The organism is Nonomuraea sp. NPDC054003 (assembly GCF_055585125.1).
This window is the reverse complement of sequence record NZ_JBVJKR010000004.1, coordinates 358,646-583,794: the sequence shown is the minus strand read 5'-3', so window position 1 is coordinate 583,794 and position 225,149 is coordinate 358,646. Positions and strand designations below refer to the sequence as shown.

The window sequence follows — 225,149 nt, the reverse complement described above, 5'->3', positions numbered from 1 at the left end:
GTGGACGAGTCGGGGCCGGCCGCGCTCACGCTCGCCGCGGTCGCCGCCCGCGCCGGGGTGGCGCCGCCGTCGCTCTACAAGCACGTGCGCAACCTCGCCGAGCTGCGGGTGCTGGTGTCCGGCCAGGTCATGGAGGAGTTCGCCGAGCACGGGAACGCGGCCGTGCTCGGCCGCTCGGGCGACGACGCGCTGCGGGCGCTCATGCGGGCCTGGCGCGCGTACGTGGTCCGCAACCCGCACCGCTACGCCGCCATCCTCCAGTCCCCGGAGCCCGCCACCGCCGCGATCGCCGAGCGGCTGGTGGACATCCTGCTGGCCGCGCTGCGCGCGTACGACCTGGAAGGGTCGCAGGCGATCCACGCCGCGCGCTGCCTGCGCGCCGCCGCCCACGGGTTCGCGGTGCTGGAGACCGGCGGCGCCTTCCAGCTGCCGGAGGACCTGGACGAAAGCTACGAGCTGCTCATCGACATGGTCATCGCGGGCCTCCGGCGAGAGCCGCCCCGCTCCTAGTGAGCCGCCGGAAGCAGGGACACCAGGCCCGCCAGGCCCTCGTCGCCGTGCCCCTGGGCCACCCGATGGCGCATCAGCTCCATGTACGGGACGAGCAGCCGGGAATCCACGCCCTGATCCCGCGCCGTGGCCAGGAGCGCGTCGTTGCCCGCCGTCATCATGGCGAGGTTGGAGGTGACGCCCTCGGTGTAGTCGCCGCTCACCAGCTGCGCGGCCATCTCCTGGCTGCTGCCCGCCATCGCGCCGAGCCACTCCGCGAGCAGCCCGGCGAACCTGGCCAGGTCGAGGTCCTTCTCCCGGCTCACCAGGGCGAAGGCGTGGGTGATGCCCGCGAGCATGCCGGTCATCGCGCTGAGCAGGGCGATGTCGTGCAGCGCCGCGTGGCCGGGGTCCTCGCCGACGAACTCCGCCCCGGCCGGGACCTCCAGCGCCTCGCGGTGGCGGTCGAACAGCTCCCGGTCGCCGCTGTAGAACACGTAGCCGCCGGTCTCCGGACGGCCGATCATCGGGGGGACGGCCATGATCCCGCCGTCCAGGAAACGGGCCCCGCGCTCGCTCACCCAGTGGGCACGCCGCCCGGCCTGGGCGGGGGTGCCGGTGGTCAGGTTGACGATGTCCTTGCCGTTCAGGTCGGCGCCGTCCAGGGTCTCGCCCACGGAGTCGTCGTCCAGCAGGCAGAGGACGACGGGACCGGCGGCCGACGCGATCGCCTCCGCCGCCGTGTCCGCCGCCCGCGCGCCGTCCCGTACGAGCGGTTCGGCCTTCTCCCGGGTACGGTTCCACACGATCAGCGGATGCCCCGCGGCGAGCCAGGAGTGGGCGAGCGCGGTCCCCATGTCGCCGAGGCCCAGGAGGGTGATGGGAGTCTTCGAGGTGATGCCGGTATCCATGTCCACCAGGTTCGGGCACGCCCTGGACCATGATCAAGTACGCACTCTTTTGTGGGTGGTTACCTTAAGGTAAGTGCATGACCAGGCGAGACACGTACGTGTGCGGCATCGACGCGGCCATCGACGTGGTCGGCGGCAAGTGGAAGGTGCTCATCCTCTGGGCCCTGGACGAAGGCCCGCTCCGGTTCGGCGAGCTGCGCCGCGGCATCCCCGGCGTCACCGAGAAAGTCCTCACCACCCATCTGCGCGAGCTGGAGAACGACGGCATCGTCTCCCGCGACGAGGCCTTCGAAGGAGCGGTGCGCCGGGTCGCCTACACCCTCACCCCGCTCGGCGTCTCCCTCAACGAAGCGCTGGCACCGCTCGGCGACTGGGGCCGGAAGCACCTCCTCAGCGAGCATCACGAACCCGGCGAAGTGTCCCCGCGCTGAACTCCTCCCGCTTCACAGTCGGGCCACCCGCGAGCGGAACCGACACCTCGTCCCACCGCATCGCCAGACCACTGGCCTGACAGCGGTACGGCGCCCGCACCGGACATCCCGTCCCATGCAGGACCAGACCACCGACCCACCAGCAGCACAACGCCCGCACCCGACATCCCGTCCCCATGCAGGACCAGAGCACCGCCCTACCAGCGGTACGGCGCTCGCTGACGTCCCGCCCTCATGGCAGGACCAGACCATCGACCCACCAGCAGTACGACGCCCGCACCTGATGTCCCGTCCCCATAGCGGGATCAAGCACTGACCTACCAGCGGTATTGAACTCCGGTCCTCATGGCGGGGCCAGACCTTGACGGAAGGCGTAGGTGACGGCTTGGGCGCGGTCGCGGACCCGGGTTTTGGCGAACAGGTTGTTGATGTGGGTCTTCACGGTGGCTTCGGAGATGTGGAGTTGCCCAGCGATCTCCGCATTGGACCGGCCCTGGGCGATCAGCCCGAGCACCTCCACCTCCCGCTGTGTCAGCCCGTCAGGCCGCCTCGGCTGAACATTCCCCGGCCCGGCCTGGTCACCCCGCCCCGCTGCACCCCTCCGCCGCCCGTTGATGTCCCGGCCCCTGCTGAAGCCCTGTCCGACATCAGCGCCCCCGCCTTTGTCGAAACCTCGTCCGACATCAGCGCCCCGGCCAGTGCCGAACCCCCGTCCAACATCAGTGTCCCCGCCCGCGCCGAAACCCCGCCCCACGCCAGTACCGAACCCCCGTCCAATATCAACACCCCCACCCGCGCCGAATCCCCGCCCATCCCCACCCGCGTGGACGTTCCCAGGCCCCGCGTACCCCCACCGCTCCTCGATACCTGGTCCCGCTCCAGAGCTCAGGACCTCGCCATCCCCGGGGCCGCCCGCGACAGTTTCCGCCAGGCGGCGTTGCACTGGGGGCGCGAAGTGTGCTTCGCCGTCAGCCACCACCGAGATGGCCCTGGCCAGGGATTCGGCGTCGGTGTCCTTCGTCAGGTAACCCCGAGCCCCGGCCCTCAAGGCCGCGAACACAGACTCGTCGTCGGAGTACGTCGACAGCACCACGACCTCCGTACAGGGGTGCTCCCGTCGGATGATCCGCGTCGCCGCGACCCCGTCCATGCGAGGCATGCGCAGGTCCATCAGCACGACGTCCGGGGCCAGTTGGGCCACCAGCCTGACCGCCTCCTCGCCGTCACCGGCGGCGCCCACCACCTCGGTGTCCGGGAGCAACCCCAGGAGCAGCACCAATCCTTCGCGCACGACGGTCTGATCGTCGGCCACGAGCACGCGCACCGTCATGCCGGCACCCGCAGCACCACCGCGAACCCTCCGTCGTCGGCCCCCGCCGTCAGCGACCCCCCGATCAGCTCTGCCCGCTCACGCATGCCGATCAGCCCGTAACCCGCACCGCTTCTCGCGGCCATCTGCCCGCCCGGCTCCGCGGCTCCCTCACCAACCCCATCCCTGACACCCCCGATGTCGGCGTCGCCTGACGAACATGTGTCATCACTGCCTGACGGGTGGAGCCAGTCAGCCGTGTGCCCGATGCCGTTCCCCTGCTGAGCGCTGTCGTTGCTCAGGGCAGGACCGTTGCCCGGAGGGCTTCCCGTATCAGAGAGGCCGGGACCGGGCGGGCGGACCGCAGGGGCGCCGCCGTCGCGGATCTCCAGCTCGCACCAGCGGCCGAGCAGGCGCAGCGACACCTCGGCCGGCGCGCCGGGAGCGTGCTTACGGACGTTGGTGAGCGCCTCCTGGGCGGTGCGGGCGACGGCGAGCTTGGCCTCCGCCGACAGCTCGGCCACCCCGGCGTCGACCGTGAGCACGCACGACGCCCCGGTGGTCGCGCGGAACTCGGCGGCGAGCCGTTCGAGGCGCTCCGGCAGCGGCAGGTCCCTGCCGCGCAGCGTGTCGAGGGCGCGACGGGTCTCCTCCAGGCCGACCCTGGCGAGGTGGACGGCCCGCTCCACCCGGTCGAGCGCAAGCGCCGGGTCGGCGCCCGTCCTGAGCAGGACACGGGCACCTTCCAGGTGGACGATCTGCGCGGACTGCGCGTGGGCCAGGATGTCGTGGACCTCGCGGGCCAGGCGGGCGCGCTCCTGCAGCACCGCCTCGCCCGCGCGGGCCTCGGCCACCTCGACCGCCTGCCGCTTGGTCGTGGACACGTGCCAGATCAGGAACGAGAACACCACCGTGTAGGCCATCCCTGCCGTCATCCCCCACGCCGCCGCCATGTCGAACCCGGTCAGGTAGGACACCAGCGGCAGGGCGGCCAGCAGGAGCGCGGTCAGCGGGACGGCGGCGCGCAGCCGTACCCTGTGCGGCGCGGCGATGGCGGCGAAGAAGGCGAAGCCCAGACCGGTGTAGGGCTCGATCGCCTGCATCGCCGCCGCCCCCACGACGGTGACCAGGAGCGGTGGCACGTTGTGGCCGGAGACGGCGCGGGAGTGGAGCAGCCAGATCGCGCAGCCCCAAGTGGTGACGCCGACGAGCAGCGCGAGCAGCGTCTCCTGAGCCGTCGCCCTGGAGTGCGCGATCGCGAAGGGCCCCCAGAGCAGGTAGAGGGCCACGAGGGCGAACCCCGTGACGCGGGCCGCCCGGCTGCGGAGAAATGCCACGTCCCCCAAGGTAATCGCGGGCCGCGCACCGCACATCAACCCGTGGTTGGAGAACGGAAATCAACCCCTGCTCCCATGCGCGACGACCCCGCGATCACCGATCGTAGGCGCATGACCTCGATCCGCGTCCATCGTCTGCGCAAGTCGTTCGGCAAGGTCCTGGCCGTCGACGACCTGTCCTTCACCGTGCCCGAGGGCACGATCACCGCCTTCCTAGGCCCCAACGGCGCCGGCAAGACCACCACCCTGCGCATGCTCCTCGGGCTGGTCAGGCCGACGTCCGGCGAGGCCGTCCTCGGCGGCGTGCCCTACCACGAGCTCGCCCGCCCGCTGGAGCGGGTGGGCGCGGTCCTGGAGGCCACGTCCTTCCATCCCGGCCTCACCGCCGCCACCCACCTGGAGGCCGTACGGATCGCGGCCGCCCTTCCTGCGGGCCGGGTCGCCCGGGTGCTGGAGCAGGTCGGCCTCGAAGCGGCCGCTCACCGGAGGGTCGGCGGCTTCTCCCTGGGCATGCGCCAGCGGCTCGCCCTGGCCACGGCCCTGCTCGGCGAGCCTGACACGCTCATCCTGGACGAGCCGGCCAACGGGCTCGACCCGGCCGGCATGCGCTGGCTGCGCGGCTTCCTGCGGGCGTACGCCCACGAGGGCCACACGGTGCTGATCTCCACCCACGTGCTGGCCGAGGTCGAGCAGATCGCCGACCACGTCGTCATCATCGCCGCCGGGCGGTTGCGCTGGAGCGGCCCCCTGGCCGGCGCCGGTCTGGAAGATCTCTACCTGGAGGTGGCGGGATGATCCCCCTCATCAAGGCCGAGCTGCTCAAGGCCCGCGCGAGCCGCACGACCAGGGTGCTGGTGGCGGTCACCCCGTTGTTCTGCGCGCTGTGGGCCTGCCTGCCCGCGCTGATGCCGGCCGCGTCCGACGCCGTCCGGATGGCCAACGTCTACAACATGGCGCAGCAGGCGTACGTGTTCACGATGATCATCGGCATCCTGGGGATGTGCGGCGAGTTCCGTCACGGGACGATCACCTGGAGCTTCCTCGCCAGCCCCCGCCGGGGCCGGGTGGTGCTGGCCAAGCTGGCCGTCTACGGGCTGGTGGGGCTGGTCGTCTCGGCGCTGTCGGCGCTCGCGACGCTGGTGGCGGGTGCGGCGCTCCTGTCGTCGCAGGGGCATCCCGCGCTGAGCGTCGACGTGCCGTGGGTGCTGACCGGCGCGGTGCTGGGCAGCACCCTGTACGCGCTGCTCGGGGTCGGGCTCGGCGCGCTGATCCGCCACCAGGTGGGCGCGATCGCCCTGGCCTGCCTGCTGTTCATGTACGGTGACGCGTTCCTGGCCTGGCTGGTGCCCGACGTGTTCCGGTGGCTGCCGACCGGGGCGGCCAGGGCGCTCGGCGGCATGCGACTCGACTCGGGCGGCGAGCTGTTGCCGGCCTGGGGAGGCGGCCTGCTGTTCGCCGGTTACATCGCCGCCGCGGTGCTCGCCGCCCGGTTCATCACTCTGCGGCGTGACATCACTTGACCACTTTTCTCAGATGGTCTTCATGTTCCACAGAGGTCGTCTTCAGGCGGCCCGGCGAACATGGGTTGCGCAGGCCTCTGACGTGGAAAGACGGTTTCACGATGAAAACGGTGAGAATGAACGCGCCTCTCATGGCTCACACGGCCGGTGCGAGCCTCGTCGCGGCGTCGGCGGGTGCGCGGTGAACCCGACGCTCGTGCGGCGCGCCCTGGCCGCGCTGACCGTCATCGCCATCTTCGGCGCCGGCTTCGAGCTCGCCGTGGAGCGCCACTGGCGCAGCGTCCAGCAGCTCGTGCCGTGGGCGGCGCTGACGCTGCTCGCCGTCGGCGTTCTCCTGCTGCTGGCCACCCGGCTCTCCGGCACGGTGCGGGTGATCGCCGCCGTGGTGCTGCTCGCCTCGGCCTTCGGCGTGTTCGCGCACGTGTCGGCCAACATGACGGTGGGGTCCTTCTCGGGCGCGCTCGACGGAGTGTCGATGATCGGGCAATGGTGGCACGCGTTCACCAAGTCGGTCGGCGACGCCCCGCCGCTGGCCCCCGGCATGCTCGCCCAGGCGGCCCTCCTGCTCCTGCTGGCCACCTACGTCACCGGCCGCCCCTCGGCGGGCAGGCACGCCGAGGCTCCGGTGGCGGTCAAGGAGCCGGCCGAGCGATGACGGGGCTGACCAGCTTCGGACGAGGGTGAAGCCGGTCGGCGAGTCACCGGAGGTGTCCGGCGATCAACCTCGGCGAGGGTCGGTGAATCTGAGTCTTCCCACCTCCATCAGGCTCGACCGCTGAGGAGCTCACTGATCTCGGACCGGCAGCCCTCAGGTGGGACACAGGGAAGCACTGCGGCGCGCCTGCCCCGACTCCCGGGCGGGCCGCCGGCGTTTCTGCTTGATCCACGAATCGTCACTAAAATCTGACATGATCCTGGAGAATCCCGGCGTGCCGGTGGCAGCTCGCCCAACGTGCGTGGAGGAGATCATGTCCGCTGGCCCGTTGGAGCCGGGAGACCCACGTGTGCTCGGGGCGTTCCAGGTGGTCGCACGCTTGGGCGAGGGCGGACAGGGGGTCGTCTACGAGGGGCGGAGCGCGTCCGGCGGCCGCGTTGCGATCAAGGTTCTCAGGGGTGGGAACGATCCCGACACCCGCCGCCGGCTGGCCAGGGAGCTGGAGTCGGCCCGCCGGGTGGCCCCCTTCTGCACGGCCCGCGTGCTGGAGGCCGAGCCTGACGGGCCGGTGCCGTACGTGGTGAGCGAATTCGTCGCGGGCCCGTCATTGCAGGAGCGGGTACGCGCGGGCGGTCCCCTGCGGGACGGCGACCTGGAGCGGCTGGCGGTCGGCACGGCCAGCGCCCTCGCGGCCATCCACGGTGCCGGGGTCGTCCATCGGGACTTCAAACCCGCCAACGTGCTGCTCGGTCCCGACGGGCCACGCGTGGTCGACTTCGGCATCGCCCGGCCGCTCGGCGACGGCACGGCGACCTCGACGATGTCGGGGACGCCACCGTACATGGCGCCTGAGCAGCTCAAGGGAGAGTACGGGTCTTCAGCGGCCGATGTCTTCGCCTGGGCCGCGACCATGGTCTATGCGGCGACCGGGCGGGCGCCGTTCGGCAGCGACACCGTTGCCGCCGTCTTCCACCGCATTCTCACCCTGGAGCCCGACCTTTCCGGCATTCCGCAGAGCCTGCGCGAAACCCTGGCCGCTTGCCTGTCGAAGGATCCCCGGGCCCGTCCCTCTGCCCGGTCGCTGCTGATCCGCCTGGTCGACCCCGGAGCCTCCACCGTCACGGTTCCCGACGTCGGCCCGGTTCCCAGCGCGTACGTCCCCCCGGACTGGCCGGCCCCGAGCCCGACCAAGGTGCTGCCGGCCGAGCCCGGATCCGGCCCGGCCCTGCCGCCCCTCGATGGATCGACGGTGCGGGGGCAGGGCGACTTCTCGTACGGCGAGACGGTCACCCGGCGGAGGATGCGGCCGGCCCTGCCGTTGATCGCCATCACCCTGGCGGTTCTGGCGACGGCCGGTGTGCTGTACGCGACGGGGACGATCGGCGTCCCGGCCGAGGGCGGCGAGGCGACGACGCAGACGGCGTCCGATCCGCCCGCTGACCGGGAATCGGCCTCCGGGCGGACTTCGACGTCATCTCCGGCATCGTCGTCCAGATCGGCTACGGCCGGGACGGGCGGGATCCCCGAAGCCTTCGCGGGGACTTGGACGGGACAGGTCATCTCGCAGGACAACCGTAAGAAGAGCGTCGAGGTCACGGTCACCCTGCCGGGCGGGCAGAGCGCCGGGACGTGGGCCGACGGCGACTGTGACCAGCAGGCCACGCTGACTCGCGTCAGGAGCGACACCGTGCTCGACATGGCCGTGGCGCAGCGGGATCGGTGCGCGGGCGGAGACATGACGCTCACGCTGAACGCCGCCGGGACACTGGACCTCGTACGACAGGAGGGCGCGGGCTCGCTGGAGTACCGCGGGAGCCTGCGCCGTTCCTGACCGTTCAGCCGGCGCGCGCGATCTGGAAGGAGTACGCCCCGGTCTTGGCCTCGCCCGACCTGACGACCAGCGCATAGCGCCCGTCCCCGCCCGACAGTGGGATGTCGAACTCGTAGCCGCACAGCGGGATAGGCTGCCGGGCGTCGGCGACGCTCTTCTCGGCGGCGTCGTACAGTTCCAGCTGGATGGCCGTGCACGCCCCCGCGCCGCCGAGGACCTTGACGGCCGTCGCGCCGTCGGAGTCGAACTCGAAGCGGTCGATCCGTCCGGGGACGTCCAGCCGCCCGGCCCCGTCGGGGCTGCCCTCGCCGATCTGCAGGCCGACCGCCACGGGGAAGGTGCGGACCTTGACGGTCGCGATCCGGAAGCTGTACGCGCCTATGACGTTCGTGTTCCCCCAGACCTCCAGCCGGTGCCCGCCCACCTTGGTCAGTTTGAAGAGCGAGGTGCCGAAGCTCATCGCGACGCTGGACGGGCCCAGCGGTTCGCCGTCGACTTCGGAGAACACCTGTAACTGGATGTCGTCCCCCTGCATGTCGGCGACGTAGAACTCCTTGGCGTCGCCCAGGTCCAGGGTGAACTTGTCCTTCTGCCCCGCCCGGGTCAGTTCGGCCGACACCGTGCTGCCGTCGGTCAGGGTGCCGCCCGGCTCGACCGCCGTCGAAGGCTCGTCATTCGCTTCCTGGGCCGGCGCGCTCTCCGCCTGAGCGGGTGCACTTTCGCTGGTCGTATGGCTGGTCACGGGTGCTGGAGCGGTCTCAGCGCCCCCGGTCTCGCCACCGGCGAAGCCGCATCCCGAGAGCACAAGCAGGATGAGTACGAGGACGGCACTGGTGCGGCCGGGGGCGACTCTGCGCACCACAGAGAAATCTGTCATGTCACCCATTCTTCGGAGCCCGCTTACAAGCCGATTGCCCGCAACTATCCTCGCGCCGGAAGGCCGTGGGAAAGGCCGTTTCCCGTCACCTCTCGGCGTCCTGGACCCCGGCCTCTACCGAGACCCGGAGATCCCCAACAACACGCTTGTGCATCCGTACTTCACCTTGCACACCGACCACGGCGTACCGTCCGAGGCCGACCTCCTCGTGCGGGCCTACGCGGCGGCGCCCGAGGAGCGCGGCGCGGCGGTGGTGGCGGCGCTTATGGGTTTGTGCGGCGACCCAGGACTGCGCGAGCGGTCCGCGACCGGGACGAGCTGCTCTTCCAGCTCAGTGCGGCAGAGCCGGCTGACCTTCGCGAGTCAGTCGCCCGCGTCCTCGCAGCGAGCGGCCGGTCGGCGTGCGGTAGCGGTGGTGGCGGAGCGGCACGGGCAGACTCAGAGAGTTGAGTCTGCCTCGTCTTCCAGGGAGTCGACGCTACCGAGACCGGCGCAGCCGCCCGACGATCTCGGCGGCGATCTGCCGGCTCAGCCCGTCGTCCGCAGAGTCCTGAGCACCGGTCGGATAACGCAGCTCGGCCAACAGGACGGCGACCCGGCTCTGCGCTTCAGCGACACTGTCGGCAGCCGTCAGCTCTGCATAGGCCCGCAAGTTTCTCGGCGTCAGTCCGGACGGGTCGAGGTCCGGCAGGAAGTAGGCGACGAAATCCGGTCCGGCGGTCGGGAAACTGTGGGCCGGAGCGAGTGGCAGCATGGCGTCATAGACCTCCTGAAGGTCCACCAGATCGCGCCGGACGGCTTCCTGGAGCGCGCGCCCGAAGTCGTCGTGGTCGGTGAAGCCCCGCATCAGATCCAGGATCGTCCGGAACGGCGTGGTCACCGGAATGCCCTCGACAATGGTGACGTCTGCCGCCGCCAGCCGTTCGACATGGATGATCGTGGCCCGTGGCGCGGGCAGCTCGGCCGGCGCGGTGAAGATCGTCCGCGGCACGGCGAGCGCCCCGAGGCCGAGCAGCCGGGCCGCCGACTCGTGCGACAGCACGGCGTCGTCGGTCGCGGTCTGCGGCCGCTCCCAGCGGAACCGGTCGGGAGCCAGCGCCAGCCACACGGCGTAGGAATAGCCGTATTTGAGTGCCACCGAGCTGGCGGCGTGCTGGTAGACGCCGTGGTCGAGCTCGGTCAGCAGCCCGGCCTCCCGGAGACGGTCCAGCTCACCGTCGTCGACCCCGAGCCGGGCCAGTTGGGCACGGGTCAGGAAACCCTGCTGCCGCGCCGCCGCGATCGACAGCTCGTAGCACCGCTCGTGCGACATGCGCCCTCCCGTGGCGTCCGTTGCCGCCACGGGACTCAAGGCGTAGTCGACGGGCACACCAGCCTCCGGCTCGAAGTCGAAGTCGATGATGTCCTCGGGAACCGCGAACGGCTGCCGGTCGCCGAACAATCGCCGACGACGCTCCGCCTCCTGGCGGCGAATCTCCTCGTGGGCTCGCTCGACCACCTCGGGGCTGAAGGTCCGCTGCCCCCAGCGCTGCCCGTCGGTGTCGTCTGCGCCGGGGTCCGCCTGGTCGCTCTTGTCGATCATGCCGTCCTCCTTCCCCAGAGTAGACCCGAACGTCGACCCTCGGGCCTGACACAGACTGCGGTCGGCGTGATGCGCCAGATGGCGGAGTTGGCAGAACGCGGCGTGGTGCGGCTCCTCAGGGGTTCGTCGGGAGGTCGGGGAAAACGGACCGGGAGCATGGCGAACGCGGCACCTGGCCCCATCTCCCCTCTAGCTCGTCCCCGGCGAGCAATCGTCATGTCGCCCGGTCGGGGCTAATGGCACGCTCATGGCACGGATGACACGTTCTCATTGACCTGTCACCGCGACCGACTGTAGGGGCGTTGGATCCGGTCATCAGTCACGGATCGCGGCACCGAGAAATGGTGTGCTGAGCATGTCCTCCGAGAAAGAAAGGCCGGTGATCTTCTTCGCCAGGGCGAAAGACCGGGGGAAGGGGGCGTCGATGCCGGGCCCCTCCCAGGACAGGCCGACTTCGCACATCTCGCTGACCAGGCGGTCGGGATCACTGCCCCAGCGTGTATCAGGAACCAATTGATCGAAGCTTGTGACCTCTTCACTGTCGACCGCGTAGACGAAATAGTCCGTGGCATGGAGGTTGCGATAAATCGACACCACCTCAGTCGCCTGAGAGAGGCTGCGGAGTAGGCGCCTGTTGAGGCCGATCGATCCAGTCCAGAGCTGGATCAGAACGGTCCAGCCGTTCATCTCTAGCGCGCCCACATAGCTGGTGCGCATGTTGTCCGAGTCGATGTACCTCATCGTTCGTTCTTGGTGCTCTTCGAAGGTCACCTCTCCGATCCCGTTGCGGTCTGCACCTAGACGCGTCAACGCCTCACGAGGGCTGAGGGATCGGGCGAAGGTGACACAGGAGACGTCATAGAACGGGCCATGCTTTGCGAGCCAGCAAAATTCTTCGTGTACGTCCATCACCGTAACTCCCGTGATCAGTCACATGCATGATGGCAGCCGTCACCGACAGGGGCAGCACCTCGACGACATGCGCCTGAGCGACAATAGGCACGGACGGAGTTGGAGCCACGTTCTCCGGTGAGCCAGGGTGAGAAAACGAACCCTGGATCGTCGACCGCCCCCAAGCACGTACGGGGTTCAGCCATGCAGTGGCGATCGTAGGGCTGCATCTGTGCGGCGGCGCGGCAACCCCGGTCCGAGCGTTCGACTGGTACGGCGGGGCAGGCGTGCGGTGCCCGGCCCGGTGTCCCGCCGCGATCCGGAGGGCGCGGCGAACGTGCTGGCAGAGTACGTCGCCCGGTGAAGGCGGGCACGGCTATCAAGTTCAGCCGCCCGGCGTCAGCGGCACGACGTCGGATGACGCACCCGTCATCGCGCCGAGTCAAGGAATTCGAGCCATCCGTCCCGGCTGGGCGAAGCCCGGCACCAAAGAACGCCCGAGCGCAGCGGGGCCCTTCGTGGACGGACGGGCCTGCGGGGTCAAGGGAAGCCCGGGGCAACGGGTGGGTGCGGAGGATATCCAGGGTGTACAGCACCGGGTTCGAACCAGTGAGGCGAGGGGTCACCGGATCCGGCGGACGGATGGGGCCGTCGTGGCGGTGATGGCCAGGAGGAGGAGCCAGGCCGCCAGGGTCAGGGTGGCGGGCTTGGGTCCCCAGGCGGCGATCATGGCGCCGCCCGCCATCGTGCCCGCCGACAGGGCGCCCATGGTGAGCGTCTCCAGGGCGGCCGAGGTGCGGCCGCGCAGGTGGTCGGGGGTGATGGCGAGGCGGTGGCTGGTCATGGCCACCGAGTAGACGGGCGGCAGCACCGATTCCGCGAAGGCGACGAGGCCGAGGAGCAGGGCGTCGGGCGCGGCCGCGTACAGGGGGAAGACGAGGGCCTCCACCCACAGCATGGCCGCGGCGAGGCGGCCGATCGGGAAGCGGGCGGCGAGCCGGGCCGCCAGCAGTGAGCCGAGCAGCGACCCGGCGGCGGCCGCGCTGAAGATCAGCCCGATCTGCTGGGGTGAGGCGCCCACGCCCTGTGCCAAGGTGATGATGACCAGGTAGCCGGCCCCGTACCTGAGCATGTCGCCGGTCTGGAGCAGGCCGAACAGGCGGATCACCGGCTGCCGCCACAGCCAGGTCAGCCCTTCGCGGATCTCCGCGACGAGGCTGCCGGGCCCCGGCGGGCGGGTCTCCTCCTGGAAGGACGCCCGCATGAGCCGCAGGCTGGCGGCCGAGGCGACGAACGAGACGGCGTTCACGGCGAACGGCACGGTCCGGCCCAGCCCGTGGACGGCCGCGGCGAGGGTGGCGCCGCTGACCCGCAGCGTGTTGAGCGTCCCCTGGGTGACGGCGAGGGCGCGGGCGAGCTGGGCGGGGCCGACGATGGTGGGCAGCGCGGCCGTGCTCGCCGACTGGAAGAGCGCGTGCAGCACGCCTCCGAGCGCCGCGACCGCGTACAGGTGGGGCAGGGTGAGCCGGTCCAGCCAGAGCGCGGCGGCGACGCCGGCGGCGAGGGCGGCGCGGCCGAGCTCGCACCAGATCATGGTGCGCCGGCGGTCCCACCGGTCCACGAGCGCGCCGGCGGCCAGCCCGACGAGCAGGTAGGCGGCGGTGTTGACGCCGAGGACGAGCCCGCTCTGCGCGGCCGACCCGGTCATGGCCAGCACGAGGAGGAGGAAGGCGAAGCCCTGGATGTGGTCGCCGGCGTTGGAGACGATCTGGCCGGACAGGAGCAGGGCGAAGTTCTTGTTCCGCCTGAGGGCGGTGTTCATGTGGTGACACTCCGTTAGCGCGTACGGACACAAGGCGGCTGGAACCTCGTGCCGGGCGCTATTCGATCGGAGCGGTACGCATGCCGCGGAGGCTAGCAATGACCCGTGGCGGGCCGCACCGGGTTTTCCGGCCGAAGAAGGGACGGAAGGCCCTGCAGCTCGGCCTCCCGCGCCTGATGGAATGGAGGCATGAGGACGAATGCCATGAGGTGGACGGTTCTGACGCTCGCCGGGCTGGCGGCCTTCCGGCTGCTGGTCCGTCCGCGGCTGCTGCGCTGGGGGGCCACCGCCGGAGAGGCGCGCGCCCCGATGCCGGGCGACGCCGTCATCCCGCGCCCGCACGTCATCGCCACCCGGGCCGTCACCATCGCCGCCGCGCCCGAGGACGTCTGGCCCCTGCTGCCGGAGCTGGCCGGGCGGGGCGCCGAGGTCGTGGAGGAGGAGCCCGGCCGGACTCTGGTGATGGCCGTGCACGCCTTCCACGTCACCGTGACCTGGGCCGTGGAGCTGCGGGAGCAGGACGGCCACACGCGGCTGGTCCTGCGGCAGCGGATCCTGTGCCGTCCGGGGGTGCTCGGGCTGATCTACCTGCTGCTGTCCGATACATCGGACTTCTTGGCCGTCCGAGGACAGCTCGCCACGGTCAAGGCTCTCGCCGAGGGGAAGCCTCACCGTGCGGCGATCGCCGTACCGTGAGTGGGAGGAGCCACGGCGCATGAGCGTCACCGAGGAGAAGCCGGAGCTGACCGACCGGATCAAGAACGTGATCCACGAGGGCAACACCCGCATGATCATCGTCAGGGACACGCGCGGTCACACCGTCATGCAGGTGCCGGTGACGGTCGGCGTGGGGGCGCTGGTCCTCGCTCCCGTCGTGACCGCGCTGAGCGCGATGGGCGCGCTCGCCGCCCAGTGGACCATCAAGATCGAACGATCTGACGAGGACGACTGAGCCGGCCCTTCCTCAGCGCGTCCAGCGGTGCCGCATGGAGCGGCGCAGCCTGGTGAGCGACTCCTTCTCCAGCCGGCGTACCCAGTGAGAGGTGAGCCCCATCCGCGCGGCGATCTGCCGGGTGGTGTGCTCCTCGTACCCGTCGAGCCCGTACCGGAGCCTGAGGATCAGCTGCTGGCGGGGCGCGAGCCCGCCGAGGGCGGCGGCGAGCACCCGCTTGAGCTCCGCGCGCTCGACCGCCTGCTCGGCCCGCTCGCCGTCGGGGTCCTCGATCATGTCGCCGAGGGTCATCGCGTGCTGGCCGTCCTGGACGACCAGGTCGAGGCTGACGCAGTCCTGCGGGGTGCGCCGCAGCGCCGCCAGCCTGGCGGTCTCCTCGCCGGCCCTGGCGGCCACCTCGGCCTCGGTGGGCAGGCGGCCCAGCTGGTGGGTGGCCTCGATCTCGGCCCGGGTGACGGCGATCAGGCGGTCCTGCAGGCCGATGGGCAGCCGCACCGTGTGGGCGTGCTCGATGCCCTGCTGGATGGCCTTGCGGATCCACCAGGCGGCGATGGTGGAGAACCGGTAGCCCTTGGTGTGGTCGTACCGTTCGACGGCGCGGATCAGGCCCAGGTTGCCGTCCTGGATGACGTCGGCGAACGACAACCCGCGGTGGGCGTACCGTTTGGCGATGGCGACGACCAGCCGCAGGTTGGCGCGGATCATGTGGTCGCGGGCGGCCCAGCCGTCGGCGGCCACGGCCGCGAGCTCGGGGTCGGGGCCGCGCTCGGCGACCAGGTGGGCGGCGTAGGCGCCCGCCTCCATCCGTCTGGCCAGCTCGACCTCCTCCGAGGCGGTCAGCAGCGGGGTGCCGCCGATCCCGGCCAGGTAGCCGCTGAGCTGGTCGTGATGGTCCGGCCCGGCCTTCGCCTGCGCTGACACCGCCGCTCCCCCGTCCTCGGAGTCCTGAGATCACCTCCACCTTGACGGGCGGCGGCCTCCGGCGGTGGTGGCCAAGGTCCTCAGGGGCGGGGACCTTGGGCCTCGGTGCGGCACCGGACCACGGCCAGCGGGGCCGGGGAGTGCTGGAGCATCGCCTGGCTGACCGAGCCGAGCACCATGCCGGCGAACGTGCCGTAGCCGTGGGTGCCGACGACGAGCAGGCCCGCGCCGGTCGCGGCCTCCCTGAGCACCTCGACGGGGTGTCCCTGGACGATCTCCTCGATGACGTGCACGCCGGGGTGGTTCTCGCGGTGGCCGGCGAGCGCGTCGCGCAGCACGGCCCGTTCGGGTCCCTCGCCGTCGGACGGCTCGAGGCCGGTCCAGGACCAGGCGTGCACGACGCGCAGGGCGTGGCCGCGCAGCTCCGCCTCGGCGAAGGCGAAAGCGAGAACGCGGCTGGAGGCGGGCGAGCCGTCGACGCCGGCCACGACCTCGTCGCGCGGCTGCGCGGGCAGCTCGCGGACGACGACGACGTCGCAGGTGGCCTGGCCGGCCACGCCGTGCGCGACCGAGCCGACCAGCAGGCCGCGCACGGCGCCGAGCCCGTGACTGCCGACGACGAGCAGCTGGGCCTCGCGCGCGGCGTCGATGAGGGCGCCGCGCGGGTCGCCGGGCAGCAGGACGGTCTTCACGGAGATGCCCGGCCGTTCGCGCCGGGCCCGCTCGGCGGCCGTGGCCAGCACGGACTCGCCGCCCTGCCGCATCCACGCCGCGACCTCGGCGTAGCGGCCGCCGGCGCCGGTCTCGACCGCCCAGCCGGCGATGGCGTGCCCGATCGTCAGCGGCACCTCGCGCAGCGCCGCCTCCCTGGCGGCCCACGCCGTGGCTTCCAGCCCGGCCCTCGACCCGTCGACCCCCACGATGATCATGTACGTGTCCTTCCTCTCCCCTGGTCCCGACCTTATCCCCGGCAAGATCCTCAGCCGGGACGCGGGTCCTTGCTTTCATGATCCGACGAGGTCCGGAGCGATGGACAGGGCCGTACTGCCTGGGTCGAAGGGGACCTAAGCCTCTTTCGGTCCAGGGTGAGGGTGCTAACGTCGGAGTCATGATTCGCGTGTTCCTCGTCGACGATCACGAGGTGGTCCGGCGCGGTGTCGCCGCCCTGCTCGATTCGGAGGACGACATCGAGGTCATCGGCGAGGCGGGCACCGCCGAGTCGGCGGTGGCCAGGATCCCGGCGCTCCGGCCGGACGTGGCCGTGCTCGACGTGCGCCTGCCCGACGGCAACGGCGTCGACGTGTGCCGTGAGGTCCGCTCCAAGGTGCCGGGCCTGGCGTGCCTGATGCTGACGTCGTACGCCGACGACGAGGCGCTGTTCAACGCGGTCATGGCGGGAGCCGCCGGTTACGTGCTCAAGCAGATCCACGGCTCCGACCTGGTGGGCGCGGTGCGCACGGTGGCCTCCGGCCAGTCGCTGCTGGACCCGCAGACCACCGCGGCGATGCTGCAGCGGCTGCGCGACCAGGCCGCCAAGCAGGACCCGCTGGCCGCCCTGTCGGAGCAGGAACGCCACATCCTCGACCTGATCGGCGAGGGGATGACCAACCGGCAGATCGGCGAGCGGCTGTTCCTGGCCGAGAAGACGGTCAAGAACTACGTGTCCAATCTGCTGTCCAAGCTCAACATGCAGCGGCGCACCCAAGCCGCGGCGCTGGCGGCACGCCTTCGTGCCGGTCGGGGCGAATGAAGGGACCTTCGCCCCTAATGACGTGCGTTCCCTATGGGGAATGCTGGGTCCCATGCAACTCGATTCGTCCGGCCTGCAGGTGCTCTCCAGGGAGGAGTGCCTGCGTTTGATGTCGTCGACGCCCATCGGGCGGATCGTCTTCACCGATCGCGCCCTTCCCGCGGTGCAGCCCGTGGCGTTCCTGCTGGACGGCGAGCGGATCGTCATCCGTACCGGCATCGGCTCCAAGCTGGCCGCCGCCACCCGGCAGGCCGTCGTGGCCTTCGAGGTCGACGAGTTCGACCCGGAGCTGCGCACCGGCTGGTCCGTGACCGCCGTCGGGCACGCGCGCGCCGTGACCGACCCCGGCGAGATGTCGCGCCTGGCCTCGCTGCCGCTGACCCCGTGGGCGCCCGGCAGCAAGGACCACTACATCGTGGTCGAGGCCGAGCGGATCAGCGGCCGGCGCATCATAGGGGGACACGCCAGCGCAGCGACGACCCTCCCTCGTCCGGAGAGCTGATCTCGAACGTGCCGCCCAGCCGGGTGGCGCGCTCTTCCAGGTTGCGCAGGCCGCTGCGGCGGCCCTCGGCGGGGATGCCGACCCCGTTGTCGTGCACGGTCAGCGTCAGCCCGTCGCCCGTGACCTCCACCGCCACGCCTGCCCTGCTGGCCTTGGCGTGCCTGACGATGTTGGAGAGCATCTCGCGCAGCACGGCGAGCACCTGCTCGGCGACCTCCTCCGGCACCTGGTTGTCGATCTGGCCCTCCATCCGCAGGCCGGGCATGAAGCCGAGGTGGCCGCGGGCCGACTCGACCAGGTCGACGATCCGGCCGCGCAGGGTGGGCCCGGTGGTCTCGGGGGTGGCCTGGAGGGCGAAGATGGTGGAGCGGATCTGGCGGATGGTCTCGTCCAGCTCGTTGACGGCCTGCTGGAGCCGGTTGGACGCCTCGGGCCGGTCGACCAGGCGGACGGTGCTCATGAGCGTCATCGCGATCGCGAACAGCCGCTGGATGACGACGTCGTGCAGGTCCTTGGCGATGCGGTCGCGGTCTTCGAGCAGGCCGAGCCGCTCGGCGTGGCGGCGTGTCTCGGCCAGCTCCAGCGCGATGGCGGCCTGGCCGGCGAACGCCTCCAGCATGCGCAGGTCGGCGGCGCTGAAGGGCAGCCGCCCGCTCCACTTGGCCAGGGCCAGCACGCCGCGCACCGTCTGGCCGGAGCCGAGCGGGATCAGCAGCTCGGGGCCGTAGCCCAGCTCGCGCAGCTCGGAGTCGCGGTCGTGCAGGTCGTCGGCGGTGGCGGCGTGGCCGGTGCGGAACACCTGGCCGGCCGGGCTGTCGTCGAGGCCGAAGGTGATGCCGGTGGTCTCCTGGCCGCCGTCGCCCTCGGCGTACTCGACGTGCAGCCGTTTCCCGTCGGGACCCGGCAGCAGGACCTGGACGAGGTCGGCGCCGGTCATCTGGTGGGCGCGGGTCGCCATCATGCTGAGCACCTCGTGCGGGGCGGCGCCGGACAGCAGGCGGGTGGTGATCTCGGAGGAGGCCTGCAGCCAGGTCTCGCGCCGGCGCGTCTCCTCGTACAGGCGGGCGTTCTCGACGGCGACGCCGGCCGCGGTGGCCAGCGCGATGACGATGGCCTCGTCCTCCTCGTCGAACTCGCCGCCGCCGCGCTTCTCCGTCAGGTAGAGGTTGCCGAACACCTCGTCGCGCACCCGTACGGGCACGCCCAGGAAGGTGCCCATGGGCGGGTGGCCGGGCGGGAAGCCGTAGGACTCGGGATGGTCGGAGATGCGGCCCAGCCGCAGTGGCCTGGCGTCCTTGATGAGCAGGCCGAGCAGGCCGAGCCCGTGGGGCCAGTGCTCGATCTTGGCGATCTCCTCCTCGCTCAGCCCGACCGGGATGAACTGGATGAGGGTGCTCTCCTGGCCGACCACGCCCAGCGCCCCGTAGGTGGCGTCGACGAGCCTGGTGGCGGTCTCCACGATGCGCCGCAGCACGGTCTCCAGGTCGAGGTCGCTGCCCACCGAGACGACAGCTTCCATCAGGGCGTGCACCCGGTCGCGGGTGGCCAGCACCGCCTGCAGGCGCACCTGCAGCTCCGCCAGGAGGTCGTCGAGACGCATGCTGGGCAGCAACGGGCTCTGCTCACTCTCCCTCATAAGGGTCAGTCTCGCACCCGCACACGACGGGCGCCCACCCCCGGTGGGGGCGGGCGCGGCGGTGCTGATGAGGCGGGAGGTCAGCGCAGGTACGGGTTCCGCTGGATGATCGGCAGGTTGCCCAGGCCGAGGGTGGTGCCGGCGTTGGCCAGGGCCAGACCGGCGAGGACGATCGTGTAGATGATGTGGTCGTCCATGAACGGGTTGGTGGTCAGGGGCAGCGCGGCCGCCCACATGAGCATCAGCATCAGGCCGCCGGCGACGGCGGCCACTCGCAGGCCCACGCCCAGCATGAGCGCGGCGCCGACGCCGAGCAGTCCGGCCATGAACAGCCAGTCGACCCAGGGCTGACCGGCGAGTGCGGTGAAGAAGCCGCCGAGCGCGTTCTCCTCGGTGCCCTTCAGGAAGCCGGTGGTGGGGCTGCCGCCCGCCAGCCACGCCTTCTCGGCGGTGGTGGCGAAGCCGAGGCCGAAGGTCTTGTCGAGGAACGCCCACAGGAAGGTCCAGCCCAGCGCGATCCTGGCGATGGCCCAGACGTAGTCGACGGGGCGTCTGCCGTCGGCGGTCAGGGTCGTGTGGACGGGCTTGACGGGGGTGGTGGTGGCCATAACGAGCCCCTTTCAGGTCGGGCTGGGTCTTTCCCTCACATCCCCATCACACCGTTTCGAACCCTTTCCCAGGCAGTGCCGGACGGCCTCCCGCGTGGTGACCTTGGTCCCCCGCCCGGCGGGCACTTCAGCCCAGCAGGTCCTCGACCGGGCGCCGTACGGCGTCCTTGTCGTCGAAGGTGATGCCCAGCCGCATGATCATCTGCGGGTACTCGCCGGAGCACAGCTCCTCGCGCAGGAACTCGCGCAGATGGCGCATCTCCAGCACCTGCGTGTGGAAGGCGGCGCTGACCCCGTACGCGGAGGCGTGCAGGAGGACGCGCTGCAGCGACTGGCCCGCGGCCAACCAGTCCTCGCGGGTGTCGCCCGGCGTGGTCAGCAGGGCCACGACGCCGGTGCCGGTGGCGCCGGGGTCGCCGGTCTCGCTGCCCCACTGGTGGCGCCAGGAGTAGTCGCGCTGGGCGAAGTGCGGCTGCGTGCGGACCGGATCGCGGGGGTAGGCGCCCGCGGGCACGCCGTCCGTGCGGGTGCTGCCCGGCGGGCGGGCCCAGCGGATCAGCTCCAGGGTGAAGCGCCGGTCCTGCGCCTGCACGCCCTGCGCGGCCTGGGTGAGCGCGGCGACCACGGTGACCGCGTCGGGCGCGACGACGGGGGTGAGCCGGGCGCCCTCCGCGGCGGCGCTCTTGACCAGCGCCTCGACCAGCCGTTCGGGCACCGGCAGGCCGGTGAACCCGGCCCGGTGGGTGCGCCGCCGCTCGATCTCGGCGGCGAGGACCGAGGTGCGCTCGTCGGGGTCGGACTCGGCGCCGACCCGGACCACGGCCAGCAGCGCGGGCCGGTCGGGGTCGGGCATGACCCGCACGTCCGGCTCGTACCCGGCCCGGCGCATCGCGGTCCGCATGGTGAACAGGGCCGCGCCGCAGCTGACGATCATCTCGCGGCCCTCGGCGTCGCCGAAGCGCAGCCGGCGCTCGGCGTCGGCGCGCAGGCTGATCTCCTCACCGGTGACGGCGAAGGTCCACGGCTGGGTGTTGTGCACCGACGGCGCCCAGCGGGCGGCCTCGACCGCGGCTTCCACGGCCGCCTTGGGCGAGCGGCTGGCCGGACGGTTCATGACTCCACCTCCAACTGACGATAACCCAGCGCATCACACCGGGAGGCGGCCGGGCAGGGCCTGAGGTCCCGCCGTTGCGCACCGTCTCACGCCCCGGTCAGCCTGCGGCGGAAGACCCAGTACGTCCAGCCCTGGTAGACGAGCACCACCGGGGTGAAGATGACCGCCACCCAGGTCATCACGGTGAGGGTGTAGGGGCTGGAGGCGGCGTTGGTGATGGTGAGGCTGTTGGCCGGGTCGAGCGCGGGCATCACGTTCGGGAACAGCGCGGTGAACAGGGCCGCCACCAGGGCGGCGATGGCCAGCGCGCTGCCGGTGAACGCCCAGCCGTCCCGGCCGCGCACGGTGGCCAGGAGCGACGCCACGAGCGCGGCGGCGGCCACGCCGGTGATCACCCAGTAGGCCGGCTTGTCGCTGCCGAGCAGCACCAGGAACGCGGCCGCGGCCACGACGGTGAGCGGGCCGAGCACACGGGCGATCCTCCTGGCCCGCTCGCGCAGCTCGCCCGTGGTGCGCAGGGCCAGGAACACGGCGCCGTGCTGGGCGAACAGCAGCAGCGTGGCCAGCCCGCCGAGCAGCGCGAACGGGTTCAGCAGGGTGAACAGGGTGCCGGTGTACTCGTGGTCGGCGTCCAGCGGCACCCCGGCGGCGATGTTGGCGAACGCCACGCCCCACAGCACGGCCGGGCCGAGCGAGCCCCAGAAGAAGGCCCGGTCCCACCCTTTCTGGCTGTCGCTCTTGTTCCGGTACTCCAGCGCCACACCGCGCAGGATCAGCGCCAGCAGGATGAGGAACAGCGGCAGGTAGAAACCGGAGAACAGGGTGGCGTACCACTCCGGGAAGGCGGCGAAGGTGGCGCCGCCGGCCACGAGCAGCCACACCTCGTTGCCGTCCCAGACGGGCCCGATGGTCCGCACGACGGTGCGCCGCTGAGCCTCGCCGCGGGCCACGAACGGCATCAGGATGCCGACCCCGAAGTCGAAGCCCTCCAGGACGAAGTAGCCCGTCCACAGAACGGCGATGAGCAGGAACCAGAACGTTTCCATGGGGTGATCCTCAGTAGCTCAGGGCGGGGGCCGCGGGCTCGGCTTCCGGCTGTTCCTCGGCGCCGAGCTTGATGTACTTGACCAGCAGCCGGACCTCGATGACGGCGAGGACCGCGTACACCAGGGTGAAGCCGACCAGCGTGATGGCGACGGAGGTGACGTCGACGCCGGGCGAGACGGCGGCGGCGGTGCGCATGAGGCCGAACACCGTCCACGGCTGGCGGCCCATCTCGGTGAAGATCCAGCCCATGGTGTTGGCCAGGAACGGCAGCCCGATGCCGAGGACGGCCAGCCGGTACAACCACGGCCGTTCGGGCAGCCGTCCCTTCCTGGTCAGCCAGAGCCCGAGCAGGGCGAGCCCGGCGGCCAGCATGCCGAACCCGATCATGAGCCTGAAGGACCAGTACGCGATCCCGACCGCGGGCACGTAGTCGCCGGGCCCGTACATGGCCTCGTAGCGCTTCTGGATGTCGTTGATGCCCTCGACCTCGCCGTCGGGGGTGTTGGTGGCCAGGATGCTCAGCCCGTACGGGATCTGCAGGTTGACGTGGTTGCGGCCGTTCTCCACGTCGCCGACGGCGAACAGGGAGAAGCCGGCTGCCTTCTCGTCCTCCCACAGCGCCTCGGCGGCGGCCATCTTCATCGGCTGCTGCTCGGTCATCAGCTGGGCCTGCCAGTGTCCGGTGAAGGACACGCCGGCGGCCGAGACCAGGGCGACGGCCATCCCCAGGCGCATGGCCGGACGGAACAGGGAGGTCTCCCTCTTGCGCAGCAGGAACCAGGCGCTGACGCCGAGCACGAACGCGGCGGCGGTGAGGAACGCGCCGAAGATCACGTGCGGGAACGTCACCAGCGTGGTCGGGTTGGTGAGCACAGCCCAGATGTCGGTGAGCTCGGCGCGGCCGTTGTTGATCGTGTAGCCGACCGGGTGCTGCATCCAGGAGTTGGCCGCCAGGATGAAGTAGGCGGAGATGTTGGTGCCGATGGCGGCCGTCCAGATCGTGGCCAGGTGGACCTTCGGCGGCAGTTTGTCCCAGCCGAAGATCCACAGCCCGAGGAAGGTCGACTCCAGGAAGAACGCCATGAGCCCTTCCATCGCCAGCGGCGCCCCGAAGACGTCCCCGACAAACCTGGAGTAGTCACTCCAGTTCATGCCGAACTGGAACTCCTGCACGATGCCGGTGACCACGCCCATGGCGAAGTTGATCAGAAAGAGGCGCCCGAAGAACTTGGTGAGGCGCAGGTACTCCGGCTTCTTCGTGCGGTACCACGCGGTCTGCCATCCCGCCACGAGGATCGACAGACCGATGGTGAGCGGCACGAACAGGAAGTGGTAGACGGTCGTGATGCCGAACTGCCACCGGGAGAGATCGAGCACATCCATGCGGGCCAGCATCGCGGCAGGTCAGAGGCGCTGTGTAGGGTCCGCCGGCCTCGCCCGCGAGGACCTTCGGCCAGGCCGAACGGCCCTCGCCCGGGGCAGGGACTTTGGACACCCGCGCGAAGGTCCTCCGGCTCTGCCTGACGGCACGGGGGCTCCGCCAGATTCGGAGGCAGGAGGTGCGTCATGTCCCCTACCCTCGTCAGCGCCGACCTCGGCGTCCGGCGGCTGCTCTTCGCGGCCGGTCAGGCGCCTTCGGTCTACAACACCCAGCCGTGGCGCTTCCACGTCGTGCCCGGCCGGCGCATCGAGCTGCTGGCCGACCCCGACCGCAGGCTGCGGGTCGCCGACCCGCGCGGCCGTTCCATGATGGTGAGCTGCGGGGCCGCGCTGTTCAACCTGCGGCTGGCGGTGCGTTACGTGGGCCGCCGTCCCATCGTGTGGCTGCTGCCGGATCCGGAGGAGCACCCGCTGCTCATGGCCGCCGTGCGCACCGCCGACGGCCGCCCGGTCCGGGGCGAGAACCGCGAGCTGTACGAGCTGATCCCGGTGCGCCGCACCAGCCGTGAGCCGTTCTCGGACCGGCCGGTGCCGCCGTCGGTGCTCGGCGACCTGCGCATCGCCGCCTCACGCGAGGGCGCGAGCCTGGTGCCGCTGGACGCCGAGGGCGTGGCCGAGATGCTGGACCACGTGGCGCTGGCCGAGGACGAGCTGTCCCGCGACCACGACTATCAGGCGGAGCTGGCGGCGTGGACCATGCCGGGTGCCCGCTTCGACGGGGTGCCCGCCTATGCGCACGGCCCGCGCCCGGCCAGGGACCCGGCGCCGGTGCGCGACTTCGGCCGGCACGAGCGGGACGCGCGGTTCGAGGAGCACCCGCAGCTGGTGGTGCTGACCACGCAGGGCGACCGGCCGATCGACTGGCTGCGCGCCGGGCAGGCACTGCAGCGGGTGCTGCTGACCGCGACCAGGCACGGGCTGTCCGCCTCGTTCCTGAACCAGCCGCTCGACCTGCGCGACATGCGCCGGCGCAGGGACCCGCACCACCGTCGGGGCCACGCCCAGATGATCATTAGGCTGGGTTACGGACCTCAGGTGCCGGGTAGCCCGCGCCGCCCAGCAAGCGAACTGGAGAGGCAAGATGCTTGACGGATACGACGTCCTGCTCCGCGACGGCGGCATCGCCCACCTGCGCCGGCTGCGCCCCGGCGACCGGGAGGCGCTGCACGAGCTGGTGGACCGCTCGTCCGAGCGCTCGGCGTACCTGCGTTTCTTCACCGGGGGCCGGGCCACCGCGCACGCCTACATGGACCGCGTCACCGGCCCGGAATGGGCCGGGCACGCGCTGGTGGCGACCGTCCGGGATCGGCTGGTCGCGGTCGCCGAGTACATCCCGGCCGGTGACGGCAGCGCCGACCTGGCGATCCTGCTGGACGACGCGGTGCACGGCAACGGCCTCGGCACGCTCATGCTGGAGCACCTGGCGGTCAACGCCGCCGCCAACGGGGTGCGCACGCTCGTCGCCGACGTGCTGGCCGAGAACCGCCCGATGATCAACGTGCTGCGCGACCTGGGGCTCGACACCACCCACGAGTTCGCCGGCGGCAGCCTGCACATGGTGGTCGACGCGCGCGTCACGCCGCGGCTGCGGGCCGAGATCGAGGCCCGCGACCACGCGGCGGAGCGCGCCTCGCTGGACCGGGTGCTGCGGCCGCGCTCCGTCGCGGTGATCGGCGCCTCCCGCGACCCGTCGTCCGTCGGGCACACGGCGCTGCGCAACCTCGTCGACGGCGGCTTCGCCGGCCCCGTCTACCCGGTCAACCCGAGCGCCGGCGAGATCGCCGGCCTGACCGCCTACCCGAGCGTGCTGGACGCGCCGGGCCCCGTCGACCTGGCCATCGTGGCGGTGCCCGCCCAGCACGTGCTGCGCGTGACCCGCGACTGCGCCGAGGCGGGGGTGGCCGGGCTCATCGTGCTGACCTCCGGGTTCGCCGAGGCGGGTCGGCCGGGCGCCGAGGTGGAGATCCTGCGCGTGTGCCGGGGCGCCGGCATCCGGCTGATCGGCCCGAACTGCCTGGGCGTGGTCAACAGCCACGCCCGGCTCAACGCCAGCTTCCTGCCCGTCACCCCGACCGAGGGCCGGGTCGGGCTGGTGTCGCAGTCGGGCGCGGTGGCGGCCGCGCTGCTGGAGCGGCTGGACGTGTCCATGTTCGTGTCCGTCGGCAACAAGGCCGACGTGAGCGGCAACGACCTGCTGGAGTACTGGGAGGACGACCCGGACACCGACGTCGTCGCGCTGTACCTGGAGTCGTTCGGCAACCCGCGCAAGTTCGCCCGCATCGCCGGGCGGGTCGGCCGCAAGAAGCCGATCCTGCTGGTCAAGAGCGGCCGCACGGGCGCCGGCGACCGGGCGGTCCGCTCCCACACGGCGGCCGCCGCCACCCCGGACGTGGCCGTGGACGCGCTGGTGCGCGCCTCCGGCGTGATCCGGCTCGACAGCGTGCACGAGCTGATCGACACCGCCCGGCTGCTGTCCACGCAGCCGCTGCCCGCCGGGCGGCGGGTGGCCATCGTCGGCAACTCCGGCGGGCCGGAGGCGATGGCCGCCGACGCGTGCGAGGCGGCCGGGCTGTCGGTGCCGGAGCTGCCGGCCGGGCTGATCGAGGCGCGTGGCAACGCCGCCGTCGGCAACCCCGTCGACCTCACCGCCGACGCGAGCGCGGCGGAGCTCGGCGCGGCCATCGAGGCGGCCGCGGGCTCGGACGCGGTGGACGCGGTCCTCGTGGTCTACACGCCGCCGTTCGGCTCCGGGCTGGAGAAGACGCGCGAGGCCATCGCGGCCGCCGCGGCCGGCTCCGCCAAGCCCGTGCTGGCCTGCGTGGTCGGTCACGACGGCGTCATCGACGGCAGGGTGCCCAGCTACGCCTTCCCCGAGCAGGCCATCAAGGCGCTGACCCAGGCCGCGCGGTACGCCGAGTGGCGCGAGCGCCCCCTGCCCGAGCACGAGGAGCCGCCCGCCGCCGACGTGGAGTCCGCCGAGGAGATCGTACGGGCGCATCTGCACGAGAACCCCGACGGCGGGTGGCTCTCCCCCGCCGCGGCCAACCGGCTGCTCGCCTGCTACGGCGTCGACGTGGCCGAGGCGGTGCCGGTGCACGACGCCGACGCCGCGGCCGAGGCCGCCGGCCGCGTCGGGCTGCCCGCGGTGCTCAAGGTGACGGGGCCGGTGCACAAGAGCGACGTCGGCGGCGTCCGGCTGGGCCTGAAGACGGCCGCGGACGTACGCGACGCCTACCAGGACATGTCCGCCCGGATCGGGGCGGAGATGACCGGCGCGATCGTGCAGCGGATGCTCCCCGCCGGGGTGGAGATCATCGTCGGCGGGGTCAACTATCCGACGTTCGGGCCGCTGGTCATGGTCGGGATGGGCGGCGTGACGGCCGACCTGCTGGCCGACCGCGCGTTCCGGGTGCCGCCGGTGGGCGCGGCCGCGGCCAGGGAGCTGATCGGGGAGCTGCGGTGCGCGCCGCTGCTGTACGGCTACCGCGGCTCCCCGCCGGCCGACGTGGAGGCGCTGTCGGGGCAGATCGCCCGGATCAGCCGCCTGCTGGAGGACCTGCCCCAGGTCGCCGAGCTGGACCTGAACCCGGTCATCGTGACGCCGGACGACGCGGCGGCGGTGGACGTCCGGATCCGGGTCGCTCCGGCCCAGGCGCCGCCGTCGCCACTGCTGCGCCGCATGCGCTGACACCCAAGAAGGGGGGCCGCCCGGCCGGGCGGCCCCCCTTCCGCGTTCTCTCTCACATCAGCGGCGGGACGGCCATCAGGTCTCCCTTGTCGTGTTCGAGCTCGGAGACGACGTCCACGACGCCCTCCACGGCCCGGACGGCCGCCACGAGCGCGACGGCCTCGGAGGTCCACCGCACCCGGCCGCCGAGGGTGACGACGCCCTGCTCGACGCGGACGGTGAAGTCGCCCTCCGGCAGCCGGGCGCGTACGTCGGCCTCGACGTCGGCGGCCGGGCGGGTGAAGACCCGCAGCACGTCGCGCTGGTGCAGGGTGCCGGCGATGCGGCCGGTGACCGGGTCGATCACCGGCACCTGCTTGATGCGCCGGTCGTGCATGACCCGGGCGGCGTCCCTGACGGTCATGCCGGGGGTGACGGTGATGGCCGGGGAGGTCATCAGCTGGCGGGCCCTGACCCCGGCGGCCTTCTGGTGCTCCAGCCGCTGCCGCGGGCCCTCGAAGATGGACACGCTGTGCCGTACCGGGTCGATCTCCTTGAGCAGCAGGTCATCCTCCGACACCACGCCGACGGGGCGGCGGTCGGCGTCGATGACGGTGACGGCGCCCACGGCGTAGCGTTTCATGGCGCCGATGATGTCGCTGAAGGACGCGTCCTCGAGCACCGCGATGGCGACCCGCCCCATGACGTCCCTGACGTGAATGGTCATGATGCCTCTCCTTCCCCTTCCACGATCGGCCATGGGGCCGGCCACCGGCAGCGGCGAAGGTCCCATCCCGCCGGGACCTAGGACCGGACCACCGCGACGGGGCAGCGGGCCTGGTGCAGCACGCCCCGGCTGACGGAGCCGAGCAGCGCCGAGGCCACCGCGCCGCGGCCGTGCGAGCCGACGACGACCAGGTCCGCACCGGCGGAGGCGTCGGCGAGCTCCTCGACCGGCCGCCCCGACCGCACGTCCTCGACGACGTCCACCTGCGGGTACTTCTCCCTGAACGCCGCCAGCCGGTCGCTGACGGCCTGCCGCCTGGCCTCGCCGATCTCGTCCAGGTCGTACGAGACCTCGGGCGCGAAGGCGTGCACCGGGAGCTGCCAGGCGTGCAAAGCGCGCAGCCGGGCGCCCCGGAGCCTGGCCTGCTCGAAGGCGTAGCCGAGCGCCGCTTCGCACTCGTGCGAGTCGTCCACCCCGACCACGACCTCCCCGCGCGGCGCGAACCGCTCGCCGCGCACGACCACCACGGGCCGGTGCGCGTGCCCGGCGACGTGCGTGCTGACGGAGCCGAGCAGCGCGCCGGACAGGCCGCCCAGCCCGCGGCTGCCGACGACGATCTCGACCGCCGACCCGTCAAGTTCGCGCAGCACCCCGGCGGGCGACCCCTCGACGGTCTCGGCGGTCACCTCGACGGTCGGCTGGCGCTCGTGCACCAGCGCCACCGCCTCGGCCAGCGCCTTCTGCCCGGCCTTCTGCAGCGTGTCGGGCGCGACGCCGGCGGGGAACCTGGTGATCTGGTACGGGGCGCGGTCGACGGCGTACACGACCCGGAGCGGCTCGCGCATCCGGAACGCGTCGCCGGCCGCCCACTCCACAGCGGCCCGCGAGGTCACGGAGCCGTCGACACCTACAACGATCATGATGTGCCTCCTCGTGTCTCTTTCATGACACCGCGTGCCGGGCCTCCCCGGCAGGGCCGGAGGTCACATCAGGGCGAGGCGAACGGCCATGGATGTCCTGCCTGCTCGGGGGTAGCGTCTTGCCATGGCCGCGATCGATCTCAACACGCTGCGCGCCGTGGTCTTCGACACCGACGGCGTGGTCACCGACACCGCGAGAGTGCACGCCGCCGCGTGGAAGCACGTCTTCGACCGCTTCCTCCGCGGCCGTTCCGCGCCGTTCGACATCCGCGACGACTATCTGCGCTACGTCGACGGGCGACCACGCCTGGACGGCGTGCGCACCTTCCTGGCCTCGCGCGGCATCACGCTTCCGGAGGGCGGCCCTGAGGACGAGCCGGGCGCCCCGACCGTGCACGGGCTGGGCATGGCCAAGGACGAGCTGTTCGTACGGCAGATCGCCGAGCACGGCGTGGCCGCCTTCCCGTCCACCGTGGCGCTGCTGCACGAGCTGCGCAACCGGGGCTGCCGCACGGCGGTGGTCTCGGCGAGCCGGCACTGCCGGGCGGTCATCTCGTCCTCGGGCCTGCTCCACCTGTTCGACGTGCTGGTCGACGGCAACGACGCGGCCCGGCTGGGCTTTCCCGGCAAGCCGGACCCGGCGCTGTTCCGGGAGGCCGCGCACCGGCTCGGGCTGCCCGCCGCCGAGGTGGCGATCGTGGAGGACGCGCTGCCGGGCGTGGAGGCCGGCCGCAGGGGCGGCTTCGAGCTGGTGGTGGCCGTCGACCGGGCCAAGGCGCAGGCGGAGGCGATGATCCGGGCGGGCGCGGACGTCGTCGTGCACGACCTGGCCGAGGTGACCGTGGCCGGGCGCGTGCCGGTGGGCCGCCGATGACGCCGTGGATCCTGGCCTACGAGGGCTTCGACCCGGACGGTGAAAGACTGCGCGAGGCGCTGTGCACGCTCGGCAACGGGCGGTTCGCCACCCGCGGCGCCACCCCCGACGGCCTGCGCCGCACGCCCGGCACGTACGCGGCCGGCGTCTACAACCGGCTCACCTCCCCCGTCGCCGGGAAGACCGTGACCAACGAGGACCTGGTCAACCTGCCCGACTGGCTGCCGCTGACGTTCGCCACCCCGGGCTGCGACTACTTCCACCCGGAGGACTCCGACCTGCTGGAGTACCACCACGCGCTCGACATGCACGCCGGTGTCCTGACGCGCGACCTGCGCTGGCGCGACCCGCAGGGCCGGATCACCCGGGTGCGGCAGCGGCGCGTCGTGTCGATGGCCGACAGCGCGCTCGCGGCGCTGGAGACCACGTTCACGGCGGAGAACTGGTCGGGCCCGCTGCGGGTCCTGTCCGCCGTCGACGGCGACGTCCGCAACGACGGCGTGGCCCGCTATCGCGACCTGCGCGGCGACCACCTGACCGGGCACGCGACCGGCGTCGAGGACGACCTGGGCTGGCTGACCGTCACCACCCGCGGTTCGGGCGTCACGGTCGCGCTGGCCGCCCGGGTGGACGCGCCCGCGAGGCAGGAGCTCACCGCGGAGCCGGCCCGGGTGACCTCCTGCCACGTGCTCGACCTGGTCGAGGGCGAGACGGCCGCCGTGACGAAGGTGGTGGCGCTGCTGACCTCGCGCGACCCCGCCATCCACGACCCCCGCTCGGCCGCGGTCCGGCGGGCCCGGCTGGCGCCCCGCTTCGACGAGCTGCTGGCCCGCCACACCACCGCCTGGGACCGCCTGTGGGACCGCGCCCGCATGGACGTCACCGAGCCGGAGATCGCCCAGGCCATCCACCTGCACGTGTTCCACGTGCTGCAGACGATGTCGCCGCACACCGCCGACCTCGACGCCGGGGTGCCCGCGCGCGGCCTGCACGGCGAGGCGTACCGGGGGCACGTCTTCTGGGACGAGCTGTTCGTCCTGCCGTGGCTCAACCTGCGCTTCCCCGACGTCTCCCGCGGCGCGCTGCGCTACCGGTGGCGGCGGCTGGACGAGGCGCGCGCGGCCGCCCGCGCCGAGGGGTACGACGGCGCCATGTTCCCCTGGCAGAGCGGCAGCGACGGGCGCGAGGAGACCCAGACGCTGCACCTCAACCCCGAGTCGGGCCGCTGGCTGCCCGACGCCTCCCATCTGCAGCGGCACGTCGGCCTGGCCATCGCCTACAACGTGTGGCAGTACCACCTGGTCACCGGCTCGATGCCGGACTGGTGCGCCGAGCTGTTCATCGAGATCGCCCGGTTCTTCGCCTCGCTCGCCGTGCTCGACCCCGCCTCCGGCCGGTACGAGATCCGCGGCGTGATGGGCCCCGACGAGTACCAGACGGGCTATCCGGACGCCGGCTCCCCCGGGCTGGACAACAACGCCTACACCAACGTCATGACGGTGTGGCTGCTCCTGCGGGCGCTGGAGATCGCCCCCTCGGTGCCGGCCGTGGGCTCCCGGGAGCCGGCCCGCTGGGCCGACATCACCCGCCGCATGCGGGTCGACTTCCACGACGGGGTGATCAGCCAGTTCACCGGCTACGCCGACCTGCCCGAGCTCGACTGGGAACGCCACCGCGGGGTGCGCCGCCTGGACCGGGCGCTGGAGGCCGAGGGCGACGACGTCAACCGCTACAAGGCGGCCAAGCAGGCCGACACGCTGATGCTGTTCTACCTGCTGAGCGGTGACGAGCTGCTCGGCATCCTGGACCGGCTCGGCTATCCGGCCGATCCCGGCCTGATCCGGCGCACGGTCGCCTACTACCTGGAGCGGACCAGCCACGGCTCCACGCTCAGCGCGCTGGTGCACGCGTGGGTGCTGGCCTCGACCGACCGGGCCACGTCGTGGAACCTGCTCGTCGAGGCGCTGATGAGCGACATCAAGGACGTGCAGGGCGGCACGACCGAGGAGGGCATCCACCTCGGCGCGATGGCCGGTACGCTCGATCTGTTGCAGCGGTGCTATCTGGGGCTGGAGGTGCGTGACGACGGGCTGCGTCTCGACCCGCTCCTGCCCGACCGGCTCGGCACGTTGTCCCTGCCCATCCTGGTGCGCGGCACACGGTTCGAGATCGAGGCCCGCGACGGCATGGTGCGGGTCAACGGCGAGACGGCCGGCCGCGGCACCGGCCGCACCTTCACCTTCGACCAAGGGGGAACGATCATGGCAGGCACCGGCGACCTCGGACGCCGCATCGCGCATCACCGCGAGCGCCTCGGGCTGACTCGCGAACAGATCGCCGAGCGGGCGAAGGTGTCCGCCGGCTACCTGGAGTATCTGGAGGAGACCCCGGCAAGCCCGACGTCCGAGACCATCCACCGGCTGGCTGAGGCCCTCGGCACCACGGCCGACGACCTGCTGGGCGGCGGCCGTGAACGGCCTCCCGGCCGTGGCCCGGCGGCGGCGTCCCCCTCGCTGGAGAAGCTGGACCGCGAGGAGTGCCTGCGGCTGATCGCGCCGGGCGGCATCGGCCGGGTGGCGTTCAACGGCTCCCACGGCCCGACGGTCCTGCCCGTCAACTACAAGCTCCACCAGGGCGCGATCATCTTCCGCACCTCCTACGGCGGGGCGATGGACCGCGACCTGCGCACCGGCATGGAAGGCGTGGAGATCGTCGTCGGCTTCGAGATCGACCAGATCGACGAGGCGCAGCGCGAGGGCTGGAGCGTGCTGGTCCAGGGGCCGTTCCACCATGTCCCCGAGGAGGAGGTGGCCGAGGTGATCGGCGCGGACGTGACCCCGTGGGCGGGCGGCGAGCGCCTGCTCTACATCCGCATCATCCCGCAGCAGATCACCGGCCGCCGGATCCACGGCCTGTGAACGACAAGGACGTCCTGCGCCGCTACCTGCGGGAGACGCGCGAGGCTGCCCGAGCCGCCGGCCGGGCGGCCGGGGGCGGCTAACGGTAGACGGCGTCCTCGACGGTGAAGCGGATGAACTCGCCTTCGGCCCGCCGCTCGGTGCCCGGCCACCAGCCGCCGCGCAGCCACACCGGGATGGTGAACCCGTCGAAGGTGGCCTCCCGCCCGCATTCCACCCCGAACGGGTGCCGGCGGTAGCCGCCGCCGTCCGGGTCGCCCCAGCGCGAGACGGTGACGCCGGCCAACCGGCCGTCGTCGTCCACGGCCAGCCTGACGTCGAAGTCCTCGTCGCCGACCGGCATGCTCGCGACGGCCTCGTACCTGTCGACGTGCTTCCAGCGGACGCGCGGGTCCAGCGCGGCGGCGGGGACCAGCACGAACTCGCTCGCCAGCCGCCCCGCGGCGCTGCGGCTGATGTCGTGGTCGGAGCCGGACATCACGGGCAGCGCGTCCAGCATCCGCCAGCGCATCTCCCCCACGCCGCCGTGGTAGCGGTCGAAGCCGTGCACCGGTAGCAGCCCCACCCACGCGGTGGCAGCCCAGACGAAGCCCTCCATCGGCTCCAGCGCCTGGGTGGCGTGGAAGCGCCGCCAGGTGCCGAGCTTGATCTCGCCGCGCGAGCGCAGCACGACCGAGCGCAGCAGCGGGGTGCCCGGGGCGATGGCGTGCAGCACCCAGCGCCGCGCCGCGTCGGGCAGCGGGTCCGCCTGTTCCGGGTCGAACCGCGGCGCCCCGACGGTCACGGCCTGCAGGGTGTCCCAGTCTCGCCTGGCCTGGGCGCTCAGGTGCGGCGGCGAGACGATGACGGTCATGAGCGGGCTTCGCGGGGACGTACCACCGCGACGGGGCAGTGGGCGTGGTGCAGCACCCCGTGGCTGACGGAGCCGAGCATCGTGGAGGTGAACCCGCTCATCCCGCGCGTGCCCACCACGACCAGGTCGGCCGTACGGGACGCGGCGGCCAGCGCGGGCACCGGGTGTTTGGAGACCACGGTCTGCACGGACCGCACCCTCGGGTACTTGTCCAGCCAGGGCCGCAGCCGCTGCGGGATCTCGTCCTCGATGCCGGGCGGCGGCACCGGCCCGAACCCGGCCGGGTGCGGGTAGGAGACCGGCTGGTGCTTGGCGTGGAGGACGCGCAGCCTCGCCCCGCGTGCCTGGGCCTGTTCCATCGCGTACTCGACGGCGCACTCGGCGTCCACGGAGCCGTCGTAGCCGACCACCACCTCGTCATGGGAGACGCGGTAGTGACCTCTGACGACGACGACGGGACCGTGCGCCTGGTTGGCCAGGCCGAGCCCCGTCGAGCCGAGCACCAGCCCGGCGAACCCGCCGAGTCCGCGGCTGCCGATGACCACGGTGTCGGCGGTCTCGGTCTCGGTCCGCAGCCGCTCCACGACCGCGCCGGTCACCATCGCGGTGCTCACCTCCAGGTCGCGCGCCCGCTCGCGGGCGCGCGCCGCCGAGCGTTCCAGCAGCCGCTCGACCTGCACGGTCAGCGAATCGTACCCCTCGGACGTCACCCACTCGCCGGCCCACGGCTCGCGCACGTACACCACGCGCAGCGCCAGCCCGCGCCGCCCGGCGTCCGCCGCCGCCCAGTCCAGCGCCAGGGCAGCGCTGTCGGATCCGTCCACGCCCGCGACGACGTGTCTGCCCATGTCCAGCCTCCTCGAGTACGGGAGCGCGGGTGAGCACCCGTGCCTCCTCCCGCCCGCTTCCCGCCGGGGTGTCCGCTTCCATGCTCACCCGACGGCAGCTACCCGGGCAGGGCCGCACGTCACCCCGCCGCCAGGACCTTCGACCTTCAACCGGGCAAACGTTTCACCCAGGGCAGGGAACGTACGAGGCCGACGACGAACAGCCTGAGCGGCACGCGACCGCTGGAGGTTGACCGGTTCGTCCTGCGCGTACGCCTGTGCGAGCGGCGCTGTCGTGCCGGGTTCAGCAGGGGGCCGCCGCGCCCGCCGCCACCGGCTGACGCGCGGTGGGCTGTGGGGTCGTCGGTTGCGGGGTGCCGATGACGGCCACGGGGCAGGGCGGCCAGCGTAGGCAGGAGAGCAGTACCGCGCCCAGCCGGCCGTCGCCCGCGTGGTGCGCGGCCGAGCCGAGCACCAGGAGGGCCGCCGCCCGGGCCTCGTGGCGCAGGACCACCTCCGGGCGGCCCCTGATGGTCCGCCCGGTCACGGCCACGTCCGGATAGGCGGCACGCGCCCGCAGGACGGCCCGCTCCAGGACCGCTTCCGCGTGTTCGCCGGTGCCGTGCCCGCCCGTGGGGCGCGCGTAGGGGGCGAACGCGCGGGCTCGTGGTTCCCAGGCGTGCACGACGACCAGCCGCGCCCCCGCTCGCCGGGCCTCGCCCGCGGCCCACATCAGGGCCGCGTCGCCGCCGCCCCTGCCGTCAACGCCCACCACGATCTGTTCCATGCCTCCATGGTCGGCGACCCCGCGGTGGTGCCGGCAGGGCCGTTCCTCCCGACTTCATGGGTCTTTGGTCAGCGGGTGAGCGAAGTCGGTGTTGTCGATCACGACGTCGGCGCGGGCGATCGGGTCCGCCTCGCGCTGGTAGACGCGCTGGGCGACCAGGTAACGGTCACGGTGGATCGCCTCGGCGCCGGAGCCTGCCCAGTCCTGGTCGCGGGCGGCGCCGCGGGCGACCGACAGCTCCTCATCGATGTGCATCCAGACGCGGTAGTCCCAGTACGCGTCGATCTCCGGGCGGAAGGCGAACACGCCGTCCACGATGAGCACGCTGTCCGGGGAGAGCGGCGTGACGACCGCCGAGTGGTCCACCTGGGTGAGGGGGTCGATCGAGCACAGGGCGCAGGCTTCGGCCCGCGGGGAGCGGCACGGGTCCAGCAGCAGGCGTCTGGCGGACTCGTAGTCGTAGGCGTTGCGGTAGTAGCCCTCGCCGGACTCCCTGTCGTAGAGGTGGCGGTCCTTCCACGGCTGCTTGAAGTCGTCCAGCGTGGCGCGCAGCGCCGGGCGTCCGGCGGCGGCGACGGAGGCGGCCAGCTCGTGGCCGAAACTGGTCTTGCCCGAGGCGGTCAGGCCGTCGATCCCCACCAGCAGACGGCCGTCGCCCAGGGCCAGCACCCGCCGGGCGATCTCGCCGACCAGGGCGGCCCGTTCGGGGGACGCCGGGCCGGGGCAGGGCTGCTGCCACGTGGAGACGGAGTGATCGATCTGCGACACGGCCCCAACCTATCCAACCGCCTGTCGCGTACACGGGCAGGATGCCCCCGGGACCTCAGGAGGCCGGGACGGGGAAGGAGGCCGCGAGGGTTTCGCCCCACTCGCGGGCCCGGTCCAGCTCGCCGTCCACGAGAGGCCCCTTCGTCCCGATGACGTAGAAGCTGTGGGCGGGCGCGGCGCTCCTGACGCCGAGGCGGCGCAGCCGTCTGGCGGCGCCGCGGGCGGCCGACCCCGGCAGGCGGGGCTTGGCGACGCGGGTGTCGAAGGCGGCCGCGGCCAGCCGGGCGGAGCCGGTACGCAGGCCGGACAGCCATTCGCGGATGCCGTCGCCCCGGGACACCAGCCCGTCCGGGGCGTCCTGGGCGGCGGACTGGCGGGTGGTGGCGCGGCTCATGGCGAAGGCGTGTGTGGGCCCGCCGACCACGAGGAGAGTCACGTCCTCGCCGACGGCGGCGGGCGCGGAGCCGACCTCGACCACGTCGGCCCGCATCCGCCCGGCCAGTCCTTCCGCGACGGCCTCGGCGATCCGCCGGGTGTTTCCGTACATCGACTCGTAGACGACGAGCGCGCGCATGCCGCGCCTCCTGATCAGGGAAGGATGGGTTCGAGGTGGAACATGCCGGTGACGAGCTCGCCCGGCTCGCCGGACGGCTTGACGCGCCCGGCGACGGCGGCGAGCACGTCACCGGCGGTGATCAGCCCGACGATCCCGCCGGCGTGGACCACGGGCACCGCGTCGCACCCGGCGTCCAGCATGACGGCGGCGACCCGGTGCAGCGGGTCCCCGGGTTCGACCCGCGGCCGGCGGCGGCCGGTCAGCAGCGAGCCGACCTGGCGGCCGGACTGCTCCTGAGGCCCGCAGGACCAGGTCGCCGCGAGTTCCTCGCGGGTCAGGACGCCGAGCACGTGCCGCCCCTCGACGACCGGCAGGTGGCGGACGCCGGCGCGGCGCATCAGCTCCCACGCCATGAGAGGCGACTCCCCCGGCTCGACGGCGACCAGCACGCGGCTCATCACCTGTTCGGCGGTCAGCTCCGCGACCGGCCTCGCCTGCGCGGCAGGCTCGCCGGCGGGACGCGCGCCTTCCTTCGGCACGGCACGCTGGGCGGTAGTGGTGGCACGGATGGCGGTCGGAGCGGTCATGATGTCTCCTCCGTTCGGGGACGGACGACGGCGACGGGGCAGATGACGTGGTGCAGCACGCCGTGGCTGACGGAGCCGAGGACGGCCGCGGCCAGCCCGCCGCGCCCGCGCGAGCCGACGACGACCAGGTCCGCCTGCTTGGAGGCCTCGATCAGCAGCGAGACGGGGTGCTCGCAGGCGTGCCCGTCGGTGATCCGCACGTCGAGGTTCTTCTCCCGCCACGGAACGACGCGCTCGCGCGCCGCGCGGGCCTCCTCCTGCATGACGTCCTCGATGAGCGAGTTGTAGGCGACCGCGTACGGGGAGTACGCCGGCATGGTCCAGCCGTAGGCGACGTACAGTTCGGCGTCGCGGCGGCGGGCCTGCTCGATGGCGTACTCCATGGCGGCCTCCGCGTGCTCGGAGCCGTCGTAGCCGACGACGATCCGCCCGTGCGTGATCGGGGAGGTGCCGCGGACGACGACCACGGGCCCGGCGGCGTGACCGGCGACGGCGATGCTGACCGAGCCCATGACCAGGCCCTGGAACCCGCCGAGCCCCCGGCTGCCGATGACGACGCTGTCGGCGGAGGCCGACTCGGCGATGAGCGCCGGGGCGACCTCCCCGGTGAGCAGCTCGGTCGTCACCTCGACGCCGCCCGCGAGGGCGCGGGCCCGGTCCGCGGCGGCCTCCAGGGTGCCCGCGCAGTATTCGGACTCGCCATGGCCGTGCCGCCACTGCTCGCAGATGTGGACGATGCGCAGGTTCACCCCTCTGCGCCGGGCGTCGGCGGCGGCCCATTCCACCGCCGCGGTCGCCGGTGCCGATCCGTCGATGCCCACCACGATCTGCCGAGCCATCACGACGCCTCCTTCACCCGTTCTGCCGTTCTCACCTCCAGTTTTTCCGATCGGGGGCGGCGGTGCCCGGGGAGGAGGACCCCGATCGGATGGCCTTTAGTCCCGAATTTGTGCTGCGTTCACCTTCTGGTGGTGGGCGTCCAGCCGGGGGTGCGGGTGACCGGTTCGCGGCTGCGGTAGACGATGTACGGGCGGGTCAGGTAGCCGATGGGCGCGGTGAGCATGTGCACCAGCCGGGTGAACGGCCAGATGGCGAAGAGCACCAGCGCGCTGAAGGCGTGCAGCTGGAACAGCGGCGGCGCCCCGGCCATCAGCTCCGCCCGCGGCTGGAGGGCGAAGACCGAGCGGAACCACGGCGAGACCGTGACCCGGTAGTCGTAGCCGCCGCCCAGCACGTTCGCGGCCACGGTGGCGGCCAGCCCGAGCACGATCACCAGGGCCAGGACGGCGTACATGAGCTTGTCGTTGCGGGTCGTCGCGGTGAACACGGGCCCGACGGTGCGCCGCCGGTAGATGAGGATGGCCAGGCCGGCGAGCGTGCACACGCCCGCGATGGTGCCGAGCACGACCGCGACCACGTGGTACATGCTCTCGGTGACGCCCACCGCCTCGGTCCACGACTTGGGGATCACCAGCCCGCCCACGTGCCCGAGGATGACGACCAGGATGCCGAAGTGGAACATCGGGCTGCCGATGCGCAGCAGCCGCGACTCGTACAGCTGTGAGGAGCGCGTGGTCCAGCCGAACTTGTCGTAGCGGTAGCGCCAGACGTGGCCGAGCACGAAGACGGTCAGCGCCACGTACGGGGCCACGACCCACAGCAGCAGGTCGAGCGCGTTCATCGGGATCCTCCATCGGTCGGGAACGACGGTGTCGGCCCCGCCTCGGGACCGGACCCGTTCACCGGGTAGGGCGGCAGGCCGACCTCCTCGGCCGGCGGCCCCTCGGCGGCCAGCTTGGCGGCGGCGGCGCGCTCGCGGGCGGTGGCGGGCGGCAGCGTGGCCAGCACCGCGGCGACCACGTGCGCGTACGGGGAACGCTCCGACTCCAGCGCCCGCAACAGCAGGTCCAGGCCCGGCCGGTGCTCGCGCAGCAGCCGGGAGGCCTGGGCGGTGCCGCCGCGCGCGGACAGCTCGCACACCACCGCCAGATGGTCGGGCAGCTCCCCCTCGGCGGGCTCGAACCCGGCCTCGCGGAAGGCGTGCTTGAACCGCAGCAGCGCCATCCCGCGCTTCCTGGTGTCGCCGTAGGTGTAGTAGGTCAGATAAGGGCAGCAGCGGCGCTTCAGGTCGAAGGTGGCCACGTAGTGCTCGGCCAGGTCCTGCTGCGGTGTGGCGGCGGCGTGGTCGAGGAAGGCGCGCAGCCGCCGCGCCGGCTCGCCCGCGGGCAGCGTCCCGACCGTTTCCGTCAGCAGCGGCAGCGCCTCGGCCAGCCGCTCGTCGGGGTAGCTGAGCAGCACCGACGCGGTGAGGTGGACGGCGCGGTCCATCACTGGCCCTCCTTGTCGCGCCGGGGGAACAGGCCCTCGGGGGTGCCCTTGCCGTCCCAGTTCAAGAGGTTGACCCGGCCGCGCAGGTCCTCGCTCCGCTCCAGCTCGTCCCCGCTCTGCCGCTCGCGCAGCGCGTGGAAGTTCTCGACCGCGATCGGCGCGGGCATGCCGGACGCCTCGCCGAACGGCCCGCCCATGCCGGGGCCGCCCTCGTAGTCGAGGCTGCACCCGGTGGCGAGCTCCTCCAGGTCGGCGGCCTGCTCGGCGTGCGCCTTGGGGATGACGTACCGCTCGCCGTAGGGGGCCAGGGCCAGCAGCCGGTGCATGGACTCGATCTGGGCGCCGGTCATGCCGACCGCCTCGGCGATGCTCTCGTCGGGCTCCTGGCCGAGGTTGAGCCGGCGCATGTACGAGCGCATCGCCGCCAGGCGGCGCAGCACCAGCCTGACCGGCGCGGGATCGCCCGCGGTGAACAGCTCGGCCAGGTAGCCGATGGGGATGCGCAGCGACTCGATCGCGCCGAACAGGTTGCCGGCCTCCTCGCCGTCGTGCCCCGTCTCGGACAGCACGTCGACGACCGGCGACAGCGGCGGGATGTACCAGACCATCGGCATCGTGCGGTACTCGGGATGCAGCGGCAGCGCGACCCCGTACTCGAAGATGAGCTGGTGGATGGGCGAGCGCCGGGCCGCCTCCAGCCAGTCCTCCGGGATGCCCGAGGCGCGGGCGCCGGCGATCACCTCCGGGTCGTTCGGGTCGAGCAGCACGCTCTTCTGCGCCTCGTACAGGTCCTTCTCGTCCGGCGTCCGAGCCGCCTCGGCGACCCGGTCGGCGTCGTACAGGATGAGCCCGATGTAACGCAGCCGCCCCACGCACGTCTCGGAGCAGACGGTCGGGATGCCGACCTCGACCCGGGGGAAGCAGAACGTGCACTTCTCCGCCTTGCCGGTGCGGTGGTTGAAGTACACCTTCTTGTACGGGCAGCCGGTCACGCACATCCGCCAGCCGCGGCAGCGGTCCTGGTCGACCAGGACGATCCCGTCCTCGGAGCGCTTGTACATCGCGCCCGACGGGCACGAGGCCACGCAGGAGGGGTTCAGGCAGTGCTCGCAGATGCGCGGCAGGTAGAACATGAACGCCCGCTCGAACTCCAGCTTGACCTGGTCCGACACCTTGCGCAGCACCGGGTCGGCCTTGGTCAGCTCGGGGCCGCCGCCCAGGTCGTCGTCCCAGTTCGCGGACCACGTGATCTTGGTGGGCTCGCCGGAGATGAGCGACTTGGGGCGGGCGACCGGGGTGTCCTCCGTCGCGGGGGCGGAGAACAGCCGGTCGTAGTCGTACGTCCAGGGCTCGTAGTAGTCCTGGATGGACGGCATCAGCGGGTTCGCGAAGATCGTCAGCAGCTTGCGCAGCCGCCCGCCGGCCTTCAGCTTGAGCCGGCCGCGCGAGTTCAGCTCCCACCCGCCCTGCCACTTCTTCTGGTCCTGGTAGGTGCGCGGGTAGCCCTGTCCCGGCCGGGTCTCGACGTTGTTGAACCAGACGTACTCGGTGCCGGCCCGGTTCGTCCACGCCTGCTTGCACGTGACCGAACAGGTATGGCAGCCGATGCACTTGTCCAGGTTCATCACCATGGCCAGCTGGCCCATGACCTTCATCAGTAGTCCACCTCCTGGGAGCGCCGCCGGATCACGGTCACCTCGTCGCGCTGGTTGCCGGTGGGGCCGAGGTAGTTGAACGCGAACGACAGCTGGGCGTAGCCGCCGATGAGGTGGGTGGGTTTGACCAGCAGCCGGGTGAGCGAGTTGTGGATGCCGCCGCGCCGGCCGGACGTCTCGCTCTTGGGCACGTCCACCACCCGCTCCTGCGCGTGGTACATGTACACGGTCCCCTCGGGCATCCGGTGGGAGACGACGGCGCGCGCCACGACCACGCCGTTGCGGTTGACCGCCTCGATCCAGTCGTTGTCCGCGATGCCGGCCTTGGCCGCGTCGGCGGGGCTCATCCAGATGTTCGGCCCGCCGCGCGACAGCGTCAGCATGAGCAGGTTGTCCTGATACTCGGAGTGGATGGACCACTTGGAGTGCGGCGTCAGATACCGCACCGTGATCCCCTCCGCCGTCGAGTCGCCGATCCCGGGCTCGCCGAACATGGCCGTCATGTTCAGCGGCGGCCGGTAGACCGGCAGCGCCTCACCCGCCTCCTGCATCCAGTCGTGGTCCAGGTAGAAGTGCTGCCGCCCGGTGAGGGTGTGCCAGGGCTTGCGATGCTCGACGTTGATCGTGAACGCCGAGTAGCGGCGGCCGCCGCTCTCACTGCCCGACCACTCCGGCGAGGTGATCACCGGGACGGGGCGCGCCTGCGTGTCGGCGAACGTGATGTGCCGGTGCTCCTCGGCCAGCCCGTCGAAGGAGGTGCCGGTGCGCCGCGACAGCGTGGCGAACCCCTGCGCGGCCAGCCGCCCGTTGGTGGTGCCCGACAAGGCCAGGATGGCCTCGCACAGGTCCACGTCCCGCGCCAGCGACGGCCGGCCGTCCGCGGTGGACCCGTTGATCCGCCGCAGCCGGTCGATCTCGCCGCTCAGGTCGTAGGTGATGCCCTTGGTGGTGGCGCCCAGCCGCTCGGCGAGCGGGCCGAGGGAGGCCATCTTCGCGGCGATGGCCGCGTAGTCCCGCTCCACTTCGACGATCTTCGGGAAGTCCAGGCCCGGCGTCGGCGTCTCGCCGGTCCGCCGCCAGTCGCGCACCCGCCCGTGCGGGGTGGCCAGCTCGTCGGGGGTGTCGTGGATCAGCGGCATCGCCACCAGGTCGGTCCGCGTGCCCAGGTGCTCGGCGGCCAGCGTGCTGAAGGCGCGGGCGATCGTGTGGAAGGCGGTGAAGTCGCTGCGGGTCTGCCACGGCGGGTCGATCGCCGGGTTGAACGAGTGCACGAACGGATGCATGTCCGTCGAGGACAGGTCGTGCTTCTCGTACCAGGTCGCGGCCGGCAGCACGATGTCGGAGAACAGCGTGGTGGAGGTCATCCGGAAGTCGAGCGACAGCAGCAGGTCGAGCTTGCCCCGCGGCGCCTCCTCCCGCCAGGCGACGCCCTCGGGCCGCTGGCCGGGCCCCGCCTCCCGCGCGCGCAGCGAGGCGTCGGTGCCGAGCAGGTGGCGCAGGAAGTACTCGTCGCCCTTCGCCGAGGAGCCCAGCAGGTTGGCCCGCCACACGGTCAGCACCCGCGGCCAGTTCTCCGGCGCGTCCGGATCCTCGCAGGCGAACCCCAGCTCACCGGAGGCCACCTTCTCCGCGATGTACGGGCCCGGCTCCTGCCCGGCGGCCCGCGCCTCGTCCGCCAGGTCGAGCGGGTTGCGGCCGAACGTCGGGTACGACGGCATCCAGCCCAGCCGCGCCGACTGCGACAGCAGGTCCGCCGTGGTCTTGCCGGCGAACACGCCGTCGCCCAGCGGCGAGGACACCACGTCCGCCTTGTAGGTGTCGTAACGCCACTGGTCGGTGTGCAGATACCAGTACGCGGTGCCGATCATCTGGCGCGGCGGCCTCGACCAGTCGCCGCCCGAGGCCAGATGCGCCCACCCGGTGACCGGCCGGCACTTCTCCTGGCCGACGTAGTGGGCCCAGCCGCCGCCGTTGACGCCCTGGCAGCCGGTGAGCGTCACCAGCGCCAGGAACGCCCGGTAGATCGTGTCGGAATGGAACCAGTGGTTCGCCCCGGCCCCCATGATGATCATCGACCGGCCGCCGGACTCGTCGGCGTTGCGGGCGAACTCGCGGGCGATCCGCGTCGCCTTCGCCGCCGGCACCGACGTGATCGCCTCCTGCCAGGCCGGCGTGTACGGCTCGCCCGCGTCGTCGTACCCCTGCGGCCAGCGGCCCGGCAGCCCGCCGCGGCGCACCCCGTACTGGGCCAGCAGCAGGTCGAACACCGTCGTCACCAGGTGGTCGCCGACGCGCCGCACCGGCACGCCGCGCTCCAGCACGCCGCTCTCGGCCCCGTCGAAACGGGGCAGGCCCACCGGGACCGACTCGCCCGTGTCGAGCATGGTCAGCGCCGGCGACACCTCGCCCAGGTCCAGGTTCCACCGGCCCTGGCCCTGCTCGGAGAAGCGGAACCCGAGGGAGCCGTTCGGGACGGCGACCTCACCCGCGTCCGCGTCCCACACCGCCGTGCTGAACGCTGCCTCCTTACCTTCCTGCCCGAGATCGGCGGCCGTGAGGAACTTGTCCGGCACGTACTGGCCGGGCTCGCGCTCGCGCAGCCGCACCAGGAACGGCAGATCCGTGTAGCGGCGCACGTAGTCGGCGAAGTACGGGGTGGCGGAGTCGACGAAGAACTCCTTGAGGATCACGTGCCCCATCGCCATCGCCAGCGCCCCGTCGGTGCCCGGATGCGGGGCCAGCCACTCGTCGGCGAACTTCGCGGCGTCGCTGAAGTCCGGCGACATCACCACGACCTTCTGCCCGCGGTAGCGCGCCTCGGTCATGTAGTGCGCGTCCGGGGTGCGGGTGACGGGCACGTTCGAGCCCCACAGCATCAGGTACGACGCGTCCCACCAGTCGGCCGACTCCGGCACGTCCGTCTGGTCGCCGAACACCTGCGGCGAGGCCACCGGCAGGTCGGCGTACCAGTCGTAGAACGACAGCATCGCCCCGCCGATCAGCGAGACGAACCGGGAACCGACCGCGTGCGAGGCCATCGACATGGCCGGGATCGGGGAGAACCCCGCCACCCGGTCCGGCCCGTACGTTTTGATCGTGTGCACGTGCGCGGCCGCGATCATCTCGGTCGCCTCGTCCCAGGAGACCCGCACCAGCCCGCCCTTGCCGCGCGCCGCCTGGTAGCGGTGGCGCTTGCCCGGATCGGTGGTGATCTCCGCCCAGGCCGCGACCGGGTCGCCCAGCCGCGCCTTCGCCTCCCGGTACATCGACACCAGCACGCCGCGCGCGTACGGGAAACGCACCCGGGTCGGCGAGTAGGTGTACCAGGAGAAGGCGGCCCCGCGCGGGCAGCCGCGCGGCTCGTACTCCGGCCGGTCCCCGCCCACGCTCGGGTAGTCCGTCTGCTGCGCCTCCCAGGTGATCACGCCCTCCTTGACGTACACCTTCCACGAGCAGGAACCGGTGCAGTTCACGCCGTGCGTCGACCGCACGACCTTGTCGTGACTCCACCGGTCACGGTAGAACGCGTCGGCCTGACGGCCGCCGATCTGGTGCAGTGTTCGCAGGTCAGGGGACATCGTGCCGGGGTGCAGATAACGTCCCAGCCGGAGCAGGGCATCGGTGAGAGGCCCGTCCATGCCCGACATGTGGCTCTCTTTCTGTTAGGGGTGCGCGCGGGGGCGCAGGATGAACCAGCAGTAGACGAAGGCGCCGAAAGCCATGGCGGCCAGCAGCATCAACCCGATCGAGTACGAGCCCGTCGCCTGAAAGATCAGCCCCATCACGATCGGCGGCAGGAACCCGCCGAGGCCGCCGGCCGCGCCCACCACACCGGTGGCGCTGCCGACCATCGCGACCGGGACGGACCGGCCCAGGATGGCGAACACCGCGCCGTTGCCCAGCCCGAGCGCCGCCGCCATCGCCAGGAAGCCGACCGTGGCGACCGGCATCCCGGGCGCGAACGAGACCACGATCGCGCACGCGAACACCACCGCCAGCACGTACGCCAGCACGGACTCGCCGCCGACCCGGTCCGACAGCCAGCCGCCCACCGGGCGGGCGAGCGTGGCCAGCACCACGAACCCCGCCGCGCGGGCCGCCGCGTCCGCCACCGTCAGCCCGTACACGCTCTGCAGATACAGCGGCAGGTAGACGCCGAACGCGACGAAACCACCGAAGGTGAGCGCGTACATCCCCGCCAGCTCCACCGTGACCCGCATCCGGGCGGCGGCGGTGAACCTCTTGAGGAACGGCTCCGCGGCCGGCTTCACGCCGGGGGCGTCCCGCCCCACCAGCAGGAAGACCACGCCCGTCACCGCGAGCGCCGCCGCGACCACGTAGAAGGGGGCGCGCCGGCCGAACTCGTCGGCCAGCCACGGGGTGGCGAACCCGGAGATGGCGGTGCCGATGTTGCCCATGCCGAAGACGCCCAGCGCCAGGCCACGCCGCTCCGGCGGGAACCAGGCGTTGACGAACGGGACGCCGATCGCGAACGTCGCACCGGTCAGGCCCAGCAGCAACCCGCCCACCAGCAGCAGCGAGTACGTCTCCACGAAGGCGAGGAAGACGACGGGGATCACGCCGATCAGCGTCGTCACGCCGAACACCAGCCGGCCGCCGTAACGGTCGGTCAGCGCGCCGAGCACGATGCGGCCCAGCGACCCGACGATCACCGGCACGGCCACCAGCACCGACACCGCGGTGGCGCTCAGCCCCAGGGACCGCTGGTAGACGGGGCCGAGCGGGCTCAGCAGCGCCCAGGCCCAGAAGTTCACCGCGAACGCGATCGTGGCCAGGATCAGCGCGGTCACACGGCTCGCCGTGGACGTGACCGCGGCGGGGGACGGTGCGGCAGGCATGGCGGGGACCACCTCCGGTCGGACGCTAGGGCCACCCCAGTCTTCTGGACTGCACCATGCCCACTTAAGGGTCTTTAGTCCCATCAATAAGGATCAAACAACGATCATCTTCGTGGCCCGCCCCCGGCGCATGCGGGATCCGCGGGGCGGGGGGCGGGGGGCCGCACGCGGGGCGCCGACCGACAGCGGACGTCCCGATTTTTCCTGACATAGTTGAAAACTGTGCTTTTCACAGTCTGTCAGGACAAATTCCGCACCCACCCCAAGAAACGGCGGACCAGAATCACCAGATAAAGCACCCAACCCGCAGCGATCACCACGAGCGCGGCCACCGGTTCCCACAATGCCCCCGAAGCCAACTCCCCCATCGCCCGGCGAACCACCGCCACCGTGATCGGCACCGTATAAAGGGCGAAAAACGCCAACCCCAGCACCCGCCCCACAACCACGAACCACGCGTACACCCGCACACTCCGCCGGGCCCCACCACCCCGCCCACGCAGATACGCCTGCGCGTCCGCCATCAAATTCTTGTTCCCCGTCGCGTTCGCGAAGACGTAGTACACATCCGTACGCATGAAGAACAGGAACTGCCAGACCACCTGCGCCAGACAGATCACCATCACCAGCCGCGCCGGCGCCGACTCGGTCACGTACAGCACGCACGCCGACCCGCAGATCAGCACCCAGTCCACCCGCATCCCCGCCAGATGAGCGCGATAGCGCGCCCGCCGCGGCACCCCCCACACCCCGGTGATCCGCGTCTGCACCACCAGGAACTGCAACCGCGTACCCAGCGACAACTCCGCCCGCACGCCCAGCGACCGCGCGGCGGCCACATGCCCCAGCTCGTGCAGCAGCACCAGCGCCCACGACCCCGCCGCGAACGCCAGCGTGAACGACAGACTGCCCGGCCATACCAGCGACGACACCCCGGGCCGCGCCCTCGGCTCGGCCACCGCGGCGGCCACCGCACACCCCGTGAGCAGCACCAGCACGACGTCGGCCGGACGGGAGAAGAACCAGGCCACCTGCCGCGGCCGGATCCGGTCCCACACGTTCGGCCGCCGCTCCGGCCGCGTCGTCAACCCCGCGTCCGCCAAGCCGCCGACGAAGGCGGCCACGTCCACGTCCACCCCCCGCTCGGCCCGCACCCGCTCACGCGCCTGCGCCACCGTCCGCGTGCCGTCGAGCGCCGACACCACCGCCGCCGCCACCGCCGGCACGTGCACGAACGTCTCCCCGTTGCCGATCACGTAGTCGTCCGGCCCGTCAGCCACCACCGTCAGGAACGACAGATCGGTGTTCACCCGCAGACCCCGCACCGGTCATACCGGTGGAACTCCCTCGTCGTGGTCGTCAACGTCAGCAGATCGAGCCACACGCTCCGGCCCTCCACCGCCGGCGTGCCCGCACCCGTCAGATAGCGGAGCACCTCCGAGGCCAGCATCCCGGCCACGATCTGGCACAACGGCCCGAACGACGGGATCACCCGCCCCGGGTTGTCCCCGGTGGGCAACTCCGTCCGGCCGTAACGGGCGGCCAGCGAACGCTCCTGACACGACAGGCAACCCGTCTTGCCGGGCACGACGAGCGGCCCCACCAGCCCCACGTGCTGGTTGAACCCGCCCGTCACGAACGGCACCCCCGCCTCCACACACGCCCGGTTCACCCAGCGCGCGATGTGCGGCTGCGGCGTGTCCACCGTGCTGACCACCAGATCGGCGGCCACCACCACGTCCCGCGGCCCGCCGATGCGCCGCTCGACCGTGTCCACCCGCACACCGGGACGGTGCGCCCGCAACCGCCGCGCCGCCGCCACCGTCTTGAGCTCACCCACGTCCCCGGCCGTGTACAGGTACTGGCGATGCAGGTTGCTCGCCTCCACCCGGTCGTCGTCGACCAGCGTCAACCGCCCCACCCCGCTGGTCGCCAGTTGCAGCGCGACGGCGCCCCCGATCGCCCCCGCGCCGAGCACCGCCACATGCGTACGCCGCAGCTCGCCGAGCACGGCCGTCACCTCGGCGGCCGGCCGGAACATCGACAGGAACAGCGCGAACCGGGAGAGCCCCGCGTCGGCCGCCAGCGCGTCGAGATCGTCGGCGGTGACCAGGATGCGCGCCTCCAGCAGCCGCGCCACGGCCGCGTCGATCTCGGCCGGAGGCACCTCGCCGAGCAGCGCGTACAGATCGGCCCGCTCCACCGGCTCACGGGCGCACAGCCGGATCAGCCGGCGCAACGGCGCCGCCGCCGGGTCGAGGACCAGGCCCGTCGGCGGGAAATCCCCCAGCCGCACCCGCTCACGCAAATCATCAATGAAAAGGGGAAAAGCCGGATTCACCTGAATCCTGGGCATGAAGAAGACTCCCGTAAGCACGAAGGCGGGGCCCTCGCAAAGAGGGCCCCGCGACAGTTCAGCAGCTGTTGCTGTTACCTGTGGTCTCGACTTCTTCGACCTTCCTGATCTCGATCGTCATGCGCGATCCCTTCATAGATCGTGTTGGCCGATGTGATCGTAAGAAGAATCATCGGCACCAGGGAGGCCCAATGACGTTCTGTGCGGCAATTGATGCCCTAAGTCGCGGAAACCTAGAATTCTCAATAACTTCGCGCACTGGTCGCGGATGGTGTTGTTCTGATGTTTGTGATATCGGGGTTGCTTCCGGCCCAGCGCCTTTACAAAGTAGATCACGACAAGGTCGCCATCCCGGAGCGCGACATGTCGCCACTGTTTGGTGTATCAATGTAATGATTGACCAGAACGCCAAGCTCCCCACCAGGAGCCCGTAGGAGCCCCCGTGAAGTTCACCGTCGAGTACCCGATCAGCGCGCCCGGCTACGACCCCGCCCTCGTCCGCCCCGGCGGGATGCGCCGCGTCGTGCGGGCGGCGGAGGAGGCGGGATTCGCCGCCGTCGGGTTCACCGAGCACCCGGCGCCGTCGAAGAAGTGGCTGGACTCCGGCGGGCACGAGGCCCTCGACCCGATCGCCGCGCTGAGCTACTGCGCCGCCGTGTCGGAGCGGATCCGGCTGATGACCCATCTGCTCGTGCTCCCGTACCACAACCCGTTCCTGCTGGCCAAGAGCCTGACCACGGTCGACCTGCTGTCCGAGGGGCGGCTGACCGTGGTCGCCGGGGCCGGTTACCTGCGCTCGGAGTTCCTGGCGATGGGCGTGGACATGGCCGGGCGCAACGCCCGCTTCGACGAGTCGATCGAGGTGCTGCGGGGCGTGTGGGGGAAGGTGCCGTTCGACCACAGGGGGCCGCTGTTCGAAGGCCGTGACGTGGCCGCCCTGCCGGCTCCGCTCACGCCGGGCGGGCCGCCCATCTGGATCGGCGGCAACAGCGCGCTGGCCCGCCGCCGGGCCGCTCGCAACCAGGGCTGGAGCCCGTTCATGACGGACGGGGAGCTCGCCCGTACCGCCCGCACCGCGGCGATCACCACGGTGGAGCAGCTCGCCCGGCACGTCGAGGAGGTGTGTGAGCTGGCCGGCAGGGCCGTCGAGGTGCAGGTGCGCACGCAGGCGCACCGCTACATGATCGACGGCGGTTCCGCCGAGGAGCACCGCGACCACCTGGGCCGCCTGGCGGAGGCGGGCGTCACCTCGTTCGTGGTGCGGCCGCCGGGCGCGAGCGTGGCGGCCGCGGTCGAGGCGCTGCACGGCTACGCCGAGACGTTCCGGCGGGGCTAGGGTCCGTCAGGCATGTCCGATGATCACCGAGGGTGCCCGGACGGACACGTACGACCACTGCCCGTGAGGACGGTCCAGCCGTGCGCGGGCACGAGAAGGGGATCGGCGCCGTCGGGGTGCGAGCTCTCGGCGACCGCGAGGCCCGAGGTGTCCAGGGGGAACCGGTACGGCTCCGGGCCGGTGTTCAGCAGGGTGAGCAGCCTGCCTGCACCCGTGCTCTCCAGGGCCACGGCCGTGTTGGTCAGATGGGGCACGGCCGTGCGGGCCCGGGCCAGCCACGGGTGGCGGCGTCGCAGCCCGATGAGCCGCTGGTGCAGCCGGTAGACCGGCCACCCCGCCGGATCGAGCTCCGCGGGACCGGCGGGGAAGGCGGGCCTGACGGCGTCGTCGCCGCCCGGCCGGTCCTCCTTCAGCCCGCGGAAGCCCTGCTCGTCGCCGTAGTAGACGCTCGGGACCCCGCCCACGGTGAAGAGCACGGCGAGCGCGTGGCCCAGGTGGCGCTCGTCGGCCAGGCGGGTGGCCAGCCTGGTCACGTCGTGGTTGCCGACGAACGTGAGCGGCTCGAACGACTCCAGCAGGGCGTCGTGCCGGTCCACCGCCCAGGCCAGCTCGTAGAAGTTGCCGTCGTTCAGCGAGCTCCAGATCGCCTTCCACAGCTCGTACTGGGTGACCGAGTCCAGCCCGCTCTCCGCCACGTAGCCCGCGTAGTCGCCGTGGATCACCTCGCCGACGAACCAGGCGCCGGGGTGGCGCGGGCGCACCCGGGCGAGCGCCTCGCGCCAGAACGCGGCGGGCATCGCGTACGCGGCGTCCAGCCGCCATCCGGACGCGCCGCGGCTCAGCCAGTGGTCCATGACGCGGACCACGTGGTCGAGGACCTCGGGGTGGTCGTGGTTGAGGGTGACGAGCCCGGAGTGGCCCTCGAACGTGGCGTGACCGCCGCCTTCGGGCACGAACCAGTGCGCGAAGCGCGGGTCGCCGAACTTCGGATGGCCCCGGCCCACATGGTTGAACACCCCGTCCAGGACGATCAGCAGGCCGCGCTCGCGGGCCGCGCGCACCAGCCGGTCGAAGTCCGCCTCGTCGCCGAGTCTCGGGTCCACGCGGAAATGGTCCAGCGTGTCGTACCCGTGCGTCTCGGACGCGAAGATCGGCCCGAGCTGCAGGACCGAGCAGCCCAGCTCGGCGGCGTAGTCGAGCCACCCCTCCAGCCGCCGCAGGCGATGGCGCACCGGCGTGCCGGGCGGCGGAGCCGCGGGCTCCGCGCCGGTGAATCCGAGCGGGTACACGTGCCACCAGACACCGTCTCTCACCATGACGGAACGGTCCTTCCCGCGTCGCCGCCCGCTACTCAGCCGTCGAGCAGCCGCCACGCGGTGAGGGCGAGCCTGGCCCGGGTCAGCCCGGCGGGGTCGCCGAGCTCGATGCCCAGAGTCCTGCCGAGCGCTTCGAGGCGGCGCGCGACGCTGCTGTGGTGCAGGTGGAGAAGGTCGGCGGCCTGGCGCAGGGAGCCGGTGGCGCAGTAGGCGTCGAGCGTCTCCAGGTCCTCGGGACTGCCGGCCAGGAGGGTGATCGCGGCCACGTCGGGGTTGCCGCGCAGGGAGTCCGCGGGGATCTCGGCCAGGAGCGCCAGCGCGCCCAGGTCGTCGTGGTGGACGACCGGCCGGCGCGGCGTGGCGAAGCGCAGGGCGGTGCGGGCCCGCGCCCAGGACCGGTCGGGGCTTTCGGCCGTGCCGACGCCCGCCCGCACGCCCGCCGGGAAGCGAGCCAGGTCGACGGTGGTGGCCAGGATGACGCCCACGTCGGCGAGGGGCGCGGCCTTCACCGGGCGGGCCGGGCAGATCAGGCCGCCGACACGGTCGAGCGGGAGCCGCGACCGCACGGCGACGGCGCGGACGGGCAGGTCGGCGGCGAAGCCCAGCAGGCGCAGCGCCCGCGCCCTGGCCGCCTCGTCGCTGTCGGAGCTGATCACCAGCTCGACGAGCGCGGGATCGGCCATCGTGGTGCGGGCCGGGCCGTACTTCTCGACGACCGTCGCGGCGGCGATGGCCAGCCGGTCCAGCACCACCTCGTCCAGGGACTTCGGCGGGCCGGGGCGCTCCAGCCAGACCGTGCCGATCTCCTCGTCGTCGAGGGTGATCGGCGCCGAGCTGGACGCCGGGGCGACCGGGCCGCGCGCCGGCATGCCGTCGTCCGCGACGCGGATGACCCGTCCCGTGCCGTGGAGCCGGATGCCCGCCACGCACCCGGCCAGGCCGGCCGAGGCCCGGGCCAGCGCGGGCAGGTCCACCCGGCGGCGCATCAGCGTGTCGTAGAACATGACGACCCGGAGCGCGCCTTCGACCTGCGTGTCCAGCTGCGACAGCCGTTCGGCCAGTGCCTCCATGATTCCCAGGGTATGCGCCGATCGGCGCGCGGGCGGGCGTCGTGCCCGACATCTGGCGGCTTCGCCCGCTGACCGGCGACGATCCGGCGGACAGTACGATCAGCTAGTGACCGAGATAACCGAGACCTCGCCCGGCTGGCTCGCTCCCGAGGAGCTCGAGTCGATGCGCGGCCGCATGCCGATCCTGTACGTCGACGCGGTGCCGGTGCGGGTGGACGACACGGGCGCCGTGACCCGCGTCGGGCTGCTGCTCCGCATCGCCGCGGACGGGACCGTCAGCAGGGCCCTGGTCTCCGGGCGGGTGCTCTACCACGAGCGCGTCCGCGACGCCCTCCTGCGTCACCTGGAGAAGGACCTCGGCCCGGTCGCGCTGCCCAGCCTGCCCGTGTCGCCGGTGCCGTTCACGGTCGCCGAATACTTCCCGACGCCCGGCGTGACGCCCTACCACGACCCGCGCCAGCACGCCGTCTCGCTGGCCTACATCGTGCCGGTCCGCGGCGACTGCCGCCCCCGGCAGGACGCGCTCGACCTCGTGTGGTTCACGCCGGAGGAGGCGGCCTCGCCGATGGTGCAGCAGGAGATGACGGGCGGCCAGGGCGTGCTGCTCAAGCAGGCGCTCGCGCACGTGGGCCGGCTGACCTGAGTCAGTGGTGCCCAGAACGGCCTGACTTCCGCGGCCGGTTGCGCTCGCGAACCAGTGATGTGCGCGCCTCCCCCGCCACGTAGGCGACACCCGTGTCGCCGGGCAGCACCGGTGACGCCGCCGCGGCGCACCCGCCCCAGGTCGTGCGGGCTCGTCGCTTCCTAGCACCTCCCGTACACCCACTCCCCTCCCCCAGCGCGCGGCTTCGGACGGCTCGGCCGTACGAGCCCCCGACTTGACCTGGAGTGCGCTCCATTCCGTAACGTCGCGGACATGACCACAGCGCAACAGAGCATCGGATCCGGCTTCGGCGCCCGCAGCACCGCGCGCGAGGTGCTGCGCGGCATCGACCTGACCGGGAAGCTGGCGATCGTCACGGGCGGCTACTCGGGGCTCGGCCTGGAGACCACGCGGGCGCTCGCGGAGGCGGGCGCCCGGGTCGTGGTGCCCGCCAGGCGGCCCGAGCACGCCGCGGAGGCGGTCGCCGGGGTCGCCGGGGTCGAGGTGGACGCGCTCGACCTGGCCGACCTCGGCAGCGTACGCGACTTCGCCGAGCGCTTCCTCGGCTCCGGCCGGGACGTGCACATCATGATCAACAGCGCGGCGGTGATGGCCGCCCCCGAGACGCGGGTCGGGCCCGGCTGGGAGCTGCAGTTCGCCACCAACCACCTGGGCCACTACGCGCTGGTCAACCGGCTCTGGCCGGCGATCCGGCGCGGCGGCGGACGGGTGGTGTCGGTGTCGTCGAACGCCCACCGCATGACCGGCATCCGCTGGGACGACGTGCATCTCACCACCGGGTATGAGAAGTGGCTGGCGTACGGGCAGGCCAAGACCGCCAACGTGCTGTTCGCCGTCCACCTGGACAGGCTCGCGGCTCCGTACGGGGTGCGCGCCTTCGCCCTGCACCCGGGCGGCATCCTCACCCCGCTCCAGCGGCACCTGCCCAAGGCGGAGATGGTGGCGGCCGGCTGGATCGACGAGGACGGCAACCAGGTCGCCGACAGCTTCAAGACGCCGGAGCAGGGGGCGTCCACCCAGGTGTGGGCGGCGACCTCGCCTCGGCTCGACGGCCTGGGCGGCCTCTACCTGGAGGACTGCGACGTCGCCCCCCAGGCGGACGGGACCGCCCCGGGCCCGGGCGTCCGCCCCCACGCGACGGACCCCGACGAGGCCGCCCGCCTGTGGCACCTCTCAGCGGAACTCACCGGCGTGAACGCCTTCTCTCAGAGATAGACGATCGCGAACGAGTGACCGGCCACTCCCGTCCGGACACTCACCCGCGCCCGCCCTCAGACTTCCGTACCGGACCCCCGCAAGATCTGGCCAGCCCGCCCTTGGCACCCGCCGCAGGCTATGACCGGCCAGATCCCGGTCGGCACTCGCCGCACGCCCCTCCTATTGCTCTGACCAGCCAATTCCGTCCCGGAAAGTTCGTACTGGGTTATGTGAGGGGGTGGTGCGGCGGTAGGCGCCCGGGGCGAGACCGTACTCGCGCTTGAACGCGTGCGCGAGGGCGTGCTCGGAGCCGTAGCCGACCTGGGCGGCGATGGCCGTGAGCGGCTCGTCGGTGTCGCGGAGCAGGCGGGCCGCGCTGGTGAGGCGCCACCAGGTGAGATAGGCCAGCGGCGGCCGCCCCACCAGCGCGGCGAACCTCCTGGCGAACGCCGCCCTGGACAGCCCGCCCTGCCTGCCCAGCGCCTCGACGGTCCACGGCCTGGCCGGTTCGGCGTGGACGGCGCGCAGGGCCGCGTCCACGGCGGGATCACGCAGGGCCGCCGCCCACCCGCCGGACTGCTCGGCCAGCCAGGCCCGCAGGATGTAGAGCAGCAACAGATCGAGCAGCGCAGGCAGAGCGGCATCACCACCGGGCGCGCCACCCCCGAGGGCAGGCACCCGGCCATCCTCCTGGCCGGACAGCACCGGCAGGCCGTCACCGTCGACGCCCCGCGCCTGGCTGGACAGCAGAGGCAGGGCGTCGCCCTCGGTGGTCGGCGCTCGGTCGAGTTCCTGGGCGAGCAGTTCGACGACCGCTTGCAGCGACGGATCGCGGCCCACCTTCGCGGGCAGGTGGACGATCTCGGGCAGTTCGGTGAGCAGCGGGTGCACCCGGTCCTGGTCCATCGGGTAGCCGCCGCACAGCAGGGCGACGGTCCCGCCGGGCGGCGTGGCGGGAGCGGAGGCCAGCCCGTGCGCGGCGGCCGTGGGCAGGAACACCACGTCGCCCACCCCGAGCGGCACCGGCTCCGCCTCGCGGGGCAGCAGCAGGCACGAGCCCTGCAGCACGACGTGGAACCCGGCGCAGCCCTCCCCTGCTGGGAAGTCCTCGGCGAAGGGCGCCTTCCCAACGAGGCGGCTGGAGTGCGGGCGGCCCACCCGCGCGGCCGTGACCGCGTCCGACAGCACATCCATGCCGGGAGCATAACGGGAGACTCTCCCGCAAAAGCGGAGCATCCTGGAGCATCAGCCGTCTTCCGGCGAATCCCACAGGTTCCAGCGAGCGACCGCCCACGACGTAGACATGAACAGCTCCATGCGGCCGGCGACGCAGGCGCCCGCCCCCGAGCAAGTCCCGAACACACTCGTCCTAACCTGGAGAACGCGGGAGCCGTCAGGGAAGGAACTCGCCTGATACACGTACTTTTCCCTGTTTTCCCAGATCAGAGGGACCGATCCTGATCTCGCGATCGTTCACTGGAGAAAGCGAGACCTGCGATGACCACCGACCTGAGCCTGGACACCGACCGCACCGACCGGCTGGTGGACCGGTTGTTCGAGGGCACCGTCGGCGCCCTGGAGCTCTATTCGGTCTATCTGGGCACCGAACTGGGCCTGTACCGGGTGCTGCACGAGCAGGGCCCGCTCACGCCGGTCGAGCTCGCCCACGGCGCCGGCATCACGCCCAGGTACGCCCGCGAGTGGCTGGAGCAGCAGGCCGTGGCCGGGCTGCTGGACGTGGAGGAGCCGCCCGGCGGCGAGCGCCGTTTCGCCCTGCCGCCCGAGCACGCCCGCGTGCTGGTGCACGCCGACGACCCGGCCTACGTTGCCCCGTTCGGGCATCTGCTGGCCGGCATCGGCGGCGTGCTGGACCTGGTCGCGCACGCGTACCGCACCGGCACGGGCGTTCCCTACTCCTCGTACGGGCGCGCGTTCCGGCACGGGCAGGGCCACATCAACCGGCCCGCGTTCACCCACGACCTGACCGGCGAGTGGCTTCAGGCCATGCCCGACGTGGTCGAGCGGCTGCACGCGGCGCCCCGCCCGCGCATCGCCGACGTCGGCTGCGGCCAGGGCTGGTCCACGCTCGCGCTGGCCCGCGCGTTCCCGAACGCCCGGGTGGACGGCGTGGACCTGGACGACGCCTCCGTCGCCGACGCGCGGGCCAACGCCGCGGAGGCCGGGCTCGACGGCCGGATCAGGGTGCTGCATGCCGACGTGGCCCGGCTGCCCGAGACCGGTCCGTACGACCTGGTCGTCATCCTGGAGGCGCTGCACGACATGGCGCAGCCGGTGGAGGCGCTGCGCGCGATGCGCGACGCCCTCGCCCGCGGCGGCGCGGTCCTGGTCGGCGACGAGCGGGTGGCGGACACGTTCACCGCGCCGGGCGACCAGGTGGAGCGCCTGATGTACGGGTGGAGCGTCACGCACTGCCTGCCCACCCAGCTCGTGGACCGGCCGACGGCCGCGACCGGCACGGTGATCCGCGCGGGCGCGGTGCGGGAGCACGCGGCCGCCGCCGGCTTCGGCCGCTGCACCGTGCTGCCGGTGGAGCACGACTTCTTCCGCTTCTACCGGCTGGACGCCTGATCGTCGCGCCAGGAACTCGGCCTCCACCTCGTCCGCCCGCGCCCGGGCGAACAGGGTGCCGGAACCCGGTGGGTCAACCGGTTATCGACCGCTCCAGTGGGCGGGACGGTCGAGGGCGGGCGGCAGCCTGGTGGCGGTGTCGCCCTGGGCGGAGCCGATCTGGGACCGGGTGAGGAAGAGGCTGCCGGTGAGGTCGGCGCCGCTGAGGTCGGCGGCGCGCAGGTCGGCCCCGATCAGGTCGGCCTGCCGCAGGTCGGCGCCCTTGAGCTGGGCGCCGATGAGGTAGGCGCCGCGCAGGTCGGCGCCACGCAGGTCGGCGCCCTTGAGGTTGGCGCCCATGAGGTCGGCGCCCCTGCGCTTCTTGCCGCGCAGCCCGGCCCGGGCCAGCTCGCTGGCGCGCAGCAGCAGCGGGTTGACCCGCTCGCGGCAGGCGGCCACGTCGGCGGCGAGGATCTCCTGCGGGGTGGCGCGGGTGAGCCGCCCGGTCTCGTCCAGGAGCGCGCGCAGGTCGGCGTGGAGGGAGCGGGCGGCGGGGAGCGCGAGCGCCTCGGTGAGGTACCACAGCAGCTCGTGGAGCTGCCGCACCACGGGGAAGACGGCGAACATCTCGCGGGCGGACCCGGGCCGCCGCCGCCAGTCGCGACCCGCGTACACGACCTGGGTGACCTTCTGGCCGGCGCCGAAGCAGTCGTAGGCCACGCAGCCGGGGAAGCCTTCGCGGCGCAGGTCGCGGTGGATGCCGCAGCGGAAGTCGTCGCGGAGGTTGCGGCACGGCTCGCCGGCCGCCTTGTCGACGGCGAAGTCGGCGGAGCGGGAGAAGGGCAGCGCCACGCAGCACAGCCCGGAGCAGCTCGCGCAGTCGGCTTTCAGATCGTGCACGCGCGTCGTCGCCCCCGGGTCAGTCGTCCAGATAGCGCAGGATGGCCAGCACCCTCCGGCTGTAGGCGGGGGTGGCCGGCAGCTCCAGCTTGTCGAAGATGGCTTGGATGTGTTTCTCGACCGTGCTCAATGATACGTGCAGGCCTTCGGCGATCGCCCCGTTGGCGTAACCCTGCGCCAGGCGGTGCAGGACCTCGCGCTCGCGGCCGGTGAGCCAGCGCAGCGGGTCGGCGCGGCTGGTGCGGGCCAGGAGCTGGCGGACCACCTCGGGGTCGATGACGGTGCCGCCGGCGTGCACCCGTTCCAGCGAGCCGAGGAACTCGGCCACCTCCGACACCCGGTCCTTGAGCAGGTAGCCCAGCCGGTCGCCGGACCCGGCGAGCAGCTGGGCGGCGTAGGTCTTGTCGACGTACTGCGACAGCACCAGCACGCCCACCTCGGGCCAGCTCTCGCGGATGCGCAGCGCGGCGCGCAGGCCGTCGTCGGTGTGGGTCGGCGGCATGCGCACGTCGACCACGGCCACGTCGGGCCGGTCGGCGGCGACGGCGTCGACCAGGGCGGGCGCGTCGCCGACCGCGGCCACGACCTCGTGGCCGGCGTCCTGGAGCAGGCGGGCCAGCCCTTCGCGCAGCAGCACGGCGTCGTCAGCCAGGATCAGCCGCACGCCCCCTCCTTGGGCAGAACCGCGGTCACCCGGGTGCCGCCGCCCGCGGGGCTCGCCACCTCGAACGCGCCGTCGAGGGCGAGCACCCGGCGGGCCAGCCCGGACAGGCCGCCGCCGGAGGGGTCGGCCCCGCCCTGGCCGTCGTCGGAGATGTCCACGCGCACCGCCTTCCCGTCCTCGCCGAGCACGACCAGGATGTCACGGGCGCGGGCGTGCTTGACCGCGTTGGTGATCGCCTCCCGGGCGACGAAGTAGAGCGCGGTCTCCACCTGCGGCGCCGGCCGGTCGCCGAGCCCGTAGTGCACGGTCACGGGTACGGGCGAGCGCTCGGCCACGCCGGCCAGCGCGGCGCGCAGCCCCAGCTCGTCGAGCGCGGTCGGGTAGACGCGCCAGGCGACGCTGCGCAGCTCGTCGAGCAGCCGGCGGGACTCGGCGTAGGCCTGGTCGACCAGGGCCGGGGCGTCGGCGGGGCTGTGACGGGCGCGGCCGAGCAGCATGGCCAGGGCGACGCCGCGCTGCTGCACGCCGTCGTGCAGGTCGCGCTCGATGCGGCGCCGCTCGTCGTCGACGGCGCGGACGATGCCGGACCGGGTCGTGGTCAGCTCGGCGATGCGCCGCCTCATCTGTTCCTGGACCCCGGGGCCGAGGAAGCGGGCGGCCAGGCGGCGCTCGGCGGCCACCGTCGCCCAGCAGCAGAGCGCGGTCAGGGCCAGCAGGACGGCGGCGCAGGCCAGGCCGATGATCAGGCTGTCGGTGGTGAGGTTGATGCCGGGGAAGCGCAGCACCACCGGGGTGGCCGACCCGGTCACCACGGCCCATCCGGCGCCGGCCAGGAACAGCGCGCCGACGAAGCCGAGCGCCAGTGTCAGGTAGCCGCCGGCCAGGCCGGTGACCGCGCGGGCCGCGAGGTAGCCGGTGCCCGCCGTGCCGGCCTCGGCGTCGTACCCGAGCAGGGCCCGCAGCCGGGCGCGTTCCAGCGCCACCAGCCGCGGCGCCCAGCGGGCGCGGGCGGGCCAGGCCAGCGCGAGGAGCAGCAGCTCGGCTCCCCCGGTGACCGCCCCGGCCAGCACCCCGGCGAGCCTGCGCAGCATGACGTCCACGGCTGCGCAGTCTAGGCGTCGCGCCGGCGCAGCACCGCGTAGCCCGCGGCCACGGCCAGCGCGGTCCAGGCGGCGAGCCAGGCCAGGCCCTCGCCCGGCGGGTAAGGGAGCGGCCCGCCGGTGAGGTTGTCGGTGCTTCCCAGGAACGCCATCCCGGCGAACGTCGGCAGCCGCAGCGACACCTCCACCGCGGCGGGGACGCCCGTCATCACCAGCAGCAGCGGCAGCCCGAGCGTCGCCATGAACAGCGCCGCGAGCGACCCCGCCGAGCCGCGCAGCGCCGCGCTCACCCCCACCGCCAGCACCCCGACCAGCGCGTGGAAGACGCCGAGCCGCAGCAGGTCGGCCGCGGTCTCGGCGGGCGCGAGCGCGGGCGCCGAGCGGAACACCGGCGCGAGCAGCACCAGGTAGGTGGCCAGCGCGGCGGCCGCCCCGGTCAGCACTCCGGCGGCGAACAGCACGGGAGCCACCACGAGCGACTTGGCCGCGAGCATCCGCCCGCGCACCGGCACGGCCTGCAGGGTGGGCCTGATGGTGCCGGAGGCGTACTCGGTGGTGACGGCCAGCACGGCCAGCGCGATGGCCGCGTACTGGGAGAACAGGATCACCGACACGACGGGCTCGGTCGCCTGGACGTGCTCGCTCTCCATCGCCGCCGCGCCGCCCAGCGTGATCGCGCCGAGCACGCTGACCACGACGCCCGCGGCCAGGCAGAGCCAGGTGGAGCGGATCGACCGGAGTTTGACCCATTCGGCCGCCATCGCGTCCCTCATCGGGTCACCCCGTACTCAACGCTGCCGGCCGTGAGCTCCTGGAAGGCCTGTTCCAGCGAGGGTTCGCGAGGGCTCAGCCCGTGCAACCGCACGCCCGCCTCGTGGGCGAGGTCACCGACCCGTTCCACGGTCGCGCCGGTCACGACCAGCTCGTTCTCGCCGCGCCGGACGGCCGTCAGGCCGGCGGCGGTCAGGCGGTCGGCCAGGTCGCCCGCGTGCGGGCTGCGGACCAGCACCTCGGTGGCCGCCAGGAGCCGCGACAGCGGCGCGTCCGCGAGCAGTCGTCCCTTGCCGATCACCACGAGGTGGTCGGCGGTGAGCTGCATCTCGCTCATCAGGTGGCTGGAGACGAACACGGTGCGGCCCTCGGCGGCGAGCGACCGCATCAGCTCGCGTACCCAGCGCACCCCGTCCGGGTCCAGCCCGTTGACGGGCTCGTCGAACATCAGCACCTCGGGGTCGCCGAGCAGCGCCGCCGCTATCCCCAGGCGCTGGCTCATGCCCAGCGAGTACGTGCCGGCCCGCTTGCCGGCCACCGTGGCCAGCCCGACCCGTTCGAGCACCCGCGTGACGCGCGCGGCGGGGATGCCGTTGGCGCGGGCGAGGGCCAGCAGGTGGGCCCTGCCGCTGCGTCCGGGGTGCGCGGCGCGGGCGTCGAGCAGCGCGCCGACCGTGCGCAGCGGCCTGTCCAGCCGGTGGTACGGGGTGCCGCCGACGAGCGCGGTGCCGGAGGTGGGCCGGTCGAGTCCGAGGATCATGCGCATCGTGGTGGACTTGCCCGCGCCGTTCGGGCCGAGGAAGCCGGTGACGGCGCCGGGCTTCACCTGGAGGGTGAGGCCGTCGACGGCGGTGCGCTCGCCGTACCGCTTGGTGAGCCGGTCAAGGGTGATCATGTGTTCTCACGCTAGGCGGGCGCGGGTGCCGCGACCATGGGGCCGCCCGCCGACTCGTATGGCGGATTCCCGTATTGCACAGATCAGTCCAAAACGCTACCGTACGGAACATGGCACGACCGAGGACGTTCGAGGAGGAGCAGGCCGTCGAGGCGGCCATGCGGGCGTTCTGGGAGTCCGGCTACGAGGCGACCTCGACGCAGGACCTGTGCGCGGCCACCGGGCTGGGCCGCAGCAGCGTCTACAACGCCTTCGAGAGCAAGCGCGAGCTTTTCCTGAAGGCGCTGCGGCGCTACATGGAGCGCAAGGACGCCGAGCTGGCGGAGCTGCTGGACAGCGAGCTGCCGATCAGGGAGAAGGTGCGCACCCTGCTGTGGTACGCGGTCGACAGCCCCGAGGGCGAGCCGCCGGGCTGCATGGTGGTCAACACCCTGGTGGAGCTGGGGCCGCGCGACCCCGAGCTGGCCGAGCCGGCCAGGCGCCACCAGGAGGAGCGGGTGGCCAGGCTGCGTGACGCGTTCGCGGCGGCGCGCGCCGAGGGCGAGCTGGGCCCCGACCGGGATCCCTGCGCGCTCGCGCACTTCCTCATGGCCACGGTCGGCGGCATGCGGGTGGCCGCTCGCGGCGGCGGCGACCGGGCGGCGCTGGAGGCGATCGCCACGACCGCGCTGCGGGCCTTCTGAGCTTTTCCCGCCCTTGTTTTGTACTGATCTATCTAAAATTGGAGTGATCATTGTGCCGCTGGCCGTCTACGTCCTGGGCGTGGCCATCTTCGCCCAGGGGACGTCGGAGCTGATGCTCGCAGGGTTGCTGCCGGAGATGGCCGCCGACCTGGGCGTGTCCGTGCCGGAGGCGGGCCTGCTGATCTCCGGGTTCGCGCTGGGGATGCTGGTGGGCGCCCCGGTGCTGGCCGTGCTGACCCTGCGCTGGCCGCGCCGCGACGCGCTGCTGGCGTTCATGGCGGTGTTCGCCGTCACCCACGTGGTGGGGGCGCTGACCTCCTCCTATGGGGTGCTGCTCGCGACCCGCGTGGCGGGGGCCTTCGTGTACGCCGGATTCTGGGCGGTGGCGGCCGTGACGGCGATCGGCCTGGTGCCGGTCAGCGCCCGGGGGCGGGCGATGAGCGTGGTGGCGGGCGGGCTCACCGTGGCGACCCTGGTCGGCCTGCCGGCGGGCACCCTCGTGGGGCAGAGCCTGGGCTGGCGTGCCGTCTTCTGGGCCGTGGCCGCGCTGTCGGCGCTCGCCGCGGCCGGCGTGCTCGCCACCGTCCCGGCCGCCCGCCCGGAGCCGCCGGCGGGCGGGGAACTGCCGCTGCGCGCCCAGGTGCGCGCGCTCGCCCGGCCGCAGGTGTGGCTCGCCTGCGCCACCACCGCCGTCTCCACCGCCGCCCTGCTGGTCGTCTTCGCCTACCTCGCCGCGCTGCTCGTCGACACCACGGGCCTGGCGCCGGCCTGGGTCGCGGGCGTCCTCGCCCTGTACGGGCTGGGCTCGCTGATCGGGATCACGCTCGGCGGCCGGGTGGCCGACTCCCGGCCGTTCGCCCTGCTGTTCACCGGACTGTCCGGAGTGACACTGGTGTCGGCCGGGATCGCGCTGGGCGCGGAGGTGGCGTGGGCGGTGGTGCCGCTGGCGTTCCTGCTGGGCGGGTTCGGCTTCGCCGTCAACCCGGCGCTCAACACCCGCGTGTTCGCGCTGGCCGCGGGCGCGCCGGCGCTGGCGGCGGCGGTGAACGTGGCGGCCTTCAACACCGGCATCACCGTGGGCCCCTGGCTGGGCGGGCTGGCGCTGGCGGCGGGGTTCGGGTACGGGTCGATCGGCTGGATCGGCGCGGCCCTCGGCCTCGCGGCGCTGGGCACGGTGGCGCTGGCGCGGGTGACGCGGGCGCCGGAGGTTCAGGCGGCGCCGGTCGAGCCGGTCGGCCGCGCCTGATAGACGCACACCGAGAACGGCCGGTGCGCCGTGGTCTCCACCCGCTCGCTCACCTGGGACAGCGGGCTCGCGTGCACGAACCGGTGCAGCCGCCTCGCCTCCGGCCACGGATGCACCAGCACCAGCACGCCGCCGGGACCGAGCAGCCCGGCCAGCTGCTCGCTGGCCCGCCTCAGCCGGTCGCGGCGGCCCAGGTAGTAGAGCGTCTCCGCGCAGAACACCAGGTCGTAGCGGTGTTCAGAGGTGAAGGTGAGGATGTCGGCGGCCAGCAGCCTGGTGCGGCCGGACGCCTTCTCCACCCGCTCGGCCGCCCTGGACAGCGCCCGCTCCGAGATGTCGAGCCCGGTGATGTCGGCGTCGGGGTAGGCCTCGGTCAGCAGTTTCGTGAAGACGCCCTCGCTGCACCCGACCTCCAGGATCCGCCCGTAGGGGCGGTCGGGGATCTGCGCGAGGGTGGCCGCGTACTTGGCCTGCTCGTACGCGTCCGTGCCCATGTGCCAGGGGTCGGGGTTGCGGTGCCACCAGTCGAAGTAGCGGCGCAGGAGGGCTCCCTGACCGCGGGAGCCCAGCAGGGACAGCGTCCGGAAGAAGGTCCGGTGCATGAGATCCCCGACGTCCTTGACACCCGCCATGCGGCCCCCTTCGGGTCGGAACTCCGGCCGTTTCATCCTGCATGATGAGATCGCCGCGCGAGCGGCGGCGACGCGGCCCCTCTCGCCGGCTCCGGCGGGAGGGGCCGCCGCGTCCGCTGAGCCGCTGGTCGGAGACACGAAAATGTCAGTGCCGGTTGAGAGGATGAAGCTCATGACCGACACCGCGCCCCACACCGTCCTGGCCGACCGGGCCGCCTACGCCGAGGCCGTGCGGCGGGCTCTCGACGCCAACGCCGCTTATTACGGCACCGGCGAGTCGGAGCTCGACGACGACGACTACGACCGGTTGTTCCGCGGCATCCAGGCCTACGAGGCCGCCCACCCCGGCGAGGTGCTCCCCCACTCCCCCACCGGCAAGGTGGCCGGCGGCGCGGTGACCGGCGACGTGCCCCACACGGTGCCGATGCTCAGCCTCGACAACGTGTTCTCCGCCGAGCAGCTCGCCAAGTGGGTGGCCGGGCTGGAGCGGCGGCTGGGCCGCCCGGTGGCGGCCTTCAGCGTGGAGCCCAAGCTCGACGGCCTGGCCGTGTCGGCGCGCTACCACCGGGGCGGGCTCGTGCAGCTCGTCACCCGCGGCGACGGCGCGGCCGGTGAGGACGTCTCCCACAACATCGGCGCCGTCACCGGGCTGCCGCGGCGGCTGTCGAGGCCGGTCACCGTGGAGATCCGCGGCGAGGTGCTGATGACGGCCGAGCAGTTCGATGCCGCGTGCGCCAAGCGGCAGGCGCACGACGGCACGACCTTCGCCAACCCGCGCAGCGCCGCCGCCGGCACGCTGCGCGCCAAGGACCGGCCCTATGTGTGCGAGCTGACGTTCTTCGGCTACAGCGCGCTGCCGCTGCCGCCCGATGACGACTCCGAGCTGGCGGCGAGCCTGCGCGAGCTGCCGCACAGCGAGATCATGGAGCTGGTGGCCGAGCTGGGCGTGGCCACGACGGCGGCGACCCCGGTGGCAGGCATCGTGGCGACGACGGTGGAGCGCATCCAGGAGCGCATCGGCGAGGTGGCGGCGGCGCGGGCGACGCTGCCGTTCGGCATCGACGGCATCGTGATCAAGGCCGACAGCGCCGCCGACCAGGCGGCGGCGGGTTTCGGTACGCGTGCGCCGCGCTGGGCGACCGCCTACAAGCTGCCCGCCACCGAGAAGATCACCAAGCTGGTCGGGGTCGAGTGGGGCGTCGGCCGCACCGGCGTCATCGCGCCCCGGGGCGTGCTGGAGCCGGTCGAGCTCGACGGCAGCACCGTCACCTACGCCACCCTCCACAACCCCGCCGACATCGCCCGCCGCGGCCTCAGGCTGGGCGACCACGTCATGGTCCACAAGGCGGGCGACGTCATCCCCCGGATCGAGGCGCCGGTGGTCCACCTGCGCACGGGAGAGGAGACGGAGATCGTCTTCCCCGAGTCGTGCCCCAACTGCGCGGGCGAGATCGACCGGTCGCAGGAGCGCTGGCGCTGCGTGCGGGGCCGCGCCTGCCGCGCACTGGCGTCCATCCTCTACGCGGCGGGGCGCGACCAGCTCGACATCGAGACGCTCGCGGAGAACCGCATCGTCCAGCTGCTCGACGCGGGCCTGATCATCGACTTCGCCGACCTGTTCACGCTGACCCGCGACCAGATACTCGGGCTCGACCGGATGGGCGAGACCAGCGCCGACAAGCTGCTGGCCGCCCTCGACCAGGCCCGTGCCAGGCCGCTGAGCAGGGTGTTCTGCGCGCTGGGCGTGCGCGGCACGGGCCGGTCGATGTCACGCCGCATCGCCCGCCACTTCCGCACGATGGACGCGATCCTGGCCGCCGACGCCGAGGCCGTGCAGCAGGTGGAGGGCATGGGGCCGGAGAAGGCCACGCTCCTGGTCGCCGAGCTGGCCGAGCTGCGCCCGCTGATCGCCAAGCTGGCCGCCGCGGGGGTCAACATGACCGAGCCGGGCCAGGCTCCGGACCCCGCCGGGCCGGCCCCGGCCGGCGAGACTGCCGAGCTTCCCCTCACGGGCAAGACCGTGGTGGTCACGGGCGCCATGACGGGCGAGCTGGCAGCCCTGACGCGCAACCAGATGAACGAGCTGATCGAACGGGCGGGCGGCAAGTCGTCGTCGAGCGTCTCGGCCAGGACCAGCCTGCTGGTGGCGGGCGAGAAGGCGGGCTCCAAGCGGGCCAAGGCGGAGTCCCTCGGCATCACCGTCATCACCCCCGACGACTTCGTCACGCTGGTCGCCGGCCACCTGACTCCGGCGACCTGAACGGATCCCGAAGACGACGTCCTGGGGTCCGGTGCCGTCACTCGCCGTGAATCGGCGGCGTGGCGTGCTTCAGGGCGCCGAGCGGGGATCTGCCCGGCCTGTAATGAGTTCTCATGTCTGGCGTGGCGTTTCCTCCGAAGCCAACTTGGCTACGTATAGTGACGGATCGATACCACTTCGTGATCAAGGGGAGATCATGAAAACTTCGCTCATCGCCGCGGGTGGCCTGCTGTTCGCTTCGGCCGCCTTCGCTACCGCCATGGCCGTTCCGGCCGCTGCCACCGTCTCGTACCCGCCGTGCACGTTCGACGCGGAGTACGACGGCGCCTGGATCAAGACGCACGGCGACGACGTCGCGCTCGGCACGCGTGACGTCGAGGTGTGCAAGCGGTTCTGGGGCTTCCACCACGACCACGGCTTCGAGCCATTCGGCGAGGACTGATACGGGCTCCTGATAATGACGACCGGCGCCGGCACGGATCTTCCGTGCCGGCGCCGGCGCTTGTCGCGGATATCCTCGACGCGTAGAGAGATCCCCGAGGAGCCGCACGTTGGTCGTCTACGCCGGGCAAGGTGATCCACGCCGGTCGATGGCGCTGCTGTGGCGGGCCGGGCCCGCCCAGGAGGCCCGTCCCGGCCCCAAGCCCGGCCTGAGCGTCGACGAGATCGTCGACGCCGCCATCGCCATCGCCGACGCCGAGGGCATGGCCGCGGTGTCCATGCGGCGGGTCGGCGAGCGGCTGGGCCGCAGCGGCATGGCGCTCTACACGTACGTACCGGGCAAGGGCGAACTCGTCGACCTCATGTACGACCGGGCGCTGGCCGCGTTGCCCGCGGCCTACGACCTGTCGGACGGCTGGCGGGCGGCGGTGTCGGCGTGGGCCCGCGAGGTGCGTGCCTTCTACCTGCGCCACCCGTGGGCGTTGCGGCTCTCGCAGGCCCGGCCGGTGCTCGGGCCGAACGAGTTCACGCTGCTGGAGTCGCTGGCGGGGATCCTGCACGAGACGGGCCTGCCGCCGGAGGTGCTGCGCGGCGCCGTGTCGCTGCTCACCGACTTCGTCCGCGGGTCGGCCGCCACCGTGGCCGAGACCCGGCGGGCCGGGGCCGAGACGGGCGTGTCCGACGAGGAGTGGTGGCGGGCCAGGGGCGCGATCCTGGCGGAGGTCGCACCCGGCTTCGCCGGCCGCTATCCGGTGCTGTCGCGGGTCGAGGCCGGGCCGCCGCGGCCGGGCGAGGAGCCCGTCGCCTATCTGGAGCGCAAGTCGAGCCAGGCGTTCGAGACGGGGCTCGCGCTGGTCCTCGACGGCCTGGAGACCGCCAGGTCACGCCGCCCATAGCTCACCGCTTCCCGGCCGGCACCGGCACGGGCCGCGACGCCGCCGCCGGCCGCAACGCGCCGGCCAGCAGGCCCATCACGGCGGTGAGCGCGGCGAACACCCAGAACACGGCGGGGAAGGACGCGGCGCCCGCCAGCCAGCCGGTCGCCCCCGGCGCGGCCAGCCCGGCCAGGTACGTCATCGTGGCGGCCCCGGCCACGCCGGTGGCCGTGTCCTTGCCCGCGTTGCCCGCGGCGGCGAACACGAGCGGGATGACGACCGCCATGCCCACCCCGAACAGCGCGAACCCCGTGACGGTGACGGCCGGGACGCGTCCGGCCGCGATCACCACTGTGCCGAGTGTGGCCAGCACGGCGGCCCACCGCACGGTACGGACCGGGCCGAACCTGCCGATGACCGCGTCCGCGCGGAACCGGGCGAGCACCATGAAACCGGCGAAGACCGCGTACGCGACGGCGCCCACGGCCTCGCTCGAACCGGTGACCGCGATGGTGTAGACGGCGGCCCACTGCATGCTGGACAGCTCGACCACCGCGGCGCACACCCCGACCAGGCCGATGACGAACACGGCCTTCGACGGGAGGGCGAAGTGCGGCGGCGTGTGCCCGCCCGAGGCGGGCCGCCCGCCGGGAACCCCCCGGAGCGCCGGTACGGTGGCGGCCATCAGCAGTGCGGCCACCATGACGTGGTGGGCGCGGGCGTCGAGCCCGGCGTGCGCGGCCGCCACGCCGACGCCGGCCCCGGCGAAGTTGCCGACGCTCCACATGCCGTGCAGGCCCGCCATCACCGAACGGCCGACCCGCCGCTCCACCTCGACGCCCTGCGCGTTCATGACCACGTCGACGGCGCCGGCGGTGGCGCCGAGCAGGAACATCACCAGGCACAGCCAGCCGAACCCGGGCGCGAAAGCGGGCAGCACCAGCGCCGCGCAGTTGAGCGGGAGCAACACCCGCAACACGGTCCGCGCGCCGAAGTGGTGGGCTAACCGGCCGGTCGTGGGCATCGTCAGGAACGCCCCGACCGGCGGGCAGAGCAGGGCCAGCCCGAGCATGGCGGGCTCCAGGCCGAGGTTGTCCTGGATCCACGGCGTGCGGGTGACCAGGCTGCCCGTGACCGCTCCGTGCAAGGCGAAGGCCGCGGCGATGGCGCGATGATGGGGATGTCTCATGGGTAGTAAATTATCAGGCAGGGTTCCTGATGAAAAGAGGAAAGATGCGTACGGCGACCCCGAGCACCGCTCGCGCGATCAACGACCGGCTGGCCCTGGACCTCCTGCTGGAGCAGGGCCCGCTGACGGCGCCGCAGCTCAAGACGCTGACCGGGCTGTCGCGGCCCACCGTGTCGGACCTCATCGAGCGGCTCCAGGCCGACGGGCTGGTCGAGGCGCACGGCATGACCGGCGGCGACCGGCGCGGCCCGAACGCCAAGCTCTACCGGATCGTCGCCGGACGCGCGCACGTGGCGGGCGTCGGCGTGCGCCGCGACGCCATCCACGCGGTCGTCACCGACCTGGCGGGCACGACCGTCGGCACCCGCACCCGCGAGGCGGGCGGCGACCTGGCCGAGCAGGTCGCCGCGGCGGTCACCGAGGCGGCGGCCGGCCGGGCCGTCGACGCGGTGGCCGTCGGCGTGCCCGGCGTGGTGGACCCGCGGACCGGCGACATGCTGGAGGCGAGCATGCTCCCCGGCTGGCGGCCCGGCCTGCTGGGCGACCTGCGCGCACGGCTGGCCGCGCCGGTCGTGCTGGAGAACGAGGTCAACCTGGCCGCGCTGGCCGAGCACCGCGAGGGGGCGGCGGCCGGGCGGGACGACTTCGTCATGCTCTGGCTCGACGAGGGGATCGGCGCGGCCGTCGTGCTCGGCGGCAGGCCGCGGCAGGGGGCGTCGGGCGGCGCGGGCGAGATCGGCTTCCTCGACTCCTCGGCCGGGTCGATCTGCGATCTGCTCACCAGGCAGGAGGTCTCCCGGCTGGACCTCGGCGAGCTGGCCCGCCGGGTGGTGCTGGCGGCGTTCCCCGGGGTCGCGGTGCTGGACCCCGGCCTGGTCGTGCTGGCCGGCGACACCGGGCGCGAGGGCGGCGCGGAGCTGGCCTCCCGGGTCGCGGACGGGCTCGCGGCGGTGGCGCCCGTGCCGACCGAGGTTCGGGTGACGGAGGTCGAGGGCGACCCGGTGGTCAAGGGGGCGGTGGTGACGGCCCTGACGACGGCCCGCGACGCGATCTTCGGCGCGCCGTGAGTCCTGAGCCGTCGGCGGAAAGCCTGGCCGGGTAGCGGGCGGCGTGATCCGCTGAGGTGATGAAGGCCGCTTACGACGAGATCGCCGACTGGTACGCAGAGGAGTTCCTCGGCGCCGGTGACCCGCTGGGCATCGAGGGGGTGCTGCGCGGGCTGCTGGGCGAGGGCGCGGGCCCGTGCCTGGAGATCGGGTGCGGCACCGGCGTGCACGCCCGGGTGGTGCGCGAACTGGGGTGGGCGCCGTTCGGGGTGGACCTGTCGGAGCGGATGCTCCGCCACGCCCGGGGCCGCCTGCCGACGCTGCGGGCGGACGCCGCGCGGCTGCCGTTCGCGGACGGCCGCCTGCCCGCCGTGATCGCGGTGATGGTGCACACCGACATGCCCCGCTACCCCCAGGTGCTGCGCGAGGCGGCCAGGGTGCTGCGTCCCGGCGGGCTGTTCGTGCACGTGGGGGTGCATCCGTGCTTCTGCGGCGGGTTCGCCGACCGCAGCGACCCGGGAGCGCTGGTGATCCGGCCCGGATACCGCGACAGCCACTGGACCAAGGAGTCGTGGACCGACAAGGGCGTGCGCGCCAAGGTGGGCGCCAGCCACTGGCCGCTGTCCGGCCTGCTCAACGACTCCCTGGCGGCGGGGCTGACGCCGGAGCGGTTCGAGGAGAGCGGCGGGCCCGTCCCGCTGGTGCTGGCGGTACGGGCCCGCAAGGCTCAGCCGTAGAGCCGTTCCAGCCAGGCCCGCCAGGCCGGGCCCTGGCCCGAGGCGTCGCCGAACACGTGGTGGGAGGCGATCATCGGGCCGTGGAAGCCCTGCATGAACCGGTAGAGCGCGTCGGGTGCGCGGATGCCCAGCGTCTGGTCGCCGCGGTGGTAGACGACGCCCTCCACCCCGGCCGCGTCCAGTCTGACCTTGTCGCCCGGCGTGGCGTGCCCGAGTTCCGCGTACAGGATCTCCCAGGCGCGCGGCCAGTCGGTCACCGGCGGGCCGAACTCCACGACCGGGGTCGCGTGGCGGCCGGGGAAGTGCGTCAGATACTCGACGAGCGTGGCGAAGAACAGGGACAGGCCACCGGACATGGCCTCGAACTCGTCGGCCCAGTCGTCGCCGGGCAGGAAGCCGCTGGTGACCATGCGCACCATGGTGCTGCCCTGGCCGCGGCCCTCGACGAGGAACTCGTAGGCGACGAAGCGCCCGTCCGCGGCGATGTCGCTGGTGTGGGCGAAGTGGCGCGGCTCCTCCGCCGCGGTCACCCTGGACGGCTCCATCTCGCCGCCGCCGAAGGCGGTGCGCACCACCCCGCCGGCCACCTGGCTGCGGCCCAGGTACCACGAGTCGATGCCGGGCCCGGTCGAGATGGCCGCCCACACCTCCTCCGGGGTCGCCTCGACGACGGCCTCCTGGGGCAGCTCGAACTCGCGTCCCACCTCAGCGCTCCTCCTTCACCGCGGGGTGCACGGCGACGACGAGCCGGTGCTCGCGACCGCCCGCGGCCTGCTCGTCGTGATACTTGCTCACCAGATGGGTGACGGCGTCGGCCAGCTCCTCGGCGAACGCCGCCCGGTCGGCGGCCGAGGCGAAGCGGACCTCTCCGTCGATGGCGAACGTGGCCACCCGCTTGCCCGCCGTGGCGGCGCCGGTGATCAGCGTGCCCACGTCGCGCACCAGCTTGGCGGCCACGGCCAGCAGCCAGCGGGCCGACAGCCGGTCGGGGGCGCGCTCGGGGTCGGGCTGCACGGCGGCCAGCGCCACCGGGGAGATCACGAAGGACGCGGCCTTGGCCTGCATCACCCGCTCGGTCACGTTGCCCTTCTTGCGTTCCTCGACCAGCTCGACCAGGCCGTGCTTCTCCAGCGTGCGCAGATGGTAGTTGACCTTCTGCCTGGCCAGGCCGACCTTGGCGGCGAGCGAGGTCGCCGAGCCCGGCTCGACCAGCTCGGCCAGCAGCCTGGAGCGCATGGGATCGAGCGACGCCTCGGCCGCCGCGGGATCCTCGATCACCGTCACTTCGTACATGGGCCCAACATCGCACCGAAAAAAATAATTGTCAACTACTGGGTCAGCACACCGCGGCCGCCCTGTCCTCCAGATAGCGGCGCTCGGGCAGGCTGGTGGTGCGGCGGGCGGCCTCACGGTAGGCGTCCGCGGCCGCCTCCGGCTCACCCGCGCGTTCGAGCAGGTGGGCGCGGACGGAGTGGAGCCGGTGATGGCCCGCCAGCCGCCCGTCACGGGCCAGCTCGTCGAGCCGCGCCAGCCCGGTCCGCGGGCCGTGCACCATCGCCGCGGCGACCGCCTGGTTGAGCGCGACGACGGGATTGTCGTCCAGCTCCGCGAGCACCCCGTACAGAGCCAGGATCTGCCGCCAGTCGGTGTCGGCCGCAGCGGGCGCCTCGTCGTGCACGGCCGCGATCGCGGCCTGCACCTGGTAGGGGCCGAGGGGCGCGCCGGCCAGCGCGCCGGTGACGAGCGCGACGCCCTCGGCGACGAGCCGGCGGTCCCACAGGGCGCGGTCCTGCTCGTCGAGGGGGACGAGCCGGCCCGCCTCGTCGGTGCGGGCCGGGCGGCGCGCCTCGGTCAGCAGCATGAGCGCCAGCAGGCCCGTGACCTCGCCGTCGCCGGGCAGCAGCCGGTGCAGCTCCCTGGCCAGCCGGATCGCCTCGGCGGTCAGCTCGGGCCGGTGCAGGTCGGGGCCCGAGGTGGCGGCGTAGCCCTCGTTGAAGATCAGGTAGAGCACGTGCAGGACCACGCGCAGCCGCCCCGCGCGCTCCGGTTCGGGCGGCGGCGCGAACGGCACGCCGGCGGCCCGGATGCGCTGTTTGGCCCGGCTGATGCGCTGCGCCATGGTCGCCTCGGGCACCAGGAAGGCGGCGGCGATCTCGGCGGTGGTCAGGCCGCCGACGGCGCGCAGGGTGAGCGCGAGCTGGGAGGGCTGTGACAGCGCCGGGTGGCAGCACAGGAAGAGCAGGGTGAGCGTGTCGTCGCCGCCGGGCGCCCGCTCCTCGCCGGGAGCCGGGGCGACCAGTTCGTCGGCGGGCGTGCGGGCGGCGGCGTTCTCCTCCCTGCGGCGGCGGGCGGACTCGCTGCGCACCTGGTCGGTCAGCCGGCGGGTGGCCACGGTGAGCAGCCAGGCGCGCGGGTTGTCCGGCAGGCCCTGCGCCGGCCACTGCACGGCCGCGTCGATCAGCGCCTCCTGGACGGCGTCCTCGCAGGCGTCGAACTGCCCGTGGCGGCGCACGAGCACGCCGAGAACCTGGGGGACGAGCTCGCGCAGCAGGTCGTCGGCCACAGCCGTGCTCACGCGGTGACCTCGTTGATGATCGGCCGCACCTCCATCGCGCACAGGCGGGCGTCCGGCCAGCGGGCGGCGATGTCGGTGGCCCGCTCGACGCTGTCGCACTCGACGATGAGGTAGCCGGCCAGGAACTCCTTGCTCTCCAGGAACGGCCCGTCGGTGACCGCGGGCACGCCGTCGCGCACCACGACCGTCTTCGACTCGGCGGGCCCGGCCAGGGCCTGGCCGCCGACCAGCTCACCGGTCGCGGCCAGCTCCTTCATCAGCGTGTCGACCTCGGCCATGACCTGGTTCCGCGCGCGGGCGATCGCCTCCTGGGACGCGGGGTTGCCGTAGATCAGCAGTAGGTACTTCATCGGCGTTCCTCATGCACGCTGACACCCTAACGCGGCGCCCTACTCCAAGGACTTGAGCTCTTCCAGGTACTCGGCGAGCGGCTGCAGCCCGGCCTCGGCGCGGCGCTCCTCCACCCCGGCCTCGTCCTCGATGGGGGTGCGCGGCCGCCACTGGCCGTCCTGGGTCGGCTCCCACTGGGTGCCGTAGCGCTGCGGCTTGCCCTCGGCGACGCGCACCCGGTCCTCCAGGTAGGCGAGGTTGCCCGGGGAGGCGTCGCCCTTCGCGACCGCCTCGTGCAGCAGGGCCAGAGCCCGGCGCTGCAGGTCGAGGGCGCGGTCGGCGTGCTGGACGAGCGCCCAGGCGGCGTCCTCGCCGTCCTCGCCCACCAGCTCGTAGCCGGGCCAGCCGTGTTCGTCCAGGATCTGGCGCATGCGCTCGGTGTTGGCGCGTTCGATCCGGTCCCAGTCGGCCTGATCGGCGTCGGGGGTCCTGACCTCCTGGTCCAGCCGCAGCATCTCCAGCAGCTCCGCGCGCAGCCGCGGGTCGGCGGGGGCGGCGTCTCCGCAGGCCGTGGTCAGCAGCAGGGCGGTGATGAGGCACGTCAGTAACGTCCGCATGCCCGACCGTACCGCGCGGCTGATCGCCGACCAACGCGGAACGGAGCTTTCCGCGTCGTCTCGTACGGTGAAGGCGTGATCGAGATGACGTGGAGTCAGGTGAGCGCGCGGCGGCTGGCCCGGGCGGGGCTGGACGGAACGGCGGCGGGCGGCGGCCGGCCGGCCGGGGTGGTGGCGGCGATGTGCGGGGCGCACGCCCAGGTGATGTCGGCGGCCGAGGTGTCGGTGGCGCTGCGCATGGATGACGCCACGCGGGCCGACGTGCGCGAGGCGCTGTGGGGCGCGCGCAGCCTGGTCAAGACGCACGGGCCGCGCGGCACCGTTCACTTGCTGCCCACGCGGGACCTGCCCCTGTGGGTGGGGGCGATGTCCTCCATCCCGGCCGGGACGAACGCGTTCTCCGAAGGGGTGCGGATGACGGCGGAGCAGACCGAGCGGGTGGTGGCCGCCATCCGGGAGGTGGTGGCGGGGCGGACGCTGACGATCGACGAGCTGAGCGAGGCGGTGATCGAGGTGGCCGGGCCGTGGGCGGGCGACCTGGTGATGCCGGCGTTCCAGACCATGTGGCCGCGCTGGCGGCAGGCGATGGCGCTGGCGGCCCACCGCGGCGCGTTCGTGTTCGGGCCGGTCAGGGGCCGGAAGGTGACCTACACCGCGCCGCCGGGCGAGCTCCGGCCGGTGGACGGGCGGGCCGAGCTGGTCAGGGCCTACCTGACCGCGTACGGGCCGGCCACGCCCGAGCACTTCGCCCAGTGGGCGGGCGGGCCGAAGCGGTGGGCCGTGGCGGCGTTCGAGCTGGTCGAGCTGGAGGAAGTGCGGCTGGACGGCCGGCCGGCGTGGGTGCTCGCGGGCGACACCGGGGTGCCGGACGAGCCGCCGCGCGGGGTCCGGCTGCTGCCGTACTTCGACGCGTACGTGGTCGCGGGCCGGCCGCGCGAGCTGCTGTACGAGGGCGCCGCCGCGCGGCGGGCGCTGGCGGGCGGGCAGGCGGGCAACTATCCGGTGCTGCTCGTGGACGGGCAGGTCGCCGGGGTGTGGCACCAGCGGCGCTCGGGCAAGCGGATCGACGTCACCGTGGAACCGCTGGCCGAGCTGTCCGCCGCCGCGCTGCGTGAGCTGGACGAGCAGGTGGCGCGGATCGGCGGCATCCTGGAGGGGACGCCGCGGCTGACGGTGGGCCCCGTCGGCGTGGGAGCTCACGCCTAGGCCGAGACTTGGTGAGAATTTGGGCTTGCGCCCACTGGCCAGGCGGTAGGTCTGAGGAGAAGACTCGTGCGAGGAGTTGCACCATGTATGGCGAGTCGCCGTCTCAGACCCGTCCCGCCGCGCGGCGATGCGCGCGCCGGTCGGTTCCTGTCGTCCCCGGACGCCGGCCGGTCCCGGCCGTTGCCGGGCGGCGGTCAGGCACGGCCGCGCCCGGATGCCGCCGGCCCCACCGCACCTTAACCCGCCTGCCCGGATTCCGGCCGGCCGTCCGCCCGCCCGGTTTCCGCCCCGCGATTCACCTGACCGCACGCGGATCGCCGAACCGCCTGTCCGAATGCGGGTTCCCGATCCAACCGGCCGAATGCGGACCACCGATCTGTCTGGTCGGATCCGGCTTGCCGGCCCGCCTATCCGGTTGCCGGTCGACGATCCACCTGCGTGGATGCCGATCCACCGCGGAACTGCAGCGTCACGGGTCGCACTCGTTCGAACCGGACCCAAACCGCGCGCCCATCTCACACAAGTGGGGGGCGACGTCGCGGAGGGCATGGGGAGCCGTCTTCCGGCCTCCGGCCCTTTGGGAGGCCGTCCACCAGCCCGGTGATGATCAGGGGGAAGGACCGGTGCAGCCCGCCGGCCACGAGAGCCTGCGGCAGGGATGGCAGCACCTCGGCGGAGTCCGCCGCCCGCGCGACCGCTTACAAGCCGGTCCCCCGCAGATCCCCCCGCATCCCCCACCGATCAGGCACCACCGCCCAGCCACGCGTCGATGCCCTCCAGCATCTCCGCCTTCAGCTCCGGCCCGGCGAACGACGCCACGACACCCGCCCTGGCCAGCGCCGCCAGCTCGGCGTCCGGCCACCGGAACGTGTCGCGCACGCGGGCGTACTCGTCCGCCAGTGACGTCTCCCCGTCGGTGTTGAGCGTCACCACCAGCCCCGCCTCGCGCAGCAGCGGCAGCGGATGCGCCGCCAGCGACGGCACCAGCCCGAGCAGCACGTTCGACGTCGGGCACACCTCCAGCGCGATCCCCCGCCCGCGCACCTCCCGCACCAGCTCCGGATCCTCCAGCACGCGGATGCCGTGCCCGATCCGCCCGGCGTGGCCGAGGGTGAGCGCCTCCCGGATGCTGCCGGGCCCGCCGAACTCGCCCGCGTGGTGCACCAGGCGCAGCCCCGCGTCCCTGGCCGCGTCGCACACCCCGGCGAACGGGGCCAGCGGGTAGCTCTCGTCGCCGGCCAGCCCGATGCCCACCACATCCTCGTACCGCTGCGCGAGCTTCAACGTCCGCCACATGCGCTCGACCGGGCGGCGGCGGGAGTGGTCGAGGAGCAGGCGGCACTCGATCCCGTACCGCCGCCCCTCGGCCAGCCCGTCGAGCACCGCCTCCAGCGGCATCTCCGGCGCGCCCACCCGCTCGCCGTGGGAGGCCGCGGTGAAGGTCACCTCGGCGTAGCGCACACCCTGGGCGGCCTCGTCGGCGCAGAACTCCACCGCGATCCGCCGGAAGTCGCCGGGGGTGCGCAGCAGCTCGCGCACCCGCGCCCGCCGGTCGGCGAACTCGCGGAAGCTCCGGAACGGCGTGTCTCCGGGGGGCGTACCGCCCAGCTCTCGGATGGTCTCGGGCCGTACGGTGCTTTCGAGGTGGACGTGCAGATGGGCCTTGGGCAGCGCCCGGATGTCTCTCACCCGGGCACTCTAGGGACCCGCCGGTCCCCGACGCATTCCGATATTTCAGGACCGCCGGGTGACGCGGATCTTCGACTGCTTGTGCGGGAGCTGCTCCCAGTCCTCCATGAAGACGGCGTCGAGCCCGTGGCGGGCGGCCAGCGCGACGAGCGTCTCGGTGCGGTAGTAGAAGTCCTCCCGCAGCACGTGGTGCTCCTTGCCCTCGGTGCGGTCGAAGGTGAAGTCGAACCAGGCGTGCGGCTTCATGACCCGCCCGACGTGCGCGAAGCACTCGTCGATCACCTCGATCGGCGAGTGGGAGAAGACGCTGTGGGCGTGCACGACGTCGAAGTGCTCGTCGGGCAGGAAGGCGAAGCGCAGGTTGCGGACCGGGGTGAGGTGGGGCAGCTTGTCGCGCAGCCCGTGCGCGACCAGGGTGTCCTGGGCGGCCATGAGGATGTCGGGCGAGATGTCGAGGCCGTAGTAGTTGCCGGTGTCCAGGTAGTCGACGAACAACCTGCCGGCGCGCAGGTTGCCGCAGCCGATCTCCAGCATCCGGCACTCCGGTTTGAGCCCGTGCTCGACCAGGTAGTCGAACTGCATCTGGCCCATCGCCAGCCAGCGCCGGTGGGAGTGGGACCCGACGGCGCCCTCGGGGCTGCGCGCGGCGTCGTCCTTCATGACGGCGCGGTAGTAGGAGACGTGGTCGCGGGTGCGCAGCCGCAGCCAGGTGTCACGGCTCAGTCTCCGCAGGTGCGGCATGATCTTCCGCGGATTCTTGAGCGCGTAACCTGCCTGGTGGACGAGGCTCGAACGGGTGCGTGTCACAAGGGTCACCACCGAACGGGTGTGTGGACGTGGGCCTGGTGCTGGGAATGTAAAACAGCGTCGGGAGTTTGTGATCCGGCGACACGGAAATCTTGATCTCCGCATGGCTTTTCCTGGCCGGTACCCGCCGATCTGATGGTCATCCATGAGGAGTTCGATGCTGCGCGTCAGTTACGCGAGCGCCGCCGCCCCTGGCCGGGCGAACGAGGACTACGTGCTGGCAGGCCCGTCGTGGGTGGTGGTGCTCGACGGCGCGACGCCGGCGCCGGGGGTGGAGCCCGGGTGCCGCCACGGGGTGCCGTGGCTGGTGCGCACCCTCGCCGGCGCGCTCGCGGCGGGCATCGAGGACGGCGGACCGCTGCCGGAGGTGCTGGCGGCGGCGATCACCGCCACCATGGAGGCCCACGGCGGCTCCTGCGACCTGGGCAACCCCCATTCGCCGTCGGCCACGGCGGCGCTCGCCCGGCGTCGCGGCGACCGGCTGGAGTACCTCGTGCTGTGCGACTCGGCGGTGGCGCTGTGGCGGCTCGACGGCTCGGTGACGGTCGTCCGCGACGACCGGCTCGACCACCTGCCGGGCGGGCGCCCGTACTCGCTGGAGCTGGTGACCTCGCTGCGCAACCGCCCGGGCGGCTTCTGGGTGGCGGGCGCCTGCCCGGAGGCCGCCGGGCAGGCGCTGGCGGGCGCGGTGCCGGTGACCGAGCTGCGCGGGGCGGCGCTGTTCACCGACGGCGCGACGAGACTGGCCGACTGGTACGGGCGAGCCTGGGAGAGCCTGGTGGCCGGCGCCGCCGAGCCGGAGAAGCTGCTGGCCGAGACTCGCGAGCAGGAGCGGGCCAGAGGCGTGCCGCACGGCAAGCTCCACGACGACGCGACCGCCGCCTGGGTGTCCTTTCCGCCCGGGTGATGGCAGTCACAACCATTCCAGGGCGTTGGGTAGCTTGGAGTGGAGATTTCCGTCTTCATCAGCCAGGGAGCCGATGCCCGCACCCCGCGACCGCCGCCCAACCGTCCACCGCCGAGCGAGGAGAGTGTCGTGACCCAGACCGCAGAGGTTATCGAACTGGACGACAGCGCAGCCGATGCTGTCGCGACCGTGGGCGCCGACTCCGTCAAGACGTATCTGAAGGAGATCGGGCGGGTGCCCCTGCTCAACGCCGAGCAGGAGATCGAGCTGGCCAAGCGGATCGAGGCCGGCCTGTTCGCCAGGGAGCGGCTCGACACCGAGCCCGACCTCGACGACGAGCTCCGCGCCGACCTGACGTGGATCGCCGACGACGGCGAGCTCGCCAAGCGGCGCATGCTGGAGGCCAACCTGAGGCTCGTGGTGTCGATCGCCAAGCGCTACACGGGCCGCGGCATGCTCTTCCTCGACCTCATCCAGGAGGGCAACCTCGGTCTGATCCGGACGATCGAGAAGTTCGACTACCGGCTCGGCTACAAGTTCTCCACCTACGCCACCTGGTGGATCAAGCAGGCGATCACCCGCGCCATGGCCGACCAGGCGCGCACGATCCGCATCCCGGTCCACATGGTGGAGCTGATCAACAAGGTGGCGCGGGCGCAGCGCCGGCTGCAGAGCGAACTCGGCCGTGAGCCCACCCCCGAGGAGATCGCCGAGGAGACGGAGCTGACCCCGGGCCGGGTGGTCGAGGTGCAGAGCTACGGCCGCGAGCCGATCTCCCTCGACACGCCGCTGGGCGACGACGGCGACAGCCAGTTCGGCGACCTGATCGAGGACACCGAGGCGGTCTCCCCCGCCGACGCGGTCTCCTTCACGCTGCTGCAACACCAGCTGCGCGCGCTGCTGGACGAGCTGTCGGAGCGCGAGGCGGGCGTGATCTCGATGCGGTACGGGCTGGTCAACGGCAGCCCGATGACGCTCGACGAGATCGGCCGCGTCTACGGGGTGACGCGCGAGCGCATCCGCCAGATCGAGGCCAAGACCATGTCCAAGCTGCGTCACCCGTCGCGGGCCATGGCCCTGCGCGACTACCTGGGCTGACCCGCCCGGCGGCCCTGACCGGGCCGCCGGGTGCGCCTCATCGCTTGAAGGACGCCTCCGCGTCGAGCAGCTCGTCGAGGGAGTCGCGCAGGTAACCGGTGAGCTCCCACGCGTCCGGCACCATCACCCGGTCGGTGACCACGCCGAAGTCGACCGACCCGTCGTAGGAGAAGGCGGTGATGTTGACCCCGCCGCTCATGTCGGTGATCACCGAGACCGGGTAGAAGGAGAGCAGCCGCGCGCCGCTCACGTACAGCGGGAACTGCGGGCCCGGCACGTTCGAGACCATCACGTTGATCGGCGGCGCCGTCTGGCCGAGCAGCCCGAACGCCGACCGGGAGGCCAGCCCCATGAGGGCGGCCGGCATCGACTCGCTGAACTCGCGCAGCCACCGCGCGGGCGCCAGCCCGAACCGGTCCTTGATCCGGCACATCACGTCGCGCACGTCACGCAGCCGCTCCACCGGGTCGTCCACGTGCGCGGCCAGCGGGGCGGGCACGAGCGTGACCTGGTTGCCCGCCTGCTCGTCGCCGAGCTCGCGGAGCGAGAACGGCACCCCGGCCACCAGCGGCCGGTCGGGCGCCCCGCCGTGCGCGGCCATCCAGCGGCGCAGCGCGCCCGCGCACACGGCCATGACCACGTCGTTGACCGTCACCTCGAACCGCTTGCGCACCGCCTTGATCTCGGCCAGCGGCAGCGACACGAACGCGAAGCGCCGATGCTGGGAGACGGGACCGCTGAACGGCGTCCAGGGCGCCGGCGCCGCCGGCAGGTCGGGCACCTGTCCCACCCCGGCGGCCTTGCGGGCCAGCCCGGACAGCGTGTGGCTGCCGGGGAGGGAGGACAGGACCGGGATCTCGTCCATGTGCGGCACCGCCTGCGCGATGAACCGCACCGCGTGCGCCGGGTTCAGCGCCATCCTGGCCAGGCCGCGCAGCAGCATCTCGGCGGCCCCGGGCGGCGGCTCGTCCCGCTCGGGCGCGTGCGGGGGCGGCGGCGCGGGTGTGGGCGCCAGGTCGAGCAGCGCGGCCAGCACGTCCGCGCCGCCGACGCCGTCGACGGCCGCGTGGTGGATCTTCGTGTAGAGGCTGGTGCGGCCGCCGGCCAGCCCGTGGATCAGGTAGATCTCCCACAACGGCCGCGACCGGTCCAGAGCGCGCGCGTGCAGCCTCGACACCTGCTCGGCGAGCTGCCGGTCGTCGCCGCCCGGCGGCAGGCCGATCTCGCGTACGTGGTAGTCGAGGTCGAGATCGTCCTCCTGCTCCCAGTACGGGTGGTCCAGGCCGAGCGGCACCGGGGCCAGCTTGCGGCGCAGCGCGGGCACGTACGGGAGCCGCGCCTGCAGCAGGTCCTGCAGGTCGGCACGGTTGAGCTCGCCGTCCAGGATGGCCAGTCCGGCGATGTTGGCCACGTTGGTCGCGGTCTCGAAGTGGAGAAACTGCGCGTCCAGGGCGGAAAGCTGTGGCATGGGTTCACCTCTGCCCTGACCCAACCATCTATGTCCCGCCGCGGGCAAGCCGGGATCCCGTGGGTGGCTCGGTTGACGGCTTCGCGCGAGAGCATGATGGCATCATGACTTTTCCTCTCGCATCAGTGCGCGCGGCCTATCCGGCGCTGGCCGACGGGTACGCCTACCTCGACGGCGCGGCGGGCACGCAGGTGCCGCAGCCGGTCATCGACGCCATCGCCGGCGCCTACCGTCAGGGCATCGGCAACGTGGGCGGCGCGTTCCCGGCAAGCCACCGGTCGGACGCGATCGTGGCGGGCTGCCGGGCGGCGGTGGCCGACCTGGTGGGCGGCCACCCTGACGGGGTCGTCCTGGGGCCGAACATGACGACGCTCACGTACCGGCTGGCCGGAGCGCTGGCCAAGGAGTGGGGGCCGGGCGACGAGGTGGTGCTGTCGCGGCTCGACCACGACGCCAACGTGCGGCCGTGGGTGCACACCGGGGCGACGGTGCGGTGGGCGGAGGTGGACCCGGTCACCGGGGAGCTGCCGGTGGAGCAGTACGCGGACCTGATCGGGCCGCGCACCCGGCTGGTGGCGGTGACGGCGGCGAGCAACGTGCTCGGCACCCGCCCCGACGTGGCCGCGATCTGCGCGCTGGCGCACGAGGCGGGCGCGCTCACGTACGTGGACGGGGTGCACGCGACCGCGCACGGGCCGGTGGACATGAAGGCGCTGGGCGCCGACTTCTACGCCACGAGCGCCTACAAGTGGTCGGGGCCGCACATCGGCGCGGTGATCGCCGACCCGGCGCTGCTGGAGACGGTCCGGCCGGACAAGCTGGCGTCCTCGTCCGACGAGGTGCCCGAACGGTTCGAGTGGGGCACGGCCGCCTTCGCCGACCTGGCCGGGGTGACCGCGGCCGTGGACCACCTGGCGGCGATGGTGCCGGGCACGGGGACGCGGCGCGAGCGGCTGCTGGCCTCGATGGCCGCGGCGGAGGAGCACGAGCTGGAGCTGTTCGGTCACCTGCTGGCGGGCCTGGAGTCGATGCCGCACGTCACGGTGTACGGCAAGCCGGCCCGGCGCACCGCCACCGCCTACTTCACGGTCGCGGGCAAGACGCCGCGCGAGGTGGCCGAGCACCTGGCGGCGCGCCGGGTGAACGTGTGGAACGGCCACAACTACGCCTGGGAGCTGACGGCCGTCCTGGGCATCCGCGACGCGGGCAGCGCGGTGCGGGCGGGCCTGGTGCACTACAACGACCGGTCGGACGTGGACCGCCTGCTCGACGCGCTCCTGTGAACGGACGGCGCCGCCACTAAGATCGGGCGGGTGAGCCTGCCCGCCGTGCCCGAGGTGGCGGCGCCGAACGTCGAGCCCGCCCGCGACCCGTACCACGTCTATCTCGACTCGCTGACCAGCTCCGAGTCGCGCCGGACGATGCGCGGCTGCCTCGACCGGCTGGCCCGGCTGCTCACCGGCGACGAGAACGCGACCGGGGCGGGCCAGCCGTGGCACCTGCTGCGCTACGAGCACACGGTGCGCATCCGCACGATGCTGGTCGAGCGGGGCTGGTCGGCCGCGTACGTCAACAAGCACCTGGTCGCGCTGCGGCGGGTGCTGAAGGAGGCGTGGCGGCTCGGGCAGACCGGCGCGGAGGACTACGCGCGGGCCGCCGACCTGGCGCCGGTGCGGCAGACCCGGCTGCCGGTGGGGCAGCACGTGCCGCCGGAGGTGGTGGGCGCGGCGCTGTCGGCCTGCGACGACTCGGCGGCTGGGAAGCGCGACGCGGCGCTGATCGCGGTGCTCTACTCGACGGGCTGCCGCCGGGCCGAGGTCTGCGGGCTGGCGCTCGCCGACTACGACCCGGGCGCGCGGTCGCTGCGGGTGCGCGGCAAGCGCGACAAGGAGCGCCTCGTCTACCTCACGCCGGACGCGCTCGGGCTGGTGGAGCGCTGGCTGGCGGTACGGGGACGCGTGGCGGGCGCGCTGTTCAGCCCGATCAGCAAGGCGGGCCGGCTGCGGTGCCGCGACGGCCGCCCGGTGCCGCTGACCGGCCAGGGCGTCGCCGACATCCTGGCCCGGCGGCTCGCCTCGGCGGGCGCCTCCCCCCGGACCGCGCACGACTTCCGGCGCACGTTCATCGGCGAGCTCCTGGACGCGGGCGTGGACCTGGCCACGGCGCAGGCGCTCGTGGGCCACTCGTCGCCGGCGACCACGGCCCGTTACGACCGCCGTCCCGAGAAGACCCGCCGCGACGCGGTCGACCGCCTCCGCCTGCCGCCCCCGCGCCCGCTGGCCTGACGGCCGGACCGGGCGCGGACCCTCCCGGCCTGCGGGGATCCGGCTCGTCCGGGGCCCGCGGGTATAGCGTGAACGGCATGATCACGCTTGACCTCACCGGCAGGACCGCGCTCGTGACCGGCTCCACGCAGGGCATCGGGGCGGCGATCGCGCGCCGGCTCGCCGATGCCGGAGCCCGCGTCGGGATCAACGGCCGCCGTGCCGAGGCCGTCGGCGACGCCGTGGCGGCCCTGGCCGCGGACGCGGGCGCCGGCCGGTTCTTCGCCGCGCCGGGCGACCTGGCGACCGAGGACGGCGCGGCGGCGGTCACCGGGGTCGTGCCCTCGGTCGACATCCTGGTCAACAACCTCGGTGTCTTCGGCGCCACGCCGGCCCTGGAGATCACCGACGCCGAGTGGCGGCGCTACTGGGAGGTCAACGTCCTGGCCGGCGTGCGGCTCATCCGCCATTACCTGCCGGGGATGGCCGAGCGCGGCTGGGGCCGGGTGCTCAACATCGCCAGCGACTCGGCGATCGTGATCCCCGAGGAGATGATCCACTACGGCGCGAGCAAGACCGCGCTGCTCGCGGTCTCCCGCGGCTTCGCCAAGCACGCCGCGGGCAGCGGCGTCACCGTGAACGCGGTCATCGCCGGCCCGACCCGCACCGGTGGCGTCGAGGAGTTCGTCTACCAGCTCGTGGACCGGTCGTTGCCCTGGGAGGAGGCGCAGCGCGCGTTCATGCGCGAGCACCGGCCGCTGTCGCTGCTCCAGAGGCTGATCGAGCCCGAGGAGATCGCCAACCTGGTGGCCTATCTGGCCTCTCCCCTGGCCTCGGCCACCACGGGGGCGGCGGTCCGGGTGGACGGCGGCTACGTCGACTCCATCATTCCCTGACTCCCTCTGCGAATCGTCGATATCGATAAATTGTTAGCACTGTTCCGTATCGGCGGAAACTGTGCGATGCTATCGCTGATATCAACGCCGCGGAGGAGTCATGGACGCGAAACTGAAGATCCCGGCCCTCATGGCGGCCGTCGCGACCGTGATCGGGCTGACCGGGTGCGCCCCGGCCCCGGCGCGGTCGGAGCCGGCGGTCGCGCGGCCGGGCGAGCGGACCGAGCTCGTCACCGGCCTGAGCGCTCCCTGGGGCCTGGCCTTCCTCCCTGACGCATCCGCCCTGGTCTCCGAACGGCTGACGGGACGGATCCTGCGCGTCCCCGCCGCAGGCGGCTCCGCCGCCGTGGTAGGTGTGGTGCCCGACGTGGCGGCCAGTGCCGAGGGCGGCCTGCTCGGCCTGGCGGTGTCACCCGGTTTCGCGCACGACCGGACGATCTTCGTGTACGTCTCCGGGGTCCGGGCCAACCGCGTCGTCGCGCTGGAGGTCGGCGAGGACTTCCGATCGCTGCGGCGGGACCGCGTCGTCCTCGACGGCATCGGCACCGCGGACCGCCACCACGGCGGCCGGCTGAGGATCGGCCCGGACGGCCACCTGTGGATCGGCACCGGTGACGCGTTCGACCCGGAGAAGGCCGCCGACGACGCGTCGCTGAACGGCAAGATCCTCCGCGTCGGGCTCGACGGTTCGATCCCCGGCGACAACCCGTCCGGGACCGCGATCTACTCCTCGGGGCACCGCAACGTCCAGGGCATCGCCTTCGGCCCCGGCGGGACGGCCTACGCCTCCGAGCTCGGCCACCGCACCTGGGACGAGGTCAACGTGCTGCGGCCGGGGCTGGACTACGGGTGGCCCGAGACCGAGGGCGTCGAGGGCGACACCGGCGAGCCGCCGATCTTCACGCTCCACCCCGACGAGGCGTCGCCGTCGGGCGTCGCCTATGCGCACGGCTCCCTCTGGATGGGGGCGCTGGGCGGGCAGCGGCTGTGGCAGCTGCCCGTCGACGGGGGCAAGGCCGCCGGCGAACCGATCGGGCACTACGCGGGCGAGTACGGCCGCATCCGCACGGTCGAGGTCGCCCCCGACGGGGCGCTGTGGATCGTGACCTCCAACACCGACCGGGCGACCTGGGGCGGGACGGATCCGCGCCCGGGAGACGATCGGATCATCCGGGTCGAGCTCATCCCCGCCGGCTGACGCCGCGCTCCCGCCTGAACGCGCCGGGGGTGCTCGCGTACCACTGCTTGAAGGCCAGGTGGAAGCCGACCGCGGACCCGTAACCCACGCGCCGGGCGATGGTCTCGTGGGAAAGGGACGTGGTGGCGAGGAGGCGCGCGGCCTCCTGCATGCGGCGGGCCGTCAGGTGCCGCATCGGCGGCTCCCCCATCAGCTCGCGGAACGTGGCCGCGAACGCCGATCTGGACAGCCCCGCCTCCGCCGCCAGCCCGGCGAGCGTCCACGGCTCGGCGAACCGGGTGTGCACGGCCAGCAGGGCGGGCGCGATCGCCGGGTGGCGCAGGGCCGGCAGCACCGGTACGTCGCCGAGCGAGGTCAGGGCGGCGCGCAGCGCCAGCACGTACGCCAGCTCGAAGCCGCGCAGCGCCACCAGCGCGAGTCCCGGCTCCGCCTGGTCGCACTCCCCTGCCAGGTGCGTGAGCGTGTCGCCGAGCAGGGGCTGGCCGGCCACCGCGGCCGACGGCAGGACGAGCACCGGCGGCAGCGACCGGTACAGCGGGGCGGCGGCGGAGGCGTCGTAGTGCAGGCCGCCGCAGAGCAGGGTGGTGGCCGGCCCCGGCCCGTCGATGCGGACGGTGCCGATGGCGCCGGGTTCCCGCGCGGGGAGCAGCCGGGCCAGGGGGATCGTCGCGCGGCCCGGGGCGTCGGCGAGCGTGTGGGCGGTGCCGTGCGGGAACACGGCCAGGTCGCCCGCTTCGAGGCGCACCGTCCGCTCCGGCAGTTCGACCAGGCAGGCGCCTTCCTGGACGTAGTGCAGCAGCGCGCAGTCCTCCCGCTCGCCCGCCACGCCCCACGGGGCGCGGGCGGTCCAGCGGCTGTGGAAGACGCCGCGCAGGCGCAGCGGGGCGAGCAGCTCGCTCAGCAGGTCGTCTTCCACGGACGTTCCTTAAATATCGGGAGATGATGCTTTATGGAGCGTATCTCAGCGTCTGCCGTTGACTTGCGTGCATGAGATTCCTGGTGTTCGGCGCCGCGGGCGCCCAAGGCGGCGCGGTCGCGCGCAGGCTGGCGGAGAGCGGGTACGAGGTGCGCGGGTTCACGCGTACGGGGAAGGTCCCGGAGGGGGTGACGCCGTTCCGCGGCGACCTGGGCGACGCCGGGCGGGTGAAGGCGGCGTTCACCGGCGTGACGCACGCGTCGGTGGTGCTGCCGTTGGTGTTCGAGGCGGAGACGGTCGCGGCGTTCACGCGCAACGTGATCGAGGGGGCGCGGGCGGCCGGGGTGCGGCGGCTGGTGTTCAACACCGGCAACCGGCTGCCGGACGGCGAGACCGGGGTGGCGGCGTTCGACACGCGGCGGGCGGCGGTGCGGGCGCTGCGGGAGTCCGGGCTGCCGGTCGTGGTGCTCCGCCCGGCGCTTTACCTGGAGAACCTGCTGGCGCCCGGAGTGCTGGGTTCTCGGCTGCCGGGGAACCACCCTGGGGACGGGGTGCTGGGTTCTCCGCTGCCGGAGAACCACCCGGGGGACGGGGTGCTGCGTTACCCGCTGCCCGCTGATCTGCCCGTCGCCTGGCTGGGGCATGCCGGCCTGGGCGCGCTCACGGTCGCGGCGCTCGCCGGGGACGGGCTCGCGGGGAGCGTGGTGGACGCGGGCGGCCCCGCCGCGGTGACCGGGCCGGAGCTGGCGGCGGCGTTCGGGCTCCGGTACGAGGAGCAGGACGTGGCCGTGTTCGAGGCGGGCCTGGCGCGGGCGGTCGGCGCGGCGACGGCGGCGGAGGTGGCCGCGACCTACCGGTGGATCGCCTCCGCGGCCCCGGCGGATCTGTTCGGGCCGGGGCCGTCGCTCGGCGTCACGCTCATGACCCCGGCGGCGTGGGCGGCGGCCCTGTGATCGCGGCCGAGATCGTCCGCCATCACCAGGTCATCGAGCGGTGGCTGGCGGGGACGGCGGCGCGGGACGAGTTCGCCCGGTTCGCCGGCGCGCACGGACCCGGCTTCACGATGGTGACGCCGGACGGCCGGGCGCTGGCGCGCGATCGAGTGCTGGCCGAGGTCGAGGCCGCGTACGGGACCGTACCGGGGCTGGTCATCGAGATCCGCGACATCCGTGTGGTGGCCGGTGAAGGATCATTGGTCGTGGCCTCGTACGAGGAATGGCAGGGCGGGCGGGGCCGGCGGTCGTCCGCCGTGCTCCGGGCGGACGGCGGCGCGCCCGTGTGGCTGCGTCTGCACGAGACGTGGATCGGCTGACCGGCGCCCGGGTCACAGGCGCAGCAGGGTGTAGGCGTGCCGTGCGGCGCGGACGGCCTCCGGCTCCTGCTCGGCGAGGGGGACGCCGAGAGACAGGGCCTGCCAGTTGCGGCGGGCGAGGATGCGGTGGACGGTCAGGACCTGGCCGGCCACCAGCGACGCGGTCAGCTCGTCGACGGTCTCCGCGAGCGCCTCGGCGAGCGCCGCCTCGTCCTGGGCCGTGTGGTGGGACAGGCGGGCGGCCAGGCCGGGCGTGGTGAACACCATCCGGTGGAACCCCATGACCTCCGGGTCGTCGTTGAGCCCGGTGACCGGGTCGCGGCGGGCGAGGCCGTCGAGGAAGTGGCGGCGCAGCGCCTCCAGCGGCCCCTCACCGGGCACCCGGCCGCGCACCACGCGGGCGCCCTCGCCCTGGTGGTCGGCGATCCGGTGCAGGACCAGGTCCTCCTTCGTCGGGAAGTACTTGAACAGCGTCGGCTTGGACACCTGGGCGGCGGCGGCAATCTCGGTGACCGGCACCTCGTCGAAGCCGCGCTCCAGGAAGAGCCGGATGGCCGCGGCGGAGATCGTCTCCCGCACCCGCCGCCGCTGGAGCTCGCGCAGTCCCGTCATGAGCACACCCTAGCAAAGCGTTAACCTGGTCAATATCTTAACCGAGTTAACGCTTAGGAGGTGCGATGACGGCGCTCGACGAGGAGAGACGCCACGCCGAGCGGTGCCGGGCGGGGCTGCGCGGGATGCTGGACGCCGCCAGGGAGAACGTGATCGTCGGCGAGACCGTGGCCGGCGACCGCTACAGCGCCGAACGGCTGGGCCGCCACCTCAAGAGCCTGGCCGAGGAGCTCGGCGAGGAGCCGGACGGGCCGCCGTTCTTCGGCAGGCTCGACTTCGGCGCGGGCTCGGAGGACCACGCGGGCCGCACGTACCACATCGGCCGGCGGCACGTCGGCGGCGAGCGCGGCGGCCCCCCGCTGGTGATCGACTGGCGCGCGCCGGTGTCGCGGGCGTTCTACCGGGCGGGCGCCCGGGACCCGCTGGGGGTGGCGGTGCGCCGCCGGTTCGGCTGGGCCGGGACCGTCCTGACCGGGTACGAGGACGAACGGCTCGGCCAGGGCGAGGAGGAGCGGGCCGGGCGCATCCTGGCCGCCGAGATCGAGCGCCCGCGGGTCGGCCCGATGCGCGACATCGTCGCCACCATCCAGCCCGAGCAGGACGACCTCGTACGGGCAGGCCTGGAGGAGTCGATCTGCGTGCAGGGCGCGCCCGGCACCGGCAAGACCGCGGTCGGCCTGCACCGGGCGGCCTACCTGCTGTACGCGCACCGGCAGCGGCTGCGCCGCGGCGGCGTGCTGGTGCTGGGGCCGAACCGGGCGTTCCTCGGCTACGTCTCGGCCGTGCTGCCCGCGCTGGGCGAGGTGGACGTCGAGCAGACGACCCTGGACGAGCTGCTCGCCACCGTGCCCGTGCGCGCCGAGGACACCCCGGACGCGGCCGCGGTCAAGCACGACGCGCGGATGGCGCGGGTGCTGCGCGAGGCGCTGTACGGGCGGATCCGCAAGCCGGTCGAGCCGCTGGCGGTGCCCGACGGCTCGGCCCGGTGGCGGGTGGGCGAGGACGAGCTGCGCCGCGTGGTCGACGGCACCCGCCGTGACGGGCTCCCGTACGCGACGGCGCGCGAGCGGGTGCGCGCCCGGGTCGTCGAGCTCGTGCGGAGGCAGGCCGAGGCGCGCGGGCGGTCCGCGACGGCGGCGTGGCTGCGCGGTGTCGGCCGGGCGGTCACGCCGTTCCTGGACGCGGTGTGGCCGGCCGTCCGGCCGGAGGAGGTGCTGTACGAGGTCCTGTCCGGCCGGGCCCCCGCCCCGTCGCTCACCGGCGCCGAGCGCGAGGCGATCGTGTGGGCCCGGCCGCCGCGCGGGTTCAGGGGCGCCCGATGGTCCGCGGCCGACCTGGTGCTGCTGGACGAGCTCGCGGGGCTGATCGAGCGGCCGCGCGGCTACGGGCACGTGATCGTGGACGAGGCGCAGGACCTGTCCCCGATGCAGTGCCGGGCGGTGGCGCGGCGTAGCGAGCACGGTTCGCTGACGGTCCTGGGCGACCTGGCGCAGGGCACCACGCCGTGGGCGGCGGCCTCCTGGCCGGAGCGCATGGCCCTGCTGGGCAAGCCGGAGGCGCGGGTGGTCGCGCTGACGGCGGGTTTCCGGGTGCCCGCGGAGGTGGTCGAGGTGGCCAACCGGCTGCTGGGGACGCTCAAGGCGGACGTGCCCGTCACCCGCGCGCACCGCGCCGGCGGCAGACTGCGCGTGCGCGCCGCCGGCGACCTGGCCGCCGGCCTGGTGGCGGCGGTGCGGGAGGCGCTGGGGTTCGAGGGGTCGGTGGGGGTGATCGCCGCCGATCCGGCCGCCGGGGCGCTGGAGGAGGCGCTGCGGGCGGCCGGGCTGGAGCCGGACGAGCGGCTCGCCGTCCTGCCCGCCTCGCTGGCGAAGGGGCTGGAGTTCGACCACGCGGTGGTGTGCGAGCCCGGTGACATCGCCCGCTCGGGCGAGCGCGGCCCGAACCTCCTGTACGTGGCGCTGACCAGGGCGGTGTCCCGGCTGGACATCGTGCACGCGGGGCCGTTGCCGGTGGAGCTGGACCTCGGAGGCGGCGCGGGTATGTGATGGGCTGACCTCCCCCTCCAAGAGAGGCCGCGATGACCTCGCCAGACCCGCACCCCGACGAGCCGCGCCCGGGTGAGCTGCGCGGTCCCGCGGCCGAGGTGCTGTCGGCCGCCGGGTTCGCCTGTGCCGCCGTCGCCCTGCTCTACCTGCCGATCGCGTTCGGCCTGGCGGGGATCCTGCTGGGCATCGCCGGTCACGCCCGCGGCGAGGCGCTCGGCAGGTGGGCGGCGGTCGGCGCGGCCGCCGCCATGGCCGCGGGGACCGCGCTGGGCGCCCTGCTGGCGGCGTGAGATCCTGAGCGGATGCTGCCGCCCATCGACGAGCTCCGGGACCTGGTCACCGCCCGGCTGCGGGCCTTCGACCGGCGGGAGGTGCCGCCCGCCGACGGGATCCGCCGGGCAGCCGTGACCGTGTGCGTGCTGGAGGACGAGCGGCGCGACCCGTACACGATCGTGATCAGGCGGGCGCCGCACGGCCGGAACCCCGGGCAGTGGGCGCTGCCCGGCGGGCGGCTGGACGACGGCGAGACGCCCGTCGAGGCGGCGCTGCGGGAGCTGGAGGAGGAGACCTCGGTCGGCGGCGTGACCGTGGCGGGGCTGCTCGACGACTTCGTGACCGACTCCGGGTTCGTCATCACGCCGGTGGTGGCCTTCGGCGGCTCGCAGCGGCCGGTCGCCGATCCGCGCGAGGTGGCGTCGGTGCACGACGTGCCGCTGGAGTGGCTGCTGGCGCCCGGGGTGCCGCGCTGGCGGGGCGAGCTGCTGCAGCTGCCGCTGGGGCCGTCGATCGTGATCCACGCGCCGACGGGGGCGATTTTGTGGCAGTTCGCGGAGGTCGCGCTCCGTGGCCGTGAGCAGCGGGTGTTCGACGTGGCGCAACCGCACTGGACCAGAACGTGACCGAATCTTGGGCCCGGATGGAATACCTCCAGCCGGATGTCCGTTAGCATCGAATGGCCGATGTGGTCTGTGTCCCCCGGGCCGCAAATTACCGCCTTCACGGAATACCGTTCGGCTGGAGCCGTGTTGTGCATCTCGCCGAGGAGGCGACCGCCACATCGGCCTTAACGCGTCCTCGTGCCCCGTCCCCGGACGGGGCACGACGCGTTTAGGGTGAGTGGCCGGACCGACACGATCGCCTCCTGGAGCGCCAAGTTGCTTTATCACGTGGTCAAGTTCGCCGCGGTGCCGCTCACCCACGCCATGTGCAGGCCGCGCCTGTCGGGCGCGGCGCACGTGCCGCGGACCGGCCCGGCCATCCTGGCGGCCAACCATCTGTCGGTGATCGACTCGTTCCTGCTGCCCGCGCTGCTCCCCCGGCACGTCACGTTCGCCGCGAAGAACGAGTACTTCTCCGGCAACCCCGTCTCCAGCTGGTTCATGCGGCTGGGTGGCAGCCTGCCGACCGACCGTGAGAGCGCCAGGGCCGCGCAGGAGATGCTCGACGCCGCCGCCGGGCTGCTGGAGCGCGGCGAGCTGTTCGGCATCCACCCGGAGGGCACCCGCTCCCCCGACGGCCGCCTCTACCGCGGCAAGGTCGGCGTCGCCTGGCTGGCGCTCAAGACCGGCGCCCCCGTGCTTCCCGTGGCGCTCAGCGGCACCGACAAGGTGATGCCGTTCGGCGCCAGGGTGCCCCGCCCGGCCACCGTCGGCATCCGGATCGGCGAGCCGCTGCGGTTCGACGGCGACCATCGCGACGCCCGGGAGCGGCGCCGCGTGACCGACGAGGTCATGGCCGCCATCCAGCGGCTTTCCGGGCAGGAGTACGTCCCGGAGTACGCGTCCGGTCACAAGCCGTCCCATGGCACGTCGTGATGCCGCCCCGCTAAGCTCGGTCCCCTGTCGACGGTCAGGGGGCTGACAGTGGCGCGTACGCGCACCATCGTGATCGTGTCCGTCGCCACCGTGGTGGCGGTGGGGGCCGCCGCCGGTGGCGCCTACTACGTGCTGCACACCCGCGGCACACCCGCCGAGACGGCGCAGCGCTTCGCCGCCGCGTGGCAGTCCGGCGACCAGGCGCGGATGAGCGCCGAGCTGGCCGTGCCGCGCGAGCTCGGCCTCTACGGCCGGCTCCGCGAGGGCCTCGGCGTCGAGTCCACCAAGGTGACGCTGGGGCAGCCGCGCGAGAGCGACAACCGCGCCACCGTCCCCTACACCGCCACCCACCGGCTGAAGAACCTCGGCGACTGGACGTACGAGGGAGAGCTCGCGCTCAAGGTGGCCGACCGCCACTGGAAGGTCGACTGGGCCCCCGCCACGGTGCATCCGAAGCTGACCTCGGAGGCGGAGTTCACGCTCAAGGCGAAGTGGCCCGAGCGGGCCAAGATCGTCGACGCTGACGGCAACCGCATCGACACCGGCGAGGTCGGCGGCTCGGTCCAGCAGCTCGTCGGCTTCCTCGACAAGGCCACGAAGGACGACGTGCGGCGGCTCGGCTCCGCCTACAAGACCGGGCAGGCGGTCGGGCGGGGCGGGCTGCAGCAGACGTTCGAGAAGCGGCTCGCCGGCACGCCGACGACCGAGATCAGGGCGGGCGAGACCACCCTGGAGACGATCGAGGGCGAGGACGGCGAGTCCCTGACCACCTCGCTCGACCCCCAGGTGCAGGACGCCGCCGTCACCGCGGTCAAGGACCTCGACAAGCCCGCCTCGCTGGTGGCGATCAGGCCCGGCACGGGAGAGATCCTGGGCGTGGTCAACAACCGGGGCGGGTTCAACCGGGCTGTCGACGGCCGCTACCCGCCGGGCTCGACGTTCAAGGCGGTCACCGCGGCCGGGCTGCTGGCCGCGGGGCTGAAGCCGGGCGACACCGTGACCTGCCCGAAGTACGTGACCGTGGGCGGGCTGCGCATCCGCAACTCCGAGGAGGCCGCGTACGGCAAGGTGTCGTTCTCCGACTCGTTCGCCTACTCGTGCAACACCTCGTTCGCGCCGCTGGCCAAGCAGCGGCTCGGCGCCGACCAGCTGCTGAAGACCGCCGAGCTGGTCGGCTTCAACACAGCGCCGGCCATCGGCCTGCCCGCCACCGAGCCCAGCTTCCCCAGGGCAGAGTCCGACGCCGAGCTGGCGGCCGAGTCCTTCGGCCAGGGCCGCATCACCGCCAGCCCGCTGTCGATGGCGTCCGTGGCCGCGGCTCTCGCCGACGGCACCTGGCGGCCGCCCACGCTGGTGCCGGAGGCGGAGCAGAAGGTCAAGCCCCGCCCGCTGCCCGACGGGGTGACGGATGACCTGCACGCGATGATGGCGGCCGTCGTCACCAAGGGCACCGCCAAGGCCGCCGGCCTGCCCGCCGGCACCCACGGCAAGACGGGGACCGCCGAGTACGGCACGGGGCCCGAGCTCGACTCCCACGCGTGGTTCATCGGGTTCAGGGACGACGTGGCGTTCGCGGTGGTGGTCGAGGGCGGTGGCGGCGGCGGCAAGGTCGCCGCGCCGGTGGCCGCCGACTTCCTGCGCGCCCTGCCGTCCTCCCGCTGACCCCGGCCCATTCGGGCGAGGCCCGCGGGGCGGATGGGGTCAGGCGGTGGTCAGGGCGAGGGCGGCCGAGGCCCCCTCGCGCAGGACGAGGATCAGGAGCGTGGCGACGAGCGTGGCGATCAGGAACCAGCTGATCACGATGATGACGGTCGAGCGGCTGGGCGCGTGCCCGCCCGCCGACCTCTCCTCACTGCGGCGCGCGCGCTCGTTGAACGACTCCAGCCGTGCGACGAGTCGCGGATCGTCGTCGACGAGGTGCTGCTCGATCTGGGCCAGCATCCGCTCTTCGTCCTGCGACCAGGCCATGGGTGCACCTCCGGAACGCAAGCTCTGTGCCGCGTTCCTGCCCAACTATGAAGATCATTAGCCGTGGGCCGACCTGCCAATTGCGATCTCTTTTGGTTTGCGATCACTGTCGAACCTCTGTTCTAATCATGGCATGCGCTGGGACAACCTGCGTCTGACCGACGCCGGGCCGGACGATCCGGCCGCGCCGCTGTTCGCCCGCGGCGCGGTGGCCCGCACCTTCGACACCCCCGGCTTCCGGGGCATGACCTTCTACGAGATCCAGGCGCGTTCGATCATCAACCGGGTGCCGGCGGCCAGCCGGGTGCCGTTCGACTACACGATCAACCCTTACCGCGGTTGCGGCCACCGGTGCGTCTACTGTTTCGCGCGCAAGACCCACGAGTATCTCGACCTCGACGCGGGGGCCGACTTCGACTCGAAGATCGTGGTGAAGGTCAACGCCGCCGAGCTGGTCCGCAAGGAGCTCGCCGCGCCGCGCTGGCGCGGGCAGCACATCGCGATGGGCACCAACGTCGACTGCTACCAGCGCGCCGAGGGCCGCTACGAGCTGATGCGCGGCATCCTGGCGGCGCTGCGCGACGCGGCCAACCCATTCTCGGTCCTCACCAAGGGCACGCTGATCCTGCGCGACCTCGACCTGCTCACCGAGGCGGCCGACCGCGCCGACGTGGGCGCGAGCTTCTCGGTCGGCTTCCTCGACCCCGACGTGTGGCGCTCGGTCGAGCCGGGCACCCCCGACCCGCGCCGCCGCCTGGAGGCGTGCGCGACGCTCAACGCCCACGGCATCGGCTGCGGTGTCCTGATGGCCCCGGTGCTGCCCTACCTCACCGACTCCCCCGCCCAGCTGGAGCGGACGGTCAGGGAGATCGCCGCCGCCGGCGCCACCCATCTCACCCCCATCGTGCTGCACCTGCGCCCCGGCGCCCGGCAGTGGTGGCTGGCCTGGCTCTCCCGCGAGCACCCGCGCCTCGTGCCGCGCTATCTGGAGCTGTACGGTCGCGGCGCCTACGCGCCCAAGGCCTACCAGGAACGCGTCACGACCCAGATCAGGGAGCTCGCCACCCGCTTCGGCATCGGCCGCGCCACTCCGGCCAGGGCCCGCCGCCTCCCGCCGCCGCCACCGCCTTCTCCCCAGCAGCTCACCCTGCTGTGACCCCTGGGCAGCGGGATGGGTGGGGCCTGAGCTTTTCGCGTTCTGGACTCGTACCAAATTGATGGTATGTCGCGTTTTGGTGGAGTAGGGGTATTACGGGGTTAGTGCGTTATATGAGGCGCACTGTCCGTACAGGGGGGACACCATGTCTGACATGAAGAAGAAACCCAGCGCGAAGTCCGGCAAGGCGAAGAAGCAGGCCCTCAAGGCGAACCGGCAGGACAAGGAGATGAAGAAGGAGGCCGCGAAGCCTGAAGAGGCGTAACGACTGGGCACTGGCGAGGCAGCCGGGCCGTCCACATCCCGGCTGCCCTGTCAGATTCGTCTGAAAAGTGTTGACTTCGCAAGCAACGTTATCCCGCCATATGGCGTCTAAAGATCATAGAAGTGGATAGCGCCACGGGGATGAACGGCGCAAACCACTCGAACTCGGTAAGGGCCGACGGGGGGCGACTCCTACCGCCGGCCTCGCCGATCCATCACGTTGTCAACCGGCGGGGGGACGTTCCAGGTGCGGACATGGGCGCGTAAGGGCAAGTCAGCGGCGGCCCGGGTGTACAGGGGTTACAACCGGCGCAGGGCGCGCAAGGCGCCCCCACCGTCGACGCGGGAGATCAAGATCCTCCTGCTCCACGCCAACGGCATGGGCGGCACCATCAGGACCGTCTTCAACCTCGCCGGCCAGCTGGCCGAACGGCACGACGTGGAGATCGTGTCGATCCTGCGGGAGGACGAGGAGCCGTTCTTCCCGCTGGACCCGCGGGTGCGGGTGCGCTATCTGGACGACCGGCTGACGCCCGGCTCCGACCCGGTGCGGGCCATGCTGTCGAAGCTGCCGAGCAGGCTGATCCCGCAGGACGAGACCGCCTACCACCGGTTCACCCTGTGGACGGACCTGAAGCTGGCCCGGTTCATCCGCTCGGTCGGCACGGGCGTGCTCATGGCGACCAGGCCGGGGCTCAACCTGGCGGTGGCCCAGTTAGCTCAGCCCAGCGTGATCACGATCGGGCAGGAGCACGTGGCGCTCAAGGTCAAGGACCAAGGGCTGCAGGAGCTGATCAAGTGGCGCTACCGCCGCCTGGACGCGCTCGTCACGCTCACCAAGGCCGATCTGAGCGACTACCGGGCCGCGCTGCCCAAGCCGCCGAAGAAGCTGGTGCGCATCCCGAACGCGGTCCCGCCGATGAACGGCGACCTCGCCAAGGGCGACGCCAAGGTGGCGGTCGCGATGGGCAGGATGACCAAGCTGAAGGGGTTCCACCGGCTGATCAAGGCCTGGGAACAGGTGGCGGCCGCGCACCCCGACTGGACGCTGCGCATCTTCGGCGCCGGCCCGCAGGAGGACAACCTGCGCGAGCAGATCGCCGAGGCCGGCCTGGAGGGCAAGGTGGAGCTGCCCGGCAAGACCGCCGACATCGGCGCCGAGCTGGAGAAGGCGTCCATCCACGTGATGAGCTCCCGCCACGAGGGCTTCTCGCTGACGATCCTGGAGGCGATGGCCAAGGGGGTCGCGATCGTCTCGTTCAACAGCCCGCACGGCCCCAAGGAGATGATCACCGACGGGGTCGACGGACTGCTGGTCAAGCCTCGCACCGAAGACAACCTGGCGGCCGCCATCATGCGGGTGATCGAGGACGAGCCGCTCCGCCGCCACCTGGCCGCCGGCGGCCTGGAGACCGCCAAGCGCTACGACATCGCCGCCATCGGCGCCCAGTGGGAGGAGCTGATGGACGACCTGCTGGCCCGGCGCACCCGCGTCAGGCTTCCGGCCCCGACAGCTCCACCGGTTCGGCGATGACGTCGACCAGCGCGCCGTTGCGGTAGACGGTGATCGGCAGCGGCCGCCCGATCGCGTCGGCGAACATCAGCCGCTGCAGGCTCTGCGCGTCGCCCACCGGGTTGCGGCCCGCGCTGAGCACCAGATCGCCGGCGCGCAGCCCGGCCCGGCCGGCGGGCGAGCCGGCGATCACCTCCACCACGCGCAGCGCGCCGTCCTGGCCGGTGCGCCGCCGCAGCGCCTCGGGCAGCGGCGCCGGCGAGGTGACCAGCCCCAGGAACGCCCGCCGCACCCGCCCGTCGCGGATGAGCGCGGCGACGATGGCCCGCGTGGTGGCGTTGACCGGCACGGCCAGCCCCACGCCCACGCCGGCCACGGCGGTGTTCACGCCGACCACCCGCGCCCGGGAGTCGGCCAGCGCGCCGCCGGAGTTGCCGGGGTTGAGCGCCGCGTCGGTCTGGATCACGTCCTCGATGAGCCGTACGGCCGAGCCGCTGCGGGCGGGCAGCGACCGGCCCAGCCCCGACACCACGCCCGCCGTCACCGATCCGGTGAGCCCGAGCGGGTTGCCGACGGCGACCACGAGCTGGCCGACGACGAGCTCGTCGGCCTGACCGAGCTCGGCGGGCTCGGGAGCGGGCACCCCGGAGCGGATCACGGCCAGGTCGGACAGCGGGTCGCGGCCGATCACGGTGAACGGGCCGGAACTGCCGTCGGCGTAGGCCACGGTGCCGGACCGGGCGGAGCCGACCACGTGCGCGTTCGTCAGCAGGAACCCGTCGCGGGTGAACACCACGGCGGAGCCGCTCCCCCGCCCGGCGCGGACACTGGCGACCTTGGGCAGCAGCTCGGCCGCCACGGAGGAGACGATCTGCGAGTAGGAGTCCACGGGGAGCCTCCCGACATGACGGCCGGCGATGTGATTACATCATTACCCATCACGTCAAGCTACGCTCAAAGGGCGATCCAGTCGGTCACCACGTTGGTGCCGCTGCTGGGGCTGCACTGCAGCCGGAACGCCTGCGACGGCGCGGGCCTGAACACGAAGCAGCCCGACTCGTCGATCGCCGACTCCACCACCGCGCCGGTGACCAGGTGCGTGTAGGCGGTGCCCGGCCGGGCCGGGACCACCTGCCCCATCAGCGCCTCCCTGCCGACCTCCAGCTCGATCGTGACCTCGCCGGTGGCGAAGATGAGCGCCCGCAGCGGCACGTGCTCCGCGCCCCGCGTCGGCGACAGCTCCTCCCGCTCCGCCGCCGAGTCGTAGGTCAGCGACGCCAGTTCGGCGTCGACGTCGTGCCAGGTGAAGATCGCCTTTCCGGCCGCCACGAACTCGGGCGGCACCTCCCGGGCCGCCTCATCGGCCCGTCTGAGCGCGGCGAGCAACCTGTCTTCGTCCTTCCACCACGGCGTGGCCATGCCTCTCGCCCTCTTCCTGCGTCTCACGTTCGGACCTGATCAGGGCGGCCACCGCCGGAGAGCGGCGCAGCTTGGCCAGGCACCGCGCCCGCGTCGGCCCGATCGCGCCGACGGGCATCGACAGCTTGTCGCTGATCTCCGCGTACGAGGCGGGCGGCACCCGCATCAGCATGGCCAGCAGCTCCCTGCAGCGCGCTTCGAGCTGCCGGAAACCGGCCATGAGCGCCGCGTTCCGCTCCGCGTCGAGCAGATCCTGATCCAGCGCCGCCGCCCGCTCGTCCACCAGCGCCTCCTGGTCGACCTGCTGGCTGAGCCGCTGCTGCCGTTCGGCGCCGTGAGCGAGCCTGAGGCACTCGCGCCGGGTGGCGGTGGCCAGCCAGCCGGGCAGCGCCGCGGGCTCACGCAGCCTCGGCAGCTGTTCGACCAGTGACAGCCACACCGTCTGGCCCACGTCGTCGGCGTCGGCCCGGCTCAGCCGGAAAGCCTTGCAGATCGACCAGACCAGGGGCGCGTAACGTTCGACGATCTCGTCCCACGCGTCCTTCTCACCGGCCCTCGCCCTCATCACCAGGGCGACGACCGATGGATCGTCTCGCATGTCCGTGTGCTCCTTTCCGGGCCCGGCCCACCCCGTCAGGGTGAACGCGAATGCGCGGTGCGTCCAGGCGTGACGCTGCAACGGACGATGCGAGCAGTAAAGGGGCATGACGTCTCTTCGCTACTCGGTGACGGCGGTCACCCTGACGGAGCGGCCGGACCGCGCTCTGATACACCGGCCGCTCCTGGAGAAAAATCACCCGTATCAAATCGGGACCACCGGACTCCTACAGGCGTAAGCACCCGCCCGCCAGGCGAGGGGCGGACACCGGGAGCACCGGCGCGGGCACAGGGGCCCCGCGACCGGTGATCCGCGGGCCGGAGCGCGCCATCAGGCCTGCCCGCACGGGAACAACGCCCTGCCCACTCCCTGCAGATCCTGCGCCGAGGCGAGCACGGCCGCCCTGGCGTCCTGCGCCGACTCCCCCGTACGCGCCATCCGGTCCGCGATCAGCCCCGCGACCAGCGGCGCCGCGAACGAGGTGCCGTCCCAGCGGGCCATGCCGGCGAAGTTCTGCACGGCCGGCCGCTTCGGCGGCTCCTGGTAGGTGTACTCCCCGGTGGCGTAGGCGTTGACGTGACCCTCGCCGAGCGCGTACACGTCCACCCACGGACCGTAGTTGCTGAACCAGGCGCGGTGCGTCTGGTCGGGTCCGAGCGCGCCGACCGACACGGCCCAGTCGTAGGCGGCCGGGTAGAACGGCCGGTCGGTTGCGTCGTTGCCGGCCGCGGCGACCAGCACGACGTCCGGATGGTCCTGCTGGAACAGCTCGAACCCGATCGACGACCAGTTGTCGCGGGTGTACGTGCCGGCCGAGAGGTTGATCACGTCGGGCACCGGCGACTGGGCCACCAGGTCCTCCAGCTTGCCGACCATCACGTCCTCCAGCTCGGCGCCGGAGGTGGAGAAGTGGTCGGCGACGGACACGCGCGCCGTGGGCGCCTGGCACTTGGCCACCCCGGCCACGAACGTGCCGTGCCCGCGGAAGGCGGGGATGATCGGCAGCCCGCTGATCGGCGAGGGCGGGCCCAGCGGCTCGGGGTCGCCGCTGACGCCGCCCAGCCAGGGGTACACGGCCGGGTCGAGCTGCAGCCAGCCGGTGTCGCACACGCCGATGGTCACCTCCCGCACCTCCTCGCCGGCCTCGCACGGCGGCGGCCACGGCACCCCCGGATCACCCGGCGGCACCTCGGGCTCGGTGCCGGGACACAGCCGGGAGATGTGCATGACGTGCACCGGCGAGGCGATGGGCGCGCGCTCCCGCGTGGCCTCGCTCGCGTGGCCGGGCCGCCGGTCGAGCGGGCGCGCGCCGGTGCCGAGCCGCTGCTCGATGCGGGCCAGCGCCTCGGGTACGGTCATCGTGCCGCCCTCGATCCCCTCCAGCGACAGCACCGACAGCTCGCCCCGGCCGCGCCGGTCGAGCTGCCTCAGCCCGGGCGGCAGCGCCTCGGCGATCCGCCCGACGTCCCCGCGTCGTGCCAGCAGACGGCCCGCCTCATAGAGGTAGTCGACCTCCCCGGCCGGCGTGTAGGCCACCGTCACCTCGATCCCCCGTGAGGCGAAGGCGTCCTTGATGATCCGGAACTGAGCGTCGAACACCGCGTCCATGTATGGCCTCTCCCCAGGCGTCGCATAGGTGGCTCTGGCGGTCGGTTTCCCCCTCCTATATCGGCGCGGGCTTGCGGGTGATACACGTGATCCTCCAGAGTCGAAGAATGCCGGCGGATTCCGAACTCCCCCGAACGGACGCGGCCGGTCTGCCGCCGCTGGCCCTGTCGCGCCCGCACGAGGCTCTCGGCAAGGCCCGTGACCTGCTCGCCACCGGGCCGCCGCCGCTGGAGGCGTCCTTCGCCCGCCAGGCCGTCGGGATCGTGCTGCGCGAGTTCGGCGACATCGAGGCGGCGGTGCGGGAGCTGGAGACGGCCCGCCGGTTGGCCCGCCGGTCCGGGTCGGCCGAGCGGGAGGCCGACGTGCGGGCGACGCTGGGCGTCGCGCTCGCCTTCGCGGGCCGTACGACCGCCGCGCGCAACACCCTCAACGCGGCCGTCCGCCAGTCCACCGGCCATCTGCGCGGGCGCATCCTGCTGCGCCGGGGCGGCGTGCTGGCCACCCTGGGCCACCACCGCGACGCCCTGGCCGACCTGAACAGCGCCGTCACCGCGCTGCGGGCGGCCGGCGACCCGATCTGGGAGGCGCGGGCCCGCACCGAGCGCGCCACCTGCGACCTCGCGCTCGGCGGCCTGAGCAGGGCCGCTACCGACCTGAGCAGGGCGGAGGAGCTGTTCAACGCGAACGGCCAGGAGCTGGAGTCGGCCGACGCGATCGTGCACCGCGGCGTGCTCGCGCTGCGCATCGGCGACCTGCCCGCCGCGCTCCACTGCTTCGACCAGGCCGCCGAACGGTTCGGCAAGCTCGGGCTCCCTGACCCCACGCTGTCCGTCCAGCGCTGCGCGGCCCTGCTCGCCGCCGGCCTGCCCCGGGACGCGCTGGACGAGGCGCACACCGCGCTGGACCAGCTCGAACGCAGCCACGGCCAGGCCACCAAGAAGGCCGAACTGGAGCTGGCCGCCGCGGGCTGCGCCCTGGCCGCCGGACAGAGCGACGCCGCGCTGCGCCACGCCACCCGCGCCGCGGACCTCTTCGACCACCAGCGCCGCCGCTGGTGGCGCGCACACGCCCGCCTGGTCAAACTACGCGCCCAGGTAGCCGCGACACCCCCCACCGCCGACCCCCGACGGTCAGCCGCCAGTACGGAGCGGCACCACGCGGCCGACGCGGAGCCGCGACGCGGAGCCCGCACGAACCCGCAACGCGTAGCTGGCACAGAGCTGCAACGCGCGGCCGGCGCGGACCCGCACCGCACGGCAGATCACCGGCCAGCGGGCGCGGACACGCACCGCGCGACCGATCACCACCCAGCCGTCACAGACCCGCGACGCGGAGGCGAGGGGGACGGGGTGGAGTTGTTGCGGGAGGCCGCGCGGTGCGCTCGTGAGCTGGCCGCGTTGTCCTCGCCCGATGTGCCGCTGGCTCATCTGATCGCCGGGCGGCTGGCGCTCGCGTTAGGGCGCACCGCCGTGGCGCGCACGCATCTGGCCGCCGCCGCGCGCGGGCGCCGCCACGGCCCGGCGCTGTCGCGGGCCGTCGCCTGGCTGGCCGAGGCGCTGCGCGCCGAGGCCGAGCACGACCCGGCCCGGCTGATGCGGGCCTGCAGACGCGGCCTGGACGTGCTCGACCAGCACCGGGCCACACTCGGCTCCAGCGAGCTGCGCGCCCAAGCCAGCGCCCACGGCGCCGAGCTGGCCGCGCTCGGCCAGCGCCACGCCCTGCGGCTGGACCGTCCCCGCCTACTGCTGGCCTGGAGCGAACGCTGGCGGGCCACCGCGCTCGCCGTCCCCTCCGTACGACCGCCCGACGACGAGCGTCTGCAGGCCGACCTGGCCGCGATCCGCGCCGTCACCGACCGGCTGGCGCAGGCCCGCGCCCAAGGGCTGCCCACCGCGCACCTCGCGGCCGAGCAGCTGCGGCTGGAGCGCGCCGCGCGCTCCCGCGCCCTGCACGCCCCCGGCCAGGACGCGGACGCCACGACCGGCTGCGACGTGCCGGCGTTGCTCGCCGAGCTGGGCGCGGACCGTCTGCTGGAGCTGGTCGACGTGGACGGCCGGCTGCACGTGCTGGTCTGCGGCTCCGGCACGGTGCGCCGCTTCCCCGCGGGGGACACCGAGGAGGCCGCGCGCCACATCGACCTCGCCCGCTTCGGCCTGTCCAGGCTGGCGCACGGCCGATCCACCCTCAGCCCGGCCGCCCTGCTCGCCCAGGTGGAGAAGAGCGGCCGCGCGCTGCAGGAGGCGCTGCTCGGCGCCGCCGCGCACCACCTCGGCGACGGCGAGGTGGTGATCGTCCCGCCGGGCCGGCTGCACGCGGTGCCCTGGGCCCTGCTGCCGGCCCTGCGCGAGCGCACGGTGAGCGTCGCCCCCTCGGCGGGCACCTGGCTGCGCGCCCGCCGCGCCGGCTCGCCCTCCACCGGCCGGGTGGTGCTGGTACGCGGTCCCGGCCTGCGCTCAGACGGCGCCGAGATACGCCACATCGCCCCCGAGTACCCCGGCCGGGTCGTGCTCGGCGACGGAACGGCCACCGTGGCCGGGATCCTGCGCGCGATGGACGGCGCCCGGCTGGCCCACGTGGCCGCGCACGGCACCTTCCGCGCCGACAGCCCGCTCTTCTCCGCCCTGAGGGTGGACGACGGGCCGCTGACCGTCTACGACCTGGAGCGGCTGCGGCGCGCGCCCCGCCAGGTGGTGCTGTCGAGCTGCGACTCCGGGCTGACCGCGCCCACCGGCGCCGACGAGCTGCTCGGCCTGGCCAGCTCCCTCATCCAGCTCGGCACGACCGGCATCGTCGCCAGCGTGGTCCTGGTCAACGACAACGCCGCGGTGCCGCTCATGGTGGAGCTGCACCGCCGGCTCTCGCGGGGCGCCTGCCTGCCGGCCGCGCTGTGCGAGGCCCGCCGCGCGGCGGCCACCGACCCGGTCGCCACCGCCACCGGCTGGTCCTTCGTCGCCCTCGGCGCCTGCTGACCCGCCCGGCGCGCCGCTCAGCCCAGGGTGCGGGCGAGCAGCACGCCGCCCGCCGCCGCCGCCAGCCCCAGGGCCACGCTCGCCACCGCGTTGGCCACCGCGTGCCGCCCCGCACCCCGCTCGGCCAGCCGCACGGTCTCGTAGCCCAGCGTCGAGTACGTGGTCAGCGCCCCGCAGAACCCGGTGCCCAGCAGCGCCGTCCAGCCGGGACCCACCGGCAGCGCCGCCAGGAACCCCAGCAGCGCCGACCCGGCCACGTTGACCAGCAAGGTCCCCCAGGGGAACATCGAGCCCTGCCTCGCCCGTACCGCCTGATCGACCGCGTAGCGCAGCGGCGCGCCCACGGCGGCGCCGAGCACCACCAGCAGAGCCGTCATCGCCGCACCAGCGCCCGCGTGATCCTCATGCCCGCCCAGGTCGCCGCCACGGCGGCCACCATCGTCCCCGCCAGATAGGCCGCCGCCACCGCCGTCGTCCCGGCCGCCAGCAGGCCGTGCGCCTGCACCGCGTACGTGGAGAACGTGGTGAACCCGCCCAGCACCCCGGTCCCCAGGAACGGCCGCGCCAGCCGATGCGCGACCCGCCCTTCCGAAACCACCACCATGAGCACCCCGATCAGCGCGCACCCGGCCGCGTTCACCCCGAACGTCGCCCACGGGAACCCGCCCGGCGCCGCGGGCAGCAGCTCTTCGACGGCGAGGCGCGCCAGCGCCCCGGTCGCGCCGCCCGCCGCGATCGCAGCGACATACTCCTTGCCCAACAGCCTCACACTCCTCACCGTGTCGGAACGCGCCGGCGTGGGAACCTCTCCAGAGAAGTCCGACGCAGCACCACGGAGCCCTGTTTGAGTGTCAAGGACGCCGTCGCCATCTTCGCCGGAGCGGTCATCGTCGTCGCCCTCGCCAACGGCACGGACACCACGGCCCCCGCCACCGCGGCCAGCCCGCTCGGCAACACCAGCGGAACTCTACCCGGCCTCGCGCCCATCACCTCCCACCAGGACAAGGACCGCGCCCGCGCCATCATCGCCAGGCTGAAGGTCAAGGGCCGCGGCCCCAGCACCGGCTATCACCGCGGACGCTACGGCGAGAACTGGGCCGACACCGCCACCGGCGTGCCCTACGCGCGCAACGGCTGCCGCACCCGCGACGACCTGCTGGCCCGCGACGGCCGCAACGTCCGCTACCGCGAGGGGTCCACCTGCGAGGTGATCGCCATGGACCTGGACGACCCGTACACCGGCCAGCGTATCGGCTGGTCCAAGAGGGACGCGGGCGCGGTCCAGGTCGACCACGTGGTGCCGCTCGCCTACGCCTGGCGGATGGGCGCCTCACGGTGGGGCGGAGGCAAGCGCGTCGACTTCGCCAACGACCCGCTCAACCTGCTGCCGGTCAAGGGCGCCGCCAACGAGCAGAAGGACGCCTCAGGACCGGCGAGCTGGCTGCCGCCGCAGCGCCGCGTGCGCTGCGCGTACGTGACGCGCTTCGCCCAGGTGGCCGTCAAGTACGCCGTGCCCGTCACCCGCGCCGACAAGAAGGCGATGCTCGCCCAGTGTCGCTGAGGGGGCCGTTATCGGGGGTCGGCCCAGGTGAAGCCGTTGCCGAAGGTGAGCTCGGCCAGCACCTTCTGACCGGCCACGTTGGGGTGGAAGTAGTCCCACCGGCTCACCTGCTTGAGCGTGAACGGGTAGGAGAACACCGCGCCCCGGTCGGTGCGGCACCACAGGCGCGCGGCGCACACCTCGGCGGCCTCCCGGTTGTAGTCGATGACCCGTTCGCGCACGTGGGTCCGCCGCAGCACGTCGGCCTTCGCGGTGGAGGTGGGCCTGGCCAGCATCGACGGGCAGATCCGCCCGACCCGCCACACCCCGCGCGCCACGGCCTGGTCCTTGGCCACCCGCCACAGCCGGTGCACGTCGGGGATGCTCGCGACCAGCACCCGCACCCCCGGCACGCCCGCCCGCAGCTCGTTGAGCGCCTGCTCCAGCCGCTGACGGTAGACCGACACCGGCGTCATCTGCCGCTCCGAGGCGGTGCACGCGTCCTGCGCCCCGATCAGCACGGTCACGTAGTCGGCCCGCGCCGCCACCGCCTTGCGCACCTGCCCGAGCAGGTCGGCGCTGGTGGAGCCGGGCACCGCGTAGTTCTTCGGCGCGAGACCCGGGCCGAGCGCCGCCAGCCGCCCGTAGTGGCTGTCCACGGCGGCGTTCCGGCCGGACGACCAGGACCGGGACCGGCATGAGATGAAGAACCCGCAACTGTTGTAACCGGACGAGATCGAGTCGCCGAGCGCCGCCATCACCCGCGGCACGGGCTCCCCGGGCGTCGTCGCACGAGCCACACCCGACGCCGCCAGCACCCCCGCCACCGCCAGCACCGGCACCACCTTGATGATCATGCACTCACGGTAGGCAGATGATCACCACGCGTCCATCACCTGGGGGTCACGCCTGCCATGTCAGGACCAACTCGCTATCGGCGCTTGACGAAGGGACCGTAACCGGCCGTTCACGGGGGTCCAAGTCGAACACGTTCAGTTCCCGCATAGAGTGTCTCAAGTGAGTGTCGCGCTCGGAACAACCCGCCCGCTACCGGTTCGCACGACCCCTGTACGCGACCCCGGTAACCTGATCGTCAGCCTGCCCATGACGGCGCCCTACGCGTGGATCAGGCACGGCGAAGGGCTCGTCGGCTGGGGTGAGGCGGCGCGCGCCGACGTCCCGCCGGGTCCCGGCCGGTTCGCCTGGGCGCGCGAGTGGCTGGCGACCGTCTTCGACGGCGCGCTCGTCGACGACTCGGTGCGCTCCCCCGGCAGCGGCCCGGTCGCCTTCGGCACCTTCACCTTCGACGAGAACTCTCCCGGCTCCACCCTGGTCGTCCCCCAGGCGGTGCTGGCCCGCAAGGACGGGCGGGCCTGGCTGACCACGATCGGCGACCAGCACCTGGAGACGTTCACCCCGCTCGCCGACCCGGGCCGGATCAGCTACGGCGACGGCAGCCTCACCGCCCCCGAGTGGGAGCACGTGGTGGCCCGCGCCGCCCGCCGCATCCGCCAGGGCGAGCTGGAGAAGGTCGTGCTCGCCCGCGACCTGCTGGCCACCGCCGAGCAGCCGATCGACATCCGGCTCCTGCTGCTGCGCCTGGCCCGCCGCTACCCCGAGTGCTACGCGTTCTCGGTGGCCGGGCTGGTCGGCGCCACCCCCGAGCTGCTGATCCGGCGCACCGGCCAGGAGATCGAGTCCCTGGTGCTGGCCGGCACCACGCCGCGCGGCACCGGCCCGGCCGACGACCTGGCCCGCGGCGAGGCGCTGCTCGCCTCCACCAAGGACCGCCACGAGCACGAATGCGCGATCTCCTCGGTCCGCCAGGCGCTCGCTCCGCTCTGCTCCTCGCTGCGCACGCCCGACGAGCCGGAGCTGCTCGTGCTGCCCAACGTGCAACACCTGGCCAGCCACGTGACGGGCCGGCTGGCCGACGGCGCCTCCGTGCTGGACGTGGTGGCCGCCATGCACCCGACGGCGGCCGTCGGCGGCACCCCGACCGCCACGGCCATCGAGGTCATCCGCGAGCTGGAGGGCATGGACCGGGCCGGTTACGCGGGCCCTGTCGGCTGGATCGACGCCCACGGCGACGGTGAGTGGGGCATCGCGCTGCGCTCCGGCATCGTCGAGGGCCGCCGCGCCCGCCTGTTCGCCGGCGGCGGCATCATGGGCGACTCCGACCCGGCGGCCGAGCTGGCCGAGGCCCAGGCCAAGTTCCGCGTCATGCAGTACGCCCTCGAAGGCTGACCTCGCCGCTCAGCCCGGCAGGTGCACCGGCTCGCCGGGCGTCACGCGCGCCCGCCCCGCCGTCAGCGTCGCCAGCCAGTCGGTGAACCCCGCCACCTCGTCCTCACCTATGGCCACCGCGAACTCCACCGCCTGCCCGTAGGTCACCTCGCGCACCGGATGACGTGAGGCCCGCAGGTCGTTCTCCACCCGGCCCGCCTGGTCGTGCGCCACCGACACCAGCATCAGCCTGGCCGGCACCATCCGCACCGACTCGGCCCGGTCGAGCGTCTCGGTCACCGCCGACCCGTACGCGCGGACCAGCCCGCCCGCGCCGAGCAGCGTGCCGCCGAAATAGCGCGTGACCACCGCGACCACGCGGTCGAACCCGCGTCCCACCAGCGCCTGCACCATCGGTGTGCCGGCCGTGCCGCCGGGCTCGCCGTCGTCGTCTCCCTTGCGCTCCTGCCCGACCACGTACGCCGTGCAGTTGTGGGTGGCCGACGGATGCAGCCGCCGCCGCTCGGCGATGAACTCCGCCGCCCGCGCCGTCGTCCCGGCCGGGGCGATCGCGCAGATGAAGCGCGAGCGCCTGGCCTCGGTCTCGTGCTCGATGGGGCTTTTCAGGGTGAGGTACGAGGACACGCCTCCCAGGCTAGGGCCCGCAGTTGCCATCCTTGAACCGTATGGTGTACGGTACAGCGTACTGAAGTTGACTGGAGGCTCACGCTTGACCGACATCCGCCCGTACCGTCTGGAAACCCCGCAGGCCGACCTCGACGACCTGCACGCCCGCCTCGACCGGGTGCGCTGGCCCGACGAGGTGCCCGGGCAGGGCTGGCGCCTCGGCGTCCCGCTCTCCCATCTGAAGGACCTCGTCACCCGCTGGCGCCACCACGACTGGGCGGCCGCCTGCGCGGAGCTCAACCGCCACGACCAGTTCGTCACCGAGATCGACGGCCAGCGGATCCACTTCCTCCACGTGCGAAGCGCCGACCCCGACGCGCTCCCGCTGCTCGTCACCCACGGCTGGCCCAGCTCACCGTTCGAGTACCTCGACGTCATCGAGCCGCTCAGCCGCGACTTCCACCTCGTCATCCCGTCCCTGCCCGGCTACGGCCTGTCCGGGCCCACCACCGAGCTGGGCTGGGGCTCCACCCGCGTCGCCCGCGCCTGGCTGGAGCTCATGACCCGCCTCGGCTACGAGCGCTTCGGCGTCCAGGGCGGCGACTGGGGCACCTGGATCTCCCGCGAGACCGGCGTCCTGGCCCCAGAACGGGTCGTCGGCATGCACGGCAACGGCATCATCTGCTTCCCGATCGGCGCCCCCGGCGAGCTGGACGACCTCACCGCCGCCGAGCGGGAGCGGCTCGCCTTCCGCGAGCGCTACATGAGCGAGCAGTACGGTTACAAGCTCATCCAGTCGGCCAGGCCGCAGACCTTCGCCTACGGCATGGCCGACTCCCCCGTCGCCCTGCTCTCCTGGTTCGCCGGCGTCTACCACGAGTGGAGCGACGGCGGGATCGACCCCGGCCACCTGCTCACCACCACCACGCTCTACTGGCTGACCAACACCGCCGGCTCGGCCGCCCGCTCGTTCGTCGAGACGCCCGACACCGACCAGGACACCTCCGTGGAGTGGGAGCTCAAGCCCGCCACCGTGCCGACCTCCGTCTCCGTCTTCCCGAAGGACATCCTGCGGCCGATCCGCCGCTTCGCCGAGCGCGACAACGCCATCGTCGGCTGGGTCGAGCACGACCGCGGCGGCACCTTCGCCGCCCTGGAGCGGCCGGACGCGTTCGTGGCCGACGTGCGGGAGTTCTTCGCCACGTTGCGCCGGCCGGGCGCCTTTACGATGTAGATTTCACTCGCGTTCGAGTTCGTGGGCCAGTTCCTTCAGCTCCGCCTCCCCGGCCATCAGCGAGGTCAGCTTCTCCCTGGTGATGTCCGCCTTGGCGAACTCCCCCAGGCTCGTCCCCCGGTTGAGCAGGAGGAACCGGTCCCCCACGGGGTAGGCGTGGTGCGGGTTGTGGGTGATGAACACCACCCCCAGCCCGCGGTCACGGGCCCTGGCGATGTAGCGCAGCACCACCCCCGCCTGCTTCACGCCGAGGGCGGAGGTCGGCTCGTCGAGGATGAGCACGCGCGCGCCGAAGTACACCGCGCGCGCGATCGCCACCGACTGCCGCTCGCCGCCGGACAGGGTGCCGACCGGCTGGTCCACGTCCCGGACGTCGATCCCCATCGCCCGCAGCTCGTCCCGCGCCACCCGCCTGGCCTTGGCCACGTCGAAGCCCAGGCCCTTGCGGGGCTCGGAGCCGAGGAAGAAGTTCCGCCACACCGACATCAGCGGGATCATCGCCAGGTCCTGGTAGACGGTGGCGATGCCGCGGTCGAGCGCGTCGCGGGGGCTGCCGAACCGGGTCTCGGCGCCGTCCACCAGCAGCGACCCGGCGTCGTGCTGGTGGACCCCGGCGAGGATCTTGATGAGCGTGGACTTGCCGGCGCCGTTGTCGCCGAGCACGCAGGTGACGTGGCCGGCCTCCACCGACATCGACACCTCGCGCAGCGCCAGCACCGAGCCGAACGACTTGCCGATGCCCTTCGTCTGGAGGATCAATGCTTCACCTCCTCGGCGTAGCGGCGGACCAGGCGGTTGGCGAGCGTGGCGAGCAGCAGCATCGCGCCCAGGAAGAACATGAACCAGTCGGCGTCCCAGCCCAGGAAGACGATGCCCTTGTCCGCCATGCCGAAGATCACGGCTCCTATCGCCGCCCCGATCGCGGACCCGTACCCGCCCGTGAGCAGGCAGCCGCCGATCACCGCCGCGATGATGTAGATGAACTCCTGCCCGATGCCGACGTTGGCCTGCACGGACGTGTAGCGCAGCGCCAGGATCGAGCCGACCAGCCAGGCCGCGAACGCCGTCGTCATGAACAGCGCGATCTTCGTACGGGCGGCCGGCACCCCGACCGCGCGGGCGGCCTGCTCGCCACCGCCCACCGCGAAGATCCAGTTGCCCTGCCGGGAGCGCATGAGCACCCAGGTGGCGACCGCGGTGACCAGCAGCCACCACAGGATCGCCACCCGGAACGAGGCGCCGCCGATCTGGATCGTGCCCGCGAAGACCATGTGCGCGCTGTCGAACCCCCAGGCCGTGCGCAGGCCGCTGACCTGCACGGTGCCGGTGAGCGCCTTGGTGACGCCCAGGTTCACGCCCTGCAGCATGAGGAACGTGCCGAGCGTCACGATGAAGCTCGGCAGCCTGGTCCTGGTCACGATCAGCCCGTTGAACAGGCCGACGGCCAGCGCCACCACCAGGCCGACGAGCATGGCCGCCCAGACGTTCATGCCGTAGCGCGTGGCGAGCGTGACCAGGATGAGCCCGGTCGTGCCGGTCATCACGCCCGCCGACAGGTCGAACTCGCCGCCGATCATCAGCAGCGCGATCGCCACCGCCATGATGCCGAGCGTGGCCGCCGGGTCGAGCCAGTTGGCGATGCCGGGCAGGGACCGGAACACCGCCGACTGGCTCGCGAAGAACGCGAACACCACGACCGCCCCGACGACCGCGCCCAGCTCGGGCCGGATCAGCAGGCGGCGCAGCGGCCCGACCTCGGCGACGCGCTCGTCCGCGCGGCCCGCGGTGGCCGTCATCGCGTGCCCGCCTCCGCGAGCTTGGCCACCTGCTCGGCGTTCTCCTTGGTGACGAACCCGGGCCCGGTGTTCACCGGCAGGCCGCCTCCGACGGTGTTCAGGTTGTTCTTGTACAGGTGGAGGAAGGTGATCGGGAGGTAGCCCTGCAGGTACTGCTGCTGGTCCACGGCGAACATGATCTCGTCGGCCTGGATGGCGGCGACCACGTCGGCCGACAGGTCGAAGGTGGCGAGCTTGGCCTGCGAGCCCGAGTCCTTGATCGCGTCCCTGGCGGCCACCGCGACGGCCGGGTTGAGCGCGAGCACGCCGTTGACCGCCTGGTCCGACTGGAGCTTGGCGGTGACCTTCGAGGTGACGTCGGCCAGGTTGCTCACGTCCACCTGGAGCCGCTCGACCGTGCCGCCGAGCGTCTCCTCGGCGCCCTTGCAGCGCTGGTCGAGCCCGATGTTGCCGGCCTCGTGGATCACGCACAGCAGCTTGGTCACCCCGGCGCCCTTGAGCTGCTCGCCCGCGCCTCGCCCGGCCACGTCCTCCGACTGGCCGACGTGCGTGACCGCGCCGAACTCCTTGGACGAGTCCGCCCCCGAGTTGATCGTCACCACCGGGATCTTCGCGGCCACCGCCTTGCCCACGGCCTCGCGCAGCGCGTCGGGGTTGGCCATGGACACCACGATGCCGTCCGCCTTGCCGGACACCGCCTGGTCGATGAGCTGCGACTGCTTGGCGGGGTCGCCGTCGCCCTGGTACGTGACGGTCACGCCGTACTCCTGCCCGGCGGCCTCGGCTCCGTTCTTGACCACGTCCCAGAAGGAGTCTCCGGGGGCGCCATGGGTGATCACCGCGTAGGTGCCGCCACCGCCGGCGGGGGGCGCCGAGCCGGGTTCGTTCTGCGTATTCTGCTCGGCCGGCGCGGAGCAGGCGGTCAGCGCCAGAGCGCTCACCAGGGCCAGCACGACAGGGGTTCGTCTCATGGAACACCTCCAGAGCGTTGGGCTCGCCCCCGGTTCTACCCCAATATCAACTCTATGTATAGACATGCGGACTAACTGAGCTAGAACGGAATTTTACGTTCCGATAAACTCGGAGGCATGACCACCGCACCCATGAGCGGCCGCAAGGCCCAGGCCGCGAGGAACGACGAGCTGATCCTCGCGGCCGCCCGCGCCGTCTTCACCGCCGACCCCAACGCCCCCATCGCCGCCGTGGCCGAGCGCGCCGGCGTCGGCATCAGCGCTCTCTACCGGCGTTACCCCAGCAAGGAGGCGCTGCTGCAGAAGCTCTGCGGCGACGGGCTCAAGCGGTACATCGAGGTGGCGCAGCGGGCGGTGGACGACGACGAGGGCGACCCGTGGGAGGTGTTCGCGGCGTACCTGCGCGGCATCGTGGACGCCGACAGCAGCTCGCTGACGATCAGGCTCGCGGGGACGTTCCAGCCGACGGAGGAGCTCTTCGCCGACTCGGCGCGGGCCTCCCGGCTGGCGGTGGAGGCGCACCGGCGGGCCGTCGAGGCCGGGGTGCTCCGGCCCGACGTGACGCCCGCCGACATCGCGCTCCTGTTCGAGCAGCTCGCCTCGGTCAAGCTCGGCGACGAGCGGCGCACCGCCGAGCTCCGCCACCGCTACCTGGCGCTCGTCATCGACTCGCTCCGTCTCCCCCCGGCCCGCCGCGCGCTCCCCGGCCCCGCCCCCGACGACGAGGAGCTCGGACGACGCTGGATCCCCGACTCCTGACGTCCCGGGCCGTCAGGAGTCGGCGAGCTGGGTGGAGAGGATTAGGGTCCGGCGGGCGCGGGCCACGATCGGCGCGTCGACGAAGCGGCCGTCCGGCAGGGCGAAAGCGCCCGCGCCCGCGGCGTCGGCCGCCTGCACGATCTCGGCGGCCCGCGCCGTCTCCTCCGGCGTCGGCCGGAAGGCGGCCCTGATCACCGGGATCTGCCGCGGGTGGATGGCCGTACGCCCGAACATGCCGAGCGCCCGCCCCTCCGCGCACGACGCGGCCAGCCCGGCCTCGTCCCGTACGTCCGGATAGACCGCCATGGGCACCGGCGGCAACCCCGCCGCGGCGGCGGCCAGCACCGCCCGCAGCCGGAGGTGGTCCAGCGCCGGCCCGCCCGTGATGGCCAGCTCGGCCGCCAGGTCCTGCTCGCCGAGCGCGATGCCGTCGACGCACGGGTGGGCGGCGACGGCCCGCGCCTCCAGGATCCCGGCCGCCGACTCCAGCAGCGCGTACGCCCGCACGCCCAGCCGCTCCACCAGGTCGAGCGCGGTCGCCGACTCCACCTTGGGCAGCCGCACGGCGTCGGCCGACCGGCCCAGCTCGTCCAGGTCGTCCAGCCCGCGCTGGGTGGTCAGGTCGTTGACCCGCACGTGCACCGGCGGCCCTCCAGGAGGGCGGGAGCGCAGGTAGCCGGCCGCGTTCGCGCGGGCCTCGTCCTTGCGGGCGGGCGCGACCGCGTCCTCCAGGTCGATGATGACCACGTCGGCGCCGGAGTCGGCCGCCTTGGCGAACCGCTCGGGCCGGTCGCCCGGCACGTACAGCCAGGTGACGGGGATCCTCACGCGATCACCCCGGCCTCGCGCAGCCGGGCGATCTCCCCGGCCGGGTACGCGAGCTCGCCGAGCACGGCGTCGGTGTCGCGCCCGAGACCGCGGCCCGGCCAGCGCACCTCGCCCGGCGTGGCGGACAGCCGGAACAGCACGTTCTGCACGGTGACCGCGCCCAGCTCCTCGTCGGGCACCTCGACGAACGTGTCCAGGGCCGCGTACTGCGGGTCCTCGGCGATGTCGGCGACGTCGTAGACGGGCGCGACCGCGGCCTGCGCCTCCTCGAAGCGGGCGACGACCTCGGCGGCGTCGCGGGCGGCGATCCAGGAGGCGACGGCCTCGTCCAGCTCCTCGACGTGCGCGACGCGCCCGGCGCCGCTGGCGAACCAGGGCTGCTCGACCAGGTCAGGCCGCCCGACCAGGGTCATCACCCGCTCGGCGATCGGCTGGGCGCTGGTGGAGATGGCCAGCCAGCGTCCGTCGCGGGTGCGGTAGGTGTTGCGCGGCGCGTTGCTGGAGGACCGGTTGCCTGTGCGCCGCGGCACCACGCCGAGCGCCTTGTAGGCGGTCATCTGCGGGCCGAGCAGGGCGAGGATGGGCTCGATGATGGCCAGGTCGACGACCTGGCCGCGCCCGGTGTGCTCACGGGCACGCAACGCCACCATGATCGCGTACGCCATGGCGAGGCCCGCGATGCCGTCGGCGAGCGCGAGCGGCGGCAGCGTCGGCGGCCCGTCGGGCTCCCCGGTCATCGCCGCGAACCCGCTCATGGCCTCGGCCAGGGTGCCGAACCCGGGCCGCGCGGCCATCGGCCCGAACTGCCCGAACCCGGTCATCCGCGCCACGATCAGCCGGGGGTTGCGCTCCAGCAGCACCTCGGGCCCGAGCCCCCACCGCTCCAGCGTGCCGGGCCTGAAGTTCTCCACGAGCACGTCGCAGCCGTCGGCGAGGCGGCGCAGGATCTCCTGCCCCTCGGCCCGCGACAGGTCGACGGCGGCGGCGCGCTTGTTGCGCGAGAGCGTCTTCCACCACAGCCCCACCCCGTCGGCCGCGGCCCCGTGACCGCGCGCCGGGTCGCCGCGCCTCGGATGCTCGATCTTGATCACGTCGGCGCCGAAGTCGCCCAGCATCATCGCGGCGGTGGGCCCGGCGAACAGCGTGGCGGCGTCGATGACCCGCAGTCCCGCGAGGCTTGTCATGGTTATGTAACTTATAAGAAATATGTCATAGGTCAACCGGGATTCAAGAGACACTTGACCCATGACCGCCGACCATCGGCCGCCGATGAGCAAGGCCGACTACGTCTACAGCGTGCTGCTGGAGGAGATCCGCACCGCCCGCATCCCCGGCGGCACCGCGCTGCGCGCCGGCGCGGTCGCCCGCCGGCTCGGCGTCTCCGTCACTCCGGTACGGGAGGCGCTGCGCAGGCTGGAGAAGGACCGCCTGATCAGCTACGAGGCGCACCACGGCGCGACGGTGGTCGAGCTGGGCGACGACGCTCTGGAGGAGTTCTACGGGCTGCGCGCGGTGGTCGAGGGCCTGGGCGCGCGGCTGGCGGCGGCCCGGATCACCGCGGGCGAGCTGGCCTCGCTGCGTGATCTGCACGCGTCGATGGCCCGTGACGCGGAGGCGGGCCGCCACGACCGGCTGGGCGAGCGGAGCAGGGACTTCCACCTGCGCATCACCGACATCGGCGGCCCGGCGTTCCTCGGCCAGCAGGCCAGGGCGGTGCGCAACAGCTTCCCCGTCCCGGCCGCCGCCTCCCAGTGGCTCGACCCCGGACAGGCGCGGCGGCACCTCGACGCGCACGCCGGCGTGCTGGCGGCGCTGGAGCGGGGCGACGGCGAGGCGGCCGAGCGCGTCATGGCCGGCCATGTCCGCGAGGCCGGCGAGTACCGCAGGAACGCCTGACAGGATGGAAACGTGATCAACGGCATTCTGTTCGACCTGGACGGCACCCTCCTCGACCACCGCGCCGCGGCCGACACGGCGATCGGCGCCTGGGTGGCGGAGCGGGCTCCCGGCCACCCCAGGCTCGGCGACGCGCCCGCGCTCTGGGCGGCGCTGGAGGAGCCCCACCTGGCGGCCTGGCACGCGGGTGAGTGCTCCTGGCAGGAGCAGCGGCGGCGCCGCGTCCGCGCGCTCTGCGCCGAGCTCGCCATCGAGGTGCCCGCCGACCTCGACGCGGCCTTCGCCGGGTTCGCCGAGCACTACCGGCGCGGCTGGGTGGCCTTCCCCGACGCGGCGCGGGCGCTGGCTGCGCTCGGCGGGTTCCGGCTCGGGGTGCTGACCAACGGCGCCCAGGAGATCCAGGAGGAGAAGGTGCGCGCGATCGGCCTGGACGGGCTGGCCGGCCCGGTGCTGACAGGCGAGGTGCTGGGCGGCTGCTACAAGCCGGCGGCGGCCTGCTACACGGCGGCCGCCGCCGCGCTCGGGCTGCCGCCCGAGGAGGTCCTGCTGGTCGGCGACGACATCGCCAAGGACGTGACGGGGCCGGCGGTGACGGGCATGCGCTCGGTCTGGCTCGACCGTCTCGGCGTCTGCCCGCCCCCGGACGGCTTCCCCCGCATCACGACCCTGGCCGACCTGCCGCCCCTGGTGAACGCCCCCTGACGCCGGGCACGATGCGGCTACCGCTTCTCCACGGCCACCTCCGCGAGGGCGGACGAGGCGAGGTCGAAACCGCCCACGTGCGCGAGGTAGTCGCCGGGCGCCAGGGGGTCGCCCAAGTAGACGCCGCCTGCCCGGTGGACCAGGAGGGCGCCCGCCGCCACGTCCCACGGCTGGGCGCGGGTGCCGTAGACCGCGTCCGCCCAGCCGGCCGCGACGTGGGCCAGGTTGAGCGCGGCGCTGCCGGGCCTGCGCACGGCCGCGAAGGCGTCCACCAGCCGCCCGTAGCGGCGCAGCCCCTCCTCGCCGTCGACCTCCAGGTCCAGCGGCGACGGGTAGCTGCACAGCAGCATCGCCTCGCGGTCACGCGCCGCGCCCGCGCTGCGGATCGGCGCCCCGTTGCACCAGGCGCCGTCGGTCGTGGCGGTGAACTCGTCCTCGCGTACGGGGTCGTACACCACTCCTGCCACCAGCTCGCCCCCGACGGCGGCGGCGATCGACACGCAGAAGAACGGCAGGCCGGCCGCGAAGTTGGCGGTGCCGTCGATGGGGTCGACATACCAGACCAGCTCGCCGGAGCCGGTCGTGCCGCCCTCCTCCCCCACGATCGCGCTGCCGGGGAAACGGCCCTCGATCACGCCCCGGATGGTCTCCTCGGCCGCCTTGTCGTGCTCGGTCACCGGGTCGTGGAAGTCGCGCTTCACGGCCACCTCGGGCCTCGAACGGAACGCCTCGCGCAGCCGCGGCCCCACGGCCCTGGCGGCCTCGGCGGCGGTCTCCAGCAGTGTGGTCGTGTCCATGATCCCCCCAAGAGAAACAGTCATCACCGACAACCATGGCAGGTCGGGGTCACCCGGCCCGAACCGCCCTCGCACTCAGGGGAAGAGATATTTGTCAGGACATTCTTACCTCGGATAACCTGATCAGCATGACCGCGAACCTGGCGATCGACCTGGATCGATCCAGCCCCGTGCCGCTCTACTTCCAGGTGGCCGAGCAGATCGCCGAGGCCATCCGGCGGGGTGACCTGGCCCCCGGCTCCCGGCTGGACAACGAGATCCTGCTGGCCGACAAGCTCGGCCTGTCGCGGCCCACGATCCGCCAGGCGATCCAGTATCTCGTGGACAAAGGGCTGCTCGTCCGCAAGCGCGGCGTCGGCACCCAGGTGGTCCACGGCCAGGTCAAGCGGTCGGTGGAGCTGACCAGCCTCTACGACGACCTGCGCCGCTCCGGGCAGGAGCCGGCCACCCAGGTGCTGCGGCTGGAGCCCCGCGTGGTCGAGGAGGAGGTCGCCGGCATCCTCGGCGTCGAGCCGGCCACCGAGGTGCTCTACCTGGAGCGGCTGCGGTTCGCCGCCGGTGAGCCGCTGGCGCTGCTGCACAACTGGCTCCCGATCGGGCTCGCCCCGCTGACCCCCGAAGGCCTGCAGAGCCGGGGCCTGTACGAGCTACTGCGCGGGGCGGGCGTGCGGATGCGGGTGGCCAACCAGCGCATCGGCGCGCGGGCCGCCAGCCAGGCCGAGGCGCGGCTGCTCGCGGAGCGGCGCGGCGCCCCGCTGCTGACCATGGTCCGCACCACCTACGACGACCAGGGCCGCGCCGTCGAGCACGGCTCCCACGTCTACCGCGCCTCCCACTATTCGCTGGAGGTCACGCTCATAGAGCGCTGACCTCGTACGGTTTCGGGATCTATGCCGATTACCCGCAGGGAATCGGGTTCTTCCGGCGAAACACGCCGACCCCCCGCTAGCATCCAGCGTGACAGCGTACGGCGACGCACATGCGCCGTCCGGCCCGCAGCCCGCCGGCCCCTCACACCGGCGAGTCCCCCGGGACGGCGGCGGGACCCCCCCTGGCGTCGCGCGACGACGTTCACCGCGAGGGGTCCCATGCACGCATTCCACCTGACGACGAGCGTGCGCGACGACGTCGTGACCGTATCGGTCGGCGGGGAGCTGGACATCGCCTCCAGGGAGCTGCTCCGCGCCCACGTGCTGGAGCTGCTGGACACGATCGCGCGCCCCGCGGAGATCGTCCTGGACCTGGGCGGGCTGGCCTTCATCGACGCGGCGGGCCTGGGCGTGCTCGTCGCCGTCCAGCGGCGCGCACGCCAGTGCGAGGCCGGGCTCACGCTGACGGGCGTGTCGCCCAGGACGTCCGGGCTCATGCGCGTCACCGGTCTGGACGAGCTCTTCGGCACCGCCGGCGCGGAGCGGAACTGACGGCGCGCGCTCAGGCGAGCGCGGCGCGCACCGCCTCCTGCGCGGCGTCCTTCAGCCGCGCGTGGACGAGCGCGTTCGACTCGCGGTCCGTGCGCACCTCCACCACCCGCGGCCCCTCCCCCCGCAGCGCCTTCGGCAGCTCGGAGACGTCCTCCACGAGGGTGTGAGGGGTGCGGGTCGCGGCCGTGACGTAGCCGAGGTCCACCCCGTGCGGGGTGCCGAAGACGCGCTCGAACGGGTCGCGCACGGCCGCCTGCGGCAGCATCGAGAAGATGCCGCCCCCGTCGTTGTTGACCACCACCAGGCACAGGTCCGGGCGCGGCTCGCGGGGGCCGAGCACCAGGCCGTTCTGGTCGTGCAGGAACGACAGGTCGCCGATGAGGCCGTAGGAGGGCCCGTTGTGGCCGAGCGCCGCCCCCATCGCCGTCGACACCAGCCCGTCGATGCCGGACGCGCCCCGGCTGGCCATCACCCTGATGCCGCGCCGCGGCCGCATCGCCTGGTCCAGGTCGCGGATCGGCATCGACGACCCGCAGAACAGCAGCGCCCCGTTCGGCAGCGCGTCGACCAGGTCGCGGGCCAGCCTTGGCTCGCTCAGCCCGGAGGAGTCGAGCACCTCGTCCATCGCCGCCCTGGCCGCCTGGTCGGCCCGCCGCCAGGCGTGCAGCCAGGCGTCGTCGCCGGAGGCCACCGGGATCTCCACCGCCTGGGCCACCTGGGTGGCCGAGCGGGTCGGGTCGGGCCAGCGGTCGAGGTCGGGGGCGACCACGATGTGCTCCGGGGCGCGGCTCAGCCACGACAGCAGCGGGCGCGACAGGCCCGGCCTGCCCAGCGTGACCACCACGTCCGGCGGGTGGGCGTCGGCGAACTCCGGCATGCCGAGCAGGAAGTGGTAGGTGGACACGGCGTGGTCGCCGTAGCGGCCGCCGCCCTGCGGCTCCGACAGCACCGGCCAGCCGGCCATCCCCGCCGCGGCGACGTACCGGCGCACGTTGGGCGCGCCGTCGCCGACCACCAGGACCCCGCGCCTGGTCGGGGGGAGGTGCAGGGCGACCGGCGGCGGCGCGACGCGGACCCGCACCCATGGGCCGTTCGCGTCGCCGCCGAGCGGCTCGCACCAGGAGGTGTCGCCGTCGGGCAGCAGCGGCTCCCTGAACGGCAGGTTGAGGTGGACCGGGCCGGGGTCGCCGGGGCCGAGCGCGCGCTGGTAGGCGCGGCAGGCCAGCGACCGCCAGTAGGCCACCTGGCCGGGCCGGTCCTCGGGCACGCCCAGCTCGGCGAACCAGCGCGTGGCGGTGCCGTACAGCTTGAGCTGGTCGATCGTCTGGTTGGCGCCGGTGCCGCGCAGCTCCGGCGGCCGGTCGGCGGTCAGCACGAGCAGCGGCACGCCGGACTCGGCGGCCTCGATCACCGCCGGGTGGAAGTTGGCCGCGGCCGTGCCCGACGAGCAGATCACCGCCACCGGCCGGTCGGTCCGCTTGGCCAGGCCGAGCGCCAGGAAGGACGCCGACCGCTCGTCGACGCGGACGTGCAGGCGCAGCCTCGACTCGGCGTGCGCGGCCAGCGCCAGCGGCGCCGACCGGGAGCCCGGCGCGATCACGACGTCGGTGAGGCCGCAGCGCACCAGCTCGTCGACCAGGACCGTGGCCAGCGCGGTGGCGGGGTTCACAGTGACGCCTCCTGCATCCGCCGCAGCCACGGCGGAGAATCGATCTCGAATGCCGACAGCCGCCCGGGGTCCACGTCCGGACGGCGCACGGTGAGCACGCCGCCCTCCGGGACCAGCGAATCGGCCACCACGTCGCCCTCCAGCAGGGACATCGTGCCGAGCCCGCACGCGTACGGCAGCTCGGGCAGCGCGGCGGCCAGCGCCAGGCCGGCGGCCAGCCCCACGGACGTCTCCACGGCGCTCGACACGACGGCGGGCAGCCCGCACGCCTCCACCACGCGCAGCGCCGCACGCACCCCGCCCAGCGGCTGGACCTTCACCACCGCGATGTCGGCCGCCCCCGCCGCCCTGACCCGGAGCGGGTCCTCGGCGCGGCGGATGGACTCGTCGGCCGCGATCGGCACGTCGCAGGCCCGCCGCACGGCGGCGAGCTCGTCCAGGGTGGCGCAGGGCTGCTCGGCGTACTCCAGGTCGAACCGGTTCAGCTCCTTGAGCCGGCGCACCGCCTGGGACACGTCCCAGGCGGCGTTGACGTCCACGCGGAGCCTGCCGGACGGGCCGAGCGCGTCGCGCACCGCCTCCACCCTGGCCAGGTCGTCGGCGAAGCGCTGGCCCGGCTCGGCCACCTTGACCTTGGCCGTGCCGCATCCGGAGCGCCGCACCATCGCGTGCGCCTGCTCGGGGCCGACGGCGGGCACGGTGGTGTTGACCGGGACCGTGTCGCGCACCGGCTCGGGCCAGCCCTCGAACGCGGCCTCGCGCGCGCAGGCCAGCCAGCGGGCGCACTCGCGCGGCCCGTACTCGGGGAACGGCGAGAACTCGCCCCATCCGGCGGGCCCTCGCAACAGGACCCCTTCCCTGACGGTCTGACCACGGAACCTGGTGCGCATCGGAATCCGGAACACCACGGGGGAACGCGTCACGACCCTCCCTGCCGCCTTGCCCGTTCTGACGTCACTAACCTTACGAGCATGTGGAGAAACCCGTCGCATCCGGACCGTCCGCTGAACGCGGTCGTGCGGCCCGCAGGCCCCGAGCTGTACGCGGCGGTCCGCGACGCGCTGTCAGGCGAGGGCCCCGCGGTGCTGCCGCTCACACCCGGGCAGGCCGGCGCCGCCATCGCCGCGCTGCGGCCCACGCACGTCGACGGCGAGCCGCGCGACGGCGGGCACGGGGTGCCGCCTGACGTGGCGGTGGTCATCGCGACCAGCGGCAGCACGGGCACGCCCAAGGGCGTCATGCTGTCGGCGACGGCGCTGCGCGCCTCGGCGGCGTCCTCCCTGCGGCGGCTGGGGGCGGCCAAGGGCGAGCGGTGGCTGTGCTGCCTGCCCGCTTCGCACGTGTCGGGGCTGCAGGTGCTGGTGCGTTCGCTGCTCGCCGGGAGCGAGCCGATCATGCACGAGCGCTTCGACCCGGGGGCCGTGCTCGGCGCGGGCGCCGATCACGTGTCGCTGGTGCCCACCCAGCTGCACAGGCTGGTCGAGCTGGGAGCCGACCTGTCCGGGTTCCGCACCATCCTGCTGGGGGGCGCGGCGCCGCGTCCCGGCCTGCTCGACGAGGCCCGCGACCTCGGCGCCTCGATCGTGACCACGTACGGGATGAGCGAGACGAGCGGCGGGTGCGTGTACGACGGCCGCCCCCTTTACAATGTAGATCTGAAGATCGGCGAGGACGGGCGCATCCTGGTGTCGGGGCCCGTGCTGTTCTCCGGCTACCGCTCCGGCGAGCCCGGCCCGTTCGACGGCGGCTGGTTCGTCACCTCCGACCTGGGCGAGCTGTCCGGCGGCCGGCTGCGGGTGCTGGGCCGGGCCGACGACGTCATCAACACCGGCGGCGAGAAGGTGGTGGCGGGCGCCGTGGCCACCGTGCTGGGCGGCCATCCCGCGATCGCGGACGTGGCGGTGGTCGGCAGGCCGGATCCCGAGTGGGGCGAGGTGGTCGTGGCCGCCGTGGTGCCCGCCGACCCTGTGAATCCGCCCACACTCGAGCAGTTGCGCGCCTATTGCGACGACCGGCTGCCGCCGTACGCCGCGCCGCGCGACCTGCGCGTGTTGCCCCGGCTTCCGCTGCTGCCCAACGGCAAACCTGATCTGTTGCGGCTGAAGTCCGGAACCTGATGAAGTGCGGATGCGTCATAGTGGGGAGAAGGAGGGAGCCTTGATGAACCAGTCCCGCAAGACGTGGGCGTCCGCGGCAGTGGTGGGCGTCGTCGTCGCCGGCGGCGTCTGGGTCGCGGCGGCCGCCTCGGCGGGCAGGCTCGACCAGGTCAGGCAGTCGACCAGGGTCGTCGTCGAGCAGGTCAGCCCGCCCCCTTCCGAGCCGACCGACATCGTGGTGTCCACCGGGGTCAACCCCGACCCGGAGGACGTCCTCCAATACTGGACCGACGAGCGCCTGGAAGACGCCCAGCCGATGCCCATGCCGGAGGTCGGGGAGTTCGAGATCGGCGAATAGCGCGATCAGGACCCGCGAGGGCGCGCCGCCGGCCGGGCGGCCCGCCCTTTTTCGCGTCACGGGAACAAATCGCGCCGCATGGCGTTATTGATACTGGTGAGTAGAGCGGCCGGAGCCGGGGCCGCGCCACCACACCCGCCTACATTTCGCTTCCACTCCGTTATGGAGGAGGTGTCCTCATGCCCCGAACCGCTGTGGCCCCAGCCGCCACCCTCGAGCAACTGATTGACCGAGGGCGAGCCCAGGGCCGCCTCTCTCTCGCGGAGCTGCGCGACGCTTTCGCCCAGGCCGGCATCACCCCGGCCGAGGGCCGCTCGATCTTGCGCGAGCTCACCGAGTCAGGGGTGAACCTGGCCGCCGAGAACGAGCCGGCCACCCCGAAGAAGGCCGCAGGACGGCCTGCGAACAAGCCTGAGGCCAAGCGCTCCACCAGGAAGGCTTCGCGCTCAAAGACTACCGACTCCAAGGCCCCGGAGGCAAAGGCCGCCGAGGTGAAGACGGAGATCGACGCGGAGGGTCCCGACGACGCCGCGCTGGAGCCGGAGGAGGCCGAGCTGGAGACCGAGGCGCTCGACCTCGACGACCACCAGTCCGCCATGGGCGACTCGGTGCACACCTACCTGAAGTCCATCGGCCGCCGCACCCTGCTCACCGCCGCCGAGGAGGTCGACCTGGCCCGCCGGATCGAGGCCGGCCTGTACGCGGAGCACAAGCTGGAGAGCGAGCCGGACCTGTCCCCCGAGGACCGCGAGGAGCTGCTCCTCGTGGCGGAGGACGGCAAGGCGGCCAAGGACCACATGCTGGAGGCCAACCTCCGGCTGGTGGTCTCGGTGGCCAAGAAGTACACCGACCGCGGCATGTCGCTGCTGGACGTCGTCCAGGAGGGCAACCTCGGCCTGATCAGGGCCGTGGAGAAGTTCGACTACACCAAGGGCTTCAAGTTCTCCACCTACGCCATGTGGTGGATCCGCCAGGCGATCCAGCGCGGCTTCGCCGACTCGGCCCGCACCATCCGGCTGCCGGTGCACGTGCTGGAGATGCTCTCCAAGCTGTCGCGCGTCGAGCGTGAGATGCACCAGCGGATGGGCCGCGAGCCCACGCCGGAGGAGCTGGCGGTGGAGCTGGACAGGACGCCCGACCAGATCGAGGAGCTGATGCGGACCAGCCGCCAGCCGATCTCGCTCAACGCGACGATCGGCGAGGACGGCGAGACCACGATCGGCGACCTGATCGAGGACGTCGACTCGCCGGAGGCGTCGGAGATCGTCGACCGGCAGCTCCTCGGCGCCCAGCTGCGGGGCGTGCTGCAGAACCTGTCGCCGCGCGAGGCGAAGATCATGGCGCTGCGGTTCGGCCTGATCGACGGCAAGCCGCACACGCTGGACGAGATCGGCAAGCACCTCGGGCTCACCCGGGAGCGGATCCGCCAGCTGGAGAAGGAGTCGCTGTCGAAGCTGCGCCACCCGAGCAACACCCGCCCGCTGCTCGACTGGGCCAGCTGACCAGGGTCACCGCCGGGCCCGGCCGGGATGAACCCCGCCTGACCGTACCCGGGCCGGCTGACCCGGCGAACGCGACGAGCCCCGGCCTGCGCCGGGGCTCGTCTGCGTCGTGGCGGCCGGGCCGGGCTCACCGCCCAGGGAGGCCGGTCACCTGGCGGAGGGCACGGGACGGGGCACGCGCGGGATGCCCCACATCCTGTTTTCCTCGCGGAGCGTGCGCAGCTGCTCCACCTCCATGGTCCACATGGCGCCCTTGGGCGTCGCCTTGGCCTTGCGCCGGGCGATGCGGTCGTCGTAGGACTTGACCCCGAACGCCGCCCGCTGCCCCGCCTCGGCCGCGCGCAGCGCCTCGGTCAGCTCCTTGTCGAGTGCCCGGCCCGCGGCCCGCAGCTCGATCTCGTCGGCGTCGGCGGCGCGCAGGTCACGCAGCACCTGCTCCGCCTCCCTGGCCCTGCCGAGCAGCTCGGGGTAGCGCTTGGAGATCTCCAGATCCGCGTGGTAGCGGACCTCGGCCTCGCGGCTCACCCGCGGACGGAAAAACGCCATCGACTCTGCCCTTCACGCTGTCGTTCTTATCAGCGACCAGGGTACGCGCTCCGCACCCCCGCCCCGTAACCGGTCCGGCGCGGCACTCCGGCGCAGCCTCCTTTACATAGTAAGATGATCACCATGCCCGCCAAGCGACCACCGGTCCCCCTGTCCCGCGAGCGCATCATCGAGGCCGCCCTGCACATCGCCGACAGCCAGGGCCTGCGCAGGCTCACCATGCGCAGGCTCGGCGACGCCCTCCAGGTCGAGGCCATGGCCATCTACCACCACCTGCCGCGCGGCAAGGAGGCGCTGATGGACGCCCTGGCCGAACACGTCACCGCCGTCCACGTCGAGCAGGCGGCGACCTGGCAGGAGACCGCCAGGGCGTGGTGCAGGGCCAGCCGGGAGATGCTGCGCGAGCATCCCGGCGTGCTGGCGCTGGCGCTCACCAAGCCGCCCAAGGGCGCCACCGTCATCGCCATCGGGGAGCAGATCGAGCAGCTCGCCGACGGCGGCCTGCCCGGCGCCGAGGAGGCCGTGCGCACGCTGCGGGCCTTCGTCTTCGGCAGCGTCGCGGTCGAGGTGCAGCGCTCGGGCTGGGCCGACCCCGAGGTGGACGAGTGGGTGCGGCGCGACCGCGACGCCGACGCGGACTTCGAACGCGGGCTCGACGCGTTGCTCCGAGGGCTCCAAACCTAGTGTGCGTGTCATGCTTGGCCCGTTATCCTGCATAAGGCACGCTGTGTCGGAGGTCACACTCCAGGGGATCCTCCCTTAACAGTCCAAACGGGCTATGTCGGAACGTGTGACGCACATCGCACACTTGCTGCACACTTACTGGAAAGAGAAACCCGAGCCGCTCCCGACTCCTTGATCGGGGGCCATCCACGAGATATCGGAGGCACGCCGATGTGCCCGCACGACCCGGTCTGTCCGTCTGCCGACGCGCCTGACCGCGAAGCCGCCCGCACCCTGGCCTGCCACCCCGAGCAGGGGTGGAGTCTGCTGTGCAACGGGGTCGTCCTGTTCGAGGACACCGGTGAGCTGCTGCCCGGCGGCACCGCGATCGCCCCGCACCGCCCCGACCCGCTGGTCGGGGCAGCCTGAGCGCACCGCCGACCGGTTACCCGAGATAACGGGTCAGCCAGTCGGCGACCACCTCGCCCACCCGGGCGGGTTCCTTCTTCAGGTCGTGCCCCTCTCCCGGGAGCACCACGAGCCGCGTCGCGTCCGCCGCGTCGGGCACGCCGAACGGGTCCCTGTCACCGTTCACCACCAGCACATCGACTCCGGCGCCGCGCAGCTCGTCCGCCCTGGAACGGTCCGGCTTGCCGGGCGGGTGCAGCGGGAACGCCAGGGCCACCACCGCCACCGCCCCGGCCGCCCGCGCGGTCCGGCAGGCGACCCGCGCCCCGTTGCTCCGGCCGCCCTGCACGAGCGGCAGCCCGGGCCACCGGCCGCGCAGCTCGGCCAGCACGGCCAGCCACGCCTCGTCCTGCCGCTCGGCCGATCCGGGCGCCCGCGCCCCCGCCATCCTGAACGCCTGCGTCACCCTGGCCACGGTCACGCCCATGCCGAGGGCCGCCTCGCGGACCGCCAGCAGGTCGGGCGCGTCGACTCCCCCGGCCGACCCGTGCGTCAGCACCAGCAGCAGCCGGCCGCGCTCCTCCTCGTCGACGTCGACCCGCGCCGGCCCCCGGGGAGTCATGATCTCCATGGCAGCACCGTACCTGGGGAGGAGCTCAACATAGCTCCCAGGTCTGATGACGGCGCGCCTCCGGACAGGGCAGGATGTCCTCTATGCAACCGGAGAGGGATGTCCGCGACGAACTGCGGGCGACGATCGACGCCCGCCGCGACCTCGGCCCCGACTACGAGCCCGCTCTTGTCGACTCCCTGGCCGACCGGCTCGACGCGACGATAGCGGCCCGGGTCGAAGCCGAGCTCAAGCGGCGCGGCAAGGAGACCAAGCGCAAGAACGACAGCTCCCGCTCCATGGTGCCGATCGCGCTGGGCTCGATGGGCATCGGCGTCCCGCTGACGGCCATCGCCGCCAGCCAGGCGGGCACCGTGGGCCTGATCGTCGCCTGGCTGTCCATCGTCCTGATCAACATCGCCGCCGCCGGCGCCCTGATGCGCCGCCCCTGACGGCCCCCGTCCCCCTCCCCCAGGCGCCACCCCGGAACTACAACGAGCCGAGCGGGCCGAAGGCACGCCTTACGGCGCCCGGCCCGTGGGGGTTCCCAAAAAGGTCTTGACCTGCGGCCAGCGCGCTGATGCGCCGCCCCTTACCGTCAAGGCACGCTGCCTGTCTCCATCTCCCCAAGCGCGGCCACCACACCCCGGAACTACGGCGAGCTGAGCGGGCCGAAGGCACGCCTTATGGCGCCCGGCCCGTGGGGGTTCCCGAAAAGGTCTTGACCTGCCGCCGAGAAGCGGCCGCCCGCCCCCGTCAACCCACAGCGGCGAGCCGCCAACACCCGAAAAGGGATCACACGGCTGCCCCCACTCCACAACCCAAGCGGACGAGACCGACCATGACGCGGCCGAAAGGCTTTCAAGCGATCGCCCGCACTCCACACGAGCGGAACGGCCACTGACGCGGGCCGAGGGGTTCTCACGCGGTCAGCTGCGCACCCTCCACCTCGTCCACCCGTGACCCATCGGGTTCTCATGCGGTCAGCTGCGATCCGCAACCCATGAGAGGGCAGAGCCGGCGCGGCCTGGAGAGGTTCTCAACCGCAGTTCGCCCGCACTACCCGGTGGCCGTCGGCACGCTTCCGGACTCATCGACGGTGGCCTGTGTTCGAAAATCACTGCGGGGCACGCACAACGGTGCCCTGACTCGAAAGCTGTGGGGTCGGCTCAGGTGTCGCGGTCGTAGCGGAGGCGTACTTCGGCCGCCAGGCCTTCGTCCTGGTGCTCCAGCCCGTACGCCCACACCTGCCCGGCGGCGTCGTCGCGGCCGCGCAGGGGAAGCGTGCGGGCCAGCAGCTCGATCGCCAGCGCGCTCACCTGCGCCTCGCCACCCTGCTCGACGGCCTCGGCGAACTCGGCGCAGGCCATCTCCAGGTGCGCGATGCCGAGCTGCACGCGCAACCGCGCCGCGTCCTCACCGGAGGCGGCGTCCTCCAGCGCGTCGAGCAGCACGTCGGCGGCCTCCCCCGGCTCCTCGCGCCCGATCAGCAGGTCGGCGAGCTGCTGCGCGGCGTGCACCCGCACCTCGACGGCGGGTCCGTCCGGCTCGGCTCCCTCACGCGAGGCTTCCCCGCCGGCCGGGGCGTCGTCCCCGGTCCGATGGCCCGTCTCGATGGCGGCGCGCAGCTCGGCCTCCGCCTCGTCGTAGTCGCCCACCTCGCCGGCCAGCCGGGCCAGCGCCAGGTGCGCGAGCGGCACGTACGAGGGGGTGCCGACGCCGAGCACGGCCTGCCAGGCCCCGCGCGCCTGGTCCAGCCGCCCTTCACGCTCGAACCCCTGAGCCAGGTGGCAGGCGGCCTGGGCGGCGAACTCGGGGTGCCCGGTGGCCAGCGCCGTCCTGGCGGCGGCCCGCGCCCCCTCCACGTCGCCCGCCTGGTCGAGCACCACGGCGAGCCCCACGGCTGCCTGCGCCCGATCGGGGCTGCCGGGCTGCGCGGCGAGCTCGGCGAGTATGGCGGCCGCGCCGTCGAGGTCACCGCCTTCGGCCAGGCGGCGGGCGGTGTCGAGCGGCGGGGTCTCCAGCTCTGAGAACGTCAAGAGAGCTCCTTCGGCGACGAACGCCCCGAGCCTAACGAGTTCTCGCGATCATGTCTGCTCGGTTGACCCCATCGGTCTGGCTGACGCCCGATTGGTCCGAAATGCCCCCTCTGGAACGCGAACAGGCCCGGCCGCGCGGGCCGGGCCTGGACCGCCGTTGTCAGTCCTCGTACGCCTCCAGAGGCGGGCAGGAGCACACCAGGTTACGGTCGCCGTACGCCTGGTCGATCCGCCGCACCGGCACCCAGTACTTGTCCTCGCGCAGCGACGGCACCGGATAGGCCGCCTCGCTCCGCGCGTACGGGTGACTCCACTCGTCGGCGGTCAGCGCCTCCGCGGTGTGGGGGGCGTTCCGCAGGGGGTTGTCGGCCGGGTCGTACTCGCCGGAGGCCACCTTGGCGATCTCCGCGCGGATGGCGACCATCGCGTCCACGAACCGGTCCAGCTCGGCCAGGTCCTCGCTCTCGGTCGGCTCGATCATGAGCGTTCCGGCGACGGGGAAGGACATGGTGGGCGCGTGGAAGCCGTAGTCGATGAGCCGCTTGGCCACGTCGTCGACGGTGACGCCGGTCTCCTTGGTGATCTGCCGCAGGTCCACGATGCACTCGTGGGCGACCAGCCCGCCCCTGCCGGTGTAGAGGACGGGGTAGTGCGGGGCGAGGCCGCGGGCGAGGTAGTTGGCCGACAGGATGGCCTGCTCGGTCGCTGCGGTGAGGCCGTCACTGCCCATCATCCTGATGTACGCCCACGAGATCGGCAGGATCCCGGCGGAGCCGTACGGAGCGGCAGAGACGGGCCCGACGGGAGAGCCGTCGCGCAGCGGGTGGCCGGGCAGGTAGGGGGCGAGGTGGGCGCGGACGGCGACCGGGCCGACGCCGGGCCCGCCGCCGCCGTGCGGGATGCAGAACGTCTTGTGCAGGTTGAGATGGGAGACGTCGGCGCCGAACTCGCCGGGCTTGGCCAGGCCGACGAGCGCGTTGAGGTTGGCCCCGTCGACGTACACCTGGCCGCCGGCGTCGTGCACCTTGGCGCAGATCTCCGTGACGGTCTCCTCGTAGACGCCGTGCGTCGACGGGTAGGTGACCATGATCGCGGCCAGCCGGTCGCGGTGCTTGCCGATCTTCGCGTCGAGGTCGGCCAGGTCGACGTTGCCGTCGTCGTCGCAGGCCACGACCACGACCCGCATGCCGGCCATGACGGCGCTGGCGGCGTTGGTGCCGTGGGCGGACGACGGGATGAGGCAGACGTCGCGCCCGGTGTCCCCGTTGGCGCGGTGGTAGGCGCGGATGGCCAGCAGCCCGGCGAACTCGCCCTGGGAGCCGGCGTTCGGCTGGATGGAGACCTTGTCGTAGCCGGTGACCTCGGCGAGCCAGTCCTCCAGCGTGCGGATCAGCTCGCCGTAGCCGAGCGCCTGCGCCTCGGGCGCGTACGGGTGGATGCCGGCGAACTCGGGCCAGGTGATGGGCTCCATCTCGGTGGTCGCGTTCAGCTTCATCGTGCAGGAGCCGAGCGGGATCATCGAACGGTCGAGCGCGATGTCCTTGTCCTGGAGCCTGCGCAGGTAGCGCAGCATCGAGGTCTCGCTGTGGTGGGTGTTGAACACCGGGTGGGTGAGGAAGTCCGACTCGCGCAGCAGGGAGGACGGCAGCGCGTCGTCCACGGCGTCCAGGGCGGCGTCCGCGCGGTCGACGCCGAAGGCCGCCCACACCTTGGCGAGCTCGGCGGCGCCGGTCTTCTCATCGCAGGCGATGGAGACGTGGTCGGCGTCGGCCTGCCACAGGTTGACGCCGCGCTCGGCGGCCGCGGCGACGATGCCGGCGGCCCGGCCGGGAACGCGGGCCAGCACGGTGTCGAAGAACTCGGCGTGCACGACCTCGACGCCGCCCTCGCGCAGCCCCGCGGCGAGCGCGGCGGCGTGCCGGTGCACCCGCCGGGCGATCCGCCGCAGCCCGTCGGGCCCGTGGTAGACGGCGTACATGCCGGCGATGACCGCGAGCAGGACCTGCGCGGTGCAGATGTTGCTGGTGGCCTTCTCGCGGCGGATGTGCTGCTCGCGGGTCTGCAGGGCCAGCCGGTACGCGGCCGCGCCGTCGGCGTCGACCGACACCCCGACCAGGCGGCCGGGCATCTGGCGCTGCAGTCCCTCGCGTACGGACATGTAGGCGGCGTGCGGCCCGCCGTAGCCGAACGACACGCCGAACCGCTGGGAGGAGCCGACGGCGATGTCGGCGCCGAGCTCGCCCGGGGCGGCCAGGAGCGTGAGCGCCAGCAGGTCGGCGGCGGCCACGACCAGCGCGCCGGCCTCGTGCGCCCGCTCGGCCACGGCGCGGAAGTCGCGCAGCCGCCCGGACGCGCCGGGGTACTGGACCAGCACGCCGAAGCATTCGGGCAGGTCGCCGGTCAGGTCGCTCTCGACGAGCTCGATGCCGAGCGGTTCGGCGCGGGTGGCCAGCACGGCCTTGGTCTGCGGCAGCGTGTCGGCGTCCACCACGAACACCGGGCTCTTGGCCTTGCCGGCGCGGCGTGCCAGCGTCATGCCCTCGGCCGCGGCGGTGGCCTCGTCGAGTAGGGACGCCCCGGCGACGGGCAGGCCGGTGAGGTCGGAGACGACGGTCTGGAAGTTCAGCAGCGCCTCCAGCCGGCCCTGCGAGATCTCCGGCTGGTACGGGGTGTAGGCGGTGTACCAGCCCGGGTTCTCCAGGAGGTTGCGGCGGATGACGGCGGGCGTGACCGTGTCGTGGTAGCCGAGGCCGATCATGGAGGTGAGCACCTGGTTGCGGCCGGCGAGGGCGCGCAGTTCGGCGATGGCCTCGGCCTCGCTCGCGGCGGCCGGCAGTTTGAGCCGGTCCTTGGCCCTGATGGCCTCGGGCACGGCCACCGCGACCAGGTCCGCGACCGATTCGAAGCCGACGGCCTCGAGCATGCGCTGCTGCTCGGCCGCTGAGGGCCCGATGTGCCTGCTGGAGAACGGCGGTGCTGACAGGTCGGTCATGGAGATGCCTCCCGAGGCTGTGGAGACCGGCGCTGGGCGCGGGCGTATGCCGGATCTCCCCCTCTGTCATGGCGACCTGAGAGCTTCACCCCGCTACGGGGCTTGCACCGTCGGTGAAGTGCGCCTGGCGGACGCACCTGCTTTCCAGAGTTGCCTCACCCGAGCGGTACGGGCGCCTGAGAGATTCCGGGGAGGGTTGCTCCTTCGGCGCCCCGGCGGTGCCGGGGACTCTCCCGCACGGGGTCGTCAGCATGTCCTAGATTACAGCCTCGACCCTAATTGGGGTGGTACGGGGCGTCACCCGATGCGGCGCGCGCGCCGCCGCCGGGCCAGTTCGTCAGCGGGATGGTCGGCCGGGACGTCGTCCACGACCGCCGCCCGTTCCCCCGGCAGCTCCGCGAGGGATCCTTCGACCTCGCGCCAGACCCGGCCGAGCGCTATGCCGAACACGCCCTGACCGCCCTGGAGAAGGTCGATGACCTCGTCGGCCGAGGTGCACTCGTAGACGCTGACGCCGTCGCTCATCAGCGTGATCTGCGCGAGGTCGGCGACCCCGCGGTCGCGCAGATGCTGGACGGCGGTGCGGATCTGCTGGAGGGAGACTCCGGTGTCGAGGAGCCGCTTGACGACTTTCAGGACCAGGATGTCGCGGAAGCTGTAGAGGCGCTGGGAGCCGGAGCCGTGCGCGGCTCTTATCGTGGGCTCCACCAGGCCCGTGCGCGCCCAGTAGTCGAGCTGCCTGTAGGTGATGCCGGCCGCCGCGCAGGCTGTCGGCCCGCGGTATCCGATGTCGTCCGGCAGCGTGGCAGGCTGCTCGTCGAAGAGCAATCCTTGTTCTCCGGCACGCTGCCGCGCACTCTCGCGCCGCACCGGATCTTCCTGGCCGGCCGTCTTTCCCTCGCCGCTGCTGACCGCCACGCGGACCTCCGGCTTTCTCTCATCCCGTGGCCTCATCTGGGGGTTCGTAAAAGGTCGACCACGGGTTTCACTTGCACCGTAGGACCGTGACCATGCTCAGTCAACGATCCGGCTCGGCGCGTCGTGAAGCGTAAATGCACTGAAATACCTACCCCGCCCGGCCGAAGTCCTCGGGTGAGATCGTGTCAAGGAACTCCCTGAACTTCTCCACCTCGTCCTCCTGGTCGTCGGGGATGATCACACCGGCCTCCTGGACCACCTCCTCGCTGGCGAAGATGCGGGCTCCGGTGCGGAGCGCCAGCGCGATCGAGTCGGAGGGCCGGGCGCTGACCTCCACGCCGTTGGAGAACACGAGGTCGGCGAAGAAGATGCCGTCACGCAGAGCGACGATGTTGACGGCGCGCAGACCCACGCCGAGCGCGCTCAGCACGTCCCTGAAAAGATCGTGGGTGAGCGGCCGGGGCGGCGGCTCGTCGGCCTGTGCCAGCGCTATGGCCGTCGCTTCGGTCATGCCGATCCAGATCGGCAGGAACCGCTCCCCGTGTGCCTCCTTGAGCAGAACGATCGGCTGATTGGTGGGCATTTCTACCCGAACGCCCACTACCTCCATCTGCAACACGGGCTGCTCCATATTCGACTGGCCGGTGGCCCGGCTCAGGTCATCGCTGGTCCGCTTCTGCATTTCAACGTAACACCCGCCGAGCCCTGAATGTCCCGCAGGCCGCTCATCGGCCCAGAACGCCACGAACCCCCGTACGCAGCAGGGCGGCATGGAGGTCGAGCAGGAGCGCCGACAGCTCCCTGGCCGCTTCGTCGGCCTCACCGATCGCGCCGGGCTTGCGGCGTTTGAGTATGGGCGCGACCGTCTGCTCGACCAGACCGGCCTCCCGCTCCGCCGCGGCCTTGACGGCGCGCAGATGACGGGCGTGCAGGCCGAAGCGGGCCAGCCCGCCCACGGCCCGGGCGATCTTCAGCGCTTCCTCGTCGTAGCGCCGGGCGACCGGCGCCAGCAGCCCGTAATCCTCCAGCTCGGTGAGCGTCTCCTCGTCGAGCCCCGCGGACTCCAGCAGCTCGGCCCGGGTGAGCTTGACCTCCTGCTTGTCGTGCAGCGCGCGGGGGCGGCCGAAGCTCTCGGCCATCTTGTCCTTGATCACGCGCAGCGGGAGGTAGTGGTCGCGCTGCTCGGTCAGGATGTAGCGCAGCTGCTCGACGTGCAGGTGGGTGAACTTGCGGAAGCCGGACGGGGTGCGCTCCGGCTCGATCAGCCCCTCGCCCTCCAGGAAACGGATCTTGGAGATCGTGACGTCGGGGAACTCGCCCTGCAGCAGGGCGAGCACCTCCCCGATGCTCATGTGCGAGCGTGCCGCCTGTGAGCTCATGCGCCGACGGGGGTCCGCATCAGGAACAGCAGCCGGAACTTGCCGATCTGCACCTCGTCCCCGGAGTGGAGCGGGACCTCCTCGATGCGCTCCCGGTTGACGTAGGTGCCGTTGAGGCTGCCCACGTCGCGCACCGAGAACTGGCCGCCGCGATGGCGGTAGAACTCGACATGACGGCGCGAGACCGTGATGTCGTCGAGGAAGATGTCGCTCTCCGGGTGGCGGCCGGTGGTGGTCAGCTCCTTGTCGAGCCTGAACCGGCTGCCCTGGTTGGGCCCCCTGGTGACGGTGAGCAGCGCCGCGCCCGGCGGGAGCTGCTCCACCAGCGCCCGCTCGGCCAGCAGCATGTCGCCGGTCTCAGCCTCGTACGCCTCTATTCCCGCGACAGAGATCGTCGATGTCGTGTCCCCGGAGACCTCGGGTCTGGTCAGCTGGGTCCCACAACGGGAACAGAAACGGGCATCCTCGGGGTTGGCATGCCCGCACTGCGTGCAGTAGACGCTCGGCATCGATCGGCTCGGCCTCCTACCGCGAAGTCGCGGCAACGGTGCTCGGGGCGCGCCTCGCTTCGCTCTTCACGTTTTGGCGAATGCCGCAACTTACGCTGATCAGCGGCAAAGGTCAAGGCGGGGCGCTGGACGACAGGTTCGGACGCTGACAAAGTTACAACCGCCCCTACCTGAAGGTCCATGCCGCCGCGCGTCTTAACATTACGATCTTGCGGTCCTTCCAGACAAATCGTGGACAGGATCCGGCCTGTTATGGATCATGTCGCCTGCTCGACCACCTGGGCCCAGCGTTCGAGCAGGATCTGCGCGGTGTCGACGTCCGACGCCTCCGCCCACAGGTCGGTCGCCGGTTCGGTGGCGGCGGGCAGGATGAGCACCCAGCTGCCGTCGTCGCCGACCACCCGCACCCCGTCGGTGGTGTCGATCCGGTGACCGTCGCCGCTCGACTCGGCCGCCTCGATGACCGAGCGCATCACCGCCCCCTTCGCCGCCCACTGCGTCGGGATCGTCCGCTTGAGCAGCTTGGCCTCGGGGATCCTGGCGTCGATCTGGCTGAGCGAGAGCCGGGTGCGGGCCACCAGCCCGAGCAGCCGCATGAACGCGGCCAGCCCGTCGATGGCCGGGCTGAACTCGGGCACCACGAAGCCGCCCCGCCCGTCGCCGGCGAAGATCATGCCGGGGTCGCCGGCGGCCGAGGTGAGCGCGTCGACGGCGGTCGAGGTCCACCGCACCTGCACGCCGTGGAAGCGGCACACCTGCTCGGCGACCCGGGTGGTGGTGACGGGCAGCGCCACCTGCCCGCCCCTGCGCTCGGCGGCCACCAGGTCGAGGACCACCAGCAGCGCCCGCTCCTCGCTGATGAGCTGGCCCTGCTCGTCCACCAGCGCGATGCGCTCCCCCACCGGGTCGAACCTGACGCCGAAGGCCGCGCGTGAGGAGCTCACGAGCTCCGACAGCCGCTGCAGGTCGCGCCGGCGCTCGGCGATCGTCTCGGTGGGCGACAGGTCGTCCAGCACCGCGTTGACGGTGAGCACCTCGATCCCGGCCCGGCCCAGCAACCGCGGCAGCACCAGCGAGGAGGTGCCGCCCGCGCAGTCTGCCACCACCTTCATCCCGCGCACGCCGGTCATGTCGACCCGGCCCAGCAGCTCGTGCGAGTAGTCCTCGACCGCCCTGGCCGGAAAGGTCAGCTCGGCGATCTCGCCGGGGAAGGCGCGGCGGAACTCCTGCCGGGAGAAGACCCGCTCAAGCTTGCGCTGGGCGCCGGGGGGCAGGTCGGCGCCGCGGTCGTCCATGATGACGATGTCCACGCTCTGCGGGTCGCCGGCGGTGGTGCGCAGCGTGATGCCGCCCGCGGCGGTGCCCCTGGCGGTGTGGAAGCGCGCCACCGGCAGCGGCGCCGCCTCTAGGTCGTGGACGTTGATCGCGCTGGCGTTGAGCGCGCCGATCACGGCCCGCTTGAGCGCCCTGGCGGCCAGCGAGGAGTCACGCGAGGTGACGACGTATTCGCCCTTCTTCAGCGTGGTGGCGTACGCGCTGGCCAGCCGGACGCAGAGCTCGGGCGTGATCTCGACGTTGACCAGCCCGCTGACCCCGCGCGGGCCGAACAGGCCGCGCTGGCCGCGCGACTCCCAGATGACGCTGGTGTTGACGACCGCGCCGGCCTCGATGGTCTTGAACGGGTAGATCTTGACCCCGCTGGAGACGTACGCCTCGGCCTCGATGACGCACTCGTCGCCGATGATCGCGTTCTCCTCGATGCGGGCGCCGCTCATCACGTCGGTGGCCTTGCCGATCACGCAGCCGCGCAGGTGGGTGCCGGGGCCGAGGTAGACGTTGTCGTGCACGATCGCGCGGTGCAGGAAGGCGCCCTCGCGCACCACCGCGTTGTTGCCGAGCACCGTGTACTCGCGGAGTTCGGCGCCGGCCTCGACCTTGGCGTACTCGCCGACGAACAGCGGCCCCTTGAGCACGGCGTCCGGCTCGACCGAGGCGGAGCCGGCCACCCAGACGCCGGGCGACACCTCGAAGCCGCCGATGTCGAGCCTGACCTTGCCGGACAGGGCGTCGGCCTGGGCCTTGCGGTAGCTGTCGTGGCTGCCGACGTCCTCCCAGTAGCCGTCGGCCACGTAGCCGTAGATGGGGGCGCCGCGCTCCAGCAGCCTGGGGAAGACGTCGGCCGACCAGTCGGCGGGCTCGCCGGTGGGGACGTCGCCCAGCACCTCGGGCTCCATGACGTAGATGCCGGTGTTGACGGTGTCGGAGAAGACCTGGCCCCAGGTGGGCTTCTCCAGGAAGCGCTGCACCCGCCCGGCCTCGTCGACGATGACGATGCCGAACTCGAGCGGGTTCGGCACCCGCTTGAGCCCGATGGTGACGAGCGCCCCCGTGTCGCGGTGGAAGCGGATCATGTCGGTCAGGTCGATGTCGGTGAGCGCGTCGCCGGAGATGACCAGGAAACGGTCGTCACGCAGCCGGGCGGCGGCGTTCTTCACGCTCCCCGCGGTGCCCAGGGGCACGTCCTCGGTCGCGTACTGCAGGCGCATGCCGAGCTCGTCGCCGTCGCCGAAGTAGTTGCGCACCAGCGCGGCCAGGAACTGCACCGTGACCACGGTCTCGGTGATGCCGTGCCGTTTGAGCAGGCGCAGCACATGTTCCATGATCGGACGGTTGACCACGGGGAGCAGGGGTTTGGGCTGGTTGGCCGTCATCGGCCGCAACCGGGTGCCTTCGCCGCCCGCCATGACAACCGCCTTCACCGCTCACTCCTTCGTGGTCGCGGTCACGAGCCGGCGCACCTGTAGCACGTACAACACGCCTGCCCACCAGTAGAGGCCCGTTCCCCACAGCGCGAACGCCCACCCGACGATGCGGGCCACTTCGGCATACCACCCCGTGTGGGAGGCAAGGAAGAGGAGAGGGAAGGCATACATGAGGTTAAACATGGCGGCCTTGCCCAGGAAATGCACCTGAAGTGCCCGATATCCATGCTTGCGGAGTACAGGGAAGGAACAGGCGACGAAGATTTCCCTGGCCAGGATCACGGCCACCAGCCACCACGGGATGATCTCCCGCACCAGCAGCGCCACGATGGTCGCGAACACGTACAACTTGTCCGCGGCCGGGTCGATCAGCCGCCCGAGCCTGCTGGTCTGGTTGAACGCGCGAGCGATCTTCCCGTCGAGCCAGTCGGTGAACCCGGCCACCGCGAGCACCCCGAGTGCCCACCCGTCGGCCCTCGGCCCCAGAGCCAGCCACAGGAACACGGGCACGCCAAGGAGACGCAGGAAGCTCAGCAGGTTGGGAACCGTCCAGATTCGGTCCTCGGCGGAAGTTTCACTCACGCCCCAGACCCTACTGCGCGAACTTCCGGCCCAGCGGGGCCGCATCCGGCCAAGCTCCCGCCGTCAGGCGCGGACGAAGTCGTGCGTGCGGCCGATCTCCGCGAATCCGAGGCGGGCATAGAACTCCCTGGGCCAGTCGCCCGCGTCGGCCACCAGGAACACCAGCCCGGCCGCCGCGGTGGCCTCCGCCAGGAGTGAGAGCATCAGCGCGCGTGCGTGCCCCCTGCCCCGATGCGGGACGGCGGTCACCAGGTCCTCGATCTGCGCCACGCCGTCGTGGACGTACAGGTCGGCGCGGGCGGCGATCTCGCCGCCGGAGGTCCGCACGCCGCGGAACCCGACCCGGCCGGCGCCGCGCAGTCTGGTCTCGGCCCGCCGGGCGAGCTGCTCGATCACCTCGTCGCCGGCGTCCGGCAGCGTCTCGCGCCAGGTCTCGCGCAGCACGGGCAGCAGCACCGCCAGGGAGAGCTCCTCGGCGTGCGGGACGCGGGGCGGGTCGCCGCGGTAGGCCATGAGCACGTTCTCCTCGTGCCGGTAGCCCGCCGCCGCGCACGCGGGCGAGAACTCCCGGCCGAGCCGGTCGTCGTGCACGCACACCATCCGGTGGCCGCGCGCCCCCAGCACCTCCTCCGCCGCCGCGAGCACGGCCCGCGGGTCCTCGCCGTGCCACACGACGAGCTTGTTGTCGTCGTACGAGGCCGCGTAGCGATCGTCGAGCACCCCGAAGCCACCGGGCACCGGCACCACCCGCGGCGCCCGCCGCCGCGCGAACCCGCGCAGGAACTCCCGCGCCCGCTCGCCGCTCTGTAAGCGTTCCCCGGACATCCCGTCGACTCCGTTCCCCATGGCGCTCCGAGAGCGCGCGTCATCTCGCCCTGAGAGGGCGCGTCAGGAGGCGGCGCGGGCGGCGTCGACGAAGGCGGCGATCAGCGCCGGGTCCTTGACGCCGGGAGCGGTCTCGACGCCGCTGGAGACGTCGACCCCCCACGGGCGGGCGGCGGCGATCGCCTCGGCGACGTTGGACGGCGCCAGGCCGCCCGCGAGCAGCCACTGTCCCGAAGGGCGGCCGCGGACGGCCGACCAGTCCCACGGCTCGCCGGAGCCCGCCCGGGGCGCGTCGACGATGAGCATGCTCTCGTCGAAGGCGCCGCACCGCAGGTCGGCCCGCGCGTCGACGGCCCTGATCAGGGTGCGGCCGAGGTCCTTGAGCGCGGTGAAGTCGCCGTGCGGGTGGTGGCCGTGGAGCTGGACGGCCCGCACCCCGGCGGCGAGCGCCGCGGCCCGGACCGTGGCGGGGTCCTCGCCGCGGAAGACGCCCACGGTCAGCACCTCCGGCGGCACCAGGGCCCCCAGCTCGGCGGCCCGGTCGGGCGTGATCCGGCGCGAGCTGCTGGTCAGCACGAAGCCGATGGCGTCGGCGCCGGCCTCGACGGCGGCGGCCACGTGGCCGGGGTCGGTCAGGCCGCAGATCTTCACGTACACAGGAACGAGGTTAGCGGCGGCGGGACGCTCCCGGCGACCACGACCAGATGAGCAGCGCGGTGGCGAGCCCGGACATGACGATCCCGTTGGGCAGGTGGGCGCCGAGCATCTCCCAGGTGAAGTGCTGGCCCATCCCCGCGACGAACAGCGCGAGGCTGGCCAGGGCGGGCCAGCCGGCGCCGCGGCCGGGCCGCCACACGAGCACGGCGAAGACGATCTGCAGGAGCCCGACGAGGTGGACGAGCATCCCGGCCATCACGTGGGGCTCGGCCATCGCCCCGTCGGTGGCGACCGACTGTCCGGCGAGCGAGCCGGCCACGACGAGGCCCGCCGCCTGGGCGATGATCGTCAGCCGCAGCGCGTACAGCAGGCCGGCGTTGACCGGCTTGACGGGGGCCGAGGCGGGCGGGCGCTGGAAGAGATCCGTTTCTGACATGTCCGCAGTCCTTTCGATCGAGGACCAAGGATGCGCGCCGGGCCCGCCGGCGGTCGTCAGCCTGCCGGGCTATCCTGCCCTCCGCCGCGCGGCGGACGTACGGGGCGGAAGGACGCGTCGACGAGGCCGCTGCGGTGCGCGACCACGGCGGCCTGGATGCGGTTGCGCAGGCCGAGCTTCTCCATCGCGGAGGCGACGTGGGTCTTGACGGTGGTGACGCCGACGTGCAGCTCCTCGGCGATCTCGGCGTTGGACAGGCCGGTGCCGACCAGGGCGAGCACCTCGATCTCGCGCTCGGTGAGCCCGCGCGGGGCGGCCCCGGCGGACTGCTCCTCGGCGGCCAGGAAGCGCTCGACGACGCGGCGCAGCACCGACGGGGCGAGGAGCTGCTCGCCGGCGTGGGCGCGGCGGACGGCGTCGACCATGCGCGCCGGCTCGTCGTCCTTGACCAGGAAGCCGACGGCGCCGGCGCGGAGCGCGGCGTGCACGTTGGCGTCCTCGGCGAAGGTGGTGAGCACCACGATGCGGCTGGCCGGGCGGGCGGCGAGCACCCGCTTGATCGCCTCCAGGCCGTCGACCCTGGGCATGCGCAGGTCCATGAGGATGACGTCGGGCAGGTGGCGCTCGGCCAGCCGGACGGCCTCGGCGCCGTCGTCGGCCTCGGCGACCACCTCCATGTCGCCGTCGGCCTCCAGCAGCATCCGCACGCCCGCCCGGACGAGCACCTGGTCGTCGGCGACCAGGACACGGATCACGAGACGCTCCTGGCCGCGGGCAGGCTGGCGGCGAGCAGCCAGCCGCCGTCCTCGTCGGGACCGGCGCTGAGGGTGCCGCCGAGGGCGCGGACCCGCTCCCGCATGCCCGCCAGCCCGCGCCCGGAGGAGGGCAGGCGCTCGATCGTGGTGGGCGGGCGGCCGTTGTGGATCTCGACGCCGACGCCGTGGCGGTCGGCGCTGACCCGGACGCGGACCTCGGTGCCGGGTCCGGCGTGTTTGAGCACGTTCGTGAGGCCTTCCTGGACGATGCGCGCGGCGGAGGCGCGGGCGACGAGCGGGGCGTGGTCGGTGCCCCGGTCGAGTTCGAGATCCACCGCGAGGCCGGCGGCCGTCATCCGCTCGGCGGACTCGCGGATCACGTCGTTGGGGTCGGCGAGCAGGCCGGGCTGCCGGTCGGGGTCGCGTAAGAGGTCGATCAGGCCGCGCAGGTCCTCCAGCACCTGGTGGCCGGTCTCGCGGATGTCGGTGAGCGCGTCGGCGACCGGGCCGTCGGGGGCGGTGTAGCGGGCGGCGCCGGCCCGCAGCACCATCGCGCCGACGTGGTGGGCGACGATGTCGTGCACGTCGCGGGCGATGCGCTCGCGCTCGGCGAGCTGGTCGGCGCGCATCTGGGCGACGGTGAGCCGGGTGGACTCGCGCACCCGCAGCCGCTCGGCCGCGGCGGCGGCCTGCTTGACCCCGAGGTAGCGGCCGATCGCGACCGGGGTGAGGACGAGCGCGCACACGACGGCGGCGCGGAAGAACGTGGTCTCGGTGTCCGGGCCGACGACGGCGACCCCGGCCAGCAGGCAGGTCGCCAGGTAGGCGGCGGCCGTCCACCCCCAGGAGGCGACCCGCATGGCGAACACGCCGAGGGCGATGAGGAGCAGCACCAGACTGGTGTTGACCACCTGGGGGAGGTAGGTGTCGGCGAGGACGACCAGGATGCAGTGGAACAGGAAGACGAGCCCCGGCATGCGCCTGGCCACGCCGAGCGCCAGCCCGGCGGCGACCGCGAGCACGCCCGTCATCCAGGCCGGCTGGGGCCCCGAGTGCCAGCTCGTCCAGGTGCTCAGCATGGTGTAGGCCAGGCCGCCGGCGGCGAGCAGCACGTCGGGGGTGACGTCGCGGTGCTCCAGCTCGCCCACCGGGCCGCGCAGGTAGCCGCCGACCACCGCGGGGAAGATCGCGACGCCCGCGCAGTAGAGCCCGGTCCTGAGCGAGAAGGGGGCACCGGGGTCGACCAGGTTGACGGCGGTGGCGACGCCCGCCGCGGCCATGGCCACCGCGATGGAGCGCCAGCGCTCCCGGTAGGCGGTGAGCCCGACGGCGACCAGCAGCAGCATCTGGGCGGTGTTGGAGCTGTAGGCCCCCATCTGGTCGGTGAGGACGAGGGCGCCCGCGAGCCACAGCGCGGCCACGAGCGGCCGGCGCCGCACCAGCCCGAGGGGGACGCCGACCAGCAGCGCCAGGGGGACGATCGTGTACTGCGGTGCGAGCTCCCCGAGCCGCGCCTGACCGGACATCAGCAGGTCCAGGCTGACGCCCGCGGCGGCGAGGAGCAGGTCGAACGGCACACCGCGCCAACGCCAGCTCATGGCACCCAAGGTATCGAGCGGGGCCTTCCGGACAGTCCTCCCGGCGGAGGATGCCTCCTCCTCCAAGTGGCCGATTCTTCGTCCCCCCGGCGGAGACGCGCATGGGATCCGGACCCTTACCTTTGAGTCATGTCCAACGACACCACGCTGCTTCTGCGCCAGTTCCTGCGTTCGCCCGCCACGATAGGGGCGCTGGTGCCCAGTTCGCAGCGGCTGGCCGCGGCGGTGTGCGCGCCGGTGCCCGAGCGCGGCGAGCCGACCGTGGTGGAGCTGGGGCCGGGCACGGGCCCGTTCACCGCCGAGATCCAGCGCAGGCTGGGCGGTCGCGGCCATCATCTGGCGGTGGAGCTCAACGAGACGATGGCCGCGCTGCTGGCCGAGCGCTTCCCCGCCGTGGACGTGGTGAACGGCGACGCCGCCAAGCTGTCCGCGCTGCTGGCCGAGCGCAACCTGGGGCAGGCGGACGTGGTGGTCAGCGGGCTGCCGTGGGCGGCGTTCCCGAAAGGGCTGCAGCTGACGCTGATGGGCGCGGTGACGTCGGTGATGAGCCACGCGGGCGCGTTCACCACCTTCTCGTACGTGCACGCGATCCCGCTGAGCCGGGCGCGGCGCTTCCGGACGCTGCTGGCCGAGCGGTTCGAGGAGGTGGTGGCCGGGCGGACGGTGTGGCGCAACGCCCCTCCGGCGTTCGTCTTCCACGCGCGCAGGCCTCGCCCGCGAACAGAGCTTTCTTCTACCATGGACTGATGGATTTCACTCTCCCGGAGAGCGCGCTCGCGGTTCAGCGTGGCATCGCCGACATCTGCGCCCGCTACGACCTCGACTACTGGCAGCGGTGCGAGAGCGAGAAGCGCTGGCCGCAGGAGGTGTGGGAAGAGCTCGGCAAGGGCGGCTGGCTGGGCCTGGCGGTGCCCGAGCGCTTCGGCGGCGGCGGGCAGGGCCTGCTGGAGCTGGCGGTGGCGACCGAGACGATCTCGGCGTCCGGCGCGGCGGGCGGATCGGCCTTCACGTACGTGCTCACGCCCGGTTTCGGGGCGCTGACCCTGACCCGCCACGGCACCGACCGGCAGCGGGAGGAGCTGCTGCCGCGGCTGGCCACCGGCGAGCTGGAGACGTGCTTCGCGCTGACCGAGCCCGACGCGGGCTCCAACTCGCTGGCGATCACCACGTCGGCCCGCCGCGAAGGCGACGAGTTCGTGATCAACGGCCAGAAGATCTGGATCACCGGCGTGCAGCGGGCCGCCTGGATGCTGCTGGTCACCCGGACGGTCCCGGCGGCCGAGGCCAGGCCGCGGTCCCACGGGCTGACGGTGTTCCTGGTGAACGTGCCGGAGGCGGTCGCCGCCGGGCGGCTGTCGTTCCAGCCGATCCCCAAGATGGGCGCCAACACGACACCGTCCAACATGGTGTTCATCGACGACCTGCGGGTGCCGGCCGCGAACGTGGTCGGCGAGGTCGACCAGGGCGCGGCGGTGCTGTGGGACATACTCAACCCCGAGCGCGTCCTGCTGGCGGCCTCCGCGCTGGGCGGCGCCGAGGTGGCGCTGCGGGTGGCCGTGCAGTACGCCAAGGAGCGCGAGGTCTTCGGCCGGCCGATCGGCGCCAACCAGGCGGTGGCGTTCCCGCTCGCCCAGGTGAAGGCGAAGATCGAGCTGGCCCGGCTGATGATCTACAAGGCGGCGTGGTCGTTCGACCGGCGCCTGCCGTGCGGCACCGAGGCCAACATCGCCAAGCTGACCGCCTCCCAGGCCGCCTGGGAGGCCGCCGACGCCGCTTTCCAGACGCACGGCGGCATGGCGTACTCGCTGGAGTATCCGGTGGCCCGGCTGCTCGCCGACGCCCGGATCGGGAGGGTGGCACCCGTGACCGAGGAGCTTCTGCTCAACTACCTCGCGACGCAGGTGCTCGGCCTCCCGCGCGGTTTCTGACCGCCACCCGGCGCTGACCGCGGCGGGCCGCTGCTTCGTCCCCCGAGGCGGCGTTCTCGGCCCCGGCCGACAGGCTCGCCGTGCGGTCTGCCATGCGTTCCATGCCTTGGCGACTACCCCGGCCACGGCGCCGAAACCCCCCTCAGGTGAAGCGGGGCGGACGCTTCTCGCGCAGCGCGCGGAGCCCTTCGGCGGCGTCGGGGCCGGTGAAACCGAGGAACTCCATGGCGAGCGAGGCGTCGAACGCGGGCCCGGCCATCCGCAGCCAGTTGTTGAGCGCGTACTTGGTGAGCCTGATGGCCTCCTGCGAGCCCGCGGCGAGCTTGACCGCGATCTCCATGGCGGTGTCGTGCACGGCGTCGTCGTCGACGCAGAGGCTGACCAGGCCCATCTTCTCGGCCTGCTCGCCGGTGACGGGCTCGCACAGCAGCAGGTGGTACTTGGCCTTGGCCATGCCGCACAGCAGCGGCCAGATGATGGCGGCGTGGTCGCCCGCGGCGACGCCGAGCCGGGTGTGGCCGTCGATGATGCGCGCGGTGCGGCCCGCGACCGAGATGTCGGCGAGCAGGGCGACGGCCAGCCCGGCGCCCACGGCCGGCCCCTGGATGGCCGAGACGACGGGCTTGGCGCAGTTGAGCACGTTGTAGACGATGTCGCGGGCCTCGGCGAAGACGCGCAGCCGGGTGTCGTGGTCGCGGGTCATCTCCTCGATCATGGACAGGTCGCCGCCGGCGGAGAACGCCTCGCCCTCGCCCCGGATGACCACGGCCCTGACGGAGTCGTCGCGGTCGGCGTCGCGCCAGATCTCGGCCAGCTCGCGGTGGCCGGTGCGGTCGACGGCGTTAAGCCTGCGCGGCTCGCTGATGGTGATCCGCAGCACGCCGTCGGCGGGGGTGTCGGTCTTGAGCCGCTCGTAGGTCACAGCGACTCCTTGAGCCGGGCGGCGATGTACTCGCGGGCCTCGGCCGCCTGGTCGAACAGCCGCGGCAGGGCGAAGAAGCTGTGGACCGCGCCGTCGAAGCGGCGCAGCTCGACCGGCACGCCCTCCTCGGCGAGCCGGGCGGCGTAGCGTTCGCCCTCGTCGCGCAGCACGTCGCACTCGGCGGTCACCACGGTGGCGGGGGGCAGCCCGGCGCATGAGGCCAGCCGCAGCGGCGACAGGCGCGGGTCGCCGGGGTCGGCCCCGGCGGCGTACTGGCGCAGGAACCAGGCCGACTCGGCGGCGTCCAGGCCGTAGCCCTCGGCGAACTCGCGGTAGCTGGGGGTGTCCATCAGCGCGTCGAGCATCGGGTAGACCAGCACCTGGTGGGCCAGGCGGAGCCCGGCGTCGCGGGCCTGCCAGGCCGCCACCGCGGCGAGGTTGCCGCCGGCGCTGTCGCCGATCACCGCCACCTTGCCGTCGCACTGGTAGAAGGCGGGCCGGGCGAAGACGTCGCGCACGACGGTCCAGGCGTCGTCGGCGGCGGCCGGGAACGGGTGCTCGGGCGCGAGCCGGTAGTCGACCGAGACGACCACGGCGCCGGTGCGGATGGCCAGGTCGCGGCCGAGTGCGTCGTTGCGCTTGACGCTGCCGAAGACGAACCCGCCGCCGTGGAAGTAGACGACGACGGGCAGCGGCTCGTCGCCGCGGTCGGCGCGGTAGATGCGGATGGGCACGCCCTCGGCCGTCTCGTCGCGGACCGAGGGCAGCTGCGTGAGCGGCCCGCGCTGGGCCGCGAGGCCGTCGACGGCGCGCATCTCCCGGATCCGCTCCAGATCGAGCGTGGCCGGGTCGACGCCCAGGTCAGACGGGTAGGCGGCGATGTACGCGCGTGCCTGGGGATGCAGCGACATGATCGAAGCCTAGCGGGCCGCCTCCACGAGCGCATCGAACAGGCCGTTGCCCTTCCCGCCGTCGCCGGTCTCGCGCTCCGGGTGCCACTGCACGCCCACGCCGAACCGGTGGCCCTGCAGCTCGATGCCCTCCACGATCTGGTCGTCCGCCCAGGCCACGGCCAGCAGCCCGGTGCCGAGCCGGCGCACCGACTGGGTGTGCGGGGCGACGGCCTCCACGTGGTCGCCGACGGCCTTGCCGAGCTTGCTCGACACGCTCACCTGGATGCGGTGCGGGGCGCCCGGCTCGTTGTGCCGCTCGCTCTCCAGCATCTCGGGCAGCCACGGGATGAGGCTGCCGCCCTGGGCCACGTTGAGCACGTGCATGCCGCGGGCGATGCCCAGGACGGGGATGTCGGCCTGCACGGCGGCCCTGGCCAGGGCCAGCTCGAACCGGTCGCGGTGCGGCTGCGGCTCGGGGGCGCGCGGGTCCTGCTCGTCGCCGTAGGCGGCCGCGCCCACCTCGGTGCCGCCGGTCAGCACGACGCCGCGCAGCCCGCTGACGTAGGCGGCGATGGCGTGGGAGTTGATCGGCGGCAGCACGACCGGCGCGCCGCCGGCCCTTTCGATCGCTCTGGCGTACGAGGGCGGGGAGAGCACGGCCTCCCGTACGTAGTCATCCCAGCGGGCGGCTTCGAAGTAGGCGGTGACGCCTATCAGCGGTCGGGACATGCGATCTCCAGGGGAGCGTTGTGCAGGGGTGGCCTGGGGCGCAGGCACATGCCCCATCATGGCGCACACCATTTCGGTTATGTCGCTTGTCCCACAAGTCTCCTGGGGGCTGCCCGTCTGGAGCCCGCCGTCCGGTCCCGCGGCGGGGTGGGCGGGGTGAGCCGGAGCAGGGCGGCGGGACGGGCAGACCGCCCGGCAATCCGCCCAAATCCCGAAATTTCATTATGAAAGGCGAATACAATTCCTATTCGCGTTCAATACTCGAAATACAGCCCCGGCAAGATGGGGAAAATAATGTGACCGTTACTGAAAGTTCAGATGTGCACCTCATTGGGTGAATCGGTTGTGAGGTTACAGAGGCGGTGTAACACTGGATTTCGAGCGATCGGATGTGCCGGGGCATACCGGACGCTCGTCACCCGGAGCCGCCAGGGAGGTGGGACGACACGACCGGAATAACTTTCCGGCCAATAGGACGGGTTGGGTATATGTCATTGAATCCGCGCCTGGTCAAGGAGAGCTTCTCCATCATCGAGCCGGTGGCCGACAAGGCGGCCGCCTACTTCTACGGCAGGCTGTTCGCGGAGAGCCCGCACCTTCGCGGGATGTTCCCGCCGGCCATGGACGTGCAGCGCGACCGGCTCTTCAGCGCGCTGGCCCGCATCGTGTGGAGCGTCGACAGCCCGGAGAGCATGCGCTCGTTCCTGGGCCAGCTGGGGAGGGACCATCGCAAGTACGGAGTGGTCGCCGAGCACTACACCGCCATCGGCAGCGCCCTGGTCGCCACCGTCCGGCGCTTCGCCGCCGACATCTGGAACGCCGAGATCGAGGCCGCGTGGGTGTCGGCGTACACCGCCGCGGCCAATCTGATGATCGAGGCGGCCGAGGCCGACGCCGGGGTCTCCCCCGCCTGGTGGCTGGCGGAGGTGCTGGACCACGAGCGCCCCCACGACGACATCGCGATCCTCACCCTGCGCCCCACCCAGCGGCTGCCGTTCACGCCGGGCCAGTACGTCAACGTGCAGACCTCACGCTGGCCGAGAGTGTGGCGGACGTACTCGATCGCGAACGCGCCGCGCCCGGACAACGCGCTCCGGCTGCACGTGCGCGCGGTGCCCGGCGGCTGGGTGTCCACCACGCTCGTCCGCGACACGCGCATCGGCGACACGGTCATGCTCGGGCCGCCGATGGGCACCATGACGCCGCCCGAGCGCGGCGTGCGGGACCTGCTGTTCGTGGCCGGCGGCACCGGGCTGGCACCGCTGAAGGCGATCATCGAGCAGGTGATCGCCTCCGGCTGCCGCCCTTCCATGCACCTGCTGTTCGGCGCGCGCACCTCGGCCGAGCTGTACGACCTTCAGGACCTGATCCGGCTGGAGTCCTCGTTCCCGTGGCTGCGGGTGCTGCCCGTGGTGTCGGACGAGCCTGGCTACGAGGGGATGCGCGGCCGCCTGCCGGACGTGACCCGCCGCTTCCACTCCTGGGCCGAGCACGAGGTGTACGTGTGCGGGCCGCCCTCCATGGTCACCGAGACCGTACGCAACCTGCAGGCCGACGGGGTGCCGCCGGCGCGCATCCACCGGGACGTGGTGCACGGCGAGCGGTGATCAGCGGAACGCCGCCGCGGTCTCGTCGTCGGCCGGCCAGAACGTCTCGATGGCCAGCTCGGAGACCGTCACCTCCACGGGCGTGCCGAAGGTCGCGATCGTGGTGAACATGGACAGCACGCGGTCGCCGTGCCTGATCCGCAGCGGCAGGAGGATGTCGCCGGGGCCGGGCACGTGCGCCACGTTCAGGTCCACCCCCGGATACCGGTAGGCGGCCAGCTCGTCGTGCAGCTCGGCCAGCCGCCCGTCGCCGGACATCTCGGCCTGCCTGCGCAGCCGGTGCAGCAGGTGGGCGCGGACCTCGGCCAGGTTCAGCAGCCGCCCGCCCATCGCCTCCGGGTGCAGCGACAGCCGCATCACGTTGACCGGCTCCTCCAGCAGCTCGGCCGGGACCCCCGCCATGAACATCCCGGCCGCCGGGTTGGCCGCCACCAGGTTCCAGGCGGCGTCCACGACCAGCGCCGGGTACGGCTCGTGCCCGGCCAGGATCGTGTCGAGCGCCTGCCGTACGACGTGCATCTCGGGCGCGCGCACCGCGCGCTCGGCGAACACCGGCGCGAACCCGGCCGCGATCAGCAGCCTGTTGCGGTGCCGCAGCGGCACCTCCAGCTCCTCCGCCAGCTTCATCACCATCTCCCTGCTGGGCCGGGCGCGCCCGGTCTCCAGGAAGCTGATGTGCCGGGCGGAGACGTCCGCCTCGATCGCCAGGTCGAGCTGGCTGACCCGGCGCCGCTGCCGCCACGATCGCAACAAATCACCAAAAGCCTCTTCTTGTACGGCCACAGCTCCCATGTCCCGATACGTTAGCGACAAAGGGGGAAGTGCCACGATTACCTGGCAGGTAATCGTGCGGCAAATCTCCCAGTACTCGGCGAGCCGGTCAGCCGCGTGGCACGATGGCGGCATAGCGACCATGGGAGCGATGCCATGACAGACGCAGTGCTCGCGATCGGCACCCGCAAGGGCCTGTTCCTCGCCCGCTCCACCGCCGCAGGCGCGTTCCGCGTCGAGCCGATCGCGTTCTCCACCGTCGGGATCCACTCCGTGGCGATCGACACCGGGGGCGCGGCTCCCCGCCTGCTGGCCGGCATCGAGTACGGGCACTTCGGCCCCTCGGTCATGTACTCCGACGACCTCGGCGGGACCTGGCGGGAGTCCGAGAGCCCGCCGATCGCCTTCCCCGAGAAGACCGGGACCACGCTCACCCGCGTCTGGCAGCTCACGCCCTCCCCGTCGGAGCCCGGCGTGGTGTGGGCCGGCGTGGAGCCGGGCGCGCTGTTCAGGTCGGAAGACGGCGGCGTGACCTTCAGCCTGGTGGAAGGCCTGTGGGAGCACCCGCACCGGCCGCGCTGGCAGCCGGGCGGCGGCGGGCTGTGCCTGCACACGATCATCCCGCACCCGTCCGACCCGCGCGTGCTCGGCGTGGCGATCTCCACCGGCGGCTTCTACCGCACCACCGACGGCGGCCTGTCGTGGGAGGCGGCCAACCAGGGCATCCGCGCCCCGTTCCTGCCCGAAGGTCAGCAGTATCCGGAGTTCGGCCAGTGCGTGCACAAGGTGGCGATGGAAGCGGGCCGGCCGGACCGGCTGTTCCTGCAGCACCACTTCGGCGTCTACCGCAGCGACGACTTCGGCGGCTCCTGGCACGACATCGGTTCGGCGCTCCCCTCCGACTTCGGCTTCCCCGTCGTCACGCACCCGTCGCGCCCCGGCACGCTGTACGTGCTGCCGCTGCACGCCGACATGGACCGCACCCCGGTCGGCCACCGCTACCGCGTCTACCGCAGCACCGACGCCGGCGGGTCGTGGGAGCCGCTGGAGCGCGGCCTGCCCGAGGGGCCGGTGCACGCGAGCGTGCTGCGCGACGCGATGGCCGCCACGGAGGCGGGCCTGTTCTTCGGCACCCGCGGCGGCGAGGTCTACTGGTCGGCCGACGACGGCGCGAGCTGGTCGCTGGTGGCCTCCCACCTGCCTGACGTGCTGACCGTGCGGGCGGCGGTGCTCTGAGCCATGGCCCGTCCCGTGATGCTGGTCGTGTTCGTGCTCCCCGCCGCCCTGCGCAGGTGGGTGAGCGGCCGTACGGAAGTGAAGGTGTTCGCGGTCGGGCCCGACCGCGACTCGCCGCCCACCCTGGGCGCGGCGCTCGACGTGCTGCGCCGCACCCACCCGCTGCTGGAGGAGCGGATCAGGGACGAGTACGGGCGGATCCGCCGCCACATCAACATGGTCGTGTGCGGCGAGAACGCCCGCGGCCTCGGCAGCCTCGACTGCACGCTGCCGCCGGGCGCGGAGGTGTACGTCATGCCCGCCCTGGCCTGACCCGCTCGATCAGGGGCAGACGCGGCCGTTGGCCTCGAACGCCGCGTGCGTCAGCGGCATCAGCCCGGCCCACAGCGACTCCATCTTCTCGGCCACCATCTCGATCTCCCGCTGCGGGAACGACGGGAAGGCGGAGTCGTCGCGCCGCACCCGGAGCGAGAGGAAGTTCATCAGGGCGCGGGCGTTGCAGGTGGCGTACATCGAGGAGTAGAGGCCGACCGGCAGGACGGTCCGGGCTACCTCGCGGGCGACCCCGGCCTCCAGCATCTCCAGGTAGGCGCGGTAGGCCTGCCGGTAGCTCTCCGTCGTCGCCTCGGTCACCACCTTGTGCTGCTCGGGGGTGCCCTCGCGGAACACGTACTTGCCGGGCTTGCCTTCCTGCACCAGCTTGCGGTCGGGGCCGGGCACGTAGAAGACCGGCACGAGCTGACGGTATCGGCCCGACTCCTCGTTGTAGGAGAAGGTACGGTGCCGCATGAACTCGCGGAAGACGAAGATCGGCGCGCTGACGTAGAAGGTCATGGACGAGTGCTCGAACGGCGTGCCGTGCCTGTCGCGCATGAGGAAGTTGATGAGGCCCTTGGACCGCTCGGGGTCGGCTTCGAGCTCGGCGAGCGAGCTCTCCCCCTTCGTGGAGACCCGCGCCGCCCAGAGCACGTCGGCGTCCGACGCGGCGGACTTGACGAGCTCCACGTCCATGTCGCCGCGGAACGTGATCTCAGGTTCGGCGCTGCCCATGGGAACCCCCCGGTCGGTTCAGTGGTGATGACGGCATCCAAGCAAACCACAGGCGAGGGCCGGGCTCACAGGCGGTAGACGCGGCGGGCGTTCCCCGCGCCGATCATGTGGGCGATCCTGGCGGCGTCGGCGGCGCTCCACTCCCCCGCGTCCAGCCGGGCCTTCAGCGCCGCGCCGAGAGCGCGCCGGAAGTAGACCGCCCCCAGGTGGCACGTCTCGGCCAGCTCGCGGCAGCCGGACCCGTACAGCTGCTTGTGGAACGGGGCCAGCTCCAGCAGCTCGGCCAGCACCCGGGGCGACCCGGCGCCGGTGTGGGCCAGGGCGAGCCCGACGTCCACGTACACGTGCGGGAAGGCGTGCGCCAGATAGGCGGCCTGGCGCTGGTACGGATAGCAGGTGAGCAGGACGACCGGCACCCCGGCCGGCTGCAGCGCCCGGATGAAGCCGGTGAGCAGGGCCGGGTCGGCGAGGTGCGGCCCGGCGTCGCAGGCGCCGAGGCCGGCGTGGATCTGCAGCGGCAGCCCGCGCTCCCTGGCCACGTCGGCGGCCGACCAGAGCAGGTGGCGGGCCAGCGCGGGCTCGGCGAGCGGCTGCTTGGGGTCGGCGAGCCGCCGGTTGGCGGCGGCGAGCACCGCGCCCCGGCTGGGCCTCGCGGGGTCGAGGCCGAGGCCGCACAGACCGGCCACCACGGTCTTCAGCGCGACCGCGCGGGCGGCGCGGGCGGACAGCTCGTCGCCGAGGCTGTCGAGGTAGTCGACGGCGACGCCCGCCATCTCGGCGACGTCCTGCTCGATCTGCTCGATCCTGACGACCTCGCCGGCGGCGGCCTCGCCGCCGGACCCCATCTCGGCCGCCGTCAGCAGGTCGGCGCCCTCGGGGCCGGTGTCGACGAGGAAGGCCGACACACCGGACGCCCGCAGCAGGAGCCGGTTGACCTCGGCCGCGCCCAGCTCGGCCCGGCGGGACAGGTAGATGGGCGGCGGCGCGTGCGGCTCCAGGCCGAGCACGGGCGCGCACCAGCGCCGCACGGCCGCGCCGAGCGGGGTGTCGAAATGGGTGGTGCCGGGCGGGGCCGGGCTGCCGCCCTCGTTGAGCAGCAGCTCGAACCGCCCGCGGGTCAGCTCGTCGCGGCGCACCCCGTGGCAGGCGTGGTCGACGAGCGGGGCGAGCAGGGCGTCACGCACCGTGTCGGGCAGGTCTACGGGGAGCATGCGGGAGACTCTAGGCGGTCCCCGCACGCGCCCGCGGACGTTTTACCCACTCACCGGCGGCACAGGCGCAGCACGTTCCTGATCACCTTGGCCCCGGCGCCGTCCTCGGCGGTGAGGATCGACTCCGGGTGGAACTGCACGCCGAAGCGGCGCCGGTCGAGGTCCTCGATCGCCATGACGTTGCCGTCGGGGGTGACCGCGGTCGGGGTGAAGCCGACGACACCGGGCCGCTTGGCGTGCAGCGAGTGGTAGCGGGCGGCGGTGAACTCCTCGGGCAGCCCGTCGAGCAGCACGCCGGCGCCGAGCCGGGAGACCTGCCCGCGCTTGCCGTGCTCGGGGTAGTCGAGCAGTTCGAGCGTGCCGCCGGCGTGCTCGACCATCGCCTGCAGGCCCAGGCAGACGCCGAACACCGGCAGGTCGCGGGCGTAGATCTGGTCGATGAGCGCGGCCGTGCCGAAGTCGGCGGGCCAGCCCGGGCCGGGCGAGAGCACCACCAGGTCGGGGCCGATCTCGTCGAGCATCTCCGTCGGGAAGCCGTGGCGCAGCGTCACCACGTCGGCGCCCTCCTGGCGGAAGTAGTCGGCGAGCGTGTTGACGAAGGAGTCCTCGTAGTCGACGAGCAGCACCTTCATGCCCAGCCCCGGCTGCTCCCTGGCCGGGGTCTCGGCCACGGTGTCGGGCGCGCCGACCGCGGCGAGCGCGCCGAGCAGGGCGCTGGCCTTCAGCTCGGTCTCGCGCTCCTCGGCCTCGGGGTCGGAGTCGAACAGCAGGGTGGCGCCGGCCCGCACGGTGGCCAGGCCGTCCTTGATCTGGGCGGTGCGCAGGGTGAGGCCGGTGTTCATGGAGCCGTCGAAGCCGATGAACCCGATGGCGCCGCCGTACCAGCGGCGGGTGGTGGCCTCGTGGTCCTCGATGAACTGCATGGCCCAGGTCTTGGGCGCGCCGGTGACGGTGACGGCCCACATGTGGGTGAGGAAGGCGTCCAGCGCGTCGAACTCGGGGCGCAGCCGGCCCTCGATGTGGTCCACGGTGTGGATGAGCCGCGAGTAGAGCTCGATCTGACGGCGGCCGATGACCTTGACCGTGCCGGGGACGCAGATGCGCGACTTGTCGTTGCGGTCGACGTCGGTGCACATGGTCAGCTCCGACTCCTCCTTGACGCTGGTCAGGAGGGTGCGGATGGCCTCGGCGTCGCCGACCGGGTCGGCGCCGCGGGCGATGGTGCCGGAGATCGGGCAGGTCTCGACCCGGTCGCCGCTGACGCGCACGTACATCTCGGGCGAGGCGCCGACGAGGTGCTCGCCCTCGCCGAGGCTGATGATGAACTCGTACGGGGCGGGGTTGCTCTTGCGCAGCCCGCGGTAGAAGCCGGACGGGTCGGCGCAGGTGGCGTGGAAGACCTGGCCGGGCACCACCTCGAACAGGTCGCCGCGCTTGAACCGCTCCTTGGCCGCGGCCACGACCTCTGAGTACTGGCCCCTGGGCGGGTTGGGCGGCACCTCGGCGGGGGCGACCTGCGGGCGGGCCTCGCCGGTGCGCTCCAGGCCGCGGGTGCTCCGGCCGTCGACGGTGAACTCGTAGCGGCGCTCGAAGCAGGTCTCGCGCTGGCGGTCGATGACCACGAGCCGGTCGGGCAGGTGGAGGACGAGGTCGCGCTGGTCGGCGGGGCGGTCGAGCCGGTGCTTGATCGGCTCGAACTGGAAGGCGAGGTCGTAGCCGAACGCGCCGTAGAGCCCGAGGTGCGGGTCGGCGCCCTTGAAGGTCGCGATGACCTCGCGGATGGCGGTGAAGACGGTGGGCCGGCGGCTGCGCATCTCCTCCGGCAGCAGGTCCTCCGACTCCGGGACGTGCACCTGCACGAAGTCGGCGGTGGGCTCGCCGACCGGCTTGCCCGCGGCGAGCAGGCAGGAGGCGACGGCGGGCAGCACGACCCGGCCGCGCTCGTTGAGCGCCCTGGCCGAGATGGTGCGGCCCTTGGCGACCAGCTCCACGCAGGGGTCGACGTAGCCGAAGGCCCATCGGCTGTAACGGCCGGGGTAGTCCATGCCCGAGGAGAACGCGCCGCCGCGCCGCTCTCCCAGAGCCGTCACGATCTCTTCGAGCGCGTCCTCGGACACCTCGCGCACCTCGAGCTCGACGTCGATGCCCTTGGCGGTGGTATATCCGCTCGTCTCCACTGCTGCCCCTTCGCGCACTTCGATCAACGAGCCCCGGGGCGAACACGACAAAGGCCGCCGAACCGGGGCGGCCTGCCAGAGGGTATGCGAAATCTTCGCGCCGCCTAGGAGCGGCGCCACCACTGAAGCTCGGCGTGAGTTCGCATGAGGCAAGGCTACTCCGGGCTGTCAAGATCGCGCAACGCGACGCGCAGGTGGCACGAAGGATCTACGGCGCATAGGTTGGATCGTCATGGACAGCCCCCTCGCGTGGCGGCCGGTCACCGCCGTCTCCGCGGTCCTCGTGACGCTGCTGCTGGCACTGAGCCCCCGCTACGGCTACCACCGCGACGAACTGTACTTCCGGGCACTCGCGGACTACCCGGACTGGGGGTACGTGGACCAGCCGCCGTTCACGCCGATGGCCGCCAGGCTGTCCATGGCGCTGTTCGGCGACTCGCCGACCGCGCTGCGGGTGCTGCCCGCGCTGGCGGCGGCGCTGCTGGTGGTGCTGACGGCGCTGATCGCCCGCGAGCTGGGCGGGGGCGGCGCGGCGCAGACCCTGACCGCGGCCGGCACCGCGACGGGCGCCTACACGCTGATCGCCGGGCACACACTGCTCACCGCGAGCTTCGACCTGCCGATCTGGGCGGCGGCCATCCTGTTCATGCTGAAGGCGCTGCTGCGCGACGAACGCTGGTGGCTCGCGGCCGGCGCGGTGATCGGCGCGGCCACGTACAACAAGCTTCTGATCGTGATGCTGGTGCTGGGGCTCGCGGCCGGGCTGCTGGCCGCGGGGCCGCGGCGGCTGCTGGCGAGCCAGTGGCTGTGGGCGGGGGCGCTGGTCGCGGCCGTGCTGGCGCTGCCGAACTTCGTCTACCAGCTCACCCACGACTGGCCGCAGCTGAAGATGGCGGCGGGGCTGAGCGAGGGCGACGGCGACACGATGCGGCTGCTGTTCACGCCGATGCAGCTGCTGCTGTTCGGGCCGGTGGTGGCGGTGATCGCCGGCTTCGGGTTCGTGCGGCTGTGGCGTGACCGGCGGGTGCGGGCGCTGGCCGTCGCCTATCCGGCGGCCGCGGTGGTGACGGTGATCAGCGGCGGCCGGTTCGACTACACGGCGGGGCTGGTCCTGCTGCTGTTCGCCGCGGGCTGCGTGACGGCGGAGTCGGCGGGGCGGGAGAAGATCAAGTCGGCGGGCCTGTCGCTGGCGGTCAACGGGCTCGGCAACGCGGTGATCACACTGCCGCTGGTGCCGCTGACCATGCTGGCGAGCACGCCGGTGCCCCTGATCAACGAGGTGGCGCGCGAGTCGATCGGCTGGCCGGCGTTCAACGCGGCCGTCACCGGGGTCCTCGACTCGCTGCCGCCGGACGAGCGCCGGCGCGCCGTCGTGGTCACGGGCAACTACGGGGAGCACGGCTCGCTCGTGCAGGGCGGCCTGACGCGGGTCTACTCCGGCCACAACCAGCTCTGGGAGTACGGGCCGCCGCCGGACGACGGGGACCCGGCGATCATCGTGAACGTCGGCAGGATGCGGCGCGACCTGCAGTACTCCTCCTGTGAGGTGCGTGCCAGGGTCGACAACGGGCTGGGGCTGGACAACGAGGAGCAGGACATGCCGGTGTTCCTGTGTCAGGGGCTGCGGCAGCCGTGGACGGCGACCTGGCATCGGTGGCAGCAGTTCGACTGACCACATTACATTTTGTGACATACCGCGCATTGTCAGGATTTTCTCTTGCAATCCCGACAAGGTCTCTTCACTCTTCTCCACAGAGCCGTAAAGATCAGCTCTTTCCCGCTGGTGTGAAGGAGAGCCGGTGCCCAACACCCCCCGCTGGCGCGCGCTCCTGACAGGAGCCGTCGCCGCATTAGCCATGATCGTCCCGAACGGAGTGGCCCAAGCGGCGCCCCCTCCGGACAAAATCAACAAGTCGGTCCAGGCTCAGCTGGACAGCGAGGACAAGGCCACCTTCTGGGTGCGGATGAAGGACGACGCCGACCTGAGCGGCGCCCGCCGGGCCACCGGCAAGCACGACAAGGCCGAGCGGGTCTACGAGGCCAAGACCGAGAAGGCCGACGCCTCGCAGGCCGGTCTGCGCAAGCTGCTGGACCAGCACCGCGCCGAGTACACCCCGTTCTGGATCGTCAACGCCGTCAAGGTGACGGCCGGGTCGAAGCTGGCGGCGGAGATCGCCGGGCTGCCCGAGGTGGAGCGGATCGAGCCGGTCCGCACGCTGACGCTGCCCAAGCCGGAGCCGGCCAAGGCCGAGGCGCGGGTGAACGCGGTCGAGTGGAACATCGACCGGGTCAACGCCCCGCGCGTGTGGGAGGAGCTGGGCAACCGCGGCGAGGGCATCGTGGTGGCCAACATCGACACCGGCGTCCAGTTCGACCACCCCGACCTGCGGGACGCGTACCGGGGCAGGAACCCGGACGGCACGGTCACCCACGACTACAACTGGTTCGACCCCGCGGGGGTCTGCCCGACGGCGGTGCCGTGCGACAACAACGGCCACGGCACCCACACGATGGGCACCATGGTCGGCGCGAACGGCATCGGCATGGCCCCGGGCGCGCGCTGGATCGCGGCCAAGGGCTGTGAGGTCAACACCTGCACCGACGCCTCGCTGCTGGCCTCCGGCCAGTGGGTGCTGGCGCCGACCGACGCGAACGGCGAGAACCCGCGCCCCGACCTGGCCCCCGACATCGTCAACAACTCCTGGGGCGGCGACGGCTTCGACCCCTGGTACAAGGAGACGGTCGAGGCGTGGGTCGCGGCGGGCATCTTCCCGGCGTTCTCCAACGGCAACGAGGGCCCGTCCTGCCAGAGCAGCGGCTCGCCCGGCCAGTACGAGATCAGCTACAGCGCCGGCGGGTTCGACGTGAACAACGCGCTGTACGTGAACTCCAGCAAGGGCGCGGGCGAGAACGGCGAGATCAAGCCGAACATCGCCGCCCCGGCCGTGAGCGTGCGCTCCTCCGTGCCCGGCGGCTACGCGGCCGGCACCGGCACCTCGATGGCCTCGCCGCACGTGGCGGCCACGGTCGCGCTCATGTGGTCGGCCTCGCCGGGGCTGCACGGCGACATCGCCGCCACCCGGCCGCTGCTCGACAGCACGGCCGTGGACGTCGCCGACACCAGCTGCGGCGGCACGGCCGCCGACAACAACGTGTGGGGCGAGGGCCGGCTCGACGCCTACGCCGCGGTGCGGGCCACGCCTCAGGACAGCCTCGGCGGGCTGACCGGCGCGGTCACCGCGGGCGGGCAGCCGGTGGCCGGCGTGACGGTCACGATCGACGGCCCGACCGACCGCACGCTGGTGACGGGCGACGACGGCGCGTTCTCGTTCGTCCGCCTGCTGCCCGGCGAGTACCAGGTGACGGCCGCGAAGTTCGGCTACGAGAGCGGCACCGCGACCGCGACCGTCACCGGCGACCAGACCACCACCGTGGACCTGACCATGACCGCGGTCGCGGCGGGCACGGTGTCCGGCACGGTCACCACCGCGGGCGCGCCGGAGCCGGACGCCCGGGTGACGGCCTCGGGCACGCCGCTCAGCGCGGTGACCGACGCCTCCGGCCGGTACGAGCTGACGCTGCCGCGCGGCGAGTACGAACTGGTCGTCACCCCGGTGTCGCGCTGCTCCGCGGGCGCCACCGTGTCCGTGACGGTCGACGGCGACGTGACCAGGGACGTCGAGCTGCCGCTGCGCGGTGACAACTTCGGCTACACCTGCCGCGCGGGCGCCGAGCCGTACGTCGCGGGCACCGAGAAGCTGGCGCTGACCGGCGACGACGAGGCGGTCCAGGTGACGCTGCCGTTCCCCGTCCCGTTCTACGGCACCGGCCAGAGCCGGGCCTGGGTCGTCACCAACGGGTTCCTCACCTTCGCCGAGGCCCGGCTGACCACGCCGAGCAACAGCCGCCTGCCGAGCACGGGCACCCCGAACAACGCCGTCTACCCGCTCTGGGACGACTTCATCGTGGACGCGGAGAGCGGCGTGTACACGGGCGTGGTCGGGACGGCTCCGCACAGGCGGTTCGTGGTGGAGTGGCGCGACGTGAAGTTCTACGCCGACCAGAACCTGCGCGTGTCGTTCGCGGCCCTGCTGGGCGAGGACGGCTCGATCGGCTTCCGCTACAAGGACATGGAGACCGATAGGGAGCGGGGCGCGTTCGGCACCGTCGGCGTGGAGAACGCCGCCGGCAACGACGCGCTGCTCTATCTGTACGAGGAGCCCGCCCTGGCCGCCGGCCAGGGCGTGACCATCACGGCGAGCAGGCACGGCCTGGTGACGGGCGTGGTGTCCGACGCCAACGACGGCGACCCGCTGCCCGGCGCGACGGTGCGGATCGGGGACGTGGCGACGTTCACCACCGGCGCCGACGGCTCCTTCTACGGCCAGGTGCTGGCCGGCGACTACGACGTGGAGGTGTCCAAGGAGCACTACGGCACGTTCACCCGGGCCGTGACGGTGGCCCCGGCCACGGTGCAGCGGATCGACACGGCGCTGGTGACCGGGCGGGTGGCCGCCTCGGCCGCCGAGCTGACCGTGGTGATGCCGCAGGGCCAGAGCAGGACGCGCACGATGGAGCTGACGAACCTCGGCTCGCCGACCCCGTACACGATCACCACGGATCCGGCGGGCGGCTGGCTCGGCGTCACCCCGGCCTCGGGCACCCTGGCCACGGGCCAGAAGGCGACGCTCAGGGTGACGGTGTCGAGCGACGGCGTGCAGCCGGGCTCGACCCGGGCCGGGAAGCTCCTGGTCAGGTCGGCCAGCGGGCGGCAGCCGGTGATCGAGATCACGGTGACCGTCGTGGTTCCGAGGCACCAGGTGGCGGTGGACGTGGGCGCCACCCGCGGCTCCACGGACGCCGCCGGTGACGCCTGGACGCCGGACCGGCGCTACAGCGCGGGCTCGCACGGCTACGTCGCCACCTCCTCCGCCACCCGCAGCACGAACAAGACGATCAAGGGCACCGAGGACCAGGCGCTGTTCAGGACCGCCCGCGAGCGGATGCTGGAGTACCGCTTCGACGCCGTGCCCAACGGCGTCTACACGGTCGAGCTGGACTTCGCCGAGATCCGGAACATGGCCATGGGGCGGCGGGTGTTCGACGTGCTGGTCGAGGGCCAGCTCGCCATCCCGGCCCTGGACCTGGCCCTGGAGGCGGGCACGTACACGGCGGTGAGCAGGCAGTACACGGTGCGGGTCACCGACGGCCAGCTCAACGTCAGGTTCGCGACCCGTGACGGGGCGACGATCGTCAACGCGATCCGCGTCTCGGAGCGGCCGGACAAGACCGCGCCGTAGCGGCCGCGCGGGGGCGGCGCCCGCCGCCGCCCCCGCGCACCCCGGTCCGTCCGGCCGGATCGGCCGGGCTCCGGGCTACCGCCTGCGCGGCCACGTATGTTACTGGTAGGTAATGCGACGCGTACGTGTCCACCGTGACATCCCCGTGCGGATGCCCGACGGCGTCACCCTGCTGGCCGACCGCTACGTCCCCGCCGGGGCGGAGCGGGCGCCGGCCGTCCTCATCCGCTCCCCGTACGGCCGCCGCGGCCTGTTCGGGCTGCTGTACGGGCGCGGGTTCGCCTGGCACGGCTTCCAGGTGGTGATGCAGAGCTGCCGGGGCGGCTTCGGCTCCGGCGGCGATCTCGACCCGCTCGGCCACGAGCACGACGACGGCCTGGCGACGATCGCGTGGATGCGCGAGCAGCCCTGGTACGGGGGCTCGTTCGCCATGTTCGGCCCCTCCTACCTGGGGTTCACCCAGTGGGCCGTGGCCCCGTACGCGGGCCCTGACCTGAAGGCGATGGCCACCCAGATCACCGCCTCCCAGTTCAGGGACGCCGCGTACGTGGGCGGCGCGTTCGCTCTGGAGTCGGCGCTGAGCTGGACCACGCTCACCGAGCACATGGGCCGCCGCTTCGGCGGCGCGGCCGGGCTGACCGCGCCGCGGGTGACGCGGCGGGCCGTGCTGTCGGGGCGGCCGGTGGGCGAGCTGGACCTGGCGTCGGCGGGCCGGCCGCTCCGCTTCTACCGCGACCTGCTGGCGCACCACGCCGACCCGGCGCCGTACTGGACCCGGCGCGACCACTCCCCCAAGGTCGGTGAGGTGGACGCGGCGGTCACCATGCTCGGCGGCTGGTACGACGTGTTCCTGCCGTGGCAGCTCAAGGACTACGCGGCGTTGCGGGCGGCGGGCCGGCGGCCGTACCTGACGATCGGCCCCTGGTACCACATCGACGCCCGCCACATCGGCCCGTCGATGGCCGAGTCGCTCGCCTGGTTCCGCGCCCACCTGCTGGGCGACGTCTCCGGGCTGCGCGACCAGCCGGTGCGGCTGTACGTGACGGGGGCCGAGGAGTGGCGCGAGTACCCGGACTGGCCGGTGCCCGGCCTGCGGCGGCGGCGCTGGCACCTGCAGCACGGCTTCGGGCTGGGCACGGACGGGCCGCTGGAGTCGGAGCCGGACCGGTTCCGCTACCACCCGGACCATCCGACGCCGGTGATCGGCGGCCCGGTGCTGCTGGCCGACTCCCGGCCGCGCGACCAGCGCCGCCTGGAGGCCCGGCGCGACGTGCTCGTCTACAGCTCGCCCCCGCTGGAGTCCGACCTGGAGATGATCGGCCCGGTCAGCGCGGAGCTGTACGTCCGCTCCAGCACCCCGTACGCGGACGTGGTCGTCCGCGTGTGCGACGTGCACCCGGACGGGCGATCGATGAACGTGTGCGAGGGCGTGCGCCGCCTGGGCCCGCTGGACGCCGATACGCTGGGGGACGTGCGCAGGGTACGGGTGGAGCTGTGGCCGATCGGCCACCGGTTCAGGCGGGGCCACCGCGTCCGCGTGCACGTCGCCGCGGGCGCCTATCCGACGATCGCCCGCAACCCCGGCACCGGCGATCCGCTCACCCATTCCGGCGGGCCGATGGTGCCGAGCGACGTCGAGGTCTTCCACTCCCCCGATCACCCGTCCGCCGTGATCATGCCGCTGTGCGCGCCGCCCGGCTGATGTCGCTCGTGCTGCTGCTGCAGGGCCGCGGCGGCATGACGGCGGCGGAGCTGGCCCGCGAGCTGGAGGTGTCGGAGCGCACCGTCCACCGCGACGTACTGGCGCTGTCCTCGGCCGGCATCCCGGTCTACGCCGACCGGGGGCGCGGCGGCGGCTACCGGCTGCTGGAGGGATACCGGACGCGGCTGACCGGGCTGGACCGGGCGGAGGCCGAGGCGCTGTTCCTGTCCGGCGTCCCGGGCGCGTTGCGCGAGATGGGGCTGCAGGAGGTGGCGGCGACGGCCCGGCTCAAGGCCGCCGCCGCGCTCTCCCCGGGGCTGCGCGACGCCCCCGCGACGGCCGCGCAGCGCTTCCACCTGGACGCGCCCGGCTGGTTCGCGCACGACTCCCCACCGCCGCCGCAGCTCGCCCCACTGGCCAGGGCGGTGTGGGGTGACCGGCGGGTGACCGCCGGATACAAGGGACGCACGCGCACCCTGGAGCCGTACGGGCTGGTGCTCAAGGCGGGCGCCTGGTACCTCGCGGCCCGATCCCCGTCCCCACCATCACCGAAACCAGGACCGGGACCGTCGCCCGGGCCGGGGCCGTCATCGGCACAGCCGCAAGGGCAGTCGGCGGGGCAGGCGCGCTTCCTGTTGTTCCGGGTGGACCGGTTCGGCGAGATCACCGTGCGCGACGACGTGTTCGTCCGGGATCCGGGCTTCGACCTGGCCGCGTTCTGGACCGAGCAGTCGGCCGCGTTCGGCCACTCGCTGCTGCGGACCTCGATCACGCTGCGGCTCACCGAAGCCGGGCTGCGGATGCTGCGGCACGTCGCCGACCCGGCGGCGCTGCCGGACGCGGTGGCCTCACTTCAGCCCGACGGTACGGTGCGGCTCGGCGTGGAGTCGATCGAGATCGCGTACTCGCAGGTGCTGCGTTTCGGGCCGGAGGCGGAGGTGCTGGAGCCGGCGGAGCTGCGGTCGATGGTCGCGGAGGCCGCCGCCCGTATGACGGCGCTCTACCGGTAGTCGTCCGGGTTCGGCTGCTTGCCGCCGTCGGTGTCGGCGATGAACCGCCACACGTCGGGGCGGCTGCCGTCCACGTCGGTGAAGCCGTACTCCTTGGCCAGCGTGCCGCTGTCGACGGACTTGCCGGACCAGCGCGCCCGGTCGGGGTCGGTGGCCAGGGCGGCGACGGCGCGGCCCGCGTACGCCGGGGTCTCCGAGACCGCGAACGACGGCTCCTGCTCGGCCCCGTCGCGCCAGTTCTCCTCGGTGACGCCGAAGTTCTCCAGCATCGCCTCCGAACGCAGGAACCCCGGCGTGAGCGCCACCGCCGTGCCGCCGTGCGGGCGCAGTTCGTGCGCCTGGCTGAAGGCGAGCCGGTTCACCGACATCTTGACCAGGTCGTAGTAGAGGTTCTCCCGGTAGCGGGGGGCGTTGAAGTCCCAGGTGCCGTCGGTGACCTCGACGACCAGGCCGCCCTTGTTCCTGATCAGCAGCGGCAGCGCGTGGTGGCTGGTGATGAGGTGGGTGTGCACGCCCAGGCTGAGCATCCTCAGCCCCTTCTCCAGGTCCTGCTCCCAGACCGGGGTGTTCCAGCTCCAGAGCTTGTCGCCGCCCCAGACGTCGTTCACCAGCACGTCGAGCCGGCCCTGCTCGCGGTCGATCCGCTCGACCAGGGCCTTGACCTGGGCCGGATCAAGATGGTCCACCCGCACGGGGATGCCGGTGCCGCCGGCCTCCGTCACCAGTTCCGCCGTCTCCTCGATCGTCTCGGGCCGGTCCATCTCCGAGCGCCGCTCCCGGGTCGTCCTGCCGGTGCAGTAGACCGTCGCGCCGGCGGCGCCGAGTTCGACGGCGATGCCACGTCCTGTTCCGCGGGTCGCGCCCGCCACCAAAGCAATCATGCGACCAGGTTTCCCGGAAAAGAGGACATCCACTGTCATGTTTTCTCGATAGATTCTTCTCATGACGGACGTCCATCCGGCCTGGTTGCCTCCCGAGGCGTTCCGGGCGATCGGATCCCGGCGGGTCCTCGTACGCGGGGACGGGCCGCTCGCCGGCACGGTCCGCGACGAGGTCGCGCGGGCCTGCGCCCGGTTCGGCGGGAGCCTGCGCGAGGACGGGGATGCCGACCTGGTGCTGGCCACGGCTGACCGCCTCCCGCACCGCGCGCTGGCGGTGCTGGCAGATGCGGAGGCCGCCCCCGGCCGGGCGCCGCTCCCGGCGGGCGGCGCGCCCGGAGAGGACGGGGCGTTCCTGACCGGGCGCATGGTGATCGCTGGGCCGGGCGGGGACGAGGCGTTCCTGGTCGGGCGGCACGGCGGGGTGACGGTGGTGGCGGGCGGGGGGCCGGCCGGGCTGCTGTACGGGCTGTTCCATGTCGTCCGGCTGGGCGAGCGGGCGTTCGGCGCCGACTTCCCGGCCGAGCGTCATCGGCCCGCGATGCGGCGGCGGATGCTCGACCACTGGGACAACGTGGACGTGCATCCCGTGATGGGGCAGGTCGAGCGCGGGTACGCGGGCGGTTCGATCTTCTGGGCGGACGGCGGCCCGCGCGGCGACCTGGACCGGGTGCGCGCCTACGGGCGGCTGCTGGCCGCCGCCGGCGTCAACGCGGTCGCGGTGAACAACGTCAACGTGCACGCCACCGAGGCGCGGCTGCTCACCGACCGGCTCGGCGACGTGGCCGCCCTCGCCGGCGCGCTGCGCCCGTACGGGATCAGGGTCCATCTGTCGGTCACCTTCGCCGCGCCCGTCGTCCTCGGCGGGCTGTCCACCGCCGACCCGCTGGACGAGGACGTGCGGGCCTGGTGGGCGGGGGCGACCGCGCGGGTGTACGAGGCGATCCCGGATTTCGGCGGTTACCTGGTCAAGGCCGACTCTGAAGGGCAGCCGGGGCCGTTCGCCTATGGGCGCAGCCACGCCGACGGGGCCAACCTGCTGGCCGGCGCGCTCGCCCCGTACGGCGGGGTGGTGCACTGGCGGGCCTTCGTCTACGACCACCGGCAGGACTGGCGCGACCGTTCCACCGACCGGGCGCGGGCGGCCTACGACCACTTCGCGCCGCTCGACGGAGAGTTCGCCGGGAACGCGGTCCTCCAGGTCAAGCACGGGCCGATCGACTTCCAGGTGCGCGAGCCGGTCTCGCCGGTGATCGCCGCGATGCCGCGCACCCGGCTGGCGGTGGAGCTGCAGGTGACGCAGGAGTACACCGGGCAGCAGCGGCACGTCTGCTACCTGGCGCCGATGTGGCGTGAGGTGCTCGGTTTCGAGCCGTGGGGTCCCGGCGGCCGGACGGTGGCCGGCGTCGCCGGCGAGCTGGTGGCGGTCTCGAACGCGGGCGACGACCCGTACTGGACCGGGCATCCGCTCGCGCAGGCCAACCTGTACGCGTTCGGGCGGCTGGCCTGGGACCCGGGGCTCGGCCCGGCGGAGATCCTCGACGAGTGGATCGGCCTGACCTTCCCGGACACGGCCGACCGCCTGCGGGAGCCGCTGCACGCGATCGTGGACGGTTCGTGGGAGACGTACGAGCGCTACACGGCGCCGCTCGGCGTCGGCTTCATGGTCCGGCCCGGTCACCACTACGGCCCCGACGTGGACGGCTACGAGTACACGCCGTGGGGCACGTACCACTTCGCCGACCGCGACGGGGTCGGCGTGGACCGGACGCGCGCCACCGGCACGGGCTGCACCGGCCAGTATCCGGAGCCGTGGTCGGAGGTGTACGAGTCGGCGGAGCGGTGCCCGGACGAGCTGCTGCTCTTCTTCCACCACGTCCCGTACGGTCACGTGCTGCGCAGCGGGAAGACGGTCATCCAGCACATCTACGACACCCACTTCGCCGGCGCCGAGGAGGTCGCGGAGCTGCGGCCCGTCTGGGACGGGCTGGCCGGGCTGGTGGACCCGGCGCTGCACGCCCGGGTGCGCGAGCTGCTGGACGAGCAGCTCCGTTCCGCCCGGGAATGGCGCGACCAGATCAACACGTACTTCTTCCGCAAGTCGGGCGTGCCCGACGCGCACGGCCGCCGCATTCACTGACCGGACACGAAGCGCTCGCGGATCTCGGCGATCATCGGCCGGCTGTTGCGCAGCAGCCCCGCCGCGAACGCGGACGCCAGCGCCAGCGGCGCCAGCTCGGTGGCCACCAGGGTGAGCCCGCCCGCCACGACCAGCAGGCACGCGTTGCCCAGCGTGGCACCCGGGCACCGGGCCAGGAAGTACGAGGCCAGCCGGGCGACGTCCACAGCCCTGAACCGGAACAGCGACGCGATCACCAGCGCGTTGGCGGCCCACAGCGCGGCCGCCACCGCGACGGCGACCAGCAGGGCCGCCCACCACCCCGGCACCCCGGCGGCGGCGAAGTGCGCCAGGTTGACCCCGACCACGGTCATGCCGGCCAGCCACGGCGCCCAGACCTTCAGCACGTCGGCGGCGTTGGCCCGGTAGCCGCGCAGGAACGCGGCCGCCGGTGACAGGTCCGCCAGGCCGGCGCCGCGGTGGCGCAGCGCGTACAGCGCGGCCGACAGCGCCGGGCCGGCCGGCAGCGCGCAGAGCGCGTACAGCGGCAGGTTGCTCGCGTCGCGGTCGAGCAGCACCAGCCCGGCCAGGCCCGGCGCGGTGGCGGCCAGCAGCAGCAGCTCGACGACCAGCATCGTGTAGATCAGGGCGGCGGCGCGCGAGAGCGGACCTTCTCCGAACCGCCGCCCGGCGGTCACCTCGCCCATCGGCTCAGCCGTGCTCCTTCTTGAACCGGTCCGCGGCGGCGTTGACCAGGTCGATGTAGGTGGTCATGTTCTTGGCTTCGAGTTCCTTGACGTAGGCGTCCCACTCGGCCAGGTCGCGCTCGCCGAGGATGAACTTGAGCGTGTTCTGGGTGACGTGGTCCTTCAGCGGCGTCTCCCAGAGGGTCGACCGCTCGCGCTCCTCGTCGGTGAAGGGGTGCGGCGGGTCCACCGGCCACTGCTTCCTGGCGTTCATCACGTTCTGGAACTCCAGCTCCTCCTCGGAGAAGGTGGACTGCAGCAGCTTGGTGGTGCCGCCGTAGGCGAACACGCCGTTGCCGAAGCCGAAGTCCTTCTGCAGGTGCTTGGAGGCGCCCGGGTTGAGGCCGACCATGTCGATGTCGTCGGCGAGCTTGTAGGCGCCGGCGGAGTCCTTGGTGTACGTGGTGCCCTCGACGCCCCACTTGGCGAACTCCTGGCCATCGTCGGAGTACCACAGCCAGTCGATGAACTGCATCATGGCCACGAAGTTCGGGTTGTCCTTGGCCTTGCTGGAGATCATGATGCCGTTCTCCAGCCGGGTGCCGATCTTGTAGTCGCCGACCGGGCCCATGGGCACCGGGATCTTGGCGACCTTGGCCCCCTCGACCGTCTTCTCCAGCGGCCCGCGGTAGTCGTTGATCAGGCTCTGCGCGTTGGTGCTGATGACGAAGGACTTGCCGGAGGTGAACTTCTGCTTGGCCTGCTCGTCCTGCTGGGTGAAGCTCTCCGGGTCGATCAGCTTCTCCTTCACCAGCTTGTGCAGGTACTCGATCATCTGCTTGTACTGCGGCATGGCGCCGGTGAAGGCGAACTTGCCGGCGGCGGGGTCCCAGGTCGCGTGCAGGTACTCCCAGCCGCCCCTGGTGCCGTACGCCTGGGCGACGAGCTTGAACAGGTTGCCGCCCGGGGTGGGGTCGCCCCACCGGTCGGTCATCGGGTACTGGTCGGGGTACTCCTCCTTCATCGCCTTCAGCACCGTGTAGAGGTCGTCCCAGGTGGCCGGGACCTCCAGGCCGAGCTTCTCCATGATGTCGGTCCTGACGGCCAGCGTGTAGTCCACCCAGACGCTCTCGTGCATGCCGGGCAGCAGGTAGAAGCGGCCGTCGGCCTGCCTGCGCGTGTTCAGCTCCGGTTCCATCCGCCACCTGGCGACCTTGTCCTTGAAGTGCGGCATCAGGTCGAGGTAGTCGCTGACCGGCAGGATGGCGCCGGAGGAGACGAAGGTGTCCTCCTGCCCGGGGTAGGTCTTCGGGATGATGAGCGGGGCCTGGCCGGAGCCCACGAGCAGGCCGCGCTTCTGCTCGTAGTCGCTGAGCGGCACCTCGACGGGCTTGAGCGTCACGTTCGTCCGCTTGGTGAGCTCTTCCCAGAACAGCCAGTCGTTCTTGTTGGGGTAGAACGAGTGGTTGTTGTAGAGCACGTCGAAGGAGATCGGCTCGGTGGCCTTGAACTGCTGGCCGACGCCGTAGTTCGCCATCGCGCCCGCCCTGTTCGCGGACGTGTCGGCGGCCTTCGGGGCCGTGCCGTCCTCGCCGCAGCCGGCGAGCACGAGCGTGAACGCGCCCAGTCCGATGATCGCCTGACGTCGTGAGATGTCGCGCATGGGGGGACTCCTTTGCCGTGGGGGTGGGGTTGCGGTCTATCCCTTGACCGCGCCGAGCATGACGCCGGAGACGAAGTACCTCTGGACGAAGGGGTAGACCGCCAGGATGGGCAGGACGGTGAGCATGATCGCCACCGACTGGATGTTCGACGCCGCCTGCGTCACGTCACCGGCCGCGAGGCCGTAGGAATCCGAGGTGGTGGCCCCGGCGATGAGGTTGCGCAGGTAGATGGTGACCGGGAACAGCCGCTGCTCGTGCAGGTAGAGGAACGCGGTGAACCAGGAGTTCCAGAACGAGACCGCGTAGAAGAGCACCATCGTGGCGATGACCGCCTTCGACAGCGGCAGCACGATGCGCCACAGGATGCCGTAGGTGCCGAGGCCGTCGATCGCGGCGGCCTCCTCCAGCTCGGTCGGCAGGTTCTCGAAGAACGCCTTCATGACCAGGAGGTTGAAGACGCTGATGGCGTTGGGCAGGACGATGGCCCAGATGGAGTTCGTCAGCCCGAGGCTGTTGATCAGCACGTAGTTGGGGATCAGTCCGCCGGAGAAGATCATGGTGAAGACGGCGATCCAGATGAGGACCGTGCGGCCCTTGAGGTGCCTCTTCGACAGCACGTACGCGTAACACGTCGTCATCACCATGGCGATGGCCGTGGCGACGACGGTGTAGACCACCGTGTTGCGGTAGTTCGTCCAGAACATCGCGTCCGACATCAGGACTTCGTAGGTCGACAGGTTGAACCCGCGCGGGATCAGGTTGACCTGCCCGGTGACGATGTACCGTTCCTCGCTGAACGAGCGGGCGATGATGTTGACGAACGGATACAGGGTCACGACCACGACGCCGGTGAGGATCACCGCGTTGATCCACCGGAACACGCGGTAGCCGGGGCTGTCGTCCAGCTTCACCACAGGCTCGTCCCTACTGTGCGGCGGGAGATCACGTTGGCCGAGGTGATGAGCACGATCCCGATCAGCGCCTCGAACAGGCCGATCGCGGCGGCGTAGCTGAGGCTGCTGGACTCGACGCCCATGCGGTACAGGTACGTGGTGATCACGTCGGCGGTCGGGTAGGTCAGCGGGTTGTACAGCAGCAGGACCTTCTCGAAGCCCACGGCCATGAAGGTGCCGATGTTGAGGATCATCAGCGTCATGATCGTGGGGCGGATGCCGGGCAGGGTGACGTGCCAGATCTGCCGCCAACGGCCGGCGCCGTCGATCCGCGCCGCCTCGTACAGCTGGTCGTCGATGGTGGTCAGCGCGGCGAGGTAGAGGATCGTCCCCCAGCCGACCGTCTGCCACATCTCGGACGTGACGTAGATCGTCCGGAACCACTCCGGCTTCTGCAGGAACGGTACGGGCTCCTCGCCGACCACCTTGAGCAGCTGGTTGATCGGGCCGTCGACGGCCGTCATCTGCATGACGATGCCGGCCACGATCACGATGGACAGGAAGTGCGGCAGTAGGACACCGACTGCAGGAACCGCTTGAGCTTGCGGGTGCGGATCTCGTTCAGCAGCAGCGCCAGCACGATCGGCAGCGGGAAGCAGAACAGCAGCGTCAGGCCGCCGAGGACGAGCGTGTTGGTGAACACCGTCCAGAACGTCGGGTCGTCCAGGAACATGCGCACGTAGCGCAGGCCCACCCACTCCTCGCCGAACAGGCTGCCGCCCGGCTCGAACTTGCGGAACGCGATGACGTTGCCGATCATCGGCACGTACCTGAAGACCAGGAAGAAGGCCAGCGGCAGCAGCGCCAGCGTGTACAGCTGCCAGTCGCGGCGCAGCGCCCGCCGCCACGTGGTGCGCGGCGCCGCCGGCGGCTTCCCCCCGTCGCGGCGGGCCCGGCGCGGCTCGCGCGTGTCCGGCGGGACCGTGTCGGTTGCGCTCATCAGACCTCCGGTGCTCCGTCCCGGCGGCCCACGCCGGTCATGCCGCGCTCGACGCGGACCGTGGGTTGCAGGCGCCGTTCGCGGGCGACCTCGCGTTCCTCGCCTGTCAGGCGTAACGGGAGCGCCGCCGCCACGTCCGCGCTGGAGCGGGACAGGCGCAGCTCGACGTCGCCGGGCTCGACGATCCGCCTGCCGCGCACGCCGGTGAACGACGCGAGGTCGGCGTGGACGGTGAAGGTGACGCGGGCGGCCTCGCCGGGCTCCAGCGGTACGCGGGCGTACCCGATGAGGCGGACGACCGGACGGGTGGTCTGGGCGACCGGGTCGTGCAGGTAGAGCTGGACGACCTCGGTGCCGGACCGCTCCCCGGTGTTGCGGACGGTGACGGCCACGACCGTCTCGCCGTCGACGGGCCACTCGCCGCCGCTCTCGGCCCCTGTCCACTCGAAGGTCGTGTAGGTCAGTCCGTGCCCGAACGGGAACGCGGGTGTCGGGTCGACGGACGACACGTCGGTGCGCCGTCCCAGCGGCGGGGTCAGGTAGGTGGCCGGCAGCCCGCCCGCGTCGCGGGGCACGCTGACCGGCAGCCGCCCTGACGGATTCACCGCGCCGGTGAGCACCTCGCTGACGGCTCGACCGCCGAGCTGGCCAGGGAAGAAGCCGAACAGCACGGCCGCGGCCGCGTCCGTCTCCGGCCCGAGCGCGTACGGGCGACCGGCGAGCAGCACCAGCACCACCGGGGTGCCCGTGGCCAGCACGGCCCGCACCAGCTCCGCCTGCACGCCCGGCAGGCTCAGGTCGGTCGCGTCGCACCCCTCGCCGGAGGTGCCGCGCCCGAACAGCCCGGCCCGGTCGCCGACGGCGAGCACGCACACGTCGCTCTCCCTGGCGACGGCGACGGCCGCCGCGATGCCTCCGGTGTCCTCTCCCCTGACGTCGCAGCCCGCCGCGTACGTGAGCCCGGGGATCCGTTTCGCCAGCTCCTCGCGCAGCGACGGGATCTCCAGCCCGAGCCCCTGCCCGGGATGGTGCGGACCCACGTGGTTGGGAAAGGCGTAGCAGCCGAGCATCGCCATCGGATCGTCGGCCACCGGCCCCACCAGAGCGACGCGCCGGCCGGGAGCCAGCGGCAACACCCCGCCGTTCCTCACCAGCACGACGGACTGCCGAGCCAGCCGCAGAGCAAGCCCCCGAGACCCCTCGTCATCAAGCCTCAAACCACCACGACCCCCGGCACCCTCCTCCTCCCCGCCATCACCCCCATGATCGGAAACCCTCTCGGCCACGCCGTCGTCCGCACGACCCGGAGCTTGCGCGTCCGTCCCGTAGCCCAGGGCTTGGGGGGCCGGGATCGGTTGCCAGTCCTCGTCGAGCAGGCCGAGTTCGGCCTTCTGGGTCAGGACGCGGCGGAGTGCGCGGTCGATCAGCGCCTCGCTGACCGCGCCGGACTTGACGGCCTCGACGAGCGGCCCGCCGTACGTGTCGACGGTGGGGAGTTCGACGTCGATCCCGGCGCGCAGCGCGAGCCCGGCCGCCTCCGCCCCGTCCCCGGCCACCCCGTGCAGGCTCTGCAGGAACCGGACGGCGAAGTAGTCGGCGACCACCGTGCCGGTGAAGCCCCACTCATCGCGCAGCAGCCCGGTGAGCAGGCTCTCGTCGGCGGCCACGGGCACGCCGTCGATCTCCGCGTACGAGTTCATGACCGACCTGGCGCCACCCAGCCGCAGCGCCATCTCGAACGGCGGCAGCACGACGTCGGACAGTTCGCGCGGCCCCATGTGCGCGGGAGCGTGGTTGCGTCCGCCGCGGGAGGCGGCGTAGCCGGCGAAGTGCTTGAGCGTGGCGACGATCCCGGCGCCCTCCAGGCCGCGCACGTAGGCGGCGCCGATGCTGCCGGCCAGGTAAGGGTCCTCGCCGATGGTCTCCTCGGTGCGCCCCCACCGGTAGTCGCGGGTCACGTCGAGGACCGGCGCGAGTCCCTGGTGCACGCCGGCCGCGCGCATGGAGCGGCCGATCCGTCCGGCCATCTCCTCGATGAGCCCCGGGTCGAAGGAGGCGCCCCAGCTCAGCGGCGCCGGGTACACGGTCGCCCGCCAGGCGGAGAAGCCGGTCAGGCATTCCTCGTGCACCTGGGCCGGGATGCCGAACCGGTTGGCCGCCATGATCTCCCGCTGGGAGGCGTCCAGGGACCGGGCGCCCGCCGCCGGGTCGACCGGGGCGGTGCCGTACGGGCGGGTGAGCTGGCCCAGGCCGTGGCGGATGACCGTGGCCCAGTCGACGACGTTCATGTCCGCCTGGCGCGGGGCGACGCCGTCCCCCGATGGGTCGGCGCCGGCCCAGACGCCGACGAGCTGGGCGATCTTCTCTTCCAGCGTCATGAGCGGGACGAGGGCGTCGGCCCGCTCGGCGGGCGTCAGCCTCCGGTCCCGCCAGGGGGAGCTCGTGCCGGGCGTGGTGTCGGGGGGTGACTGGCCCGTCATGCCATCCTCTCGGCCGGGCGGCATACGGAAACCGTGATGCCGGACTTTGCCGAAAATTTTCGGAGACCCGTTAATATTTCGGCAACTTAGGGCGCGCGTCGAGAGGTGTCAAGAGGGCAGTCGGAGCCCGGCCGTACCAGGCGATGCGCACCTGCGGCAACGTCCGGGGCGGGGCTCGTTCTCCAGAAACTTTCAGAGGCCCGTGCGAGGGGTGACGCCCGCCCGCATGATGCCGCCGTACGACGAGTCAGCCGGCGGGAGAAGCGGTGCTGCTCCGGACGACGAGACTCGTGGCGAGCTCGATGCGGGTGCCGGTGGAGCGCGGGTGCGTGAGCTCCTCGTGGACCAGCCGGATCGCCTCGTTGGCCATCTCGTCGAGCGGCTGGCGCACGGTGGTGAGCGGGGGCGTCATCATCTCGCACGGCGGCGAGTCGTCGAAGCCGACGACGGACAGCTCGTGCGGCACGCGGATGCCGCGCTCGGCGGCGGCCTGGTAGACGCCGGCGGCCTGCGGGTCCGACCCGGCGAAGACCGCTGTCGGCCGGTCGGGGCGGTCGAGCAACTCGCCGCCGTGCAGCCGGCCGCCCGAGATCAGGAAGTCGCCGTAGCGGGTCAGGGCCGGGTCGGGGTCGATGCCGAACGTGCGGTGCGCGGCGAGGTAGCCCTCGTAGCGGTCGAGCGTGCACTGCTTGTCGAGCGGGCCGCCGATGAAGCCGATGCGCCGGTGGCCGAGCTCCAGCAGGTGGGTGGTCGCCTGGACGCCGCCGGCCCAGTTGGTCGCGCCGACGGCCGACAGCCCCAGCTCGCGCTGGCCGACGGGGTCGAGCAGGACCAGCGGGACGTGCAGCAGGTCCTTGATCGCCTCGATCTCCTCCTGGCCGGCCCGCGACAGCACCAGCACGATGCCGTCGGTGCCGCGCTTGCGCAGCATGCCGACCCAGCGCCGCCGGTCGAAGTCGGGGCGGTAGGAGGAGGTCACCACGAGCGAGAAGCCCCAGCGCGCGGCCGCCGCCTCGGCGCCCTCGATGAGGACGTGCGCCCAGGGCGAGCCGAGGCCGTTGATGAGCAGGTCGACGATGCCGGCCCGGGGACCGCCAGGCGGGCGCGGCGGCTCGTAGCCGTGGGCCCTGGCCGCCTCCAGCACCCGGTCGCGGGTGGTGGGCGAGACGTGCTTGCGGCCGCTCAGGACCTTGGAGACCGTGGGCACGGAGACACCGGCGGTCGCGGCGATGTCGGCGAGCGTGGCGCGTTGCACGGAACCCCCTGGGAGCGCTCGCGGCGCTGTTGACAGGGCCGCGAAGCGGAGCCTACCGTAACGAAACATTGGACGGCCAAATTTCCGGCAACTCCTACTGAAACTTTCTGATGCCCTGTGGCATCGATGGGCGGCTGGTTGGGGAGCGCAATGTCTCGTATGGCCGCGTTCAGGAGTCGCGTCGGCGGGCTGGCGTACGGCGGTGACTACAACCCCGAGCAGTGGGACCCGGCCGTGTGGCGCGAGGACGTGCGGCTGATGCGCGAGGCCGGAGTCAACGTCGTCTCGCTGGGTGTCTTCGCCTGGGCCTCACTGGAACCGGAGCCGGGCACGTACGAGTTCGGCTGGCTCGACGAGGTCATGGACCTGCTGCACGGCAACGGCATCGCGGTCAACCTGGCCACTCCGACGGCCGCGCCGCCGGTCTGGCTGACCCACCTGCACCCCGAGGTCTTCCCGATCATGGCGGACGGGGAGCCGTTCGGGTTCGGCAGCCGGCTGCACTACGACCCGTCCTCGCCGATCTACCGACGGTACGCTGCGGCGATCACCACCAAGCTGGCCGAGCGGTATTCGTACCATCCGGCGCTGGCGATGTGGCATATCAGCAATGAGTACGGGCCTACCGCGTACAACCCGGCCAGTTCCGTGGCTTTCCGGGAGTGGCTGCGGCGGAGGTACGGGTCCCTCGACGCACTCAACGAGGCGTGGACCACCCGGTTCTGGGGGCAGGTCTACACGTCCTGGGAGCAGATCGAGGTGCCGAACATCCCGCGGTCGTGGTCTAATCCGGCGCGGCGGCTCGACTTCAAGCGGTTCACGTCGGATGCGCTGCTGGAGTGTTTTGTCGCCGAGCGGGACATCGTCCGGTCGTTCCGGGATGACATTCCGGTCATGACCAACTTTATGCGCTTTTATCGCAACGCCGACTACTGGCGCTGGGCGCCGGAGGAGGACGCGGTCGCCCTCGACATCTACCCCGACCCGGCGGACCCGACGTCGCACGTGTCGGCCGCCTTCCAGTACGACCTGTTCCGGTCCTTGAAGGGCGGTCAGCCGTGGATGCTGATGGAGCAGGCGGCCTCGGCGGTGAGCCAGTGGAAGCTCAACGTCGTCAAGGAGCCGGGGCGGATGCGGCTCGGGTCGCTGCAGGCGCTGTCGCGGGGCGCGGACTCGGTGATGTTCTTCCAGTGGCGGGCCGGCCGGGGCGGCCAGGAACGCTTCCACTCGGCGATGCTCCCCCACTCGGGGCCGTCGTCCCGTACCTTCCGTGAGGTGGTGGAGCTGGGGCGGGAGCTCCGGTTGCTGTCGGGGGTCGCCGGGACCTCGTCTCGGGCCGACGTGGCGATGCTGTTCGACTGGAACGGGTGGTGGGGGTTGGAGGAGACTTACGGGCTGCCGCGGAATGACTTCAGCTATGTGGACACGGTGATGCGGCACTACACGCCGCTGTGGCGGGAGCATGTGCCCGTGGATGTGGTGTCCACCTCCAGCGATCTGTCCCCGTACAAGGTGCTGATCGTTCCGAACGCTTACCTGATCGATGATGCCGGGGTATCTGCCATCCACGACTTCGCCCGCAACGGCGGGACGGTCATCATGTCGTTCTTCTCCGGCGTGGTGGACTCGTGCAACCGGGTCCGGCCTGACGGCTATCCGGGGGCGTTCCGTGAGCTGATCGGGGCCAAAATCGACGAGTACTGGCCGGCTCGCCCTGATGAGACCTTCACCGTGGAGTCCCCCGACGGCCGGGTGACCACGTCGACCTGGTGGCGCGAAGACCTCCACCTGGAAACCGGCAAGCCCCTGGCGGTCTACCAGGACGGGCTCCTCGCGGGCCGCGCCGCCATCGTCGAGAACGCGTTCGGCTCAGGCCGGGTCGTCTACTTCGCCACCTTGTTGGAGGAGCCGGCCTTCGGGGAAATGCTGGTGGAGGCGGTACGGGCGGCGGGTGTGGGATCGCCACTCCCCGGTGTTCCCGCGCACGTGGAGTGCACGATCAGAGGGGACAAGTACCTCTTCCTCCTCAACCACAGCACCGAGACCGCCACCGTTCCGCTAGCGTTCTCCGGCACAGACCTGCTGACCGGGGAGCAGGTGGCGGAGGAAATCGTCCTGGGTCCCCTGGGTGCGGCGGCGATCGATCTCGTCGGCGACCAGCGCCGAGACGTCGAAAAGTAGAGTAAAGGTCCGGCTGGTATAGGCGGGCCATCCCTCGTGCCGAAGAGCTGTATGCGAAGTACCTGGCCGAACGCGAGGCGGAGGATAAGGACCGATGACGAGTTTTCCCAAGTGGAGTGACGTCCGCGCCGACATCGTGGCCACCTCCGGCGGCGAGGAGGCCGTGGCTGAGGCCCGGCGGCGGAATCAGGCCTACATCGACGGCTACCGCCTGGCCGAGCGGCGCAAGAGCCTGGGCCTGTCGCAGACCGAGGTCGCTGACCTGATGGAAGTCACCAAGAGCCGCGTCTCGCAGATTGAACGCGGCGAGGTGTCCACGCTGGAGGCCATCGCCCGCTACGTGCAGGCCCTCGGCGGGCAACTCCAGATCTCGGCAGTCTTCGGCGATGACCTGTACATCATGCGCGGCACCGACACCCACGCCGCATAACTTGAACACCCTCATCCGCACAGGCTGCCCAGGTGGAGCATCTCGGGCGCGACCACTCAGTGAGCGGTTGTTAGTAACCAAAGATCACTTTATGGGATGGCGACAGAGGCCAATCGCGCTTACGGTGAAGCAGGACCAGTGCCGCTTGGGTGATCTTCCCGATACGCCAGAGGTCGAGACTTGACCCGGCGTAGCGCCTTGAACGTGACAGTGAGCAGGGCGTTGGCAGGTTCACTGGCTCCGCACAGGCTGCGTAGGAGTTGGTTGTAGGGGTGCGCTGATCGTAGCTCGGCTTGTGCTGGCCGGCCTTCTTCTTGATCGGGACGTGGACGATGCCGGCGGCGCCTTCGTAGCCGAGGTCGGCCAGACTCGGCGGGCCTGTGCGGACGGCGGCAGCGCGGTGACGGTGCCATGGTGGCGGGCGCAGATCATTGTGTTCGCGGCCGGGTCGTACGTCGGAGACCCACAGCGGCCAGCCGTCGGGAGCGGAGATGACCGGGATGTTGCCGCGTGGTGCTTGTGCTTTCCGGACCACCACAGGCCAGCGCCGTTGAGTCCGGGGGTGGCAACGCGGTCGGTGGCGATGACGATGCCGTCGAGCTTGACATGGGTCAGGCCCGCTTCCTGGGCCGCACTCAGGGCTTGGTGCAGGTCCGGGGCATGTGCGGCCAGGACATCTATGCCCTCGCGCAGGTGGCGGTAGGCGATGGTGCCGCCGATGCCGTGATCGGCCGCCCATTGCGGGACCGGGTGCCGTCGCAGAACCAGCGCAGGATGAGGATGGCCTGGGCGAAGCAGCCAGGTGCCCCGGCGGCGGCGTTCCGCTTGCAGCAGGGCGGACAGGAACAGCACGGTCTGGCGGCGTACGTCGAGGGTCGCCGAGTATGTGACATTGGTGGCCGCGTGAAGCCTCTGATTGATGAAGTTGATCTCTAGTCAAGACCACTTCTATCAGGGGCTTCACGCATGTCGCTCAGGGGTCGGCGGCGTACCGGCGCAACGATCACTACGCGGAGCGACGAACAGTTACAAAGAACAGCTCAGCGACGGACACCCGGTGTAGCTCATCCTTGACAACAGCCGCATCCACCGGGCCAATCTCCTCAAAGGCGTCTCACTTTATTCCCCAGGCATCACACCATATGCACCCCATGGATAAGACTCAGTGATGTTCATAGTCCTCGAATTCCCATTGGCCAATCCTACCGAGTTTTTCCGCAACCTCAGCCCATTCATCCCCCTGCACTGCAGCCACTTTTCGGTGGAGATAAGCTTCGATTTGATCACGATCGAAGTCCCGGACGATCAGGTAATGGCGACCATCCAAGCACCCTTCCTCTTCGACACGCCCCTGTATCCACTGTGGCGAACATACTACCAAACTGAACGACTCTCCCCCCTCTTCACCCACTGGACCAATGTACATTTGCAAGAGAATCGCGAATGCGTCCTTACCTCTTGGCCCTTCAGTGGGCCAATCGATATCTGGGCTAATGAATTCCTTTATCTCTGCTCTCATCTGTCACTCTCACTCAATATGAAGATGACCATTCCCCTGCCATCCACCTTCAGGCTTCAAGCGCCATTCAAAATTGGCTTGATAATTTCCCCAATTTGGCTTATAGCTAGGCGCCCGATACTGACGTAGTCCATCTCGACTGATATATAGGCGTTCACCATTTTTTTTGTTGACGACCCTATAGTTCGAGCCCACCCACGCTCTGCCCGCGAGTTCCGCCTCCTCTACAGTTCCCTTGCCGAGACCAAAGTTGCCCTTCTTCTTCCCGGCGGTCCGTACTATATTACTGATCTTCACCCACCCGCAGTCAACCTTACAAATATCGTTGGCGGTTTTGGCCGCTTTGCCGATCTTCGGCGCATACTTGGCCAGTGCGGCCAGCGTTTTAGCACCAGTCGCGACAACCCCACCCACTACCATGAAATTGCCCACAAACAATAAGCAGGAACCGAAATTCCCTTGTACACATTTGTCGGCATCCTCGAAGAAGAAATCCATGGTGCCCTTCATCAACTTCCACAGCCAACCATCCTTGGACTGCTTTTGGCTCTGTGCAGTCTGGAAAAGGACCCATGCATCAGGCTTTGAAATTCCCGCCTCTTTACGAAGTCGCGAACAGGTCGTTGTACTGTAGGCATCGCTGCTGTCCAGGCATGCTTTCAGAAACTTCTCTACTGCTACGGCTTCATCCGCAGCCTTCTGCATAGCATCACATTTTTGGCGGCCGAACGCCTTTCTGCATGCCATTTCATTAGCGAAGCCCGGCTCATCCGGAATGCCCGCCGCACCTCCTTGGGCGGCCATAATCTGCGCATCAAACCACGCCTTAAATATAGCCGCGAAACCCGCATCGGCATATGCGGCTGCAATCGCTGCGTCAATTCCCTTCTTGGCGCCGGACCAGAAGCCTTCCCAGATCCCTGTTCCATCCGGGAGATGACCCACCAGCTTCATTTCCTCTTTGGTCATCACGATGATGCCACTTAGATCGAAAGGGCCGCCGCGGCAGACACCGATGGCGCAAACGCCTCCGCTGGGAATATCAGTAACTGGACTGCCTTCTCCGCAGAGATAGAGACCATACGATTTACCACTCGCGCAGATATCACCGGAATAACCCGTGGTATCTCCCCATCCAGAACCGATGCCCACTGAGGCGTTGACGGTTGCGTGGCCGGTGGGGTCGATGCCGGTCAACGGTGAGGCGTTGGCGTAGGTGTAGCGGTTGGCCTGCACGGACGGGTTCGGGTTGAGGGTGGCGGTGTCGCGGCTGGCGAAGGTGCCGGTGCCAGGCTGGTACCAGCGGGCGTGCATGTTGACCTTGCCGGTGTCCGGATCGGTGTACTCGCCCTGATAGCCAAGGCCTGCTTTGAGACCCGTCTCAGCGGTGATCTCCCCAAAGGGATCGTACGCAGTAGATCCCGCGATACCGGTGCCAGTGAACGTGCCGACGAGGTCACCGTGGAGGTCGTTGAAGGCGGCGGTTGCCGGGTCGGTTCCTTCCTGGAGTCCGAGCAGTGCGCCGAAGGCGTCACGGGCGTACTTGGCGTCAACTGTCCCGCTCGTGCTGATGGCGGCCAGGTCGTTGCCGGGGCCGGAGTAGGCGAAGGTCTGGTTGCTGGTGCCGCGGATGCGTCTGGTCACGCGGTCGAAGGCGTCGTAGCTGTAGAGGCTGTCGCCGTCAGCGATCAGGCGGTCGAAGGCGTCGAAGGTGAGCTGAGTGGTGACGCCGGCCTTGGTCTGGCTCGCGAGGGTGCCGCGTGGGGTGTACGTATAGTCGGTGCCGTCGCCGGAGGTCAGGCGGTTGCGTTCGTCATAGGTGTAGGTCTTGGCGCCGGCCTTGGTGCGGTTGCCAGCTGCGTCCCACTCATAGGCGGTGGCGGTGCCGTTGGGCGCTGTCCAGGAAGTGAGCCGGTTGGCGTGGTCGTAGCTGTAAGTGTTCGTGCCTGACCCGGCCAAGCCTGATGTGGTCTTGGTGGTGAGGTTGTCGTCGAGGTCCCAGCCATAGGTGATCTTCGCTAGCTCGCTGCCGGAGCCACTCTTCAAGGTCTGAGACGTGGCACGGCCCATGTCGTCATAGCCGATGGAATGGGTGTTGGCCGGGTTCGTAGAGGTCAGGCTGGTGACGCGGTTGGCCTTGTCGTAGCCGTAGGTCCAGGTGCGGCCGGTGACCGGGTCGGTCGCGGTGGCGGCGCGGTTGGCGTTATCCCAGGTGAAGTTCGCGGTGCCGGCGGCGTCCACTCGCTGGGTGAGGTTGCCGTTGGCGTCGTAGGCCATGGTGATGGGCTGGCCTGTCGGCGACGTCATCTTGGTGAGCAGGCCACGGTCGTTGTACTCGAGCGTGTAGTCGCCCGCGGTCGTCAGGCGGTCGGCGGAGTCGTAGCCGAGGGTGCGCTCAGCGGTGGCGGAGCCGCCGCCCGATCCGTTCTCATGGGTGAGGCGGCCGAGGTGGTCGTACGTGCGGTCGATGCGGACGCCGCCCGGCTGCAGGATCGCCGTGTTGTTGCCTGCCTGATCGTAGCTGTAGGTCCAGGTACGGTCGGCCTCGTTCGGGTGCTGGGCGGTGGCCGGTTCGATGACGCGCTCGACGAGGCCGAGGCTGTTGTAGGTGGTCCAGGTGGCGTTGCCGCGGCCGTCGGTCAGGCGGGTCCGCGCGCCGGTGGCGTCGTAGCCGAAGCGGGTGACGATCTCTTCGTTCGCCTTGACCGGTTCGGTGAGGCTGGTGAGCCGGTTGAGGGCGTCGTAGGCGTGCCGGATGGTGTGCTGCTCGGCGGAGGTCTCGCTGATCACGTTGCCGACCGGGTCGTAGCCGAGGCCGATCGTGCGCAAGGTGTTGCCCGCGCCGTTGAGGGATTTGACTTCGACGGGGCGGCCGGCAAGGTCGTAGCTGGTGGCGGTGGCGTTCAGGGTGGCGTCACGCACGCGGAGCAGCCGGCCGGCCAGGTCATAGGTGTTGGTGGTGGTGTTGTTGGCGGGGTCGGTCGCTGAGGTGACTTCGCCTGCGGCGTTGACCACGTACGAGGTGGTCTTGTTGCCGGGAGCGACTGCCTTGGTCAGGAAGCCTGCGTCGTTGTAGGTGAACTCGGTGGTGTAGGCCGCGTTGGTCGGTCTGCGCTCGATCTCGGTTTCGGTGATCTTGCGGCCGAGGTCGTCGTAGGTCGCCTGGACGCGGGCGCCCGTGGGGTCGACGGCTGCCAGTTGCTGACCGATGAGGTCGTACTCCGCGACGGACACGCCGCCCGGTCCTGACGGGCCGGGGTCGGTCGTGCGTACGAGGTTGCCGAGGGCGTCGTACTCGAGGGTGGTGTCGTAGCCGCGCGGGTCGGTGGTCTTAACGAGGCGTCCCGCAGGGTCATATTGATGAGTGATGCTCGGTGTGACCGCTGTGCCACCTGGCGGGGTGTAAGCGGGGGATGTCACCGCCACAACCCGGCTCGCCTTGTCGTAGGCCGTGGTGAGGGTGCGGCCCTCGGCGTCCACCTGGTGGGTCTGGTTGCCGGACGTGTCGTACCCGGAGCGGACCGTCGGCCGCGTGCTGGTCGCTTCCGCGCCGGCCTTGTCCACCTGGACGGCGGGCGCCTTGGCCTCGATGAGGCGGCCGAGCGCGTCGTAGCGGTTGTCCGTCGTGAAGTGCGCTGCCGTCGCGCCGTCCGCATTGCCGCGGGGATCGGTGACGGCCGTGACCAGACCACGGTCGTCCACGGTCCAGGTGGTGATGAGGTCCTGGTCGCCGTTCTCGACCGTCTGGCGCGTCTTGATGCCTGCGGCGTTGTACGCGTAGCTGACGATCTCTTCGCGGGTGCTGCCGGCGCCCGTGCGCGTTTCCTTCGTCGTCAAGTTGTTGGCGTCGTACTCGAAGACGGTCCTCCTGTTGAGGGAGGTAGGGAGCGAGCCGGGGTCGAGGGTGGTGGAGGTGAGCCTGCCAGCCGGGTCGTACGCGTAGTCGGTGTGTGTGAGGCCGCCGCCCGTGACCATGCGGGTGCGGTTGCCCGCCGCGTCGTACGTGTTCTTCTCCAAGACAACGTTCTTGGGGGTGGTCGAACCGTTGAGCTTGACGCCGTCCGCGATGACCTCTGAGAGCAGGTTGTCGCCGAAGTATTTGTAAGAGGTTTTACGGCCCGTCGCATTGGCGGCAGTCGCGACGACGGTGGCGGCCAGGCGGCCTCCGGCGTCGTAGGAGCGTGATTCCAGCACGATCTCAGTAGCCGGTTGCGGGTTGACGGGGCTGCCCGTCCAGTTCTTGAGGGTGCGGGTGGCCAACTCTCCGCGCTTGGTGTAGGTGTGGCCGAACACCGAGCCGACCTCGTCGGTGACGGTGTCCACCAATCCGAGGTTGTTCCAGGTGCTGCGGACGACACCGCCTTCGGGACCCGTGCTGGTCTTCCCGTTGCTGTGGTCATCGTAGGTGTACGTAGTCGTGCGCTCGGGGTCGCCGCCCGTCAGGTCGGCGATGGTCTCGGTGAGCTTGTTGCCGTCGGGGTCGTAGGTGTAGCGGATCTGCGCCGTGTGGGTCACGTCGCTGATCTCGTTCTTGATCCCCGCTCCCGTTTTGGTGAGTGGCCGACCAAGGTGGTCATAGGTGAAGGTGGTCTTCACACCACCGGGATGGGCCTGGGAGATCTGGTTGCTCGTCTTGACGCGGCCGAGCGCGTCGTACTCGAACCGGCTTACCAGGCCGGTCGGCTCGGTCTGTTCCCCCAGATCGCCCGATGCCGTGTAGCGCAGCGTCCAGGTGTTGTTCTTCGGGTCTGTCCAGGTCTTCAACAGGCCGGCCGGAGCGGTTCCGCTGTCGACAGCTGGTTCGGTCCCGTCGGTGTACGTGACCGAAATCGATCGCCCGGTGGGGAAGTCAGGTGTGGCCGGGGTCGTTTCCTTGATCTGCTCGCCGTACTCGTTGTACTCGATTTTCGTGAGGTATCTGTTGTCCGTCTCGCCCGACGAACGCGCGTCTCGATAAGTGAGTTGGCGGTCGTTCAGCGGATCGAACTCGTCATCCTCATCCACGTGATAGGTGGCGTATTCCCGGTGGCACGTATTCGAAGTTCTGCAGGTCCTGACGCTGAGCACGTTGCCGCGTTTGTCGTTGTACTGGCGAGTGACGTTTCCGTTCCGGTCCGTCACCCTGCTCAGAAAGCCGCCGGTGTCGTATTTGTACTCGGCCTTGAAGTTTTCCTGGTCGATCTCATGAACGATACGGTTTCCACGCCATTCGTCATATCCGTGGGTCACCGTGCCGTTCCGCGGATCGGTGATCTTGACAGTGGCGACCTTGTTGATCCAGTCCGTGCCCGGCTTTCCGAGCTGCCACGTTCCTCCGTGGCGGTCGGTGTGCGTCTTGAGACGATCAGTGGCTGTGTCGTAGGTGTTCTCTGCCCAGATCCGCCCTGATGGCCGGGTGATCTTTTTCAGCTTGTTCGGCGCCACAGCACGAGCCGCATAGTGCCCCTGGATCTCGGTGCCGGTGAGAGGCTTCCCGTAAATGGCGAACTCATCGATCGAGCCCTTGAAAGCGAAGGCACCACTGGTGTTGGGCCCCCCGGGCACATCAGTGGACCACCGGCTGGCGCGGTCACCACTGCCGATATAGGCATACGACCGATACTCAGGGTAGAGAGCTCCGTTGAGCTCGCCCACCGGCTGGCCGTCCAGGAAGAGCTGCTGGTGTGAGCCATTGACGTTCAGCACGACATGGTGCCACTGATCGTCATTGACCGGGTTGGCGCTGGTGATCGGCGTGTACACCCACGACCCGCTGCTGTTCCTGATCTCGCCCAACTGGCCGCGCAGCCGTCCGTCGATACCGACATACAAGACGGGCTGCGTGGCCCCGAACTCGTAACCGAACTGGGCGGCGGAGAAGATGATGCCGTTCTGCGAGGTCTTGAACCAGCCTTCGATCGACACTTGGTCCCGGAGCCGGGCCAGCAGGTAGAACGGCAGTGCGACATGCGACTTGGTGAAGCCGCCGGCGGTGTCCGTGCTGCCTTCCAGCGCGCCGGGGCCTCCTACGGTGACACTGGTGTAGATACCGGCACGTCCGTCGCTGCCCTCGTTGGCGGCAGGCTCGTGCTGTGCGTCTCCAAGCCGCCAGTAGCCGACGGGGTCGGAGTCGCGGACAAGTCCTCGATAGCGTGACCCGTCCTGGTAGCTGTAGGTCGCGCAGTTCGGGGCGGCGACCGGAGCGCAGACCGACGTGAGGGTGTCGCCACTGTAGCTGTAGGTCCAGGTGGCGCTCTCACCGTCCACCGGGTCGGTGGATACGGACGCCACCCGTGAACCTGACCAGGTGAAGTGGAGAGACCTCCCTCCAGCGCCTGTGGCGCGGCTCAACTTGCCGTCGCTGCCGTACTCCAGCGTCTGCTCGCGGCCACGTGCGTCTGATATCCGCAGCAGGCGCCCCGACGAGTCGAAGTGGAAGCTGGTCGACGACTTGTCCATGAGGCGCCAGCCACCGCCGTCAACTTCGGCGAGTTTGGCGTGCATGCCAGGGGGCGGTTGGTAGCTGCCGTCGCCCTTGTCCGCGAAGCGCACCCGCCGGCCATCTGGATAGTGGACCAGGACGCCGTCGGGTTCCTGCACCAGCTTCATGTCCCAGACGGTCGTCCACCCCGCGCCGAAGATTCCATCGGCCCGGGTGTCCAGACTGTTATACGTCCGGGTCACGGCGAGAGGCGGACCCGCTACGGATACCTGTGCGTCCGTTACGGTCGTCGTGTAGTTTCCGGAAATCGGGGAGAACTCTCCGGATCCTTCCGCTCCAAGGAGCGAGCTGCTCAACGGTTGACGGGCGCCAGTGGTGAACGACTGCCTGTCGCTCTGATCCGAGTCACTGCTTACGGGGTCGACGACGCGAACCCACCACTCGTATTCCTGACCCCATTTAAGGGTGCCCGCCGGGACACGCCACGTGTTCTCTCCTCGTAGCCTGCCCGACTGGAAACACTCGGGGGTGGGCGGCGGATTCTCGAAGTCCGGCTCCTCCGCTTCTTCCAGTACTTCGCACACGTTGTAGAAGAAGTTGAAATCAGCCTGGGTGCCTCCGCCCAAGCTGTCCACCTCGACGGTGAGGAGTGGCGTCAGGGTTCCCACGAGCGTGCCATGCTCCGGATACACATCTTCGATCAGCGGCCAGCCCAAGGCCGCCTGCTCGCGCTGCTCGGCGCGAGTGACACCTGACGGCAGTTCCCTGGACGCCGTCTCTTGCCCCAGAGGAAGCCGATTCTCCAATCGCAGGGCACCCTTCACCGGTGCTTGTGGCTCATCCACATCTGGTTCAGCGTCGCTCTCAGCACGAGTGACCGAACCGCTTACCACACTCGGCAGAATGCCTGCCGTACCTCTCATCTGCTGCGGTACGATCACGTCTACTTGCTCGGCATGGTTCGCATCCGCAATGAGCGAATCGGCCTGTACGGGTCCAACGGAAAGTGTGACAAGCCCTGGCAACAAAGCCACCAGCATGAACGAAACAAGCCATGCCGAACGAGCCCATGACAAAGTCCGGCGCATACGCCGTCACACTCCGAACCCAACGAGGCGTCAGAAACGCCGACCGTCAACCCCATCCGGCTGACAGGTAATGGGACGCCTGACTCGCTCGGCTCGGAGCTGTATAGCAAACGGGCAAAGCGTAACTTTTGCATGATCACCCGACAAGGGGCACTTTCGTGATCATGTGGGGACGGAGTGCGACCTTCCTGTTGCATGACACGCCTGGCGTCTCGCGCGTCCGCAACTTCAATGCGGCGTCGCCCTGAGCAGAGAAAGATGCCCTTCCCCATCGGAGGAAGGGCATCTGCTTGTGGGCAACTCTCTGTCAGCTCCCGGTGCCGAATCCGTCGAGCGCTTCCCGCTCCTCAAGACTCTGCAGTTCCTGGAATATGGTGATGTGCAAGTCACCCGGCGCATCGAGACGAGCGTTGAGCGATTGCCAGGGCGTGACGGTCGGCGGCGCGACCTCATCAGCTCCGGCTGACACCAGACGGTCAACCGTCCCCTGCGTGTCGTCGACCTCGAACGCGACCCGCAACTTCGGCGCCACCTGCCGACCCACCTCCACATCGTCGATCATCCGCTTCTGCGCCGGATTAGCGATCTCCAACGTCGCTCGCCCCGCCTCCAGGATCACCACCTCAGCTCCGTCACCCCCGGAGAAGGCCGCCTGCTCCGGCAGACCCAGCACGTCCCGGTAGAAGGCGACGGCCGCCTCGTAATCCTCTGCCTCCACCACCAGCCGCAACTGCCGGACCGCCCCCTGCGCGCGCTCACTCGACATGATCATCCCTTCACTCGGAAATCCCCAGCGTGGCACACCCGTGTGGGCATCTGGAACGCCTTCGGATCAGAGTGCATCCCCGGTCAGTAGGTGATCCCATAGCCGCATCGTTTCGGCGGCGGGCAGCCATGAGCTCTCGCTGACCCGTCTGCCGCCGGACCACCGCACAGTCCGGCGGATGTGGACCAGGCCGCCCGCCGTGCACAGCTCGTACACGGTCGGGACACAGTCGCACGTGTGGCTGCGCACCCTGACTGAGCCGCAGCGCAGCATCGGTTCCGACCAGTCGATCGCGACATGGCCTTTCCGCAGGGGCGGAAGGTGGGTTCCGACGCACTCGTCTCGCAGCATTCTTGGCCTCCGAGCAATCATGAAGACCGACCAGCGGCCGGACACGGATGGGGAACATGCCGGTTCGGGCAGCAGATCATGCCGATGGTGACGAACCGGCCACCGTGTAGCCACTCGCCCCACTGCACGTCCACACCCCGGGGCAGCAGGTCGCGAGCGGTCTCCAGCCGCTCCTCGACCGGGACCGGCTCCGGCAGGAACAGCGTCGTGCGCGCCTTGCCGTACTCTTCGGCCATCCAGGTCACCGCTGCGGCCACCACCTCGAAGGTGCCAGCCATCCGTGACACGGGCTTGAGCAACCAGTCGCCGGTGCGCATCGGCGGTAGCGGGGAGGCGGAGAAGCCGGGTGAGGTGGGGCGGCGGTCGGCTTCGTTGGCGCGTTCCATTCCCAGACCGCTCCACTGATAGGCGTGCCAATGCATGGTGAGGCGCTCCCGATAAGGTTGGGCGGCGGCGGCCCTGCTTGCTTTGATCAGGCAGGGACCGCCGTCGTCGCGGGTGACGCCTACAGCGTGGACAGGCCGGCGGCGCGAAGCTCGTCACCGGTGAACCGGAGCGTCCCGGCATCCGGGTTCTTCGAGTCACGCACGGCGTAGGCGTCCTCCACACCCGGGATGGGTGCGATCAGCACGCAGCTCTCCATGTCCTCCTCCTGCTGATTTCCTCCGCAGACCCGGCTGAACGACACCTCACCGAGATGACAGCCGTACAAATCCACCATGTGATCTCCTTCCTACGAGCAGTGGACCCGCTGGCCCAATAGCAAGACATCATAAGACCTCTGCATACCTTATGGAAGGTAGTCGAGTGTTTCCACAGGTCATCGATCTAATACGGTCTCCCCATGGCCCTCGAGGACAGAAGCGACCGAATCGACCATTATGGGGCGAAGCTGGTCTGGCAACAGGTGGCGGATGATGTCGAAGCGGAGATCGCCTCGGGCGTACTCTCACCGGGCGCCAAAATGCCGACTGAGCTGGAGATGGCCAGCCAATATGGGGTCTCACGCGTGACGGTCCGCCGCGCGGTCAAAGACCTTGCTGCACGGGACCTACTCGTGGTCGTTCACGGACGTGGCACATTCGTCGCGCAACAAGCTTCACCAGGCTGACAGTGCCGGCATCGGGAAGCCCGAACCCGAACCACTGCGTGCGAGCGGCCACGTCCATCGGCGCGACCGCTCGCGAAAAACGAAGGTGCTCAGCTGAAGTTGACGTCGCTGCAGAAGTAGTACGTCTGGTCCATGTGGGACGCCTTCCAGATCGTGTAGATCACGTGGCGGCCGGTGCGCGAGCCCTTGGTCAGGCTGGTGATCAGGTAGTTCTCGGCGGGCGCGTACCGGGGTGTCTCGCGGACGAGTTCCAGGTGGTTCCAGCCGAGCGGGGTCGTGGTGGCGTTGTAGCCCTGGCGGGTGATGTAGACCCTGATGTAGTCGGCGCCGTGGCGGGCCTGGTCGTGCAGCCGCATGCTGAACGAACTGCCGACGTTCGTCGTGGTCCAGGCGCCGGGGGTGTCCATGGAGCGGTAGCGGCCGTCCTGGGTCCGGCCGGCGCTGCAGAGCTGGCCGTTGGGGACGGCGGCCTGGTGGTTGCCGCCGACGTTGTCGCGGTAGAGGCCGTTCCAGTTCCACATCGCGTTGGTGTTGTCCTGCCAGGCCTGCCAGCACATCGGGTCCTGCTGCTGCATGGCGGGGTTCTGGAAGTCGCTGCCCCAGCGCAGCCAGCAGCCGTAGTTGCGGGAGGCGGGGTCGACGATCGAGCCGTGCGCCGAGGCGGTGCCGGTCAGGGGCATGGCGAGGAGGGTCACCGTGGCGGCGAGCAGCGCGAGGATGCGCCGCGCCCGGCGGCGGGGTCCGGCGTGGGACATAGTGCGGTCTCCGTGTTCCGGTAGGGGGCCGGTGGTGGGAGCGCTCCGTCCGGTGACGGTATCTGACCGCGGAAGGCGACGCCAATGACGGCGGGATGTCAAGGGCCGAAGTGGACGAACCTACCAGGGGATGAGCTGGGGAAAGGGCTTTCCGAAGCAGGCTCGTACAGGTGAAAATTTCAGCGGTAGCCGGGGTTGGCGACGGCGAGTTTGGCGCGTACGGCCTCCTTCAGGAAGGGCGCCAGCATGGGGTTGTCGTCGAGGCGGCCCTCGCGGATCGCGGCGGCGAGCTCGGCGTCGGAGGCGACGCCGAGGGCCGCCAGGCGGGTCTCGTGGTCGAGTGCCTGGGACGGGCCGAGGTCGATCTCGCGTTCGACCATGGCGAGCACGTTGATGGCGACCCTGGTGTGGAAGCGGACCCGGCCCTCGGCCGCCGGGAGCACGTCCGTTTCGAGGAACTCACGGACCGCGGCGACCAGCTGGGCAGATGTCGGGGCGTCGTGCATGCTGTTCTCCGTTGACCGGACAGTCGTTTTCGGTTGAGATCCTTGCATGAGTTTCGCCGTGCCTGACAGGGTCCGCCCGCTGCGGGATGCCGTGTACGCGTTCATGACCGAGCGGGTGGAGCCCGCGGAGCGCGCCATCGAGGAAGGCGGCCGGGAGGCGCTCCGCGAGCTGCAGGAGGAGGCGAAGAAGGAAGGGCTCTGGGCGCTCGGGCACCCGAAGGAGCTGGGCGGCGGCGGGCTGCCGTTCCTCGACTACGTGTACGTGAACGAGGTGCAGGGGCGCAGTGAGTACGGGCAGCTCGCGCTCGGCACGTACACCTTGCAGGACTCGCTCATGCTGTACGAGCACGGGACCGCCGAGCAGCGGGAGCGCTATCTGGCGCCGCTGGTGCGGGCCGAGATCTCGCCGAGCTTCGCGATGACCGAGCCGGCGGTGTCGAGCAGCGACCCGACGCAGATCGCGACGCGGGCGGTGCTCGACGGCGACGAGTGGGTGGTGAGCGGGCACAAGTGGTTCACCACGGGCGCGTCGCAGGCGGCGTACACGACCGTGATGTGCCGGACCGAGGAGGACGCGCCGCCGCACCTGGCGTTCTCGATGATCCTGGTGCCGACGGACACGCCCGGTTACACGATCGTGCGGGAGACGCCGGTGCTCGGGCTGAACGGGTCGCACTGCGAGGTGCGGTACGAGGACGTGCGGGTGCCCGCGGCCAACCTGCTGGGGCCGCGCGGGCACGGGTTCGTGATCGCGCAGAAGCGGCTCGGGCCGGGGCGGATCTTCCACTGCATGCGGTGGCTGGGGCAGGCGCAGCGGGCGTTCGACCTGATGTGCCGCCGGTTGCACGAGCGGACGGCGTTCGGCGAGCCGCTGGCGAAGAAGCAGCTGATGCGGCAGCACGTGTTCGACTCGTACGCGGAGATCCAGGCGGCGCGGCTGCTGACGCTGCAGGCGGCGGAGGCGGTCGACGCCGGGGGCGGCGCGCGGGTGGAGATCGGCGCGATCAAGGTGGTCGGGGCGCGGATGCTGCACAACGTGATCGACCGGGCGATCCAGGTGCACGGGGCGGCGGGGCTGACTCCGGACACGCCGCTGGACCGGATGTACCGGCACGCGCGGGCCGGGCGGATCTACGACGGGCCGGACGAGGTGCACATCGACTCGGTGGGGCGGCGGATACTCGGCGAGTACGCGGGCGGCGGCAACTGGGAGTTCGGGCTCCGGTGACCGACGTCGACGCGGTGGTGCGGGAGGCCTTCGGCGGCGGGGCCTCGGTCGAGGGGCGGGTGCGGCTGCCGGGCGGGGCGTCGCGGGAGACGTGGGCGCTGGACGTGGTCACGCCTGACGGGGTACGTCATCCGCTGATCCTGCGGTCGGGGGCCGAGGGCGGGCTGGGCGCCGGGCTGGCGGCCGAGGCGGGGTTGATGCGGGCCGCGCGGGAGGCCGGGGTGCCGGTGCCCGGCGTGGTGGCGGCGGCTGATTCGTACGTGCTCATGGAGCGGATCGAGGGTGAGACGATCCCGCGGCGGATCCTGCGGGACGACGCCTTCCGCGAGGCGAGGCCGCGGCTGGCCGCGCAGTGCGGGGAGGCGCTGGCGGCGATCCACCGGATGCCGCTGTCCGCGCTCCCCCAGGCCGGCGCGGCAGGCGCGGCGGACGATCCGCTGGATCAGTGGCGGGCGGCGCTGGACATGGCCGGGGAGCCGCATCCGGTCTTCGAGCTGGCCCTGCGGCGCCTGGCGGCGGCGCGGCCGGAGCGCGGCCGGCGGACCGTGGTGCACGGCGACTTCCGCAACGGCAACCTGATCGTCGGGCCCGAGGGCGTCAGGGCGGTGCTCGACTGGGAGCTGGCGCACGCCGGCGACCCGCTGGAGGACCTCGGCTGGCTGTGCGTCAAGGCGTGGCGGTTCGGGTCGCCGCTGCCGGTGGGCGGTTTCGGGTCCTACGACGACCTCGTGACCTCGTACGAGAAGGCGTCGGGACACCCGGTGGACCGGGAGGCGCTGCGCTGGTGGGAGACGTTCGGGGTGCTCAAGTGGGGCGTCATCTGCGTCGTGCAGGCCCGGCGGCACCTCACCGGCGAGTCGCGGTCGGTGGAGCTGGCGGCGATCGGGCGGCGGGTGTGCGAGAACGAGTGGGACCTGCTGGCCATGCTGGAGGAAAACCCGTTGCGGTGACTCACGCCGGGGCAGCACGCTGAAGCGGTGGCCATCCTCGAGGCGATCAAGCTGGTCAAGCGGTTCGGCCCGGTCACCGCGGTCGACGAGGTGAGTTTCGGCGTAGGCCAGGGCGAGGTCGTGGGGCTGCTGGGCCTCAACGGGGCGGGCAAGTCGACGACGCTCCACATGCTGCTGGGGCTGATCACTCCCGACGCGGGCCAGGTGCGGGTCTTCGGGCTGGATCTGGCGCGGCACCGCGTCGAGGTGCTCAGCCAGGTCAACTTCGCCGCCAGCTACGTGGACCTCCCGGGGCCGCTGCTGGTGCACGAGGTGCTGGACGCGTTCGCCCGCCTCTACGCGGTGCGGCGGCCGAAGGCGCGGGTGGCGGAGATGATCGAGCTGCTGGAGCTGGGGCCGCTGCGCGGGCGGCGGATGATGGACCTGTCGTCCGGCCAGCGCACCCGGGTGCAGCTGGCCAAGGCGCTGCTGAACGCGCCCCGGCTGCTGGTGCTCGACGAGCCGACGGCCAACCTCGACCCCGACGCGGGCGACCGCATCCGCGGCCTGCTGTCGCGGGTGGCCAGGGAGAACGGCAGCGCGATGCTGATCACCTCGCACAACATGCGCGAGGTGGAGCGGATGTGCGACCGCATCAACTTCATGGCGGCCGGGCGGATCGTCGCCGCGGGGACGGCCGCGGAGCTGGCCGGTCACTACGGGGCCGTGGACCTGGAAGAGGTGTTCCTTAAGGTGGCGCGCGGATGACGACTCTGACGCTGCCCCCGCTCGGGGCGGCCGCCCGGCGACAGCGGATCCTCGGCGTGGTGCGGCGCGACTTCGCGGCTCTGCGGCGCAGCCCGATCCGGATGTTCGAGATCCTGTTCTGGCCGACGGTCGAGCTGGTGCTGTGGGGGTTCGTGACGCTCTTCCTGCAGTCGCAGCGGGTGCCGTTCGTGGTCACGTTCCTGCTCGGCGCGGTGCTGCTGTGGCAGGTGCTGCAGAAGGCCAGCAACGAGATCTCCATCGCCTTCCTGGAGGACATCTGGTCCAGGAACCTGCTGAACGTCCAGGTCAGCCCGCTGTCCAGCGTGGAGTACGTGACAGGGCTGATGCTGTTCGCGCTGGGCAAGGTCGCGGTCGCGGTCATGGTCATGGCGGGGCTGGCGTACGCGCTGTACGGGTTCGGGGTGATGACCCTGGGCGTGGGGCTGGTGCCGTTCATGGGGGTGCTGCTGGTGTTCGGCTGGTCGCTCGGGCTGGTCGGCATCTCGGCGGTGCTCAGGTTCGGCGAGAACGCGCAGGTGATCGCCTGGTCGCTGGTGTTCGTGGTGCAGCCGCTCGCGGGGATCTTCTACCCGGTCTCGGTGCTGCCGGAGCCGCTGCGGGTGGTGGCCTGGTTCACGCCCGCGTCCCACGTGTTCGAGGGGATGCGCACGGTCATGGCGGGCGGCGCGGTGCCGTGGGACCGGATGGCGTGGGCGGCGGGGCTGAACGTGGTCTACGTGGCGGCGACGCTGGCGCTGTTCGGGTGGGCGCTGCGGTATGCCCGGCGGCACGGGAAATTGTCCCGGTTCGGCGACTGACGGCGCGCCCTTCCGGGATTAGTGTCGAACGCATGAAGATCACTCCGAACAGCGGGACCGGGTCCGGGGCCATCACCCCCGACGGTTCCTCCGTCGAGGTCTACAAGAGGATCAAGCCGCGCGAGGAGCCGGACGTCGTGGCCGGCCAGGTGCCGGTCGGCGGGTCGGTGCTCGACCTGGGGGCGGGCGTGGGGCGGGTGACGCACGCCCTGATCGAGCGCGGCTTCGAGGTGGTCGCGGTCGACGAGTCGGCCGAGATGCTGGCCGAGGTGCGCGGCGTGGAGACCGTGCTCACCCGTATCCAGGACCTGCGGCTGGGGCGGCGCTTCGACGGGGTCCTGATGGCCTCGAACCTCGTGCACACCGCCGACGAGGAGGGACGGCAGGGCCTGCTGGAGGCGTGCGCGCGGCACGTGGCGGAGGACGGGGCGGTGCTGATCCAGTGGACGCCGCCGGAGCGGCACGACGCCTGGGAGGTCGGCCGCGGCCGCACCGAGGGCGACATGCGGATCGAGATGTCAGCGCTGGAGGAGGTCGCTCCCGGCGTGGTCAACGCCACCATGCGGTCCGTGTGCGGGGAGCACGAGTGGACGCAGTCGTTCACCTCGCGACGGCTGTCGGACGACCAGCTGGCGGCCGCCCTTGAGGCGGCGGGGCTGCGGCTGGACCGGTTCCTGACCGACGACAGAACCTGGGTGAAGGCGGTGCCCTCGACCGGTTCGTGACCGGTTCCGCCGCTCGGTGAGGGCTCTGGAGCGGGCGCTGATCGACTGGCAGACTGCCCCCAGGGGAAACGCCATCCGGGAGGTAACCGTGTCCGACGAGTTCGACGTCATCGTGATCGGAGCAGGCCCGGCCGGTGAGAACGTCGCCCAGCGGGCGGTGCGCGGCGGGCTGTCGGCCGCGGTCGTGGAGGAGCGGCTGGCGGGCGGCGAGTGTTCCTACTGGGCGTGCATCCCGAGCAAGGCGCTGCTGCGCCCGGTCGAGCTGGCCGCCGACGTGTCCCGGGTGCCGGGCCTGGAGGTGGGGCCGATCGACACGCGGGCGGTGCTGGCCCGCCGCGACGAGGCGGTCAGCCGCTACGACGACGCCGGCCAGGTGGGGTGGATCGAGAGCGTGCCCGCCACGTTCGTGCGCGGGCGCGGCAGGCTCGACGGCCCGCGGCGGGTGGTCGTCGACACCCCGGACGGCGGCGAGCGGGTGCTGATCGCCCGCCACGCCGTGGTGCTGGCGACCGGCAGCGTCGCCTCGGTGCCGCCGGTGCCGGGGCTGAGGGAGGCGGAGCCGTGGACCAGCCACGAGGTGACCGCCGCCTCCTCGGTGCCCGACCGGCTCGCGGTGATCGGCGGCGGCGTGGTCGGCTGCGAGATGGCGCAGGCCATGCACGGGCTGGGCGCCAGGCAGACGACGATGCTGGTGCGCGGCGGAGGGCTGCTGGAGCGGATGGAGCCGTTCGCGGGTGAGCTGCTGGCCGAGTCGTTCGCGGCCGCCGGGATCGATGTGCGGCCGCACACCTCGGCGGAGCGGGTGGAGCGGCCGGAGCCGGGCGGCAAGGTGACCGTCCACCTGCCGGAGGGCCCGCCGATCGAGGCCGACGAGGTGCTGGTCGCGACCGGCCGCAGACCCGCCACCAAGGGGCTGGGGCTGGAGAGCGTCGGGCTGCCGGCGGACCGGCCGGTCGAGGTGGACGACAGCCTGCGCGCCACCGGCGTGGACGGCGGCTGGCTGTACGCGGTGGGCGACGTCAACGGGCGCAACCTGCTCACCCACATGGGCAAGTACCAGGCGCGGGCGTGCGGTGACGTCATCGCGGCCCGGGCCAGGGGTGAGGCCGACGACCTGCCGGGGATGCGCGCGGTCGCCGACGGGTTCGGGCCGCCGCAGGTGGTGTTCACCGACCCGCAGATCTGCTCGGTCGGGCGCACCGAGTCGGCCGCGCGCGAGGCCGGGTTCCGGGTGCGGGCGGTCGAGTACGATCTCGCGGACGTGTCCGGCGCCTACCTGCTCGGCGACGGCTACCGCGGCCGGGCCAAGGCGGTGGTGGACGAGGATCGCAAGGTGCTGCTGGGCGTCACGTTCGCCGGGCCGGGCACGGCCGAGCTGCTCCACTCGGCGACCGTCGCGGTGACCGGCGAGGTGCCGCTGGAGCGGCTCTGGCACGCCGTGCCGTCGTTCCCGACGGTGAGCGAGGTGTGGCTGCGGCTGCTGGAGGCCTACGGTTTGTGACCGCCGCGCAGGTAGGCGACGGTCATCTCGCCCACCATGCGGCGCAGCCGGTCGCGGTGTTCGGGCGCGGCCATGTCGCGCCCGAACAGCGCGCCGAACGTGTGCTGGTTGGCCACCCGGAAGAAGCAGAACGCGCTGATCATCATGTGCACGTCGACGGCGTCGGCCTCGGTGTCGAAGTCGCCGCTGGCCCGGCCCGCCTCCAGGATGCGCTCGATGACGCCGAGCACGGGCGTGCCGAGGTTGGCCAGGGCCTGCGACTTGCGTATGTGCTCGGCCCCGTGGATGTTCTCGATCGCGACGAGCTTGATGAAGTCGCGGTGGGCCTCGTGGTGGTCGAAGGTCAGCTGCGCGAGCGTGCGGATCGCCTCGACCGGCGCCAGGTGCTCCACGTCGAGGTCGCGCTCGGCGGCGCGGACCTCGGAGTAGGCCTTCTCCAGGACGGCGATGTAGAGCTTCTCCTTGCTGCCGAAGTAGTAGTAGATCATGCGCTTGGTGGTGCGCATCAGCTCGGCGATCTCGTCGACCCGCGCCCCCGCGTAACCGCGCCTGGCGAACTCCCGCTGGGCGACCTCGAGGATCTCCGCCCTGGTGCGGTCGGCGTCGCGCCGTCGCTCACCGGTGGCTGGCTGCGAGGTCATGTGACTCCACGGGACGGCGGGGACGATACGCCTCATCCTATGACCGCTCGGCGTGCTGCACGGCCAGCCGGACGGCCGCGTTGGCGGCGCCGTACCCGTCGTAGCCGCCGATCCGCTGCACCAGCTCGAAGAACACCCGGCCCGCCGTCACCGTGTACAGGTGCAGGAACTCGCCCTCCTCGTCCCTGTCGTACAGCAGCCCCAGCTCCCTGATCTCCGGGTCCGTCCCGTACCGGGCCTCCAGGTTGTCGTAGTAGTTGGCCGGGATGGGCAGCAGCAGGCCGGGATGGCCGGCGCGCAGCCGCCGGGCGAGCGCCCGCAGGTCGCGGACGGCGAACGCGACGTGCTGCCGGGACGCCTGGCGGGCGACCGTCCTGGCGATGTTGACGACCAGGCGGGTGCCGCCGCCGGCCATGGCGCGGCTGCGCAGCAGGCCGTACGGGTCGGCGACCTCCAGGCTCTCCTGGGGGCGCAGCCCGAGCACGCCGCGGTAGAACAGCGACGCCTCGTCGAAGTGCTGCCAGGGCTGGGTGAGCGCGACGTGGTCGATCCCGGTCACGTCCCCTTCCGGTACGGGCTCCGTACGGGGGAAGTCGGCCGTCCAGTCGGGGTGGTCGGCGTGGCCGGTGCGGCAGAAGAACAGCGCGGTCCCGTCGGGGGCGGCGATGGCGTCCAGCGGCGCGTCGCGGGGCGCGCGCTCGCGCGGCAGCACCGGCGCGAGCAGTTTCCCGGCCCGTTTCACCGAAGCGGCCGGGTCGGGCGTCTCCAGCCCGATCGCCACCAGCGCCGGCTCCTCGTCGGCCGATTCCGCTGGGGCCGCGTTGAGGAGGACGCGGGCGCCGCCCTGCTCCCAGAGCTCGACCGGTTTCGTCCGATGCGTGCCGGTACGGGCGAAGCCGAGGGCCGACAGGATCCCGGAGAGCTCGGCGGAGCCCTCGGTGGCCAGCTCGGCGAAGGCGAACCCGGACGGCACCACCGGCGGCACCCCGTCCGGCGTCAGCGCCTCCTCCAGCGCGATCAGCGACCGCATCGCGTCCAGCGCGGTCCGGCGGGCGTCGGACTGCCGGAAGACGTCGTTGAACACCTCCAGCGACAGCGGTCCCGCGTACCCGGTGGCCAGCACGTGCCGTACCAGGCCCGTCACGTCGAAGCCGCCCTGGCCGGGGAAGCAGCGGTAGTGGCGGCTCCACTGCAGCACGTCCATGGCCAGCCGGGGCGCGTCGGCGAGCTGCAGGAAGAACACCTTCTCCCCCGGGATCGCCTCGATGCCGATGGGGTCGGAGCCGCGCGACAGGATGTGGAAGCTGTCCAGGCAGACGCCGAGCGCGGGATGGTCGGCCGTCCGCACGATCCGCCAGGCGTGCAGATACTCGCTGACGTGCCGTCCCCAGGCGAGCGCCTCGTAGGCGACCCGGATGCCGTGCCCGGCCGCCCGCTCGCCGAGCAGGCGGAGCTGGGCGGCGGCCAGCTCGTCGTCGGGCAGGGCGTCCGGGGAGACGTTCGAGCAGACCAGCAGCGTGTCCGCGCCGAGCCGGTTCATCAGCTCGAACGTGTACTCGGCGCGGCGCAGGTTGCCCTTGAGCACGTCGTCGGGCACCGCCTCGAAGTCGCGCAGCGGCTGGTACATGTCGATGCCCAGCCCCAGGTCGTCCGCCCGCAGGCGGATCTCCTCGGGCGGCAGCGGGCAAGCGACGAGGTCGTTCTCGAACACCTCCACCCCGTCGAAGCCGGCCGCGGCGATCGCCTCCAGCTTCTCGGTCAGCGTGCCGCTCACCGACACGGTCGCGATGGACTTGCGCATGGCGTCCTCCTGTCAGGCGGTGACGAGTTCGGTCAGGTGGGCGAGCATCCGCTCCGCGTCCGGTTTCCTGCCCGTGAACAGGTGGAAGGCGTGGGCCGCCTGGAAGACGACCATGCCGCCGCCGTCGAGGGTGCGGCAGCCCAGGGCTCGGGCCTGGCGCAGCAGCTCGGTCTCCAGCGGCCGGTAGACGATGTCGGCCACCCACAGGTCCGGGCGGAGCAGGGCGGCGGGCAGCGGCAGGCCGGGGTGCCCCGCCATGCCGGTGGGGGTGGCGTGCACCAGCCCGTCGGCGTCCGGCAGCAGGTCCGGCAGGTCGTCCGGGGCGGCCGGGCGCGCCCGGTCCGCCCCGAACCGCGTGGCCAGCTCCCCCGCCAGCGCCCGCGCCCGGCCGGGCTCGGCGTCCACCACCGTCAGCTCGCCCGCGCCCAGCGTGAGCAGCGCGTGCGCGACCGCCGCCCCGGCGCCGCCCGCGCCGAGCTGCGTCACCCGGCGGGTGGGCGCGCCGGGCAGGTCGCGGGCGAACGACTCGGCGAAGCCGGTCCAGTCGGTGTTGTGCCCGACGGCGCGCTCGCCGTCGAACACCACCGTGTTGACCGCGCCGAGCGTGGCCGCGTCCGCCGACAGCTCGTCCAGGTGCGGGAGCACGGCGCGCTTGCAGGGATGGGTGATGTTCAGCCCGTCGAAGCCGAACCGCCGCGCGGCGCGGACCAGCTCCCCCACCTCGGCGGCGTCGGCCGTCTCGATCAGGCGGTAGACGTACGGGATGCCGAGCCGGACCGCCTCCCGCTCGTGCAGGGCGGGGCTGAGTGACGGTCCGATGCCGGAGCCGATGAGCCCGATCAGGTAGGAGGTCATGCTCACCCTCATGATTTATGTACGAACTAGTGAGTTAGTCATAACATCTCCGGAGCCGTCCCGTGAAGAGACCCTTGACATGAGATCGCGGTCACAGGAGCATGGCGAGCAATTAACTATCTAGTTCGTAACAAGTGCGGGGCCCGGACGGGGGCACGGTCCACACTGACGACGCCGCACCAACAGGGAGCCATCGTGACCGACCAACCCCCCGGCGCCCGCCAGGGCACGCCGCGCAAAGCGGCCGTCGCGGCCTGGATAGGCAGCGCGCTGGAGTACTACGACTTCTTCATCTACGGCAGCGCCGCCGCCCTCATCTTCTCCAAGGTGTTCTTCGACGAGTCCGATCCCACCACGGCGACCCTCCAGTCGCTGGCCAGCTTCGGCGTCGCCTACGCCGCCCGGCCCGTGGGCGCGTTCATCCTCGGTCACGTCGGCGACAGGTTCGGCCGCAAGCGCATCATGGTGTTCACGCTCGTGCTCATGGGCGTGTCGACGTTCCTCATCGGCTGTCTGCCGAGCCGCGACCAGATCGGCGACCTCGCTCCGGTGCTGCTGGTCGTGCTGCGCATCATGCAGGGCCTGTCGGCCGCCGGGGAGCAGGCCAGCGCCAACTCCATGACCCTGGAACACGCCCCCGAGCACCGGCGCGGCTACTACACCAGCTTCACGCTCAACGGCACCCAGTTCGGGCAGATCCTGGCCACCGTCGTGTTCATCCCGGTGGCGGCCATGCCCGAGGAGCAGCTGCTGTCCTGGGGCTGGCGGGTGCCGTTCTGGATGAGCGTGATCGTGGCCGTGGTCGGCTGGGTGATCCGGCGCAAGCTGGAGGAGACGCCGGCGTTCGAGCGCGAGGTGGCCCAGGGCACGGTGCCGCGGATGCCGCTGTCGCTGCTCTTCCGCGACCACTGGGCGAGCGTGGTGCGGGTGGTGTGCGCGGCGCTGATCGCGACGGTCAGCACCATCTTCACCGTGTGGGCGCTCAACTACGCCGTCGAGAACGTCGGCCTGGACCGGGCCACCATGCTCTGGGTGAGCACCGTGGCCAACACCGCCGCGCTGCTGGCCATCCCGCTGTGGGCCATGCTGTCGGACCGGATCGGGCGCAAGCCCGTGTTCCTCATCGGAGCCGTCGGCAGCCCGATCATGATCTTCGCCTACCTGGCGGCGATCAACTCCGGCAGCTACCCGATGATCTTCCTGGTCGGCATCCTCACCCTCGGCGTCGTCTACAGCGCCTCCAACGGCATCTGGCCCTCGCTCTACGGGGAGATGTTCACCACCAAGGTGCGGCTGTCGGGCATGGCCATCGGCACCCAGATCGGTTTCGCCGTCGCCGGCTTCGCCGTCGCCTCGGCGGCCGGCATCGTCTCCCCCGGAGGCTGGCTCGGCCTGCAGGGCTGGGTCGGCGTCGGCATCTTCACCGCCATCCTCTGCGCGATCAGCGCGGTGGCGGTGGCCACGGCGCGCGAGACCCACAAGGTCCCCACGGACCAGCTCGGCCTCCCGCCCGCCGACCGCGTCACCACCTCCGCCTGACCCTTCCGTACGCGGCCGCGCCCTTCCCGGGTGCGGCCGCGTACGCATCTGCGGGACACGCACCGAAATACTGGTAATTACTGGAACCCCTGATACCCTCGCGCCATGAGTGACCGGCTGGACGAGCTCGAACGGCGCATCGACGAGCTCAGGGCCGGTGTGCGCAGGGCCATGCGGGCCAGGGACGGCTCGGCGGCCAGGGCGCTGCGGGCCGAGCTCCGCACCGCCGAGAAGGCGTGGGACTCCCTGGTGAGCGGCGAGAAGCCCGCCGGGAAGACACAGGGGCCGCGGCTGGTGACCGTGCGCGAGCAGGTGCACCAGGCGCTGGAGCTGCTGGGCGCGCCCGCGCAGGCCCGGCTGGTGGTGGCGGTGAGCGGCGCGTTCCTGGCCGGCACGATCCGCAGCTCCCAGCTCACCAGCCTGCGCAGGGACGAGGAGCGCTCGTTCCGCTCGTCGCCGTTCGGGCGGCCCTACTACCTGTGCGCGGCGCTGACCGACCGGCTCTCCCCCGCCCGCGGCTACCTCACCGTCAGCACGTGGCCGGTGGAGCGCCGGGTGGTGGGCCCGCTCAGCCCCCGCGTCGACTTCCTCACCTGCGCGATCCGGATCGCCGAGCACACCGCGGGGCGGCGCTCGCCCGACGGCGACCGGCTGTTATCCAGGATGGCGCGCAACATCCCTGGCGCCGGGGACGAGGTGCCGCCCGACCCGGTGCGGGTGGCCGAGGCGGCGCGGCGGGAGCTGGCCGTGCACGCCGGGCGCGACGCCGGCGACCGCGCGGAGCTGGCGGGACGCGCCGACACCCAGCTCGATGACGTGGCCCGGCTGTTCGGGGCCACTACGCTGACCACTGTTCCAAGATCAGTCATGGCTATGGGAGGCGGCCGATGAACCGGCTCGACGCGCTGCGCGGCACCACACCGCCGAAGCCGCACGACGCCAGGGCGATCGCCGCGCTGGCGGCCAACCCCGGCTGCACGCGGCGGGCGCTCATGGACGGCGCCGGGATCGACAAGGACGCCGTCGCCCGCCACCTGGGGTTCCCCGCCCCGTTCGGCCAGTCGCCGTTCGCGATCACCCGGGGCAACGCGTTCGAGGCGCTGGTGAAGGCCGACGGGTGCGCGGAGCTGATCCGGATGCTGCGCGAGCTGCTCGGCCTGCCGATCGACGAGGTGGCCTACCACGACGTGGAGAACGTCGGCGCCCACCTGCGCCACACCCACACCCGCGCGCTGATCGACCGCGCGGCCAGGGGCGAGGGCGTGGGCACCGTCTACGACCACCCGCTGTTCACGCTGGGCATCGCCGGCCACACCGCCTATCTGGAGCCCGACGTGGTCGCGTTCCAGCTCGGCGGCCGGTTCCACATCGTGGAGATCAAGTCGTTCGCGGTGGTCGACGGGCAGGCCGACCCGGCCGCGGTGGCGGCGGCCGCGCGGCAGGCGGCGGTGTACGTGCTGGCGCTGCGGACGCTGCTGGAGGAGCTGGGCCACGACCCGCTCCGGGTGGCCGACGACGTGGTGCTGGTCTGCCCGGAGAACTTCGCCAACCGTCCGGTGGCGACGCTGGTCGACGTGCGCCGCCAGCTCGCGGTGCTGCGCCGCCAGCTCTCCCGGATGACGAGCCTGGACCGGCTGCTGGACGCGCTGCCCGAGGACGTGACGTTCGACCTGGCGCCGGACGCCGACGGGCGGCCGGCCAGGCCGGTCGCGGAGCTGGCCGACGCGGTCCGCAGGGCGGAGGCCCGCTACGCGCCCGACTGCCTGTCCACGTGCGACCTGTGCTTCTTCTGCCGCGACGAGGCCCGCCAGGAGGGCGCGTCCGATCTGCTGGGCCGCGCCGTCCGCGACGAGCTCGGCGGGGTGGCGTCGGTGCGGGAGGCGCTGGCGCTGGCCGACGGCTCGCGCGCGCCCGCGCAGGGCCAGGAGGAGATCGCCCGGCTGCTGCGCGGCGCCGAGCGGCTGCGGCGGGAGTGCCTGGCGTGAGCCTGCTCACCTCGCTCGCCCGGCTGCGGGCGATCGACGAGGGCGTCGCGCAGCCGATCGCGACCGTCCGCCACTGCCACCTGTCGGCGCGGCCGATGGTGTTCATCCCGCTGAAGCTGTCGGGTGAGGCGGCGGCGCCGCTGGCCGCCATGCTGGGCACCGACCCCGCCGAGCCGCGGCTGCTGGCGGTGGCCCAGCCGCGCAACCGCGACCTGCGCTTCGCCTGGACGGCCGACCTGGCCGGGGTGCTGCTGCCGTACGTGGCGGGCTTCACGGCCGAGACCGAGACGGTGGAGCGGCGCGGCGCCGACCCGTACGAGCGGGCGCTGGACGCGCCGCAGCTGATCGTGCCGAACCGGGCCGGGGTGGCCTTCACCCGGCTGCTCGGCCGCTCCACCCGGTTCCGGCGCACCGACGGGCCGTTCCCGGTGCCGGAGGGGGTGCCGCTGCTCGGCCGGTGGCTGACGTACTTCGCCGAGCGCGCCGCGTACCCCGGCTCGTCGCTCATGCTGGCCGCGACCGACGAGCTGGCCCGCCACTGGGCGAGCGGGCAGAGCGCGCTGGAGGACGCCAACCTGGCGGCGCTGCTCGCCTGGATCACCGACGGGCCCGACGACGCGGCCGAGGACCCGCTGATCTGGCCGCCGGCCGGCCCGGCCACCGATCCGGGGTTCGACGCGGAGGTGCTGGCGCCGGCGATGGAGAGCGGATCGGCCGAGCGGATCACCGAGGCGCTGCGCACCCAGCTGGAGCCGACGTGGCGGCTGGTGTGGCGGGCCGTCGAGCTGCTGCGCGGCCTGGAGCCGGGCGCGAGCGTGGCGCAGCGGTGGGAGCACGACCGAGGCTCGTTCAGCGGCATGACCGCGCAGCTCGCGGAGGGGGCGCCGCCGCAGGCCCGCCGCGACGGCGCGGTGGCCGCGGCGGCCCGGCTCTCGCGGATGGAACGCGCCCAGGCCGCCTACGAGGTGCAGCGCGCCTACGACGACCCGCTGGTGATGGCCGAGTACCGGCTCACGGGCGAGGCGTTCGCGGGCGAGGTCGTCGACACGGTGCCCGGCAACACCGAGGGCGAGGGCCGCTCGCGCAAGCTGCGCCCGCTGGTGACGGTCAAGACCGACGATCCCGTACGGATCCCGCCCGGCACCTCGCTGGGCACGCCGGAACGGCGCGGGCAGGGGGCCGAGCTGGTGTCGGCGGGCGACGGCCTGGTCACCTTGAAGATCACCAAGGGCATGGGGCGGGGCAAGACCCCGGCGCCCGGCGCGGTGCCGGAGATCGGCGAGCGGGTCTGCTACAGCTCGCTGACCGACGAGTTCCAGGGCGCGGCGGCGCTGCCGGAGCCGGAGGCGACGCCGTGGACCCACGGCGGCCCGCCGCGCCCGTACGAGCCGGCCGACGAGGACGCCCGGGAGGAGTGGTCGTGATCCCTGAGCCCACGCTCGAGCCCACGCCTGAGGAGGTCATCCGGCGGGTGCTGGCCGACCTGCCGGGCCACCGGGGCGTGGTGGTCGACTCGCCGCCCGGCGCGGGCAAGTCCACGCTCGTGGTGCGGGCGGCGGCGCACCTGGCCGCCACCGGCGAGCCGCTGATGATCGTCGCCCAGACGAACGAGCAGGTGGACGACCTGGTGACGCGGATCTGCGAGAAGCATCCGCGGCTCACGGTGGGCCGGCTGTCGGCGGGCGGCTACGTGCCGCGCAAGCGGATGCTGGAGCTGCCAGGGGTGACCTTCGGCACCCGCGTCCAGGACCTCGGCGATCCGGACATCGTCATCGCCACCGCCGACAAGTGGGCCTGGATCAGCGGCCGGACGTGGCCGTGGGCCATCGTGGACGAGGCCTACCAGATGCGCTCCGACAAGCTGCTGCGCATCGCCGGGCTGTTCGAGCGGGCGTTGTTCGTGGGCGACCCCGGGCAGCTCGACCCGTTCTCCATCGTGGACGGCGACCGGTGGTCGGGGCTGTCGTGGGATCCGCTGCAGAGCGCCGTGTCGGTGCTGCTGCGGCACAACCCCGACCTGCCGGTGCACCGGCTGCCGGTGTCGTGGCGGCTGCCCTCGTCGGCGGCGCCGGTGGTGTCGCGGGCGTTCTACCCGTTCACCGGGTTCCGGTCGGGCACCGGGCCGGGCGACCGGCGGCTGGAGCTGGTCACCGGCGGCATGGGCACGGTGCACGACCGGGCGCTGGAGGAGGCGGCCCGCTCCGGGTGGGCGCTGCTGGAGCTGCCGAACCGGCACACCGTGCGCACCGACGCCGAAGCGGTGGAGGCGGTGGCGCTGCTGGCGGCACGGCTGATGCAGCGCGGCGCGGTGGCGAGTTCGGAGCAGGGCGAGCGGCCGGTGAAGGCCGACCGGATCGCGGTCGGCGCGGCCCACCGCGACCAGGTGGCGGCGATCAGGAACGCCGGGCTGCCGCCGGAGATCACCGTCGACACCGCCAACCGGCTGCAGGGCCGCGAGTACGACGTGACGATCGTGCTGCACCCGCTGTCGGGGCGGCGCGACGCGACCGCCTTCCACCTGGAGTCGGGGCGGCTGTGCGTGCTGGCCTCGCGGCACCGGCACGCGTGCGTGGTGGTGGCCAGGGCGGGCATCGCCGAGCTGCTCGACGCGCATCCGTCGGCGGAGCCGGTGCAGCTCGGGGTGCCGGTGAAGTTCCCCGACGGGTGGGAGGCCAACCAGGCGGTGCTGGACCACCTGGCGGCCCACCGGGTCTAACCGGCTTCGACGGTGCCGGGTTCGACGGTCCGCCGCCAGATGTCGATGACGAGGACCGGGCGCATCCCCTCCGACTCGTACAGGCCCAGCGCGGGGGTGGTGTTGTTGGTGTCGACGTGCAGGATCGTGCCCTCGCGGCCGCGAGCGGCGTCGGCGGCGATGGCGGTGCGCAGCAGCAGGCGGCCCAGGCCCCGGCCGCGGAACTCGGGCCGCACGGCGAGCGTGTCGACGTAGCCGCAGCCCTCGTCGGCGGCGAACTGGTTGTTGCCGAGCACCATCGCGGCCGCGCGGCCGTCCACCCTGGCCAGGGTGAGCTGGCTCCAGTCGGTGGTGGGGATCGCCTGCCTGCGGGCGTACCAGCGGTCGTAGTCGACGTAGGCGTGGCCGAAGTGGTCCGCGAAGCCCTCCTGGTACACCTCGTGGGCCTCGCGGCGGACCTGCTCGTTCTGGCCGCCGTGCAGGGTGACGCCGGGCGGCGGCTCAGGTGGTTCGACGGGGCCGTCGAAGTCGACGCGCATGCGGTGGAAGCTGGTGGCGGCCGCGAACCCGTACCCGGCGACGAGCGCCTGCTTGGCCCGGTCGGCCCGGTAGACGCCGACGTCGGTGACGGCGGCGGGGTGGCCCGCCTCGCGGGCGAGCGCGCCCGCGCGCTCCAGCACGAGCGGCCAGAGCCGCTCGGCGAGACCGGCCACGCCGGGGCGGACGATCACGTCGGCGTCGACGATCTCGCTCGCGCCCTGGCGGCGCGCCCACGCCCAGCCGTCGAGGCGGCCGTCCGGGCCGTGCGCGAGCCAGGCGTCGCTGTCGAGGTCGAAGCCGGGCTCGGCGAGCTCGCCCGCGATGTCGTCGAGGGTGAGGTCGGGCCGTCCGAGCACTTCGGTGTCGCAGGCGGCGCTGAGCTCGTGGATGGCCGGGGCGTCTCCGGCACCCGGTCGGCTGAAGTGATGCATGGGGTGATTGTCATGGTTGTGCCCCTCGCCGCGCGCCGTATTTTCGTGGTGGTTACGCTGTGAGGGTGCCCGACAAGACCCCGCTGCAGATCGAGATCGACTCGTCCGACAAGACAACGGTCCAGCTCGCGGTCCGCGGTGACCTCGATTTCGACACCGCGGACGAGCTGTCGTCGGTCCGGCTGGGTGACGGATTCGAGCGGGTGGACGTCGACCTGTCGGGGCTGGGGTTCATCGACTCGTCGGGGCTGGCGGCCCTGGTCCGCCTCTACCAGCGGGTGGCCGCCGAGGACGCGGTGCTGCGGGTGGTCGCCGTCACGCCCTATCTGCGCAACCTGATGCGGATGACCGCGCTCGACCGCCTGTTCGGCCTGCCGCCGGGCTGAGCGTCTCCTTCCGTAACGAATGCTTCGCCGGATCATGGGCAGAGGCATTCTCGACACGGAAGGGAGGCGCCGGTGGAGACCACGATGGCGCTGCGGCTGCCCAGGGACGCGGCGAGCGTGCCGCTCATCCGGCAGATGCTCGACGGCACGCTGAACTCGCTGGGTGTGGAGCCGGAGATCCGGGACGACATCGAGCTCATGTTGACGGAGGCGTGCTCCAACGTGGTCAAGCATGCCGCGCCGAGCGACGAGTACACGGTGAGCGCCATGGTCTACGACGATCTGTGCGTGATCCGGGTGGTCGACACCGGCCATGGTTTCGATCCGGCATCGGTCAGGGACGCGACGCCCGGGTCCGAGAACGGGCGGGGGCTGCAGATCATGCGGGCGCTGGCCGACGACGTCCGCTTCACCAACAAGCGGGAGAACGGCGCGGTGGTGTGCCTGGAGAAGCGGCTGCGCTACTCACCGGGCGCGGCGGGGCCGCACTTCATCCGGACGTGAGGACGTCATGGCTCACGGCCGCTCCGCCGGGCGGAGCCGCCGTGTGTCAGGACGATCCCGCTCATCGAGGCCATCAGCGCCAGCCAGATGAGCACGGCCACCGCGATGCCCAGCACCGCGAGGAACGACAGGGAGAGGGCGACCAGCAGCGAGCCGATCGCGCCGAGCAACGTCCACACCCCGTCAGAGTTGCCCGCCGGTGCTCGTTCTCTGCAGTTTCATCGCGGTCAGTTGCCTGTTATGTGGCGATATATCCCTCTTACTCGGTGGCTCCGTCGGGCGCCTCCAGCCGTCCCGGCAGCGCGTCCAGCCGGCGCAGGATGACGCCCTCGCGCAGCGCCCACGGGCAGATCTCCAGCCGCTCCACCTCGAACAGGTCCATCACCGCGTCGGCCACGATCGCGCCCGCCGCGAGCTGGGCCGCCCGCCCCGCCGACACGCCGGACAGCTCGGCCCGCTCGGCGGCCGTCATGGCGGTCAGCTTGGCGGCCCAGTCGGCGGTGTCCTGGCGCGACAGCGAGCGCGGCACGTGGACGCCGTCGCTGGACGGTGCCGCCCCGGCGATCCTGGCCAGCTGCTTGAAGGTCTTGGAGGTGGCCACCGCCCGGTCGGCCCCGCCGTAGCGGACGACGGAGCCGACGGTGCGGGCGATCTCGGCGCGCACGTGTCGGCGCAGCCGGCGCACCTCGTCGGCGGACGGCGGGTCGGCGGTGAACCAGTCGCGGGTCAGCCGCCCGGCGCCGAACGGCAGCGACACCGCGACGTCGGGCTCCTCGTCGACCCCGGCCGCGATCTCCAGGGAGCCGCCGCCGATGTCGAAGGCCAGCAGCCGCCCGGACGACCAGCCGAACCAGCGGCGCACCGCCAGGAACGTCAGCCTCGCCTCGTCGCGGCCCGACAGCACGTCGATGAGCACGCCGGTGTGCCGCTGGACCTTCTCCAGCACCCGCTCGCCGTTGGCGGCCTCGCGCACGGCGGAGGTGGCGAAGGCCAGCAACTCCTCCACGCCCTTGTCCTCGGCGATGACCACGGCCTGCTCGACGAACGCGCGCAGCCGGTCCACGCCCTCGGCGGACAGCTTGTCGTCCGGGCCGAGATGCTCGCTGAGGCGCAGCTCCTCCTTGTGGGAGAACGCCGGAATGGGACGGCCGCCGCGGTGGGCGTCCACGACGAGTAAATGGACGGTGTTCGAGCCGATGTCCAGCACGCCGAGTCGCATGGCGATGACGCTACAGGCAGGCGCTTCGCCCGCGAAGCGGAGGCCGGGGGGCGACGACCGCGTGATCGTGGGCATGCCGGGGCGACTACCCTTCCTAGAGGTCGTGACACATGGGAGGAGCCAGATGAGCGCGTGCTGCGGGCCCGCCAGGGAGGCCGTCACCGGGGCGGACGCCCCCGAGGCGCCGGTCCTCGTGATGCCCGGTCCGGCGCGGCGGGAGCCGCCGCGCGGGATGGTCCGCGTCCCGGGCGGGACGTTCTCGGTGGGCGGCGACGACCCCGACGCCAACCCGGAGGACGGCGAGGGCCCGGTCCGCGAGGTGAAGCTGGATGCGTTCCTGATCGACCCGACCTGCGTGACGAACGCGCAGTTCGCCAGGTTCGTGAAGGAGACCGGATACGTGACCGAGGCCGAGCGGATCGGCTGGTCGTTCGTGTTCCGCCAGTTCGCCTCCCGCGGCGTCATGGACGCGAGCGTCCCGCAGGCTCCCTGGTGGGTCGGGGTGGAAGGAGCCTCCTGGCGCTCCCCCGAGGGGCCCGGCTCGTCGATCGGCGACCGGCAGAACCATCCGGTGGTGCAGGTGTCGTGGCACGACGCGACCGCGTACGCGCGGTGGGCCGGCAAGCGGCTGCCGACGGAGGCCGAGTGGGAGACGGCCGCCCGCGGCGGCCTGCGGCGGACCCGCTACCCGTGGGGCGACGAGCTGGCGCCGAAGGGGCGGCAGCGGTGCAACATCTGGCAGGGCCCGTTCCCCTCGGCGCCGAGCAGGGGCACGATGCCGGTCAAGTCGTTCCAGCCGAACGGCTACGGCCTCTACAACGTGGCGGGCAACGTGTGGGAGTGGACCGCCGACTGGTGGGACACCCGCTGGGAACCGTACGCGGAGAACCCCACGGGCCCGGCCGAGGGCACCATGAAGGTGATCAGGGGCGGCTCCTACATGTGCCATGACTCCTACTGCAACCGCTACCGGCTGGCCGCCCGCACCGCCAACACCCCCGACTCGGCCACCGGGCATACGGGTTTCCGGTGCGCGGCCATAGTCTGAGCCCATGTCACAAACCCTGCGACTGCTGATCACCGGCGGCGGCACCGGTGGTCACACCTACCCGGCCCTGACGACCCTGACGGCCATCCAGCGCCGGCAGGTGCCGCACGACGTGCTCTGGGTGGGCACGGCCAACGGCCTGGAGGCCAGGATCACCGCCGAGCACGGCATCCCGTTCAAGGCGATCACGACGGGCAAGCTGCGCCGCCGGCCCAACCTGCGCGAACTCGGCACCAACCTGGCCGACCTGTTCCGCATCCCCGTCGGGGTGTTCCAGGCGATCGGCCACGCCGCCCGCTACCTGCCCGACGTGGTGCTGTCGACCGGGGGCTACGTGGCGGTGCCGATCGGGGTGGCGGCCAAGCTGATCCGCAGGCCGCTGGTCATGCACGAGCAGACGACGGTGGTGGGGCTGGCCAACCGGATCCTGTCCAGGCTGGCGACGCGGATCGCGCTGTCGCACGAGTCGTCGCTCGAACACCTGCCCGCCAAGGCCAGGGCCAAGGCCGTGGTGACGGGCAACCCGATCCGGCCCGAGCTGCTGCAGGGCAAGCGGGCGGCGGCCTACGACCTGTTCGGGCTGACGTTCGAGGTGCCGCTGATCTACGTGACGGGCGGCGCGCAGGGCAGCAAGCAGATCAACACACTGATCGCGGAGGTCCTGCCCAGGCTGCTGCCGCACGCCCAGATCGTCCACCAGTGCGGCCCCGCCTGGATCGAGCAGATGCGGGCCGTGGAGCTGCCGCCCGAGCTCGCCGACCGCTACCACCCGGTCCCCTACGTGGGTTCCGAGCTGGCCGACCTGTACGCGGCGGCCGACGTGGTGATCTCGCGCAGCGGAGCCGGCACGGTGTCGGAGCTGACCGCGATCGGCAAGCCGTCGCTGCTGATCCCGCTGATCCCGACGGGCGGCGACGAGCAGCGCAAGAACGCCGGCTATCTGGTGTCGGCGGGCGCGGCGCGGGCGCTGCTCGAGCCGAACCCAGCGGCCGACCAGCTGCTGGCCGAGCTGATGCCGCTGCTGGCCGACCCGGGCCTGCGGGCGGCGATGGGCGAGGCGGCCCAGAAGCTGGGCCGCGTGGACGCCGCCGACGTGCTGTGCGACCTGCTGCTGCAGACCGCCCAGCCCGCCCGGCCCGCCGCGGTCTAGGACCGCTCGCCCGGCTCCAGGTGGCGGAAGGCCTCGTGCGCGGAGCTGAGGCTGCGCCGCAGCGCCTGCTCCAGCTGGTCGGCGTCCTCGGCGAGCCGGGCGATCTCCGGCACCGCGAACGCGTCGGCCCCGGTCTCGGCGACCAGTTCCTCGTACTGGTGGATCCGGCCGCGCAGCTCCTCGACCTGCTGGTGGGCGCGGAAGGCGCGCTCGGCCTCGGTGACGTTGGCCGCGTAGCGTTCCAGCGCCTCGACCCGCGCCACCACGGCCTCCTCGCTGCTGTCAAGGGCCCGGGCGAGCGGTTCGGCGACGGCCGCCACCTCGGGGGTGACGGCGCCGGTGACGGTCTCGCGGTGTCTGGTGCGCAGCGCCGACAGCTTGGCCAGCAGGCGGGCGATCTCCCACTCCTGGGCGGGCAGCATCACCGCGTTACGCACCCCGTCGAGCAGCCCTTCGGCGTTGACCGACGACTCGTTGACGGTGGCGATGGCCCGTTGCGCGCGGGCCAGCAGCCTGCGCGAGGCCTCGTCGAGGTCGTCGGTGAGCACGTAGCGGCCCTCGTACCAGCGCAGCTGCTCGTAGACCTCGCGGGCGAGCACGGCCTCCTCGTCCTCGTCGGTGAGGTCGTTGCGGATGAAGGCGACGAGGAGCACGGGCACGCCGACGAAGGCGAGCAGCAGCAGGCCGATGCCGCGGCTCATCAGGCCGAGCGCGATCAGCAGCACGGCGACGGCGGTCACGGCGACGGCCACGCCCTTGGACTGGGCGACGCCGGCGCGGGGCGGCGGCTCGGGAACCCAGCCGCGGCGCATCCTGACCAGGACCTGGCCGCTGTCCCTGATCAGTCGCGCGTCCTCCGGTGGCACCCCTGGATCCACCACGACTTCCACAAACCCGGATCCTATGGGAACTCTGCCCTTCGAGCTCGATTCTTTGTACGACAAACGGCGTGCGACCCTCCCTGTGGCGGACGGCGGGGTGAACGGCCGATCACCCCTGTAAGTGACGGAACGCTTCGTGGGCCGACGTGACACTGTCGCGCAGCGCCTGTTCGAGCCGGTCGGCGTCCTCGCTGAGCCGGCTCAGCTCGGGCACGGCCGAGTCGTCGGCGCCGGACTCGGCCAGGAGCTCTTCGTAGCGGGGCAACTGGGCGCTGAGCCGCGCGATCTGGTCGCGGGCGTGGTAGGCGCGCTCGGCCTCGGCGACGTGGCCGGCGTAACGTTCCAGCGCCTCGACCCGGGCCACGACCGCGCGCTCGCTGCTGTCGAGCACCTGGGCGAGCGGCTCGGCGACGGCCGCCACCTCGGGGGTGACGCCTTCGGAGACGACCTCCCGGTGTCCGGACCGCAGCGCCGACAGCTTGGCCAGCAGGCGGGCGATCTCCCACTCCTGGGCGGGCAGCATCACGGCGTTGCGCACGTCGTCGAGCAGCCCTCCGGCGTTGACGTGGGACTCCATGACCGCGTCTACGGCGGCCTGGGCGCGGGCCATGAGCCGGCGGGCGCTCTCGTCGAGGTCCTCGCGGAGCACGTAGCGGCCCTCGAACCTGCGGGCGCTGTCGTAGACGTGCCGCTCGACCACCTGGCGCCGCTCGGCCTCGGCGTCGGGCCTGGGTTTGGCGAGCACACCGGCGATGAGCAGCGCGGCCAGCGTCATGACGACGACGAACGGGGTGTAGAGGCCGGCGAGGAAGAAGTCGAGCCCGGCGCCGACGGCGACCAGCGCGACGAGCGTGGTGGTCATCCGGGTGACGAGCCCGAGGGCCGGCGGATGACGCCTGTTCGGCGGGGTCCACCCGGCGCGGATGCGCAGCAGGAGCTTGCGATGGTCACGGAACAGGTCGGCCGTCTCGGCAGGCACCGTCGGCTCCACTACCACCTTCGCATGACGACCCGGCACATTAAGGATCCTATGTGGCGGTCTGTCCGAACGTCAGCCTTCTAAGTAGCGAAAAGCCTCATGCGCGGAGGTGACACTTCGCCGCAGGGCGCGTTCCACGGAGTCGGCGTCCTCCGCGAGGCGTTCGATCTCGGCGACGGCCATCGTGCCGGCGCCGGTCTCGGCCAGCAGTTCCTCGTAACGCGGCAGCCTGGCGCGCAGCTCCTCGATCTGCTCGCGGGCGTGGTAGGCCCGCTCGGCCTCGGCTACGTGGCCGGCGTAACGTTCCAGAGCCTCGACGCGCGCGACCACGGCCGCCTCGCTGCTGTCGAGCGCGCCCTGCAGGGGCTTGAGCACGGCCGCGACCTCGGGGGCGAGGCCCCGGCCGAGGAGTTCGCGGTGGTCGGCGCGCAGCGCCGACAGCTTGGCGAGCAGGCGGGCGATCTCCCATTCCTGCTCCGGCAGCAGGAGGGCGTTGCGCGGGCCGTCGAGCAGCCCTTCGGCGTTGACGTGGGAGCGCAGCACGGTGCCGACGGCCTGCTGGGCCCGGTGGAGCACGGCCGTGGCCTCCTCGTCGAAGTCCTGCGGGATCAGGTAGCGGCCGTGGTGCCGGCGGGCCTTCTCGTACAGGGCCCGCTCCTGGGGCCGGTGGTCGTCGCCGACCGCCTCGCTGATGTTGGCGATCTTGACGAGGACGAGGAAGACGAACCCGCCGAGCAGCAGGAACCCGGCGGGCGCGGCCGGCGAGTCCAGCAGCATGGCCATGAGCGCGATGACGAGCGGGGTGGCGGCGAGCAGCGCCACGCTGGAGGTGTTGCGCCGCCTGGCGGGGACCGGCAGGGCGGCCGGGGGCACCCAGCCCGTCCGGATCCTCGACAGCAGCGGGGCGTTCGCGCGCAGCATCCCCGCGGTCTCCGGCGGCACCGCCGGATCGACGACCACTCCCACGCTCTGCCCTGGCACCTCGGCGCCCCCAACGCTCCTCTGTTCCGGATACTACGAAACATCCCGCTCGGGTGTCAGCCTCGCGAAGGACAGGCCGGGGAACCACCAGTTACGGTCGCCGAGCACCTCCATCGCGGCGGGCACCAGGACCATCCGCACGATCGTGGCGTCGACCAGCACTCCGGCGGCCAGCCCGACCCCCATGACGCGCAGCGCCCGGTCGTCGAACGCGCCGAAGGCGGCGAACACGCAGAACATGATCGCGGCGGCGGCGGTGATCACCCGGGCGGTCCCGGCGAGCCCGGCGGCGACCGCGGCGCTGTTGCCCAGCCCGTTCCGGTACTCCTCGCGGATGCGGGAGACGAGGAACACCTCGTAGTCCACGGACAGCCCGAACGTGATCACGAACAGCATCATCGGCACCCAGGCGTCGATCGGCCCGCTGGTGCCGAGCCCGAGCACGTCCCACTGGAAGACGGCGACGACCACCCCGTACGCGGCCCCGATCGACAGCAGGTTGACCAGGATCGCCTTGACGGGCACCGCCACGCTCCTGAACACGGCCATGAGCAGCGCCAGCGAGGCCAGCAGCACCGCGCCGACCGTCCACGGCAGCCGGTCGGCGGCGTGGTCGGCGAAGTCCACGGCGGCGGCGGTCGAGCCGGTCACCAGGACGGGCTCCGGCAGCTCGGCGCGGAGCCGGCGCACCAGGCCGGCGGTGGCCTCGTCCTGCTGCGCCGTGGCGGGCACGACGAGCGCGGCCCGCTCCCCCAGCGGCGTCACGCCGGCCACTCCAGGGGTGGCGCGGGCCCGCTCGACGGCGGCGCCGAGCGGGCGGTCGGAGGCGAGCACGAGCGGCGACCCGGCGCCCGGCCCGAACGCGCCGGCCAGCACGTCGTGGGCGCGCCTGGTGGTGTCGGTGACGGGCCGGTCGGACGCGTCCGACCAGCCGGTGCGCAGGTCCAGCGCGGGCAGCGCGAGCCCGGCGAGCAGCGCCGTCGCCAGCAGCCCCGCCGTCCACGGCCGGCGCTGCACGGCCCTGCTCCACCGCGCCGACCACGGCTCACCGCCTGTACGGGCCGGCAGCGAGAACCGGTCGATCCGGTGTCCGATCATGGTCAGCAGCGCGGGCAGGAGGGTGAGGGAGGCGAGCATGACCATGAGCACGCCGCACCCCGCGGCCACCGCGATGCCGCCGCCGAGCCCGGGGCCGAGGAACACGATGCCGGCGCCGGTGACGATGACGGTGACGCCGGCGAACAGCACGGACCTGCCGGCGGTCCGCATGGCCGTGCCGGCGGCTGTCTCGACGTCCTGGCCCTCGTGCAGGCCGGTGCGGAAGCGGGTGACGATGAGCAGGGCGTAGTCGATGCCGACGCCGAGGCCGAGCATGATCGTGAGGTACACGGCGAAGTCCGGCGTGGCGACCAGGTGGCCGAGCAGGGCGAGCAGGCTGGTGCCGGAGACGACGCCCACGACCCCGATGGCGATCGGGAGAGCGGAGGCGAGCAGCGACCGGAACGCGTACAGCAGGATCACCGCCGCGGCCACCAGCCCGACCCCCTCGGTCAGGCCGCCGGGGGTGAAGTCGGCGAAGTCGTCGCCGGCCAGCTCGGCGGTGACGGCCCCGGCCTCGAAGCCGTCACGGACCTCGGCCAGCTCGCGGGCGGCGGTCTCGTCCGGGTAGTCGATCGGGATCGTGCCGACGGTCCCGTCCGGCGAGACGCGTGCGTACGAGGTCTCCGCGCGGACCCCCGGGACCTCGTTCATCCTCGTGAGAAGCCCGTCCACGGCTTGACGGGCGGCCGGGGACTCGACCCCGGCGGGGGCGGACACGACGAGCGTGCCGGGCGGTTCGGCGGGTGCGGGCCCGAGCAGCTCGGCGGCCCGCCCGCTCTCACTGCCGGGCAGCGCGAACTCACCGGCCACCGGCGCCGGGTTCCAGGCGGCCCCGGCGACGAGCGCGGCGACCAGCGCCAGCCAGGCCAGCAGGACCAGCCGCCGATGGCGGATGCAGAATCGGATCATGCCGCCGACGCTAGGAACGGCCCCCCGCACCGGTCGTCAGCCCACCGCGGTCCCCCGCCTACCACACCCGCGGCATCCAGCACCGAACGGCGGAGGATCAGAGGCGGGTACGGGTCTTCCTCCACCGCACCCGGCGCCGGACGGCCGGGGTCAGGCACAGGGCGTCCCCCCACCGCATCCGCGGGGTGGTCAGGGGTGGTGGCCGGGGCGGGTGAGGCCGGTTTCGTAGGCGAGGACCACGAGCTGGGCTCTGTCGTGGACGCCGAGTTTGGTCATCATGCGGTTGACGTGCGTCTTGACCGTGGCGGGGCTCATGAACAGCTCGCCGGCGATCTGGTCGTTCGTGCGGCCGTGCGCGACGCGGGCGAGGACCTCACGCTCGCGGCCGGTGAGGGGGGCGAGCCGGTCGTCGTTCACGCCGGGCCGGGCGGCGAACTCCTCGATCAGCCTGCGGGTGACCCCCGGGGACAGGAGGGCGTCACCCCGGGCGGCCACCCGCACCGCGTGCCGGATCTCGGCCGGTTCCGCGTCCTTGACCAGGAATCCGCTGGCACCCGATCGGAGCGCCTCGTACACGTACTCGTCCAGGTCGAAGGTGGTCACCACGACGACGCGGGTCCGTCCGGAGACGATGCGGCGGGTCGCCTCCAGCCCGTCGACGCCGGGCATCCGGATGTCCATCAGCACCACGTCAGGCCCGAGCCGGGCCACCTCGCGCACCGCCTCGGCCCCGTCGGCGGCCTCCCCGACGACGGTGAGATCGTCCTCCGGGTCGAGCAGCGCGCGCAGCCCCGCCCGGACGAGCGGCTGGTCGTCGGCCAGCAGGACGGTGATCACGCGGGCATCCACGCCGCCACCCGGAACCCGCCCGCCGGACCGGCGCCCGTGGTGAGTCTCCCGCCCGCGGCCTCCACCCGCTCGGCCATCCCCCTCAGCCCATGACCTCCCGCGTCCAGACCGGGGGTGCCGGACGGGCCGGTGCCGTCGTCGTCCACGCGCACGCGCACGCCCGCCTCCTCGTACGCCAGCGTCACCGTGGCGCGGGTGGCGCTCGCGTGACGGATGGTGTTGGTCAGGGCTTCCTGGACCACCCGGTAGACGGCCAGGTCCACGGCGGGCGGCAGCAGCCGGGGCTCGCCGGTGGTCTCCAGCGTGACCGGCAGCCCGGCGGTCCTGGCCAGGGCGGGGAGCTGGGCGCTGCCGGGCAGGGGATGCCGGGGCCGGAGCACGCCGAGCACGCCCTTCATCTCGGCCAGCGCCTGCCGGCTGGAGTCGCGGATCACCTGGAGGGCGTCGCGGGCTTCCGGCGGCCCGCCCGCGCGGGCGACGGCCTCGGCCGCGACGGCGGCGTGCAGCGCGATCACCGACACCGTGTGGGAGGTGACGTCGTGCAGTTCCCTGGCCACCCGCAGCCGCTCCTCCTGGGCACGGCGCAGCGCCTCCTCCTCGCGGCCGCGCTCGGCCTCGGCGGCGCGGCGCTCGACTTCGAGGGTGTAGGCGCGGCGGGCCCGCGACACCTCGGCGGGCTGCGCGGCGACGAGGACGAGCAGCGCCCAGATGACCACGGCCACCGCGTTGTCCACCCCGGGGTGGAGGACCGCCGCGACCGCCGGCACCGCGACCAGGAACGCCGCCCCCGCCCAGCCCGCCGCCCGGCGGCCGGTCGAGATCGTGGCGAAGACCGAGATCAGCGCCGGAGCGGGCCAGAACGCGTACGCGTAGCCGAGGGTGAACAGGGCGGCGACCGCCCCGGCGCTGATCGCCAGCGCGACCTCCGGCCTGCGGGGCAGCCAGGCGAGCGCGAGCACGGCCGTGACGAGCAGCGCGTAGCCGGCCGGGTCGAGGGGCGTGGCCCCGGGCTGGTTGTCGTAGGCCATGACGGTCGAATACAGGACGACCACCGCCATGCCGCAGACCAGGGCGAGCGTCCTCACATGTTCACGGTAGTGCGCTCGTCCCCCGCCGCGCGATACCGCGGTCGCGGTATCCCGTGTACGGCGAGCGCGGCGGCGACGCAGGCCGGCGGGATCGCGGGCAGCACGTACCGGTGGTCGAAGTCGAGCGCGGCGACCGGCGCCACCAGGAGGAACGCGGCGAACGCCCACGGCAGCAGCGCCGGCCGCCGCCGCCCGACGGACCCGGCGGCCCCGGCCAGCAGCAGCACCCCGAAGAGGGTCCCGTGCAGGAACCACGGGTACGGGTAGGCGGCCAGCACCGATCCCCACGGCTCCACCGACCGCATCCCCCTGATGTCCGGGTCGTAGTCGGCGCGGACCGCGCGCACCAGCTCGTTGTCGGGCACGGTCCAGACCCCGTACGGGAACGTGGAGGTCGGCGTCATCCGGTCGGGGTGCGGCACCGGCTCCCAGGTGAAGGCGAGCGCGGTGTCCCCGGCGATCTGCCGCAGGTAGTCCAAGGGCTGGGCGGCGATGGCGCGCAGGGCGAAGGACCTGGCCAGGTCGTTGTACGCGAACCGGTCGCCGGGCAGCAGGTTGAGCGAGGCGCCGGGCGCCCACACGTACTCGGAGGCGGCGTCCATCACGGTGCCGTTCGGGCAGAGTCGCGCCTCGGCGGGCGGCGGCTGGATGACCGAGCAGTCGGCGAACGTCATCGTGCGGGCCCATAACGCCACGCCGTCGGAGCCGCTGAGCGCGAACCGGTCGTGGTGGCGTTCGTACCATCCGGCGTAGGCGAGCAGCGGCAGCGCGCCGGCCACCAGCAGGACGGCCGCCCGCCGGCGCCGGCCCCGCCTGAGCAGGAGCCAGAGCGCGGCCAGGCCGATCAGCGGCACGGCGGCGGTGCGGGTGAGCCCGGCCAGGGCCAGCAGCAGGCCGGCCCCGGCCGCCGCCCGCGCGGTGACCTCCTCCCGGCGGCCCAGCACGAGCAGCGCGGCCATCACCAGGAAGATCGCCTGCAGGTCGGACAGGATCGCGTGCTCCAGCCGGACGAACGACGGGTCGAACAGCACCGGCAGCGTGGCGAGGGTGGCGCCCCAGCCGGGCAGCCCGCGCGAGCGCAGCAGCGCGTACATCAGCACGGCGACGCCCAGCCCCATCGCGTGCTGCACGCCCGCCACGAGTTCCACGCTGTGGAAGGGCCGCAGCAGCCACAGGAACGCGGAGTATCCGGCGGGGTGGAAGGCCCCGTTCGGCCGCATGCGCACGGCGGTGTCGAGGTACGTGAACGAGTCGTACCAGTACACCATCGCGGTGTCGTACCCCAGCATGACCAGCACGCGCAGCGCGGCGGCGAGCACGAGCACGGCCGCGAACAGGCGGTGGCCAGCCGGTCGCGCCACGGCGGAGCGGCCTGGCGGGACACGGAAGGCGAGGACGGACGCCATGGCAGAGGTTCCCCCGGACGGGCCGGGCGGATCCCGGCGCGGAACCGCGGTTCAGCGGTCGGCGGATACCCTAGCGGTACTTGATCAAGCTATGTCGGCATTTATCCCGCAAAGTCCGGGCGAGCCGCTCATGGGCTGTGGATCTTGCGGAGCACGTCCTCGGGGATGCCCGCCTCGACGAGGCTCTCCCAGCTCTCGAACCGTTCGGCGATCATGGCTTCCACGAGCGGCCGCAGCAGCGCGTGGTCGGCGCCGGCGTGCAGCAGCTCGCTGACGATGCGGCCGCGGCCCGCGAACGGCAGCCGGGCGCCGTCGATCGTGACCGCGTGCGCGATGAGCGCGAGCAGGCGGGCGTCGGGCGGCAGGCCGGGTGCGGTGGCGGCGGTGATCGCGTCGAGGTAGCGGGCGAGCCGGTCGTCGGGGTTCAGGGGCTCGCCGGTCAGCAGGTCCCGCAGCAGCCGGGGCAGGCTGGCGACCCGGCCCCGCGGGCGCAGCAGGAGCGGCGGGTCGGCGCCCTCGTCGAGCAGGTCGGCCAGCAGGTCGGTGTCGGGGTTGAGCAGGTACGCGCGCTCGGCGAACACCCTGATCCGGTGGCGCAGCACGGTGGCCCGCCGCCCGAGGCCGTGACCGAACCACCAGCCGAGCCCGTCGCCGCCCGGCGGTTCGGCCGGCCCGCCGAGCAGGATGTCGCGCTCGCCGTGCTCGGAGACCCGCAGCGCGGGCATGGCGGCCAGCAGCCCGCTCCAGCCGCCGTCGCCGAGCTGGCTGCGCCACAGGTGGGCGTGCGAGGTCCACCGCGCCAGCGGGTCGGGGCCGCCGAACAGCTCCGACACCCGTACGGGCGCGGCGGACGCGGCCACGATGAGCAGGGTGAGGTTGGCGGAGTAGGCGGCCAGCCGCCGCGTGACCGGCCGCCGCACCGGCTCGAACGCGGTGAAGGAGCGCCGCCGCCGCTCGTACAGCGACTCGCGCAGCAGCACGCCGAGCAGTTCCACGGCCCGCTCGCGCTCCCGCGCGGGCAGCCCGGCGAGCAGCTCGACGGCGAAGCCCACGATCGGCCCGCGCTCGGCCAGGCAGGAGAACGAGGTGACCGCGTACAGCAGGTCGTCGTCCAGGTCCTGGGCGGGCGCGGCGGCCAGCTCGCCGCCGGTCAGGTCGTGTCTCCTGACCAGCTCGCGCACCGCGAACACGGCCAGCCAGCCGACGAGGAACTCGCCGAACGTGGCGTGCGCGAACTCGTAGCCGTCTGTCCCGTTCCCCGTACGGCGCGCGGACGTACGGCGCGCGAAGAAGAACCGCCTGGTGGCCCGGTCCGCCCCGCTGCCCGGCCCGCACAGCGCCGCCAGGTCGGCGTCGAGCGCGGCCGCCGCGGCGACCGGCCGGCCGCGGGCGAACATCGACAGCGCGACCGCCCCGAGCCGTACCAGCTCCCGGTCGACGAGGGCGCGCAGCCGGGGCGGCGGCAGCCCGACGGCGGAGGCGTCCCTGGCGACCTCGCGGCGGGCGAAGCCGCGGATCAGCGCCTCGTACAGCTGGGCGCGGCCGATGGGGCCGGCGCCGCGCACGCCGTCCCCCGTGGCGTCGTGCAGGGCGAGCAGCAGCAGGAGCAGCGGCTGCGTGGCGAGCTCGGGGTGGGCCAGCGCGTCGCCGGCGGACAGCGGGGCGCGGTCACGGCGGGCGAGCACCGCCCGGTTGGCCTGGTCCCAGATGTCGAGCCAGCGCCGCACCTGGTCTTCCTCGAACGGGCGCAGCTGCAGCACGACCAGGCCGTCGGGGAAGCGCACCCGGTCGGCGACGACGGTGCGGCCGGTGACGACGACGGCGACGGGCCGGCCGACGCGGTACTGCCTGGCCTGGAACTCCTGGATCTGCTCCAGGTAGTCGTGGCGGCCCTCGCCGGCGGCCTGGATCAGCTCGTCGAACCCGTCGAGCAGCACCACCGGCAGGGCCCCCTGCCCGGCCTCGACCAGCTCCTCGAAGCGCACGTCCTCACCGAGCGAGGTACGCAGCCCCTGGTCGATCTGGGACAGCACGGTGGACTCCGCCACCACGTCGTGCAGCCGCACCCGGATCGGCAGGAACTCCGACCCGGCCAGCCGCGCGGCCAGCACCTCCACCAGCGTGGACTTGCCCGCGCCCGGCTCGCCCAGCACGACCAGCGGCGCCTGGGTGGCGCCCAGCGAGGTGAGATGGCCGACCAGGAACGCCTCGGTGTCGGGCAGCGCCCGCTGCCCGGCCCACCAGCTCCTGGCGGCCGGCCTGGGCGGCTCGGCGGCGGTCCCCGCCAGCTCAGCGACCCGGCAGCGCGGGGTGATGTAGCCCTCGCCGAGCAGCGGCAGCGTCACGTCATCCGGCGGCTCGCGGCCGGCCATCAGCGGCTGGTCGAGCGCGCCGGCGGCCAGCCGCACCAGGTGGATGACGGGCCGGTCGCCGGTGCGCGGCGGGGCCAGCTCCGCCAGCAGCCGCGCCACCCGCGACAGCCCGGCGCCGGGCGGCGGCTGCTCGGCGGCCAGGCTCCACCTGCCGAACTCGGGGCGGTCCAGGGCGAGCAGCCGGTAGTCCTCGTCGTAGACGCGCAGCGCGTGCGCCTCCGGGCCGTCGGCGAACAGCGCCGGCAGCCGGGCCCGGTCGCCCGCCGGCAGCTCGCCCCACACGGGCAGGCCGCGCGCGTACGACAGGAGCGCCTCCGACATCCGCCGGTGGACCAGCCGCACGGCCTGCCGGGTCTCCTCGTACGGGCGATGCGGCTCGGGCGTCGGCAGCCCGGTGGCGAGCAGGCTCCTGACGAGGGCGGCGTACCGCTCGGCCGCCTCCGGGTGGCGGGTGTGGTCCAGTCGCTCCAGGGTGACCGGGGGCCTCGACTCCTCGCCCAGGGCCTCGAAGTACGCGGAGGCCACGATCACGGCGTGGGCCGCGGCCAGCCGCCGGGTCCTGACGAACCGGGTGTCGCCGCCGCGCCGGGCGGCGACCCCGCGCACCGTGTCCTCGGTGTAGCGGACGATCTCGCCGCGCAGCTCCACCAGGCCCGCGGCGGGCACGGCGGCGCCGCCCCAGCCGGTCGGAGGCACGGCCGCGGCCCGCTCGACGGCCTTGGCCAGCCGGGGCCGCTCACAGCCGAGGATGTCCAGCGCGCCCGCGTAGCTCAGGATGTCCGTCATCGGCGTCTCCGAAGAGCGTGAGAGCTCCCATCATGACGCCGTTGGTCCGGCTTTGTAGGGTTGTCGGATGCTCAGCCCTTGAGCGCGTCGGTGATCTCCGTGAGGGCGGCGGGGTCCTCGATGGTGGACGGCACGCGGTAGGGGGTCCCGGCGGCGATGTCGCGCATGGTGCCGCGCAGGATCTTGCCGGAGCGGGTCTTCGGCAGCCGGCTCACGACGACGGCCCTGCGGAAGGCCGCGACGGGACCGATCCGCTCGCGGACCAGGGCGGTCAGCTCGCGCTCGACGTCGGCGGGGTCGCGTTCCACGCCCGCCTTGAGCACCACGAGCCCGACCGGGAGCTGCCCCTTCAGCTCGTCGGTCACGCCGATGACCGCGGACTCGGCGACGTCCGGGTGGTCCGCGAGCACCTCCTCTATGGCCCCGGTGGACAGCCGGTGCCCGGCCACGTTGATGACGTCGTCGATGCGGCCCATGACGAACAGGTAGCCGTCCTCGTCGATGCGGCCGCCGTCGCCGGTCAGGTAGTGGCCGGGGTAGCGCGACAGGTAGGCCTCGGTGAAGCGGTCGTCGTCGCGGTAGAGGGTCGGCAGGCAGCCGGGGGGCAGCGGCAGCCGGACCGTGACGGCGCCCTCGACGCCGGGCGGGCACTCGTTCCCGTCGTCGTCGAGGATGCGCATGTCCCAGCCGGGTACGGGCTTGGTGGGCGAACCCGGCTTGACCGGCAGTTCCTCGATGCCGACGCAGTTGGCGGCCATCGGCCAGCCGGTCTCGGTCTGCCACCAGTGGTCGATGACCGGGATGCCGAGCAGGGCCGAGGCCCAGTGGTAGGTGTCGGGGTCGAGCCGTTCGCCGGCGAGGAAGAGGTAACGCAGGCTGGACAGATCCCACTTTTTAGCGAAACTGCCGGACGGGTCTTCCTTCTTGATCGCGCGGAACGCGGTGGGCGCCGTGAACAGCGTGCGCACCCCGTACGTCGACACCACCCGCCAGAACGCGCCCGGGTCGGGCGTGCCGACGGGCTTGCCCTCGTACAGGACGGTCGTGCAGCCGGCGAGCAGCGGGGCGTAGACGATGTAGGAGTGGCCGACGACCCAGCCGACGTCGGAGGCGGCCCAGTAGACCTCGCCGGGCGCGGCGCCGTACACGTTGGCCATGCTCCAGTGGAGCGCGACCGCGTGGCCGCCGTTGTCACGGACCACGCCCTTCGGGGCGCCGGTGGTGCCGGAGGTGTAGAGGATGTAGAGCGGGTCGGTGGCGGCCACGCTGACGCATCCGGCGGGTTCCGCGTCGCGCACGGCGCTCTCCCAGTCGAGGTCGCGGCCCTCGGTGAGGTCGGCGGGATGCTGCTCGCGCTGCAGGATCACGCAGTGGGCGGGCCGGTGCGACGCCCGCTCCAGCGCGGCGTCCAGCAGCGGCTTGTACTCCACCAGCCGGGACGGCTCGATCCCGCACGACGCCGACAGCACCACCTTGGGCCTGGCGTGGTCGATGCGGACGGCCAGCTCGCTGGCCGCGAACCCGCCGAACACCACCGAGTGCACCGCCCCGAGCCTGGCGCAGGCGAGCATCGCGACCACGGCCTCGGGCACCATCGGCATGTAGATGACCACGGTGTCGCCGGTCCCGACGCCGAGCCCGCGGAGCATCCCCGCGGTGCGGGACACCAGGTCGAGCAACTCCCGGTAGGTGTAGCGGCGCGCGGACCCGGTGACAGGGCTGTCGTAGATCAGCGCGTCCTGGTCGCCCCGGCCCGCCGCGACGTGCCGGTCGACGGCGTTGTGGCAGGTGTTGAGCCGCCCTCCGGGGAACCACCGCCCGCCGTCGTGGGCCCGCTCGGGCTCCACGTCCCAGTCGACGCCCCGCGCCGCCTCGCGCCAGAACTCCTCCGGCGCCTCGATGCTCTGCCGGTAGACGGACTCGTAACTACGCATTTCCGGAGCACTTCCCACGACTCAAGACTGTGTCAGCAATCGACGATCATCAACCCGGAACGGGCAACAAAGCCCTAAATTGGGGGATTCGGGCTTCGTGCGGGGCTCGGTGCCGACCACTGGAGGTAGGAGTCGATCCTCATGGGCGATGACCTGATCCTGTCCGTGGTGACCGGTTCGCGCGCGTATGGGCTGGAGACCGAGGCGTCCGACATCGACCGGCGTGGCGTGTTCGCGGCCCCGACCGAGGCGTTCTGGCGGCTGGACAAGCCGCCGACGCACCGCGACGGGCCGCTGCCCGAGCAGTTCTCGTGGGAGGTCGAGCGGTTCTGCGTGCTGGCGCTGCAGGCGAACCCGACGGTGCTGGAGTGCCTGTGGTCGCCGCTGGTCGAACTGGTCACGCCCGCCGGGCGGCGGCTGCTCGACCTGCGCGGCGCGTTCCTGTCGGGCCGCGCCCAGGAGACGTTCGCCGGGTACGCGGACGCGCAGTTCCGCCGGCTGGACCCGGAGGCGCCGAAGTGGAAGCAGGCCATGCACATGATCAGGCTGCTGCTGAGCGGCCTCCATCTGGTCCGGCACGGCGAGCCGCGCGTCCGGATGGGCGACGACCGCGAGCGCCTGCTGGCGGTCAAGCGGGGCGAGGTGCCGTGGGCGGAGGTGGACGCCTGGCGCGCGCGGCTGGTCGCCGAGCTGGCGGCGGCCGACTCGGTGCTGCCGGAGCGGCCGAACCGGGACGCGGTCGAGGAGTTCCTGATCGGCGTGCGGAGGGAGAACCTGTGAACCTGCCCGCCTGGTTGCCGGAGATCCCGGGTGAGCAGCCGTACCCGCTGGTGTTCGCCACCGTGAGCGGGGCCCATCTGTACGGGTTCCCGTCGGCGGACTCGGACGTGGACCTGCGCGGCGTGCACGTGCTGCCCGCCCGGGAGGTCGTCGGGCTGGTCACCGGGCCGGAGACGCTCGACGCGACGTGGACGCGGGACGGCGTCGAGGTGGACCTGGTGACGCACGACCTGGCCAAGTTCTGCCGGCTGCTGCTGAGCCGCAACGGCTACGTGCTGGAGCAGCTCCTGTCGCCGCTGGTGGTGGCGTCGTCGCCGGTGCACGAGGAGCTGGTGGCGCTGGCGCCCGCGTGCCTGACGCGCCATCACGCCCACCACTACCTGGGGTTCGCGCGGACGCAGTGGCGGCTGTTCGGGAAGACGGGCGAGCTGAAGCCGCTCCTGTACACGTTCCGGGTGCTGGCCACCGGGATCCACCTGATGCGGTCGGGCGAGCTGCGGGCCGACCTGACGCAGCTGTACGGGTACGGGCCCGCGTACCTGCCCGAACTGGTGGCCGCCAAGCGGGAGGCCGAGCACGGCGCCGCGCCCGTGATCGCCTCGGCCGCCGCGGACGTGGCGAGGATGACCGCGGAGCTGGAGCGGGCCGGGGACGGCTCGGCGCTGCCCGGCACCGCCTCCGCGCACGCCGCCCTGCACGACCTCGTGGTCCGGATCCGCCTGGGGTAGCGCAGAATCGGTGCCATGACGTTCGTCGGCAGGCGGGAGGCGCTCGCGGCGATCAGCGGCGTGCTGGCCGCGGGTGCGGGATGCGTGCTGGTGGAGGGTCCCGCGGGGATCGGCAAGACCCGGCTGCTCGCGGAGGCCGCCCGCCTCGGCCGCGCACGCGGCCTGACGGTGGCCGCCGGTCGTGCCACCGAGCTGGACCGCGTGGCCCCCTTGTCGACACTGCGCTCGGCACTGGCCGGAGTAGTCCCGATCGACGTCACCGGTGGCGCCGATGTCCGGCAGCCCGCCAAGACAGACTCCACTGACCGGCCCCACCCCTCCACAATCACCCCCGACCACGTCCGGCCGACCACCGAGACAGACCCCACCGACCGGCCCCATCCCTCAACGATCAGCCGCGACGACGTCCGGCGGGCCGCCGATTCGGACTCCATCGGCTATCCCGTGGATCGGGTGGAGATGATCGGGGACGCGCTGGAGCGGTTCGCCAAGCCGTTGCTCGTGGTGCTGGACGACGTGCAGTGGGCCGACGAGCTGAGCCTGCTGGCGCTGCGCCGGCTGGTGCCGGGCGGGTCGCCGGTGGTGTGGCTGCTGGCCCGGCGGCTGCTGCCCGAGCAGGAGTCGCTGGACCGGCTGGAGGCGGTGCGGGTGCCGCTGCCGCCGCTCAGCCAGGAGGAGGCGGCGGAGCTGAGCGGTCACCTGCTGGGATCGCCGCCGTCGCGACCGGTTCTGGAGCTGGTACGGGCGAGCGGCGGCAATCCGTTCCTGCTGGAGGAGGCGCTGTCGGCGGCGCGTGAGGACGGCCGGGTCAGGATGGACGGCGGCTTCCCTGAGGCGGTGGAGCGGCGACTGCTGCCGCTCTCGGCGGGGACGCGGCGGCTGCTGGGGGTCGCGGCGGTGCTGCGGCGGCCGTTCTCGGTGCACGAGGCGGCAGGGGTGCTCGGCGCGCCGGTGGCCGGGGCGGTCGCGGCGGTGGAGGAGGCGGTCAGGGCCGGGGTGCTGGTGGACGAGGGCGGGCGGCTGGCCTTCCGGCACGACCTGATCAGGGAGGCGGTGTACGGAGGGCTGCCGGAGGCGGTCAGGAGCGCGTGGCACCGGGAGGCGGCCGCCGTGCTCAGGGCCGAGGGCAGGCCCCCGGCGGAGCTGGCCGAGCACCTGCGGCACGGCGCCCGCCGGGGTGACGCCGCGGCCGTGGCGGAGCTGCGTGCGGCGGCGGCCGGCCTCAGGGCCACCGCCCCGTCGGCCGCCGCCGACCTGATGACGCGAGCCCTCGACCTCTCGGACAGCTGGGATCCGGCATTGGTCGCGGACGCCGTACGCCTCCTCGCCTCGGCGGGCCGCCTCGCCGATGCCCGCGCCCTCGCCGACGACTGCTCCACGAGACCGTACGCCCGTCCCTGGTCGCCTGACACCCCGGCTCTCCCAGGTGATGAGAACGACCCGATGGACGGCCCCACCCCCCGGCGGCACACGCCCAGAGAGCCGAGCGCGAGGACGGCGACGGCATCGGCGGACGCCTCGAGCGGGCAGACGGAAGCCGGACGGCCGGACACACCCGAAGAACCGGGCGCGAGGACGGCGACGGCACCGTTGGACGCGCCGAGCGGGCACACGGAAGCCGGACGGCCGGACACACCCGAAGAACCGGGCGCGAGGACGGCGACGGCACCGTTGGACGCGCCGAGCGGGCACACGGAAGCCGGACG

General features: G+C 72.3%; 205 protein-coding genes, 2 pseudogenes and 1 riboswitch (1 of these 208 cut by a window edge). Of the genes and pseudogenes, 87 read left to right on the top strand and 120 right to left on the bottom strand.

Annotated features, from left to right (window positions below; all coding sequences use genetic code 11):
- Window positions 1-510 carry the 3' portion of a TetR-like C-terminal domain-containing protein gene (locus ACZ6YG_RS13315; RefSeq protein ID WP_466018106.1) on the top strand. The gene continues 54 nt to the left of window position 1, outside the view, so only the last 510 of its 564 coding nucleotides appear in the window; its start codon lies beyond the left edge, outside the window; it ends in the stop codon at window positions 508-510.
- Here the strand turns inward: ACZ6YG_RS13315 and ACZ6YG_RS13310 are convergent.
- Window positions 507-1,400: an NAD(P)-dependent oxidoreductase gene (locus tag ACZ6YG_RS13310; protein ID WP_466018105.1), complete on the bottom strand. Its 894-nt coding sequence runs from the start codon at window positions 1,398-1,400 to the stop codon at window positions 507-509. The genes ACZ6YG_RS13315 and ACZ6YG_RS13310 overlap by 4 nt on opposite strands.
- A 77-nt stretch (window positions 1,401-1,477) precedes the next feature.
- Between ACZ6YG_RS13310 and ACZ6YG_RS13305 the strand changes: the two genes are divergently transcribed.
- Complete coding sequence (locus ACZ6YG_RS13305; protein WP_219545834.1) at window positions 1,478-1,831, top strand: winged helix-turn-helix transcriptional regulator; 354 nt, start codon at window positions 1,478-1,480, stop codon at window positions 1,829-1,831.
- Between the two features lie 343 nt (window positions 1,832-2,174).
- On the opposite strand, the gene ACZ6YG_RS13300 is transcribed toward ACZ6YG_RS13305, so the two are convergent.
- Window positions 2,175-3,161, bottom strand: coding sequence for a response regulator (locus ACZ6YG_RS13300; RefSeq protein ID WP_466018104.1), 987 nt, complete (start codon window positions 3,159-3,161; stop codon window positions 2,175-2,177).
- On the bottom strand, window positions 3,158-4,477 hold the full coding sequence (locus tag ACZ6YG_RS13295) for a sensor histidine kinase (protein WP_466018103.1): 1,320 nt from the start codon (window positions 4,475-4,477) through the stop codon (window positions 3,158-3,160). Before ACZ6YG_RS13295 ends, ACZ6YG_RS13300 begins: the two co-directional genes overlap by 4 nt.
- Before the next feature lie 111 nt (window positions 4,478-4,588).
- Here ACZ6YG_RS13295 and ACZ6YG_RS13290 point away from each other — a divergent pair, with 111 nt between their 5' ends.
- The 4 genes from ACZ6YG_RS13290 (at window position 4,589) to ACZ6YG_RS13275 (ending at window position 8,483) form a co-directional block, all read left to right on the top strand.
- The gene (locus tag ACZ6YG_RS13290) at window positions 4,589-5,272 is read left to right on the top strand and encodes an ABC transporter ATP-binding protein (RefSeq protein ID WP_466018102.1); all 684 of its coding nucleotides are present in this window, start codon (window positions 4,589-4,591) and stop codon (window positions 5,270-5,272) included.
- On the top strand, window positions 5,269-5,997 hold the full coding sequence (locus tag ACZ6YG_RS13285) for an ABC transporter permease (RefSeq protein ID WP_466018101.1): 729 nt from the start codon (window positions 5,269-5,271) through the stop codon (window positions 5,995-5,997). Before ACZ6YG_RS13290 ends, ACZ6YG_RS13285 begins: the two co-directional genes overlap by 4 nt.
- Before the next feature lie 181 nt (window positions 5,998-6,178).
- A complete protein-coding gene (locus tag ACZ6YG_RS13280) occupies window positions 6,179-6,652 on the top strand; it encodes a hypothetical protein (protein ID WP_261808580.1) in 474 nt (157 codons plus the stop codon).
- Between the two features lie 313 nt (window positions 6,653-6,965).
- A complete protein-coding gene (locus tag ACZ6YG_RS13275; RefSeq protein ID WP_187281183.1) occupies window positions 6,966-8,483 on the top strand; it encodes a serine/threonine-protein kinase in 1,518 nt (505 codons plus the stop codon).
- 4 nt (window positions 8,484-8,487) lie between these two features.
- Here the strand turns inward: ACZ6YG_RS13275 and ACZ6YG_RS13270 are convergent, their stop codons facing one another.
- The 4 genes from ACZ6YG_RS13270 to ACZ6YG_RS13255 all read right to left on the bottom strand — a co-directional run bounded on the left by ACZ6YG_RS13270 (window position 8,488) and on the right by ACZ6YG_RS13255 (window position 13,655).
- On the bottom strand, window positions 8,488-9,360 hold the full coding sequence (locus ACZ6YG_RS13270) for a hypothetical protein (protein WP_466018100.1): 873 nt from the start codon (window positions 9,358-9,360) through the stop codon (window positions 8,488-8,490).
- 478 nt (window positions 9,361-9,838) lie between these two features.
- The gene (locus ACZ6YG_RS13265) at window positions 9,839-10,942 is read right to left on the bottom strand and encodes a type IV toxin-antitoxin system AbiEi family antitoxin domain-containing protein (RefSeq protein ID WP_466018099.1); all 1,104 of its coding nucleotides are present in this window, start codon (window positions 10,940-10,942) and stop codon (window positions 9,839-9,841) included.
- Between the two features lie 315 nt (window positions 10,943-11,257).
- Entirely contained in the window at window positions 11,258-11,851 is a 594-nt protein-coding gene (locus ACZ6YG_RS13260; protein WP_466018098.1) for a DUF6461 domain-containing protein, read from the bottom strand.
- A gap of 604 nt (window positions 11,852-12,455) precedes the next feature.
- Window positions 12,456-13,655, bottom strand: a complete 1,200-nt coding sequence (locus tag ACZ6YG_RS13255) for an MFS transporter (protein ID WP_466018097.1) — start codon at window positions 13,653-13,655, stop codon at window positions 12,456-12,458.
- Window positions 13,656-13,859: 204 nt separating this feature from the next.
- On the opposite strand from ACZ6YG_RS13255, the gene ACZ6YG_RS13250 reads away from it, so the two are divergent.
- Complete coding sequence (locus tag ACZ6YG_RS13250; protein ID WP_148031860.1) at window positions 13,860-14,351, top strand: hypothetical protein; 492 nt, start codon at window positions 13,860-13,862, stop codon at window positions 14,349-14,351.
- A gap of 19 nt (window positions 14,352-14,370) precedes the next feature.
- On the top strand, window positions 14,371-14,607 hold the full coding sequence (locus tag ACZ6YG_RS13245) for a DUF4342 domain-containing protein (protein WP_364236517.1): 237 nt from the start codon (window positions 14,371-14,373) through the stop codon (window positions 14,605-14,607).
- Between the two features lie 12 nt (window positions 14,608-14,619).
- On the opposite strand, the gene ACZ6YG_RS13240 is transcribed toward ACZ6YG_RS13245, so the two are convergent.
- Both ACZ6YG_RS13240 and ACZ6YG_RS13235 read right to left on the bottom strand, forming a co-directional pair.
- A complete protein-coding gene (locus ACZ6YG_RS13240; protein WP_466018096.1) occupies window positions 14,620-15,528 on the bottom strand; it encodes a sigma-70 family RNA polymerase sigma factor in 909 nt (302 codons plus the stop codon).
- Window positions 15,529-15,608: 80 nt separating this feature from the next.
- On the bottom strand, window positions 15,609-16,457 hold the full coding sequence (locus ACZ6YG_RS13235; RefSeq protein WP_466018095.1) for a universal stress protein: 849 nt from the start codon (window positions 16,455-16,457) through the stop codon (window positions 15,609-15,611).
- 179 nt (window positions 16,458-16,636) lie between these two features.
- Between ACZ6YG_RS13235 and ACZ6YG_RS13230 the strand changes: the two genes are divergently transcribed.
- Entirely contained in the window at window positions 16,637-17,278 is a 642-nt protein-coding gene (locus ACZ6YG_RS13230) for a response regulator (RefSeq protein WP_148031863.1), read from the top strand.
- A 52-nt stretch (window positions 17,279-17,330) separates the two neighbouring features.
- A complete protein-coding gene (locus ACZ6YG_RS13225; RefSeq protein WP_148031864.1) occupies window positions 17,331-17,780 on the top strand; it encodes a pyridoxamine 5'-phosphate oxidase family protein in 450 nt (149 codons plus the stop codon).
- On the opposite strand, the gene ACZ6YG_RS13220 is transcribed toward ACZ6YG_RS13225, so the two are convergent.
- From ACZ6YG_RS13220 to ACZ6YG_RS13200, 5 genes are all read right to left on the bottom strand, one after another.
- Window positions 17,728-19,416, bottom strand: coding sequence for a GAF domain-containing sensor histidine kinase (locus ACZ6YG_RS13220; RefSeq protein WP_148031865.1), 1,689 nt, complete (start codon window positions 19,414-19,416; stop codon window positions 17,728-17,730). The two genes, ACZ6YG_RS13225 and ACZ6YG_RS13220, sit on opposite strands and share 53 nt — an antisense overlap.
- Window positions 19,417-19,496: 80 nt before the next feature.
- Window positions 19,497-20,024, bottom strand: coding sequence for a hypothetical protein (locus ACZ6YG_RS13215; protein ID WP_148031866.1), 528 nt, complete (start codon window positions 20,022-20,024; stop codon window positions 19,497-19,499).
- Between the two features lie 127 nt (window positions 20,025-20,151).
- On the bottom strand, window positions 20,152-21,138 hold the full coding sequence (locus ACZ6YG_RS13210; protein WP_466018094.1) for an Acg family FMN-binding oxidoreductase: 987 nt from the start codon (window positions 21,136-21,138) through the stop codon (window positions 20,152-20,154).
- Between the two features lie 86 nt (window positions 21,139-21,224).
- A complete protein-coding gene (gene cydB / locus ACZ6YG_RS13205) occupies window positions 21,225-22,184 on the bottom strand; it encodes a cytochrome d ubiquinol oxidase subunit II (protein WP_219545818.1) in 960 nt (319 codons plus the stop codon).
- 10 nt (window positions 22,185-22,194) lie between these two features.
- Complete coding sequence (locus tag ACZ6YG_RS13200) at window positions 22,195-23,568, bottom strand: cytochrome ubiquinol oxidase subunit I (RefSeq protein ID WP_219545817.1); 1,374 nt, start codon at window positions 23,566-23,568, stop codon at window positions 22,195-22,197.
- Window positions 23,569-23,751: 183 nt separating this feature from the next.
- Here ACZ6YG_RS13200 and ACZ6YG_RS13195 point away from each other — a divergent pair, with 183 nt between their 5' ends.
- A complete protein-coding gene (locus tag ACZ6YG_RS13195; RefSeq protein WP_364236530.1) occupies window positions 23,752-24,714 on the top strand; it encodes an Acg family FMN-binding oxidoreductase in 963 nt (320 codons plus the stop codon).
- Entirely contained in the window at window positions 24,707-27,313 is a 2,607-nt protein-coding gene (locus ACZ6YG_RS13190) for a bifunctional acetate--CoA ligase family protein/GNAT family N-acetyltransferase (protein ID WP_271278800.1), read from the top strand. The genes ACZ6YG_RS13195 and ACZ6YG_RS13190 overlap by 8 nt, the downstream gene beginning before the upstream one ends.
- A 52-nt stretch (window positions 27,314-27,365) precedes the next feature.
- Here ACZ6YG_RS13190 and ACZ6YG_RS13185 read toward each other — a convergent pair whose 3' ends face one another.
- Both ACZ6YG_RS13185 and ACZ6YG_RS13180 read right to left on the bottom strand, forming a co-directional pair.
- Entirely contained in the window at window positions 27,366-28,019 is a 654-nt protein-coding gene (locus ACZ6YG_RS13185; protein WP_148031872.1) for a CBS domain-containing protein, read from the bottom strand.
- Between the two features lie 77 nt (window positions 28,020-28,096).
- A complete protein-coding gene (locus ACZ6YG_RS13180; RefSeq protein WP_271280361.1) occupies window positions 28,097-28,939 on the bottom strand; it encodes a universal stress protein in 843 nt (280 codons plus the stop codon).
- Window positions 28,940-29,063: 124 nt separating this feature from the next.
- On the opposite strand from ACZ6YG_RS13180, the gene ACZ6YG_RS13175 reads away from it, so the two are divergent.
- Complete coding sequence (locus ACZ6YG_RS13175) at window positions 29,064-29,813, top strand: HAD family hydrolase (RefSeq protein ID WP_148031874.1); 750 nt, start codon at window positions 29,064-29,066, stop codon at window positions 29,811-29,813.
- Entirely contained in the window at window positions 29,810-32,731 is a 2,922-nt protein-coding gene (locus ACZ6YG_RS13170; RefSeq protein WP_466018093.1) for a pyridoxamine 5'-phosphate oxidase family protein, read from the top strand. The genes ACZ6YG_RS13175 and ACZ6YG_RS13170 overlap by 4 nt, the downstream gene beginning before the upstream one ends.
- Before the next feature lie 79 nt (window positions 32,732-32,810).
- On the opposite strand, the gene ACZ6YG_RS13165 is transcribed toward ACZ6YG_RS13170, so the two are convergent.
- The 14 genes from ACZ6YG_RS13165 to ACZ6YG_RS13100 all read right to left on the bottom strand — a co-directional run bounded on the left by ACZ6YG_RS13165 (window position 32,811) and on the right by ACZ6YG_RS13100 (window position 48,259).
- Window positions 32,811-33,584 (bottom strand): DUF6544 family protein, encoded by a 774-nt coding sequence (locus ACZ6YG_RS13165; RefSeq protein ID WP_271280362.1) that lies wholly within the window; start codon window positions 33,582-33,584, stop codon window positions 32,811-32,813.
- A complete protein-coding gene (locus ACZ6YG_RS13160; RefSeq protein WP_148031877.1) occupies window positions 33,581-34,432 on the bottom strand; it encodes a universal stress protein in 852 nt (283 codons plus the stop codon). The genes ACZ6YG_RS13165 and ACZ6YG_RS13160 overlap by 4 nt, the downstream gene beginning before the upstream one ends.
- Before the next feature lie 283 nt (window positions 34,433-34,715).
- A complete protein-coding gene (locus ACZ6YG_RS13155) occupies window positions 34,716-35,198 on the bottom strand; it encodes a universal stress protein (RefSeq protein WP_466018092.1) in 483 nt (160 codons plus the stop codon).
- Window positions 35,199-35,252: 54 nt separating this feature from the next.
- Window positions 35,253-35,966, bottom strand: coding sequence for a nucleoside/nucleotide kinase family protein (locus ACZ6YG_RS13150; protein WP_148031879.1), 714 nt, complete (start codon window positions 35,964-35,966; stop codon window positions 35,253-35,255).
- 55 nt (window positions 35,967-36,021) lie between these two features.
- Entirely contained in the window at window positions 36,022-36,540 is a 519-nt protein-coding gene (locus ACZ6YG_RS13145; RefSeq protein ID WP_148031880.1) for a flavodoxin family protein, read from the bottom strand.
- A gap of 14 nt (window positions 36,541-36,554) precedes the next feature.
- Window positions 36,555-37,109 carry a CBS domain-containing protein gene (locus ACZ6YG_RS13140; RefSeq protein ID WP_466018091.1) on the bottom strand — a complete coding sequence of 185 codons (555 nt, stop codon included), beginning with the start codon at window positions 37,107-37,109 and terminating at the stop codon, window positions 36,555-36,557.
- On the bottom strand, window positions 37,106-37,948 hold the full coding sequence (locus tag ACZ6YG_RS13135) for a universal stress protein (protein ID WP_148031882.1): 843 nt from the start codon (window positions 37,946-37,948) through the stop codon (window positions 37,106-37,108). Before ACZ6YG_RS13135 ends, ACZ6YG_RS13140 begins: the two co-directional genes overlap by 4 nt.
- 119 nt (window positions 37,949-38,067) lie before the next feature.
- Complete coding sequence (gene narI, locus ACZ6YG_RS13130; protein WP_148031883.1) at window positions 38,068-38,790, bottom strand: respiratory nitrate reductase subunit gamma; 723 nt, start codon at window positions 38,788-38,790, stop codon at window positions 38,068-38,070.
- Complete coding sequence (gene narJ / locus ACZ6YG_RS13125; protein WP_148031884.1) at window positions 38,787-39,437, bottom strand: nitrate reductase molybdenum cofactor assembly chaperone; 651 nt, start codon at window positions 39,435-39,437, stop codon at window positions 38,787-38,789. The genes narI and narJ overlap by 4 nt, the downstream gene beginning before the upstream one ends.
- A complete protein-coding gene (gene narH, locus ACZ6YG_RS13120; protein WP_466018090.1) occupies window positions 39,437-41,092 on the bottom strand; it encodes a nitrate reductase subunit beta in 1,656 nt (551 codons plus the stop codon). The genes narJ and narH overlap by 1 nt, the downstream gene beginning before the upstream one ends.
- The gene (locus tag ACZ6YG_RS13115) at window positions 41,092-44,739 is read right to left on the bottom strand and encodes a nitrate reductase subunit alpha (protein ID WP_466018089.1); all 3,648 of its coding nucleotides are present in this window, start codon (window positions 44,737-44,739) and stop codon (window positions 41,092-41,094) included. Before ACZ6YG_RS13115 ends, narH begins: the two co-directional genes overlap by 1 nt.
- Before the next feature lie 15 nt (window positions 44,740-44,754).
- Complete coding sequence (locus ACZ6YG_RS13110) at window positions 44,755-45,951, bottom strand: MFS transporter (RefSeq protein ID WP_271278282.1); 1,197 nt, start codon at window positions 45,949-45,951, stop codon at window positions 44,755-44,757.
- Between the two features lie 239 nt (window positions 45,952-46,190).
- Window positions 46,191-47,261: a hypothetical protein gene (locus tag ACZ6YG_RS13105; protein ID WP_466018088.1), complete on the bottom strand. Its 1,071-nt coding sequence runs from the start codon at window positions 47,259-47,261 to the stop codon at window positions 46,191-46,193.
- On the bottom strand, window positions 47,258-48,259 hold the full coding sequence (locus ACZ6YG_RS13100; protein ID WP_148031889.1) for a TOMM precursor leader peptide-binding protein: 1,002 nt from the start codon (window positions 48,257-48,259) through the stop codon (window positions 47,258-47,260). The genes ACZ6YG_RS13105 and ACZ6YG_RS13100 overlap by 4 nt, the downstream gene beginning before the upstream one ends.
- A gap of 490 nt (window positions 48,260-48,749) precedes the next feature.
- On the opposite strand from ACZ6YG_RS13100, the gene ACZ6YG_RS13095 reads away from it, so the two are divergent.
- Entirely contained in the window at window positions 48,750-49,643 is an 894-nt protein-coding gene (locus ACZ6YG_RS13095) for a TIGR03619 family F420-dependent LLM class oxidoreductase (protein WP_466018087.1), read from the top strand.
- Between the two features lie 23 nt (window positions 49,644-49,666).
- Here the strand turns inward: ACZ6YG_RS13095 and ACZ6YG_RS13090 are convergent, their stop codons facing one another.
- Window positions 49,667-50,959, bottom strand: coding sequence for an alpha-amylase family protein (locus ACZ6YG_RS13090; RefSeq protein ID WP_466018086.1), 1,293 nt, complete (start codon window positions 50,957-50,959; stop codon window positions 49,667-49,669).
- 35 nt (window positions 50,960-50,994) lie between these two features.
- On the bottom strand, window positions 50,995-52,029 hold the full coding sequence (locus tag ACZ6YG_RS13085; protein ID WP_466018085.1) for a helix-turn-helix domain-containing protein: 1,035 nt from the start codon (window positions 52,027-52,029) through the stop codon (window positions 50,995-50,997).
- Window positions 52,030-52,135: 106 nt separating this feature from the next.
- On the opposite strand from ACZ6YG_RS13085, the gene ACZ6YG_RS13080 reads away from it, so the two are divergent.
- Window positions 52,136-52,672, top strand: coding sequence for an NUDIX hydrolase family protein (locus ACZ6YG_RS13080; protein ID WP_466018084.1), 537 nt, complete (start codon window positions 52,136-52,138; stop codon window positions 52,670-52,672).
- A 273-nt stretch (window positions 52,673-52,945) separates the two neighbouring features.
- Window positions 52,946-53,908 carry an SDR family NAD(P)-dependent oxidoreductase gene (locus ACZ6YG_RS13075; RefSeq protein WP_466018083.1) on the top strand — a complete coding sequence of 321 codons (963 nt, stop codon included), beginning with the start codon at window positions 52,946-52,948 and terminating at the stop codon, window positions 53,906-53,908.
- 162 nt (window positions 53,909-54,070) lie between these two features.
- On the opposite strand, the gene ACZ6YG_RS13070 is transcribed toward ACZ6YG_RS13075, so the two are convergent.
- On the bottom strand, window positions 54,071-55,084 hold the full coding sequence (locus ACZ6YG_RS13070) for an AraC family transcriptional regulator (RefSeq protein ID WP_466018082.1): 1,014 nt from the start codon (window positions 55,082-55,084) through the stop codon (window positions 54,071-54,073).
- 303 nt (window positions 55,085-55,387) lie between these two features.
- On the opposite strand from ACZ6YG_RS13070, the gene ACZ6YG_RS13065 reads away from it, so the two are divergent.
- Window positions 55,388-56,479, top strand: a complete 1,092-nt coding sequence (locus ACZ6YG_RS13065) for a class I SAM-dependent methyltransferase (RefSeq protein ID WP_466018081.1) — start codon at window positions 55,388-55,390, stop codon at window positions 56,477-56,479.
- A gap of 81 nt (window positions 56,480-56,560) precedes the next feature.
- Here ACZ6YG_RS13065 and ACZ6YG_RS13060 read toward each other — a convergent pair whose 3' ends face one another.
- From ACZ6YG_RS13060 to ACZ6YG_RS13040, 5 genes are read right to left on the bottom strand one after another with little or no spacing between them, the layout of a single operon-like run.
- Entirely contained in the window at window positions 56,561-57,358 is a 798-nt protein-coding gene (locus ACZ6YG_RS13060) for a pentapeptide repeat-containing protein (protein WP_466018080.1), read from the bottom strand.
- A 19-nt stretch (window positions 57,359-57,377) separates the two neighbouring features.
- Window positions 57,378-58,022: a response regulator gene (locus ACZ6YG_RS13055; RefSeq protein WP_466018079.1), complete on the bottom strand. Its 645-nt coding sequence runs from the start codon at window positions 58,020-58,022 to the stop codon at window positions 57,378-57,380.
- Window positions 58,013-59,113 (bottom strand): sensor histidine kinase, encoded by a 1,101-nt coding sequence (locus ACZ6YG_RS13050; RefSeq protein WP_466018170.1) that lies wholly within the window; start codon window positions 59,111-59,113, stop codon window positions 58,013-58,015. Before ACZ6YG_RS13050 ends, ACZ6YG_RS13055 begins: the two co-directional genes overlap by 10 nt.
- A 20-nt stretch (window positions 59,114-59,133) precedes the next feature.
- A complete protein-coding gene (locus ACZ6YG_RS13045) occupies window positions 59,134-59,895 on the bottom strand; it encodes an ABC transporter permease (protein WP_364236234.1) in 762 nt (253 codons plus the stop codon).
- Entirely contained in the window at window positions 59,892-60,788 is an 897-nt protein-coding gene (locus ACZ6YG_RS13040; protein WP_271278292.1) for an ABC transporter ATP-binding protein, read from the bottom strand. Before ACZ6YG_RS13040 ends, ACZ6YG_RS13045 begins: the two co-directional genes overlap by 4 nt.
- Before the next feature lie 110 nt (window positions 60,789-60,898).
- Here ACZ6YG_RS13040 and ACZ6YG_RS13035 point away from each other — a divergent pair, with 110 nt between their 5' ends.
- Window positions 60,899-61,471: a TetR/AcrR family transcriptional regulator gene (locus ACZ6YG_RS13035; protein ID WP_148031901.1), complete on the top strand. Its 573-nt coding sequence runs from the start codon at window positions 60,899-60,901 to the stop codon at window positions 61,469-61,471.
- A gap of 43 nt (window positions 61,472-61,514) precedes the next feature.
- Complete coding sequence (locus ACZ6YG_RS13030; protein WP_466018078.1) at window positions 61,515-62,717, top strand: Cmx/CmrA family chloramphenicol efflux MFS transporter; 1,203 nt, start codon at window positions 61,515-61,517, stop codon at window positions 62,715-62,717.
- On the opposite strand, the gene ACZ6YG_RS13025 is transcribed toward ACZ6YG_RS13030, so the two are convergent.
- Window positions 62,681-63,349: a class I SAM-dependent methyltransferase gene (locus tag ACZ6YG_RS13025; RefSeq protein WP_466018077.1), complete on the bottom strand. Its 669-nt coding sequence runs from the start codon at window positions 63,347-63,349 to the stop codon at window positions 62,681-62,683. The genes ACZ6YG_RS13030 and ACZ6YG_RS13025 overlap by 37 nt on opposite strands.
- Window positions 63,350-63,521: 172 nt before the next feature.
- On the opposite strand from ACZ6YG_RS13025, the gene ligA reads away from it, so the two are divergent.
- From ligA to ACZ6YG_RS13010, 3 genes are all read left to right on the top strand, one after another.
- Complete coding sequence (gene ligA, locus ACZ6YG_RS13020; RefSeq protein ID WP_148031903.1) at window positions 63,522-65,609, top strand: NAD-dependent DNA ligase LigA; 2,088 nt, start codon at window positions 63,522-63,524, stop codon at window positions 65,607-65,609.
- Between the two features lie 196 nt (window positions 65,610-65,805).
- Complete coding sequence (locus ACZ6YG_RS13015) at window positions 65,806-66,051, top strand: hypothetical protein (protein ID WP_148031904.1); 246 nt, start codon at window positions 65,806-65,808, stop codon at window positions 66,049-66,051.
- A gap of 109 nt (window positions 66,052-66,160) precedes the next feature.
- Window positions 66,161-66,946 carry a TetR/AcrR family transcriptional regulator gene (locus tag ACZ6YG_RS13010; RefSeq protein ID WP_148031905.1) on the top strand — a complete coding sequence of 262 codons (786 nt, stop codon included), beginning with the start codon at window positions 66,161-66,163 and terminating at the stop codon, window positions 66,944-66,946.
- Between the two features lies 1 nt (window position 66,947).
- On the opposite strand, the gene ACZ6YG_RS13005 is transcribed toward ACZ6YG_RS13010, so the two are convergent.
- The gene (locus ACZ6YG_RS13005; RefSeq protein WP_148031906.1) at window positions 66,948-68,114 is read right to left on the bottom strand and encodes an MFS transporter; all 1,167 of its coding nucleotides are present in this window, start codon (window positions 68,112-68,114) and stop codon (window positions 66,948-66,950) included.
- Between the two features lie 44 nt (window positions 68,115-68,158).
- Between ACZ6YG_RS13005 and ACZ6YG_RS13000 the strand changes: the two genes are divergently transcribed.
- Window positions 68,159-69,181 carry an ROK family transcriptional regulator gene (locus ACZ6YG_RS13000; protein WP_466018076.1) on the top strand — a complete coding sequence of 341 codons (1,023 nt, stop codon included), beginning with the start codon at window positions 68,159-68,161 and terminating at the stop codon, window positions 69,179-69,181.
- Window positions 69,182-69,240: 59 nt separating this feature from the next.
- Entirely contained in the window at window positions 69,241-69,897 is a 657-nt protein-coding gene (locus ACZ6YG_RS12995; protein WP_466018075.1) for a class I SAM-dependent methyltransferase, read from the top strand.
- Here the strand turns inward: ACZ6YG_RS12995 and ACZ6YG_RS12990 are convergent.
- Genes ACZ6YG_RS12990 through ACZ6YG_RS12970 form a run of 5 tightly spaced genes read right to left on the bottom strand, consistent with a single transcriptional unit; the run spans window position 69,888 to window position 73,419 of the window.
- Window positions 69,888-70,601: an SRPBCC family protein gene (locus tag ACZ6YG_RS12990; RefSeq protein WP_148031909.1), complete on the bottom strand. Its 714-nt coding sequence runs from the start codon at window positions 70,599-70,601 to the stop codon at window positions 69,888-69,890. The two genes, ACZ6YG_RS12995 and ACZ6YG_RS12990, sit on opposite strands and share 10 nt — an antisense overlap.
- Window position 70,602: 1 nt before the next feature.
- Entirely contained in the window at window positions 70,603-71,190 is a 588-nt protein-coding gene (locus ACZ6YG_RS12985; RefSeq protein ID WP_187281186.1) for an ArsR/SmtB family transcription factor, read from the bottom strand.
- A gap of 43 nt (window positions 71,191-71,233) precedes the next feature.
- Complete coding sequence (locus tag ACZ6YG_RS12980) at window positions 71,234-72,472, bottom strand: RNA polymerase sigma factor (RefSeq protein ID WP_261808582.1); 1,239 nt, start codon at window positions 72,470-72,472, stop codon at window positions 71,234-71,236.
- Entirely contained in the window at window positions 72,469-72,822 is a 354-nt protein-coding gene (locus ACZ6YG_RS12975) for a YciI family protein (RefSeq protein ID WP_466018074.1), read from the bottom strand. Before ACZ6YG_RS12975 ends, ACZ6YG_RS12980 begins: the two co-directional genes overlap by 4 nt.
- Window positions 72,823-72,861: 39 nt before the next feature.
- Window positions 72,862-73,419 carry a DUF6624 domain-containing protein gene (locus tag ACZ6YG_RS12970; protein WP_222708964.1) on the bottom strand — a complete coding sequence of 186 codons (558 nt, stop codon included), beginning with the start codon at window positions 73,417-73,419 and terminating at the stop codon, window positions 72,862-72,864.
- A gap of 84 nt (window positions 73,420-73,503) precedes the next feature.
- On the opposite strand from ACZ6YG_RS12970, the gene ACZ6YG_RS12965 reads away from it, so the two are divergent.
- Window positions 73,504-74,625 carry a winged helix DNA-binding domain-containing protein gene (locus ACZ6YG_RS12965; protein WP_148034627.1) on the top strand — a complete coding sequence of 374 codons (1,122 nt, stop codon included), beginning with the start codon at window positions 73,504-73,506 and terminating at the stop codon, window positions 74,623-74,625.
- Between the two features lie 741 nt (window positions 74,626-75,366).
- Here ACZ6YG_RS12965 and add read toward each other — a convergent pair.
- Complete coding sequence (gene add, locus ACZ6YG_RS12960) at window positions 75,367-76,314, bottom strand: adenosine deaminase (RefSeq protein ID WP_148031911.1); 948 nt, start codon at window positions 76,312-76,314, stop codon at window positions 75,367-75,369.
- 45 nt (window positions 76,315-76,359) lie between these two features.
- Window positions 76,360-77,121, bottom strand: a complete 762-nt coding sequence (locus ACZ6YG_RS12955) for a class I SAM-dependent DNA methyltransferase (protein ID WP_466018073.1) — start codon at window positions 77,119-77,121, stop codon at window positions 76,360-76,362.
- 157 nt (window positions 77,122-77,278) lie between these two features.
- On the opposite strand from ACZ6YG_RS12955, the gene ACZ6YG_RS12950 reads away from it, so the two are divergent.
- Window positions 77,279-78,028 carry a protein phosphatase 2C domain-containing protein gene (locus tag ACZ6YG_RS12950; protein WP_466018072.1) on the top strand — a complete coding sequence of 250 codons (750 nt, stop codon included), beginning with the start codon at window positions 77,279-77,281 and terminating at the stop codon, window positions 78,026-78,028.
- 96 nt (window positions 78,029-78,124) lie between these two features.
- Window positions 78,125-79,126 (top strand): annotated as a pseudogene (locus tag ACZ6YG_RS12945) (RNA polymerase sigma factor); the annotation flags it as partial.
- Window positions 79,127-79,163: 37 nt separating this feature from the next.
- On the opposite strand, the gene ACZ6YG_RS12940 reads toward ACZ6YG_RS12945, so the two are convergent.
- Window positions 79,164-80,594 carry a WS/DGAT/MGAT family O-acyltransferase gene (locus ACZ6YG_RS12940; protein WP_148031915.1) on the bottom strand — a complete coding sequence of 477 codons (1,431 nt, stop codon included), beginning with the start codon at window positions 80,592-80,594 and terminating at the stop codon, window positions 79,164-79,166.
- Between the two features lie 104 nt (window positions 80,595-80,698).
- Between ACZ6YG_RS12940 and ACZ6YG_RS12935 the strand changes: the two genes are divergently transcribed.
- The 4 genes from ACZ6YG_RS12935 to ACZ6YG_RS12920 all read left to right on the top strand — a co-directional run bounded on the left by ACZ6YG_RS12935 (window position 80,699) and on the right by ACZ6YG_RS12920 (window position 84,952).
- Window positions 80,699-81,877 carry a cysteine desulfurase-like protein gene (locus ACZ6YG_RS12935; RefSeq protein ID WP_466018071.1) on the top strand — a complete coding sequence of 393 codons (1,179 nt, stop codon included), beginning with the start codon at window positions 80,699-80,701 and terminating at the stop codon, window positions 81,875-81,877.
- Between the two features lie 30 nt (window positions 81,878-81,907).
- The gene (locus ACZ6YG_RS12930; RefSeq protein ID WP_466018070.1) at window positions 81,908-82,879 is read left to right on the top strand and encodes a tyrosine-type recombinase/integrase; all 972 of its coding nucleotides are present in this window, start codon (window positions 81,908-81,910) and stop codon (window positions 82,877-82,879) included.
- An 80-nt stretch (window positions 82,880-82,959) separates the two neighbouring features.
- Window positions 82,960-83,754, top strand: a complete 795-nt coding sequence (locus tag ACZ6YG_RS12925) for an SDR family NAD(P)-dependent oxidoreductase (protein ID WP_466018169.1) — start codon at window positions 82,960-82,962, stop codon at window positions 83,752-83,754.
- 100 nt (window positions 83,755-83,854) lie between these two features.
- The gene (locus ACZ6YG_RS12920; protein ID WP_466018069.1) at window positions 83,855-84,952 is read left to right on the top strand and encodes a PQQ-dependent sugar dehydrogenase; all 1,098 of its coding nucleotides are present in this window, start codon (window positions 83,855-83,857) and stop codon (window positions 84,950-84,952) included.
- Here the strand turns inward: ACZ6YG_RS12920 and ACZ6YG_RS12915 are convergent.
- Window positions 84,936-85,868 carry an AraC family transcriptional regulator gene (locus tag ACZ6YG_RS12915; RefSeq protein ID WP_148031919.1) on the bottom strand — a complete coding sequence of 311 codons (933 nt, stop codon included), beginning with the start codon at window positions 85,866-85,868 and terminating at the stop codon, window positions 84,936-84,938. The genes ACZ6YG_RS12920 and ACZ6YG_RS12915 overlap by 17 nt on opposite strands.
- A gap of 71 nt (window positions 85,869-85,939) precedes the next feature.
- On the opposite strand from ACZ6YG_RS12915, the gene ACZ6YG_RS12910 reads away from it, so the two are divergent.
- Window positions 85,940-86,821, top strand: coding sequence for an SDR family oxidoreductase (locus ACZ6YG_RS12910; RefSeq protein ID WP_466018068.1), 882 nt, complete (start codon window positions 85,940-85,942; stop codon window positions 86,819-86,821).
- The gene (locus tag ACZ6YG_RS12905) at window positions 86,803-87,180 is read left to right on the top strand and encodes a DUF4440 domain-containing protein (protein ID WP_466018067.1); all 378 of its coding nucleotides are present in this window, start codon (window positions 86,803-86,805) and stop codon (window positions 87,178-87,180) included. The genes ACZ6YG_RS12910 and ACZ6YG_RS12905 overlap by 19 nt, the downstream gene beginning before the upstream one ends.
- 12 nt (window positions 87,181-87,192) lie before the next feature.
- On the opposite strand, the gene ACZ6YG_RS12900 is transcribed toward ACZ6YG_RS12905, so the two are convergent.
- On the bottom strand, window positions 87,193-87,792 hold the full coding sequence (locus ACZ6YG_RS12900; RefSeq protein ID WP_466018066.1) for a TetR/AcrR family transcriptional regulator: 600 nt from the start codon (window positions 87,790-87,792) through the stop codon (window positions 87,193-87,195).
- Window positions 87,793-87,857: 65 nt separating this feature from the next.
- On the opposite strand from ACZ6YG_RS12900, the gene ACZ6YG_RS12895 reads away from it, so the two are divergent.
- The 5 genes from ACZ6YG_RS12895 to ACZ6YG_RS12875 all read left to right on the top strand — a co-directional run bounded on the left by ACZ6YG_RS12895 (window position 87,858) and on the right by ACZ6YG_RS12875 (window position 93,313).
- Complete coding sequence (locus ACZ6YG_RS12895) at window positions 87,858-89,837, top strand: HelD family protein (protein WP_466018065.1); 1,980 nt, start codon at window positions 87,858-87,860, stop codon at window positions 89,835-89,837.
- Window positions 89,838-89,869: 32 nt separating this feature from the next.
- On the top strand, window positions 89,870-90,127 hold the full coding sequence (locus tag ACZ6YG_RS12890) for a hypothetical protein (protein WP_148031924.1): 258 nt from the start codon (window positions 89,870-89,872) through the stop codon (window positions 90,125-90,127).
- Window positions 90,128-90,139: 12 nt separating this feature from the next.
- Window positions 90,140-90,736, top strand: coding sequence for an NUDIX hydrolase (locus ACZ6YG_RS12885; RefSeq protein WP_466018064.1), 597 nt, complete (start codon window positions 90,140-90,142; stop codon window positions 90,734-90,736).
- 303 nt (window positions 90,737-91,039) lie between these two features.
- Window positions 91,040-91,651: a lysophospholipid acyltransferase family protein gene (locus ACZ6YG_RS12880; protein WP_466018168.1), complete on the top strand. Its 612-nt coding sequence runs from the start codon at window positions 91,040-91,042 to the stop codon at window positions 91,649-91,651.
- Window positions 91,652-91,726: 75 nt separating this feature from the next.
- Entirely contained in the window at window positions 91,727-93,313 is a 1,587-nt protein-coding gene (locus ACZ6YG_RS12875) for a penicillin-binding transpeptidase domain-containing protein (RefSeq protein ID WP_466018063.1), read from the top strand.
- A 39-nt stretch (window positions 93,314-93,352) separates the two neighbouring features.
- Here the strand turns inward: ACZ6YG_RS12875 and ACZ6YG_RS12870 are convergent, their stop codons facing one another.
- Window positions 93,353-93,619, bottom strand: a complete 267-nt coding sequence (locus tag ACZ6YG_RS12870) for a DUF3040 domain-containing protein (RefSeq protein ID WP_466018062.1) — start codon at window positions 93,617-93,619, stop codon at window positions 93,353-93,355.
- Between the two features lie 133 nt (window positions 93,620-93,752).
- Here ACZ6YG_RS12870 and ACZ6YG_RS12865 point away from each other — a divergent pair, with 133 nt between their 5' ends.
- Together ACZ6YG_RS12865 and ACZ6YG_RS12860 are read left to right on the top strand one after the other, a co-directional pair.
- A complete protein-coding gene (locus ACZ6YG_RS12865; RefSeq protein ID WP_466018061.1) occupies window positions 93,753-94,775 on the top strand; it encodes an Rv2578c family radical SAM protein in 1,023 nt (340 codons plus the stop codon).
- A gap of 511 nt (window positions 94,776-95,286) precedes the next feature.
- Window positions 95,287-96,573 (top strand): glycosyltransferase family 4 protein, encoded by a 1,287-nt coding sequence (locus tag ACZ6YG_RS12860; protein WP_148031929.1) that lies wholly within the window; start codon window positions 95,287-95,289, stop codon window positions 96,571-96,573.
- On the opposite strand, the gene ACZ6YG_RS12855 is transcribed toward ACZ6YG_RS12860, so the two are convergent.
- The 4 genes from ACZ6YG_RS12855 to ACZ6YG_RS12840 all read right to left on the bottom strand — a co-directional run bounded on the left by ACZ6YG_RS12855 (window position 96,533) and on the right by ACZ6YG_RS12840 (window position 100,177).
- A complete protein-coding gene (locus tag ACZ6YG_RS12855) occupies window positions 96,533-97,441 on the bottom strand; it encodes a S1C family serine protease (RefSeq protein WP_219544429.1) in 909 nt (302 codons plus the stop codon). The two genes, ACZ6YG_RS12860 and ACZ6YG_RS12855, sit on opposite strands and share 41 nt — an antisense overlap.
- Window positions 97,442-97,506: 65 nt before the next feature.
- On the bottom strand, window positions 97,507-97,971 hold the full coding sequence (locus tag ACZ6YG_RS12850; protein ID WP_148031931.1) for a hypothetical protein: 465 nt from the start codon (window positions 97,969-97,971) through the stop codon (window positions 97,507-97,509).
- Window positions 97,910-98,569, bottom strand: a complete 660-nt coding sequence (locus tag ACZ6YG_RS12845) for an RNA polymerase sigma factor (protein WP_148031932.1) — start codon at window positions 98,567-98,569, stop codon at window positions 97,910-97,912. The genes ACZ6YG_RS12850 and ACZ6YG_RS12845 overlap by 62 nt, the downstream gene beginning before the upstream one ends.
- A 330-nt stretch (window positions 98,570-98,899) precedes the next feature.
- The gene (locus tag ACZ6YG_RS12840; RefSeq protein ID WP_466018060.1) at window positions 98,900-100,177 is read right to left on the bottom strand and encodes a S8 family peptidase; all 1,278 of its coding nucleotides are present in this window, start codon (window positions 100,175-100,177) and stop codon (window positions 98,900-98,902) included.
- A 107-nt stretch (window positions 100,178-100,284) separates the two neighbouring features.
- On the opposite strand from ACZ6YG_RS12840, the gene ACZ6YG_RS12835 reads away from it, so the two are divergent.
- Window positions 100,285-103,146 carry a CHAT domain-containing protein gene (locus tag ACZ6YG_RS12835; RefSeq protein WP_466018059.1) on the top strand — a complete coding sequence of 954 codons (2,862 nt, stop codon included), beginning with the start codon at window positions 100,285-100,287 and terminating at the stop codon, window positions 103,144-103,146.
- A 17-nt stretch (window positions 103,147-103,163) separates the two neighbouring features.
- Here the strand turns inward: ACZ6YG_RS12835 and crcB are convergent, their stop codons facing one another.
- Window positions 103,164-103,523, bottom strand: a complete 360-nt coding sequence (gene crcB / locus ACZ6YG_RS12830; protein ID WP_148031935.1) for a fluoride efflux transporter CrcB — start codon at window positions 103,521-103,523, stop codon at window positions 103,164-103,166.
- Window positions 103,520-103,915, bottom strand: coding sequence for a fluoride efflux transporter FluC (locus tag ACZ6YG_RS12825; RefSeq protein ID WP_261808586.1), 396 nt, complete (start codon window positions 103,913-103,915; stop codon window positions 103,520-103,522). Before ACZ6YG_RS12825 ends, crcB begins: the two co-directional genes overlap by 4 nt.
- Window positions 103,916-103,990: 75 nt before the next feature.
- Here ACZ6YG_RS12825 and ACZ6YG_RS12820 point away from each other — a divergent pair, with 75 nt between their 5' ends.
- Window positions 103,991-104,707 (top strand): HNH endonuclease family protein, encoded by a 717-nt coding sequence (locus ACZ6YG_RS12820; RefSeq protein ID WP_466018058.1) that lies wholly within the window; start codon window positions 103,991-103,993, stop codon window positions 104,705-104,707.
- Window positions 104,708-104,715: 8 nt separating this feature from the next.
- On the opposite strand, the gene ACZ6YG_RS12815 is transcribed toward ACZ6YG_RS12820, so the two are convergent.
- Entirely contained in the window at window positions 104,716-105,543 is an 828-nt protein-coding gene (locus ACZ6YG_RS12815) for a GDSL-type esterase/lipase family protein (protein ID WP_219544423.1), read from the bottom strand.
- A gap of 160 nt (window positions 105,544-105,703) precedes the next feature.
- Here ACZ6YG_RS12815 and ACZ6YG_RS12810 point away from each other — a divergent pair, with 160 nt between their 5' ends.
- Window positions 105,704-106,933, top strand: coding sequence for an isochorismate synthase (locus ACZ6YG_RS12810; protein WP_148031939.1), 1,230 nt, complete (start codon window positions 105,704-105,706; stop codon window positions 106,931-106,933).
- A gap of 9 nt (window positions 106,934-106,942) precedes the next feature.
- Here ACZ6YG_RS12810 and ACZ6YG_RS12805 read toward each other — a convergent pair whose 3' ends face one another.
- Window positions 106,943-107,557, bottom strand: coding sequence for an IMPACT family protein (locus ACZ6YG_RS12805; protein WP_466018057.1), 615 nt, complete (start codon window positions 107,555-107,557; stop codon window positions 106,943-106,945).
- A gap of 85 nt (window positions 107,558-107,642) precedes the next feature.
- Between ACZ6YG_RS12805 and ACZ6YG_RS12800 the strand changes: the two genes are divergently transcribed.
- Window positions 107,643-108,773, top strand: coding sequence for an epoxide hydrolase family protein (locus tag ACZ6YG_RS12800; protein ID WP_466018056.1), 1,131 nt, complete (start codon window positions 107,643-107,645; stop codon window positions 108,771-108,773).
- Window positions 108,774-108,776: 3 nt separating this feature from the next.
- On the opposite strand, the gene ACZ6YG_RS12795 is transcribed toward ACZ6YG_RS12800, so the two are convergent.
- From ACZ6YG_RS12795 to ACZ6YG_RS12785, 3 genes are read right to left on the bottom strand one after another with little or no spacing between them, the layout of a single operon-like run.
- Window positions 108,777-109,532 carry an ATP-binding cassette domain-containing protein gene (locus ACZ6YG_RS12795; RefSeq protein WP_466018055.1) on the bottom strand — a complete coding sequence of 252 codons (756 nt, stop codon included), beginning with the start codon at window positions 109,530-109,532 and terminating at the stop codon, window positions 108,777-108,779.
- A complete protein-coding gene (locus ACZ6YG_RS12790) occupies window positions 109,529-110,569 on the bottom strand; it encodes an ABC transporter permease (protein ID WP_148031942.1) in 1,041 nt (346 codons plus the stop codon). The genes ACZ6YG_RS12795 and ACZ6YG_RS12790 overlap by 4 nt, the downstream gene beginning before the upstream one ends.
- On the bottom strand, window positions 110,566-111,540 hold the full coding sequence (locus ACZ6YG_RS12785) for a sugar ABC transporter substrate-binding protein (RefSeq protein WP_271279824.1): 975 nt from the start codon (window positions 111,538-111,540) through the stop codon (window positions 110,566-110,568). The genes ACZ6YG_RS12790 and ACZ6YG_RS12785 overlap by 4 nt, the downstream gene beginning before the upstream one ends.
- Window positions 111,541-111,657: 117 nt before the next feature.
- On the opposite strand from ACZ6YG_RS12785, the gene ACZ6YG_RS12780 reads away from it, so the two are divergent.
- Complete coding sequence (locus ACZ6YG_RS12780; RefSeq protein WP_261808587.1) at window positions 111,658-112,299, top strand: TetR/AcrR family transcriptional regulator; 642 nt, start codon at window positions 111,658-111,660, stop codon at window positions 112,297-112,299.
- A gap of 12 nt (window positions 112,300-112,311) precedes the next feature.
- Here the strand turns inward: ACZ6YG_RS12780 and ACZ6YG_RS12775 are convergent, their stop codons facing one another.
- On the bottom strand, window positions 112,312-113,127 hold the full coding sequence (locus tag ACZ6YG_RS12775; RefSeq protein WP_148031944.1) for an HpcH/HpaI aldolase/citrate lyase family protein: 816 nt from the start codon (window positions 113,125-113,127) through the stop codon (window positions 112,312-112,314).
- Entirely contained in the window at window positions 113,124-114,311 is a 1,188-nt protein-coding gene (locus ACZ6YG_RS12770) for a CaiB/BaiF CoA transferase family protein (RefSeq protein ID WP_397196817.1), read from the bottom strand. The genes ACZ6YG_RS12775 and ACZ6YG_RS12770 overlap by 4 nt, the downstream gene beginning before the upstream one ends.
- A 61-nt stretch (window positions 114,312-114,372) precedes the next feature.
- On the opposite strand from ACZ6YG_RS12770, the gene ACZ6YG_RS12765 reads away from it, so the two are divergent.
- Both ACZ6YG_RS12765 and ACZ6YG_RS12760 read left to right on the top strand, forming a co-directional pair.
- Window positions 114,373-115,023 carry a GntR family transcriptional regulator gene (locus ACZ6YG_RS12765; RefSeq protein WP_261808588.1) on the top strand — a complete coding sequence of 217 codons (651 nt, stop codon included), beginning with the start codon at window positions 114,373-114,375 and terminating at the stop codon, window positions 115,021-115,023.
- A gap of 12 nt (window positions 115,024-115,035) precedes the next feature.
- Complete coding sequence (locus ACZ6YG_RS12760) at window positions 115,036-115,725, top strand: HAD family hydrolase (RefSeq protein ID WP_466018054.1); 690 nt, start codon at window positions 115,036-115,038, stop codon at window positions 115,723-115,725.
- Window positions 115,726-115,742: 17 nt separating this feature from the next.
- Here ACZ6YG_RS12760 and ACZ6YG_RS12755 read toward each other — a convergent pair whose 3' ends face one another.
- Window positions 115,743-116,522, bottom strand: a complete 780-nt coding sequence (locus tag ACZ6YG_RS12755; RefSeq protein ID WP_148031947.1) for an inositol monophosphatase family protein — start codon at window positions 116,520-116,522, stop codon at window positions 115,743-115,745.
- Between the two features lie 128 nt (window positions 116,523-116,650).
- Here ACZ6YG_RS12755 and ACZ6YG_RS12750 point away from each other — a divergent pair, with 128 nt between their 5' ends.
- Window positions 116,651-117,391, top strand: coding sequence for a GntR family transcriptional regulator (locus ACZ6YG_RS12750; protein ID WP_219544414.1), 741 nt, complete (start codon window positions 116,651-116,653; stop codon window positions 117,389-117,391).
- Between the two features lie 219 nt (window positions 117,392-117,610).
- Window positions 117,611-117,943 carry an STAS domain-containing protein gene (locus ACZ6YG_RS12745; RefSeq protein WP_187281190.1) on the top strand — a complete coding sequence of 111 codons (333 nt, stop codon included), beginning with the start codon at window positions 117,611-117,613 and terminating at the stop codon, window positions 117,941-117,943.
- A gap of 10 nt (window positions 117,944-117,953) precedes the next feature.
- On the opposite strand, the gene menD is transcribed toward ACZ6YG_RS12745, so the two are convergent.
- Together menD and ACZ6YG_RS12735 are read right to left on the bottom strand one after the other, a co-directional pair.
- Window positions 117,954-119,612, bottom strand: coding sequence for a 2-succinyl-5-enolpyruvyl-6-hydroxy-3-cyclohexene-1-carboxylic-acid synthase (menD, locus tag ACZ6YG_RS12740; RefSeq protein WP_466018053.1), 1,659 nt, complete (start codon window positions 119,610-119,612; stop codon window positions 117,954-117,956).
- Window positions 119,609-120,502 carry an o-succinylbenzoate synthase gene (locus ACZ6YG_RS12735; RefSeq protein WP_261808863.1) on the bottom strand — a complete coding sequence of 298 codons (894 nt, stop codon included), beginning with the start codon at window positions 120,500-120,502 and terminating at the stop codon, window positions 119,609-119,611. Before ACZ6YG_RS12735 ends, menD begins: the two co-directional genes overlap by 4 nt.
- An 81-nt stretch (window positions 120,503-120,583) precedes the next feature.
- Here ACZ6YG_RS12735 and ACZ6YG_RS12730 point away from each other — a divergent pair, with 81 nt between their 5' ends.
- The 3 genes from ACZ6YG_RS12730 to ACZ6YG_RS12720 all read left to right on the top strand — a co-directional run bounded on the left by ACZ6YG_RS12730 (window position 120,584) and on the right by ACZ6YG_RS12720 (window position 123,568).
- A complete protein-coding gene (locus tag ACZ6YG_RS12730; protein ID WP_466018052.1) occupies window positions 120,584-121,729 on the top strand; it encodes an AMP-binding protein in 1,146 nt (381 codons plus the stop codon).
- A 43-nt stretch (window positions 121,730-121,772) separates the two neighbouring features.
- A complete protein-coding gene (locus ACZ6YG_RS12725) occupies window positions 121,773-122,066 on the top strand; it encodes a hypothetical protein (protein ID WP_466018051.1) in 294 nt (97 codons plus the stop codon).
- Between the two features lie 179 nt (window positions 122,067-122,245).
- Window positions 122,246-123,568 (top strand): RNA polymerase sigma factor, encoded by a 1,323-nt coding sequence (locus ACZ6YG_RS12720; protein ID WP_148031954.1) that lies wholly within the window; start codon window positions 122,246-122,248, stop codon window positions 123,566-123,568.
- Window positions 123,569-123,715: 147 nt separating this feature from the next.
- Here the strand turns inward: ACZ6YG_RS12720 and ACZ6YG_RS12715 are convergent, their stop codons facing one another.
- The gene (locus tag ACZ6YG_RS12715; RefSeq protein ID WP_271276571.1) at window positions 123,716-124,114 is read right to left on the bottom strand and encodes a hypothetical protein; all 399 of its coding nucleotides are present in this window, start codon (window positions 124,112-124,114) and stop codon (window positions 123,716-123,718) included.
- Between the two features lie 114 nt (window positions 124,115-124,228).
- Between ACZ6YG_RS12715 and ACZ6YG_RS12710 the strand changes: the two genes are divergently transcribed.
- Together ACZ6YG_RS12710 and ACZ6YG_RS12705 are read left to right on the top strand one after the other, a co-directional pair.
- Window positions 124,229-124,798: a TetR/AcrR family transcriptional regulator C-terminal domain-containing protein gene (locus tag ACZ6YG_RS12710; protein WP_148031956.1), complete on the top strand. Its 570-nt coding sequence runs from the start codon at window positions 124,229-124,231 to the stop codon at window positions 124,796-124,798.
- Between the two features lie 210 nt (window positions 124,799-125,008).
- Window positions 125,009-125,206: a DUF5999 family protein gene (locus ACZ6YG_RS12705; RefSeq protein WP_148031957.1), complete on the top strand. Its 198-nt coding sequence runs from the start codon at window positions 125,009-125,011 to the stop codon at window positions 125,204-125,206.
- Window positions 125,207-125,222: 16 nt separating this feature from the next.
- On the opposite strand, the gene ACZ6YG_RS12700 is transcribed toward ACZ6YG_RS12705, so the two are convergent.
- Window positions 125,223-125,816: an alpha/beta hydrolase family protein gene (locus ACZ6YG_RS12700; protein WP_219544410.1), complete on the bottom strand. Its 594-nt coding sequence runs from the start codon at window positions 125,814-125,816 to the stop codon at window positions 125,223-125,225.
- Between the two features lie 83 nt (window positions 125,817-125,899).
- Here ACZ6YG_RS12700 and ACZ6YG_RS12695 point away from each other — a divergent pair, with 83 nt between their 5' ends.
- Entirely contained in the window at window positions 125,900-126,247 is a 348-nt protein-coding gene (locus tag ACZ6YG_RS12695; protein ID WP_148031959.1) for a hypothetical protein, read from the top strand.
- A gap of 717 nt (window positions 126,248-126,964) precedes the next feature.
- Here the strand turns inward: ACZ6YG_RS12695 and ACZ6YG_RS12690 are convergent.
- The 13 genes from ACZ6YG_RS12690 to ACZ6YG_RS12630 form a co-directional block, all read right to left on the bottom strand.
- Complete coding sequence (locus ACZ6YG_RS12690) at window positions 126,965-127,834, bottom strand: tetratricopeptide repeat protein (protein ID WP_397196823.1); 870 nt, start codon at window positions 127,832-127,834, stop codon at window positions 126,965-126,967.
- A gap of 160 nt (window positions 127,835-127,994) precedes the next feature.
- Complete coding sequence (gcvP, locus tag ACZ6YG_RS12685; RefSeq protein WP_466018050.1) at window positions 127,995-130,826, bottom strand: aminomethyl-transferring glycine dehydrogenase; 2,832 nt, start codon at window positions 130,824-130,826, stop codon at window positions 127,995-127,997.
- A gap of 154 nt (window positions 130,827-130,980) precedes the next feature.
- Window positions 130,981-131,072: riboswitch (glycine riboswitch) on the bottom strand.
- Between the two features lie 51 nt (window positions 131,073-131,123).
- On the bottom strand, window positions 131,124-131,744 hold the full coding sequence (locus ACZ6YG_RS12680; protein ID WP_148031962.1) for a MerR family transcriptional regulator: 621 nt from the start codon (window positions 131,742-131,744) through the stop codon (window positions 131,124-131,126).
- 148 nt (window positions 131,745-131,892) lie between these two features.
- On the bottom strand, window positions 131,893-132,363 hold the full coding sequence (locus ACZ6YG_RS12675) for a bifunctional nuclease family protein (protein ID WP_148031963.1): 471 nt from the start codon (window positions 132,361-132,363) through the stop codon (window positions 131,893-131,895).
- A 106-nt stretch (window positions 132,364-132,469) separates the two neighbouring features.
- Entirely contained in the window at window positions 132,470-133,096 is a 627-nt protein-coding gene (gene ftsR, locus ACZ6YG_RS12670) for a transcriptional regulator FtsR (RefSeq protein ID WP_148031964.1), read from the bottom strand.
- Window positions 133,097-133,119: 23 nt separating this feature from the next.
- Window positions 133,120-133,632 (bottom strand): FHA domain-containing protein, encoded by a 513-nt coding sequence (locus tag ACZ6YG_RS12665; protein WP_466018049.1) that lies wholly within the window; start codon window positions 133,630-133,632, stop codon window positions 133,120-133,122.
- Between the two features lie 257 nt (window positions 133,633-133,889).
- Entirely contained in the window at window positions 133,890-136,391 is a 2,502-nt protein-coding gene (locus tag ACZ6YG_RS12660) for a mannose-1-phosphate guanyltransferase (RefSeq protein ID WP_219544407.1), read from the bottom strand.
- Between the two features lie 3 nt (window positions 136,392-136,394).
- Window positions 136,395-136,976: a CDP-alcohol phosphatidyltransferase family protein gene (locus ACZ6YG_RS12655; RefSeq protein ID WP_261808589.1), complete on the bottom strand. Its 582-nt coding sequence runs from the start codon at window positions 136,974-136,976 to the stop codon at window positions 136,395-136,397.
- Between the two features lie 63 nt (window positions 136,977-137,039).
- Window positions 137,040-137,801, bottom strand: coding sequence for a GNAT family N-acetyltransferase (locus ACZ6YG_RS12650; RefSeq protein ID WP_466018048.1), 762 nt, complete (start codon window positions 137,799-137,801; stop codon window positions 137,040-137,042).
- 63 nt (window positions 137,802-137,864) lie between these two features.
- A complete protein-coding gene (locus ACZ6YG_RS12645; protein ID WP_466018047.1) occupies window positions 137,865-138,458 on the bottom strand; it encodes a phosphoribosylanthranilate isomerase in 594 nt (197 codons plus the stop codon).
- Window positions 138,459-138,468: 10 nt separating this feature from the next.
- Window positions 138,469-138,894: a hypothetical protein gene (locus tag ACZ6YG_RS12640; protein WP_148031970.1), complete on the bottom strand. Its 426-nt coding sequence runs from the start codon at window positions 138,892-138,894 to the stop codon at window positions 138,469-138,471.
- A gap of 56 nt (window positions 138,895-138,950) precedes the next feature.
- Window positions 138,951-139,649, bottom strand: coding sequence for a response regulator (locus ACZ6YG_RS12635; RefSeq protein WP_466018046.1), 699 nt, complete (start codon window positions 139,647-139,649; stop codon window positions 138,951-138,953).
- On the bottom strand, window positions 139,646-141,247 hold the full coding sequence (locus tag ACZ6YG_RS12630) for a sensor histidine kinase (protein WP_261808590.1): 1,602 nt from the start codon (window positions 141,245-141,247) through the stop codon (window positions 139,646-139,648). The genes ACZ6YG_RS12635 and ACZ6YG_RS12630 overlap by 4 nt, the downstream gene beginning before the upstream one ends.
- Before the next feature lie 129 nt (window positions 141,248-141,376).
- Between ACZ6YG_RS12630 and ACZ6YG_RS12625 the strand changes: the two genes are divergently transcribed.
- Entirely contained in the window at window positions 141,377-141,994 is a 618-nt protein-coding gene (locus tag ACZ6YG_RS12625; RefSeq protein WP_148031972.1) for a class I SAM-dependent methyltransferase, read from the top strand.
- Window positions 141,994-143,175 carry an acyl-CoA dehydrogenase family protein gene (locus ACZ6YG_RS12620; RefSeq protein ID WP_219544403.1) on the top strand — a complete coding sequence of 394 codons (1,182 nt, stop codon included), beginning with the start codon at window positions 141,994-141,996 and terminating at the stop codon, window positions 143,173-143,175. The genes ACZ6YG_RS12625 and ACZ6YG_RS12620 overlap by 1 nt, the downstream gene beginning before the upstream one ends.
- A gap of 142 nt (window positions 143,176-143,317) precedes the next feature.
- On the opposite strand, the gene ACZ6YG_RS12615 is transcribed toward ACZ6YG_RS12620, so the two are convergent.
- The 3 genes from ACZ6YG_RS12615 to ACZ6YG_RS12605 are packed head-to-tail and all read right to left on the bottom strand — an operon-like array spanning window position 143,318 to window position 145,719.
- A complete protein-coding gene (locus tag ACZ6YG_RS12615; RefSeq protein WP_219544402.1) occupies window positions 143,318-144,097 on the bottom strand; it encodes an enoyl-CoA hydratase/isomerase family protein in 780 nt (259 codons plus the stop codon).
- Window positions 144,094-145,008 carry an alpha/beta hydrolase gene (locus ACZ6YG_RS12610; protein ID WP_466018045.1) on the bottom strand — a complete coding sequence of 305 codons (915 nt, stop codon included), beginning with the start codon at window positions 145,006-145,008 and terminating at the stop codon, window positions 144,094-144,096. The genes ACZ6YG_RS12615 and ACZ6YG_RS12610 overlap by 4 nt, the downstream gene beginning before the upstream one ends.
- Before the next feature lie 9 nt (window positions 145,009-145,017).
- Window positions 145,018-145,719, bottom strand: a complete 702-nt coding sequence (locus ACZ6YG_RS12605; protein WP_466018044.1) for a gamma-glutamyl-gamma-aminobutyrate hydrolase family protein — start codon at window positions 145,717-145,719, stop codon at window positions 145,018-145,020.
- 488 nt (window positions 145,720-146,207) lie between these two features.
- Between ACZ6YG_RS12605 and ACZ6YG_RS12600 the strand changes: the two genes are divergently transcribed.
- Window positions 146,208-147,326: a globin domain-containing protein gene (locus ACZ6YG_RS12600; RefSeq protein ID WP_219544399.1), complete on the top strand. Its 1,119-nt coding sequence runs from the start codon at window positions 146,208-146,210 to the stop codon at window positions 147,324-147,326.
- Here ACZ6YG_RS12600 and ACZ6YG_RS12595 read toward each other — a convergent pair whose 3' ends face one another.
- Complete coding sequence (locus ACZ6YG_RS12595) at window positions 147,327-148,118, bottom strand: helix-turn-helix domain-containing protein (RefSeq protein WP_187281192.1); 792 nt, start codon at window positions 148,116-148,118, stop codon at window positions 147,327-147,329. It abuts the gene before it with no gap.
- Between the two features lie 135 nt (window positions 148,119-148,253).
- Between ACZ6YG_RS12595 and ACZ6YG_RS12590 the strand changes: the two genes are divergently transcribed.
- Both ACZ6YG_RS12590 and ACZ6YG_RS12585 read left to right on the top strand, forming a co-directional pair.
- Window positions 148,254-149,333 carry a WD40/YVTN/BNR-like repeat-containing protein gene (locus ACZ6YG_RS12590; RefSeq protein ID WP_466018043.1) on the top strand — a complete coding sequence of 360 codons (1,080 nt, stop codon included), beginning with the start codon at window positions 148,254-148,256 and terminating at the stop codon, window positions 149,331-149,333.
- 3 nt (window positions 149,334-149,336) lie between these two features.
- Window positions 149,337-149,645, top strand: coding sequence for a ubiquitin family protein (locus tag ACZ6YG_RS12585; protein ID WP_148031980.1), 309 nt, complete (start codon window positions 149,337-149,339; stop codon window positions 149,643-149,645).
- 9 nt (window positions 149,646-149,654) lie between these two features.
- On the opposite strand, the gene thyX is transcribed toward ACZ6YG_RS12585, so the two are convergent.
- The 3 genes from thyX to ACZ6YG_RS12570 all read right to left on the bottom strand — a co-directional run bounded on the left by thyX (window position 149,655) and on the right by ACZ6YG_RS12570 (window position 153,771).
- On the bottom strand, window positions 149,655-150,383 hold the full coding sequence (gene thyX / locus ACZ6YG_RS12580) for an FAD-dependent thymidylate synthase (RefSeq protein ID WP_148031981.1): 729 nt from the start codon (window positions 150,381-150,383) through the stop codon (window positions 149,655-149,657).
- Between the two features lie 65 nt (window positions 150,384-150,448).
- Window positions 150,449-151,594 (bottom strand): amidohydrolase family protein, encoded by a 1,146-nt coding sequence (locus ACZ6YG_RS12575; protein WP_148031982.1) that lies wholly within the window; start codon window positions 151,592-151,594, stop codon window positions 150,449-150,451.
- Window positions 151,595-151,644: 50 nt separating this feature from the next.
- Window positions 151,645-153,771 (bottom strand): anthranilate synthase component I, encoded by a 2,127-nt coding sequence (locus tag ACZ6YG_RS12570; protein WP_466018042.1) that lies wholly within the window; start codon window positions 153,769-153,771, stop codon window positions 151,645-151,647.
- Window positions 153,772-154,003: 232 nt separating this feature from the next.
- Here ACZ6YG_RS12570 and ACZ6YG_RS12565 point away from each other — a divergent pair, with 232 nt between their 5' ends.
- From ACZ6YG_RS12565 to ACZ6YG_RS12550, 4 genes are all read left to right on the top strand, one after another.
- Window positions 154,004-155,443, top strand: coding sequence for a glycosyltransferase family 39 protein (locus tag ACZ6YG_RS12565; protein WP_466018041.1), 1,440 nt, complete (start codon window positions 154,004-154,006; stop codon window positions 155,441-155,443).
- A gap of 127 nt (window positions 155,444-155,570) precedes the next feature.
- A complete protein-coding gene (locus ACZ6YG_RS12560) occupies window positions 155,571-159,071 on the top strand; it encodes a S8 family serine peptidase (RefSeq protein ID WP_466018040.1) in 3,501 nt (1,166 codons plus the stop codon).
- 112 nt (window positions 159,072-159,183) lie between these two features.
- Window positions 159,184-160,773 carry a CocE/NonD family hydrolase gene (locus ACZ6YG_RS12555; protein ID WP_466018039.1) on the top strand — a complete coding sequence of 530 codons (1,590 nt, stop codon included), beginning with the start codon at window positions 159,184-159,186 and terminating at the stop codon, window positions 160,771-160,773.
- Complete coding sequence (locus ACZ6YG_RS12550; protein ID WP_466018038.1) at window positions 160,755-161,783, top strand: helix-turn-helix transcriptional regulator; 1,029 nt, start codon at window positions 160,755-160,757, stop codon at window positions 161,781-161,783. Before ACZ6YG_RS12555 ends, ACZ6YG_RS12550 begins: the two co-directional genes overlap by 19 nt.
- Here the strand turns inward: ACZ6YG_RS12550 and ACZ6YG_RS12545 are convergent.
- Window positions 161,774-162,664: an SDR family oxidoreductase gene (locus ACZ6YG_RS12545; protein ID WP_466018037.1), complete on the bottom strand. Its 891-nt coding sequence runs from the start codon at window positions 162,662-162,664 to the stop codon at window positions 161,774-161,776. The two genes, ACZ6YG_RS12550 and ACZ6YG_RS12545, sit on opposite strands and share 10 nt — an antisense overlap.
- A gap of 61 nt (window positions 162,665-162,725) precedes the next feature.
- On the opposite strand from ACZ6YG_RS12545, the gene ACZ6YG_RS12540 reads away from it, so the two are divergent.
- Complete coding sequence (locus ACZ6YG_RS12540) at window positions 162,726-164,801, top strand: alpha-glucuronidase (RefSeq protein WP_466018036.1); 2,076 nt, start codon at window positions 162,726-162,728, stop codon at window positions 164,799-164,801.
- On the opposite strand, the gene ACZ6YG_RS12535 is transcribed toward ACZ6YG_RS12540, so the two are convergent.
- The 7 genes from ACZ6YG_RS12535 to ACZ6YG_RS12505 form a co-directional block, all read right to left on the bottom strand.
- Complete coding sequence (locus ACZ6YG_RS12535) at window positions 164,795-165,487, bottom strand: hypothetical protein (protein WP_466018035.1); 693 nt, start codon at window positions 165,485-165,487, stop codon at window positions 164,795-164,797. The genes ACZ6YG_RS12540 and ACZ6YG_RS12535 overlap by 7 nt on opposite strands.
- Window positions 165,488-165,491: 4 nt before the next feature.
- Window positions 165,492-167,129, bottom strand: coding sequence for an ABC transporter substrate-binding protein (locus ACZ6YG_RS12530; protein ID WP_466018034.1), 1,638 nt, complete (start codon window positions 167,127-167,129; stop codon window positions 165,492-165,494).
- A gap of 36 nt (window positions 167,130-167,165) precedes the next feature.
- Window positions 167,166-168,044, bottom strand: coding sequence for a carbohydrate ABC transporter permease (locus ACZ6YG_RS12525; RefSeq protein WP_466018033.1), 879 nt, complete (start codon window positions 168,042-168,044; stop codon window positions 167,166-167,168).
- Window positions 168,038-168,574 (bottom strand): ABC transporter permease subunit, encoded by a 537-nt coding sequence (locus ACZ6YG_RS12520; RefSeq protein ID WP_466018032.1) that lies wholly within the window; start codon window positions 168,572-168,574, stop codon window positions 168,038-168,040. The genes ACZ6YG_RS12525 and ACZ6YG_RS12520 overlap by 7 nt, the downstream gene beginning before the upstream one ends.
- Window positions 168,571-169,023 carry a hypothetical protein gene (locus tag ACZ6YG_RS12515; RefSeq protein WP_466018031.1) on the bottom strand — a complete coding sequence of 151 codons (453 nt, stop codon included), beginning with the start codon at window positions 169,021-169,023 and terminating at the stop codon, window positions 168,571-168,573. The genes ACZ6YG_RS12520 and ACZ6YG_RS12515 overlap by 4 nt, the downstream gene beginning before the upstream one ends.
- On the bottom strand, window positions 169,023-171,503 hold the full coding sequence (locus ACZ6YG_RS12510; RefSeq protein WP_466018030.1) for a beta-xylosidase/alpha-l-arabinosidase: 2,481 nt from the start codon (window positions 171,501-171,503) through the stop codon (window positions 169,023-169,025). Before ACZ6YG_RS12510 ends, ACZ6YG_RS12515 begins: the two co-directional genes overlap by 1 nt.
- A 247-nt stretch (window positions 171,504-171,750) precedes the next feature.
- Window positions 171,751-172,758: a LacI family DNA-binding transcriptional regulator gene (locus tag ACZ6YG_RS12505; RefSeq protein ID WP_397196834.1), complete on the bottom strand. Its 1,008-nt coding sequence runs from the start codon at window positions 172,756-172,758 to the stop codon at window positions 171,751-171,753.
- A gap of 159 nt (window positions 172,759-172,917) precedes the next feature.
- Between ACZ6YG_RS12505 and ACZ6YG_RS12500 the strand changes: the two genes are divergently transcribed.
- Window positions 172,918-174,939, top strand: a complete 2,022-nt coding sequence (locus ACZ6YG_RS12500) for a beta-galactosidase (RefSeq protein WP_466018029.1) — start codon at window positions 172,918-172,920, stop codon at window positions 174,937-174,939.
- Window positions 174,940-175,033: 94 nt separating this feature from the next.
- Window positions 175,034-175,369: a helix-turn-helix domain-containing protein gene (locus ACZ6YG_RS12495; RefSeq protein WP_466018028.1), complete on the top strand. Its 336-nt coding sequence runs from the start codon at window positions 175,034-175,036 to the stop codon at window positions 175,367-175,369.
- Window positions 175,370-175,439: 70 nt separating this feature from the next.
- Here ACZ6YG_RS12495 and ACZ6YG_RS12490 read toward each other — a convergent pair.
- From ACZ6YG_RS12490 to ACZ6YG_RS12465, 6 genes and pseudogenes are all read right to left on the bottom strand, one after another.
- Window positions 175,440-176,299, bottom strand: a pseudogene (locus ACZ6YG_RS12490) (transposase family protein).
- A gap of 232 nt (window positions 176,300-176,531) precedes the next feature.
- Complete coding sequence (locus tag ACZ6YG_RS12485; RefSeq protein WP_466018027.1) at window positions 176,532-176,888, bottom strand: Imm8 family immunity protein; 357 nt, start codon at window positions 176,886-176,888, stop codon at window positions 176,532-176,534.
- 9 nt (window positions 176,889-176,897) lie between these two features.
- Window positions 176,898-184,349: an RHS repeat-associated core domain-containing protein gene (locus tag ACZ6YG_RS12480; RefSeq protein ID WP_466018026.1), complete on the bottom strand. Its 7,452-nt coding sequence runs from the start codon at window positions 184,347-184,349 to the stop codon at window positions 176,898-176,900.
- A gap of 355 nt (window positions 184,350-184,704) precedes the next feature.
- Window positions 184,705-185,163, bottom strand: coding sequence for a VOC family protein (locus ACZ6YG_RS12475; RefSeq protein ID WP_466018025.1), 459 nt, complete (start codon window positions 185,161-185,163; stop codon window positions 184,705-184,707).
- A 368-nt stretch (window positions 185,164-185,531) separates the two neighbouring features.
- Window positions 185,532-185,936 carry a hypothetical protein gene (locus ACZ6YG_RS12470; protein ID WP_466018024.1) on the bottom strand — a complete coding sequence of 135 codons (405 nt, stop codon included), beginning with the start codon at window positions 185,934-185,936 and terminating at the stop codon, window positions 185,532-185,534.
- Window positions 185,937-186,019: 83 nt separating this feature from the next.
- Window positions 186,020-186,235, bottom strand: a complete 216-nt coding sequence (locus ACZ6YG_RS12465; RefSeq protein WP_466018023.1) for a DUF397 domain-containing protein — start codon at window positions 186,233-186,235, stop codon at window positions 186,020-186,022.
- Window positions 186,236-186,358: 123 nt separating this feature from the next.
- On the opposite strand from ACZ6YG_RS12465, the gene ACZ6YG_RS12460 reads away from it, so the two are divergent.
- Window positions 186,359-186,625, top strand: coding sequence for a GntR family transcriptional regulator (locus ACZ6YG_RS12460; protein ID WP_466018022.1), 267 nt, complete (start codon window positions 186,359-186,361; stop codon window positions 186,623-186,625).
- An 89-nt stretch (window positions 186,626-186,714) separates the two neighbouring features.
- On the opposite strand, the gene ACZ6YG_RS12455 is transcribed toward ACZ6YG_RS12460, so the two are convergent.
- Together ACZ6YG_RS12455 and ACZ6YG_RS12450 are read right to left on the bottom strand one after the other, a co-directional pair.
- Entirely contained in the window at window positions 186,715-187,380 is a 666-nt protein-coding gene (locus tag ACZ6YG_RS12455; RefSeq protein WP_466018021.1) for a lytic polysaccharide monooxygenase auxiliary activity family 9 protein, read from the bottom strand.
- A 179-nt stretch (window positions 187,381-187,559) separates the two neighbouring features.
- The gene (locus tag ACZ6YG_RS12450; protein ID WP_466018020.1) at window positions 187,560-187,886 is read right to left on the bottom strand and encodes a DUF6285 domain-containing protein; all 327 of its coding nucleotides are present in this window, start codon (window positions 187,884-187,886) and stop codon (window positions 187,560-187,562) included.
- A gap of 46 nt (window positions 187,887-187,932) precedes the next feature.
- Here ACZ6YG_RS12450 and ACZ6YG_RS12445 point away from each other — a divergent pair, with 46 nt between their 5' ends.
- The 6 genes from ACZ6YG_RS12445 to ACZ6YG_RS12420 all read left to right on the top strand — a co-directional run bounded on the left by ACZ6YG_RS12445 (window position 187,933) and on the right by ACZ6YG_RS12420 (window position 193,855).
- Window positions 187,933-189,114: an acyl-CoA dehydrogenase family protein gene (locus ACZ6YG_RS12445; RefSeq protein WP_148032001.1), complete on the top strand. Its 1,182-nt coding sequence runs from the start codon at window positions 187,933-187,935 to the stop codon at window positions 189,112-189,114.
- The gene (locus ACZ6YG_RS12440; protein ID WP_466018019.1) at window positions 189,111-190,064 is read left to right on the top strand and encodes a phosphotransferase family protein; all 954 of its coding nucleotides are present in this window, start codon (window positions 189,111-189,113) and stop codon (window positions 190,062-190,064) included. The genes ACZ6YG_RS12445 and ACZ6YG_RS12440 overlap by 4 nt, the downstream gene beginning before the upstream one ends.
- Window positions 190,065-190,091: 27 nt before the next feature.
- Window positions 190,092-190,811, top strand: coding sequence for an ABC transporter ATP-binding protein (locus ACZ6YG_RS12435; RefSeq protein ID WP_466018018.1), 720 nt, complete (start codon window positions 190,092-190,094; stop codon window positions 190,809-190,811).
- The gene (locus tag ACZ6YG_RS12430) at window positions 190,808-191,629 is read left to right on the top strand and encodes an ABC transporter permease (RefSeq protein ID WP_148032004.1); all 822 of its coding nucleotides are present in this window, start codon (window positions 190,808-190,810) and stop codon (window positions 191,627-191,629) included. Before ACZ6YG_RS12435 ends, ACZ6YG_RS12430 begins: the two co-directional genes overlap by 4 nt.
- Before the next feature lie 32 nt (window positions 191,630-191,661).
- Window positions 191,662-192,354, top strand: a complete 693-nt coding sequence (locus ACZ6YG_RS12425) for a class I SAM-dependent methyltransferase (RefSeq protein WP_466018017.1) — start codon at window positions 191,662-191,664, stop codon at window positions 192,352-192,354.
- An 88-nt stretch (window positions 192,355-192,442) separates the two neighbouring features.
- Window positions 192,443-193,855 (top strand): dihydrolipoyl dehydrogenase family protein, encoded by a 1,413-nt coding sequence (locus ACZ6YG_RS12420; RefSeq protein ID WP_466018016.1) that lies wholly within the window; start codon window positions 192,443-192,445, stop codon window positions 193,853-193,855.
- On the opposite strand, the gene ACZ6YG_RS12415 is transcribed toward ACZ6YG_RS12420, so the two are convergent.
- Genes ACZ6YG_RS12415 through ACZ6YG_RS12405 form a run of 3 tightly spaced genes read right to left on the bottom strand, consistent with a single transcriptional unit; the run spans window position 193,843 to window position 197,152 of the window.
- Window positions 193,843-194,496, bottom strand: coding sequence for a TetR/AcrR family transcriptional regulator (locus ACZ6YG_RS12415; RefSeq protein WP_148032007.1), 654 nt, complete (start codon window positions 194,494-194,496; stop codon window positions 193,843-193,845). The genes ACZ6YG_RS12420 and ACZ6YG_RS12415 overlap by 13 nt on opposite strands.
- 37 nt (window positions 194,497-194,533) lie before the next feature.
- Entirely contained in the window at window positions 194,534-196,297 is a 1,764-nt protein-coding gene (locus ACZ6YG_RS12410) for a bifunctional sugar phosphate isomerase/epimerase/4-hydroxyphenylpyruvate dioxygenase family protein (protein ID WP_466018015.1), read from the bottom strand.
- 12 nt (window positions 196,298-196,309) lie between these two features.
- Window positions 196,310-197,152, bottom strand: coding sequence for a shikimate dehydrogenase (locus ACZ6YG_RS12405; RefSeq protein WP_466018014.1), 843 nt, complete (start codon window positions 197,150-197,152; stop codon window positions 196,310-196,312).
- 195 nt (window positions 197,153-197,347) lie between these two features.
- Between ACZ6YG_RS12405 and ACZ6YG_RS12400 the strand changes: the two genes are divergently transcribed.
- The 5 genes from ACZ6YG_RS12400 (at window position 197,348) to ACZ6YG_RS12380 (ending at window position 203,392) form a co-directional block, all read left to right on the top strand.
- Complete coding sequence (locus tag ACZ6YG_RS12400) at window positions 197,348-198,691, top strand: MFS transporter (RefSeq protein WP_219544367.1); 1,344 nt, start codon at window positions 197,348-197,350, stop codon at window positions 198,689-198,691.
- 105 nt (window positions 198,692-198,796) lie between these two features.
- Window positions 198,797-199,582, top strand: a complete 786-nt coding sequence (locus ACZ6YG_RS12395; protein ID WP_466018013.1) for a hypothetical protein — start codon at window positions 198,797-198,799, stop codon at window positions 199,580-199,582.
- Window positions 199,579-200,676, top strand: a complete 1,098-nt coding sequence (locus tag ACZ6YG_RS12390; RefSeq protein ID WP_148032011.1) for a hypothetical protein — start codon at window positions 199,579-199,581, stop codon at window positions 200,674-200,676. Before ACZ6YG_RS12395 ends, ACZ6YG_RS12390 begins: the two co-directional genes overlap by 4 nt.
- On the top strand, window positions 200,673-202,100 hold the full coding sequence (locus ACZ6YG_RS12385; RefSeq protein ID WP_271277443.1) for a hypothetical protein: 1,428 nt from the start codon (window positions 200,673-200,675) through the stop codon (window positions 202,098-202,100). Before ACZ6YG_RS12390 ends, ACZ6YG_RS12385 begins: the two co-directional genes overlap by 4 nt.
- Window positions 202,097-203,392 (top strand): AAA family ATPase, encoded by a 1,296-nt coding sequence (locus ACZ6YG_RS12380; protein ID WP_466018012.1) that lies wholly within the window; start codon window positions 202,097-202,099, stop codon window positions 203,390-203,392. The genes ACZ6YG_RS12385 and ACZ6YG_RS12380 overlap by 4 nt, the downstream gene beginning before the upstream one ends.
- Here the strand turns inward: ACZ6YG_RS12380 and ACZ6YG_RS12375 are convergent.
- Complete coding sequence (locus tag ACZ6YG_RS12375; RefSeq protein ID WP_466018011.1) at window positions 203,389-204,342, bottom strand: GNAT family N-acetyltransferase; 954 nt, start codon at window positions 204,340-204,342, stop codon at window positions 203,389-203,391. The two genes, ACZ6YG_RS12380 and ACZ6YG_RS12375, sit on opposite strands and share 4 nt — an antisense overlap.
- A gap of 65 nt (window positions 204,343-204,407) precedes the next feature.
- On the opposite strand from ACZ6YG_RS12375, the gene ACZ6YG_RS12370 reads away from it, so the two are divergent.
- On the top strand, window positions 204,408-204,728 hold the full coding sequence (locus tag ACZ6YG_RS12370; RefSeq protein WP_219544364.1) for an STAS domain-containing protein: 321 nt from the start codon (window positions 204,408-204,410) through the stop codon (window positions 204,726-204,728).
- Between the two features lie 72 nt (window positions 204,729-204,800).
- Complete coding sequence (locus tag ACZ6YG_RS12365) at window positions 204,801-205,232, top strand: ATP-binding protein (protein ID WP_148032014.1); 432 nt, start codon at window positions 204,801-204,803, stop codon at window positions 205,230-205,232.
- A gap of 5 nt (window positions 205,233-205,237) precedes the next feature.
- Here the strand turns inward: ACZ6YG_RS12365 and ACZ6YG_RS12360 are convergent, their stop codons facing one another.
- Window positions 205,238-205,411, bottom strand: coding sequence for a hypothetical protein (locus tag ACZ6YG_RS12360; RefSeq protein WP_187281195.1), 174 nt, complete (start codon window positions 205,409-205,411; stop codon window positions 205,238-205,240).
- A gap of 80 nt (window positions 205,412-205,491) precedes the next feature.
- Entirely contained in the window at window positions 205,492-206,451 is a 960-nt protein-coding gene (locus tag ACZ6YG_RS12355) for a Ppx/GppA phosphatase family protein (protein WP_148032015.1), read from the bottom strand.
- Window positions 206,452-206,575: 124 nt separating this feature from the next.
- On the opposite strand from ACZ6YG_RS12355, the gene ACZ6YG_RS12350 reads away from it, so the two are divergent.
- Both ACZ6YG_RS12350 and ACZ6YG_RS12345 read left to right on the top strand, forming a co-directional pair.
- Entirely contained in the window at window positions 206,576-207,499 is a 924-nt protein-coding gene (locus tag ACZ6YG_RS12350) for a formylglycine-generating enzyme family protein (protein ID WP_308248874.1), read from the top strand.
- Window positions 207,500-207,503: 4 nt separating this feature from the next.
- The gene (locus ACZ6YG_RS12345; RefSeq protein WP_466018010.1) at window positions 207,504-208,649 is read left to right on the top strand and encodes a UDP-N-acetylglucosamine--N-acetylmuramyl-(pentapeptide) pyrophosphoryl-undecaprenol N-acetylglucosamine transferase; all 1,146 of its coding nucleotides are present in this window, start codon (window positions 207,504-207,506) and stop codon (window positions 208,647-208,649) included.
- On the opposite strand, the gene ACZ6YG_RS12340 is transcribed toward ACZ6YG_RS12345, so the two are convergent.
- The 9 genes from ACZ6YG_RS12340 to ACZ6YG_RS12300 all read right to left on the bottom strand — a co-directional run bounded on the left by ACZ6YG_RS12340 (window position 208,646) and on the right by ACZ6YG_RS12300 (window position 221,935).
- Complete coding sequence (locus ACZ6YG_RS12340; protein ID WP_148032018.1) at window positions 208,646-209,539, bottom strand: hypothetical protein; 894 nt, start codon at window positions 209,537-209,539, stop codon at window positions 208,646-208,648. The two genes, ACZ6YG_RS12345 and ACZ6YG_RS12340, sit on opposite strands and share 4 nt — an antisense overlap.
- A 100-nt stretch (window positions 209,540-209,639) precedes the next feature.
- The gene (locus ACZ6YG_RS12335; protein ID WP_271279208.1) at window positions 209,640-210,509 is read right to left on the bottom strand and encodes a hypothetical protein; all 870 of its coding nucleotides are present in this window, start codon (window positions 210,507-210,509) and stop codon (window positions 209,640-209,642) included.
- Between the two features lie 72 nt (window positions 210,510-210,581).
- Window positions 210,582-211,475 (bottom strand): hypothetical protein, encoded by an 894-nt coding sequence (locus ACZ6YG_RS12330; RefSeq protein ID WP_466018009.1) that lies wholly within the window; start codon window positions 211,473-211,475, stop codon window positions 210,582-210,584.
- 48 nt (window positions 211,476-211,523) lie between these two features.
- On the bottom strand, window positions 211,524-213,500 hold the full coding sequence (locus tag ACZ6YG_RS12325) for an MMPL family transporter (RefSeq protein WP_466018008.1): 1,977 nt from the start codon (window positions 213,498-213,500) through the stop codon (window positions 211,524-211,526).
- 189 nt (window positions 213,501-213,689) lie between these two features.
- Complete coding sequence (locus tag ACZ6YG_RS12320) at window positions 213,690-214,337, bottom strand: response regulator (protein WP_271279211.1); 648 nt, start codon at window positions 214,335-214,337, stop codon at window positions 213,690-213,692.
- On the bottom strand, window positions 214,334-215,434 hold the full coding sequence (locus ACZ6YG_RS12315; RefSeq protein WP_466018007.1) for a sensor histidine kinase: 1,101 nt from the start codon (window positions 215,432-215,434) through the stop codon (window positions 214,334-214,336). The genes ACZ6YG_RS12320 and ACZ6YG_RS12315 overlap by 4 nt, the downstream gene beginning before the upstream one ends.
- Window positions 215,431-216,843 carry a hypothetical protein gene (locus ACZ6YG_RS12310; RefSeq protein ID WP_271279205.1) on the bottom strand — a complete coding sequence of 471 codons (1,413 nt, stop codon included), beginning with the start codon at window positions 216,841-216,843 and terminating at the stop codon, window positions 215,431-215,433. The genes ACZ6YG_RS12315 and ACZ6YG_RS12310 overlap by 4 nt, the downstream gene beginning before the upstream one ends.
- Window positions 216,844-216,971: 128 nt before the next feature.
- Window positions 216,972-220,001 carry an NACHT domain-containing protein gene (locus ACZ6YG_RS12305; protein ID WP_466018006.1) on the bottom strand — a complete coding sequence of 1,010 codons (3,030 nt, stop codon included), beginning with the start codon at window positions 219,999-220,001 and terminating at the stop codon, window positions 216,972-216,974.
- A gap of 71 nt (window positions 220,002-220,072) precedes the next feature.
- A complete protein-coding gene (locus tag ACZ6YG_RS12300; RefSeq protein ID WP_148032020.1) occupies window positions 220,073-221,935 on the bottom strand; it encodes a propionyl-CoA synthetase in 1,863 nt (620 codons plus the stop codon).
- Window positions 221,936-222,076: 141 nt separating this feature from the next.
- Between ACZ6YG_RS12300 and ACZ6YG_RS12295 the strand changes: the two genes are divergently transcribed.
- From ACZ6YG_RS12295 to ACZ6YG_RS12285, 3 genes are all read left to right on the top strand, one after another.
- Window positions 222,077-222,715, top strand: coding sequence for a nucleotidyltransferase domain-containing protein (locus ACZ6YG_RS12295; protein WP_466018005.1), 639 nt, complete (start codon window positions 222,077-222,079; stop codon window positions 222,713-222,715).
- Entirely contained in the window at window positions 222,712-223,443 is a 732-nt protein-coding gene (locus ACZ6YG_RS12290) for a nucleotidyltransferase domain-containing protein (protein WP_271279201.1), read from the top strand. Before ACZ6YG_RS12295 ends, ACZ6YG_RS12290 begins: the two co-directional genes overlap by 4 nt.
- Before the next feature lie 15 nt (window positions 223,444-223,458).
- Window positions 223,459-225,149: AAA family ATPase (locus ACZ6YG_RS12285; protein WP_466018004.1), on the top strand; the 1,691-nt coding region annotated here is incomplete at its 3' end.

Excerpts from the sequence above, each read along its gene's own strand:
- ACZ6YG_RS13300 (WP_466018104.1), bottom strand. The coding sequence starts at position 3,161 with ATGACGGTGCGCGTGCTCGTGGCCGACGATCAGACCGTCGTGCGCGAA.
- ACZ6YG_RS13145 (WP_148031880.1), bottom strand. The coding sequence starts at position 36,540 with ATGCGCGCGCTCGTCGTCTACGAGTCGATGTACGGAAACACCCGGCGG.
- ACZ6YG_RS12465 (WP_466018023.1), bottom strand. The coding sequence starts at position 186,235 with ATGGTGGATTTGTACGGCTGTCATCTCGGTGAGGTGTCGTTCAGCCGG.
- ACZ6YG_RS12700 (WP_219544410.1), bottom strand. The coding sequence starts at position 125,816 with ATGGAGATCATGACTCCCCGGGGGCCGGCGCGGGTCGACGTCGACGAG.
- ACZ6YG_RS13250 (WP_148031860.1), top strand. The coding sequence starts at position 13,860 with ATGAGGTGGACGGTTCTGACGCTCGCCGGGCTGGCGGCCTTCCGGCTG.
- ACZ6YG_RS12345 (WP_466018010.1), top strand. The coding sequence starts at position 207,504 with ATGTCACAAACCCTGCGACTGCTGATCACCGGCGGCGGCACCGGTGGT.
- ACZ6YG_RS12500 (WP_466018029.1), top strand. The coding sequence starts at position 172,918 with ATGGCCGCGTTCAGGAGTCGCGTCGGCGGGCTGGCGTACGGCGGTGAC.
- ACZ6YG_RS12745 (WP_187281190.1), top strand. The coding sequence starts at position 117,611 with ATGCACGCATTCCACCTGACGACGAGCGTGCGCGACGACGTCGTGACC.
- ACZ6YG_RS12305 (WP_466018006.1), bottom strand. The coding sequence starts at position 220,001 with ATGACGGACATCCTGAGCTACGCGGGCGCGCTGGACATCCTCGGCTGT.
- ACZ6YG_RS13190 (WP_271278800.1), top strand. The coding sequence starts at position 24,707 with ATGCTTGACGGATACGACGTCCTGCTCCGCGACGGCGGCATCGCCCAC.
- ACZ6YG_RS12445 (WP_148032001.1), top strand. The coding sequence starts at position 187,933 with ATGAGTTTCGCCGTGCCTGACAGGGTCCGCCCGCTGCGGGATGCCGTG.
- ACZ6YG_RS12900 (WP_466018066.1), bottom strand. The coding sequence starts at position 87,792 with ATGACGGGACTGCGCGAGCTCCAGCGGCGGCGGGTGCGGGAGACGATC.
- ACZ6YG_RS13285 (WP_466018101.1), top strand. The coding sequence starts at position 5,269 with ATGATCCCCCTCATCAAGGCCGAGCTGCTCAAGGCCCGCGCGAGCCGC.
- ACZ6YG_RS13270 (WP_466018100.1), bottom strand. The coding sequence starts at position 9,360 with ATGACAGATTTCTCTGTGGTGCGCAGAGTCGCCCCCGGCCGCACCAGT.
- ACZ6YG_RS13115 (WP_466018089.1), bottom strand. The coding sequence starts at position 44,739 with ATGTCGGGCATGGACGGGCCTCTCACCGATGCCCTGCTCCGGCTGGGA.
- ACZ6YG_RS12425 (WP_466018017.1), top strand. The coding sequence starts at position 191,662 with ATGAAGATCACTCCGAACAGCGGGACCGGGTCCGGGGCCATCACCCCC.
- ACZ6YG_RS13180 (WP_271280361.1), bottom strand. The coding sequence starts at position 28,939 with ATGATCGTTGTAGGTGTCGACGGCTCCGTGACCTCGCGGGCCGCTGTG.
- ACZ6YG_RS12295 (WP_466018005.1), top strand. The coding sequence starts at position 222,077 with ATGGGCGATGACCTGATCCTGTCCGTGGTGACCGGTTCGCGCGCGTAT.
- ACZ6YG_RS13175 (WP_148031874.1), top strand. The coding sequence starts at position 29,064 with ATGGCCGCGATCGATCTCAACACGCTGCGCGCCGTGGTCTTCGACACC.
- ACZ6YG_RS12815 (WP_219544423.1), bottom strand. The coding sequence starts at position 105,543 with ATGATCATCAAGGTGGTGCCGGTGCTGGCGGTGGCGGGGGTGCTGGCG.
- ACZ6YG_RS12515 (WP_466018031.1), bottom strand. The coding sequence starts at position 169,023 with ATGAGCGCAACCGACACGGTCCCGCCGGACACGCGCGAGCCGCGCCGG.
- ACZ6YG_RS12535 (WP_466018035.1), bottom strand. The coding sequence starts at position 165,487 with ATGGGCGAGGTGACCGCCGGGCGGCGGTTCGGAGAAGGTCCGCTCTCG.
- ACZ6YG_RS12695 (WP_148031959.1), top strand. The coding sequence starts at position 125,900 with ATGCAACCGGAGAGGGATGTCCGCGACGAACTGCGGGCGACGATCGAC.
- ACZ6YG_RS12450 (WP_466018020.1), bottom strand. The coding sequence starts at position 187,886 with ATGCACGACGCCCCGACATCTGCCCAGCTGGTCGCCGCGGTCCGTGAG.
- ACZ6YG_RS13170 (WP_466018093.1), top strand. The coding sequence starts at position 29,810 with ATGACGCCGTGGATCCTGGCCTACGAGGGCTTCGACCCGGACGGTGAA.
- ACZ6YG_RS12480 (WP_466018026.1), bottom strand. The coding sequence starts at position 184,349 with ATGCTGGTGGCTTTGTTGCCAGGGCTTGTCACACTTTCCGTTGGACCC.
- ACZ6YG_RS13265 (WP_466018099.1), bottom strand. The coding sequence starts at position 10,942 with ATGATCGACAAGAGCGACCAGGCGGACCCCGGCGCAGACGACACCGAC.
- ACZ6YG_RS12300 (WP_148032020.1), bottom strand. The coding sequence starts at position 221,935 with ATGCGTAGTTACGAGTCCGTCTACCGGCAGAGCATCGAGGCGCCGGAG.
- ACZ6YG_RS12405 (WP_466018014.1), bottom strand. The coding sequence starts at position 197,152 with ATGACCTCCTACCTGATCGGGCTCATCGGCTCCGGCATCGGACCGTCA.
- crcB (WP_148031935.1), bottom strand. The coding sequence starts at position 103,523 with ATGACGGCTCTGCTGGTGGTGCTCGGCGCCGCCGTGGGCGCGCCGCTG.
- ACZ6YG_RS12985 (WP_187281186.1), bottom strand. The coding sequence starts at position 71,190 with ATGTACGAAGTGACGGTGATCGAGGATCCCGCGGCGGCCGAGGCGTCG.
- ACZ6YG_RS12965 (WP_148034627.1), top strand. The coding sequence starts at position 73,504 with ATGACGTGGAGTCAGGTGAGCGCGCGGCGGCTGGCCCGGGCGGGGCTG.
- ACZ6YG_RS12325 (WP_466018008.1), bottom strand. The coding sequence starts at position 213,500 with ATGATCCGATTCTGCATCCGCCATCGGCGGCTGGTCCTGCTGGCCTGG.
- ACZ6YG_RS12910 (WP_466018068.1), top strand. The coding sequence starts at position 85,940 with ATGAGATTCCTGGTGTTCGGCGCCGCGGGCGCCCAAGGCGGCGCGGTC.
- ACZ6YG_RS12715 (WP_271276571.1), bottom strand. The coding sequence starts at position 124,114 with ATGGCGTTTTTCCGTCCGCGGGTGAGCCGCGAGGCCGAGGTCCGCTAC.
- ACZ6YG_RS12765 (WP_261808588.1), top strand. The coding sequence starts at position 114,373 with ATGACCGCCGACCATCGGCCGCCGATGAGCAAGGCCGACTACGTCTAC.
- ACZ6YG_RS12475 (WP_466018025.1), bottom strand. The coding sequence starts at position 185,163 with ATGTCGAGTGAGCGCGCGCAGGGGGCGGTCCGGCAGTTGCGGCTGGTG.
- ACZ6YG_RS12725 (WP_466018051.1), top strand. The coding sequence starts at position 121,773 with ATGAACCAGTCCCGCAAGACGTGGGCGTCCGCGGCAGTGGTGGGCGTC.
- ACZ6YG_RS13305 (WP_219545834.1), top strand. The coding sequence starts at position 1,478 with ATGACCAGGCGAGACACGTACGTGTGCGGCATCGACGCGGCCATCGAC.
- ACZ6YG_RS13135 (WP_148031882.1), bottom strand. The coding sequence starts at position 37,948 with ATGGCTCGGCAGATCGTGGTGGGCATCGACGGATCGGCACCGGCGACC.
- ACZ6YG_RS13000 (WP_466018076.1), top strand. The coding sequence starts at position 68,159 with ATGCGTACGGCGACCCCGAGCACCGCTCGCGCGATCAACGACCGGCTG.
- ACZ6YG_RS13025 (WP_466018077.1), bottom strand. The coding sequence starts at position 63,349 with ATGGCGGGTGTCAAGGACGTCGGGGATCTCATGCACCGGACCTTCTTC.
- ACZ6YG_RS12625 (WP_148031972.1), top strand. The coding sequence starts at position 141,377 with ATGTCCAACGACACCACGCTGCTTCTGCGCCAGTTCCTGCGTTCGCCC.
- ACZ6YG_RS12455 (WP_466018021.1), bottom strand. The coding sequence starts at position 187,380 with ATGTCCCACGCCGGACCCCGCCGCCGGGCGCGGCGCATCCTCGCGCTG.
- ACZ6YG_RS12880 (WP_466018168.1), top strand. The coding sequence starts at position 91,040 with ATGTGCAGGCCGCGCCTGTCGGGCGCGGCGCACGTGCCGCGGACCGGC.
- ACZ6YG_RS13210 (WP_466018094.1), bottom strand. The coding sequence starts at position 21,138 with ATGAACCGTCCGGCCAGCCGCTCGCCCAAGGCGGCCGTGGAAGCCGCG.
- ACZ6YG_RS12720 (WP_148031954.1), top strand. The coding sequence starts at position 122,246 with ATGCCCCGAACCGCTGTGGCCCCAGCCGCCACCCTCGAGCAACTGATT.
- ACZ6YG_RS13260 (WP_466018098.1), bottom strand. The coding sequence starts at position 11,851 with ATGGACGTACACGAAGAATTTTGCTGGCTCGCAAAGCATGGCCCGTTC.
- ACZ6YG_RS13235 (WP_466018095.1), bottom strand. The coding sequence starts at position 16,457 with ATGATCATCGTGGGGGTCGACGGGTCGAGGGCCGGGCTGGAAGCCACG.
- ACZ6YG_RS12565 (WP_466018041.1), top strand. The coding sequence starts at position 154,004 with ATGGACAGCCCCCTCGCGTGGCGGCCGGTCACCGCCGTCTCCGCGGTC.
- gcvP (WP_466018050.1), bottom strand. The coding sequence starts at position 130,826 with ATGACCGACCTGTCAGCACCGCCGTTCTCCAGCAGGCACATCGGGCCC.
- ACZ6YG_RS12595 (WP_187281192.1), bottom strand. The coding sequence starts at position 148,118 with ATGGGAGCTGTGGCCGTACAAGAAGAGGCTTTTGGTGATTTGTTGCGA.
- ACZ6YG_RS13090 (WP_466018086.1), bottom strand. The coding sequence starts at position 50,959 with ATGGTGAGAGACGGTGTCTGGTGGCACGTGTACCCGCTCGGATTCACC.
- ACZ6YG_RS12310 (WP_271279205.1), bottom strand. The coding sequence starts at position 216,843 with ATGGCGTCCGTCCTCGCCTTCCGTGTCCCGCCAGGCCGCTCCGCCGTG.
- cydB (WP_219545818.1), bottom strand. The coding sequence starts at position 22,184 with ATGGAAACGTTCTGGTTCCTGCTCATCGCCGTTCTGTGGACGGGCTAC.
- ACZ6YG_RS12770 (WP_397196817.1), bottom strand. The coding sequence starts at position 114,311 with ATGACAAGCCTCGCGGGACTGCGGGTCATCGACGCCGCCACGCTGTTC.
- ACZ6YG_RS12600 (WP_219544399.1), top strand. The coding sequence starts at position 146,208 with ATGTCATTGAATCCGCGCCTGGTCAAGGAGAGCTTCTCCATCATCGAG.
- ACZ6YG_RS12850 (WP_148031931.1), bottom strand. The coding sequence starts at position 97,971 with ATGGCCACGCCGTGGTGGAAGGACGAAGACAGGTTGCTCGCCGCGCTC.
- ACZ6YG_RS12970 (WP_222708964.1), bottom strand. The coding sequence starts at position 73,419 with ATGCGGACGTTACTGACGTGCCTCATCACCGCCCTGCTGCTGACCACG.
- ACZ6YG_RS13200 (WP_219545817.1), bottom strand. The coding sequence starts at position 23,568 with ATGGATGTGCTCGATCTCTCCCGGTGGCAGTTCGGCATCACGACCGTC.
- ACZ6YG_RS13015 (WP_148031904.1), top strand. The coding sequence starts at position 65,806 with ATGAAAACTTCGCTCATCGCCGCGGGTGGCCTGCTGTTCGCTTCGGCC.
- ACZ6YG_RS13050 (WP_466018170.1), bottom strand. The coding sequence starts at position 59,113 with ATGCTGCGCAGGCTCGCCGGGGTGCTGGCCGGGGCGGTCACCGGGGGA.
- ACZ6YG_RS13185 (WP_148031872.1), bottom strand. The coding sequence starts at position 28,019 with ATGACCATTCACGTCAGGGACGTCATGGGGCGGGTCGCCATCGCGGTG.
- ACZ6YG_RS12470 (WP_466018024.1), bottom strand. The coding sequence starts at position 185,936 with ATGCATTGGCACGCCTATCAGTGGAGCGGTCTGGGAATGGAACGCGCC.
- ACZ6YG_RS12750 (WP_219544414.1), top strand. The coding sequence starts at position 116,651 with ATGACCGCGAACCTGGCGATCGACCTGGATCGATCCAGCCCCGTGCCG.
- ACZ6YG_RS12650 (WP_466018048.1), bottom strand. The coding sequence starts at position 137,801 with ATGTCCGGGGAACGCTTACAGAGCGGCGAGCGGGCGCGGGAGTTCCTG.
- ACZ6YG_RS12630 (WP_261808590.1), bottom strand. The coding sequence starts at position 141,247 with ATGAGCTGGCGTTGGCGCGGTGTGCCGTTCGACCTGCTCCTCGCCGCC.
- ACZ6YG_RS12890 (WP_148031924.1), top strand. The coding sequence starts at position 89,870 with ATGACCTCGCCAGACCCGCACCCCGACGAGCCGCGCCCGGGTGAGCTG.
- ACZ6YG_RS13110 (WP_271278282.1), bottom strand. The coding sequence starts at position 45,951 with ATGCCTGCCGCACCGTCCCCCGCCGCGGTCACGTCCACGGCGAGCCGT.
- ACZ6YG_RS12355 (WP_148032015.1), bottom strand. The coding sequence starts at position 206,451 with ATGCGACTCGGCGTGCTGGACATCGGCTCGAACACCGTCCATTTACTC.
- ACZ6YG_RS13140 (WP_466018091.1), bottom strand. The coding sequence starts at position 37,109 with ATGACCGCTCCGACCGCCATCCGTGCCACCACTACCGCCCAGCGTGCC.
- ACZ6YG_RS12845 (WP_148031932.1), bottom strand. The coding sequence starts at position 98,569 with ATGCGAGACGATCCATCGGTCGTCGCCCTGGTGATGAGGGCGAGGGCC.
- ACZ6YG_RS13310 (WP_466018105.1), bottom strand. The coding sequence starts at position 1,400 with ATGGATACCGGCATCACCTCGAAGACTCCCATCACCCTCCTGGGCCTC.
- ACZ6YG_RS12585 (WP_148031980.1), top strand. The coding sequence starts at position 149,337 with ATGGCCCGTCCCGTGATGCTGGTCGTGTTCGTGCTCCCCGCCGCCCTG.
- ACZ6YG_RS12555 (WP_466018039.1), top strand. The coding sequence starts at position 159,184 with ATGCGACGCGTACGTGTCCACCGTGACATCCCCGTGCGGATGCCCGAC.
- ACZ6YG_RS12530 (WP_466018034.1), bottom strand. The coding sequence starts at position 167,129 with ATGCGCGACATCTCACGACGTCAGGCGATCATCGGACTGGGCGCGTTC.
- ACZ6YG_RS13230 (WP_148031863.1), top strand. The coding sequence starts at position 16,637 with ATGATTCGCGTGTTCCTCGTCGACGATCACGAGGTGGTCCGGCGCGGT.
- ACZ6YG_RS12950 (WP_466018072.1), top strand. The coding sequence starts at position 77,279 with ATGCTGCGCGTCAGTTACGCGAGCGCCGCCGCCCCTGGCCGGGCGAAC.
- ACZ6YG_RS13065 (WP_466018081.1), top strand. The coding sequence starts at position 55,388 with ATGACCACCGACCTGAGCCTGGACACCGACCGCACCGACCGGCTGGTG.
- ACZ6YG_RS12410 (WP_466018015.1), bottom strand. The coding sequence starts at position 196,297 with ATGCGCAAGTCCATCGCGACCGTGTCGGTGAGCGGCACGCTGACCGAG.
- ACZ6YG_RS13255 (WP_466018097.1), bottom strand. The coding sequence starts at position 13,655 with ATGAACACCGCCCTCAGGCGGAACAAGAACTTCGCCCTGCTCCTGTCC.
- ACZ6YG_RS12840 (WP_466018060.1), bottom strand. The coding sequence starts at position 100,177 with ATGGACGCGGTGTTCGACGCTCAGTTCCGGATCATCAAGGACGCCTTC.
- ACZ6YG_RS13045 (WP_364236234.1), bottom strand. The coding sequence starts at position 59,895 with ATGAGGGACGCGATGGCGGCCGAATGGGTCAAACTCCGGTCGATCCGC.
- ACZ6YG_RS12430 (WP_148032004.1), top strand. The coding sequence starts at position 190,808 with ATGACGACTCTGACGCTGCCCCCGCTCGGGGCGGCCGCCCGGCGACAG.
- ACZ6YG_RS13005 (WP_148031906.1), bottom strand. The coding sequence starts at position 68,114 with ATGAGACATCCCCATCATCGCGCCATCGCCGCGGCCTTCGCCTTGCAC.
- ACZ6YG_RS13215 (WP_148031866.1), bottom strand. The coding sequence starts at position 20,024 with ATGGCCACCACCACCCCCGTCAAGCCCGTCCACACGACCCTGACCGCC.
- ACZ6YG_RS13070 (WP_466018082.1), bottom strand. The coding sequence starts at position 55,084 with ATGGATGTGCTGTCGGACGCGGTCACGGCCGCGCGGGTGGGCCGCCCG.
- ACZ6YG_RS12870 (WP_466018062.1), bottom strand. The coding sequence starts at position 93,619 with ATGGCCTGGTCGCAGGACGAAGAGCGGATGCTGGCCCAGATCGAGCAG.
- ACZ6YG_RS12835 (WP_466018059.1), top strand. The coding sequence starts at position 100,285 with ATGCCGGCGGATTCCGAACTCCCCCGAACGGACGCGGCCGGTCTGCCG.
- ACZ6YG_RS12620 (WP_219544403.1), top strand. The coding sequence starts at position 141,994 with ATGGATTTCACTCTCCCGGAGAGCGCGCTCGCGGTTCAGCGTGGCATC.
- ACZ6YG_RS12375 (WP_466018011.1), bottom strand. The coding sequence starts at position 204,342 with ATGCATCACTTCAGCCGACCGGGTGCCGGAGACGCCCCGGCCATCCAC.
- ACZ6YG_RS12460 (WP_466018022.1), top strand. The coding sequence starts at position 186,359 with ATGGCCCTCGAGGACAGAAGCGACCGAATCGACCATTATGGGGCGAAG.
- ACZ6YG_RS13195 (WP_364236530.1), top strand. The coding sequence starts at position 23,752 with ATGTCCCCTACCCTCGTCAGCGCCGACCTCGGCGTCCGGCGGCTGCTC.
- ACZ6YG_RS12705 (WP_148031957.1), top strand. The coding sequence starts at position 125,009 with ATGTGCCCGCACGACCCGGTCTGTCCGTCTGCCGACGCGCCTGACCGC.
- ACZ6YG_RS13155 (WP_466018092.1), bottom strand. The coding sequence starts at position 35,198 with ATGGAACAGATCGTGGTGGGCGTTGACGGCAGGGGCGGCGGCGACGCG.
- ACZ6YG_RS12640 (WP_148031970.1), bottom strand. The coding sequence starts at position 138,894 with ATGTCAGAAACGGATCTCTTCCAGCGCCCGCCCGCCTCGGCCCCCGTC.
- narI (WP_148031883.1), bottom strand. The coding sequence starts at position 38,790 with ATGAACGCGCTCGACCTGCTGCTGTGGGTCGTGGCCCCGTACGTGGCG.
- ACZ6YG_RS12935 (WP_466018071.1), top strand. The coding sequence starts at position 80,699 with ATGACTTTTCCTCTCGCATCAGTGCGCGCGGCCTATCCGGCGCTGGCC.
- ACZ6YG_RS13075 (WP_466018083.1), top strand. The coding sequence starts at position 52,946 with ATGACCACAGCGCAACAGAGCATCGGATCCGGCTTCGGCGCCCGCAGC.
- ACZ6YG_RS12610 (WP_466018045.1), bottom strand. The coding sequence starts at position 145,008 with ATGTCGCTGCATCCCCAGGCACGCGCGTACATCGCCGCCTACCCGTCT.
- ACZ6YG_RS12395 (WP_466018013.1), top strand. The coding sequence starts at position 198,797 with ATGAGTGACCGGCTGGACGAGCTCGAACGGCGCATCGACGAGCTCAGG.
- ACZ6YG_RS12780 (WP_261808587.1), top strand. The coding sequence starts at position 111,658 with ATGACCACCGCACCCATGAGCGGCCGCAAGGCCCAGGCCGCGAGGAAC.
- ACZ6YG_RS12415 (WP_148032007.1), bottom strand. The coding sequence starts at position 194,496 with ATGACCTCGCAGCCAGCCACCGGTGAGCGACGGCGCGACGCCGACCGC.
- ftsR (WP_148031964.1), bottom strand. The coding sequence starts at position 133,096 with ATGAGCATCGGGGAGGTGCTCGCCCTGCTGCAGGGCGAGTTCCCCGAC.
- ACZ6YG_RS13160 (WP_148031877.1), bottom strand. The coding sequence starts at position 34,432 with ATGGGCAGACACGTCGTCGCGGGCGTGGACGGATCCGACAGCGCTGCC.
- ACZ6YG_RS12540 (WP_466018036.1), top strand. The coding sequence starts at position 162,726 with ATGACGGACGTCCATCCGGCCTGGTTGCCTCCCGAGGCGTTCCGGGCG.
- ACZ6YG_RS13245 (WP_364236517.1), top strand. The coding sequence starts at position 14,371 with ATGAGCGTCACCGAGGAGAAGCCGGAGCTGACCGACCGGATCAAGAAC.
- ACZ6YG_RS12790 (WP_148031942.1), bottom strand. The coding sequence starts at position 110,569 with ATGACGGCCACCGCGGGCCGCGCGGACGAGCGCGTCGCCGAGGTCGGG.
- ACZ6YG_RS12975 (WP_466018074.1), bottom strand. The coding sequence starts at position 72,822 with ATGAAGTACCTACTGCTGATCTACGGCAACCCCGCGTCCCAGGAGGCG.
- ACZ6YG_RS12485 (WP_466018027.1), bottom strand. The coding sequence starts at position 176,888 with ATGAGAGCAGAGATAAAGGAATTCATTAGCCCAGATATCGATTGGCCC.
- ACZ6YG_RS12545 (WP_466018037.1), bottom strand. The coding sequence starts at position 162,664 with ATGATTGCTTTGGTGGCGGGCGCGACCCGCGGAACAGGACGTGGCATC.
- ACZ6YG_RS12865 (WP_466018061.1), top strand. The coding sequence starts at position 93,753 with ATGCGCTGGGACAACCTGCGTCTGACCGACGCCGGGCCGGACGATCCG.
- ACZ6YG_RS12665 (WP_466018049.1), bottom strand. The coding sequence starts at position 133,632 with ATGCCGAGCGTCTACTGCACGCAGTGCGGGCATGCCAACCCCGAGGAT.
- ACZ6YG_RS13035 (WP_148031901.1), top strand. The coding sequence starts at position 60,899 with ATGGCACGACCGAGGACGTTCGAGGAGGAGCAGGCCGTCGAGGCGGCC.
- ACZ6YG_RS12940 (WP_148031915.1), bottom strand. The coding sequence starts at position 80,594 with ATGCCACAGCTTTCCGCCCTGGACGCGCAGTTTCTCCACTTCGAGACC.
- narJ (WP_148031884.1), bottom strand. The coding sequence starts at position 39,437 with ATGGACCGCGCCGTCCACCTCACCGCGTCGGTGCTGCTCAGCTACCCC.
- ACZ6YG_RS12390 (WP_148032011.1), top strand. The coding sequence starts at position 199,579 with ATGAACCGGCTCGACGCGCTGCGCGGCACCACACCGCCGAAGCCGCAC.
- ACZ6YG_RS13225 (WP_148031864.1), top strand. The coding sequence starts at position 17,331 with ATGCAACTCGATTCGTCCGGCCTGCAGGTGCTCTCCAGGGAGGAGTGC.
- ACZ6YG_RS13085 (WP_466018085.1), bottom strand. The coding sequence starts at position 52,029 with ATGGAGGCACTGGCCGAACGGCTGTCGCAGCTGGACACGCAGGTCGAA.
- ACZ6YG_RS12885 (WP_466018064.1), top strand. The coding sequence starts at position 90,140 with ATGCTGCCGCCCATCGACGAGCTCCGGGACCTGGTCACCGCCCGGCTG.
- ligA (WP_148031903.1), top strand. The coding sequence starts at position 63,522 with ATGACCGACACCGCGCCCCACACCGTCCTGGCCGACCGGGCCGCCTAC.
- ACZ6YG_RS12920 (WP_466018069.1), top strand. The coding sequence starts at position 83,855 with ATGGACGCGAAACTGAAGATCCCGGCCCTCATGGCGGCCGTCGCGACC.
- ACZ6YG_RS13220 (WP_148031865.1), bottom strand. The coding sequence starts at position 19,416 with ATGAGGGAGAGTGAGCAGAGCCCGTTGCTGCCCAGCATGCGTCTCGAC.
- ACZ6YG_RS12735 (WP_261808863.1), bottom strand. The coding sequence starts at position 120,502 with ATGCGCACCAGGTTCCGTGGTCAGACCGTCAGGGAAGGGGTCCTGTTG.
- ACZ6YG_RS12895 (WP_466018065.1), top strand. The coding sequence starts at position 87,858 with ATGACGGCGCTCGACGAGGAGAGACGCCACGCCGAGCGGTGCCGGGCG.
- ACZ6YG_RS12730 (WP_466018052.1), top strand. The coding sequence starts at position 120,584 with ATGTGGAGAAACCCGTCGCATCCGGACCGTCCGCTGAACGCGGTCGTG.
- ACZ6YG_RS12605 (WP_466018044.1), bottom strand. The coding sequence starts at position 145,719 with ATGTCCCGACCGCTGATAGGCGTCACCGCCTACTTCGAAGCCGCCCGC.
- ACZ6YG_RS12710 (WP_148031956.1), top strand. The coding sequence starts at position 124,229 with ATGATCACCATGCCCGCCAAGCGACCACCGGTCCCCCTGTCCCGCGAG.
- ACZ6YG_RS12755 (WP_148031947.1), bottom strand. The coding sequence starts at position 116,522 with ATGGACACGACCACACTGCTGGAGACCGCCGCCGAGGCCGCCAGGGCC.
- ACZ6YG_RS12995 (WP_466018075.1), top strand. The coding sequence starts at position 69,241 with ATGAAGGCCGCTTACGACGAGATCGCCGACTGGTACGCAGAGGAGTTC.
- ACZ6YG_RS12495 (WP_466018028.1), top strand. The coding sequence starts at position 175,034 with ATGACGAGTTTTCCCAAGTGGAGTGACGTCCGCGCCGACATCGTGGCC.
- ACZ6YG_RS13275 (WP_187281183.1), top strand. The coding sequence starts at position 6,966 with ATGTCCGCTGGCCCGTTGGAGCCGGGAGACCCACGTGTGCTCGGGGCG.
- ACZ6YG_RS12575 (WP_148031982.1), bottom strand. The coding sequence starts at position 151,594 with ATGCTCCCCGTAGACCTGCCCGACACGGTGCGTGACGCCCTGCTCGCC.
- thyX (WP_148031981.1), bottom strand. The coding sequence starts at position 150,383 with ATGGGCAGCGCCGAACCTGAGATCACGTTCCGCGGCGACATGGACGTG.
- ACZ6YG_RS13165 (WP_271280362.1), bottom strand. The coding sequence starts at position 33,584 with ATGACCGTCATCGTCTCGCCGCCGCACCTGAGCGCCCAGGCCAGGCGA.
- ACZ6YG_RS12785 (WP_271279824.1), bottom strand. The coding sequence starts at position 111,540 with ATGAGACGAACCCCTGTCGTGCTGGCCCTGGTGAGCGCTCTGGCGCTG.
- ACZ6YG_RS12590 (WP_466018043.1), top strand. The coding sequence starts at position 148,254 with ATGACAGACGCAGTGCTCGCGATCGGCACCCGCAAGGGCCTGTTCCTC.
- ACZ6YG_RS12510 (WP_466018030.1), bottom strand. The coding sequence starts at position 171,503 with ATGACGGGCCAGTCACCCCCCGACACCACGCCCGGCACGAGCTCCCCC.
- ACZ6YG_RS13040 (WP_271278292.1), bottom strand. The coding sequence starts at position 60,788 with ATGATCACCCTTGACCGGCTCACCAAGCGGTACGGCGAGCGCACCGCC.
- narH (WP_466018090.1), bottom strand. The coding sequence starts at position 41,092 with ATGAAGGTCATGGGCCAGCTGGCCATGGTGATGAACCTGGACAAGTGC.
- ACZ6YG_RS13290 (WP_466018102.1), top strand. The coding sequence starts at position 4,589 with ATGACCTCGATCCGCGTCCATCGTCTGCGCAAGTCGTTCGGCAAGGTC.
- ACZ6YG_RS12350 (WP_308248874.1), top strand. The coding sequence starts at position 206,576 with ATGAGCGCGTGCTGCGGGCCCGCCAGGGAGGCCGTCACCGGGGCGGAC.